The following is a 230,686-nucleotide window of genomic DNA, read 5'->3' on the forward strand; positions in this document are numbered from 1 at the left end:
GTGGACAGACAGGAAATATCATCCGTTGGGAAAGTTCTACCGATAACTTTACCACTGATACCGATATTGCCAATACCACTACGACCTTAACAGCAACCAACCTTACCACCACCACGCAATACCGTGCTATCGTACAAAGTGGTGCCTGTACTGAAGCTACTTCTGCTACAGCAACCATTACTGTAGGAGGAGTAGTTAACTTAACTATAAATGATATTACGGCAGACAACATTATCAATGCCTCAGAAGCAGGAAGCACTATTCCAGTAACCGGAACCGTAGGCGGTGGCTTCAATACCGGCGACACGGTAACCTTAGTAATCAATGGAAACAACTATACCGGTACCGTAGATGCCAGTGGAAACTACAGCATCAATGTTCCAGGGTCAGACTTAGCCGCTGACACAGACACGACTGTAGAGGCTAGTTTCCTGTCATATGCAACTTGTTCCACCAACACGAATCATGTTTATAATGTAGACACGACAGCTCCAGTTCCTACCATAAGTGTAGACAACATCACGGCAGACAACATTGTCAATGCAACAGAAGCAGGGACAACCATTGCAGTAACCGGAACCGTAGGCGGAGACTTCAATACAGGAGACACCGTAACCCTAACAATCAACGGAAATAGCTATACCGGAACGGTAGATGCCAGTGGAAACTACAGCATCAATGTTCCAGGGTCAGACTTAGCCGCTGACACAGACACGACTGTAGAAGCAAGTGTAGCGACAACAGACGCTTCCGGAAACCCAGGCAATGCGAACACGACCCATGCTTATAATGTAGACACGACAGCTCCAGTTCCTACCATAAGTGTAGACAACATTACGGCAGACAACATTGTCAATGCAACAGAAGCAGGGACAACCATTGCAGTCACCGGAACAGTAGGCGGAGATTTCAATACCGGCGACACGGTAACCTTAGTAATCAATGGAAACAACTACACCGGTACCGTAGATGCCAGTGGAAACTACAGCATCAATGTTCCAGGATCAGACTTAGCAGCTGATACAGATACGACTGTAGAAGCAAGTGTTACTACTACTGATACTGCTGGAAATACTACTTCAACCACTGATACTCAACTGTATAATGTAGATACCACAGCTCCTACCCTTTCTATTGTTATTGATGACATCACTCCAGACAATATCATTGACGCAGTAGAAGCTGGAACTGACATCCCTGTGACTGGAACTGTAACTGGTGACTTTAATACGGGTGATACTGTAACCTTAATAATCAATGGGAATACCTATACAGGAACGGTAGACGCCAGTGGAAACTACAGTATAAATGTACCAGGATCAGACTTAGCAGCTGATAGAGATACGACTGTAGAAGCAAGTGTTACTACTACTGATACTGCTGGAAATACTACTTCAGACACTGATAATCAACTGTATAATGTAGATACCACAGCTCCTACCCTTTCTATTGTTATTGATGACATCACTCCAGACAATATCATTGACGCAGTAGAAGCTGGAACTGACATCCCTGTGACTGGAACTGTAACTGGTGATTTTAATACGGGTGATACTGTAACCTTAATAATCAATGGGAATACCTATACAGGAACGGTAGACGCCAGTGGAAACTACAGTATAAATGTACCAGGATCAGACTTAGCAGCTGATACAGATACGACTGTAGAAGCAAGTGTTACTACTACTGATACTGCTGGAAATACTACTTCAGCCACTGATACTCAACTGTATAATGTAGATACCACAGCTCCTACCCTTTCTATTGTTATTGATGACATCACTCCAGACAATATCATTGATGCAGTAGAAGCTGGAACTAACATCCCTGTGACTGGAACTGTAACTGGTGACTTTAATACGGGTGACACTGTAACCTTGATAATCAATGGAAATACCTATACAGGAACGGTAGACGCTAGTGGAAACTACAGCATAAATATTTCAGGCTCAGACTTAGCAGCTGACTCAGACATGACTGTAGAAGCAAGCGTTACTACTACTGATACTGCTGGAAATACTGCTTCTGCTACTGATACTCATTCATACAGTTTACTAGACTCTGATAATGATGGAATTCCTGATATTACCGACATTGATGATGACAATGATGGAATTTTAGATACCGATGAAGGAGATGGCAACATAGATACTGATGAAGACGGTATACCTGATAGTCTTGATACTGATAGTGATAATGATGGAGTTCCAGATGTTATTGAAGGAAATGACGATAATAGTGATGGGATACCTGATAGCCTTCCTTCTGGAAATGACTCAGATGGAGATGGTTTGGATGATACTTATGACACAGATAACGGAGGTACCCCTGTAGACATTCCTGATAATGATGGAGATGGTATTCCAGATTTTCAAGATATTGATGATGACAACGATGGTATTAATACTTCAGATGAAAATCCTGGTGACTCTGACCCAACAACCAACGATGCTCTTGATACCGATGACAATGGTATTCCTGACTATCTGGACCCTAACACAAAACCATGTGGTACTCCCTATAACATCATGACTCCTGGTAGTGATGGTGATAATGATATTTTCTTCATCTCTTGTATAGACAGACCTGAATATAGTAATAATACTGTTGAGATTTTCAACAGATGGGGTAACACTGTATACAAAGCCTCTGGCTATAACAATAAAGACGTTGTTTTTAACGGAACTTCTAATGGAAGAACAACAATTAATGTTGATGAAAAATTACCTTCAGGCACCTATTTCTATGTTATCGATTTAGGTGATGGATCAAAACCAAAAGTAGGCTGGTTATACATTAATAGATAAAAAAAATAATATGAAATTAAAACACCTATACACATTAATATTCTTAATACAAATATTAATAAATGTAAATGCTCAACAAGACCCTCAATATACTCAATATATGTATAACACTATGAGTGTGAACCCTGCATATGCTGGATCAAGCGGACACACTATAATAAATGCTCTTGCAAGAACTCAATGGGTTGGTATTGAAGGTGCTCCTGACACTCAAACGCTAAGTTTCGATACTCCTCTAGGCTTTAGCGGCGTTGGGTTAGGTATTAACCTTACTAACGATAGAATAGGCCCCGCCAATGAGATTTTTCTGGATATCAATGCTTCTTATACAGTTCGTACCAGTGATGAGGGAAATTTAGCTTTTGGGTTGAAACTTGGAACAAGACATTTAAATGTTGATTGGAACAAAGGTATTGTTAAGGACCGAGACGATAAAAGTCTAACTGGAAACATTAATAGATTTTTACCAACTATTGGAGCTGGTATTTATTACTATACTTCTAACTGGTATTTGGGAGCAGCTATTCCTAATTTTATTAACACAGATCATTATGATGACTCTAATAATGGAGGTGATGTCGCAAAAGAACGAATACACTTGTTTTTAATTGGTGGATATGTATTTGATTTAAACGAAAGTATTAAGTTTAAGCCCGCATTTTTAACAAAAGTTGTAAATGGTGCACCTTTATCCCTAGATGTATCAGCTAATTTCCTTTTCAATGAAAAATTTACAGCAGGTATAGCTTGGAGGTGGGATGATTCTATTAGTGCTTTGATAGGACTTCAAGCTTCTAGAAATTTACACATAGGGTTAGCCTACGACCTCACTACCTCTAATTACAGCAACTACAATTCTGGAACCTATGAATTAATGATTAAATGGGAAATATTCAAAGAGCTAGCAATGAAGTCTCCTAGATTCTTTTAAATTATAAATAAAATGAAAAAAGCAATACATTTTTTACTTATAATAGTATTTATACCAATAACCATTAACAGCCAACGAAAGTATGCTGCTAATAGATATTTTGAAGAGTTTTCTTATAAAAAATCTGCTGAATTATATCAATCCATATACAACAAAGGAGATAATTCTTATACTGTATTAAGTAGATTAGGAGATTCTTACTACTTTAATTTTAAATATGTTATGGCAGAAAAAAACTATCAAGAGTTAATGAAACTATACGAAAATTCCGCTAAACCTAAACATATATTTAGATATGCCCAAGTTTTAAAAACTAATGGTAAAATAAAAGAATCTGACAAGTGGCTATTAAAATTAAACAAAAACGATAGTCGTGTGAAGGCTTTAGAAGAAAACACTAATTATTTTGTTGAATACTCTAATCGAGAAAAGACATATATAAACATCCACAACCTATCTAGCAACACTTCTTATTCAGACTTTGGTGGATACATTTATGATAATCATTTATATTTTTCTTCTACCCAACCCAAAACAGAAAAAGGTAAAAAACTCTATCGATGGAATAAGCAACCATATTTAAACATTTATAAAGCAAAACAAAATAACGATTCTATTAAAGTTTTGGATGTGGGTAAACCTATCATTCTTGAAGAATTAAGCTCTAAATATCACGAATCAAATATTGTTGTTTCTAAAGATGGAAAAACAGCTTACTTCACCAGAGATAACTTTGATGGCAAGCGATTAATAGGAGATAAAAATAATATTTCTCACCTTAAAATTTATAAAGCTACTAAAAAAGGAAACTTTTGGGGAGATATAAAAGAACTACCTTTTAATAGTAATAGTTTTTCTTGCGGACATCCTGCCCTTAGTCCTGACGAAAAAACACTTTATTTTGTTTCTGATATGCCAAATGGCTACGGAGATACCGACATTTATAAAATAGCAATTTTAGAAAACGATATCTATGGAAAACCTGAAAATCTGGGCAAAACTATTAATACAGAAAGCAAAGAAATGTTTCCTTTTATAGGGAATGATAATGTTTTATATTTTTCTTCTGATGGACATATTGGCTTAGGAGGTTTAGATGTTTTTGAGGCAAAAATCACTAGTAACTCTTATACAAAGCCAGTAAATTTAGGAAGTCCTGTTAATGGTCCTTTTGATGATTTTGCTTTCATTATTAACGACAAGCATACTCAAGGTTACTTTTCTTCCAACAGAAAAGAAGGTAAAGGAGATGATGATATTTATAGTTTTAAAATATACGATTGTAAAGAAAACATTAAAGGAGTTATTTCAGACTCAAAAACAGGAAACCCTATTCCCAATGCTACTGTTCAGCTTATAAACAAACAAGGAGAACCCATTTTTACTAAAACAACTAATAAAGATGGTAGTTATTTATTTGAAAAAATAGATTGTGAAAAGAATTTTGTAGTCGTTGCTTCAAAAAAAGATTATAGAAACTCTCAAAAAAATACAAAAACACTTAACATTAACAAAAGATTAATTACTGAGAACATCCAACTTGAATCTTTAATAAAAGATGATCAAATCATTATAAATCCTATTTACTTTGATTTTGATTTATATAATATTCGTGAAGACGCCGAATACGAGTTAGAACATATCGTTTCTGTCTTAAAAGACAACCCTGATATAAGTTTAAGAATTGAGTCTCATACCGATAGTAGAGGATCGCAAACATATAATAAATTATTATCAGACAAAAGAGCCAAATCTACAAGAGACTATATATTATCAAGAGGCATTTCTCCAAAAAGGATTAAAAGTGCTGTTGGTTACGGAGAAGAACAGTTATTAAACAAGTGCAATGATCTAAATCAAAAAAAGTGTACCGAACAAGAACATCAACAAAACAGAAGGTCTTATTTTTATATAGAAAAAAAATAATCTATTATTCTAATAAAAAGCAAAGGCTTTCAATTAAATTGAAAGCCTTTGCTTAGTAGCGGGAACAGGACTCGAACCTGTGACCTTCGGGTTATGAGCCCGACGAGCTACCTACTGCTCTATCCCGCGATTTTCGGTTGCAAATATACGTCTTTTTCTTTGTATTACCCAAATAAAAAGCAAATAATCCTTACTCTTATTCTAATGATAGAACTACATCCTTACAAACTAAACAGAAAACCAATATAATCACATGGGAACAAATTGTAGAGAGATTAATTTCAAAGACTAGAAATTAAAACTTATTAAGAATTGTGTTTAAATATTAAAACATTTCAACACAAACTTTTTAATCAGAAAAAAACTTTCAATTAGATTGAAAGCCTTTGCTTAGTAGCGGGAACAGGACTCGAACCTGTGACCTTCGGGTTATGAGTTCGAAGGAATGCCAATTTTCTCGCTTTTTTATAATTAAAACTTACAAAATAGTTTACGATATTGTTTACTGTAAATTAAATATTATTCTAAACCAAATTTAGAATAATTTTATATGGTATTTACAAAACTGGTTAAATTTTTTACTAGATTTAATTTTTAACGAATATTTAATGAGTCCTAGCAATTATTATTTAACCTATTTCAAAAAATAATTATTGTTTTTTTATATACTTAAAAAGTTATTTTTAAATTTTTGCTATAAAACAAATCAATAATTTGTTTGAAATCTATGCTACTTTTACCATGAGCCTAACCTTAAAATGTATTTCTGTTTTAATCAGTTTTTTTCTTTTACCTGTAAGTTTAATATCTCAAAACAAAAAAATAGATAGCCTTAAAATTGAATTAGAAAATTATAAGTTTAATGATACTATTCGTGTTAACTTATTATATGATTTGTCGCGTGCTAATTTTAGAAAGGATATTGGTGCAACCGATCGTTACCTAAATGAAGCTGATAGCCTAAGTACTATTTTAAATTATGAAATGGGAAAGGCTCGTGTTTATTATTTAAAAGGGATGCTTGAGAATATCAAAGCTAATTACACAGAAAGCTTACATTTTTTTAATAAATCGCTTAAGTATTATGAAATTATTCAAGACAAAAAAAGAGTTGCTGATGTATATGTAGCTTTCGGAATTACCAATTATGATTTATCCAGATATGATGAAGCTATAAAAAATTATCAAAATGCAACCAAAATTTACAGGGAGCTAAACAATAAAAGAGAAATTGTCACAAGTCTTATAAATACTGGAAATGTATATTCGGAAATTGGAAATTACAATGATGCCATTTCTAACTATAAGGATGCACTTATTATTAGTGAAGTTATTAATGATGAAGATGGTATTTCTTATGTTCATAGCAATTTAGGTGTTGTTTATAAAGTGCAAGGTAATTACCCATTAGCTATCGATAATTTTAATAAAAGTCTTGATTATGATAAAAGGATAGGAAATATATTAGGTATGGCTAGAATGCATAATAATTTGGGTGAAACATATATTTCTATAAAAAAATATGATAAAGCATTACAACATCTTTATGAGTCTTTGAGCTTATCTCATAAAACTAAAAATAAGAAGCTTATATCGGTTAATAAGAGTAATATCGGCAATGTTTATTTTTACAAGAAGGAGTATTTAAAAGCTATTGAATATTTTAGTGAATCTTTGCAAGTAAGTCAAGAAATTAATGATTTAAAGCATACTTCAATAACTTACATCAATATTGGGAACGTCTATTTAAAACTTGGTAAACCAATAATTGCTCGTAAAAATTACACAAATGCAAAAAGCATAAGTAAAAAAACAGAAAACAAACGTATTTTGTCCACTAGCTTTTTAGGTATTGCAGAAACTTACTTACATGAAAGGCTTTATTTGCAAGCGCTTACTTTTGCTTTGCAAGCCCAACAGATAGCCAAAGAATTAGACTTGTTAGAACCTCAAAAAACAGCTGTAGACATACTCTCTGAAGTTTATCAAAATACAGGACAATACAAAAAGGCTTTTGAAAGCCATCAAGAGCTAAAAAAGCTAAATGATAGTTTGTTTAACAAAGAAAATATTGAAAAAATTACTCAAATAGAATACGAGTACAAATACAAGCAAGCTTTAGATTCAGCTAGTCTTAGAGAGCTGAAATTAACAAGAACAGTACTTGATACCTCTCAAAACTTAAAAAAGTCTCAACGAAATTTACTGTTCGGTATCGTTGCTTTTTTAATAACAACATTGGTTTTAGGTATCATCATTCTATTCTTAAAACTGAGGAATCAAAAATCAAAAACACAAAATGTAATCATCGAGCAAAAACTATTGCGTTCGCAAATGACACCTCATTTTATTTTTAATTCATTATCAGTTTTACAAGGTATGATTTTGAATAAAGAACAGAAAAAATCGGTTTCCTATCTGTCGAAATTTTCAAAATTGCTTCGAACTATTTTAGAAAATTCTCGAGATAGAACTGTATTACTTTCTCAAGAATTAATGGCTGTAGAAAACTATTTAGCACTTCAAAATTTAGAAAATGAGTTATATACTTATACCATTTCTGTAGAAGAAGATATTGATACATCGCTTTTTAAAATTCCTCCAATGCTTATTCAACCATTTGTAGAAAATGCTATAGAACATGCTTTTGTTAACCTAATTGGAAATAGAACTATTAATATAGAACTCAGTTATTCTAACCAAGAGTTAATTTGTGTTATTAAAGATAACGGCGTAGGTATAGATTATTTAAAGAAAGATAAAAATCAAGACAAAAAATCATTATCGACAACGATTACTTCAGAGCGATTAGAAATACTATCAAAAGATTTTAAAATGAATGGCTCTGTTATTACGGAAGATAGAAAAAAATATAATGAACAAGGAACTATAGTTACCTTGACAATCCCTTATATAAAAATAGAAAGTATTGAAAACATTAATAATAGAAGATAAAGAATACATTAGGAAAGGTTTACGAAATCTATTACAGTTACTTGATACTGAAACAACTGTGTTAGGTGAATGTGAATCCGTAAAAGATGCCATAGTAGTTGCTAATGCTTGTAAACCTGAATTGGTTTTTTTAGATATTAATCTTACTGATGGTACAGGGTTTGATTTTTTAGCACAAACCGAAAACCTCAATTTTAAAGTAATCTTTATTACTGCTTATGAAGAGCATGCCTTACGTGCTTTAAAAATTGGAGCAGTAGACTACTTGTTAAAACCTGTTGATATAGATGAATTACAAATAGCACTTCAAAAAGTAGCTCATCTTCCAATAGACCAACAAAAGCAACAAGTACAAGTAGCAAAACAGGCTTGGAATAATGAAGATTCAAAGCTAATTTTATCATTACATGATAGTTTTCAAGTAATTGATTTAAACGAATTGTTGTTTTGTGAATCAGACAAGGGTTACACTACATTTTATTGTAGTAACAATAAAAAATATATGGTTTCAAAAACCTTAAAAGAGTTTGAAGAACGTCTGTGTAAAGCCAATTTTACACGCCCGCATCAATCTTACATGGTTAATTTAAAGTTCATAGATAAATATGATAAAACCGGAGTTATTCATTTAAAATGTGGCAAAAAAATACCAGTTTCTTCTAGAAAAAAAGAACATTTTCTAAATACTTTTTTAAACTGGACAAATAATTAACCTCCTGTTTTACGGATATTTTATAAAGTATTTCACTTATTTATTCAAAAACCTCAGAAATAGATTCTCTATTTCCTACTTCACTTTAACTATATACTTTTAGTCGTGTAATTATAAAAAACACGAAAATGAAAGTAGTAAAATTCATAGTAATCATAGCAGTATTTACTTTGTTGGTTTCTTGCGGAAATTCGACAAGTAAGCAAACAGCCAATAAAGAAGGATTCACTGCTATAGAAAAAGAACTCAAAAACGAATTTGGTAATAAGGCATATTATACAGATTTAACAATTACTCATAATAAGTCAATAGGGAATATTATTGGAGTAACGGTTACTTCAGCTCCTGAATCTTTAAAAATGGAACAATGGAATCATATGCAAGATAACTGGAAGCAAAACTCAGAAATTTCTTTAGAAGTACCTCAGGGAAGTAACGCAGCAGATTTTATGTTTCAATTAAATAACAGCATCAACTTATCTATACTAGGTGAATTGGTTGAAAAATCGAGTACTCAATTAACTGCAGAAAAAAGTATAGAAAATCCTGTTTTAAATATGGCATATATCAAATTTCCAAAGAATGGAGATGTGACTAAAACCGAATATGTGGTCATGTTAAACCCTGAGAACGGAGGTACAACATTTACATTCAGGTATAAATTAAATGGAGATTTTATTGAAATGGATTATTAAAATATAATAAACTTAAAAATTAGATAATATGAAAAATGTAAAATTAGCTATAAGCATACTAGTGATAACTTTATCTCTTTTTGTAAGCTGTTCACAAGATGAGAATAACCCTACAAAAGTAAGAGCAACCTCTACAGAGTTTAGTCTGCTTAAAGCAGCAGCTATGCAAAGTAAAATGCAAGATTTTCAGTTAAATGCAAACCAAACACAAGTACTTACAACAGAAAACGGCGTGCAATTTGTTATCAATGGAAACTGCCTTTCCAACAATGGAAATCCTATTACAGGAATTTTTGATATAAAAGTGATTGAACTTTTTAAAAGTGGAGGTATGGCGATCACAAATAAACCTACTATGGGGAGAATGGAAAATGGAGATAAGGCACTTTTAATTTCAGGAGGAGAATTTTTTATCAATGCCACTCAAGGAGGAGTACAATTACAATTGGATTGTCCTATACAGGTTCTTGTGCCTACTAGCCTTACTGGACAAGTAGATAATGAAATGATTTTATGGAAAGGAATAGGTATAGATGAAGACTGTGATTTACCCATAATCTGTGACAATATAGTTTGGGAAGAAATTGAGAACAAGGAAGTAGAAATTGCTAATGGAGATAATGGAGAAACGTTTTATGTTGCTGATTTTGGTGAATTTGGTTGGACGAATGTCGATAGATTTTCCCAAGACTCAAGACCTAAAACAACATTATTGGTAGATGTTCCCAACGGTTTTAATAACACAAACAGCAGTGTATATATATATTATAATGGAGAGCCAAATGCTTTAGGTGAGTTAGATACCTATATTGAAGAACAACAACTTTTTAGCGAGCATTATGGTCAAATTCCCATTGGTCTTGAATGTCACATCATTTTCACTAGTGAAGATAGTGGTAACTGGCTATATGCTATAAAACCTGCTACCATTGTAGATGGAGAGATAATCACTATTTCTGATGCCGATTTAAACACGGCAACGGCAAATGAACTGGAGTCCCTAATAAATGACTTGCCATAACCATAGTTTAAAGAAAATTTTTAAAAAAACAATAAAAAATAAACTGATGAAAAACATAACTAAATTTACAAAAACATTAATTCTTACACTATTAATAATAACCTATAGTTGTAGTAAGGACGACGATCCAATTATTATTAATCTTCAAAATTTAGAGGTTACAATAGATGAAAATCCTACGGTTGGACAAGTTATAGGAACCGTTGAAAGCGATAATAATGCTTCCTTAATCTTTAGCATTACTTCGCAAACACCAAATGGAGCTATCGAAATAAATGAAAATACAGGAGAATTAACCGTTGCCGATGCTACCTTATTCGATTTTGAAATAAACCCTACAATTACAGCAACTATTGCTGCGGATAAAGCTCAAAACACCGCTACGGTAACCATTACTGTAAACAATACAAACGAATTAAGCGTTCAAGATTTTTCTACAACTATTGATGAAAATCCTACCGACGGACAATCATTAGGAACTATTTCAGCAAGTGGTGATGCAACTTTAACTTATAGTATTACTGCTCAATCACCAAATGGAGCCTTAAATATAAATTCTAACTCAGGAGAATTAACCGTTGCAAATCCTACTTTGTTCGATTTTGAAACCAACCCTACAATTACCGCTACAGTTTCTGTTGATAATGCAGGTACCGTTCAAACAGCAACCGTTACCATTAATCTTAATGATATAGATGAAGTATCTGCTCAAAATACAAACCTAACTATTAATGAAAATCCATCAAACGGAGATGTTGTGGGGGCTTTACAGGCAAGTGGTTCTAATTTAACATATACTATTACCTTTCAAAATCCTGCTGGAGCTTTTAACATCAATGCAAATACAGGTGAATTGAGTGTTGCAGATGCTACTTTGTTTGATTTTGAAACCAATCCTAATATGTTAGCCACTATTTCGGTAAGTAACGGTACCCAATCGGTTTCTGCAAATGCTTTTGTTGCTCTTGCCAATATCAACGAGGTAGGCGACTATAATCATGGAGGGGTGGTTTTTTGGGTAGATCCCGCAGATAACAGCCATGGCTTGGTGTGCGCTCTTGACGAACAAGGCTCAGTTCAATGGGGCTGTGAAAGTGTTTTTATAAATGGCGCTACGGGAACCGCAATTGGAACTGGTCAAACCAACACCCAAGAAATCATTGCCGTATGTCCCGAAGTACCCATTGCAGCCAAACTTACTTCAGATTTATCCTTGAACGGTTACGATGATTGGTTCTTGCCCAGTAAAGATGAGATTCACGAATTATACATCAATAAAAGTATTGTAAACGAAACGATAACCGCCTATGGGGGAAGTCCTTTTACCAATACGACCCATTGGAGTTCTTCCCAAGATAGCACAACTACAGGGTGGGCATTTTATCAAGCCTTTAATGGATTTGAAGGCAGTGAGCAAAAATCACTAGAACTTCATGTAAGGGCCGTTAGAGCGTTTAACCAGTAATAAATAAAATATTATCACCCCTACAACTATCTATGTTGTAGGGGATGTTTTAAGAATGGTTTCAATAAAGTAGCGCCAGATATTCCAATATTACTATGAATAAAGTCGACACCTATTATCCACCCATACACCCCAAAAAAGGCATCCACCAAATAAGATAAAAAATGGGATGATGCCATTGCGTTTTTTAATAGCAAAAACTACAAAATGGTAATACTAAACTTATTAAAATATTTTCACCAAATTTAATTTATAAGATTTCTCAATTTATACGATTTTTCATTTACTTTAAAATTTTTAACTCATTTACAATCATGATAGACTTTTTTAATCAATACCCAATTGTGAAATGGATACTAATAGGATTAGGAATTCTTTACTTTTTAGACAAATATGGCATTTTTAGTCCTGTAGATAATTTAATAAACCTCATAGGTAGGTATAAATTTAAAAGTCATGCACATTTAAACGACCTAAAGCTTAAAGAAGTAATCATCTTTTTTAATAAAAGACAATTTAGCAATGTAGAGCAAACTTTAAAAAGTATGAATTCTAGCCAACGTTCGTTTGCTTTTGAAAGTTTGGGGCAATATGGAAATATTAAGATAAGTGATGAATGGATTACTAAAGACAATAATAACGATTTACCCAAAATAATTAAAGGATATCAATTAATTCATAAAGCTTGGCAAATCCGTGGTCGCGGAACTATTGATAGTGTATCAAACGAAAAGTTAGCATCTTTTAAAAAACACCTAAAAAAGGCCGAAGCTATTTTAATTGAAGTTAATAATAAAAACAGCAGTTTTAAAACCAATATAGTTTCTTGTTTATTAGATATTTACAAAGCTATCGATGCAAATAGACAATATGTGCATCAACTTTTCGAAAATGTGATAAATGAATTTCCAGATGATGCCGAATTGCATAAAAATTATTTAGCGTTTGTATCTCCCAAATGGGGAGCAAGTGTTGAAGAATATGAAAATTATTTAAATCGTATAAATGAATGGGTACCTTTTATTCAGCAATTAATATTAGCTCAATATTATTTTGATTTGATTTATTTTCATAACTATCAAGATGACGAAGGGAAAATAGAACAATTAATGACCGAGGTTAGAACAGCGCCTATTGAAAACATTAATTTACATCGATATGAATTGTATAAGTTATTATATTGGGCAGCAAGTAATTTAGGGCTAATTGAACATGAAACATATTATAAAGAAAAGGCATTACCTTATTTAGAAGATTAACCTGTTTGAAAATTTGAAAAAACTAAAACAACTTTTTACTTATATATTATGGACAATAGTTTCCATAACATTAGGTATAACCTATATGCGGATTGTTTTAGGGGCTAATAATATACCTAAAGAAGGATTGGGGTATTTAGCCCATATGTTCTACAACTGGGGCTTAGTTACCGTTGGAGGAATCGTTGGATTGGTCATTGCTGTTCTATTTATTCTTTTGGATGTTTTTTACTTAAAAAAGAAGTTAAAAAATAAAGGTAAACTAATTTCTATTCAGTTTGGAGTTCTTATGATAGTTACTGCTTTTGTAATAGTAGTACATTACCTGTTAGAAAAAGTGATTGATATAATTTAAAAAAATAAATGACCAACAAGCAACTATATAAAACCTTATTAGAACTTGCTAAACAAGGTAATTGTTTTAACGAAGAAGTTAGAAAAGTATTGTTTACTTTTAAAAACTCTGGAAGAACACAAAATATAGCTATTGAAATATTAAAAAAAATAAAAATTGAACCTCCAGCCAACCAAACCTTGCAAGACGGAGCTGATGATATTTTAGATATGGTCACAGGATATTGTAATGCTACAATGCGTGTTTGGGAACAAATAAAATAGTAAAATGGAAATACTCCTCATCATTTTTTTACTCCTATTAGCTGGTTTAGTTTTATTTCTACTCTACAAAATTTTAAAGTGGATTGCAGCAAAAAGAGTGAGAATTATTGTGGCAGCAGCATTGTTAGTTATTGCTATAATTGGCAACACCCTCAACCGTCTATTTTTCACCAAAATGGAAATGATTCAATCTACCGTTTATCCCAATTTATATTTGGTGAAACACCCCATTAAAGATCGAGATTCCTTAAACAATATTATAAAAAGCAAGGTAATTGAAGTAATAGGTAAAAACCCAATAATCAATCAAAAAATATATTCTGAGAACACATACGAAGCACCTTATGCTACATTGGCATTTTACACATATAACAAGAACTCAAAACTATCTGTATTTCAAGATTACGGAACGTCTTATTTTATAGATAACCAAGAAGATTTAGGCGGTATGATTGTGGAAGATTTGAGCATGTATCAAACTCAAAAATTGGCAACCTATAATATCAAAGCTTATAAAAATGATATCACTCGCTATTACGGTGCGTTAACGTATTTCAAAGATGCATATCCGGTTAAAACAGATACCATTAACAACAATGTCCTAATCAAAGACTAACACTACTTAATTAACTAAAAATGAAATTTTTTTACCTCATAATTATCTTACTAATCTTTTGTTCTTGCAATAATAACATCAAAGAAAAGAAGGTAGAAACTGTAGAAGTAGAAAACGCTGTTGAAGCGGCAGCAGAACCGTCAAAACACACCACTACAACCTTTAAAGAAGAATTTCTAAAACTGAAACTAAAAAATCTCCCTGTTATCGAAAACTCTTCGTTTGATAGCCATACAGATAAAGGCGATTATCAAGAAGTAAATACCGAAGCATTAAATCTGGCTCTAGTTTATAAAAATTGGAATATCCTCAAATCCAATTATCGTATCATTGACGCATACCGATTAAAGTTATCTAAAGATTTTTATACTGTAGTCATAACAGCAATACAAAGCGATGAGGAAATAGAATCGAGACTTATCAACTATGATATAGAAGGAAATATCATTGCTTCAGAAATGGTTGCTTACGATGCAAAAACACAAAATTGGACTAGTACAAAATCAAAAATTGAAGCAAATCGCATTACGATTAATTACCATTTTAAGGCAGGTGAAGAAACCGGTATTATTAGAATAGAACCCAACGGAAAACTTAAAATATTAAACACCAAAGATATATTTTATGAATTGGTGATAAATGAATTAAACATAGACCACTCAAAACTAATACCAAGCTTACAAGCATTTAAAACACTGCCTAACCGTCCGTACGAAGCTATTATGGTCATTCCCGAAATTGTAGAAGGTAGCGAAGAAGAACATTACTTTTCGCTCAATACACATATTGCTTATGTGAATATAGAAAACAAACAGGTTTTATTTCACTATTTTGAAAGTGCTGAAACAAACGGCTGGACATCAGATGCCATAGTATTACAAAAAATAATTATTGACACCGCACCCTATACCATTACAGAAAACGAACGTGCTTTTGGCGTTAAAACCCATTTTGTTGGTAGTTCGCGTGTAAATCCTTACGAAAGTGAGCAACTTTCCTTGTTTATAGTAGCCAATAACAATTTGCAGAAAGTCCTACATAATTTTGAAATACTGGACAATGGAGGTGAATGGGATGGTAATTGCGAAGGTGAATTTATAAACGAAAAAAGAACACTCATTATTTCAGAAGAAAAAAACAATGATTATTTTGATATTTTAGTAAAACATAAAATCACCAATAATATAGTTTTTGAAGATGAAAATGGTGGTTGTATTAGTAAAGATACCATTACTACTAAAACATCGGTATTAAAATTTGATGGTAAAACCTATAAATAAAGGAAACGAAGCGAATTAACATCATCATTGATGAATCTGAAATTAATACGATGTCAACCCCTAATACATATCAACTGAAACTACAAGAAGAAATCATAAAAAAAGTTAGTTTTATGAACACTACAAAGTGGCAGAAGTTATTTTCAATTGTAAAAGAAATTGAATGGTTATTTATTCCTTCCATAATACAAACAGAACGAAAAAATAGAGATGAACGGCTTACACCTAAAACTCATACCCAAAACACCAAACTAATTGCTAAAACATTGCAGGTAGGAACACAATTTGAATACGAAGAATCTAGTGAAGGAATAAAAATATATGGATACAAATAGATTAAAATCAACTATAAAAAAAACAAAATGAAACCTAAAACCACTCCGCTTACATTCCTTATATTCTTGTTAAGTATTGGCTTAACATCTTGTAAAAACACATCAAAAAAATCTACTGAAACAGAAATTAACACCATAATTAATACAGCGAAAGACAATAAAGACACAATAAACCTTCTTTCAAAAACAGAAGAAAACAAGATTCCAGATCATTTTACAAGTCGCCTAAGACCTAATGAAAAATTACATCTCGGAAAAGTTTACGCAGACACAGTTACCTACATAAATTTTAATAATATTGATTATGATGAAGTACTATTTACAGTAAAAAACAATGATGAAAAAGTTGTGTTGATAAGTGATGATAAATGGGAAGGAACGTTTATTAATAAACAAAAAATTGAGATAAACTGGAAAATAGATAGTATTAGACCTGTCGGCGACCCTGAGTTTTTAGAATTTAAAGAGTTTTTAGTTTCAGCAACAAATGTAAATAACCCATTAAATACAAATAATTCTTTTGTTATTTCCTGCGGTTCTAGTTGTGCCATTACCTATACGGAAAACAAGATTGTAAATAACAACAACACACACGAAGTAACCTTTAAGGTAGAAATGTTTATCAATGAGAAACTATCAAAAGAATATTATGAAACTTATATTTATAACTGCTCTATTTCAAATAGTAGCACGGAGATTAAATTAAAAGGAGATGATGAATTTAGTATCGATGATTTGCATCCAGAATTACAAAAACAACTGAAATTATATATCCCTAAATTGTGTAAATAATACTACTACAATATGAACTTTCTGGAAGCTAAAAAACACATTGCTAAAGAATATGAATCAGACGATGGATTAGACACATTGTTTAGAATGAGTGCCGATGTAGAAGAAGAACGAATTGCTCGGTTTCTTCAAGCATTACAGTGTTTACAAGAACATTACACAGAAAAACCGGTTATAGAAAAAGAAGTGGCATTTCAACTGTTTAGCATCAACGAAACTTTAAAAGCAAGCATGGGGCATTGGAAAGTAAACAGACCTAAGGGATTAGACCATAATACTTGTTGGAAAATTATTGAGAGTATAAGATGTATTTTTAGTGACTAACACAACCAAAATTATATATGAAACTAAGCGAATCATTTAGCGGAGCACTCAGAAGTTTTGCCTATTTTATGGCAAGTGGTACGCATTACCAATTAAAAGGCATTGATTACCTAAAACTATATGGCGAAGAGCCCAGTGCCATAGAACAAGCCTTTGCCATTTTTGCCAACGTTATAGAAATGGATGAAAACGGAGAAGTGCTCAATGCAAAATATGCTGAAAAACGAGCAACAGATTATATCCGTTCGTATTGTGATTTTAACTTTAAGGTAGAACCTCCGAACGAAGATTGGGAAATAGAGTTGTATTAAAAGAATACATTGAAACTAGAAATTATGAAGAATGTAAGTAAATTAATGATAACGTCAAATAAAAAGTTTAGTTCAAAAACTTTTATCAATCAGCATTATTACAGCTCTTCTATTGAAAATTCATTATTTTTCGAAATAGAATTCAGAAATATAATTTTTGCTAAAGTATCCTTCAAACAATGTGAATTTAAGCAGTGTAGGTTTAGAAATTGTGATTTTGATGATGTTCCTTTTTTGGAATCAATGTTCTGTGAAACCAACATTAAAGATTGCAGTTTAGAAAATGTTATTTTTTCAAAATCATCCGTATGTGAAAAACGAATAGAAGATTCCTCTGATTTTTTAAGCCTGTTACAACAAGACATTTGAAAAATGACAATAAAAGAATTTGAAAAACGTGCAGAATATCAAAACGGATATGATAGAGAATTTGATAACTGGAAGATAATTGACATTCATCAAATACCTGATGAATTTATGGAAAACCACGAAATTGATTTTTATTGTTCTAATGGGTTTAAGGTTTATTTATTAAGATTTAGAAATAGAACAACGGAATCCTATGTAATAAATGATGACTCTAAAGATTCAGGTTATCCTCCTTATTTGATTGCAGATTTTCCGATTCTAAGATTAGATAATGAAGTTATAAAAATGACATTAGAAAAGTTTAATTTAATATAATACACTGTTTTAATATGCTAACTTTCGTGAATTTTAGCATCGTCAGTAATTAAAAATTATAATGAACAATTATCGTAAATATAAAAGAACAATTTTAGAAAATCTTGAGAACAAAGAACGTAAATTAATGTTGGAAAGATTGGAAGTTGATTTGACTGAGAGATTGAAATCATTTACAAATTGGGATGAATACTGGCAAGAAGTGGATGAAATAATAACCATATTAAAAAACAACGGACACGACTTATGGAGTCATGATTATGATGGAAATGGCAAACATTTATGGGGATGGGATTATATGAGAATGGAGACAGCTGGTTTTTTACAAATACGGTTTGATTTTAATGGAACAGTAAAAATATTTTGGAGAGAAGATAATCCACAACTTGGAATAAAGAGTAAAGATAATTAAACCAAACGCAGCAACATAAATTTTAGTGTTGGTTAGAATTGAAATAATGAAACTAAAAACAGAATTTCAAAAAATAAAAGAGCTTAGAAACAGATTGTCAATTCCTATGGATTTAGCCAAAGAATTGATAATTGATAACGATGGTGATTTATTGACTTGTGAACAAGAGTTTCATAGAAACAATATCAATTCTATATGCAGACTCGCAGAGTGCAATGAAACAATAGCTAAAAAATATTATAGAATTTGTGGATTTGACATAGAGAAATCTATAAAAAAAATTCACGAACAATTATTTTACTTGACAGTTACACCTAATAAACCAATTGATAAAATTGGATTTATTTTATGGGCAGAAAATGAAAGCCTTGATAAGTATATAACCTTAAGAGATAAAAGTCTTTTTATTCAAACTAAAGATTTTGAATATGTTATCGATGCTTTTAAATCAGTTTTTCCATTAACTAATTCTAACACTAGAGAAACACAAAATTGTTTTAATATCGTTAGTGGAAACTTTTTTGATAATAAGACAAGTAGAATTATTGTTGGAAGAATAGCTACGATCAAAACAAAAGACCCAAACGTAGAAATGTTTTTAAGAGATTTAATTAAATGGTTTAATACTCAATTGAGATATGCTGACGAAATTGTTGTGTACGGAAATTTATAAAAACGAATTTTAATCTCCCAATTATAGTAAATTTAAGAAAAATATGAATTTTGCAGAAACTGAAAACTGGATAAAAGAAAGTATTACAAAAGGTGGAAATTTTTCACTTAATGCTTTTATAAAGGGAAACAAAATTTTTGAAAGCCCATTTAATTATGTTAAAGAGGATTTTGAATCAACCAATCTTAATGTTTTCCTGAAAAAAATCGGAAAATCATTAAAAAAGAGTAAACATATTGACTCTGTTTATTGGTTTAAAATAAATCTAATTGACAATGCAGTAACCGATTTAGTTGGATTAGGGGAATTATCTGATTTTGAAGACTTAAGTTTTATGTCTAGTCTCGTAAAATATGATAAAGCTGATCAGAGTGGGGATGTTACAGTTGGAATTTTTGACAAAACAAAAGAGTGGTTAATAAAGTTAACGAATAATCAAGATAAAAATCGAGTTTATATTCGTTTGTATGGGAAAGGGAAAATAATCGAGTTGTTGAAAGAATTATCTCGATAAACAATAATATTTATGAGCGAAGGAAACTAAACGCCACAAGATAATATATCATTTAAAAATGAAGACGAAAGCCTTGTTTTTAATCACTATTCGTTTTGTGAGTTAATTAAGCACATTATGGAAAAATCTCCTATAAAAATGCTAACGAAAAGCTAAAGCAAAGCTTCTTAATAAATACTCCAAACACTTTAGAAGATGTGTACCAGCTAATCCATGAGTTAGAATATCATTGGGCTATGTTGTTGGTTCACGGAAACATGTATTGGACCAAAGGAATACCAAGTGATATTAACAGTTTTAAGGATGAATATTTAGCATGGGAAAAAGAAATTATAAAAAAATATAACCTTAAGAAGACTTGTGAATATAACAGTTGTTAAACTCAATTTATCTTTTACTTTTTATGTAACATTAACAAAACAAACTAAAAACATTGAACCTATATTGAATAGAATCCTGTAATCATAAACAAACCTATGGCATTAGATTTTCACAGACTTGACAACCAAGAATATTTGTTCGGACTTAATGATAACAAGTGTAAAAATCTTTATGAAATTTTTACTGAATATAAAAATTGGACAGGCGTTTTAATTGCCCCATATAGCGACATAAAATTGACCATTGAAAATCAAAAAATGTTTGCAAAGATAATTGACATTTATATTGAGAAAACAAACTTAAACATGGACAAGCAAAAAATAATCGACATTTTAGAATTTAGAACATTATTGAAATATTTTTCAGACAAAAATTTAGATATCAAAATATTAGGCGACTAAAATGGGGTTCGAATATAAATTAAGAGCAAAACTTACTAACAAACAAACTAACGACATCCAATTTTTGCTCTTCTTTTGGAAGAGCTTTTGCTACTTGATATACTACTTGTACGTTCAATACTTTTATTACTTTAACAGAGTCAAAGGCAATAATAACAACTCTACAAATAGGTGAAATCAGTTATGTTAGGTTGCGCCACTTTACGCAAGGTTAAGTAAAGATAAAATACTTTTCGACACTTTTAAAATTGGCTAGTATCGATTATTTTATTAAAGAAGGATAATCTTTCGGTTATTCAGCATGGGAGTATTCAATAAAGTGTGTCAGCTTATTTTTAGTTTCAAATGGAGAATTTGTCTTACTAAATTCTCTAAATAGTTTTGTTATAAAAGTATGTCCAAAACTATACAAACCATATTCTTTACCTAGTTTAAAGTGATCTTTTATATTTTTAAACCTTTTGGTAAAATGGTCTCTTTTATTTTCTTCTTCAATATCCCAATCTCCTCCTATTATGTTTTGAGTAAATAAAAAAGAGTTTGTTTTTTATTTGATAAATCTGGTAATTGTTCTAATAAAATTTCTGGTATAATCTTAATTTTAACAGGACTATTTTTAGCTTTTACATATAGTTTTTTATCTTCAATATCTATATCTTAAACTTTTAACCTACATACTTCAATTGGGCGTAAAAAATTATACGATATAAATTGAATAAATAATAGTAAGTGTTTGTCATTTCCTTTTAAATAACTATAAATATCTTCCTGTAGTTTTGGTGAATAGGTTTTATTTCTCGTAGGTGTAGATTTTAATACATTAATCTTTTTTACAAAGTTTTCTGTGATAAGTTCATTGTCTTCCAAAATTTGGAATAAAGAAGCTATATCCGTACGGGTGTTATTCCTATTTCTTGCACTTGAACTTTGTAGAACTTCATTTAAATACTCGATAATAAGTTTCTTGTCAATAGTAAGTAACGATTGTTTTTCGTACCCTCTCTTTTTAAACCATTTTGAAAAACGTTTAATTCTACTTTTATATTTAGTAAATGAATTTTTATTCATTAACTTTTCTTTCAATTTCAAACCTATTTCAAAAGCTTCTAATATTGATTTACCTACTAATTCATTGGTATTAAAACTATTTTGCGTTTTTTTACGTTTGTGCAATATTTGAAGATTGCGTTTTACTAGCATCACCGAAAAGTTTAGCTTCTAGCTCTGAATTATCTATATATAGATTAAATCCTGCTTGTAATAACTCTAGCAACGCTTTTGCATTGTTCGTAAAAATGCTATCCGTTCTTGTTTTGTCTTTAATTTATTAACTCCTGCCTTAATATGTGGCTGCCTTTGTAATTTTTGAGTCTTAGGATTTCAATAAGAATAATATACAAACCAATCCTTTTTTAATGCAATTTCTTTTTTCAGATTTTGTCGGCTTCGACCACTCTGAAACTTGTACTCCACCTCTATATATTTTAGGCTCTGAAAAATTCAATTTCATATTAAAAACGTTTACGGTACGTAAAAGTAAGAAAGATAAAGACATAAAAAAAACGGATTGTGGTAAACAATCCGTTGATTTAACAAGCTTTAGCTTAGTAGCGGGAACTGGACTCGAACCAGTGACCTTCGGGTTATGAGCCCGACGAGCTACCTACTGCTCTATCCCGCGATTTTCGGTTGCAAATATACATCCTTTTTCTTGTTATCACCAAATAAAAAAGCATTTATTTTCCATATAAATATATTTCTCTAAATAACAAGCATCTAAAAAAATAAATACTTCTTACACAAAACAACCTATCTTTGCATCATGACACATAAAGCAGGATTTGTAAATATTATTGGAAACCCAAATGTTGGGAAATCTACCTTGATGAACGCACTAGTTGGTGAAAAACTATCTATCATCACTTCAAAAGCGCAAACTACTAGACATCGTATTTTGGGGATTGTTAATGGAGACGATTATCAAATTGTTTTTTCGGATACACCAGGAATCATAAAACCAGCATATGAGTTGCAAGAATCTATGATGGATTTTGTAAAATCTGCCTTTGAAGATGCCGATGTTCTTATTTACATGGTAGAAGTCGGTGAAACAGCTCTTAAAAACGAAGCTTTTTTCAACAAAATAATTAATAGCAAAATTCCAGTAATTTTACTGTTAAACAAAGTTGATAAATCGACTCAAGAAGAGGTTGAAGCTAAGATTGAATACTGGAAAAAGAAGGTTCCAAATTCTTTTGTGTATGTAATTTCTGCTCTTGAAAACTTTAATGTAGATACCGTTTTTTATAAAATTATTGAGCTTTTACCAGACTCTCCTCCTTTTTACCCAAAAGATCAGTTAACCGATAAACCTGAACGCTTTTTTGTGAATGAAAAAATTCGTGAAAAAATTCTTCAACATTATAAAAAGGAAATCCCTTATTCTGTAGAAGTTGAAACTGAAAGCTTTATTGAAGAAGATAATATTATAAAAATCCGTTCTGTTATTATGGTAGAACGCGAAACACAAAAAGGAATTATTATCGGACATAAAGGAAGTGCAATCAAACGTGTTGGAACAGAAGCCCGCAAAGACCTTCAGCAATTTTTTGACAAAAAGGTTTTTTTAGATTTACATGTAAAAATCAATAAAAACTGGCGCTCTAACGAACGTCAATTAAAACGATTTGGATACAAAGACTAGCCTCTTTTTATTGTTCGTAATAACTGTTTCGTATACTCTTTCAATTCATCCATTTGTTTTTTTCCTGTTGATTTCCCTAGGCTTCCTGCCAAGTATAAAGCAACCCATACAATAGGCAAAACAACCAGCATTACTATAGGCAGCATCGTTATTTTTTTTAATGACCAATTGCTGTAAGCTATAATCGCAAAAATCACAAAAGCTGTTCCCACCAAAAAGTGTAAAAACATGAAAAAAGTCCACACTTGAGGTTTGGGACCAAACAAACCTTTTATATTTGATGAAGTTTCTGAAACCTCTTCTATTTCAATATGTAATTGCGGTGACCACAAATGCGATTCCTTCTCAGGTACATCAATAACCACATGATTATCTACAACCTTCATTTTGTACTTAGAAACATCGTTTAAATGCTTCTTTATTTCTTCTAACAAAACCTGAGAATTTATTTCATACTCTAATTGAAAACGAGGTTTTAAAAAAATCTGGTTGTATAATTTATCATCCATTAAATAAAATATTAGGTGCCAACAATATAGCAAAAACTATATACTATCTAAAAAACATTACAAATCATATACTAAATTGTATCTTTGCACAAATTTTTTGCAAAATGAGTATTATTGCGATTGTAGGAAGACCAAATGTAGGTAAATCCACTTTATTTAACCGATTAGTAAAACGTCGTGAAGCTATAGTTGATTCTGTTAGTGGAGTTACAAGAGATCGTCATTACGGAAAATCTGAATGGAACGGAAAAGAATTTTCTGTAATCGATACTGGTGGTTATATTGTTGGATCTGATGATATTTTTGAAGGAGAAATACGTAAACAAGTTCAGTTAGCTATTGATGAAGCTGATATTATTGTTTTTGTAGTTGATGTTGAACAAGGTATTACCCCTATGGATGCTGAGGTTGCCAAAATTTTACGTCAGGTTGAAAAACCATTATTTATGGCTGTAAACAAAGTTGACAATGCAATGCGTGATGCTGATGCTGTTGAGTTTTACAACCTTGGATTAGGAGACTATTACACTATTTCTTCCATTAACGGAAGCGGAACAGGAGAGTTATTGGACGCTATTGCAGAAGAAATTCCTGAACCTGAAGAAGATGAAGAAAAACAAGACGAATTGCCTCGTTTTGCTGTAGTTGGACGTCCAAACGCAGGAAAATCATCGTTTATTAATGCTTTAATTGGAGAAGACAGAAATATTGTAACCAATATTGCAGGAACCACACGAGATTCTATTGATACAAAATACAATCGTTTTGGATTTGAATTCAACTTAGTCGATACCGCTGGAATTAGAAAAAAATCGAAAGTAAAAGAAGACTTAGAATTCTATTCAGTAATGCGTGCTGTACGTGCTGTTGAGCATTGTGATGTTGCGGTATTGGTTATTGATGCAACTCGTGGATTTGAAGGACAAGATGAAAAGATTTTTTGGTTAGCAGAGAAAAACAGAAAAGGTATTGTTATTTTAGTAAATAAATGGGATTTAGTTGAAAAAGAAACCAATACTATGCGTGATTTTGAAGCTAAAGTTCGTCAGGCAATTGCTCCTTTTACAGATGTTCCTATTGTCTTTATTTCTGCATTAACCAAGCAACGTATTTTTAAAGCTATTGAAACTGCTGTTGAAGTTTTTGAAAATAGAAAACGTCGCATTCAAACAAGTAAGTTAAACGAAACGATGTTAGAGATTATGGAGCATAATCCTCCTCCAGCAACGAAAGGTAAATTCATAAAAATAAAGTACTGTATGCAGTTGCCAACACACACTCCTCAGTTTGCTTTCTTTGCTAATTTACCTCAATATATTAGAGATCCTTACAAGCGTTATATTGAAAATCAGTTACGCGAACATTATAACTTTAATGGAGTACCTATTAGTATTTATTTCAGACAGAAATAAGTTTAACAATATTTAACTCTTAGAAAGTAGTTTTTTCTTTTTATTTGTAGCTCTTTGAAAATCATTTTGCTATAAACAATGAAAAAACTACTTTTTATTTTTACCTTATTACTTACCAGTTCAATTTTTGCTCAATCTTATCCGTTTAAAATTACTGGTACTATTAACTCTGAAAAAGATAAAACTACTATTGAGGCAGCTACAGTTCATCTTGAGAGAGCTAAAGACAGCTCGATTGTTACTTACACTATTTCTAACGACAAAGGAAAGTTTTCTTTAGAAGGAAAATCTTTTAGTAAAGACGTAAAACTCTTTATTTCTTATGTTGGCATGGATAGTTTCTCTAAACTTATAGAGCTAGACAAAACCTCTAATCTCAATTTAGGTACAATTTTTTTAAAAGAAGAAAGTAATGTGCTTAGTGAAGTAGTTATACAATCACGAGCTCCAATTACTGTTAAAAAAGACACTTTAGAGTTTAATGTAAAATCTTTTAAAACTAAAAAAGACGCTAATGTTGAAGATCTTTTAAAGAAACTTCCTGGTGTTGAAGTAGATGAAAATGGAAAAATTACTGTAAACGGGAAAGAAGTCAATAAAATTTTGGTTAATGGTAAACCTTTCTTTGGAAATGATCCTAGTATTACCACTAAAAATTTAACAAAAGATATTATTGAAAAAGTTCAAATAACAGATACCAAATCTAAATCAGAAGCTTTTACTGGTGAAAAAGGAGATGCAAATAACAAAACTATAAACCTTACCATAAAAAAAGAAAATAATAAAGGTTGGTTTGGTAGAGTATCTGGTGGCGCTGGAACCGACAAACGCTTTGAAGGAGCTGCCATGGTAAACCGTTTTGATAACAATCAACGATTTAGCATATTAGCCAGCACAAACAATATCAATTCTCCAGGTTTTAGCTTTGGAGAAATTCAAAAAATGTTTGGAGGAGGTGGTAATATTTGGATAGGTGGAAATGGTAGTTTTAATGTTAATGGAAGAAGTTTTGGAGGCGGTAGCGGTATTATAAAATCAAAAACTGCTGGTGCAACCTATGCTGATGAATTTGGTAAAGGTTTAGATGTAAACGCAAACTATTTTTACTCAGGAAGTAATTCAAACAACGAATCGAAAAGTAATAGAGAGTACACACTTCCTGATAGAAAGTATTTTTCCAACTCTACTACTACTTCTGATGATGAAAATCACAATCATAGTTTTGATACAGAGTTTGACATTGAAATAGATTCTACTCTTTTAATTAATGTTAGACCTACGTTCATTTTTAACAAACGTGAAAGTAATAGCCGTAGACAAGAAGAATCTTTAAATGAAAATAATACACTTACGAATAGCTACGTGAGTTCAGCCTATTCTAAAGCAACAGCAAACAATTTTCAAAACAGATTAGATATTACCAAAAAGATTGGAGCTAAAGGTTCCTTTATTAAAGCCTCTATAACTAACAGTATTGATAAAACAGATACCGAAGAATTTAACAAGTCTATAATTGAAACTTTTGGAAATAATGCTAGCACAGAAAATAGAGACCAAAAAAGCATTATTGAAAATAACTTAACAGGACTTTCCTCACGTCTAACCTATCGTTTTCCTCTAATTGCTAAGAAATTATTTTTAGATACTAAGTATAGTTATCAACGTGATGAACGAAAAAACCAAGAAAACACTTTTGATTTTAACTCAACAACGCAACAGTACAGTGACTTTAATACTGAATTGAGTTCTGACTTTACATATAATGATATTACTAAAACCCCTTCAGTAGATTTAGTGTATAGATCTAAAAAGTGGCGTTTAAATTTTGGTACTGGTTTTGTTAACAGAACCTTAGAAAACAATGATAAATTGCGCCCTGAATTAAGCTTAAAAAAAGAATACAATAATTTAGATTTAGATGCTAGTTTCAGATATAGATTTGACTCCAAAGCCTCTATTTACTTTGATTATCGTTTAAACAATAATGCTCCCAGCATTAATCAAGTTCAACCTTTTTCTGATGTGACCAACCCTTCCAATATTGTTACCGGTAATCCAAATTTAAAACCAGCTCAAAATCACAGAGCATATATTAATTTTAACAAGTTTAACTGGCAAGCTCGTACTGGTTTTTGGTTTTATATAAGTGGTACTCTTTATGAAAATCAAGTAATAACAAACACCTCTATTGACGATAATTTGGTCAGAAAAACCTCTTATGAAAACAATGATGGGGGTTATGATTTATGGGGTGGTGGTAGCTATACAAAAAAAATAAAACTAGACTCCATTTCTAGTATTAAATTTAAAGCTGGTGGAAACATTGGTTCCAATAAAAACTTTAATATCTTAAATAACATAAAAGAAGGAGCTAAAACAACTTCGTTAACCCCTAATTTTGGAATCACATTAGAGTGGGACAAACTGGCTTCTATAGAAACACAGTATCGTATTTCTTTTTCAAATACTAAATACGACGTTAACACTGATCAAAATCAAGACTTCACTAGACATTCTGTTAATATAAGAACAAAAACAAACATCCCAAAAAAGTTAGAATGGTTAAATGACATTCGTTACACATACAACCCTAACGTAATTGGATTTAATAAAGCTGCTTGGTTTTGGAATGCTACATTAGCTTATTCTATTTTAAAAGATCAAGGTACTATTAGCTTAAAAGCATATGATTTATTAAATCAAAACACCAACGCTCAACGTAGAGCAACCTCAAACTACATAGAAGATTCCGAAAGCACCGTATTGCAACAATATTTTATGCTTGGGTTTAGTTGGAAATTTAATAGTTTAGGTAAAAAAGGTAAAATACAAAACTACGATTTCCGTTTTTAAATCTCCATTCAAAAGAACTATAAATCCCTTATCAAAAACTGGTCAGGGATTTTTTATTTTTTACTCCCATACCTAAGCATTATATTTAACATATAATTTAACTTTTCACGCCATTTATATCGTTTCCTTTTTTTGTTAATTTATCCCAATATTTACTTAAATAAAATTAAAAATTAGCTATACAATGCCCAAATACAATTTATATAAATTAATAGTTATAATCCTACTCTTTACATCTTGCTCTAAATCAGAAGAAAACCAACTACCTGTTTCTACTCTACTAACTGTAAAAATTAGTTCAACTAATCCGTTAAACAGCAAAATAGAATGGACTAATACTGATAATTCACAAAACAAAACCACCTATTACGACCTTTACTTAGGCGATGAACTAATAGCTGAATATATTGACGGTAACACTTTCGAATTTGAAGAGCTTAAAGGCTTAACTGAATACCAAGGTAAAGTAATCGCCAAGGACATAAATAACAAAACTATTACTTCTACTGAATACAAATTTTTTACTGATAAAAAACAATTTGAAGGTAATATAGAGTTAAAAAGTCAAGAAGATATTGATAACTTTACCTCTAAAGGATACAATGCTATCAAAGGAAATCTAATTATAAACGGTAAAACTTCCTCTGTAAAAAATCTTTCTAATTTTAATGACCTTAGTCAAATACATGGAGACTTGTTTATTATAAATACCTCTCTTAAAAACTTAAGTGGTTTTGAAGGTGTAACATTAACTTCTAATGAAGCTAGACTCGTTATTATTAATAACGATGAACTTACCAATGTTGAAGCTTTATCAAAAATTACGGCTTTGGGTTCTCTTCGTATTCTAAACAATAAGTCGTTACAAAACTTAAGCGGATTTCATAAACTAAAAACTATTCGACAAGAGTTATCAATCAGTTTGAATCCTTCTATAAATAATCTAACTGCTTTACAGAATCTTAGTAAGCTTCATAAAGTTAATATTATTGGAAATGATTCTTTAGAAAACTTAAACGGTTTAGAACAAATAACAGAAGTCAACGCTGTTGTAATTAAAAATAATACTTCTTTAAAAACTATGGAAGGTTTACAGAACTTAACATCTTGTGAACTTTACTTTACTATTGAAAACAATACTAAACTTACTAAGTTAAATGGTCTTTCTAGTTTAAAGAGTGTTGGCGCTATTAAAATTATTAACAATGCTTCTTTAGCAAGTATTTCTAACTTATCATCTTTAACGTCTGTTAGTTATTTAATAGAAGTAAAAGATAATTCTAATTTAACTTCTCTTAATGGAGTACAAAATATAGTTTACGATAACAGCCCCACAAATAAGGAACTTTTTATTCAAAACAATCCTAAAATTACAACCTTAGATGCTCTTTCAAACTATACTTTCGAAAGAGGTGTTATAGACATTTCAAATAATAAAAAACTTGTTAATTTTTGTGGATTAAAAAAGCTACTAACCGAAATTAAGCATAAAGATTTTGATGAAAACAACTTTATTTATAACAATGCGTATAACCCCAGTATAAATGATATTTTAGGTAAAAAATGTAATTTATCATTATAATTTTACAAAATGCACCTCATAAAAAAACACGCTGTATTTTCTTATACAGCGTGTTTTTTATTGCTTTGTTTAAAAATTATTTTACTTTTTTCATCCAAAAAATAAGTATACCTATTGTTGTTACTCCCCATAAAACAATAAAACAAACTATGGGAGCGGGTGTTTTAGGTAAACTACCGTTAACTCCATAGCGAGTTATTTCTTCAACTCCTCCCCAAAAAGACAACCCTAAAATTATCACAGTAATACTGTATGCTATAATTATTGATATTCTATATTTTTTCAACCCTGACTTCAGCTTTTGCCGCTTTGCTTGTAAGTATGCTCCTGTTAAACACAGCACAGACAATGAAAGTCCGAAAATAAAATACAACCATTTAGACCACAATCCTGCAAAATTGCCAAAATGTAAAACATCTACAGTTTCCCACCATCTATGATACATGGTTAACTCCTCAGGTTTTTGAATCTTAATTACATCTCCTGTTAAAGTATTCAGAGTAATATGTGCTGTTCTTTTTCTTACAAGTAATGCTCCATTATCACCTTCAAATGATAAAAGTCCTTTATTGTAATTGTAAAAAAACAAACGCTGAATTTCCAATTCAGGAAACTCTTTTTCTGCTTTTTCTACCAGTTCATTGATACTTAAATACTTTTCCTTATTTTTTTGTGTAATTTGTGAAGTATCAATATGTGGCGGCTCTGGAAGCCACCATTCCAACAAATACCAAGTTCCAGTAAGTCCTATTAATAAACCAAACCATAGTGACCATAATCCGATTAACTTATGAGTATCTGACCAAAGCCTTCTAGCTCCTTTTTTAATATTTAACTTAAAAAAACCTGATCTCCATTTTTTGTAAAATAAAAAACCTGTGAGAGTTGAAAGAACTAAAACAAACCCTAAACATCCCACTATGAAGTACCCAAAATTTACTCCAAAAATACGTGATACATCTGGATCAAAAAGAGACATATGGAAACTTCTAAAAAAGCGTTGTACATTAAAATATGTTGTTTCTTCTTGTATATTATAAGATGAAGGGTTCATATAAAAACGAAAAAGTTCACCACTTTGCTTCCTTCCCCACCCATGCAATGTATAACCACTTCTTTCAGCTTCAGCTAATTCTCCTAATTCAGATTTTGGATATTTTATATGAAAAGAATTATATGCTTTTTGCCAATTAACTTCTTTTTTATCGTTTTTTATGTAATCACTTTGAAGTTTAGAATTTAGTAACCAATCTATTTCATGAGAAAAAACGGCAATACTGCCAGACCAACATATAACAAATAGTAAAAGTCCGGCAGTAATACCTATCCAAGAATGAATAGTAAAAAAAGTTTTTTGCTTAATTTTTAAAGCCATTTTTTAGTTAATGTAATTTGAAAAAGACGCCTATCTCCCACTCCAATTTGATCGGATCCTCTTAAAATATTGTCTTGTGCCGAGGTATAATAAGTTGTATCAAAAACATTAAACACATTATAACGTATTTGTAAATTGTTTTTAAATGTGTAACCTAAAGCAAAATCCATACGAGTATACCCTGGTAGTTGATATTGATTTCCACTGTTAGCTTCACGTTTTCCTTGATGTACTACACCCAAACCAATATCTAACCCTGATAAACCTATACTTTTTCCATTATAATTAGAAAACCCACTAAATTGAAACTCTGGAATGTTTGCAAACTTGTTTCCTATAATATCTTGATCACTTTCTGTTATTTCAGAATTTTGGAAACTCATACCTCCCATAAAAGATAAATCTCTAGTTAACTTCCCTGTTAATTCAAACTCTATTCCTTTTATTTCTGCGCTTCCTAACGGTAACATAAAGCGTTCTTCAGGCGTATTGCTTGGATCTGAAATAGCTATGTTTTTTCTTTCTAAAAAGTAAGCAGATGCTGTTGCTAAAGCTTTTCCGTTAAACAGTTGCCATTTTAAACCTCCTTCAAAAGAGTTTGCTCTAATAGGTTTAATTCCATTTCCTTTACGAGTTACTCCATTTTGTGGTTGTGCCGATGAAGAATAACCTACAAAACTTGTTAATGTTGATGTTACGTCATATGATGATCCTAACCTAAATGAAAATAAATCATCATTATAATTACGGTTAATTAAGTTAATTGGATTAGGTGCAGATTGTGCTTCTAATTTTGCTAATACTTCTGGGCTAATACCATTTAAGTTTTGTTCTGTTATCTTTTTTACATCATCATATCTCATACCTACAACTGTTCTAAACTTAGGTGTCCATTTACCCAGCCATTGCCCAAAAACTGCATTAATTTTATCTCCAACTCTAAAATTTGGGCGTATACTTTCTCCTACAACATTAGGCTCTTGATTATTATCTGGATTAAAAACATCTAAAGTATTTTCAAAACTTCTATACACAAAGTCTCTATCAGCATCAGTATAAGTAGCATCACTAATTGCAGTGCTTCCTCCAAAATTAAAAGCATGTCCAACACCTTCTTCATTTGTAAAGTCTCCGTTAAAATTTACCTGTACCGTTTCTGTTCCAATGTCAGCTCCAACTTCAGCAAAAAATATTGGTACTACTGAATTTCCTGAAAAAGTGACTCCATCTTCTTTAAAAAGAGGCCCCCAACCACCTTCTGCATCAGCATTTCTAAATGAATGTTCTTCTGATTTTTGAGAAAAATTATGATATTGTACCGTTGCTGAAATTTTATCGTTGAATTTATGATTTAACGTTATATCAAACCTATTAGAGCCTATTTTATAATCGTCCTTTTCTCCATGAAAAGTAAAATTTCTAGGTAAAAAATTATTTTTCAATCCAGCTCCTTCAATATAAATAGTTCCTCTATCTAAAGGATCATTAGCCCAATTATATTCATATTCTACAATAAGGTTTGTTTTATCTGTTATTTTCCAATCAAACGATGGGGCAATAGTTACATACGGCCTATCATCCTGTCCATTTCTCCAAAATTGCCTTTTTTGATAACCTGCAATTAAACGACCATTTAATTTTCCTTCTACTAAAGGGCCTGTAACATCTCCAACTACACGCATAAAATTATGATCTCCTCCTCCTAAAATTACTTCAGCAGCAAAAGTGTCTTTTGGTTTTTTTGTGATAATATTCATAAAACCTCCTGAAGAAGTTAATGACGCCTCAACACCAGAGGGTCCTTTTAATATTTGAACTCTTTCTATCGTTTCTATAGCTCTAACTCCTTCTGGAGCTCTTTGTTGTCGAATACCATTTATATAAGATTCTGATTGTGGAAAACCTCTAATTATCACATTTTCTACTTGTCCTCCACCATTATCGGCATTACTAACACCTGGCACAAATGTTATAATTGTGCTTAAATTTCTAGCTCCAATATCCTCTAAAAAATTGTCACTTAAAACAGCTATTGAAGCTGGAGCTTTTAGTGTTTTTATTGGTGTTTTTAATGCATTAGTTAATGGAACAATATATCCTTGATTTCTTGTTCCTGTTATCACAATTTCATTTAAACTTTCAGCAGTTTCAGTTAAAGAAAAATCTAATGTATTCTTTTGATTTGCTAAAATTGTTACTGTTTTTTGTTCATTACCAAATCCTACTGAAGACGCTATAGCAATGTAATTTCCTTCTGGTGCATAAAAACTATACCTCCCATATTTATCAGAAGATGCCCCAAAACTAGTTCCTTTTAATACTATTGATGCATAAGGTAAAGGAAGTCCTTTATCATCTAAAATAGTTCCTGTTATTACACCTTTTTCTGCTTGATTTTGTATTAAAATAGTGTTTCCTCTTACCTTATAATAAATGTGATATTTAACTAATACTTCATTAAGTATTTCTCGTAATGTTACTTTTTTATACTCTTTGGTAATAATGTTTTTCCTCTTTTCATCGATAGACTCAAAAGCGAATTTACAACTTGCTTTTTCTTCTATTTTTCTTAAAGCAGTTGGTATCGTATTATTTATAAAGTTTATTGAAATTTTTTTATCTAATATAGATTCTTGTGCAAATGAACTTTGAACTGTAATGCAAAAAACTATTATTAGTATACTTTTTACAGTTCTATGAATAGCTGTATAATTTATTTTATTCATATATTTATAGTTTGTGATTTAATCGTGTTTTTGGTTGAATTACTTTTAACCAGTATGAAGTTTTGCCGACAGAATACTGGTTTTTTTATTTTGTTTTCTATGTCATTTGTATTTATTTTTTTTTAAAAAATTATTATTCTATCCCCTGTCTTTTTGAAATTAAAATTCAACACAAAACCAATATCTTTCATTACTGTGTCTATTGATTCTTTTGTATGAATTCCGTTATATTTTCTCCTTTTTAACTCTTCTTTTTTTATCTCTATGCTACAATTATAAAATCGTTCTAACACTTTTATTACACTACTTAAGGTTTCATCTTTAAAAATTAATTTTTGTTGCATCCATGCCGTATGGTCATTTTCTTTAAAAACCTTCTTTACCAACCTTTCTTTAACAAGTATTGCTTTCTCTTTTGGATTTAGTGTCATTCCTTTTTCTTTTCCTTCTTTTTTTGAGAAAAAAAACACTTTTCCTTCATCTAAAAATATAACGTTATTCTCTCCTGTATAAGCAGATAAATTAAATTTAGTTCCTAAAACTTTTGTTACTGTTTTTTCTGTTTTAATTACAAATGGAAGTTGAGCGTTCTTTTCTACTTTGAAGTAACCTTCTCCTTTCAATATTACATTTCTATGTGTTTTTCCATACTCTCTTGATACTTCAAGAGATGATAATGCATTTAAGGTAATTCTCGTACTGTCTTTAAGTACTATTGTTCTTACTTCACCTGCCTGTGTTGTATATATTATTGGTTTGTTAACAACAAAAAAGGCTGACACTAATAAAAAAACAGTAAATGTTGCTGCTACACTCCATCTAAAAAAGAAGTTTCTTTTTGTTGACTTTATTGTATCTTTTGCAATGGTATTCCAAAGTTTCTCTTCAATATGTGGTGATGTCTCAATATTGGTTTCAGGAAATTTGATCTCGTTTTCAGTGGTATTCACCCATTCCTCTATTCTTTTTCTTTCAGTTTCTGTACACTTTCCTTCTGCATATCGTGTTAAAAGTTCAGGTGTTATTTCCATATAAACTACTTTGGTTTATATATAGGAACGGATATAGTTTGACAGAGTCCTAAACGATAATCAAATTTTAAATAATTTTTAAGTTTTCATGAATAAAAGCCAAAGCTTTAGTGAGGTGATTCTTTACCGTTTTTGGTGATATCTCTAACTGAATAGCTATCTCTGCTGTAGAAAGTTGTTGCTCTCTACTTAATCGATATACTTCTTGGCATCTATTTGGTAATCGATTAACAACTAATTGTAAATCATTCTCTAAAAAATTGGTCACTGCCAGATTATGCTCTATTGACTTTGTTTCTTTTAAAACACGATCTGATGTTATTTCCTCCAATTTTTTTTTATTCTTATAAGAATTTTTAGAGCGATAGTAGTCTACAATTTTATTGCGAGCAGATTTTAATAAGTAATTTTGAGTTTGACTAGTAAATTCTATTTTATCAACCCTTTTCCATAAAGAAATAAATACATCTTGAACAATCTCTTCTGCTGCCTCTTTACTATTGGTTTTAGAATAACATAAGAGGTATAAGCTCTTCCAATGAGTTCTATAAAGTTTTTCAAAACTTTTCTCTTTTGTAAGCCTATATGTTTTTATTCTTTTAATGGGAAAAACTTCTGTTAAATTAACTCAGCAAATATAACAATCATTACTTATTTAGATTTATTAAAAATAAATTTTATTTGAATTTATAATCCTATTTGTCAAAAGTTATTTAATGTTTTGTAAAAACATTACTTCTACTCTAAAACATAATTGTATGAAAAATAATTTTAAAGCTTTTAAAGTTATTGTTTTTGAAAGGGAGTAGTAATAAAAACGACTGATTACTTACAATTTTGTAAATTTGTATTGATTATTTTTTTATTACTCTATGAACATAAGACGAACAAAAGACATTCAAAATCTAGAACTTCCTTTTAAACTAAAAATAAGTTTTGAAAAGGTAGTCGCTTTATTTCAAAAATATGCTTCTAAAGAGTATGAAAAACATCCTTATCATCAATCATCAATAAACATAGTTCGAGAGGCAAAAAAAGCTCCTGAATTGATTAATGGGTTTTCTGATGAATCAATATTAGAAAAACATAAAGAAGCTATTGATTTATTGCTTGAACCTTTGTTTCCTGAATTATTATTAGAAAATGAAATTAAAGCAGTAAGCATTCCATTTACATTTACTTCTTTCAAGTTTACAACTCGATTTGAAAAAATTTTACAAAATGCTGGAAATGATTATGAATTAAAAGTTCGAAACTTTGAAAGTGATTTAATGTACATTTATGCATGTAGTTTAATTTTAGCTAGTGTTTACGATTATCCTATTGATTTAAAACGACCTTTTTTCTTTGATATCCCTGATAAAACAATTAATACTATAAAAAAATATCGCGCAGCTTTTAATGCTGATTTTATGGAAATTTTCCCCGCAGAAGGCACTCCTAAAATCACTGAAGAGGATATAAAAATATTACTTGATAATTTTGAAGATATAAATATTTGGAAAGAAAAATTCCCTCCTAAATCTTATATTTTTAAAGGTTTTGGGATTATGAACTTGTTTGACGTTACAACAGATGAAATTATTTCAGAAATAAGAACTAGCCTTATAAAAAAAGACGATAATTTAGTTCATACCTTAGAAGGCATCTTTCAAAGGTTTTTTGGAATTCCAGACCTCTCTTTAGGGTTTTCTATTTTTGAAACAGATTCTAATAACTTTTCCTCTTCACACATAAATAAAGAAGAAAGTTTAGTATTAAATTACGATAAAGATGTTTCTTGTGATTGCATTTTTTGTAATTACACTTTAGAAAAACTTTTCATAAACAATGAAACTCTTGCTATTTCTGATGTAGAAAAGTATGGAAATCAAGCTGAAAATAAAAACCTTTATCAACGTTTAAAAGACAAAAATATTGGCAGTATAATTTTGGTTCCTATACAAGCATCAACAAAAAACAGTATAGCTATTATTGAGTTTGCTTCTCCTAGACCTTTTGAACTAAACTCTATTAATCAAAATAAATTACAAGACTTAATTCCACTGTTTAAAATTGCGGTTGATCGTTTCTCTGAAGAACATAAAAATATCTTAGAGGCTACAATTCAAGAAAATTATACATCTATTCATCCTACTGTAAAATGGCGTTTTTATGAAGCTGCTGAAAGGTTTCATAGAGAATCATATGAAGCAAAGGAAAAAGTTAAAATTGAGGATATTATTTTTCCTGACGTACACCCTTTATATGGACAGTCTGATATTAAAGGTTCATCGGTAGCTAGAAACGCTGCTATTAAAGAAGACTTAATAACCCAACTTTCTCTGGCTATTTCAGTATTATTAGAAGCCTGTAAAGTTGAGAACCTCCCTATTTACAAAGAGTTACAATTTAGAGTTCAAGAATATTTATCAGATGTAAAAGAAGGTTTAAAAGCTGGTGATGAAATTGCTATTTTAGATTTTTTAAAACGTGAAATTTATCCTGTTTTTAACCACATAAAGGAAGTAAACAATGATTTAAGCATATTAGTAAAATCTTATATCAATCGTTTAGATCCTGATTTGCAGGTTGTATATGAGAAAAGAAAATCTTATGAAGATAGTGTTACTTTATTAAACGATAAACTAGCTTCTTTTATAGATATTAGGCAAGAAGAAGCGCAAAAGATGTTTCCTCATTATTTTGAACGCTATAAAACAGATGGTGTTGAGTATAATATGTACATAGGACAATCTTTAACAAAAGAAAAAAAATATGACGACTTATATTTATACAACCTTAGGTTATGGCAACTACAGGTGATGTGTGAAATGGAAAATATAGCTTTAAAAGCTGCTGAAAAAATGGAACATAAACTTAGAGTAGCTTCTTTAATTTTAGTTCACAGCAATCCTTTAGCTATAAAATTTAGAATGGATGAAAAACAGTTTGACGTTGATGGTGCTTATAATATTCGTTACGAAATTATTAAGAAACGTATTGATAAGGCTCACATTAAAGGAACTGAAGAACGATTAACAGTCCCTGGTAAGATAGCAATTGTGTACTCTCAAGACAAAGATGCAGATGAGTATTACAAATATATCAAGTACTTACAATCTAAAAAATTACTAGGTAATATAGAAAAATTAGATATTGAAGATTTGCAAGGTGTTTCTGGATTAAAAGCCTTACGTGTAGAGGTTATTTACAACAAAGACTTTGATACTCAAAAAACAATGACTATTGACGAACTTATTCAGGAGTTTAAATAGCACACATTACAGAAACAGTTTCTCCTAACTTTGTTGCTTGTTCTTGTTGATAAAAAGCAAATACAAAAGCAACAACACTTACCAAAATACCAATCATAAAAACTGTGTATGTAATACGCAATAACTTATACTTTCTATTTAACACTAATCCTAAGAAGTATAAGTCTTTAGTAAGTGATCCATATAAATAATCACGATCCTTCATCATTTCGCTCATTGCCCAATCAAAATCAGGCAATTGCATTTGATGAAAATTCCCAAAAAACAAAAGATTTACTTTTTTATTAGCTACATCTTCTTTTGTGAATTTCCCTTCAGTAACATTGGGTCTTGTTGCTAAAACCGATAACACAATAGATATTACCGTAAAAATTGAAAAAATTAACGTAGGTATTATTAGGTAGTAATTAGATGGATTATCTAATTTAGGGATTAACGTTGACAATGTCATCGAAATAATGATTGCATTTACGGATAGTAAAATATTTGCCTTTGTATCTGCAATATCACTTAACGTAATATGATTACGGAGTGCTACACGAAACATAGTTTCAATACCCCTCTCTGGTAATTCAATCTTATTTTTTTTATATGCTAACTCTTCTTTTTTCTGTTTAAGTTTAGCGGCTTCTTGCAACTCTTTTTGTTTTCTCTTTAAAAGTTGAGCTATATTTTTACTTTTTTGTTTTTCCCAAAGCTTAGAAGCTTTGCTTGTATAAAAACGATGTTTTGTTAAAAACTCAAGATTAGCGTCATCCCATTCAACAGTTTTAATTTTTCTCTTACATACTAGTTCTCTTTCCTTTCGTAATAATTCATTAAAGTCTGTATAATTTTTACTTCCAACATGAGAACAATCTGCATCTCTTAAAACCTTCTCTAATTGTTTTTTAGGTTTTGCTCCCATTTTAGTTGAAGCTATTAATTTAGATACTTCATCTATAACACTTCCTAATACTTTTTTACTCTTTAAAAACTCTGTTGCTATTTTTATACCTTCTTCTTCATGATTTTCAGGATTAACTGTATATCCAACATCATGAAACCATGCTGCTAATGTTAAAATTTGTTGCTGCTCTTCTGAGAAATTTTCTCCTTCAATTAATTCGAGTGACTTCTCAACCACTCGTTGAGTATGGGCAATATTGTGATATACAAAGTTTTTATCTAAATTTTCATTTAATAAATCAATTACAAATTGCTCTGTTTCTTGTATCAAACTGTTCATGAAAAAGGTTTTTGCTAAAATAATAAATTATTAACCAGTATTAATTTTTAATAAAGTGATAAAAAAGCGTACTTTTAAAAGAGTATTTTTACACGAAATGACACACGAATTTAAAGAAATAATACAACAAGCCTCTATAAATCAACAACAAGGCATACAAAATATTTTAGCAACGGTTGTAGATTTAGATGGCTCTTCTTACAGAAAACCAGGAGTTAGAATGTTACTCTCTTCTAATGGAAGAATAATCGGTGCTATTAGCGGTGGTTGTGTTGAAAAAGAAATACAACGTAGAGCACAATCTGTTTTTGAAAACAACAAACCAAAAATAGTGACCTATGATGGTCGTTACCGTTTAGGTTGTGAGGGAATATTGTATGTTCTTTTAGAACCCTTTTATCTTTCAACTGAATTTATTGATGCTTTTTCTAAAAATAGTAAAGAAAGAAGACCATATGATATTATATCTTTTTTTCAAAAAGAAGATGAAGCACACGGAGATTTCGGTTCCATAATTCAGTTTAACAATCAACAAATATTTACTTTCAACAAAGAGTTTGATACTGAAAAAACAGGTCAGTTAGCTAATTTTAAACAAACTTTACAACCACTATTTCGTTTGCTTATTATTGGCGGAGAGCACGATGCTGTAAAACTATGTACACTAGCCACTCAGTTAGGCTGGGAAGTCGATGTAATTACCTCTATAAAAGATCCAAAAGAATTAATCGATTTTCCCGGAGCTAAATCGGTAGTTGCACAAACTCCAGAATTAATTCAACTTTCTCAAGTAAATAACAATACTGCTATTGTTATTATGAATCATAATTTCACTTACGATTTACGTTGGCTTATTAAATTACAAGAACAAAATCCTATTTATATAGGTATTTTAGGTGCTGCTAAACGACGAGAAAAACTATTTAACGAACTGTTTGAATTTTCACCCGATATTACTGATGAATTTTTAGATAAAATTCATACTCCCGCTGGATTAAATATTGGAGCAGAAACCCCAGAAGAAATTGCTTTATCAATCTTAGCAGAAATACTATCCGTAATTCGTAAAAAAGAAGTTTTTTCTCTAAAAAAGATTACTGGACGAATCCATGAATAAATAGATGCAAAAAACAGCAATTCTCATATTAGCTGCTGGAAGTGCTTCTCGAATGGGAAAAATAAAGCAACTGCTTCCTTATAAAAACACTACGTTACTGGAATGGACTATTGAACAAGCTCAAAAATCAGTAATAAAAAATGTGTTTTGCGTATTGGGGGCTAATAAAGACGCCATTGAAAAGAAACTTACAACAAATGCTATTATAACAATATATAATCCAAAACACCAAGATGGTTTAAGTACTAGCATTATAAAGGGTATTGAGTTTTTACAAGAACATAACTTTGATAATGCTCTAATAATGCTAGCCGATCAGCCTCATGTTACTTCAGAGTATTTAAACTCCTTAATTAAAGTTTCAAAAAGAAATCCTTCTAAAATAATTACTTCCAATTATCAAGGAAGTGTTGGAGTTCCTGCCATATTTCCAAAAGAATATTTTAATAAGTTACTAAACTTAAAAGGTGATAAAGGAGCTAAAAATTTTCTATTACAACATGACGATAATATTTTCAAAGTGAACTCCTCTTTAAACTTACTAGATATTGATACTCCTGAAGATTATCAGTATTTATTAAAACAGTAATTTTACTCTAAAAAGCCTTATTTTTACATAACTAAAAAATAAGACATGAACTTTACCAAGTTTTGCATGTATCTAACTATAATTGTTGTAGTTAGTGCTTGTGCATCCTATAAAGCTAAGTACGCAGATAAGACTTCACCAAAAACAATTCAAATAAATAAAGAATTGTTACACTCCTTTTATTTAATTGGAGACGCTGGTAATGCCGAAATGGGACAAACAACTCCTACCTTAACTTATTTTCAAAAAGAATTAACCAAAGCTCCTAAAAAATCAACTACGTTATTTTTAGGAGATAACATTTACCCTTACGGAATACCAAGTAAAGAACACAAAGATAGAGCCTTGGCAGAGCATCGTTTACAAACACAAATTGACGCTCTGAAAGACTTTAAAGGAAATACAATTTTTATTCCTGGAAATCACGACTGGTATAATGGTGTTGATGGCTTAAAAGAGCAGGAGCGATTGGTTGAAAAAGCTTTAGGTAAAAACTCCTTTTTACCTGAAGGTGGTTGTGGACTAGACAAAGTAAAAATTAACGATGACCTTACTTTAATTCTTATTGATAGTCGTTGGTTTATTATGAACTGGGACAAAGAGCCAAAAATGAACGATAACTGCGACATTAAAACTCGTGAACACTTTATTCAAGAGCTTTCTAGTTTATTTAAAAAAAATAGATATAAAAATGTTGTAGTAGCTGTACACCATCCTTTATATAGTAATGGTCCACATGGAGGAAGTTTTTCTGTAAAAGATCACATGAGTCCACTACCTGTTCTAGGTACTTTAAAAAATGCGTTACGTTCACACGTAGGTATACAAACCGATATTTTTAATAAAAGTTATAGTGACTTTGTTACTCAAATACAAACAGTATCTAATGATTTCACAGACAATGTTGTATTTGTTTCTGGTCACGATCACAACTTACAATATATAGAACAAGACGGGTTTAAACAAGTAATTAGTGGCTCGGGCTCAAAGCAATCAGCTGCTTTGGTTGGTTATGGAGCTCAATTTACCTATGGTAATCATGGATATGCTAAATTAAATTACTACAAAGATGGTTCAGCTGTTATTGAATACTATGCTGCCAATACCACAGATGGTCACAAACTTTTATTCAGTAAAGAAATTGTAAAACCAAAACAAACAAAAAAATATACTAGCTTTCCTGAATACGAAGAGCATAAGAAATTTGTAGAAACCTCAATTTATCCTCCAGAATCCACAGAGGTTAGTGGTTTTCATAAATTTATGTGGGGAGATTTAAACAGAGATAAGTACGGAAAAACAGTAAAAGTTCCTGTTTTGGAGTTAGAGAATGTTTTTGGAGGCTTAACCCCTATTAGAAGAGGTGGTGGTAACCAAACCAATTCGTTACGATTAGAAAACCCTGATGGTAAACAATACGTGTTACGCTCAATGGTTAAAGATGGAAGTCGTATTATGGGAGGTATTTTAAAAGGTACTTTTTTAGTTGATGTAGTTCAAGATATTTTTACCATGTCGCACCCATATGCTGCTTTTGTTCTTCCTGGTATGGCAGAATCCGTAAATATTTACCATACCAACCCCAAATTATACTACATGCCTAAGCAACCCGCTTTAGGTAAGCATAACGACATCTTTGGCGGACAGTTATACTTGTTAGAAGAACGACCTGCTGATGACCGTAGTGAATTAGACAACTTTGGAAATTCAGACGATATTATTAGCACATTTGATGTGTTAGAAAAAATTAGAAAAAACGGTAAGCACTCTATCGACCAAGAATGGGTAATTCGCTCTCGCTTATTTGATATGGTTATTGGCGACTGGGATAGACATGAAGATCAATGGCGATGGGCTTCTTTTAAAACCAAAGATGGTAAAAAGTATTATCGTCCAATTCCAAGAGATAGAGACCAACCTTTTTCTAAGTTTGATGGAGTTATGATTCCGCTTTTTCAACAGTTTGCACCCTTAGTAAGAAATATGCAAACTTTTGACAACGATATCAAAAACATGAAATGGTACAACAATTATGCTCGCTTTTTTGATACTGCTTTTTTAAATGAATTAACACTCGATGAATGGAATAAACAAGCTGAGTACATTCAACAACATTTAACTGATGAAGTAATTGAAAAATCAATCCAACAATTACCAAAGGTTATTTATGATATTGATGGAAAAGAAACCATTGCTAAAATTAAAGCTCGAAGAGATAAATTAAAAGAAATTGCTAAACGTTATTACACCAAACTAAACAAAGTTGTACATGTAGTTGGTACAGATAAAGACGATAAATTCATTATTAAACGTTTAAATGATGAAGAAACTAGCGTTGTTGTTTTTAGAAAAGATAATGAAATTTATAACCGTGTTTTCAAAACAAAAGAAACCAAAGAAATACAACTTTATGGTTTAAATGGAGATGATGAGTTTTTAATTTCTGGTGATGTACATGATGGTATTTTACTACGAATTATAGGGGGACAGAATCACGATGTATACACTGATAAATCATCTGTTGCAGGTTGGGGAAAGAAGACTAAAATCTACGATTTTAAATCAAAGAAAAATACAATAAACCCTAGTTCTGAAACTGCGGATTTACGTTCAAATAGTTACTTCAAAAACACCTATGATGCGCATGACATTAACAACAACACTACTGTTGTTTATCCGAGCTTAGGTAGCAATCCAGATGACGGTTTCTTTTTTGGTGCTTCGGTTACACATACACAACAAGGCTTTAAAAAACAACCTTTCGCTAGCCAACACACATTAGCTGCAAACTACTATTCTTCAACTAGTGGATACGATTTAGAATACAATGGTGAATTTACAGAGTTAATTGGCAATTGGAGCTTACACTTACGTGCCAAAGCCACTAGCGATAACTATTCCTTTAATTTCTTTGGATGGGGAAATGAAAGTATTTACGACCAAAGTTTCAATTTGGATCATTATCGTGTTAAAAAAGAAGAAATTAGTTTTTCTCCTTCTTTATTAAAGCGCTTACGAGGTGGAAGTATCTTTAAAATTTCAGGCCTTTTTGAGGCTATTGAGATTGAAGATACACCTGGTAGATTTATTAATAATTTTGACAATCAACCTACAGCTATTTTTGATACTAATTATTTTTGGGGAGGTGAATTAAACTTTAATCACAACCGAGTAGACAATAGTAGTTTTCCTACCAAAGGTATGAACTTCGATTTAGCTGTTGGGGCTAAAGCCAACTTAGACGATTTCGACAGACGCTTTGGTTACATTAAAAGTTCTTTGGCTATGTATCAAAACCTAGTATTCAACCGCTCATTAGTTTTTGCTTCTGAAGTTGGAACTCAAATTAATGTAGGGAATCGTTTTGAAATTTACCAAGCGGCTACTTTAGGCGGTGACCGTAATTTACGTGGTTTTAACAGAGAACGTTTTTCTGGAACCGAAAGTTTTTATCATAGTAACGATTTACGTTTACGTTTTGGACGTATTCATACAGGAGTTATTCCTATAAAAGTTGGTATTACTGGTGGTTTTGATTACGGTCGAGTATGGTCTCCGTATTCACCTAATTCAACGAAATGGCATACTAGTTATGGTGGTTCTTTTTGGCTAAGCGGAATCGACTTATTCACAGCTAATATTTCATACTTTAAAGGAAATTCACAAGAGGATAGAGTAGCTTTTAGTATTGGTTTTTCTTTTTAACTCTTAAAAAAATATGACACAACAAATTGTATTAATTACAGGTGCTTTATTTGGTATGCTTGCTGTAATATTTGGAGCTTTTGGAGCACATGCCTTAAAGAAAATTTTAACCGAGGAACAACTAAAATCATTTGAAACGGGTGTAAAATATCAAATGTATCATGCACTCGTTTTATTATTCGTTGGAAGTTATTTTGACGCACCTAGCTCAGCAGTATATTACGCTTTTCTAATTGGAATTATACTGTTTTCTTTTAGCATTTATGGTTTAGTATTATCTGGCGCTAAAGGTAAAAAAATGACCTTTTTAGGTCCTATTACTCCTTTAGGAGGTCTACTACTTATTGTTGGATGGGGTCTTTTAATATATAACATAAGCCAAACCATACACAGTTAAATATGTATAGTTTGGCTAGCATGGTAAACAAAAATTATGTTATTAATCAACGCCTTGTGCGTCACTGATAATTCTATCAATAAATTCAGTTTTTATATATAGTTGCTTTGCTAAGTTATATAGCACCTCAACTTCTGAAGCATCTATGCTTCCATCAGCATAAGAAATAATAGATAAATCTCTTAGAATATTTAGTTTTTGCATCACAGAAATTACGATATCTAATTCTTTAGCCAAAGCTATAATTTCATCAATAATATCTTGCTCTGTTAATCCTTTAATCGTTAACATACACTGTGCAAAAACTGATGGAGATACTACACTACTCAATGCCTGTATTTCAGAATCATCAACAACTCCATCTGCCTTTGAAATCATATAACCACCTAAGAACATAAAACGTTGAATCTTTTCTGAATGCTCGGTTTCATTTCCTAAGTCTTCTGGTTCCATTAACGACATAATTCGTTGTATTTCTAGCTCCATCGCTTCCTCTGTTATTTCTCCATTAACTTCAGGATTAAATAACTCATACGTTTTACTCTTATTGAATAACTCTAACGCTTTAATACGAAGTGGACTAAACGGGTGACTGCTATACCAATCTGACGGATCGTGTGTGTCATCATTTAAAACTTCTTCTAAATCTGAAAACTGATTGATATACTCGTTTAGTTTAAAATCTAAAGAATCAGAAGTTACTCCAGACGATAGCTTAAAGAATGTTCTCGCTGCTGCCTCAAAACTCTTACAGCATAATAAGCCAGCTCTATCTGCACTAATTTCAGCGTTACGATTCCATGCATATAACTTCATCGCATGAATTGGCGCTAAATCGTTTGCACCTTCGTCTAAAATATGTTTTACTGGATAATTAAAGTGTTCAAACAATACATGCCCTATTTCATGACCAATGACAAAAGCTAACTCGTCTTTTGTAAAACGTTCTAAAATTCCTGAAGTTAAAATAATATACAGTTTATCTTCATCTGGCGGATAACATGACGCATTGAATTTATCGTTTTGATACACAAAAAACTCAATATCAGCTTTCAATTTTAAAACCTCTTTACAATGCTCTCCAATTTCGTGAAGCACTGGAGCTAACATTTTTGTTAATCGTAAACTTGATTTCAACAAATGTCTTCTCGATTTAAAAACTGGATTGTTTTCTTTTATTCTTTCTAAGGTTTTTTGAATTAACTCATCTTCTTGAAACTCTAAAACATAATCTCGATCACCGTCATATACCAATGCGTTTAAGTCAATATCTGCTCTAGAATTATCATACACCTCTTGAATGTTTTCTGTTACATTTTTAAGGTTTAACTCGTTAATTTCTTCAATACGTTTAGTGTATTGTTCTGCTAATTCTTTAGCTACGTTTTGAAAATGAACACTTGCTTGGTGAATTAAATCGTTATCACCGTTCTGTTGTGCAAGATTCAAATCTTCCATCATCTTATTTTGCGCCTGAGTTAATGCGTCTTGATGCTCTTTTTCTAATTCTGATAGTGTGGTAGATTGATACATACTTTTTCTTTTTTTAAGCTCCTACAGGAACTGTTGAGTTAGACAACTTTAATAATCTTCCTTTTAGGTCAAAAATTCCTAAAATTTGATCTTCTCCTTTTTTAGCAACGATATTATTTCCTGATACCTCAACTTCATATCCTTTTTGAACTAAATAGCAAAACAATGCATGCTTGTGTTCAAAATCCATACGAGTAGTTGTTTTTGAGAAGTGTGAACAAATTAAAGCAGGAATGTTTATCTCTTTTTCATCAACTATATCCGTATATAATAATACATACACAGTAAGCCCTTTAAAAGGTAATGGTGCATAACAACTTGCCTGATTTACTCCTGTTGCTACGAATGAGAAATAATGTCCTGGATCGTGTTCTGTTTCTATTTTTGAGGAAAGTAAGTCTTCTATTCCATGGCGTTCTCCTAGAGCTTTCATTTGTAATGAAGCTTCTAAAAATTGTTCTGGAATACCGCTTTGTTTATTTGCCCAAGCCCATAACCATGATTTTTCATTGTGAGAGTAGGTTCCTAATACCTGCATTTTAAAAGTTAAATCACCGTAGGTTACCGTTCCTTGAAGCATATCACAAGTCCAAGGTAAATCCTCAACAATATCTGCTAAGTTATCTTGCTTTTCAAAAGCTAAAGCTACATATTGGTTGTGCAACTGAGGTAAGCTCAACTTTATAGTGTTATCTACCTTCCCTCCTACAATATTATTTGGGTTTTCTGTACTTTCAACACTAGCTTCACTTCCTGCAAATTCTTCTAAATGAGTTTCTAAAAGGTGTACAATTCTTTCTGTTTTTTCTTCCACCTTATCTGCATTCATAATTGGGCTGTGATTAATAGTTAACACCCCATCTACAAAAGTGATTGCTCTTTCTAAATTGTGCTCGTTATTTTCATTAACAATTTTTACTTCTTTTAATCCATTTTTTAGCAATTCTCCCCCAATTTCATCAATGTTTACAGCTTTGATTGCTTCAATTAACGGTTGAAAATATATTTTTGGAAACGTATCATTGTAAAGGTGAGAAAACTTATCTTCTACCAACGTATCCCATGCTATGTTTAATGATACATTAAATCCTGCTTTATTGTTTATTTCCGCTTCTAATGCTGGAAATGATTCGTTTTTAAATGTTTGAACTGCTCTTTTTTCTTTAAGACCCATTTTTTAATAATTTTAGTATTCTATAATATTTCTTCTATCTTTTCAACAAAAAGATGCTCTAACTCTTTTGGTAGAGCTTTGGTAATTTCAATACCAATTTTTAATACATTTCCTTCTTTACTTACCTGCAATTTTTCTGTATTAGTAATAGCTACAGTTTTTATTTCTTTCCATGCAGCTAATCCCATTTCATCCTCTATTATTAATTGTTTTGCTTTTAACAAACTAGTAATAACATCTTTACTATTTAATCGAGCGTTTGCTTCTTGCAATACTGATTTTTCTAACGATAAGTTGATTGTTGCATCTAGCAACGATTCTTGCTCTACAATCCATCTTTTTAATTGTAAAGTACTTATGGGCTCCTCTCCTAACGGGCGACTGATACTTCCTTTAGATAAAGAAACAGCTATTTTTTTAGGGTGTTTAATTCGTAAAACGGATACTTCTTGGAGGTCGAAAAACAATACTTCTTGTTCTTCGGTTTTCATACACACAAATGTTTGGTATTCTTCCTTAGCAACATCAACCACAAAACCTTCTATATAAACTCCACTTTTTAATGACAAAGCAACTTTTAGTTGTTTCTTCTCACTAAACATATCTTGGATTATAGCTGCTGGTGATTGCGCTTTAAATTGATTGATATAATCTGTTTCCATAGCAATTTTGTTTTTTATTGTGAATTACTAGACTATAGGTTATTCTCTAATAAATCAACAAGTGCATCTGTTCTGTCTTGAACTTTATCTGCGTTTAAAATTGGGCTATGGTTTACTTGTAAAACTCCTTCTTCAAAAGTATAAGCATGCGTTGGGTTGTGGTGATCGTCTTTGTTGGTAATAACCACTTTCTTTAACGATTCTGCTAATGCTTCTTTTCCCATATCATCAGTTGCTATGGCTGAAAAAGCATCAATAAGTGGTTGGAAGTAAATTTTAGGGTAACTATCATCATATAAGTGTAAAAACTTATCTTCAAACATAGTGTCCCACTCTACATCTATTGTTACATCAAAACCTGCTGCATTGTTTATTTGTTCTTTTAATGCAGGATATTTTTCTTCTTGAAAAGCTTTTGTAAATCTTTTTTCTTTAAGTCCCATATGATTGTTTTTTTAAGGTTACTTTCTATTATTTACCTCAAAATTACAGGGAACTTTAGTACTCTTTTAATGAGTTTTATATGTGTTACTTTCTATTTTGTATTCGTATTAAAGTTCTCTAAAAACTGCTTTAAATACGTCTTCTTTCTTGATGATAAAGGAACGTTTTCACCACTTGATAATTTAACTGTATTGGCACTTACCGAAGCTAAATATTTTATATTGATTAAGTGAGATTGGTGTACCCTAGCAAAGGCGTGCGTGCTTAAAATATTTTCATAATACTTTAAATTTCTAGCACTCATTATTTTTTTATCTGTAGTATAAAAAACGGTATAACTTCCATCAGATTGGCAACGTACAATATCATCTACATGCAAAAAATGTTGCTCTTCAGTAGTTTTAATAAGCAATGTTTTTTGAGCTTCTTTTTTATCTAATTCACTTATTTTATGTAGTGCTTGTGTATATTTTTTATCTTTTTCAAATTCAGTTCTAAAACGACCTATACATGCATTTAACTCATCAGAATCTATGGGTTTTAATAAATAATCTACCGTATCAAACTTAATTGCTTTTATAGCAAACTCATCGTAAGCTGTGGTAAAAATCATTTTAAAGTTTATGGTTTCTAAAGCTTCTAATATTTGAAAAGCATTTCCACCAATCAACTCAATGTCTATAAATACCAAGTCTAAATTGTTGTTACTTAAAAAATCTATAGCTTCATCTACATTATCAATTTTAGCTACAATTTCTATATCTTTTTGCGTGTATTGCAACAGCTTTGTTAAAGTGTTTAGCGCATTAAACTCATCTTCTATTATAGCCGCTTTTATCATTTTATAACTTTAATTTAAATACAACTTTTGTTCCTGATGGGTTTCCATCATTATCATGTAAATCTTCTATTGTAAAAGATTTTTCTTCCCCTTTATTTCTTATCTGTAGTCTTTCAATAAAAATATCGGTAGCGTGTAAATCTTTTGCTATTTTTTCTTGACTCTTTTTTTGCTTTCTTCCTACTCCATTATCTTCAATTTCAAAAAACAGTTCTTGTGCTGTTTTTCGAATATTGAGACTCAATATTCCTCCTGATTTCTTTTCTTTCAAACCATATTCAATAGCATTTTCTACAAAAGGTTGTAATAGCATTGGAGGTACTTTTACTTGTTTTGTATCACAGTTTTCAGAAATATGTATGTGATAACTAAAACTATTGTTAAAGCGTAATTGCTGTGTATCTATATAGTTAGAAATCATAGCTAGTTCTTCTTCTAAACTAATTTCTTCTTTTCGAACATAATCAAAATTTTGTCGAATGAGTTTTGAAAACTTAGCTATATAGTTTGAAGATTTTACTGGGTTTCCTTCTAACGTTATATTTTGTATCGCCGCTAAGGTGTTGAATATAAAGTGTGGATTCATTTGGGCTCTAAGCAATCGCTGTTCTAATTTAGATGCTTTATTGGCTGCTCTTAATTTATTATTGTATCCAATAAACAATGCTATAATTAAAATAAGTACCAACGAAACAATTACACTAATTCCTAACCACCAATTTTGTTTATTTATTTCTTTTTGATGTGTTAACGCTATTTCTTTTTCTTTTATTTTATAGTTTACATTGGCAAAATGAAGTAGTTTTTTATTTTGTTTTTTATTTTTTACCACCTCAATACTATCTCGTATAATTTGATGGTTAAGTGCTACTTCATACTGTTTTTTAAGTATGGCTATTGATATTAATTTATCTCGTATTTCTACTTCTTCTGAAAGGTTGTTTTTACTTTTGTAGATTGACATTGCCTTATTATAATTTACTGCTGCCGAATCTAACCTATTCGTTACCAAAAAAAGGGTTCCTAATCCTTTATACGGAGCTCCGTTAATTGTTTTAATTTTTTGGTTAAGTTTTACTGCTCCTCGTAAGAACTTCTCCGATTCTTCAAAACGTTTTGCTTCCAAATACGTATATCCAATATTATTAAGAACACTTACAATTGTCTTAGGGTCTTTTGCAGACTCACCCAAAGCCAATGCCTCTGAAAATTGTTCTAGGGCTTTGTTATATTGCTTTAACATTAAATAAACGCCTGCAATATTACTTTTAATTGCTATAATTGAATTAGGATCATTTGGATCGGTAAATAATTCTTCAGACCTTTTTATGTAAAACAATGCCTGTTCGTAGTCTTTTAATATAAAATGAAGATTGAATAGCTGATTATTTGCCTTGGCTTGTAACCTTGTATTTTTTATTTTTTTTCCTATTTCTAAAGCTTCTAATGCGTACTTCTGAGCCTCCTCTAGCTCATTTAATTTCATACAAGTAGCACTTAATGTTATTAAGCTCCTACCTTTATTATAATCGTCTTTTAGTTTTGTAAATAACCTATACGTTTCTAAATGAATATTTTTAGCCTCTACTAATTTATCGTTTAAGTAAAATAATTCTCCTTTACTAAATAATAATAGCGCTTCGTTTTTAGAATTTTGTTTCTTTTCTAATAAACTATCAATTTTTCTTAACCCTTCATTGGGTTTTTGCTGAGAAATGCTATCAATAGTATATAAATATTCTTGTAGTTTTTTATCTACTTTATTTTTCGTACAAGCTGCAAAAAAAACACAAATACTAATAGCGTATAAAAAGTTGGTTCTGGTTACCAAAAACATTTTCTGTAAAAAATTAAGCAACTAAAGTAGTTATATATTTTTATTCTGCCTTCATCTCATTCACTTTAACAAAGCACTTATAAAATTAACATCTACGCATACAAAACATTTATAAAACAAAAATCTATTTTCTAAGATATTTGACTAAAATAAAATGATAAAAATGAGTACAGTTGAAACTATAGAAGAAGTTATTAAAACAGGATCTTGTGATTTAACAAGTTTTGAAAAGATTGAAGAGATTTCTAAACCTAAAGTTAGTATTGATGGAGCCTACCTATTAATTTATAATTGGCCAGATGATCCTAGTGGTGCTAATACTACTATTCACGTTGACCTTACTTATTTGTTTATACATAACAACCAAGAATACAAAGCTATTACAAGAACTAAATTTTATGATTTTGATGTTGCTAAGTTTGAAAACTTACCTAAAAAATACTTTATAACCGAATATCATAAATTGGTAGAGCAGGCTTTAATGTTATCTAAACAAACAATAGAAGAGAAGCTTGAAGAACCTTTAAGCTCTGTTATTCCGTTTAGTTTTAGTCGAGAAGACTCCATTTTATTGGCTATAAATGCGGGTTATTCTAGGCAAATAGATTACGTGTAAGTATTTAACAATATACAATTCCCCTCCCCTTTTCAGTTATCATTGCACATAGCTTTGGTAACTGTTTTTTTAATCTTTTATTACAAATTCATATAGCTTGCTGTTTCCTCCTTTAGCGGCTTCATCAGTTATGTAAAGCGTTGTATTATTTTTAAAAGTAACCCCTTCTTTTTGAGAAACATGGTTAAAAGAATACTCTTTTACATCTCCGCTAAAAAAATCATCTTCTTTAAAATTGGCATATACTAATACGGATTGATGTGTTAACAAAACTACTTTTTGTTTATCAGGAGATATTGCTGCTGCTGTAATTGCACAATGTAAAGCATCGCAGTTTGTGTACTCGGAAATATATTTAGCAGTATACTCTCCTTTTGTTGCCGGAACTTTATACAACATTGTTTTACCTTGCTTATTTTTAACCCTACTTTTGGTAAAAATATACAGAAACCCATCTTTATAAATTAACGATTCTGCATCAAAAAAACGGTCTTTCTTTTTGGGCGGAAACTTGGTTTGATTGGGGTATGAAAATTGTATTTTTTCTACCTCAACATTGTCTCCTTTTAGCAATTCTTCTTCCTTAATTTTTAGAATTACTAAGTTCTTTCTTTTGTTATTATTGTTACCAAAATCGGCGATGTATATGTTTCCATTGGTATCAGAAGTTATGTCTTCCCAATCATGATTTTTTAATGCTAATGCCCTTTTTTGTAAAATTTTTCCTTGCGTACTAACTTTAAATAATTCCGCTGCATTACCACTATCGTTATGCATCCATAGTACATTTAAGTCGTTACTTTTCTCTACTCCAGAAACTTCTTTTAAATCTTCCGATAAGTACGACACTAGCTTCAGTTGTCCATAATTGGTACAACTGGTAATTAATAAAATGGTTAATAATAAGAGTATTAGCTTTTTCATGTTAGGAATTTTATCCCTGTAAAAATAAAAAGATTTAAGTTAAGATTCCTTCTTCAATCGGAAATACCTCAACCCTTTATAACACAGGAACTCCTTTAACAAAAACAACGCTATTTATAAAAAAAATAAACTTTTTTTGATTAATAAACTTTCTATCTATACATTTGAAACATCGAAAAAGCATACACTTAAAAAATTGCTAACATGCTTTTTTGAAAAATTGTAATCCAAAAAAATATTCTCCCCCTGTGCTATGCTGTAGCTATTATTGCTATGGTCATGTTTTTGCTATGCAAAAAACATGGAAAAAAAAGAAAATAATAAATCATGAAAGAAAACATTGAATTAGAAAAATTTCAAGAAGACGCCTATAATGATAATATAGGTACTTATAAATTTGAAATAAAAGGACCGGACGGAAAAACCAACATTAGTTCTGACTTACAAGCTAAGAAACAAGGAATTGAATTACACTTTTTAAGATACGGGATTTTTAATCCATTTCCCTATCATATACAAGACAACAAGTTTGTTAGAGCCCCTGATATTGAAGTTGAAGTTGAGCCACACGATAAGAATGATAAAAAAACAATTGATTATAAGCTTAGTGAAGTTGTTGTATCTGCAAAACGAAAAAGTGCCAATCCTTCTAATTTAGCTCCAAAACTAACCCATAGTCGTTACGAAAGAACAGGTTTAAGACATGGATATTTATATATTTTGCATGACGAGGAACCTAAAAAATGGCTTGAATACGAAATAGATACAAGTGGTCTTTTAAATCCTATTTATTGGAAAGACAACAAAGAAAATGGAGAATATAACGATATACGAGACGCTACAAACAACTCAGGTAAAGAAACTTACATTGTAGCACCAGATTCTGTAATTTGGGTAGCCTATTCTCATGTGCAATGGTCTATGCAACAATTGGAACAAATTGCTTCTTCGCCAGAAGAAAACGAACGAATGATAAAAGTTGAGTGTAAAGGCTACGAAAAAGGCAAAGAATTAAAAAAAGCAGAAGTTATACACGACCGCCCCTATCATTCTTTTATTGCTGTGTTTGATTACAAACACTTTCCAGAAGCAACTAGACTAGAAGAAAAGCTAAAAACCATTCATGCTATTGAAAATGCCGACGACCCTAATAATGAAAACACATTATTAGAGGATATGTTTATTACACTTCCAGACCCTGTTGGCTGTGCCTATGACCTCGTAGATATCATTTTTTATAAACTAGATTATTTACGTTCTATGGTAGAGTGTTTAGCTACCTCTGTACACCATATGGATTTATACAAGTACAAATTAGGGCTTATAGACTATGGAGAAATACAAAGTGATGAAATTTCTAAAGAGGAGGCAGAAGAACTAAAATACATCTTCTCAATTGCCTTAACTACCTATAAGTTTGTTTACAACAACCCTGAATTAAAAGAAGACTATACACGTAAAAGAGGAGAGTGGTATTTAAACCATGGTATATCGCACGATAAATTAGACCACATACTCGCTATTGAAGAACGCAAACGTATTCGTAAAGTAATAAACGGATTTAGAAACGATTTAGGAAACCTCTTAAAAAGCGAGTACTACAAAACCGCTATTGACGTTTGTTATGAAAATAACCCTACCCCATTAGCTAGTATAGAGGGTAAAAATATAATTTCAGACCACTTATTGTGTTTGGCACATTACCCCGAAATGATAGACAGGCAATTACTACCCGAAAGTGAATACAAACCGTATGAAGATACTTGGGTAAAAGAAATTATAAAAACCAGTAAAGGTGAAAGTTCTTTAAAACATATAAACGATGTACTCTTCTGCCCAATTGAAGTTACCGATTTAGAAAAACAAGACACCAAAGACTGGAAATACATAGTTAAGTTTGAAAAAAAATTATTTAGTCATTTCAAAAAAGTAACTAAGGCTTACATTGGTTTTGGTAAAGCAATAAAAGTTGAATTACTAAGAAACCAATTTGATTTAATAACTCGTACTAACAACGGAGTTAAAGAAACCCACTTAGTTACAGCAGGTAAAAATTTAATTTATAAAGAGTTTTTAAACGACTTTGAAAAAGTTAAGAAAAACATAGCTTCTAAACACCCGCAACATAAACGTATTGATGCTATAAAACACGCCAAAGTACCCGTTACCTATTGGTTATTAGTAGAAGAACAGTTTAAAGGAGAAATAGACGCTAAAATGGCGACTGCCAAAACAAACCCTGAAAAACTAGCCATATATATTAGAAATGGTAAAAAACTCCCCTATGCCCACAAGTTAGAAAGTATTATACAAAGCCAACAATTTAGGAGTACCGTATTAGTTTTTGAAATGTTTTCGTTAGCTCAACAAGTTAACAAAATGACTAATAAAGAAAATTTTTCGGCAACAGATATTATGAAGACTGTTGGTGTTGGTATAAAAGTGATTTCAGCAGGATTAAATGTAACCGAAAGTATTTCTAAAGATATTGCCCAACAAAAAATTAAAAGTTTTGTTACCACACAGCCAAGAGCTACTGCTACAGAAGTGAAAGATGTAATAGATAATATTAAAGAAAAGTCTTTTGCTACAAAAGGTACAAAAGCTATTAAATTTTTTGGAGGTTTAGCATCTGCTTATACTCTAATTGCCACCATTGAAGATGTAAATAAAAGTTTAGCAAAAGCTGACAACGATGCCGCCTTAGCGTATAGTGGTGCCGCGGTGCTTTCAGCAGTATCTTTACTAGAAACCTTCGGATTAATTTCGTTAACAGGAGTCCCTGGTTTAATTGTGGGAGGCCTAGGATTAGCTTTTTACGGATTAGCGTATTATTTAACCGATGATGAGTTAGAAACTTTTTTTAAGTTTTTTCCGTTTAGTAACAAAACCTATATGAAAAATCCAAGTTATTACAATCCATACTACAATGCACGCTTAATGTATCGAGGCAAAGAAAAATTAATTAACCCCTATAAAAAAGAGTACTTATCCTCAAGTTTTGATGAAAGCTATAAAAGTGTATATGTACGCTTACTAAATTTAATAGTTGGTAGTGCCATTACTATAAAAGCAAATAGTACACGGTATGCTTCTCCCAAAAGTACCACTCCAACTTTTCGTGCCGCTAACCAAGACTTGCATAAAAACTGGATTGACAACAGTGCTACCCTTTGGAGTAACCTAGCCATTGATATTTCGTTTGGGACGTTTTTTAACAATCCAAGCGGACTAACCTACGAGCTTTATTTGGTACAATACAATGATCCTTTATTAGGTAATAAAAGCTACAAGCTACCTAAACATTGTTACGACACCGTAGTTACGGCTCCCTCTACAGTTGATGACAAACCAGAATTTAAAGAACAATCGTTACGCAACGGAAACATGGACGCTTCATTTAAACAATTTCACATTTGGGTGCGAGTACCCAAATACTTACAAGTAAAACACCAACTGGCTGCCAATAATATCGTTAAGCAAGAATACGAAGGAAACAAAGTGTATCTAAACAAATACTCACATATTGCTGTATTATGTAAGTACACCGATGCACAAATACAATTACCTTTACACCCAAAAGATAAGCAAGGCTATTTATGGAATATTATGCCTTTGGTAAAAGACAATAAAAAAGAAGAGGAATATATTACCTTTAGAAACGTTAAAGCAGGCAAAGCAACCATCATCGAAGATGCATCCTTGTTTTTTAATAAATTTCCCTTACAACATTAAAATAATACTATGAGTTTTTTAAAAGCCAAACCCCTACCACATGAAATAGTTGACTACCCTATTACCCAATTCAAATTTAATTTACAACCCAATAAAGCTGAAAAAATACAAGAAGCCAACGACGAATACTTTGTCATAAACATGGCAAAAGGTCTATATTTATTTAAAATGTTTGCTTGTACTGGCGGAGGAGTAATGCTAGTAATTCTTTTATTACAATTAATAGGAAAAAATGGAGGGGGGATTACTTGGGTAGATTATTGTATATATCCATCTCCTTTTATTATTGTAGGTTTATTTCATTTAGCGGTATATTATTACAATCCACATAAAGAATTAGTGTTAGATAGAATGAACGGTACCATAAGTTACCCCCGTTTATTTTTTAGCAAAAAACAAGAAACTGTACCTTTTTGGTTGGTTACGGTCTATAAAAACTTACAAACAGGCGGGGACTTTACACCTATGGGGTATAATTTAATATTACGTGACCGTAAACAAAATTTTTCTTGGACACTAGCACATAATAGATGTGAACGTTATTGGAGTTTTATGGTATGGTATATGGATAAAAACAGACCCCTACCTTTTGGCGATGTTTTCCATCCATATAGGCAAGCCGATTTTGACCGTAGATTAAAAGAAGGCTTTCCAAAACCTTTGTATCCAAGCTTTGTACCAACCGATGAACACACACCAGAACAACAGGCTATGCGTAGGCGTATGGCGGGATGGTAGAACAAAATAAACATTCCTATTCCCTCCCTTTGGGAGGGTTAGGGTGGGATTTCCCTTACAACATTAAAATAATACTATGAGTTTTTTAAAAGCCAAACCCCTACCACATGAAATAGTTGACTACCCTATTACCCAATTTGCAGAAGATTTACAACCGAATAAACCTGAAAAAACTCAAGAAGCCAACGATGAATATTTTGTCCTAAACATGGCAAGAGGTTTTAGTTTGTTTAAAATATATACATTCTTTGTAGGGGGGGGGGGGGCTTTTATTATTATTCTTAATTCAGTTTATAATAAAGAAACCTACCCCATTACATGTTTATTTAATTCCCTTACCTTTTATTATCATAGGTTTATTTCATTTAGCGGTATATTATTACAACCCACATAAAGAACTAGTCTTAGACAGAATGAACGGTACCATAAGTTATCCCCGTTTATTTTTTAGCAGAAAGCAAGAAACCGTGCCTTTTTGGTTGGTTACAGTATATAAAAGTTTAGATACTGGAGGAGATTTTGCTCCTACAGGCTTTAGTTTGGTATTACGTGACCGTAAACAAGACTTTGCTTGGACACTAGCTAATAGCGACGTAGAACGTTATTGGAGCTTTATGGTATGGTATATGGACAAAAACAGACCACTCCCATTTGGCGATGTTTTCCATCCATACAGGCAAACAGATTTTGACCGTAGATTAAAAGAAGGCTTTCCAAAACCTTTGTATCCAAGCTTTGTACCAACCGATGAACACACACCAGAACAACAAGCTATGCGTAGGCGCATTGCAGGATGGTAAAACTAATTAAGACACTATGAGTTTTTTTAAAGCCAAACCCCTACCACATGAAATAGTTGACTACCCTATTACCCAATTCAAATTTAATTTACAACCCAATAAAGCTGAAAAAATACAAGAAGCCAACGACGAGTACTTTGTCCTAAACATGGCAAAAGGCTTATTTTTATTTAGAATGTTTACTTTTTATTTTGGAGGAGGAATACTATTGTTATTTTTCTTAATTCAGTTTATAATAAAGAAACCTACGCCACTACACATTTATTTAATTCCTTTACCTTTTATTATACTAGGTTTATTTCATTTAGCGGTGTATTATTATAACCCACATAAAGAATTGGTGTTAGATAGAATGAATGGTACCATAAGTTACCCCCGTTTATTTTTTAGCAAAAAACAAGAAACTGTACCTTTTTGGTTAGTTACAGTATATAAGAACTTACAAACAGGTGGGGACTTTACACCTATGGGGTATAATTTAATATTACGTGACCGTAAACAAAATTTTTCTTGGACACTAGCACATAATAGATGTGAACGTTATTGGAGTTTTATGGTATGGTATATGGATAAAAACAGACCCCTACCTCTTGGAGATATTTTCGATTCATATAGACAAGCCGATTTTGACCGTAGATTAAAAGAAGGCTTTCCAAAACCTTTGTATCCAAGCTTTGTACCAACCGATGAACACACACCAGAACAACAAGCTATGCGTAGGCGTATGGCGGGATGGTAAAACTAATTAAGACACTATGAGTTTTTTTAAAGCCAAACCCCTACCACATGAAATACTTTGTGACCCAGAATATTTTTTAAATGAAGAGGTTATTCCTAATAAAGCTCAGAAAATACAAGAAGCCAACGACGAATATTTTGTCCTAAACATGGCAAGAGGTTTAAGTTTGTTTAAATTGTTTACTTATACAGGGGCTGGGATACTATTATTTTTATTTTTATTACAATTCTTAATAAAAAAAACCACGCCGTTACACATTTACTTAATAGCCTTACCTTTTATTATCATAGGTTTATTTCATTTAACGGTATATTATTACAACCCACATAAAGAACTAGTCTTAGATAGAGTGAACGGTACCATAAGTTATCCCCGTTTATTTTTTAGTAGAAAGCAAGAAACCGTACCTTTTTGGTTGGTTACGGTCTATAAAAACTTACAAACGGGTGGAGACTTTACTCCTATGGGATATAATTTAATATTACGTGACCGTAAGCAAGATTTTACTTGGACTCTTGCATATAATAGATGTGAACGTTATTGGAGTTTTATGGTATGGTATATGGATAAAAACAGACCCTTACCCCTTGGAGAGGTTTTCGATCCATATAGACAAGCCGATTTTGACCGTAGATTAAAAGAAGGCTTTCCAAAACCTTTATACCCTAGCTTTGTACCAACCGATGAACACACACCAGAACAACAGGCTATGCGTAGGCGTATGGCGGGATGGTAAATAGTTGTAAAAAATGAGTAAACACCACCAACCTTTTAAAATTTTAACTCAACCTACTTTGGTAAATGTAGAAAGAGTATATCCTAGTAGAAAATATGTTATTAAAGAAGCTAACGATAAGTTTTATAGAACAGATGAAATGACGTTACCAAAAGTATATGGTTTTTTTGGGTTACTTGGTATATTTTGTGGCATTTGGTTTTTAGATGGAAAGTTTAATTGGAAAGAAGATAGTCTTTCTGTTTTTCTTATAATTTTAGGTTCCTTTTTATTTATTTATCGTCTTACAGTTAAAAGCAAACATAAAGAATTGGTATTAGACAGATTAAATGGTACTGTTAGTTACCCCGATTCGTTTTATGGAAAACCTTTACAAGGTAAGTTTTCAGAACTAAAAGCTGTAATCTCTATTAGTGGAGATATTGATGGTGCTCCAGGTGATGAAAAACTAAAGTTTGTAAATACCTTTAGACCTCGAAAAATAGATATTTTACGTACTATTAGTTACGATGACCCTTACCAAGAATGGAGTTTATTTGTCTGGTATATGGATAAAAACCGCCCCTTGCCACCGGGTACTGCTTTTGACCCATACAGACAACAAGACTTTGAGCGCAGAAAAGCATTAGGCTTTCCAAGACCTTTGTATAAAAGTACCATACCAACACCTGAATTTACGAAAGAGCAACAAGCGGAGCGCAGGCGCATTGCAGGATGGTAAATAGTTGTAAAAAATGAGCAAACACCACCAACCTTTTAAAATTTTAACTCAACCTACTTTGGTAAATGTAGAAGATGTTTACCCAAACAAAGGAGTGTTAGTTAAAGAAGTAAACGATAAGTTTTATAGAATAGATGAAATGGCGTTACCAAAAGTATATGTTTTTTTTGGATTACTTGGTGTATTTATAGGTTCTTTTGGTTTAACTCTTAAAACTATTAGCTTTGGAAGCTATATTGCATATTATTCTCTAATTTTAATAGGTTCCTTTTTATTTATTTATCGTCTTACAGTTAAAAGCAAACATAAAGAGCTGGTATTAGACAGGTTAAATGGTACGGTTAGTTATCCTGATTTTTTTTATAGCAAACCTTTACAAGGTAAGTTTTCAGAACTAAAAGCGGTAATCTCTATTAGTGGAGATATTGATGGTGCACCAGGTGATGAAAAACTAAAGTTTGTAAATACCTTTAAACCTCGAAAAATAGATATTTTACGTACTATTAGTTACGATGACCCTTACCAAGAATGGAGCTTGTATGTCTGGTATATGGATAAAAACCGCCCCTTGCCACCGGGTACTGCTTTTGACCCATACAGACAACAAGACTTTGAGCGCAGAAAAGCATTAGGCTTTCCAAGACCTTTGTATAAAAGTACCATACCAACACCCGAATTTACGAAAGAACAACAAGCAGAGCGTAGGCGCATTGCAGGATGGTAAATAGTTGTAAAAAATGAGTAAACACCACCAACCTTTTAAAATTTTAACTCAACCTACTTTGGTAAATGTAGAAGATGTTTACCCAAAAAAAGGAGTGTTAGTTAAAGAAGCTACTGATAAGTTTTATAAAGTAAATCAAATGGGACTACCAAAAGTATATGGTTTTTTTGGATTACTTGGTATATTTTGTGGGATTTGGTTATTGAATAGTAATGATATAGATATTTATTACGGTTCTTTCTCTGTTTTGATGATATTAGTCGGTTCCTTTTTATTTATTTATCGTCTTACAGTTAAAAGCAAACATAAAGAACTGGTATTAGACAGATTAAATGGTACGGTTAGTTACCCCGATTCGTTTTATGGAAAACCTTTACAAGGTAAGTTTTCAGAACTAAAAGCTGTAATCTCTATTAGTGGTGATATTGATGGCGCACCAGGTGATGAAAAACTAAAGTTTGTAAATACCTTTAGACCTCGAAAAATAGATATTTTACGTACTATTAGTTACGATGACCCTTACCAAGAATGGAGCTTGTATGTCTGGTATATGGATAAAAACCGCCCCTTGCCACCGGGTACTGCTTTTGACCCATACAGACAACAAGATTTTGAGCGCAGAAAAGCATTAGGCTTTCCAAGACCATTGTATAAAAGTACCATACCAACACCTGAATTTACGAAAGAACAACAAGCGGAGCGCAGGCGCATGGCGGGATGGTAAATAGTTGTAAAAAATGAGCAAACACCACCAACCTTTTAAAATTTTAACCTCACCTACTTTGGTAAATGTAGAAAGAGTATATCCTAGTAGAAAATATGTTATTAAAGAAGCTAACGATAAGTTTTATAGAACAGATGAAATGACGTTACCTAAAGTATATGGTTTTTTTGGATTGCTTGGTATATTTTGTGGCATTTGGTTTTTAGATGGAAAATTTAATTGGAAAGAAGATAGTCTTTCCGTTTTTCTTATAATTTTAGGTTCATTTTTATTTATTTATCGTCTTACAGTTAAAAGCAAACATAAAGAGCTGGTATTAGACAGGTTAAATGGTACGGTTAGTTATCCTGATTTTTTTTATAGCAAACCTTTACAAGGTAAGTTTTCAGAACTAAAAGCGGTAATCTCTATTAGTGGAGATATTGATGGTGCATCAGGTGATGAAAAACTAAAGTTTGTAAATACCTTTAAACCTCGAAAAATAGATATTTTACGTACTATTAGTTACGATGACCCTTACCAAGAATGGAGCTTGTATGTCTGGTATATGGATAAAAACCGCCCCTTGCCACCGGGTACTGCTTTTGACCCATACAGACAGCAAGATTTTGAGCGCAGAAAAGCATTAGGCTTTCCAAGACCTTTGTATAAAAGTACCATACCAACACCCGAATTTACGAAAGAACAACAAGCGGAGCGTAGACGCATGGCGGGATGGTAGTTTTTTTTACAAGAATATACTCTCGAAAACTTGTATTACATATTGAAGCGCATGCAACACTTTCAGAAAATGAAGCCTACCCAACCTTACTTAATGAGATTGATGTGTTGGCTAAGCAATATAATTTGGTAGTAGATAACAGGTCTAAATCTAGTACTCCAACTACCGAAGAAGTATAACATTAGTTGATTTTGTATTTCTTTTATAGCATACAAAAAGGCTCCTGAATAACTCAGGAGCCTTTTAATGTATCGGTAATTCTATGTAAACGTTGTACATTTTGAGTAAAATTTGTCAATTCGAGTGAATTTTTCGGGTAAAAACCAGTAAAATTAGTATCGAGAATAAAATTTTACAACTTAGATTGTTGTTCTCGATACGATTTTCTATCGAAAATCACTCGAACAGACATTCTTTCGGCTAAAAACTTCAAAAATGCAAAACAGGTTATGTAATTATAAGGTTACTGTTTTTCCTATACTATTCGAATAGGTTTTGTTGGTAACAGTATCAACAAAGTTCCAGTCTGTTTGTATACCTGCTGCTGTTACTGTAAGTTTCATATAGCCTCTTTGAGAGAAATTACTATATTGTAAATCGTCTATTAACAAGCCTAAAGCCCCTTCTAATTCTGTTGCAGATGCTCCTAAGTAAGTTTCTAATCCTGGTGATGATACTGAACTTGTAGCTACCTCTACGGCTACTTTTTCTCCAGAATTATCTTTTAAATCGCTATACCACGCATTGTGAGTGTCTCCTGCCAGCACTACTACATTTTTACTTTTAAAGCTCGCTAAAATGCGTTCTCTCTCCATAAAATAACCATCCCAAGCATCTAAGTTATATGGTAATACGGTTTGTACTCTTGCTTTTTCTTCTGCTGTTAACGTAGGGTCGTTTTGTAAAACTCTTGTTTTAATCGTTACTAATTCTGTTATCGTTTTTTTAAATTGATTAAAAGTTGCTTCACTTGCCCCACCTGTTGCCGATGCTTCTGCCACCACTGTTGCTAACAGTGTTAATAATTCAGCAGGAACTAACATTTTTCCCATTAAAACTTGCTGTCCTATTAGTTGCCATGTACTATTGCTTGCTGCTAATTCACTTTCTAACCATCCTAATTGGGTAGTTCCTAAAAGGGTACGTTGTGGGTTTAACCATGCTTGCTGAAAAGCTGTTGCATCAAACGCTCCTTTTTCATCATAATACGCTGAATATTCTAGCTGCTTATCTCTACCAACAATACGCGTATCTAACATAATTAAATCTATCAAACTTCCAATTTTCAAGTTTCTGTAAATAATTGAATTATCTACCAAATTCGTCATGTTAGGTAAGTATTCGCTATACGCTTTTAAGGCACTTTGTTTTCTTGAACTAAAGCTTCCTTCATTTTCTTGATGGTTTTCCGCTCCGTCTTTATACGCATCGTTAGTTACCTCATGGTCATCCCAAACACAAATAAAAGGTTTGGTTCTGTGCAATTCTTTTAATTGCTCGTCTGAACGGTATTGGCGGTAACGGGTGCGATAATCGTCTAACGAAATAATTTCTCCTTTTGGCTCTGGTGTTCTAAACGAACCGTAAGTGTTCTCTCCGTATTCGTATATGTAGTCTCCTAGGTGGATGACAACATCTGCATCCGATTTTTTTATTTCTTCATATACGTTAAAGTAACCGTAGGCAAAGTTTGCACAAGATGCTACTGCTAGCTTTACTTCACTAATTGATTCGCTAAATGTTAGGGTTTCTCCTATTGGTGATGTTGCTTTATCGTCAACACTTACAAAACGGTAGTATAGTTTTTGTCCTGCATCTAAGTCTTTAATTTCAACAGCTACGGTAAAATCTCTTGAAGTGTCGGTAGTTACTTCTGCTTGACGAACAATGTTTTTAAAATTTTTGTCTTTTGCGAGTTGCCAAACTAAGGCTGCTGAAGCGTTTTGCGTGGTGTAACGAGTCCAGATAATAACTTGCGAGTTTGTGGGGTCAAAACTAGCAACTCCTTGCTCAAAGTTTTTCTCTGCTAAGTTATCTGGAATAGGTAGCTCATCAATATCATCATCTTTACAACTAATAAAGTTAGGGACTAAAAGTAGTCCTCCAGTTGCTAATAATGAGTTTCTTAAAAAGCTTCTTCTTTTAATGTTAGTCTTCATACATAGGGGTCTTTTAATTTCCCTGCATAAGTACTATTTCAACGTTGCTTTAACGTTAACTAACCTTTACCAAATAAATGAAGTTACTACCAGCCTCCTGTGGCTCCACCACCACCAAAGCCTCCGCCTCCGAAACCTCCGCCGAAGCCACCTCCGCCACCAAAGCCTCCTGACGATCCTCCACCGAAGCTTCCTCCGCCAAAACCACCTCTTCCTGCGTTGCTTAAAATAATGGTTTCTAAAATACCTCTTGCTACATCCGATTTTCTATAACCTCTTCCTCCTCCACGGTTTCCTCTACTTCCGCTTGAAATAATGATAAAGAATACTACCAGAATGATGATAAAGATAATAAAGCTAAAGTCTGTTTTTTTAGATTGTTTTCTAGAGCCTTTGTATTCACCACTCATTACTTTAAAAACAGCATCTACACCACTGTTTAACCCAGCGTAATAGTCACCTTGTTTAAAGTAAGGAATAATGTCGTACTCTATAATTTGTCGAGAAACATAATCTGTTAATAAATGTTCGGTTCCATAACCTGTTCGGATGGTTATTTTGCGATCGTCTTTTGCCAGTAACATGAACACTCCGTTATCCTGCTCTTTACTTCCTCCTATTCCCCATTCATGCGCCCAATTGGTAGCTAAATAGCCTATTTCTTCTCCTTGGGTTGAGCTTATAATTGCTACCACTACTTGAGTTGAAGTAGTATCAGCATACCTAATTAGTTTGTTTTCTAAGCTTTTCTTTTGATTGGGTGATAAAAGGTTGATATAATCGTAAACACTTGTTTGAAACTTAGGAGTCTCAGGAATTTTAAACCCTTGTGAGAAAAGAGTGTGCCCGCATAAAAATGCAATAAAAAAAAGAACAACTTTTACGTTCTGTAACTTGTTTGTTCTTTTATATAATGACGTTATATTTTTTATCATATTTCTTCCTTCTATGAAGGTTTTAGCCTTTTGAAATTTCGTTGCTTAGCTCATCTTCATCATCTGTAGTCCATGGGAAGTGAGCTTGTAATTCTTTTCCTGCTTTTAGCACACCATCTATAATTCCTTGTTTAAAGTTTCCTTGTTTAAACTGATTTTGGATGGCTTCTTTGGTTGTTTCCCAAAAGTTATCGGGAACTACCTTGTTAATACCTTCATCGCCAAAAATTACAAATTTATGATCATCAACAGCAATGTACAATAACACACCATTTCGTTGCTGAGTATTGAACATTTTAAGCATTTGAAATACTTCTAGTGCTCGGTCGTAGTGAGAACTCTCAGTAGTTCTCTCTATATGTACACGAATTTCACCAGAAGTATTTCGCTCTGCTTGTCGAATAGCCTGAACGATTTCCTCTTCTTCTTTGGCAGTAAGAAAATCTTCTACGTTAGACATATTGTTAGAATTTAAAATCTACATCTACAGCTTTTTCTGAACCTGCATCAGCCTTGTAACGTGCCATTTCAGTTAAGTTAAACATCCCCGCTAACAAGTTACCAGGAAACATTTTAATATGCTTGTTATATTTATTAACGCTTTCGTTATAACGATCACGTGCTACGTTAATTCTGTTTTCTGTTCCTTCTAACTGACTTTGTAATTCTAAAAAGTTTTTGTTTGCTTTGATATCTGGATAACGCTCTACAGATACTAATAACTTAGATAAAGCTCCGCTTAACCCTGTTTGTGCTTGTTGAAATTGTGCCATTTTCTCTGGCGTTAAATCTCCTGCATTTATATTTACTGAAGTTGCTTTTGCTCTTGCGTTAATTACGTCTGTTAACGTGCTTTTTTCAAAATCGGCAGCTCCTTGTACTGTTTTAATTAAGTTCTTAATTAAATCACTTCTTCGTTGGTAAGAGCTCTCTACATTAGACCATGTAGTTTTAGCGTCTTCTTGGTATGTTACTGCTGTATTATAAAATCCTTTTGCCCATGAATAAATTCCAAATACTAGAACTCCTATAATAATTAAAGGCACTAACCATTTTTTCATAATTCTTGATTTTTTGTAATTATAATTGATTTTTAATTTTAATTAATTCTGCTTTTACAGTTTCTAATCTACTAATAATTTCCTGATTATTTAAGACTCCTTCTGGGTTTTTCTTTAGTTTTTGTTTTGCGCCATCTAAGGTAAAACCTCTTTCTTTTACAAGGTTGTAAATAATTTTAAAGTTTTTTACGTCTTCTTGTGTAAACAATCGATCGCCTTTGGCATTTTTTTTAGGATTGATAATTTCAAACTCTTTATCCCAAAATCGTATAAGTGAACTATTCACCCCAAAAGCTTTAGCAACTTCTCCTATTTTATAATACCGTTTATCGGGTAAGTCTACATACATTTTTCACAGCTTGTTACGTGTTTAGTCATACGACTGACCTTTTTGTTGCGAAGCTTTTTGCATGGCTACAAATTCTTCTGGAGTTAAATCTCCGTAGTAATAGTAAATAGGATTTACAGGTCTACCATTTTTATGTACTTCGTAGTGTAAATGTGGTGCTGCAGAACGTCCTGTATTTCCTACATACCCTATTAAATCACCACGTTTTACTTTTTGTCCTTTCTTGGCAAGTATTTTACTCATGTGAGCATAAACAGTTTCGTAACCATATCCATGGTTTATGTAAACTACTTTACCAAAAGTAGAGCTTCTATGTGCTTTTTTTACAATACCGTTTCCTGATGCAAAAATTGGTGTACCCGTAGGTGCTGTAAAATCCATTCCATTATGCATACGCCACGACTTTAATATAGGGTGCAAACGCATACCATAACCCGATGCCATTCTTTTTAAATCTTGATTTTTTACTGGCTGAATAGCAGGTATTGAAGCCAACATTTTTTCTTTTTCTCTAGCTAGCTCAACAATTTCATCTAACGATTTAGATTGTACTACCATTTGCTTTGATAAAATATCTAACTCTTTTGTTACCTTTTTTACCATTGAGCTATTATCAAAACCATCTAAGTGTTTATACCTATTTACACCACCAAAACCTGCTTTTCGTTGCTCTTCAGGAATTGGACTTGCCTCAAAGTATGTTCTATAAATATTGTTATCTCTTTCTTGTAAATCGGTTAAGATTTGAGCACTTTCTTCCATTTTTTTAGAAAGCAACTCGTAATGTAATTTTAAGTTTTCTAATTCTCTCTTTTGAGCACGCTCTTTTGGAGACATTAAAAACTGGCTAAAACCTATAAAACCGAAAAAAGCAATTAATAAAAAACTAAGTAGTCCCAAGATAGTTTTCTTATATTTTTCACTTCTTTTAACCTCTATCTTTCTATATGATAAAGTGTCTGGGTCATAATAATATTTTACTTTTGCCATAATGCTAAATGTACTATTTTTGTGCTTTTTAAATGAAGCATCCTAAGGGGATGTACAATTTGAAAACTCACAAATTTACAAAATCTTTTAAAACTTCTTTTTACAAGAGGTTTTTTAAATATATTTTAACAAAACACAGATACCCAGAGTTGTATGAAATCTCAAGATATTAGAGCTAAATTTTTAGATTTTTTTAAATCAAAACAACACGAAATAGTTCCTTCAGCACCTATGGTGTTAAAGAACGATCCTACTTTAATGTTTACCAACGCTGGTATGGTTCCATTTAAAGAGTTTTTCTTAGGAAACTCAACTCCTAAAAATGGTAGAGTTTCTGATAGCCAAAAATGTTTACGTGTTTCTGGTAAACACAACGATTTGGAAGAGGTTGGTTACGATACTTACCACCACACCATGTTTGAGATGCTAGGTAACTGGAGTTTTGGTGATTATTTTAAGAAAGAAGCTATTGCTTGGGCTTGGGAATTATTAACTGAAGTTTACAAAGTAGATAAAGACATTTTGTATGTAACTGTTTTTGAAGGTGACGAGAGTGATGGTACAAAAATGGATCAAGAGGCTTACGATATTTGGAAACAGTACATTGCTGAAGATCGCATCTTAATGGGTAACAAAAAAGATAACTTCTGGGAAATGGGTGAACAAGGTCCTTGTGGTCCATGTTCTGAAATTCATGTCGATATTCGTTCTGCTGAAGAAAAAGCTAAGGTTGATGGAAAATCGTTAGTAAACGAAGATCATCCTCAGGTTGTTGAAATCTGGAACTTGGTATTCATGCAATACAATCGTAAAGCTGATGGTTCTCTAGTAGAGCTTCCAGCGAAACATATCGATACTGGTATGGGGTTTGAGCGTTTATGTATGGTATTACAAGGAGTTCAATCTAACTACGACACAGATGTATTTACTCCTTTAATTAGAGAGATAGAAACAATTACTGGTGCTAAGTACGGAAAAGATGAAAAAATTGACATTGCTATTCGTGTAGTTGCTGATCACGTTCGTGCTGTTGCTTTTGCGATTGCAGATGGTCAATTACCAAGTAATAATGGTGCTGGTTATGTAATTCGTCGTATTTTACGTCGTGCTATCCGTTACGGATTTACTTTCTTAAACCAAAAAGAGCCTTTTATTTATAAGTTAGTAGAAACTTTAGCATACCAAATGGGAGGCGCATTCCCTGAAATTAGAAAACAAAATACTTTAGTACACAATGTTATTAAGGAAGAAGAAACTTCTTTCTTACGTACATTAGATCAAGGGTTATTACTATTAGACACATATATAGAAGGAAGGTCAATTGAAATAAATGTATCTAGTGATAATCACAAAAAAATAATCAAAGGGCAAAAAGCTTTTGAATTATATGACACCTATGGGTTTCCTTTAGATTTAACACAGTTAATCGCTCGTGAAAAAGGCTTCGAAATTGATGTTGAAGGCTTTAACCTATGTATGAAAGCTCAAAAAGAGCGTTCTCGTGCAGCTTCTGCAAGTGAAACGGGTGATTGGGTTACTTTATTAGACGATGATGTTGAAGAATTTATTGGATACGACATACTAGCTACTAACGTAAAACTTACTCGTTATAGAAAAGTTAGTACCAAAAAAGGTGGTGACCAATATCAACTGGTATTCAACATGACTCCTTTTTATCCAGAAGGTGGTGGACAGGTTGGTGACAAAGGATATATTGAATCTCCTAATGGTGATATTATTTATGTGCTTGACACCAAAAAAGAGAACAATGTTATCATTCATTTCACAAAGAATTTACCTAAAAACTTACACGAAACTTTTAAAGCTGTTGTAAATAAAGAACATAGAAGTTTAGCGGCTAGTAATCACTCGGCTACACACTTATTACACCAAGCGTTACGTACTATTTTAGGAGACCATGTAGAACAAAAAGGCTCGTTGGTTAGTCCTGATTATTTACGTTTTGACTTTTCTCACTTCTCTAAAGTAGACAATGATCAACTAGAGGCCGTAGAAGAGTTCGTAAATGCTCGTATTCGTGAAAACCTTCCATTACAAGAGCAAAGAAACATACCAATGCAACAAGCTATTGACGAAGGTGCTGTAGCTTTATTTGGTGAAAAATATGGTGATAGTGTTCGTACCATTCGTTTTGGACAATCAATGGAATTATGTGGAGGTACGCACGTACAACAAACTGGTGATATTTGGTATTTCAAAATAAAATCGGAAGGTGCTGTTGCTGCAGGAATTAGAAGAATCGAAGCAATTACCAATGTTGCTGTTGGTGATTACTTTGAAGATGTTGAGCGTAACTACGATGCAGTAAAACAATTATTGAAAAACCCTAAAGACGTTGCTAAATCTGTGAGTAGTTTACAAGATGAAAACGCTGCTTTAAAAAAGCAAGTTGAGCAACTATTAAAGGATAAAGCTAAAAACATGAAAGGCGAACTTAAAAACCAATTACAAGAGGTAAATGGAGTTCAGTTTTTAGCAACTAAAGTAGATTTAGATCCTAACAGCATTAAAAACTTATTATTTGAATTAGGAGGAGAAGTTAACAATTTATTTGTGGTATTTGCTACCGCTCCTTCTGCTGAAAAAGCAATGTTAACGTGTTATATTTCTAAAGATTTGGCTAACGAAAAAGGGTACGATGCTGGTAAAGTAGTTAGGGAGTTAGGGAAACTAATCCACGGTGGTGGTGGTGGACAAAATTTCTTCGCAACCGCTGGTGGTAAAAACCCTGGAGGAATTCCAAAGGCATTAGAGAGAGCAAAAGATTATATCGCTTAATACATACTAAAAAAGGTTCAGAAAATTCTGAACCTTTTTTTATTGTAGTGCTTTTTTATAGGTATTGATCGCTCGTTCTCTCGCAAACTTGTGTTCTACCATAGGTTGTGGGTAAGTTAATTCATCAAAGTCTTTTACCCATTTTCTAACATACTGTAAATCTTTATCAAACTTTTTTAACTGTGATTCTGGGTTAAACACTCTAAAATACGGAGCTGCATCGCAACCCGTACCTGCTGCCCATTGCCAATTTCCGTTATTTGCTGACAGGTCATAATCCAACAGCTTTTCTGCAAAGTACGCTTCTCCCCAACGCCAATCTATTAATAAATGTTTGCATAAAAACCCAGCAGTAATCATACGAACTCTGTTATGCATGTATCCAGTTTCATTTAACTCTCGCATGCCCGCATCAACCATAGGGTACCCAGTTTTACCTTCACACCATTTTTTAAATTCTTCTTCGTTATTTCTCCAAGGAACAGCATTATATTTTTCTCGAAAATTCTCAGTAACTACTTTCGGAAAATGATATAAAATTTGCATAAAAAACTCACGCCAAATTAACTCACTTAAAAAAGTTTGGTTGGTTTTCAAAGCAAAACGGATCATTTTTCGAGTACTTACCAATCCAAAACGTAAATAAGGTGATAAATACGACGTTTTATCTTGCGAGGGAAAGTCTCTCACCTCATCATACGAATCCAAACTAGATAGGTTGTATGGTTTTACTTTAATCGTACTTTCTTCAAAACCTATGAAAGCTAATGATGGAAATTCAGATAAAAACTGATAAAAATTAGCAAAGTCTATCGTAAAGTCTTGCGTATCTTTCTTTTCTGAGAAGTTTTGTAACCATTTATTCTTATACGGAGTAAAAACTGTATACGGAGTTCCATCATTCTTTAAAACTTCGTTTTCTTCAAAAATTACTTGATCTTTAAAAGCATTAAATATTATTCCTTTTGATACTAAAAAGTCTTCTACTTCCTTATCTCTTTTAGTCGCGTAAGGTTCGTAATCTTTATTTGTGTAAACTGCTTCAATTATAAATTCTTCAGTTAGTTTTTTCCAAATTGCTAATGGTTTTCCTTTTTTAACTACCAGAGAAGATTGATGCTTTTTCAGCTCTTCATCTAAGTTTTGCAAGGTTTCGTAAATAAAAGTTACTCGAGCATCATTTTTAGGAAGGCTTTCTAAAATATCTTCATCAAAAATAAATAACGGAACTACTTTATTACCTGATTGTAGCGCTTCATACAAACCTTTATTATCTTCTAAACGTAAGTCTCGACGAAACCAAAAAATAGATACTTTATCTTCCATTAAATAATTTTTCTAACGTACTATAGCGATGTTCAAAAATTTCTTTTAACTGCCTTTTTATAAAGATTGATTGGGCGATATGTCCTAAAAAACCAAAAGGTATCTTGTATGAAATTTTGTCTTTCATTAACGTTTTTCCATTTGGCAACTCTTCAAACCAGTGTTCATGATGCCACATGCTATAAGGACCAAATCGCTGTTCATCTATAAAAAATTGTTGTTCTTTTACTTGTGTAATTTCGGTAACCCAACTAGACTTAATACCTGGTAAAATTCCTACTTTGTAGGTAATTATTTGTCCTGCATAGGCTTTTTTATCAACCTCTGAAGTAATTTGAAACCCCATATGTGAAGGGGTTATTTTTTGCAAATTTCCTGGAGCACTGAAAAATTCCCATGCTTTTTCTAACCGAACGTTTAATATTTGTTCAGTAGATAAGGTATAAATACCCGAATGCTTTTTAAATAGTACCATTGTTTATTTTACTTTTTTCCAGACTTTGTCTGAGTTAAGTTGAAAACTGCCAACAAAATTGAAACCACATTCATTGGGGCTTAATATTGATAAGAATAACGTGTTTTTTTCTTTTCTATACAAATGATAGACCTTACCTACAATTGGCTCAAAGTTAAATTTAGCACTATAAATAAGCTCATTATATTGATACTCTTTTACAAGATTGTTGTATTGTTGTTTTATTTCTTCAAAAGATGCTAAAAATTGAGCATTTGCCTGGTAAATGTTTTGTTTTTTCCAGCTTATTGAATTACTTTCTTTAATAACTGGTGCTGTAAAATTAGTTGCATATGGTTTTAAATACGCATCATATTCATTTGTTTCCTCATTAAAAACTACATTATCTGGTTTTTTCTTCATTTTTATATTAATTTGGTAATTTTCTTACTCATTGGTTTGGTTATTGAGTAAAAAACATCAATTAACTTTCCTTCTTCATCTACCAAGTATTTTTGAAAATTCCATTTTACTGAAGAACTCATTTTTCCATTTTTATCTTTTTGTGTTAACCATTGATATAACGGGTGTTGATTTTCTCCTTTAACTTCAATTTTTTCTGTCATAGGAAAATCTACTCCATAGGTTACACTACAAAACGATTGAATTTCTTTTATTGTTCCTGGTTCTTGGCCTCCAAATTGATTACAAGGTAATCCTATGATTACTAATTTATCTTTGTGTTTTGAATACAGTTCTTGCAAACCTTCATACTGATTGGTAAAACCACATTTCGATGCTACATTTACAAATAATATTTTTTTCCCTTTAAACTTGTTGAGGTCTAAGTTTTCTCCATTAATACCTTCAATATTTATGTCGTATAACGATTCTTTAGGAGTTACTGTTTGCGCTTTACCTGATAAACTAAATAGTGCCATGATTAAGAATATTTTTACTGTGTTCATTTTATTGAATTGCTATTTTTATGATTTCTAACGAAAAATCTTCGTCTTTTTTATTTCCTATTAAAATTGCTACCTCTTCTATTTGATTATCAGAGAAATTACCAAAATTTAACTTTCTACCCCTAAAGGTAGGATAAAATCCTGTTAATGGTAATGTAATTTCTTGTTCTTGTGTATTTGTTCTAAATACTTGTACGTATGAGTAACGTTGAGACTCATTTGATTTTAATCGTAGTTGATATTGTTTACCATCTCCTTTTACTTTTAATACAATTTTTGAATGTTGTTTGTTTAAACCTATGGCTATTGGCATTCTCGTCATCGAAAATCCACCATTATTTTCAGTAGATACTTTCCCCGAAAAGATTAAGTTTCCCTTATCATTAATTTTTACAGCTGATGTAGAAATTCCTCCCATCACAGTATCATTAACAACATACCAATTTTGGGTGTTATTATCTTTATCAAAAATTATAATTTCATCATTTAAACACATAAGAAAACTTAAAATTAAAAGCCATTTCATTATTTACTTTTTAAATTTTTACACTTACAATTCCTGCATCTACAGGAATTACTTGTCCAGTAATTGCTGATGCTTCGTCAGACAGTAAATAGGTAGCTAAACTAGCTACTTCTTCTGCTTTTAGGTATTTTTTTAATGGGTGTCTGTTCTGCATACTCTCTTGTTGTTTTTCATTTCGCAATAAGCGAGCTGCTAAAGGTGTATCAGTAACCGTAGGAGCAATTGCATTGAATCTAACTTTTGTAGCGTATTCTGCTGCCAACGATTTGGTTAACCCTTCTACTGCTGATTTACTAGTTGCTATGCTTGCATGATAAGGCATTCCTAAAAATGACGCTACCGTACTAAATAACACTACACTTCCATTGTTTTGAGTTAGCAAACTTTCATAAGATTTTAGCGTTTTAATTACTCCAAGAACGTTAATATCTAAATCAGATTGAAAGTCTTCTAATTTTAATCTTGAAAAGGATTTTAGATTAATGCTTCCGGGACAATAAACTAATCCATGAACTTTTTCTAATTCTGGAAGTTCGTCTTTGGTAACATCGCATGCATAATGTTTTATATTTTCAATATTAGACGGTGCTGTTCTACTAATGTTAATTATTTTATGTGTGTGTTTTAATTTGGTTATTATCGCCTTACCAATACCACTACTACCACCAACTACAACAATTGTTTTCATAATCGTCCTTTTAATCGTTTTTCTACTTTTTGTTTAACAGTTGTTATGCGTTTCATAACATCCATCAACTTTTTATCTTTACTCTTTTTATACACTTCATTAATTGATAAAATAATTTCTTTAGCTTTCCTTGATGCTAAAATTTTTTCATTTCTTGTTTTAAAAGATTTGTAATTTTTCTCAAATTCTAAAGCTTCTTGAAGTAAGTTTATTGTACTCATTTTAAATAATTTTGAAGTTCAACAATTTTTTCTGAGGTATTAAAAATGCCTCCATAAAAACAGGTAACTGTTGATGACGAATCATCTTTAACTCCTCTAGAAGAAACACATAAATGCTTTGCATCTATAATTACAGCTACGTCTTCTGTTTGTAATATCTCTTGTAAATCTCTGGCTATTTGATTAGTTAAGCGTTCTTGTACTTGGGGTCTTTTAGCATAAAACTGAACAATTCTGTTTAATTTTGATAAGCCTATAACTTTTCCTGATGAAACATAAGCCACATGTGCTTTTCCTATTATTGGTACAAAATGATGTTCGCAATTAGAATAAAACTGTATGTCTTTTTCTACCAACATTTGGTTATATTGGTACCTATTTTCAAACAATGCTATTTTAGGCTTATTGGCTGGATTTAAACCTGAAAAAATTTCATCTATATACATTTTAGCTACTCTTTGTGGAGTACCTTTAAGAGAGTCATTATTTAAATCAAGCCCAATAGTTTGCATTATTTCTGAAAATAATTGTGCTATTTTTTCTTTTTTTTCCTCATCAGAAATTAAAAAAGCATCTTCTACCATAGGCGTTTCAATTCCTGTATAAATATGATCATCTCCAATTTCTTCAACCGATAAATTCTTTATATTATCGCTAACAGGGGTATTCAACAAAGTTTCTAGGTGTTTCATAAAGTTTTATTTTAATTTCTAAATGATTATTTATCACTAACCTTAGTTTGTTATAAATTACAATTGCTATATTTTCTACTGTTGGATTGAGTGTTTTAAATTCTTCTACTTCTTTATTTAAGTTTTTATGATCTAAACAATCTATTATTTCTTTTTGTATATGGTTAGATAAAACTTTTGTATCAATTACATATCCTGTGTTTTCATCTACTTCTCCTACAATAGTTACTTCTAACTCATAATTATGGCCATGAAAATTTGGATTATTACATTTGCCAAAAACTTCTTTGTTTTTTGCTTCAGACCATTTCGTATTATGCAACCTGTGGGCTGCATTAAAATGTTCTTTTCTCGTAATAGCCACTTTTGCTTGCTTCATTTATCGTTTTGCTATTTTATTATTACTTATACTTCTTTGTCTCGTACATTTAAACCTTCCTTTATTAAATATTCTTTTTGCTTGATGTTTTGTTCTTTTACCCTGTACTCTTTTCCTCCATAATTTAAAACTTGATGGTTTTAATTCTCTTCGCATTAAATTAATTACTTCTTGTTCTTTTAAGTCAAATTGAAGTTTTATAGCGTCAAAAGTTGTTCGATCTTCCCAAGCCATTTCAATAACTCTATCTATCTCTCTTAATGTCATAAAAAATAACTTTGTGTTGATGTCATTTTCAAATCCATCATTTTTTTTATAAATTTTTTATTCTGATTATATTTATTATCTTTTCTGAACCTAATAAAGTGGTTATCGGAATGAATACTAAAGAATTCATGATTAAAAACCACTATTTTATAAAAAGGTATTACCCAGCAAAAGCGTTGTAATTTATTAGTTATGTAAACTATAATTCCTTTAGGACGTATTTCTATACTTCCATAATTTAAATCGCTAATTGTTGTTAAAATACTTTTAAAGCTTTCACTTACTCCTTCAACAATCATTCTACTTGAACCAACTCCTTTAATTTTTAAAGATTGTAAAAAAGACATAGGTTCTCCTACTAATTTATTGATTTTTAATACACTTTCTTTATTATTGTATGTTATATCAAACAACATTTTTTTATTTAACTACATGTTTGTTTAAAATTCTATAGCTTTCTTTTATCACCTCTGGATCTTTACGCATTTTCCAAATAGTATCTGAGGCATTTTTTCTAGTTACACCTATATCTACTATTGGTTTTGGGTAATCATTACCAAGAGTAAACCCATACATTTTTTGTTCTAAAGCTGTCATTTTGTATGGTTCGTGCTTAAACGCTAATGGTAATCCTTTAAGTTCTGGTATCCATTTTGAAATAAAAACTGCTTCAGGATCGTGCTCTAAACCATTTTTTACTGGGTTATAAATTCTAATCGTATTAATTCCAGTTTCTCCTGCCTGCATTTGCAACTGAGGAAAGTGAATTCCTGGTTCAAAATCTAAAAACAATTTTGATAAATATTTTGATGCTTCTTGCCATGGTTGCCAAAGATTATGTGTAAAAAAAGACACTAACATAGCTCGCATTCTAAAATTCAAATATCCTGTATGAATTAAACAACGCATACACGCATCAATAAATGGAATACCTGTTTTTCCGTTTCTCCATGCATATATGTATTTTTTAGTAATATTTTTCTTTAACTTATGAAACCCTTTATTGATACTTTCTTGCTCCATTATACATTCCATTTCGAATTTCTGGATGAAATGTGCCTGCCATTTAAGTCTTGAAATGAAAGCATCTATTGCTCTTTTATTTCTTGAACTAGAACGAATACTTATTGCTAACTGATACACCTCTCTTACTGAGATATTCCCCCAAGCAATATAAGGTGACAGCCTGCTACAGCTCTCTCTTGCTTCTGTTGGCTTTGAAATATTTTTTGCATACCCCTCATACCTTTTGTTAAAAAAACTATGTAAATACTTAAGAGCCGTAGCTCGTCCTCCTTTTTGAAATAGCTTTTCTTCTTCTGTATCTAAATTTACAATTATCAAGTTTTTTGCTATTTCTTTTATTTCTGTTATTGTTACAAAAGAAACATTTGTTGAATCAAATATTATCTGACTTGATTTCATGTAGTTTTCCCAATCCTCTTTCCAACCTTCTCTGTTTTCTCGCCCCCTAAATACTCCATTATGAATATTTTCTTTCCATTCTATTACATTATTCTTACAAAACCTTTTAAAGGTTTTATCTCTATTATAAGTTGCAAGAATACCTGTTTCTATATGAGAGTAGACATCAGTAACATTTGACACCGACATTAAATACCTAAAAAAAGAAAGTACCTCTGAGTTTACTGTTAAAACCTGTGTATTATACAGCAACAACTCTTGGTTTATATCTCGTATAGATTCTTTAACAAAATCCCAATGTCTTTTAGAATAATGTTCGTCTTGTATAATGCTTTCTTCAAAAATATAAACAAATAATATTTTCTTACCTGAAGTTATTGCATTAAAAACAGCCTCGTTATCCTGCAACCGAAGATCTCTTTTAAACCAAACTACTGCTATTTCTCCTGTTATTTTCAATCCAATGTGCGCTTTGAATCAAAAATACAATTTTTGTTTAATTAATAAAAGAAATAATTAAACAAAAAGTTGATAGCTATTAATTTTTTGTTTAATTGTTTTTGCTTTTTCTAGAATTTCTGAGAAGTCTTTTGATATTTCCATTTTTTGCAATAAAGTATACATCATACGCATTCGGTGGTTATTTTTCAACTTCTCTTTATTTTTGTAAAGAAACTCCCAATACAAAGTATTATACGGGCACGAATCTTCTTCTGTTTTTGTTTTGTAATTATAAAAGCATTCTTTACAATAATTACTCATTTTATTAATATAACTTGCGCTAGATACATAAGGTTTTGTGGCCACTATCCCACCATCCGCGTACTGACTCATCCCTCTTGTATTTGGTAATTGCACCCACTCTACAGCATCTATATATACTCCTAAATACCAAGCATCTACCTCATCTGGATGAACCTCTAACAATAACGCTAGGTTACCTAAAATCATAAGACGCTGTATATGATGCGCGTATGCATTATTTAACGAGTTTTTTAACGATTGCTTCACACAATTCATTTTTGTTTTTCCTGTCCAAAAAAAATCTGGCAATGAAACTTTATTATTAAAAAAATTCTTTTTTTTAAAATCTTCTCCTAATTGCCAATAAACACCTCTCATATACTCTCTCCATCCTAATACTTGACGAATAAAGCCCTCTGCCTGAGAAACGGCTATTGAAGGTTTCTTATAAAACACATCAACAACCTTCTCTACAACTTCTCTCGGGGTTACTAATTTTAAATTAAGAGCAAATGATAATCGAGAATGAAACAGAAAATCTTGTGATGAATGCATTGCATCTTGATAATCTCCAAAAAACTCTAACAAATTGTCACAAAAAAAATCTAGTTGCTTTATTGCTTGTTCTCTATTTATTGGATAAGTAAAAGTTAATGTTTCTTCTCCAAATGTAACCACTTCTGCTTCATTAAGCTCTTTTAATAATGCTTTACAGTCAATATTAGTCTCATAAGGCAAAGGAACTAATTCATCTTGATTCCATTTTTTTCTGTTAGATGCATCATAATTCCATTTACCGCCAACTGGTTCATTATTTTCTACAAGTATCTTATGCTTTTTCCTCATATAGCGATAAAAATCTTCCATAACTGTTTTCTTTCTACCTTCAGAAAACTCTTTTAACTCATTCCTTGTAGTGTAAAAATGTTCTGTATCATACGATTTAACTGGTATCTGTAAGCTCTTGAGTTCATTTTTAAATTGCACATCTAAACGAAACTCGTCAGGCAACTGATATTCAATTTTTGTAATTGAGTATTTTTTTTGTAATACTTTAATATTTTTTATAAGATTGTGCGTGTTATGCGAATCTGATATTTTAAAATACTCTACTGCGTGACCTTTCTCTTCTAGTTTTTTAGCAAAACTCCTCATTGCTAAGAAAAACCCTACAACTTTTTGTATATGATGTTTTACATACTCCGTTTCTTGCTTCATTTCAAACATAGCATACACTACTTTTTTGTTTTTTTGCTTAAACCAGCTATGAGATTCGTTTAACTGATCACCTAAAAGCACTCTAAGTATTACGTCCATTACTTATCAATCCATTTAGCTCTAAATTCCCCATACTTATCATATGTATTAGCTTGCCATTCTATATCAAACTTTTTACTCTCAGAACTATTTCCTACTCCTGCTATATACATCCAGTTACCATAATTACTCTGCGGATCATAATCTACTAACAAAGATTCAAAGTAGGCTGCCCCAATCCTCCAATCTTGCTGTAAGTTATGTACAAAATAAGATGCTACGTTTTGCCTTCCTCTATTACTCATCCAACCTGTTTTTCTTAACTCTATCATATTAGCGTTTACAAAATCGGATGTAGTATTACCTAAAACCCAATTTTTTATCACCTTATTATCATGAATACTTAGTATCGTTTTTTTCTGAATCCCCCCTAATTTGAAGAAGTCATTTTTGTGATAACGAACTGCATGTTTAAAGAACTCTCTCCATAACAACTCAAAATACACCCAATATGTTGATGAATTTGCCTCATATTCGTCTTCAAATCTCTTTAGTTCTTTATAAATTGTTTTTACACTAATAGATCCATTAGATAACCAAGGTGAAAATTTTGTACTACAATTTATTCCTAATAAATTATTTCTTGTTTTCTTGTAGTCAATCACTTTTTTTGTTTCAAAAAAATAACTTTTCAACCTTACTAACGCTTGCTTTTCTCCTCCTTTAAAAGGAAAAGAATTTCCTAAAAATTTTTCTGCACGAGAACAGTTTGGTATTTCAAAAAATGCCTGAGAATATATATCCTGATAGGGTAAATGATAATTTAATTCTGTGTCTATATCTAATTTTTTTTCAACTTTATTTCTAAAAGATGAAAAAGACAACGGGTATTTTTTGTTAAATAACGTATCTATTTGATGTGGCTCATACAAATATTGATTTGTTACCCTTATCTTTTTTACCTTACTACCAACTACTTTTCTTACTCTCTTTTCTATATCTTTTTCATCACTAGTTTCATCTTCTTGATAAACTAGCGTAGTAATTAAGAAATCGTTTTGAATCTCTCTAACAACGGTTTCTGTTTTTTTTAACCCTACATAAAAAGGTATATTATATTTAGCTAAACTCTCCTTTAATTCTTTTAATGTTTCAATTAAAAAACAAAGACGGAATTTTCCTGTTCTCTCAAAAGAATATTGACGTTTAAAAAACACAGGATCAAACGCATAAAAAGCCACCAAATAACGTTTAGTCGCTATTGCTTCTTTTAACAGTTTGTTATCAAAAACTCTTAAATCATTTCTAAACCAAATTAAGGTGCATTCTTGTTTTTGTTTTTCCTGCATTTTTTACTACAGTATTTTACTTCACTCCAACTAGCTTCCCATTTCTTCCTCCATGAAAAAGAAAGCCCACAAACTTTACAAATTTTGGTTGGTAAGTGCTGTTTTTTCAATTTTAAACAAATTATTTTGACAAAAAATTAATGAGTTGCTTAAATATAAGTCCATGAAACGGTAAAACAGCAAACCAATAAACTCTACCCCATATTCCTTTAGGTCTGAATACTGCTTTTTGATAAAGTAAGCCGTCTTTAATAACATACTCTAACCATGCCTCTCCTGGTAGTTTCATTTCTGCAAAGAGCAATAAACGTTTATTATCTTTATCCGCTAATAATACACGCCAAAAGTCAAGCGCATCTCCTGGCTCTAACTCAGTCGGATCTCTTCTACCTCTACGCAACCCAACACCTCCAAAAACTTGATCTATAAAACCTCTTACTTTCCATAAAAAAGTAAATTTATACCAACCTCGCTTACCTCCTATTTCCCATATTTTCTTAAGTGTTATGTTTTCATCTGAAACTTTTCTGATTCTTTCATCAATAAAGCACCCATACTTAGGAAGGTTTATGTATTGAAAATATTCTTTTCTAAAAACACCACTTACCTTAGCATCTTTCCAACTTGATATAACGGAATTTTGCGCTATTTTAACAAAAGCTTTTTTTACCGCCTGTTTATAAGTAATAGGTGCTACTTCAATTATTTCATTAATATTGCTTTTACTCCCTATAACCTCAACGGTCATACTATCTACGAGTGATTTTGCCAAATTAAACGAAGTTGAGGTAACAAAGTACAACCAATAAGATGATAGCTTTGGTGATAAAAATGGCACTGTGAATATAATTCTATTTAACTTTCTTACCTCAGCAAACTGTAATAACATTTCTTTATATGTGAGAATTTCTGGACCATAGATATCAAATGATTTATCGTACACTCTCTCTTCTAATAAAGATTTTGTTAAGTATGTTAAAACATCTCTTATTGCAATAGGCTGTGTTTTTGTATACAACCATTTTGGAGTTACCATTACAGGAAGTTTTTCTACAAGGTCTCTTATAATTTCAAATGACGCACTACCACTTCCTACTATTATTCCTGCTCTAAAAGTTGTTACTGCATACGTTTTTGATTGTAGTATTTTTTCTACCTCATATCTCGATTTTAAATGCTTTGACAATGAATTATCATTTACAATACCACTCAAATACACAACCTGCTTACACATAGTTTTTTCTAATAGACTCTTAAAATTATTTGCACAATCCGATTCTAACTTAGAGAAGTCACTACTACTTGTAGACATAGAGTGTATCAAATAATAAGCTGCATCAATATTTTTAGGCAACTCTTTTTTAGGCTTTAAGAAATCTATTTCTAGAAAAGATATTTGTGTATTATCTTTAAATTCTAATGGAATTCTACGTACATCTCTAACACAGCATACAAGTTCATGCTGTTCTGATAACAGCATAGGTATTAATCTTTTACCTATATAACCCGTTGTTCCTGTGATTAGAATCCTCATTATTATTTTGGTCTTTGATAAGACAGTCTTTTATAATTCTCTGCTACCATATAGGTATCCAACCCATTAATTGCAGCTACTTTTTCTTTTGATAAGTTTAAAAAACCATCTTCTGAAAGCATAGAGTCCTTAAAATACAAATCAGTAACTTCACCTAACACTAAAATAGTTCCATTAACTTTTATATAGTGCTCTTCTAAAAACTTCATCCCTATTTGTAAGGGTGATTCCGCAACAAAAGGAGCATAAAAACCATTCTTAAACTCTTCTGACAATGTTGTTTTATCAAATTCTGAAATCTCTGACGGGTATTTAGCAGAAGTATGATGTGCTTCCTCAATCATTACTTCATTAATAGCATTAATAGTATAATACCCTGTTTCTTTTATATTGTTATACGTATTCCTAACAACGGTTGTGGGACGTAATACAAACCCTAAAATTGCTGGACTTGAACCATAATGCACCACCGAACTAAAAACTGCAACATTGGTTATATTATCAGTTGATTTTGTTGCAATAAGGTTTGCTGGTTTATAACCAGAAATACTGTTCATCAAGTTTATTTTATACAGATGAGGAAACTCGTCTATTTGCTGACGTGTAATGTGCATTATACCGCATTAAAATTATTAATTTTTACCTTGTTTGCTTTTAAATCGTGCATTAGGTTATATAAACCAAAAAATGTTCGATTAATGTAAATGAAGTGTTTTGATCCTCTATTTCCGTTCATCTTTTTAAGCTCGGTACTCTTGGCATATTTCTGACCTAAATCTGCTATTTTCCCGAAGAACTCCTCATCTGAAAAATCAAATTCTTCTTGCTGAAAAGGTTGTGTAAAGAGTGATAACATTTCATAAAACAATGCTTTAAAAAAGGTTATTTCTTCTGGTGTATCATCTTTTCTCAAGATTTCTAACTCATAGAGTTTACTTTCAAAAAAAGCTGGATTATCTATATTTTCTCTTTTTGCTAGTTCGAAATAAGGCACATAAAAACTTTCAGGAACTTCTTTCATACATCCAAAATCGATAACAATCAATTCATTTGATTTAGACACTAAAAAATTCCCTGGATGCGGATCTGCATGTACCTTTTTTAGCTTGTGCATTTGATACATGTAAAAGTCCCACAAAGCTTGCCCTAGTTTATTTGCAACATCTTCAGGTTGCTCATTTTTAGTAAACTCTGACAGGTGAACTCCATCCATCCAATCCATCGTTAAAATTCTATCTGATGACAAATCTGAATAGTATTTTGGAAATTTTAAGTTTGGAATATGTTTACAGGCATCTGCAATTTCATTACTCTGCGCAAGTTCTAATTCGTAATTAGTTTCTTCCAAGAGCTTTTCTTCAACTTCTTTAAAATATTCATCTGAACCTTCTCCTTTAATGTTAAACATTTTCATCGCAATAGGTTTCACCAATGCTAAATCGGTTGAAATACTATCAGCAACCCCTGGATATTGAATTTTTACAGCTAGTTCTTTTCCATCTTTAGTGGCTTTATGAACTTGTCCTATACTTGCTGCATTTACTGATTCTGCTGTAAACGTATCAAAAACTTCGTTTGGTGTTTTACTGAAGTATTTTTTAAACGTTTTGATTACTAAAGGTCCTGATAATGGTGGAACTGAAAATTGTGATAATGAAAATTTTTCTACGTAAGCATTGGGCAAAATATTTTTTTCCATGCTTAGCATTTGTGCTACTTTTAATGCTGACCCTTTTAGTTCTTTTAATCCATCGTAAATATCAGCAGCATTATCTTCATTAAGTTGCTTTTTAGCTTCCTCTTCTGATTTAGTGATTTTATTGCCGTAGTACTTGGCATAATTTACACCAACTTTCACTCCTGTTGAAACCAACTTGGTAGCTCGTTCTATTTTTGACGTAGGTATTCTGTTTAAGGTTTTCATGTCATTGGTGATTTTTCCTTCCACAAAAATTTCGCTAAATCAATCACACTTTTTACAGGTGCTATTTGTTGAATATCAAAACTTGCCTTTACTGATTTTTCTATAAATAAATCTGTTTTTTCAAAGTTTGATGACTCATCTTTTATCCAAAATTTTAAAATAAGCAATAGCTGCATCCAATACCCCTCTGCAATAGTTTTATCTTGAATTTTGTTGATTTTATCATTTTTAAAATCAATTTTTTCAAGGCTTATTTCATTTACAAAATGAATAAACTCTGTACGCAGTTCTTGCAATACTTTTAATTTCGAAAAATCTGTTTTTATCCTTTTTAACTGCGCCAATACATACGATCTATTTATTGTTAATAATTCAAAAAAGGTAAAATAGAAACTCAATAGTTTATCTTTTGGCAAATAGTCTTTATAAGCTTCTGTTTTGTGTAGTAAATGAATGGTTTCTTTAGCGAAAATTCCGAAAACAGCTTTTTCTAAGCTTTCAAAGCTTGAAAAGTGTTTATAAAATTCCGCTTCTTCAAAGTTATTTTCTTTCGCAAAAGAAAATATTGAATTCGGTTGACCTGATAATAGTACCGTATTCATATACCATTCTATTATTTTTTCTTGTGTTATGTTCTTTTTTTTGGCCATAGTTTAATTATTTAATACAATATATGCGTTGAGACTAGTTGCAATCGTCATCCATATTAAATATGGAAGTATAAATAGAGTATACCACCTTACTTTTTTTACATACTCAAAAGTGAAATAACCAATAACTAGCCATAATAAAGCGATTACAACCAAGCCTAATTTTGTTAAATGTTGATTAAAGAAAATATAGTTCCAGCTTACGTTTAAAATCCACTGATCTACATATAAAATGAGTACCTTTTTGTTTAAAAATTCATGCTGAAAACTCACTTTTGTCATGTATACAGAAAACAATACCATAATGATTGTCCAAGCTACTCCAAAAACCCAGCCTGCTGGTGTCCATGGAGCTTTATTTAAAGACAAGTACCAATCTGTTCTTGGTCCTTCATTCATTAACCAAACACCAATACCTAAGGCTGAAAGGTTAGCTATTAAGAATATTAAAAAACGTATGTATTTATTTTCTTTCAAGTTTTCTGTTTTTTAAGAAATTAAAAATTAACTGTACTGAAAATAACATTGTAAATGCATAAAAAGCATCTTCTATAGGTATCGTAAAAATTCTAAAATCTAAATTCTCTGCGTTATTGTACCAAACTACCGGTTCTTCTATAAAGCTTCCTGTTAAAATTCCATTGACTAGTAGAAAAGGAATTAATATTACTAAGAAACTAGGGTAGTATTCTTGCAATGTACTCAAGTGGTTCTTTAACGCATAACCTAACAATAGTAAAAACAGCACAAAATTTACTGTGGTGTACCACTTTCCGAAGTTAAAGATCAACAATAAGCTCACTAAAAAAATGAGGAAAAAGCTTACAATTACTGTCCCAGGTTTTGACATTTTAAATTTTGGAAATAAAAACTTCAACGCTTCATGTGTAAACAAACATGCATAGGGTATACAGAAAAAAAACATCCATTCTTCTATGGGCATTTTCAACAGTTTTAGCGATAAATGATAGTCTGGATTAAATCCCCATACTCCCATTTGCGTAAACCAACTGTCCCAGATTAAAAAAAACAAGGCGACTAACAAAATACTAAGCGCTGCTTGTTTGAAATATTGTATAAAGTGTAGTTTTTTTTCAAAAACACTATACAATAGCGGAATACTTAAACTGCCTAGATTTAATATTAGATATAAATACTGACTCACTGTCTTTTATTAAAATATTTAAAGGGCACAAACAACATACCGAAACATTCTCCGTCGTGTTTCCCCAAATGTTTATGATGAATTTTATGTGCTTTTCGCAATCCTTTTAAGTATTGATTGTTTGTTTTGTCGAACCACTTGAACCTTCTGTGAATTAACACATCATGCACCAAGAAATAAGCAATACCATAAAATAATATTCCCAGACCTATGAAAAACAAAAAGTTTAACTCTGGTCGAATTCCGAAGTAAAATAATAACATACTAGGTATTGCAAAGACAACAAAAAAAGCATCGTTTTTTTCAAAAACATGCGGATATCCTGGTTGATGATGATCTTCATGTAAGTACCAACCAAACCCATGCATCACATATTTATGCGTGCACCAAGTAACCCCCTCCATAACAATAAACGTTAGTGTAGTTACTGCTATGTAAATTACTATATTCATAATGATGTATTGTTAATTATATATGTATGTAAATAACTTACACTGTCTTTTTTTTGAAGCACTTCTTTTAAAAACTGCTTGTCTTTTTTAATAGAAGATGTATATCCTAAAACACTTGGTGTATTTTCTTGTATTATTAACCTTAGATACCTTAGGTGAACATTATTAGGATTCTTTAAAATCAACTCTTCTAATTTGTTTTTATTTGTGTTAAAAACTTTTAGTTTACTCCAAGGCATTACTTTATATTTTGCCTGTTTCATTTCAAGAGAAATTATATAGCCTTGAATACTCACTTCTTTACTATTTTTATAATTGGCTATATAGGCTAACTCAGCTTCTTTTGTAACTAATTCATGGTATTTTTTAACATGATTAGGTGCATTATTGAAGCTTATTATCGACATAAATAACAGTACTCCTAAGATACCACTTTTTATCATAAAAAGTTTAATTTATACCTTACATAACTTCTTGCTAGAAGATTAATTTTCATCGGGTTTGAAATTCGAATCCTTGTGTCCATGATTTTTGTTGAAGGTGTGTTTTTTAGCTTTTTTAATAGTTTTTTGTAATACCTATATGCCATATATACTCCAAATTTTGCTTCAACAGGCAGCTTTAAAATTCCGTTTTTATAAGCAACATCAAAATCATCTTCTATTTCTTTAATAATTGCATTTTTTCCTTCTGTACTTAAATCTCCAAAATTGATATTTGGAAAGTAAGACCTATTCAATTCGTTAAAATCTTCTTTTAAGTCTCTTAAAAAATTTACTTTTTGAAACGCTGACCCTAAACGCATTGCAGACTCTTTTAGCTCCTCATATTTTTGCTGATTCCCATTTACAAAAACCTTTAAACACATTAACCCTACAACATCAGCAGAACCATATATATATTCATTATACTCTTCTGTAGTTGTATAGGCTGTTTTATACAAATCTGCTTTCATACTTTTTAAAAAAGCCTGAACCTGCTTATCAGAAATTTTGTACTTATTTACAGTATGTATAAACGAGTTTAAAATAGGGTTTAAACTAATTCCTCTATTTTTAGATTCGTAATAATCTCTTTCGAACTTTAATAATAATTGTTTCTTATCGTACTGATGAAAAGAATCTACTATTTCATCCGCAAAGCGTACAAAACCATAAATATTATAAATATCTGTACGTATTTTTGGTGATAACATCTTCGTAGCTAACGAAAATGAGGTGCTGTATTTTTGAGTTACTAACTTACTACATGCATAAGAAACCTCATCAAATAATTGTTTCATCTTTATACGTTTTTAAAATTAAATCTGAAGCTATTTTTCCTGAAATTAAAGACGGAGGAACTCCTGGTCCTGGTACCGTTAATTGTCCTGTAAAAAATAAATTCTCTACTTTTTTACTTTTTATTTTTGGTCTTAAAAATGCTGTTTGTGTTAAAATATTTGCCAAACCGTAGGCATTTCCTTTATACGAATTATATTCCTTAATAAAATCATTTACACAAAAGCTTTCTTTAAACAACACATGTTTTTTTACTGATTGATTTGTTAGTCTTTCTAACCTCTCTATTATAATATTAAAATAACGTTCTCTTAGCTCCGGAGTATCTTCTATACCAGGCGCCAATGGAATTAAAAAAGTAGCAGCCTCTTTTCCTTTAGGCGCAAAAGAACCATCTGTAATTGAGGGAAAGCTAGCATAAAACAATGGTTCTTTTGGCCAACAAGGAACATCATATATTGTTTTCGCATGCGCATCAAAATCTGTATCAAAAAACAAGGTATGATGACATACATTTTTTAACTTCTTGTCAAACCCTACATAAAAAAGCAAAGATGAAGGCGCAAATGTTTTTTTATCCCAATAACTTTCTGAATATTGCCTTAAATATTTAGGCAGTAAAGTTTCAGTATGATGATAATCTGCTCCACTTAACACTACATCAGATTTCATTAATTTTCCATCTACCGCAACCCCAACTGCTTCACCTTTATCGTTTACTACAATTTCTTCAACATTTACATTGGTTTGAAATTTCACACCTAAGCTCGATGCTAGTGTAGTCATAGCCTCAATTACTTTATACATTCCTCCTTTTGGGTGCCATGTACCTAAGCCAAAATCGGCATAATTCATAAAATTATAAAACGCTGGGGTGTTACTTGGTTTTGCCCCCAGAAACAACACTGGAAATTCTAAAATTTGAATTAGTTTTTTACTTTTAATTTTCTTTCTTACCTCATGTCTGATAGTAGAAAAAAACTGAAATATCTTTCCCATAGTAACTGGAGTTACCAACTCTAAGGGAGAAACTCCTGGCTTATAAACTAAATCATTTATAGAAACATCATAATTATATTTTGCTGATTTTAAAAAAGACTTCAGGTGTTTTGAACTTCCTTTTTCTTCTTTTTCAAAAACCTCATAAATCTCCTCTAATGTTCCTGGAATTACTATTGAATCTTTTTCTCCAAAGTATACTTCATAAGCAGGGTTTAATCTTTCTAACTCATAGTAATCTGAAGGTTTCTTTTCAAAGTCTGCAAAAAACTTTTTAAAAACATCTGGCATCCAATACCATGTAGGCCCTATATCAAAAGTAAAACCTTCTCTTAATAACTGCCTTGCTCTACCACCAATTGTGGCATTTTTTTCCAAGATTACCACTTTATATCCAGCTTTTGCTAAATAGCAAGAAGCTGATAAAGAAGAGAAACCTGAGCCTATTATATATACCTTTTTTTTCAAATTATTTCTTATAAAGATAATTAAAATTAATTGCGAACAAAAAAATCGCTCGCAATCAATACATTAAATTAAGTTTATGGTAAAAGAACACTATCTACTACATGAACTACACCATTTGTTCCTTGTACATCTGTCAATGAAATTACAACAGATTGTCCTGAACTTGTTTCTAATTTTGCTCCATTTGATAAATCAACAGTCACTATACTTCCATCAAACATTGTGATTTCTTGATTATCACTTAATTCATCTGATTGCACATTTCCTCCAGCAAATACATGATATTTTAACACTGCCTCTAATGTTGCGATTGGAATATCTGCTAACGAATTCCAAGAATCGTTACTATCTAATAACGCTTGAAATGCATCATTTGTTGGAGCGAATATTGTATAAGGTCCTTCTTGACTTAACAAAGAAACAAAATCAGTAGTATGACGGCTATCTGTTAAAGCTGCAACCAAAGAGGTAAAACTACTATTATTCAACGCTAAGGTTACTACATTAGCTGGCAACATTACCTTATCAATTGTGTGTATCACTCCATTTGAAGCCATAATGTCTGTAGCAATTGGCTTTGAATCTCCATTAAACTCTACTGCTCCATCAACTTCCACTTGCAATGACAACATTTCATCGTTTGGACCTGTTGACAATGTATTTACGTAGGTATTGGATAAATTAGCTGCCTTTACTTCTCCACTTATCACATGAAACAACAACACTGATTTTAATGTTTCTACCGGAATATCATCTAATGAGTTCCATGAGTCATTACTATCTAACAACGCTTGAAATGCCGCGTTTGTAGGCGCAAAAACCGTAAAAGATCCTTCGGCTTGTAACGCCGATACTAAATCAGCTTTTTGTAAAGCAGACACAAGAATACTTAAATTGGAATCTGCAACTGCTACATCAACTATAGTTTTGGGCTTTTCTATCACTGGATCATTATCATCGCTACACGATGTTAACAAACCAAAACTTAAAAACAGCCCCAAAAAAAACACAGAGGTTAAATTCTTTACTTTCATAATTCTACACTTTAAAATTAATGCTTACTCTTTTTATTTTTATAGTCTATTTTTCAGCCTCGATAGACTTTGTTTACATTAAAACAAAAAACATTAAACAAAAATAGTTTTTGCCAAAAAAATGTGCTTTAATTTTAAAACACACTTCAAAGCTACTTATTTTGTTTAACAAAAACAAAAAAAAGTTAAACACAATGTTAAAACCGCTCTAATAACGCCACCAAAGAAGGATACATCGTTATTTTCGCTTTAAAATCAATATGACTAACCGTCATCGCTTTATTTCCTATTGCTATTAGCTCATGATTAGTATTTTCTAACATTTTGTCTATTTCAAAAAAATATTCTTCTACTTTATCTTCATATGGCTGAACAGTCATGGAAGTAATAAAACAAATTTTTGTTTCATTTTTAAAAAAGTAGTTTAAGTTATCTAAGGGTAAACTTTGCCCTAGATAAATAGTATTATACCCCCTTAATATAAGCTCATAATTTAAATACATAAGCCCTAATTCATGAATTTCATTTTCTGGAAGAAACAACACATAACTTGTATCTGAGTTATTACTAACGTACTCTAACTTCTCTATGTTAATCTGAATTTTTTGTATGATTAAATTAGATATGAAGTGTTCATGTGCTGGCAATAAGGTATCTGTTTGCCATAATAACCCTACATGATTTAAAAAAGGAATAAAAACATCTTTAAAAACCTCTCTAAAAGTCTTTGTTTTCAACAATCTATTGTAAGCATTGTTAAATAATATTTTATCGAATTGAAACATTGCTAACTTAAAAGAATTAACAGCTTCATCGTTTACTGCCATTTTAAAAGCTAACTCTCTTGCTTTTAAAACAATAGTATCATCAGACATTTCTGCTATTTTAGAAATCTTTATACTATTTTTATTCAACAAGACAACATTTAGTAATTTCTGTAAATTTTCTGAAGAGTAATAACGAATATTGGTATCGGTTCTCTCTGGCGATAACAGATTGTAGCGTTTTTCCCAAATTCTAATTGTATGAGCTTTTATTCCTGAAATATTTTCAAGATCTTTAATTGTAAAAACTGATTTTATATTGTTCAATGTATTCTTAATTCTTTTGAACAAAGATACAAATTTTAACGAATTACAAACCTACACCACTTCTTATGAAGATTTTATACTTATTTTTGATTGTTATTTTTCTTTAAATTTATGAATCTTCAAACGCGAATACCACTTACGAAGCAAAAACATAATCAAATTAATTATCAGTCAAAACTACTTTTACTTGGTTCTTGTTTTTCTGAAAATATTGGCGACAAACTTAACTACTACAAGTTTCAATCAAAACAAAACCCTTTTGGTATTTTATTCCACCCTAAGGCTATTGAAAACTTAATTACAAAAGCATTAAACAAAGAAGAACATACCGACAAAGATGTTTTTTTTCACAATGAACGATGGCACTCTTTTGAAGCACATTCAAGTTTAAGCGCTATAAATAAAAATGGATTATTAAACAGCTTAAATTTATCCATACAACAAACTTTTAAGCAACTACAAAACACCACACACCTTATCATTACACTAGGTACAGCATGGGTATATAGAGAAATCTCCTCGGATAATTTTGTAGCCAATTGCCACAAAGTTCCTCAGAAAAAATTTTTAAAGGAATTATTAAGCGTTCATGAAATTTCTGAAAGCTTAGAAGCTATTAACTCTCTTGTTAAGTCAGTAAATAAAAACATTTCAGTTATTTACACGTTATCTCCTGTACGACATTTAAAAGATGGTTTTAAAGAAAACCAACGTAGTAAAGCACACTTACTTTCAGCTATTCATGAAGTAGTGGAACCGAGAAATTTTATTTACTATTTTCCTTCATATGAAATTATGATGGATGAATTACGTGATTATCGTTTTTATAATGAGGATATGATTCACCCAAATAAAACTGCTGTGAATTACATATGGGAAAAATTTAAACAAGTTTGGTTTACAGAAGATTCATACAAAACGATGCAGCAAGTCGAAACCATTCAAAGAGGAATAAACCACAAACCTTTTAACTCAGAATCTGAAGCTCATCAGTTATTTTTGAAAAAACTACAACAAAAAAAGGAAACACTTTTACAAGAATTTCCTTTTATGAATTTTTAAGAATTCATTAAAATTACAACACAAGGTTCCATCCCAAAATAAAACTTAAAGAATTTGTTTTTTGATATTGTCCATTAGGGTCACTATCTATATTTGTTAAACCTAAATTATTTCTCAACTCTACAAATAACTCATTAGAATTATCTAATAAAAATATCTTCCCTACCCCAATTGATAACCCTAAGTCAAAATCACTAAAATATTCCGATAAATCTTCACTTAAATCTCCATCATTAACCCTCTCTCTAGCACTTAATAAATACCCCAAAAACACTCCTCCATTTATATAAAAAGGACTTTTCTCTCCTACTTCATATCTTAATAAAACTGGCAACGTCATAAAATCATATAAATCATAGTTTCTAAAACTATTAATTTTCACTCCATTAATTTCAAATTCTGGAGAAAACACACTTACTACTTTCCTTTCATAGTTCAATTCTATCTGCAATGACAATTCATTCTTTAATTGAATATTTGTAGCAATTCCAAACAAATAACCAACCTCAGAATCATGCTCAGTTATTGAACTATCCTGAAACCTCAAAGAAGAATAGTTACCCCCTCCACTTAAACCAAGTTTCACCTGTCTTTGTGAATAGGAAGAAAGAGTAAACACCCCTATAAAAAAGGAGAAAAGTAATTTATTAAATCTCATAGCTTATTTTTATTTGATTTTATAGGAAAATTAGGCTTGTAACCTAATTTTCCTATAAATTTTACTTTTTCACTAAATACTGATCAACATTTTGCCAAGGCCCTCCGTTAATTACATCAATCCCATGGTTTTGTAAAAACTCTGCTGCTTGCCCGCTTCTACCACCACTTCTACATACTGCAATCACTGGCTTATCCCACGATTTAATTTCCTCTACATTTGTAGGAATCGTAGCTAAAACAATATGCTTAGCTCCTTCACTATGCCCTTCATTCCATTCCGCTAAAGTCCTTACATCTAAAACAACTGCTCCTTTAGCTAAATATTCCTGTATTTCGTTACTCATATTCTTCTTTCTAAATAAATTAAATAATCCCATTTTATCCTTCTTGGTAATTTTCCAACAAAAGTAAACCGTTTTCTATTAACGTAGTGTAACTCTTGTTACTTTTCATTTCTTCAAGATATTCACGTAACGCTCCTTTTATTGAAAAATTGTTTAGTGTTGCCAATTCTAACAGCTCTAACGACAACAACCAATCATTTTTATAATTTGATTTTACTTCTGTAAAAATTTCCTCAATGTCTTCCTCAGAAACTGTGCCAACTTCCCTTAGTCCTCTTACTCTGTCATATAAACTATATAACTTTCTATCTGAATCAGAATATTGAATCTTGTGCGTTTTGGTTTCCGATACTTTACCTACATCTCCAAATGAAGCCACATCTGCAGGACCTGCAAAAGCAGATACCACCTCTACACCCACAGCCATATCGTATACTCCCCAATCTGGGTGAAATAACAACGTGTCTCCATGAGTTACTGTACAGTTTTTAAAAGAAATTAGTAAAATCCTACCTCTTAAATCCCTTGTTCCTGTAATTACTTCTCCTACTACTTTTACTCCATCTTCAAACTCTAAGGTAACCTGCTCTCCTTCATAAATACCATAAGCTTTCAAATCTCGCGGACTCATATTCTCTATTGGAATATTAATCCCTTTTAACTTTCCTATTGGACTTCCAAAACCTTCTGCATGATAATTTGTTCCGTGACCTATTAATTCTTTATCTCTATTTGCTAACGCAGTAGGACCAGTTGTTTGTACATAAATGGCTTTATTATTCTCATCAGTTATTACATTGGTAAAAATCCCTGACACTTGAATACCTGTACTCAACTCGATAGTTCCTAAATTTTTAGAATCTATCAATTTTTCTATTCCTTTTAATCCACCAGTTCGTATTGCCATTTTATTAGCAAACTGCTCCAACACTAAACTTAAATGAGCAAAATCTGGAGTAACAAACAACTGAGGTTGAGGTTTTGTAATATCAAAACTTACATTCGCAGCATCTAATGTATATGAAACTTTTTCGACCTCATCTTTCATACACCATTTACTCTCTCCAATAGAAGACAATAACCCTGCTCCATAAATTTTTGGATTTTCTAGGGTCCCTATCAATCCATACTCCACTGTCCACCAGTGTAAATTTCTAATTTGAGCCATTTCTGAAAGCTCTCCCATGTTATTTTGCAACCACTCAACTTGTTCTTGTGCTTCATCAATATCTTTTTGAGTAGAATTAGGATCTTCTTTTAAAATAGACAACAAGCGAATAGCTTCATACATTTCGTAATCTTTTGCTGAAGAAATCGCTTTTGCGCCAATTTCACCAAAACGGCGTAAATATTCAGCATACTCTGGATTTGCTATAATTGGTGCATGTCCTGCGGCTTCATGAATAATATCAGGAGCTGGCGTGTATTCAATATGATCTATCGTACGCATGTCAGACGCAATCACTAACACATTGTACGCTTGAAATTCCATAAAAGCATTCGGTGGTATAAATCCATCAACAGATACTGCCGCCCAACCTATTTCTTTTAAAATACGATTCATTCCTTGCATGTGAGGAATTTTCTCGACGGAAATGCCTGTCTTTTTCAATCCATCTAAGTACGAAGCATGCGCTACTTTCCCTAAATAATCTACATTCATACGCATTACATAACGCCATACAGCTTGGTTTTGAGCCGTATATTCATCATACGGTTGTTTTACCACGAACTTATGTAAATGCCTGGGTAACTTCTTAGTAACTTCGTTTAACTCAAAGTGAGGCTCCATAATGTTGTTTGTTTTGCTGTGTAAATTTAAGTTTTTTATAGTTCATAAAAAATTGATATCCGTTAAATTATATATTTTGTACTTTTACTTTCGGGACTAATAAAATAACTTATTGATGAAAATTAAAGGAGGTTTAAAAACTCGTTTGCTTGTAGGTATAGCTATTGTTGCTTTTGCTTATCTACGTAAATGCAGTCAACAAGAGGTAAACCCTTATACAGGGAAAACACAAGCAGTTAGTTTATCTCCAGAACAAGAAATTGCTATCGGACTACAACAAGCTCCTATGATGACTCAGCAACACGGAGGCTTGTATCCTAATGAAAATGCTCAAGTACTTGTAGATAAAGTAGGTGCAAAGCTCGTAAACAACACGGTAGCTAAAAAATCAGGTTACCAATTCGATTTTCATTTATTAAGAGATGAAAAAACAATCAATGCTTTTGCCTTACCTGGAGGGCAAATTTTTATAACTCATGCTTTATTCACTCAATTAAAAAACGAAGATCAACTAGCAGGTGTACTAGGTCATGAAATAGGACATGTCTTAGGAAAACATTCTAACGAACGAATTACCGATGCCAATTTTTGGAAACTTTTAACCATGGGAGCTTCTGTCGGCGCTGATTTAGGAGAACTGGCGAATAGTATTGGACAACAAACTTTATTAAAAAACGGTCGTGGTGATGAATTAGAAAGTGATGAGTTAGGTGTTAAATTAATGATTGATGCAGGTTATAACCCTGAAAACTTGATTGGCGTAATGGAAATTTTAAAAGCTGCAGCTGGTCCAAATAGAGTTCCTGAATTTCAAAGCACCCACCCTGACCCTGAAAATAGAATTGAAAAAATTAAAGAAGCTATACGTAAATATAAAAAGTAATGTTGTTACTGTAACATTTAATTAATCGAGTACACTAATAATTATATATTTAAATTAGTTGCTATGAGTTTCAGTGGGTCAGTATCGTCAATGATTACGAGTTTAAAAAACAATAAAAGAAAAAGAACTAGCGCTTTTGAAAAGTTAGAACGTTTCCAAAAAGAAAAAAACGACAAATTATTTTTAAAAAAAACTGCTAATGAAAAGCAGCTTAAAAACATTCGTTTAAAGATAAAAAGACAACAACAAGTTAATTTTATAAAAAACATTCTGGCTTTGATAGCCACCTTTTTAACATTACTTTATATTATCTCATTAGTTTAATCAATATAAAAAGGTTGAATTTTTTAAAAAATCCAACCTTGTGTTAATAACAGATCCCCTATCTTCTTGTTACTTACCTTGAATAATATTGTAATTTATTCCAACACCTACAGAAGAAGGAGAAATACCATCAGACGAAACCCCTTGGTAATACCCGAAAATATTCCACTCGTCGTTGTGATACCCTATTTCTGGCCTGTAATAAAATCCACCAGTTTCACTTCCTTCAGTAAAAAAAGCATACCCTAAATCCGTTCCTAAAAAGAAGTTTTTTGTTGGGTAAAACCTAAACAATCCTGCTACAGGGATTAGTCCTGAATCAGAGAATTCAATAACACCTTCTTCTTTCCCAAAATAATGAGTATACCCTGTCGAAGCTCCTATAGCAAAACTTTCTGCATTTAAAAACTGATATTTCAAATCAACCCCCAAAACAAAAGAAGAAACATCAGAAGCATCACTAACAGGAGCACCTCCATGGATTCCTAATTTCAACCAATTTGTACCTTCTCCCACTTGAGCATTCGCAACTGAAAAACTCGTTATCGCTATTACTAATAAAATTATTTTATTCATATTATTGTTTTTTTTAGTTACGCAGCAAAACTACCTCAATAACTTTTTCAATTTTACCTCTTTTGACATAATTATTAACCCAAAAGATTTTACTTTTAATACAAAGAAGTAAATTTGTAACATGAACAAGAAAGTAATTTTAATGATTTTGGATGGATGGGGGATTACCCAAGACCCAAAAGTATCGGCTATATACAACGCAAAAACTCCATTTATAAATTCGTTATACAATAAATTTCCACATGCACAATTAAGAACCGATGGAGAACATGTTGGTTTACCAGTAGGACAAATGGGAAATTCTGAAGTCGGACATATGAATTTAGGTGCTGGTAGAATTGTATATCAGAATTTAGCCAAAATTAACAAAGCTGTAAAAGAAGGAACTTTAGCACAAGAAAAGGAACTTCTAAACGCTTTTGAATACGCTAAAACAAACAATAAAAATATCCATTTTTTAGGATTGGTTTCTAATGGAGGAATTCATTCTCATATTAATCACCTAAAAGGTTTGCTATCTGCAGCTAACAATTTTGGTTTAGATAATGTATACCTACACGCTTTTACTGACGGTCGTGATTGTGATCCTAAATCAGGAAAGTATTTCATCAACGATATTCAAGAACACATGCAAGAAACTACGGGTGAATTGGCAACAATTACTGGTCGTTACTATGCAATGGATCGTGATAATCGTTGGGAACGTGTGCAACTTGCTTACGAAGCTTTAGTAAACGGAAAAGGAACTTTTTCTTCGGATGCTCCAGCTAGTATTCAACAAAGTTATGATGCAGATGTTACTGATGAGTTTATCAAACCAATAGTAATGGTTGATGAAAGTCAACAACCAAAAACTGTAATTAAGGAAGATGACGTTGTTATTTTCTTCAATTTTAGAACAGATAGGGGTCGTCAATTAACAGAAGCTTTGAGCCAAAAAGATTTTCCTGAATTCAACATAAAAAAACTACCGTTATATTTTGTTACCATGACAAGCTATGACGATACTTTTAAAAACATCCATGTTATTTACGATGGAAAGAACATTGAAAACACTTTGGGTGAAGTATTAGAGTCAGCTGGAAAAAGTCAAATTAGGATTGCTGAGACAGAAAAATATCCACACGTTACCTTCTTTTTCTCTGGTGGAAGAGAAGATGAATTTACAGGAGAAAAACGTTTGCTTTGTCCATCTCCTAAAGTAGCTACCTATGATTTAAAACCTGAAATGAGTGCTTATGAAATTCGCGACGCTATTGTTCCTGAACTACAAAGCGGCAATGTTGATTTTGTATGTTTAAACTTTGCTAATGGTGACATGGTAGGACACACAGGTGTTTTCGAAGCTGCTGTTAAAGCTTGTGAAGCAGTTGACAATTGTGTTGAAGACGTAGTAACAACTGCGTTAAATAATGGCTATACCACTATTTTAATTGCAGATCATGGAAACTGTGAAACAATGATTAACCCAGATGGAACACCACATACAGCGCACACCACCAATCCTGTCCCTATGATTTTAATTGACAAGGAGTTAAAATCAATAAAAAGTGGTATTTTAGGCGACATTGCTCCAACTATTTTAAAATTAATGGGTATTGAACAACCTAAAGAAATGACACAACATTCGCTTATTTAAAAATATATTTCATGAAAAAAATCGTATACCTTTTTATAGCCTTACTTATTATTTCTTGTGCATCGACACCAAAGAACCTAGCAACAAAAAATGAAAATGGAAATTTAGTTGGTATTGCCACTAAAAAAGACTTCCAACAAGAGCCATACGGAAGTGAGTGGTTTAACGATTTTTATTCATATTACGAAACAGATAAAGCTACCGTAGAAAAACTAAAACCATATTTAAAGGACATAAAAATAAAAGGTTTTATGGGAACTTGGTGTGGAGACAGTAAAAGAGAGATTCCTAATTTTTATAAAATCTTAGACGAAGCCGAATTCGATTATAAAAACCTTGAATTAATTACAGTAAACCGTCAGAAAAAAGCTAATGGTTTAGAAGAAGGTTTCAATGTAATTCGAGTTCCAACCTTCATTTTTTATAAAGACGGAAAAGAAGTTGGGCGTTTTGTAGAACATGCTGTTGAAGGTAGCTCAGTTGAAGAAGATTTCTTAAAAATACTATCTGGTCAAGAATACAAACATCCATATCAAAAATAACTGTAAATTTGCGCCTCAATATTTTTACCATGATTAAACCAAAAACTAGAGAAGAAATTGAATTAATGCGCGAAAGTGCTTTAGTAGTATCAAAAACCTTAGGTATGCTTGCCAAAGAAGTAAAACCTGGTGTTACTACATTGCAACTTGATAAACTTGCTGAAGATTTTATTCGTGAGCAAGGAGCTATTCCTGGTTTTTTAGGTCTATATGATTTCCCTAATACACTTTGTATGAGCCCAAACTCACAAGTAGTTCATGGAATTCCAAATAACACACCTTTACAAGAAGGTGACATCATCTCTATTGATTGTGGTGCTATAAAAAATGATTTTTACGGAGATCACGCTTACACGTTTGCTGTAGGTGAAATTGCCCCTGAAACTCAAAAACTACTTGATATCACTAAAGAAAGTTTATATGTAGGTATTCGTGAACTTAAAGTAGGAAATCGTGTTGGTGATGTAGGTTTTGCTATTCAAAACTTTACTGAAAAACATGGCTATGGTGTTGTTCGTGAACTGGTAGGACACGGATTGGGACGCAAAATGCACGAAGACCCAGAAATGCCTAACTATGGACGCAGAGGTCGTGGTAAAAAATTTATTGAAGGTATGGTAGTTGCTATTGAACCTATGACCAATATGGGAACTCATAAAATCCGTCAACATAGTGATGGATGGACAATTACCACTTTAGATGGTAAACCATCAGCACACTTTGAACATGATGTAGCCATAGTTGATGGTAAACCAGAGTTACTATCTACCTTTAAGTATATTTACGATGCTTTAGGTATCGAAAGTAATGAAGAAGACGAATTTAGACAACAACCATTAGTTATATAATTTGTGTCTTTATTTAAAACGATACTTAATACTATTCCTAGACCTATATTAATCAAAGCCAGTTATTGGGCTCGTCCCATTATTACTTGGTGGTTAAAAGGAGATAACTTTACAGATCCGATTGACGGAAAATCATTCAAAAAGTTTTTACCTTACGGATATGGAGTTCAACGTAAAAATGCACTTTCTCCTTCTACTTTATCATTGGAAAGACATCGTTTAATGTGGCTTTTTTTACAACAGGAAAGTAACTTCTTTACTTCCGATAAAGAGTTAAAAGTATTACATATCGCTCCTGAGCAATGTTTTTTAGACCTTTTTAGAAAACAGCAAAATTTAGAGTACACAACATCCGATTTAGAATCACCTATAGCAGATGTAAAAGCAGATATTTGCGACCTTCCTTTTGAAAACAACTCTTTTGATGTAGTGTTTTGTAATCATGTGCTGGAACATATCCCTGACGACACAAAGGCGATGCAAGAATTGTATCGAGTAATGAAAGTTGGTGGATTTGGTATTTTTCAAATTCCGCAGGATTTATCAAGAGAAGTTACTTTTGAAGATAATTCTATTACCGACACTAAAGAACGTGCAAAAATATTTGGTCAGTACGACCATGTACGTGTGTACGGTCGTGATTATTTTGATAAACTACGTTCTGTAGGATTTAAAGTTGATGAAATAGACTACACAAAAAAAATCGCTCCAGAAAAACTAGAACGATTTGCTTTAATGAAAGGCGAAATTTTGCCTGTATGTTACAAAAACTAGTTTACGAATTCTGCTAGTTCTCCTGCTTCATTATGATATAACAACACCACTTTAAGCTCTGGATGTTCTTTTAGAAACTCTTTTGTTTTTTCTAAACCCTTTGCTAAAAAAGCCGTTGCATAGGCATCTACATCGGCGCAGTCACCTTTTAATCGAACTGACACACTTAACAAATTGCTCTCTTCTGCTAGTCCTGTTTTGGCATTTACCGTGTGTACTATCTTTTTTCCTTCAGTATTTAACTTGTACTTTCTATAATTCCCTGAAGTTGCCATAGATTCATTATCCAGCTCAATTATTTTTTGAACAGAACGTGTTCCATCAGCATTTGGCTTTTCAATCGCTACTTTCCAAAGCTTTCCGTCTTTTGTTCCTCTAGCTCTGATCTCTCCTCCTATTTCTACTATGTAATCATCAATGTTTTTCGACTCTAAAAACCTCCCAACAACATCTACTCCATAACCTTTAGCAAAAGCATTAACATTAAACTCTATATTTTCACTATCTCTATAAACTTTTCTGTTTTTTAACACAACTTTATCAAATCCTACATTCTCCATCAAAGCCGCTATTTCTTCAGAGGTCAAATCTTTCTTTTCTTTTCCTGAGCCAAAGCCGTAAGCATCTATCAGTCTACCAATCGTCGGATCAAAATAACCATCAGTTTCCTTGTAAATTCTTTTAGCCTTTTCAAAAACTTCTACAAACATATCATCAACTATTACAGTGGTGTCTCCTTGGTTAATTTTTGAAATATCAGAAGTAGGCATGTATGTAGACAATGATTTGTTTACCAAATTAAACAAACTATCAATAGGTTTTTGATAATCAACCTTATTCAAATAGGTTATATGATATGTAGTCCCAAAAACAGCTCCTTGTAATTTAGTTATCTTTTCTTTTTTTTCTTCCTTACAAGCTATTACTAACAATAATGAAACTACTAAAAGCGTTATCCTTTTAATCATCTTTAAAAAATTTAGTCACAAAAATAATGTATTCACACTTCATAAAAGATTGTTAATTCTCTTTTTTGTGTCTTCATTTTTATAAATTTGCTCAACGTTTAATATATCTAAAAAATAGAATAAAATGAGAAAAATATTTTTATTCCTTACTGCTTCAATCTTATTAGCATCTTGTGCTTCAACGAAAGAATTAGAAGCTATAAAAGCTAAACACGAACAAACTAAAGAAGAATTACTAGCTGTAAAAGCTAACTTGACCAAATGTTTAGTTGAAAAAGAAAACTGTGAAGAAAAGGCATTTTCTTTAGAGTCTAGAGTTACAGAATTAAAGAGAGATAAAGAAAACACTTTACAACAAGTTGAAAACTTAACAGTTTTAACTAAAGGCGCTAATGATAACATTAAAGAGACATTATCTCAATTAAGCAAGAAAGATAAGTACATCAACAAAATTAGAGAAGCTGCTTCTAAAAAAGATTCTTTAAACTTAGTAGTTGCTTTTCACTTAAAAAGAGAATTACAAGACGGTATTGATGACGAAGATATTGAAGTAAATGTTGAAAAAACAGTTGTATTCATTTCAATTTCCGACAAGTTATTATTTAAAAGTGGAAGTTACACTATTAACGACAAAGCTTCTAAAGTGTTAGAAAAAGTTGCTACTGTAGTTAACGGACAGCCTCAAATGGATGTAATGGTTGAAGGACATACAGACAACACTCCTGTTTCAGCTGGATCAGCCTTAAAGGATAACTGGGGATTAAGTGTTTTACGTTCTACTGCTATCGTTCGTGAGTTACAAGGAAAGTATAATGTTGCTCCTGAAAGATTAATCGCAGCTGGTAGAAGTAGTTATGTTCCTTTAGTAGAAAACAACAGTCCTGCTAACAAAGCCAAAAATAGACGTACAAAAATTATCATTTTACCAAGATTAAATCAGTTCTTTGATTTATTAGATCAAAAAGTGGAGTAATTTTTAAACACATAATTCAAAAAAAGCATGCCTTTAGCATGCTTTTTTTATACTCTTTACTCAGTTAAAATAAGCAATAGAAAAATTAAACTAACACGCTATTTGTCAATCAAATAATTAATCGTACATTTGCAGACCTTTTTAAAGGATAAAATTAATTATTAATAAACAAAAACTAATCGTGTAATTATGAACACATTAAGTTACAAAACAGTATCAGCTAATAAGGCTACCGTAAACAAAGAGTGGGTTTTAGTTGATGCGGACGGGCAAACATTGGGTCGTCTAGCTTCTAAAGTTGCAAAACTTATTAGAGGTAAGTACAAGCCAAATTATACTCCTCACGTAGATTGTGGAGACAACGTTGTTATTATCAACGCTGAAAAAATTAACCTAACTGGTAAAAAGTGGACAGACAAGTCTTACATTCGTCACACAGGTTATCCAGGAGGCCAAAGATCATTAACTGCTTCAGAAATGTTCGAAAAAGATCCTACAAGATTAATCGAAAAAGCAGTTAAAGGTATGTTACCTAAAAACCGTTTAGGTAGCGCGTTATACAAAAACTTATATGTTTACGCAGGTACAGAGCATGGTCAAGAAGCTCAAAAACCTAAAACTATTAACCTTAACGATCTTAAATAATTATGGAAACTGTACACAAAATAGGTAGAAGAAAAACAGCTGTTGCTCGTGTTTATGTTTCTCAAGGAAGTGGAAACATCACTATCAACAAAAGAGAGTTTAAAAACTATTTCACTACACCAACTTTACAATACAAAGTTCAACAACCTTTAATGTTAACTGAAAACTTAGAGGCTTACGATGTAAAAGTAAACGTATACGGTGGTGGTGTTACTGGTCAAGCTGAAGCTATTCGTTTAGCAATTACTAGAGCATTAGTTGCTATCAATGAAGAAAATAAAGCTGTATTAAAGCCAGAAGGATTATTAACTCGTGATCCAAGAATGGTTGAACGTAAGAAATTCGGTCAGAAGAAAGCACGTAAGAAATTCCAGTTCTCTAAACGTTAATATTTTACTGAACTTGTTTCAGTATTTAAATGTTTCGAGACTGTTATTTATAAATCAATTTTTAACAGTTTAGTATCTAAATATTTCAGACTTAATAACTACTGAAATATTGCGAAAACAGAACGTAAACACATTTATTAAAATGGCAAACATTCAAGAATTATTAGAAAGTGGTGTTCACTTTGGACACTTAACTAGAAAGTGGAACCCTAACATGGCTCCATACATTTATACAGAGCGTAATGGTGTTCACATCATCGATTTGTACAAAACTTCAGCTAAAATTGACGAGGCTTCTGCTGCGTTACAAAAAATAGCTAACTCAGGACGTAAAATCTTATTCGTTGCTACTAAAAAGCAAGCTAAAGATATCGTTGCTGAAAAAGCTAAAGCTGTAAACATGCCTTACATTACTGAGCGTTGGCCAGGTGGTATGTTAACAAACTTCGTTACTATCCGTAAAGCCGTTAAGAAAATGACTTCTATTGATAGAATGAAGACTGATGGTTCTTTTGATGCATTATCTAAAAGAGAAAAATTACAAATTACTCGTCAACGTGAAAAATTAGAAAAGAACTTAGGTTCAATTTCTGATATGACTCGTTTACCGGGAGCTTTATTTGTAATTGATGTAAAGAAAGAACACATTGCTGTTGCTGAAGCACAAAAATTAAACATTCCAATCTTTGCAATGGTTGATACAAACTCGGATCCAAGACCAATCGACTTTGTAATTCCTGCAAATGATGATGCTTCTAAATCTATCGATAAAGTATTATCGTATGTAACTGATGCAATTGCTGAAGGCTTAACAGAAAGAAAAGCTGATAAGGAAAAAGCTAAAGCTGAAAAAACAGCTGATGCTCCAGCAAAAGAAGAAGCAAAATAATTTTTTAATTTAAAGGTTTCATTACATTGGAACCTTTAAATTTTTACAACTTTGTACAACAATATATTTACAACTAAAAAATAACGATAGAAATGTCAGTAAAAATTAGCGCTGCAGACGTAAAGAAATTAAGAGAAACTACCGGAGCTGGTATGATGGATTGTAAAAAAGCATTAGTAGAAGCTGAAGGTGATTTTGATAAAGCTATTGAAATTTTACGTAAAAAAGGACAAAAGATTGCTGCTAAAAGAGCAGATCGTGAGTCTACTGAAGGTGTGGCAATCACTAAAATTAGCGATGACAACACATACGGTGTTGCTATCGTATTAGCATGTGAAACAGATTTCGTAGCTAAAAACGATTCATTCAAAGCATTAGCGCAAGAATTTGTTGACATCGCTTTTAACCACAAAACAAAAGAAGAGTTCTTAGCTGCTGATTTTGGTGGTGTAACTGTTGCTGAAAAATTAATCGAGCAAACAGGAGTTATCGGTGAAAAAATCGATATCACTGCTTTCGAAAGAATTGAAGCACCATACGTAGGAGCTTACACTCACGTTGGTAAAATTGCTGCAATGGTAGGTTTAACTGCTGCTGTAGATAATGCTGCTGAGTTAACTAAAGACTTAGCTATGCAAGCTGCTTCAATGGGTGCAACTTCTTTATCTTACAAAGATTTTGATCCTGCTTATGTAGCTTCTGAAACTGAAGCTAGAATTGCTGCGATTAAAAAAGACAACGAAGAATTAGTACGTTTAGGTAAAACTTTAAAGAACGTTCCTCAATTTGTTTCTCGTTTACAATTAACTGATGAAGCTTTAGCGAAAGCTGAAGGAGAAGCTAAAGAGCAATTAAAAGCTGAAGGTAAACCAGAACAAATCTGGGACAAAATCTTACCAGGTAAAATGGAAAGATTTATCTCTGACAATACTACTTTAGATCAAGAACAATGTTTATTAGATCAAAAGTTTATTAAAGACGAAAAGAAAACTGTTGCAGAATACGTTTCTTCTTACGGTGATGTTGAAGTTAAAAACTTCGTAAGGGTTACTTTAGGATAATTCTCAACGACAATTTTATATGAAACCATCCATTTTTGGATGGTTTTTTTTTATGTGTTAAAATTAGAATAAAAAAAATATGTAGCTTTGCACAACTTTCAACAAAACAAATGCAATACAAAAGAATTCTTTTAAAATTAAGTGGTGAGGCACTAATGGGTGAGCGTCAATATGGAATTGACCCAAACAGACTTAAAGAGTATGCCCAAGAGATAAAACAAGTTATAGATAAGGGTGTAGAAGTAGCCATTGTAATTGGTGGTGGAAATATTTTTAGAGGAGTTGCTGGTGCTAGCCAAGGTATGGACCGTGTACAAGGTGACCATATGGGAATGTTAGCTACTTGTATTAATGGCTTAGCTTTACAAAGTGCCTTAGAAGACCAAGGAATTCACACTCGTTTACAAACTGCTATTGAAATTAAAGAAATTGCAGAACCATATATTAAGCGTCGAGCTAATCGTCACTTAGAGAAAGGACGCGTAGTAATTTTTGGTGGAGGAACAGGAAATCCGTATTTTACAACCGACACTGCAGCTGTTTTAAGGGCTATTGAAATAAATGCAGACGCCATTTTAAAAGGTACACGTGTTGATGGTATTTATACAGCAGATCCAGAAAAAGATAAAGATGCTGTTAAGTATGAAAACATTACATTTAAAGATGTTATTGAAAAAGGCTTAAAAGTAATGGATATGACAGCCTTTACCTTGAGCGAAGAAAACAAATTACCAATTATTGTTTTTGACATGAACACACAAGGAAACCTTCTAAAACTTGTTTCTGGAGAAAATATTGGAACAATAGTTGACAACGAATAAACCGAAAAATTATCCTCAACCTATTTGAGGTTTTAAATACGAACAAAATGAACGAAGAGATTGATTTTATTTTAGATTCGACTAAAGAGGCAATGGATAAAGCTATTAGCCACTTAGAAAAAGAATTAGCAGGTATTAGAGCAGGTAGAGCTACTCCTGCTATGTTAAGTACGATTATGGTAGATTACTACGGTTCTCAAACACCATTATCACAAGTGGCAAACGTAAACACTCCTGATGCTAGAACCATATCAGTTCAACCATGGGAAAAAAACATGTTACAAGAAATCGAAAAAGCAATAATGCTTGCTAACATCGGTTTTAACCCAATGAATAATGGAGAAAATATTATAATTAATGTTCCACCATTAACAGAAGAGCGTCGTAAAGGATTAGCTAAACAAGCAAAAGCTGAAGCTGAACACGCTAAAGTAGGTGTTCGTAATGCTCGTAAAGACGCAAACAATGAAATTAAAAAAGTTGATATTTCTGACGATATGAAGAAAAATGCTGAAGCTGATGTTCAGAAATTAACTGACGATTACGTAAAAATAATCGACGAAAAGTATACTGTTAAAGAAAAAGAAATTATGACTGTATAATTTCTTTTAAGAAATAGTTAAAAAAGAGCATCATATGATGCTCTTTTTTTCGTTTAATTAATTCATTTAGCATAACTTTGCTGAAATTTTTTTTGGATGACTTTTTGGACTAAAATCGCAGGCTTCTTATTGCGAAATCGTTACTTAGTTTTAATTACTATTGCTATAATTACAGGGCTTTTAGTCACTCAAATGAAACATATGCGCTTCTCCTATACAGAAGCCAATTTACTTCCTACAGACCATGAGGTTAATATAGAATACAATAAGTTTTTAGAAATTTTTGGAGAAGAAGGCAACCTCATTATATTAGGAGTAAAAGATTCTACAATATTTACTCCTCAAAAATTCAATGCTTGGAATAAACTTGTTAAAGATTTAGATAGTTTAACACAAGTGGATTTTACTGTTTCTATTGCTGATGTTCAGCAGTTAAAAGCAGATAGAAAACAAAGAAAATTTGTTGTTGAACCACTTTTTGAACAAGCTCCTTCGACTGATGAAGAAATAAAAAATATAAAAAAACAACTTTTTGAGAAGCTACCTTTTTATAACAACCTATTATACAACGATAAAGGCACTTTACAAACAGCAATTTATTTAAACAAAGATATTGTAAACACCCCTATTCGTAGAGATTTTGTGTTCGACATTCTAATTCCAACTATAAACTCTTTTGAAAAAGATCATAATATTGATGTTCGTGTTTCTGGTATGCCCTACATTAGAACCTTAAACTCTCAGAATATAACTGACGAAATGGGAATTTTTGTAATTGGTGCATTATTAATAACAGCCATTATCTTTTTCTTCTTTTTTCGTTCATTTAGAGCCACTTTTATTACACTACTTGTAGTTAGCATTGGAGTAACATGGGCTTTTGGGTTTATGGGATTATTCCGCTATGAGATTACAGTATTATCTGCTCTAATTCCACCATTAATTATTGTAATTGGTGTACCCAATGCAGTTTTTCTAATTAATAAATATCAACAAGAAGTAAAAAAACACGGAAATCAGGCTAAATCTTTACAACGTGTAATTTCAAAAGTTGGAAATGCTACATTAATGACCAATATTACTACCGCTTCTGGTTTTGCCACTTTTATATTTGTTAAAAGTAGACTAATGCGAGAGTTTGGTGTTTTAGCCTCTGTAAACATCATCAGTATTTTTATTCTAGCATTATTAATCATTCCAATTATATATAGTTTTATGCCTCTTCCAGAGCAGAAACATTTGAACCATTTAGAAAAAAAATGGATGGGAAATGTTGTTTCTTGGATGGAACGTATGGTAAAAAAACAACGAATTGCCATTTATATCACTACTGTTTCCATAATAATTTTAAGTATGATTGGCCTTTACATGATTCGTGTATCAGGTAGTTTGATTGAAGATATGCCTAAAGGAAAACAGTTTTATAAAGATATTAAGTTTTTTGAATATGAGTTTGGGGGAATTATGCCTCTTGAAATTTTAATTGACACCAAGAAAGAAAAAGGTGTTATGAAGCTTTCTACTTTAAAAAAGATGGAAAAACTCAATGAAACTATTGAAACTTTCCCTGAATTATCCAAACCTATATCTATAACCAATCTTGTAAAATACTCTAAGCAAGCCTACTATAACGGAAATCCTAAATACTATCAACTTCCAACAAGTCAAGAAAAAAGCTACATTTTTTCGTACACTAAAAACTCAGATAGTAACTCTGGAATGCTAAAAAATTTTGTGGATAGTACTGGTCGTTATGCACGTATTACCACTTTTATGAAAGATATTGGTACTGATAAAATGGATATTATCCAAGAACGACTACAAGCTGTAATCAATAAGCAATTTCCTGATGAAAAATTTGATGTTTCATTAACAGGGAAAGCATTAGTATTTTTAAAAGGAACCAACTATTTAATTAAAAACTTAGTTATTTCACTATCATTAGCTATTATATTAATATCTATTTTTATGGCGTGGATGTTCCGTTCACCTCAAATGATATTAATATCATTAATTCCTAACATGCTTCCTTTATTAATTACTGGTGGATTGATGGGATTCTTTGATATACCTATTAAACCTTCAACAATTTTAGTTTTTAGTATTGCTTTCGGTATTTCAGTAGATGATACTATTCACTTCTTAGCTAAATATAGACAAGAGCTGCTGGCCAATAACTGGAAAATAAAACCTGCTGTTTATTCAGCATTAAGAGAAACTGGAGTAAGTATGTTCTATACTTCAATAGTCCTTTTCTTCGGTTTTTTAGTATTTACTATTTCAAGTTTTGGAGGTACTATTGCATTAGGAGGTCTAGTTTCAATTACATTATTATTAGCTATGGTTTCAAACTTACTATTATTACCTTCTCTTCTACTTTCTTTTGAGAAAAGAATAGCTAATAAGAAAGTTTTAAAAGAAACTAAATTTAAAATACTACCTCCAAAAGAAGACAAGTAAATATTCAAAAACAACCATTTTAAATAAATATGGTTGTTTTTTTATTAAAGCTAACTTATAAAAGTTAACTCTTTATTCTTGGGTCTCTTTGTTGCTAATTAACAGCAAAAAAGTATCTTTGCTTGATTTTATTGAAGATATAAAGACATGAAAAGAAGTAGCGTTAAAGATTTATTACAATCTGACAATTTTTTACAAGAAGTACACGTAAAAGGGTGGGTAAGAACTTTTAGAAGCAATCGTTTTATTGCTTTAAATGATGGTTCTACTATTAATAATATTCAGTGTGTTGTAGATTTTGAAAATACCGACGAAACTTTATTAAAAAGAATAAATACTGGAGCAGCTGTAAGCATTCAAGGTACTTTGGTTGAAAGTCAAGGTAAAGGACAAACAGTAGAAATTCAGGTAAACAATTTGGAAATCTTAGGAGATTCAAATCCTGATGAATATCCAATTCAGCCCAAAAAACACAGTTTAGAGTTTTTACGTGAAAATGCTCATTTACGCGTAAGAACTAACACTTTTAGTGCTGTAATGCGTTTACGTTCTGCATTATCATTTGCAGTACATCAGTACTTCCAACAAAACGGGTTTTACTATGTAAATACTCCAATTATTACAGGTTCTGATGCTGAAGGCGCTGGAGAAATGTTTAAAGTAACTCAGTTTGAAGCAAACAAAGCTCCTGTAAACGAAGAAGGTGAAATTGATTATTCTAAAGATTTCTTTGGAAAAGAAACTAACCTAACAGTTTCTGGTCAATTAGAAGGTGAAACCTATGCGATGGCATTAGGTAAAATATATACTTTCGGGCCTACTTTTAGAGCTGAGAATTCTAATACTACACGTCATTTAGCAGAATTTTGGATGATTGAACCAGAGGTGGCTTTTAACGATTTAGATGCTAACATGGATCTTTCTGAAGACTTTATTAAATATGTATTACAATATGTATTAGACAACTGTAAAGATGATTTGGCTTTCTTAGACAATCGCTTAGCGCAAGAGGAAAAAACGAAACCTCAAGCGCAACGTAGTGAAATGGGCTTAATAGAAAAATTAAAATTTGTTGTAGATAATAACTTTAAGCGTGTAAGCTATACAGAAGCAATAGATATTTTAAGAAATTCTAAGCCTAACAAGAAGAAGAAATTTCAATTTCCTGTTAACGAATGGGGGGTTGATTTACAATCAGAACATGAGCGTTATTTAGTTGAAAAGCACTTTAAATGTCCTGTGATTTTATTCGATTATCCAGCAAATATAAAAGCATTTTACATGCGTTTAAATGAAGATGGTAAAACGGTACGTGCTATGGATGTTTTATTCCCTGGAATTGGAGAAATGGTAGGGGGTTCTGAAAGAGAAGAACGCTTAGACGTTTTAAAAGAAAAAATGGCAGAACTTAATATTCCTGAAGAAGAATTATGGTGGTACTTAGATACTCGTAAATTTGGTACAGCTGTACACTCTGGATTTGGTTTAGGTTTTGAACGTTTAGTTTTATTTGCAACTGGAATGAGCAATATTCGTGACGTTATTCCTTTTCCAAGAACACCTCAAAACGCTGAGTTTTAAAAAAATCATAAAACTTATAAATATCAATCGTCATTCCTTTACGAATGGCGATTTTTTTTGTCCTATTTCATATCTTTGTATATATGCTAAAACAAAGTTTACATCAAAAATTACTTCAAAAATTATCTCCACAACAAATACAGTTGATGAAGTTAATTCAATTGCCTACGCAAGCTTTTGAAGAGCGTTTGAAACAAGAAATTGAAGAAAATCCCGCATTAGATACTGGTAAAGATGAACCTGAAAATTTTGAGGATAGTTTAGCCAATGATGTTGATTATGACGATTCAGGTAATGAAAAAATAGATGCTGAAGATATAAACATTGATGAGTATTTAAGTGATGATGAATACCCTAGTTATAAAACGCAAACTAACAACTATTCCTCAGATGATGAAGACAAGCAAATTCCTTATGCAGCAGGTACTAGCTTTCATCAATCTTTAAAAAATCAATTAAATACATTTAGAATTGATGAAGAAGAAAGGGCCATTGCCGAATTTTTAGTGGGTAGTATTGATGATAGCGGTTATATACGTAGAGATATTATAGATCTAGTTGACGACTTAGCTTTTACCCAAAATGTTTTTACTACTGAGGAAAAAGTACAAAATGTTTTGATAAATGTTGTTCAAAAATTAGACCCTACTGGTGTAGGTGCTTTAAATTTAAAAGAGTGTTTAATCATTCAATTAAAAGCTAAATCTGAAAATGAAAGCAGAGCATTAGCAATAAGAATTTTAGAAGAAGCTTTTGATCATTTTGTTAAAAAGCACTACAAGAAGCTTTTAGAAAAATTCAATATTTCTGAAGAACAATTAAAGGAGATTATTAGCGAAATAAGCAAACTAAACCCAAAACCTGGAAGTTCTTACGCTGGAAATAATAAAATAGCAGAGCAAATAGTTCCCGATTTTTCAATTAAAATTATTGATGGGAACTTAGATTTAACTTTGAACTCTCGTAACGCTCCAGAATTACATGTTTCTAGAGAATATAACAATATGTTAAAAGGGTATCAGGACGCTAAAGAGAAAACTAAATCTCAAAAAGATGCTGTACTCTTTATAAAGCAAAAATTAGATGCTGCAAAGTGGTTTATTGATGCTATAAAACAACGTCAGCAGACCCTTTTAGTAACAATGAATGCGATTATGCATCGTCAAGAAGAATATTTTTTAACAGGTGATGAGCGTAAGTTAAAACCTATGATTTTAAAAGATATTGCTGATGAAATTGGCATGGACGTCTCAACTGTTTCTCGTGTTGCTAGTAGTAAGTATGTTTCTACACCTTACGGTACAAAATTGATTAAGGAATTCTTTTCTGAATCGATGAAAAACGACCAAGGAGAAGATGTTTCAACTAGAGAAATTAAGAAGATTTTAGAAACTGTAATTACAGAGGAAGACAAACGAAAACCTCTTACCGATGAAAAATTATCTAAAATTTTAAAAGAAAAAGGATACCCTATCGCTAGAAGAACAGTTGCTAAATATCGTGAACAATTAGACATTCCTGTCGCGAGGTTACGCAAAGAAATTTAATGCGATGGCATAAATTCATATCAACCATTCTTCACCCTATTGTAATGCCTACTATAGGAGTTATATTGTATTTCCTACTTTCTCCAATAAGCTTAAATAAACAACAACAATATACTATATTGGCAATAGTATTTGTAGCTACATACATTATACCTATGCTTCTGCTAGTTTTCTTAAAGTCTATTGGTCACATAAAATCTTTTCGCGTATATAGTATAAACGAACGAAAATTTCCAATTTTCTTTATGATGACTTTATTTTTAATTCTAGGAAAAATGTTTGCTAGTATGAGTATTTTAAAAGACGTTAGCTACCTCTTTTACGGAACTGTATTTGGTTTAGGCTTTATTTACTTGCTATTTCCTTTTAAAATTAAAGGAAGCCTCCATTTGTTGTCTATGGGAGTTGCAGTTGGATATTTCTTATTGTTTCAACAAATACAAGCTGTTTATGTACTCCCTATAATTATATCATTTATTTTTTTAGCTGGCCTTCTTGCAAGCTCAAGATTACATTTAAAAGCTCATAAGGTAAGAGAAGTATACTTAGGTTTTTTTATTGGCTTATTAAGTCCTTTTATTGCCTATTGTGTATTATAGTAAATAAAAGCTTAGGCCTAATTTAACTATTTTACTATCTATTGATTTTCCATTCAGAGTTACATTTTTAAACATAGGTGACAATCCGTAATATACATGGAAATTAAATGTACCATAACCTGCAGACAAAGTTAATCCTGCTTGCCATTTATTGTATTTTTCAACATTTGAAAAACTAACTCTTCCTGTTGGTGAATCGTATCGAAAACTATTACTTATGTTATAAGAGACTTTAAAACCCGCATAAAAACGCCAAAATGAATACGTATTTGCATCTGAAGATCGCCATCTAAACTGAATAGGCATTTCTAAATTGTGAAGTTTTATTTTGTTGGATGAAATGTCAGGGTCAGTTTCATACTCTTTTACATTTCCTTCTAGCACTTTTAACCCATGACTGAATGAGTCATAATTATACCCTAAACCTATAGCGATTGCTGTTCTACCATTTATATTAAAGGGTATATCCTTCATGTAACCGACACCTAGACCATAAGAGAAACCAGTCTTCCCGATTCCATCTGGTTGATCTTGTAATAAGTTATATGTTATATCAATGTATAACTGATCTTCCCAATACTTATCTCCTAACTGTAAAGAATCTTTCTGACAAAAAGTAGTTAATGACAGAAAAAACACGAAAAAACTTACTATATACTTCATAGATAATTAACTAACGATAAAGATACTTTTTTTGTATAAAAAAAGAGCAATCAATAGATTGCTCTTTTTGTTTTATTTAAAAGTAATTACTTCTTAATAACATCTCCCTTGTGAGTAGATAAACTTAATTTAAGAGCGTTAACATCTCTTAATTTCTCACGAATGTCAGCTAATGTACCTACACTCGATTCTCTATCTGCTTTTATAGAAGTTGTCATAAAAGGTACTTCTGCTTCAGAAACATTATCTCTTTCAAGATAGATAAAAGAAGGAACTTCATCTGGAGTCGCTATTTTATCATTTAACTGTATTCTATTGTACCCTGTTCCATACTTTGGGTCTTTAGCTTTACCAACATAAATTGTACTCACCAAACTTTTACGCTCAAGCTTCTTTACCTCACTGGCACTTGGTAAGCGAGGTGAATCTATTTGTAAATCTGTTTCTCTCATGGTAGTAGTTACCATGAAGAAGAATAATAACATGAAAACAATATCTGGTAAAGACGCCGTGGATAATGCTGGCAATCCTTTTTTCTTCTTTTTAAATTTAGACATATTCTATTGTTTTACTATTATTGAACATTTGTTGGGTCTGTATCAGAAATAATTTGAGGATAACTCGCCTTAATATCTTCAACTTTCTTTCTTAATGACTCATCTTTTCTTGCACTGTCTTTAAAAGCTTGTTCTAACTCTGTAAAGCTCATACCATATTTTTCTTGGCATAACCTGTTACGTAACTCTGTATAAGCTCTTAACAACTCATTTTGCACAGCCACATACGTACCATACTCAGTACCTCTATCACTCTCAACAGAGATTACTGCTTTTGTTGGATGATCTGACGACTCAGGGTCTTTATCACCTTTACAGTAATTACAAGTAGTTCCTGCTTCCATTCCTGGCATTGGGTTACCAATACCCCCACCATTATCAATAAATTTAATAGCAGCATCTTTTAAGTCTTTCAACTCCATTGCCTGATCTTCAACTAAAAGTTGATTGTTTCGGTTAATGCTTACTTGAAAAATATTTTTTTCTTTAATAATTGGTGGCTTTACATCAGTCTTTTCAGCTAACTTTTTAGGGATACCTGAATCAACATCCATAGTAGTTGTTACAAGGAAAAAGATAAGTAGCAAGAAGGCAATATCTGCCATCGAACCTGCATTAATTTCTGGGTTTTCTCTTCTTGCCATATTAACTTATGATTTAACTATTCCTTTTAATAAATCCCAAACAAAGAATGCACCAGCTATTGCCCCTAAGATAATACTGTATGTAATCCCTGTTCCTACCCATTTAGATGTACTTCCTTGTGCTGCTAATTCTGCTCCATCAGCTCCAATCACTTGTGCATCTGAAGATAAGAAATAAGACACTGCAAAAAGAACTGCTAATGCTAAAACACCTAATAATACCTTTTTTAATGCTGCAGGATTTTTAAACATCCCCCACATTGAAGCTGCAACTGCTGTTACTACTACTGCAATCAATAACCAATAAGAATAAGTTACTAAAGGAGAAACAGCACTTGATACTGCCTCTAAATCTTCTTTATCTATTCTTGCCACATTTAAAAATAATGCAGCACCGATAAGTGAAATTGCAGCTACTAGTAATGTTAATATTTTACTATTCATATTGATTGATTATTTTTTATACTTAGCTAATAAATCGATTAAAGAGATAGATGCATCTTCCATGTTGTTAACGATACTATCAATTTTCGAAATAATGTAGTTATAGAAAATTTGTAAAATAATCGCTACGATAAGACCAAATACTGTTGTTAATAATGCAATCTTAATACCACCTGCTACTACCGCTGGAGAGATATCGTTTGCTACAGCAATTCTATCAAATGCATCAATCATACCAATTACAGTCCCCATAAACCCTAACATCGGTGCTAATGCGATAAATAAAGATAACCAAGAAACATTTTTCTCTAATAATCCCATTTGTACTCCACCGTATCCTACTACAGCTTTTTCAGCAGCTTCTAACCCTTCATCAGCTCTTTCTAAACCTTGGTAAAAGATAGAGGCAACAGGACCCTTTGTATTTCTACATACTTCTTTAGCAGCTTCTACACCTCCTGAACTTAATGCTTCGTCAACGCTTGCTACTAATTTTTTAGTATTTGTTGTAGCCATATTTAAATAAATAATTCTTTCAATTGCAATAGCTAAACCTAAAATTAAGGCTACCAATACAATTCCCATAAACTTAGGGTCTCCTTCAATAAAACGTTGCTTTAACTCTTGGTGAAAAGTTTTCTCAGCTTCTTGAGCATAAGTTGATTGAATAGCTCCTAAAAACATAAATCCTGTAACAGTTAGGATATTTACTACTTTTTTCATTTTGTTATAATTAATTTTAAATAGTTAACGGGTTAAAAATACAAATTTTACTATGAATATCTTATTTTTTTACAAAATAAGTAATTCTTCACTTGTACTTATTACGCTTTTAATTTTACAGAGTGGCAAGTAACAAAAAAATGTTGGTACATTAAAAAAAAACTATAGTATTTCTATTAATCTACCCCTTTTTAACTCTTTTCTATAGTATTTCAAGCAGTTACATACACAAAATTAACGATTTATTTACAAACTAAACCATTTCTCCTCTAAGAGGTATTTGAAAATAATGCGTAAATTCTTCTTTTGAAAGCTTTTCTCCCAACAAATACATCATTTTAGCAATGGCTGTTTCGGTTGTAATATCCTTACCGTCAACGATACCAATACGTTTTAATTCTGAACTTGTTTCGTAGTGCCCTAAAATTACACTTCCTCCTTTGCATTGCGTTACATTAACAATGTAAATCCCTTTACTTACTGATTCTTCTAATAAATCAACAAACCATTTTTCAGTTGGTGCATTTCCTGATCCATAGGTCTCTAAAATAATTCCTTTTAAATCTGGAATATTCATAAAACTTCTCACTACAGACTCTGTTATACCAGGGAATAACTTTAAAATAGCTACATGATTATCTAAATTCTTTCTTACTATTAATTCTTTTTGATCTCCCCGAGGTTTGAGTAATAATGGGTAATTAAAATTTAAATGCACACCACTTTCTGCTAAGGGAGGATAGTTCATAGAAGCAAATGCTTCGAATTGTTCAGCATTTATTTTTGTAGTTCTGTTTGCTCTATATAATTTATATTCAAAATATAATCCTACTTCTTGAATTACTGGTTTGCCATTTTCATAGGCTGATGCTACTTGTATAGATGTAATTAAATTTTCTTTAGCATCTGTACGTAAATCTCCAATAGGCAATTGTGATCCCGTAAAAATCACAGGCTTTTGTAAATTTTCAAACATAAAGCTTATTGTAGACGATGTATACGACATGGTGTCTGAGCCCGTTAGCACTACAAATCCGTCAAACTTGTCATAATTATCGGAGATTATATCTGCTATTTGTATATAATAATGTACACTCATGTTTGATGAATCAATTGGTTCATCAAACGATATTGTATTAATTTCGCAATTAAGCTGCTGTAATTCTGGAATTTTACTTGAGATTTGACTAAAATCAAATGCTTTTAACGCTCCCGTATTATAGTCTTTAACCATACCAATAGTTCCGCCTGTGTAAACTATTAAAATTTTAGGTTGATTTGCCATTTTGACATTTTTTTATACCGTTAATAATTTGGAATAATTTATGTTGTAAATTTAACCAACAAAAATGATACAAAATTTTAAAACTATATAGATTATGATAGGATTTTATATTCTAATTGGTATTATATCTCTTTTCAGTTGGTTAGTGAGTAATACGTTAAAAAGAAAGTTTAAAAAATACTCTCAAGTTCATTTACGAAACGGGATGAGTGGTGCTGAAATTGCACAAAAAATGCTAGCTGATCACGGTATTTACGATGTTCAGGTAATTTCTACACCAGGTATGTTAACCGATCATTACAACCCTCAAAACAAAACTGTAAACTTGAGTGAAGCTGTGTACAACCAACGAAATGCTGCCGCAGCTGCTGTTGCTGCTCACGAGGTAGGGCATGCTGTACAGCATGCTAGAGCTTATCAATATTTACAAATGCGATCTAAACTAGTACCTATGGTAAGTATCACTTCTCGTTTTTCTCAATGGATGGTAATTGGTGGTATTGCTTTTGGTGCTGCTTCTGGTAGTACAGGTATTGGTTTTTATATTGCTTTAGCTGGTTTAGCATTTATGGCTTTAGGTACTGTTTTTAGCTTTGTTACCTTACCTGTTGAGTATGATGCGAGTAATAGAGCCTTAGCTTGGTTAGAAAATAAAAATATGGTTACTCGTGAGGAACTAGCTGGATCTAAAGACGCTTTAAAATGGGCTGCAAGAACGTATTTAGTAGCTGCTCTAGGTTCTTTAGCAATGCTATTGTATTGGGCTTTGCAAGTTTTAGGAAATAGGGATTAAAATTCAATGTAACAATTTGGAAATTTGATAATCTAATATAAAAAAACCGTTTTGATTTCATCAAAACGGGTTTTTTATATGTTCTTGTTTATCTATTCTAATTTCAAAAAAACTAGTCATTCAACTTCAACACTGCCATAAACGCTTGCTGTGGAATTTCTACATTTCCTACTTGACGCATACGTTTTTTACCTTTTTTCTGCTTCTCTAATAATTTACGTTTACGAGAAATATCTCCTCCATAACATTTTGCAGTTACATCTTTACGTAAAGCTTTTACAGTTTCACGAGCAATAATTTTTGCTCCAATTGCTGCTTGAATAGGAATATCAAATTGTTGTCTTGGAATCAGTTCTTTTAACTTTTCACAAATACGTTTTCCTATTGAATACGCATTACTATCGTGTAATAGAGCTGAAAGCGCATCAACTATTTGTCCATTAAGTAACATATCTACACGAACTAACTTTGACTTTTGCATTCCTATTGGATGATAATCGAACGACGCATATCCTTTAGATACTGTTTTTAATCTATCGTAAAAATCAAAAACGATTTCTGCCAACGGCATATCAAAAATTAACTCCACTCGCTCTGGAGTTAAATAAGTTTGATTTACAATTTGTCCGCGTTTTTCAATACAAAGCGACATTACTTGTCCTACAAAATCGGCCTTTGTAATAATTGAAGCTTTGATAAATGGTTCTTCTACCCTATCTAACTTTGATGGATCTGGTAAATCTGATGGGTTATTCACTATAATAACCTCATCAGGGTTTTTCTTCGTGAATGCATGGTAACTTACGTTAGGAACCGTAGTAATTACCGTCATATTAAATTCACGTTCTAGACGCTCTTGAATAATTTCCATGTGTAACATTCCTAAGAATCCACATCGGAAACCAAAACCAAGTGCTGCTGAACTTTCTGGTTGAAAAACTAAGGAAGCATCATTTAATTGTAGCTTTTCCATTGAAGCACGTAGTTCCTCGTAATCTTCAGTATCTACAGGGTAAATTCCTGCGAATACCATTGGTTTTACATCTTCAAATCCTTCAATTCTATCAGTAGTTGGATTGGCAAAATCGGTAATAGTATCTCCTACTTTTACTTCCTTCGCTGCTTTAATTCCTGTAATTAAATACCCTACATCACCTGTTTTTATTTCGTTTTTTACAACTTGGCTTAGTTTTAAAGTTCCTACTTCATCGGCTCCATACTGTCTACCTGTAGCCATAAACTTTATTTGTTGATTCTTTTTAATAGAACCATCAATTACTCTAAAGTAGGTTTCAATTCCACGATACGAATTGTATACTGAATCGAAAATCAATGCTTTTAAAGGTGCATCGGGATTTCCACTCGGTGCAGGAATTTTTTCAATAATTGCCTTTAAAATATTATCTACTCCAAAACCTGTTTTTCCACTTGCGTGAATTACATCTTCTGGCTCACACCCTAATAAATCAACAATATCATCTGTTACTTCCTCTGGGTTTGCTGAAGGTAAATCTACTTTATTTAATACTGGAATAATTTCCAAATCATTTTCTAACGCTAGGTATAAGTTAGAAATAGTTTGTGCTTGTATACTTTGTGCCGCATCTACAATTAGCAATGCTCCTTCACATGCTGCAATAGAACGAGAAACTTCATAAGAAAAATCTACGTGACCTGGAGTGTCAATTAGGTTTAATATATAATCTTCACCTTCATAAACATAATCCATCTGAATAGCGTGTGATTTAATGGTAATTCCACGTTCACGTTCTAAATCCATGTTATCAAGTAACTGATTTTGTTTTTCACGCTCAGTAACCGACCCTGTATAATCTAATAATCTATCTGCAAGGGTACTTTTACCATGATCAATATGTGCAATTATGCAAAAATTTCTAATGTTCTTCATTCAATGTAAAGTTTCTCAAGCCATTTCTAAATATGTAACATAAACTTTTATTAGCTCAATATCTAGAATGGATTCATTCGTCGTAATTCTAACTACTTGTAATTTGCAAAGATACTTTATTTGCAGGCTACTACAAACAAAATAAATAGCGAAAATTATACTCTTATTTAGGTAAGCATACTACCACATATACCTAATCCGATTATCAGATACAAAACAGCTAGTATATAAAATATTTTTGAGGCTGTTTTACTTTTTTTTCTAATAGATACTCCAATAACAGCTAGTAACACGGGTGGACCAAACATAATTAAACCTATAATTACGAATAAACCTGAAAGATCGCCTACTTCTAAAAATACCATATCCTTTTTCTTATATTTCTTGTCTTAACTTTTCTAAATATTCTTTTTTATCATCTCTATAAAAGAGATTCATTGTCTCAAAAGGAATAATTTTATTGTCTTTGTCTACTATATGCACGCATGATTTTTTTACCGCTCGTACATCAAAATTATAAGCATCAATAAACTGCATGATTATAACTCTAAATAAATTATCGTACCCTAACTCTGGCGCATCAATATTTGGTAAACAACACATTATTGATTTTAAATTTTCTTCTGCCACTTCAACAGAATTCCCCGTACTAAATAACTCTATCATTTTTCCGTGTAGCGCTTCATCTTGCTCATAAATAATGGTGTTTTTACTATTATCTAACAAATCATTGGGATTAATATATCTAGTTAACGGAAACACTTCTCCTCCCAATTTTAGAGCATATCCCATTACCAAAGCATCAGGATTACAAGGCACTGGAATTAAATCGTCAGCGTTGAAAACATCTGTTTGTTCCATTATTTTTCTTCTGACTTCTGTAAGCGTCATTCTATCTGTTTCAGGGTTGAAACTTTCTAACCTTCCTGCTATTTGTGTTGGTTGAAACGTAACCCCTCTCACACACTTTTGTTGCAAGGCATAATCAATTACTTTGCCTATTTCATGGTCATTTAATCCTTTTTGAAGCGTAACTACTAAAGTTGTTGATAGATTTAACCTATTCAAGTTTTCGATTGCTTGTCTGCGAATTTCATTCAAGTTTGCTCCTCTCAACTCTCTCAACACACTATCTTCAAAGGAATCAAACTGTAAGTAAATTTCAAAATCGGGTGTATAGGTTTTCAATCGTTCAGCAAAAGCAACGTCTTTCGCTACTTTAATCCCGTTAGTATTCAACATTAAATGTCGGATAGGAAGTGATTTTGCATAGTCTAAAATTTCCCAAAATTGAGGGTGTATCGTTGGCTCTCCTCCACTGATTTGTACTACATCAGGTTCTTTTTCATTTTTCACCACAGCATCTAACATCGCTTTTACTTCTTCTAGTGTTCGATGGCGTCCATACGTAGGTGATGAACCTGCATAGCAAGTAGGGCAAGTTAAATTACATCTATCGGTAACCTCAACAACGGTTAAACAAGAATGCTGTTCATGATCTGGACATAATCCGCAATCATAAGGACATCCATAATCTGTTTTTGTATTAAACGTATAGGGCATTTCACTAGGTTTGTTATAGTTTCTGATATTTTTATAATATTCAACATCATCTGCTATTAACACCTTTGAACTTCCATGTTCTCTACAACGCTTAAGCATATAAACCTTGTCGTCTTCAAATACAATTTTGGCATCTACTCTTTTTAAACATTCAGGACATAAACTCAATGTAAAATCGTAGTAGTTATATTTTCTTTCTGGCATTTTTTATTTTTAGAATTATAAATTTTGTGTAATATACATAACAAACTATACATAGTATTTGAATAGTGCTTAAACCAAAAATTAAAAAAGTATTGGGTTTTAAAAACTCTATACAAAAGCGAAAACCAAAATAAGCTAACATAAAAAACTTAAAAAGTTCTCCTGATTGTAAAATGTATTCTTTCTTTAGGTATTTTAAACTGATGAATAACCCTACTAAAAACACAAGCTCATATAATGCAACTGGGTGCCTTAATACTCCATCCCCTAAATCCATACCCAAGAAAGAAGCAGTTTCTCTTCCATAAGTAAATTCATTAATTCCACAAAGAAAACATCCTATCCTTCCTATAAAAATTCCTACAATTATTGGGAGCACAAACAAATCACCCGACGATTTTGTTTCTCCTATTATTTTTTTCGCAATTTCAACACCTAACAAGCCACCAAACAAGCCTCCCATAATTGTTTTTGTATTCAAAATTTGAATTATGTTTTCTGTAGAAAAAGTGACTAAAGGATTTTCTAACATTCCCACCAATCGAGAACCAATTAAAGCTCCAGCTGCAGCTCCTAAAATAATTGACAACCTATTCTGAGAAGAAATATCGTCTTCTTTTTTCTTACGCAAGAAAACATAATAACGAAAAGCTAAAAAAAATGCTAAATATTCTAAAACAAGATGAATATTAATCGTGTAACCGAACAAAATAGGCTCAAAAGGAAGTTTCAATAAAAAAGTTTGTGAGTTAAAAAGCGAAATATACATAATTACTCAAAAAAAAGTAACTTTGCAGCATGATAAAAATAGGTAACATAGAACTTCCTGATTTCCCGCTGTTATTAGCACCAATGGAAGATGTGAGTGATCCACCGTTTAGAGCTTTATGTAAAGAAAACGGTGCTGATGTGGTGTATACTGAATTTATTTCTTCGGAAGGATTGATTCGCGATGCAGCAAAGAGTGTAATGAAGCTAGATATTTACGAAAAGGAGCGCCCCGTGGGGATTCAAATTTTTGGCGCAAATTTAGATTCTATGTTACGTTCAGTTGAGATTGTTGAAAAAACGAATCCAGATATTATTGATATCAATTTCGGTTGCCCAGTAAAAAAAGTAGTTTCTAAAGGAGCTGGGGCTGGAATTTTAAAGGATATTGACTTGATGGTAAAACTTACCGAAGCAATGGTTAAACACACCAACTTACCTATTACTGTAAAAACTCGTTTGGGTTGGGACCATGATTCTATTCGAATTGTTGAAGTTGCCGAACGTTTGCAAGATGTTGGCTGTAAAGCAATCTCTATTCATGGGCGTACGCGTGCTCAAATGTACAAGGGTAATGCTGACTGGGCTCCAATTGCTGAAGTAAAAAACAACCCAAGAATGCATATTCCTGTGTTTGGAAATGGAGATGTTGATTCTCCTGAAAAAGCCATGGAAATGCGTGACAAATACGGATTAGATGGTTGTATGATTGGTCGTGCTTCTATTGGATATCCTTGGTTTTTTAATGAGGTAAAACATTATTTTAAAACTGGCGAACATTTATCTAAACCAACAATTTCTGAACGTGTTGACATGGCTCGTCGTCACTTAGAAATGTCTATTGACTGGAAAGGTGAACATTTAGGTGTTGTAGAAACAAGAAGACACTATACAAACTATTTTAAGGGAATTCCACATTTTAAAGAACACAGAATGAAAATGGTTACTTCTGACGATCCTAAAGATGTTTTTGCAGCTTTTGACGAAGTACAAGCTAAGTTTGGAAATGCAACGATTCCTGAAATAGGGTAAATAAAAACTTATCGTTCAATAAAACTTTTTGAAATCCTTGAACTTGCAATTTTTGCTGCTAAATATCCTAAAGCTGAAATTGTAACAACCACTACCAATAAGTTTATCCACTTAAACTCTACTGGGTATGCTAGATTTTGTGTAATCATTAGCAACTCAAAACGTTGTTGTATTATTACAATGATAACACCTAAAGCAATTCCTATTGTCATTCCTACAAGTGTTAGTAAGAAACCTTGCAGTACGAATATCTTTTTTATATTGTTTATACTACTTCCTAAATTAAACAGCGTTTTTAGGTTTTGACGTTTATCGATAATCATCATGATAATTGACCCTATCACATTAAACAAAGCTATAGCAACAATTAACGTAAAGATTAAATACGAAATGAAGTTTTCGGTATTAATCACTTTATAATATAACGTATTTAACTGTGCGCGGGTTTGCACTTTTAATTCATCTCCTAAAACATTTTGTAAGTTATTTTGGAATGTATCAAGATTTACCCCTTCTTTTAAGCGAAGTTCAACACCCGTAATTTGATTATCGTCGTATCCTAACAATTCTTGAGCAAGTGAAGTTTCAGTAAACACATATTTGTTCTGAAATTCTTCCGCACCTGTATATACTCCTACTATTTGTGTAGAAACAGATCGAAAAGCATTATTAGCATTGATAAATCCTTTTCCTGGTTTAGGCACTAAAATTTGAAGTGCTTCCCCAAAATTAAAAATACCCAGTGATAGTTTATACGATATTCCATACCCAACTACCGCCGTATTTTTATACTCTTCGTCAATCCAAGTACCTACTGTCAGCAAAGAATCAGTAGGAATAATTCTTGGATAATTAGAATCTACTCCTTTAATTTGAGCTATGTGCTCTTTGTTTTTATACTTTAAAAAAACACGTTCTTCCACTACTTTTGATGCAGCTTCTATCTCTTTGTTTTGCTGTAAAATACTATCTATTTTTTGAGAGTACAGGAAAGTCTTTCCTTTAGATGCGGTAATTTTTATATCGGGATCAGAAGCATTAAGTAATGAATCACTAAACGTTTTTAATCCTGAGAAACCAGATAATACAACAAACAAAGCCAAGGTACCAACTACAACACCAAAAACAGCTATTGCTGTGATTATATTTATTGCATTAGTACTTGTTTTAGAAAATAAGTATCTCTTAGCTATGTATAAAGGAAAGTTCAAGCATTAATAAATTTAGCTAGCCAAAATAACAAAAATTATTAACGTTTTTGACGACGAGGCAGAACATCTGGATTTTTTATTGGGTCTACATCTTCTCCTTTTAAAGACTTATCAATATCCTCAATATAATCCAAACTATCATCTCCAAAGAACAACAATTCTGGCATTCTTCGTAATTGATTTTTTGTTCGTTGTGCTAATTCATGACGAATTAAAGGTGTATTAGATTTTACTCCTTCAATAATTTCATCTCTTTTTTCTGAAGGGAATACACTTAAGTATACTTTTGCTACTCCCAAATCGGCAGTAACCGAAACTTTAGAAACCGATATAATCACTCCCTTCATTCCATCTTGAGCAGCACGTTGTAAAACGTCTACCAAATCCTGTTGCAACACTCCTGCTATTTTTCGCTGTCTATTTGTTTCTTCCATGCTGCAAATTTAAGCATAAAATTACGGAGTGTAAATTTTATTTTTTATGGCATACATAACCAAGCCCACTCTATTTCTTACATTTAACTTTGTAAATAGACTATCTCGATAACCGTCTATAGTTTTTGGACTTAAAAACATTTTTTCAGCAATCTCTTTGTATGTTAATTCCGAGCATGCTAGCTTCATAAAAGTTATTTCATTATCCTTAAACGCTAGGTTATTTCGTGAGTTCTTTCCTGAAACGGAATCTAACAATAACGTGGTAACATTTCTGGTATGATAAAATCCGTTGTCCATCATTTCTAACAACGCTTTCTCTAAAATTTCTTTCTTAGTATCTTTTAGCAAGTACCCTACAGCACCAGCTTTTAACATTTTTAAAATAGTGCCGTCAGCGTCCTCTACAGACAATGCCATAACATGTACTTGTGGGTAGTTATTCACTATCCACTCTGTAGTTTCAATACCGTTCATCACAGGCATATTAACATCCACTAAAACTAAATCTGGTATATTTTTAGGTGATGCCAAAAACTTTTCTTCAACTTCTTTACCATTTTTGCAAGTGTAAAGCACCTTGAATTTATCAAAAGTATTTACCATACCTTCAATAGCTTGTGATAATAACGTATGATCATCTACAACAACAACTGAGTATTTCATAATTTTTGTGGGTTATATTTCGTTATTAGTTGTTGGGGAAATACACTAAAGTTCTTTAAATATAGTAATTTATTATTAAACCTGTACCTTTTTGGGGCTCTGACATAAACTTTGTTTCCGCATTAATTAGTTTTGCTCTTGCTTTTATATTCTGCAATCCTAAGCCTTTAAATCTAGCTCTTTCCATATCAAAGCCTACTCCATTATCTTGAGCTTTTACCTCTATTGAATCTTCTTTATAACTCAAAAACACATCTAATTTAGATGCTTTAGAATGCTTTATAGTATTAGAAAAAAACTCTTGAAGGATTCTAAAAATTACTATTCCATGCTTTTGATTTATTTCTATTTCTTCTCCTATTACTCTTAAACTTGCTTCGATATAATTCAATCTATTGAATCGTTCAATCTCTAATTCTAAAGCTTTTCTTAATTTTATATTATTAATAAAATCAGGATTAATTATTTTTGATAAGGCTCTTACTTCTGTTAAACTTTTTGCTATAATTTCTGAGATTTCTCCCATATTGTCAGGAGAGGCATGTTGTAATTGTATTTTTGCTAAAGTTAGGAGTTGACCTATATTATCATGCAACTCCCAACTAATATTTCTTAAAGTCTCTTCTCTTATTTCTATTTGAGTTTCAGCAATTTCACGTTCGTAACGTTTTTTATTTTTATCCCTTTCTTGTAACAATTTATTCTTACGACGTTGAAACACCGTAAATAATGTTATCAAAAAAACAATAATGATAACAATTACTATCGTAGTCACTATTAATATTCTACCCTCCTGCTGCTCCATAATAACCCAAAGGATATAATAATGTTCATTAAAACAATTAAAGAGTATAAAATTGGTAACAAATCTCTGTTTTTCATATAGCTCCAAAAACTAAAAAAGGGAATAGCTGGTAAATGAAAAACAAGAAAACCAACTGACACCCAAAAAGGTAACAACTTTTTATAATTTACAATTTCATTAGATAATAATAATTCTCTTAAAAATAAGAAAACCATGACTCCTACGTTTAGAGACCCTACTATCCCTGTATAATGTATATAGTCTTTATCAAAAAAGGCAGCTACCCAAAAAACAATAAAAAAACTTAGCAATAGATATGATATCTTAAGATATTTTCTTTCCTTTAGAAGGTTCCTGTACAGGAAGAAAATTATAAAACACTCAAAAAAGGCATGAAAATAATAAATCCAGAAATTAGGTTTCTTTACAAGACTAAGATATAACCCTATCAATTCCACAAAAAATGTCACCACTAAAAATAGTGTTAGTAACTTCATAAAAGTTGTCCTCCTATTTACTAGGAAAAAGCAACTTAAAAGTGCTACTAATAATTGTGAATATAAAGATATAGGAATATCCAATACTTGCATCATTAAACAATCTTAATATGGAGGTACTAAATTTGAACGGTTACCTGCTCCGCTTAATAATTCTTCATCTAAAGGTGAAGCAAACATAAATCCTGCTTTATTTTCTCTCACAGTTTTGAATCTATAATTGTAATCATCTCTCTTCCCCTTCTCAAACTCTTCTCTTGTATTGTATATCCATTTATACCCATGCTTTTCTAGCATTTCTTTAAATGTTACTAATTTTCCTTGTTTTGCAGATTGTACAGGGTCAAAAGCTATTTGTTCTCCATTAACTGTAGTTGTAGGAATATAAATTAAGCTACTATAGTTTTTTCCAGTATCATTATGATTTTCTTTAGCTGTAGAGATAAAACTAATCCCCGTAATTTTAATTTTTGCTTTTTTACTCAAATTTTCTACATGTCCCAAGTACTTTTTGAACTGTACAAAATCAAATGTGTTTGCACGTGTATCTTCATACCCTAAAGCTTCTTCTAGCGGGGCTATTCTTGTTCTATCATAACTTGATAGCATTTGAATAACTTCCTTGTAGTTTAGCATTTCTTTTGTTCTTCCTTCATCAGAATAACAAAAAGTACCTTCTGGTACTTGAGACTGCCAATCATCACAATCGCATTTATTGCCATTTATCTTATCACATGAAATAGCAAAACTCATTACAAGAGTTAACAATAATAATTTAAGTCGGTTAGTGTTTTTCATAATAAAATTGATTTTTTGATTTTCTAAATATAAAGGCTTATTTCTTAATAAAAAAAATAGAATCGTGCAGAAACCTTTTAAAACCTGAGTTATCAACTGGTTACTTCACCTTCTACAACCCACAAACAGGAAAAACCCCTTACCTCTACAAATGTTTTAACTATTCATTTTTCATGGCATATACTCTTGTTTTTTTATGAAGCTTTTAAGAAGACTTTTTATTACTTTTACCTTATGAACAAAATTGAACATATTGGCATAGCCGTTAAAGATTTAGAAAAATCTAACTCATTATTTGCTTCTCTTTTTGGAGAATCACATTATAAAATTGAAGAAGTTGCTAGCGAAGGTGTAAAAACTTCATTCTTTAAATCAGGACCTAATAAAATTGAATTATTAGAAGCTACGAAACCTGACAGCCCTATAGCCAAGTTTATAGAAAAAAAGGGAGAAGGAATTCATCACATTGCTTTTGCTGTTGATAACATAAAAGAAGAAATTAAACGTTTACAAGGTGAAGGTTTTACAGTTTTGAATGAAACTCCTAAAAAAGGAGCTGATAATAAACTAGTAGCTTTTTTACATCCTAAAACTACCAATGGTGTACTTATTGAGTTATGCCAAGAGATAGAAGAATAGGAAGTATTTAAAAATTAAATATTTGTATCTTGCAACGCCTTAAAATCAGTATTTACTAATGACAACCTCTTTTGATTCTTTTCAAAAACGCCGATTACAATCTTCATACATATCAGTAGTAGTAAGTATTGCACTTGTACTTTTTATGATTGGTGTTTTAGGCTTAGTTCTTTTAAAATCAACAAAAGTTGCAAATCATTTTAAGGAAAAAGTAGTTATGACACTTTTCTTAAAAGATGAAGTTGCTGATAAAAATATTAAAAGTCTTAAAGAGTCTATTAAAAAAGAAGAATTTGTTAATAAGGTAGTTTATATTTCTAAAGAAGACGCCGCCAAAGAGTATAAAAAAGATTTAGGTGAAGATTTTTTACAATTTTTGGGAGATAATCCCTTAAAAAATGGAATAGACATTTATCTAAAAGCAGATTTTGTGACTCCTGAAAAAATGAGTGAGCTTGAAAAATCTTTTGATAAAAACAAGTTTGTAGACGAAGTAAGTTACGACAAACCGTTAGTACAATTACTTACCAAAAATATTCAACGTATTAGTTTTTGGCTCTTAGTATTAAGTGGTTTTTTCGGGTTGGTTGCTATTATTTTAATAAACAGTTCTATCCGATTATCGATTTATTCAAAACGATTCAATATAAAAACCATGCAAATGGTAGGTGCTACAAAAAGCTTTATTCGTAAACCTTTTATTTGGCAAAGTATAAAACTAGGATTACTAGGAGCTTTTATAGCAATAAGCGGGTTAGGTATTTTAATTTATTATGTAGATAAATACATACCTACATTAGAATTACTCACAGATTACGTTGCATTAGGTTATGTAGCTGGTGGAGTTATATTGGTTGCATTTTTTATTACATGGATTAGTACCTTCTTTGCTACACAACGATTCTTAAATTTACAAACTAACGATTTGTATTACTAAAATATTTATGAAAAAAGACAATTCACCAAAACAAGAATTTCTATTCGGTAAACGAAATTATATCATTATGCTTATTGGTATCGCTGTAATTGCCTTAGGATTTATTTTAATGGCAGGTGGCGGTAGTGATGATCCTAATGTGTTCAATCCAGAAATATATAGTTGGCGTAGAATTCGTTTAGCTCCTACCTTGGTAATTATCGGATTGGGTATAGAAATTTATGCTATTTTTGCCAATCCTAAAAAATAAGCATGGATTTATTAGAAGCAATTATCCTTGGAATTATCCAGGGTCTTACTGAATTTTTACCTGTATCCTCTAGTGGTCATTTAGAATTGGCAAAAGCTTTATTTGGAGACACTTCTGTACCTCAAGAGAGCTTAACTTTTACCGTCGTATTACATGCTGCAACAGCATTAAGTACTATCGTAGTGTTTAGAAAAGAAATTGCTGAGATTTTTAGAGGTTTATTTCAGTTTAAATGGAATGAAGAAATGCAATTTTCTGTAAAAATTGTGCTGTCTATGATTCCTGCTGTGGTAATTGGTTTAGCCTTTGAAAAGGAATTGGAAAGTTTTTTTGGAGGAAAAGTATTATTAGTAGGTTTTATGCTTTTAGTAACTGCTGTATTACTTTTATTAGCTGATAAAGCTAAAAACACAAACAAAAGTGTTTCTTTTAAAAGCTCAGTAATTATAGGAATCTCTCAAGCTATTGCCATGTTACCTGGAATTTCACGTTCAGGAGCTACTATTTCAACATCTGTATTATTAGGTGTAGACCGAACTAAAGCTGCTCGTTTTTCTTTTTTAATGGTGGTACCTTTAATTTTAGGAAAAGTTGCTAAAGATATTTTAAGTGGAGATATTAACTTTCAAAGCTCAGAGATCGTTCCATTATCTGCTGGATTTGTTGCTGCTTTTATCTCTGGATTATTAGCGTGTACTTGGATGATAGCCTTAGTTAAAAAGAGTAAATTATCATATTTCTCATTATACTGTGCTATTGTAGGTTTAATTGCCATTGGCTATTCTTTATTTTTCTAGATGACTGCAGAAGATTACAAAAACGGACAGGTTTTACTAATTGATAAACCTTTAGAATGGACTTCCTTTCAGGTAGTAAATAAACTTCGCTGGCATATTCGTAAGCATTTTAATATCAAAAAAATTAAAGTGGGACATGCCGGAACTCTTGATCCTTTAGCTACTGGCTTGTTAATTATTTGTACTGGAAAACAAACCAAAAACATTAACAAATATCAAGGGCAAGTAAAAGAATACACAGGTACGTTTGTTGTGGGTGCTACCACTCCTAGTTATGATTTAGAAACTGAAATTAACGAAACTTTCCCTACAGAGCATATAACAGAAGAGTTACTACACAAAACTACTGAGCAGTTTATTGGTAAAATTCAGCAAAAACCACCAATTTTTTCAGCTATTAAAAAAGATGGAAAGCGTTTATATGAATTAGCTCGAAAGGGTGAAACTACTGAAATTAAGGCTCGCGAAGTGGAAATCAACGAGTTTGAAATCACCAAAATTGATTTACCTAACGTAGAATTTAGAATTGTATGCAGTAAAGGAACTTATATTCGCTCTATTGCCAACGATTATGGGGAAGCGTTAAATTCTGGAGCACATTTATCTGTATTACGAAGAACCAAAATTGGAGATTTTTCTGTTGATAACGCACAAAGTGTTGATGAGTTTATCAATAGCCTATAAAAATCTACTATACCAGCTTTCTGTAATAGGTACTTCCCAATAATTTTCTAATTCTATTTTAGTTTGCACTAAATTATCAAAAACTATTGTTTTAGCTGATACAGACTTCTTTTTAAGCAGCTTTTTAAACTCTTTGACGTCTTTGTACTGAATAAATTCTCCTTGCTTAAAACACACATTCATTTTATCTAACAACTCCACTTCATGTTCCTTTTGTAGTTGTAAAATAAATGCCACTTGTTTATCAATATCTTCATTCGTTAATACTAAACCTTCTTCAACAGAAAAAATAATGAAACGATTGTATTTTAACTCAAAAGAAGCTTTGAAATCAGTATCTTCAGGCTTCCACTCTTCTACAAAATGGTGTAATTTTTCTTTTAGCCCGTCAATTTCTTGTGGGTAAAATTTTCGACTTGATGGGTATACCCAAACTTTTGCCTCTTCTGATAAACTACTGAATTCTACAAACATATTTATTCATTATGAGCGCAAAGATACAGAAAACAATTCCCCTTTTTGATGAAAAACAAAAAGGGGAATTTCTAGCTTGATTATACACTTTATTACTGAAGCATTGATATAAGATCTTCTTGTGTATTTTCTCCTTTATTTTTATTGTACCAAACTTGTAAATCTGTTTTAAAATCAGCATCTAAACTACCATGTTTTTCTTTATAATCAACAACCATTTTTGTTGCTTCGGTAGGTCTTGGTCCCCAAGTATTGATTACTTCGTTCTCTTTATTTAAAGCAATCAATTTAGGAATTGATCTTCCTCCATTCGTTAAAAATTCATCCATCAACTCTAAGTTTTCGTCTCGTAAAACTAGTTTTAAATTAATGTTTGGATTTTCTTCTGCTATTTTATTTATTACCGGTAGGTTTTGCGCTGCATCACCACACCATCCTTCAGTTAACACTAACCAAGTTTGCGGCTCTTTTACATCTTTAATTTTAGCTAGTGTTTCTTCGGTTAATTTTACCGTTTTGTCTAAACGTTTCATACGTTTATCATTTAACTTACTATAGTTTAATAAATCATCTGATTGATTAGGTCCTGTAGATTTTCCTTGTGCTATTAAGTCACTTACTAAATCTCTATATTCACTATAAGAGAATGCCTTTTCTAAGCTATTTTGAATAATTTTTTTCATCGTAAATGTATTGTTATTACAAAAGTATTTTATCTATAATAAATCTTAGGTAACCTAAGTTACAATTCATTATAAAACTTGAATAACATAGACGAAAACATAAATACAACCTTACACTTTTGCTGATTCTTCAGTCTTAGCTTGTAAATTGGTAATAATATCTTTAGTCATAGAAGCTAAGTCAAACTGATGTCTCCATCCCCAATCTTTTCTTGCTGCTGAATCATCAATTACTTGAGGCCAACTATCAGCAATGGCTTGTCTAAAGTCTGGATTATAGGTGATGGTAAACTCTGGAATGTATTTTTTAATTTCTGCAGCTATTTCAGCTGGTGTAAAACTAATTGCTGCTAAGTTGTATGAAGTTCTTGTTTTAATATTTTCTTCATCTGCTTGCATTAACTGGATAGTTGCATTGATAGCATCGTCCATGTACATCATTGGTAAACGTGTATTTTCTGACAAAAAGCACTCAAAAGTTCCTTTTTTCAATGCATCAAAGTAAATATCAACAGCATAATCAGTCGTTCCTCCACCTGGTAACGTTTTCCAGCTTATAATTCCTGGATAACGAATGCTTCGTACATCTACCCCATATTTATCATGGTAATAATTACACCAATGCTCTCCTGCTACTTTACTTATTCCATAAACCGTAGAAGGTTCCATAATGGTTTGCTGTGGCGTATTCATTTTTGGTGATGTTGGTCCAAAAGCAGCCATTGAACTAGGCCAGTATATTTTTTGAATATATTTTTCTCTTGCTAACTCTAACACTGCTAATAAGGAAGTCATGTTTAAATCCCAACCTTTTAATGGGTACTTTTCAGCAGTTGCTGATAACATTGCAGCCATTAAGTATACTTGAGTTACTTTATGTTTTTGAACAACACTTAAAATTTGCTCTTGATTAGTAGCATCGATGATTTCAAAAGGCCCTGAGCTCATCATTTCTGCATTTCCTTCTCTAATATCGGAAGCTATTACATTATCTGCTCCATAAATAGCACGTAATTTTTGGGTTAATTCTGTTCCTATTTGCCCGCAAGCTCCTAAAATTAATATCGTTTCACTCATTTTAAATTATTCAAAAATAGATGTTTGCAAAGTTATTAAATTTAAGATTTCGCAAAAAGCATTTGCTCTTTTTTAACTATCTACAAAAGGGATAGCTAATTTACTGATTTCAAACTTCTAATTTAATTCTGTAAAGAATACCAAGTAAAATATGTACTTTTATCGCTTAATTATTTTATTAAAATGAGTCGTTTTTTATTTGTTATTGCTTCATTATTAATTTCAGTTACTTCTTGTAAAAAAAAGAATGAGCAAAAAGAAGAGTTACCTACCAAAACTGAAATGAACATTTCGGTTGAGCATACTGATTACTCTAAAATAAATGAAAAGTACGTTGACGAAATTAAGCCTTGGAAAGAATATTTTATTGTTGAGGATTTTTTGCAAGAGTTGAAAAACACAACTCCTACTGAAGCTTTAAACAATGCTTTAGAGTTAAAAACACTTACAAAACAACTAAAGGACAGTTTAAATATAGAAACTCTAAAAACACCTGCCTTTAAAGCTCGTATTAATGTTTTTGAAAATGAAACTTTACGTTTAGCAGATATGACCTTTATTCCATCAATTTCTGCCAATCAGGTTAACAGTCAGGTTGAAAAAATTATGATGCTTTTTAGCAGTGTTAACGATAAGATTAATACAGTTTACACTAAGAAAAAGTTTGATAGTGAAATAAATCTTGATAGTCTATTTAAGAATCAATAGTTTTTAAGGCTTCGTATATTAAACTACTTTCAAACCCTCTGTATAAAAGGTAGTCAACAATTTTCTTTTTTCTTTTGAAGTGATTTGTTTCAGAAACTGATACATTCTTTTTTTCGACCAAATTATACAAGGTTTTGATATATTCCTCTTCGTCGATTTCTTTCAGGGCTGATTTAATATTATAAGCAGAAATATCTCTAAATTTCAATTCTCTAACGATTCGGTCTTTTCCCCATTTTTTTATTCTAAATTTTCCTCTTGCAAAACTTTTTGCAAAGCGTTCTTCATTTAAAAAATTATGCTCTAGTAAGTGTAATAAAATATGTTCTCTTGCTTCTGGAATTAACTTATACTCTTGCAATTTCTGTTCTACTTCTTTATGACATCGGTCTTGATACACACAATACTGCTCAATCTTTCTTTTTATTTCTTCAACTGTAAAAACGGGTTTATTCATAGCACGAAAATATAAAAAAGGGTTAAAAGCAAATTACTTTTAACCCTTTTTACAGTTAACAAAAAATCAATTATAAAACGCTACGTAACCACATTTTAAACTTAGTGATTAAGTAGAATAATATCGGTACTACAATTAATGTTAAGAAGGTTGCTATGAATAACCCATAAATAACTGTCCACGCTAATGGCCCCCAGAAAATCACATTATCTCCTCCAACATATATGTGCGGATTTAACTCACTAGCTAAGGTAAAGAAGTTAATATTCAACCCTGTTGCTAATGGAATTAATCCTAAAATAGTTGTTATTGCTGTTAATAATACTGGGCGTAAACGTGCTTTACCTCCTCTAATAACAGCTTCACCTAAAGTATCTACATCTACAAATTCATCAGAAGATAAACCATGCTCTACTTTCTTTCTATCTATCAGTAACTGGGTATAATCAAGTAATACCACCCCATTGTTTACTACAATACCAGCCAGCGAAATAATTCCCATCATGGTCATCATAATTACAAACGGCTTAGCTGTTATAATTAATCCTCCAAATACACCTATTAAACTTAAGAAGATTGCTAGCATGATGATTGCTGGCTTAGAAACTGAGTTAAACTGGAAAATTAAAATCAAGAAAATTAATCCTAACCCTCCAAAAAATGCTTTCATTAAGAACGCCATTTGCTTGTTTTGTTCTTCAATTTGCCCAGTATAATCTACTTTTACTGAATCTGGTTGTTCAGTAAACGTCTTCATTTCATTTTGAATTTTTGATACAATTGCAGCTGCATCTGTATATCCTGGAGCTAAAGCTGAATATACTGTTACTACTCTTTTTACATCTTTATGTTTAATAGCGCTAAACCCAGAAGTATTTGTTTGTTCTGCTACTGCAGATACAGGAATTTCTTTAATCATCCCTGAAGACATGTCTCTAAAAGTAATTTTTTGGTTAAAAATTGCACTTTTATTATACCTGTTTTCTTTATTAAAACGAACGTAGATATCAAAATCATCACCATCTTCTTTATAAATTCCCGCTTTAGAACCAAAAATAGCATTACGCAATTGGTTTCCTACTTGCGATGAACTTACCCCTAATTCTCCTGCCTTTTTACGATCAACGTTTACTAACATTGATGGTTTAGATTTGTTTACATCAATCTTTAACTCATCAATACCTGCAATACTTTTTGAGTTGATAAAGTCTCGCATTTTTTCAGCAGTGTTGATTAATTCTGCGTAATCTTCTCCTTCCAATTCGATATTAATTGGATATCCTGCTGGTGGACCTACTGCTTCTTTTTCTACAGAAATTTCTAATCCAGGGTAAATTCCTCTTAGTGCTTCGGTTACTTTTCTTTGTAATTCTTTACTATCTGCTCCTCTACGGAATTTATATTCACGCATAGAAGCCGTAATTTTTCCTCTATGAGGCATTTCTGCGGTTGAACCTCCATCAGTTTGTGGATTTCCCGATCCCGCTCCTACCTGAGAAACAGCACTTTCTACTAAGAAATTATAACCATTATCAACATATTCTGGTGAGTTTAATACTTTATATACACGCTCTTCCAAATCTTTCATAATCAGATTTGTCTTTTCAATGTCAGTTCCTTGAGGGTACTCGATATACACGATAATCTGATTTGGTGTATTATCAGGGAAAAACTCAACTTTAGTACGTTGACTTCCTATTGAGGCTCCAAAACCTCCAAAAGCAATAAATAATAAAACTAACGTACCTAACGAAATAATGTAAGGTCTCCAACCTCTTAGAGCTCCTCTTAACATTTTTTCATAAAAACGTTCCCAACGCGGTAACACCGTATTTTGAAAACGATTTGCCCAAGGACGTAGAGCTAATCGATACACCCACAACATAATAGCTGTAAATATCATTACCGTTCCTAACGCCCTATACGTTCCTCCTAAAAGTACTATCAATAACCCTATCACCGCCATTACTGACGACAAGATTATAATACGTCTTAATGGCATATTTTTATCTTCAACACTCATAAATTGTGATACTAACACTGAGTTAAAAAATATTGCCACAAATAATGACGAACCTAATACTACAGATAATGTTACAGGGAAATAAATCATAAACTGCCCCATGGTTCCTGGCCACATTCCTAATGGAACAAAGGCTGCCACTGTAGTTAAGGTTGAGATAATAATTGGAAATGCGATTTCTCCAATTCCCTTTTTGGCAGCTTCAATTCTAGGCATCCCTTCATCCATTAAACGGTATACGTTTTCAACAACAACAATTCCGTTATCTACTAACATTCCAAGTCCCATAATTAATCCGAAAAGAATCATGGTATTCATGGTATATCCTAGCCAACTCAAAATCATTAATGACATAAACATTGACATTGGTATTGCAAATCCAACAAATAGGGCATTTTTGAACCCTAAAAAGAACATTAATACTAAAACTACTAGGATAACCCCAAAGATGATGTTATTTACCAAATCATCTACCTGACCAATAGTTTTTGAAGATTGATCGTTAGCGATGGTTACTTTTAAATTACTCGGAAATACATTGGCTTTGGTATCTTCTACTATTCTTTGAATTTTCTCAGCAGCCTCCACCATGTTTTTTCCTGAACGTTTTTTAACATCCAGCATCACTACTGCTTCTCCAAACTCACGTGCATAGGTAGTTTTATCTTTATCTTTAAAAGAAACCTTTGCTATGTCTTTAAGGTAAATTGAGTTTCCTTTTTCTGATTTTACGACAAAGTCTTGTAATTCTTGTGGATCTTCAATCTCTCCTAAAATTCTAACAGTACGTCGCTGTCCACTAGCAATTAAATTACCGGCCGACATTGTTAAGTTACCTCCATTTATCGAATTGATAACATCTTGGAAACTTACTTGTGCTGCCATCATTTTGTAAATATCAACAGCTACCTCAACTTCTTTTTCTTCTGCACCACGGATATCTACTTTTTTAATCTCTTGTAAATCTTCAATTTCATCTTCTAAATACTCACCAAATTCTTTTAATTTATCTACTGGATAATCTCCCGAGATATTAATGTTTAAAATTGGCATTTCTTCAGAGATACTTAGCTCAAAAACATTTGGCTCTACTTTAGCTCCGTTAAATGTAGGCCAATCTTCACCTGAAGTTTCTTGATCTATTTCATCTTTTACCTTTTGTTTAGCTTGATCTACTGATATGTTTTCATCAAACTCAACAATTACCATTGAGTAATCTTCTTGCGATGTAGATGTAATTTCTACTACATTACTTACCGTTTTAAGTCTATCTTCTAACGGATCAGTTATCAACTTCTCAATGTCTTCTGCTGTATTTCCTGGATAGAGAGAACTTATATAAATTTTGGTTTCTCTAATTTCTGGGAAATTTTCTCTTGGCATACTTAAAAAGGCAGAAATACCTGTTATAAGTATCATAACCATCATTACATAGATAGTTGTTTTATTATTTATTGCCCAAGAAGATAAACCAAACTCTTTATCTACTTGCTTTTTTTGTTTTTTATCAGTCATTAGACGAATAATTTTTGGTGTCTTATTTTGCTTCTTCTGAAAGAGTTAATACCTTAACCTCTTGTCCGTTTTTTACACTACGAGCTCCCTCTTCAATAATTTTTGTTCCGCTTTCAATTCCGCTTAAAACTTCAATAATATCTCCTTGCGTTTTCCCTGTAGTTATAATTGTTTGCTTAGCTGTTCCTACCTCATCTTTGATATCTTCTACCACATACACATACTGTTCTCCATTAGCATTTTCTGAAATAATACTTTGAGGAATTAAAATTGCTTTCTCATTAGAGTAATCGTTGATTTTTAACTTTGCTGTTAAGTTAGGTTTAATCTTACCCTCATGATTAGGTACACCTACTTCTACCTTGAATGTTCTATTTGCTGGATTAATAAAGTTACCTGCTTGACGAATTTTAGATGTTAACTTTTCTCCTAATACTGGGAATTCAACCTCTACATTTTTTCCTTTTTTAATAGAAGTAATATAACTTTCAGGTACATCTGTTTCGATGTACATGTTTTTTAAGTTTACAATTCTAAAGACTTCTGACCCCATTCCTGGAGCAACTACTGTTCCTTGCTCTTTAATTACATCATCAATTACTCCTGAAAAAGGTGCAGTAATTACCGATTTTGCTAATTGTCTTCTTAATTGACTAACCGCATTGGTTTGTGCTTCATAATTAGTTTTTGCCTGTAAAAACTGAATTTCAGATCCTATTTTTTGATCCCACAAACGTTTTTGGCGTTTATATGTTGTTTCTGCTAATGCTGCTTGTGCTTCAACTTGCGCTAATTGATTAGCCAAACCTCCATCGTCAATTTTTGCTAAAGCTTGTCCTTTTTTAACATACTGTCCTTCTTTCACATAAATACGTACTAGAAGTCCAGGCATTTCTGGATAAATTAACACATTTTGTTTTGTTTGTACAGCTCCTTGCAATTCTAAATAATGATCAAAAACCTCTTCTTTTGCTGAAAGAACTGTAATTAATGGAACTTTTTTATTCGTGTCTAACTCTGAAATTTTATCATTTAAAACCTTAATTTCATCAGATAGTGTTTGCATTTGTGTATCTAACGACGCTTTTTTCTCTCTAATTTTAGCTAAATCGTTAGATGCTATTACGTCTTGTACAGATTGCTCTTTTTTACCTCCACATGAGGCTAAAAGCAATGTAATTGCGAATAGTGAATATATTTTTCTCATTATAGTTGATTTTATTTTAGTGGTATGTTTAATGCGTTTTCTAATTGTGCTTTCTTAGCAATTACGTTCAACATTGATTGTACATAATTGTTCTGTTGTGTGTATAACTGATTTTGTGCTTGTAGTAAATCGAAGCTTGAAGAAATCCCTTCAAAAAACTTTACTTGTTGCTTTTTTTCTATTCGTTCAGCTAATGCTAAGTTTTTCTTCGCTGTTTCGTAATTTTCAATTCCTAATTGATACTCGCTTTTAGCTCTTTGTACTTGTAAGTTTAACTTTTGCTTTGCTTCTTCTAATCGAATGTCTGCATTTTCCAATGCTATTTTTGCTTGCGCTGTTCTTGAACTTCTTCCCAAACTACTAAAAATAGGTACATTTAAGGTTACTCCAAATAACGAATAGTCAAACCACTTTTGATTACTCTCTAAGAAATTAAAATCGTCTGAATTGGCATTAGCTCCATAGTTTATAAACGCTGATAAGCTTGGTAAAGCTTTACTCTGCTCCAACTTCATTAGCAAACGCTTACTTTCTCTATCATTTTGAGCAATTTTAAAATCTATATGATTATCAATATTAAATTGAGTAGCTAATAAACTTAAATCGGTATTATCAATAACCAGATTATCTAACGCAGAAGTTAGTGTTAATTTTGTTTCAATCGAGTTTCCTAAAGAAACATTCAGCATTTGGTATGCTATTTCTTTTAATCGTTCAGCGTTTCTTAAGTTACTCTCAACATTACCTAAAGTAATTTGTAATTGCTCTACGTTTTCTAATTCTGTTAACCCATTGTCATAGGTTTTCTGGGTTTCATTCAAGTTTTTCTCTAATATCTTTTTGTTATTTTCTAAGATTTCAATTGACTTTTCTGTAACTAATACATTTCCATAAGCATTAATAACAGCTTCGCGTGTTGCTAACTCTGTTTTTACCTTTGCTTGTTCTGAAATTTTCAAGTATGTTTTTGCTGATTGCAGCCCTACTAAATATGACCCGTCAAATAACAGCTGTGTTAATGTTACTGAAGCATTCATTGTTTGTTTTGTTCCAAACCTTAAAGGAACGAATCCTGTTGGAGTTACAACTTGTTTTCCGTTTCTAATTACTCCATCAAAATATTCCTCTACCACATCTATTGTGCTTTGAGTATTATCAAAAGCTGCTACTGGTAATAAAGACACCTGTTGTTTTAGCCAATTTTGATATTCTACTTTCCCGTTTATTTGTGGTAAACCAATAGTAGTAGTTTCCCATTTTTTCTTCTTAGCTGCTTCAATATCGTTTAAAGATACTTTATTATCGTAACTGTTCTTTATAGCATAATCAATTGCCTCTTGCATTGATAAACTCATTTCTTTTTCTTGAGCAATTATATACCCTGTAAAAAAGAACACAAATACACTATATATGTATTTCCTCATTATTTTTAGTTTTTGTTTATGTTTTTTAATTGTTTCTCTAATTCTTTTACTCCTTTTGGAGTCGCTATCGCTCTAATATGATATTCTAAAATTTCATATTCAATTTCCATAACCTCTTGCATATCGTTGCTGTACAATTCACTTTCAAACACACCAAAAACTAATGTAAAGTAAAAATTTACTAAAAGGTCTCCTTTTATGTTTGTTCGGTACAAACCCTGTTCAACTCCCTTTTTTAAATTATCTACGTTACAATCTCTAAACATACAAACTTCTCGTTCTATTAGCTTTGTATAGGTTTCTGGATAGTATTTTTTTAGTTGATACATAGGGGAAGTTTTTGCATTTTTAAACATTTCTTTAAAAATTGCCTTCACAGCAAACTCCTCTTCTACAGCATTGTAATTTTGGCTTTTGACCATCTCAATCGTTTCACTTATTGTATTATGAACCGATTCTGTACTAGCATCTACCAAAGCTGTTTTATTTGAAAAGTACTTGTATAATGTTTTTTTAGACATGCCAAGTTCTTTCGCTATATCATCCATCGTTGTGCTTTTAAACCCTAAGGTTAAAAACATTTCTCCTGCTTTATTAATTATTTTATTTCTCATAATCGGATGCAAATGTACAACAGGAAACTTCAGAAACAAAAAAAGTTTCCAAGGTTTTAAACTTTTTTAACATGTAGGTTATAGTTAAAATTTATCTTTACCTTATTTTTACAAAAATTTTCAGATTTGGACATATTATCATATCAATCAGACTTTATAACTTTTTTAGAATCTCAGAAGTTTACAAAAGAACCTAAAAATCTTTATCAACCAATAGATTACATCTTAAGATTAGGAGGAAAAAGAATTCGCCCAGTCTTAACTTTAATTGCTGCTGATATTTTTTCTAATAACTATCAAAAAGCTCTACCTGCTGCATTTGCTGTTGAAGTTTTTCATAACTTCACTTTAGTACATGATGACATAATGGATGATGCTCCTTTAAGAAGAGGAAAGGAAACTGTACACGAAAAATGGAATATAAATACAGGTATTTTATCTGGTGATGCTATGCTTATTTTGGCATACCAATATTTTGAAAATTATGAGCCTGAAGTTTTTCAAAAGCTTGCACAATTATTTAGCAAAACTGCTTTAGAGGTTTGTGACGGTCAGCAATTAGACGTTGACTTTGAAACTAGAAATGATGTAACCATTAATGAGTACATTGAAATGATTACATTAAAAACATCTGTTTTGGTTGCTGCTGCTTTAAAAATGGGCGCTATTGTTGCTAAAGCTGACGAAGAACAAGCTCAACATTTATACAATTACGGTTTAAATTTAGGAATCGCTTTTCAACTACAAGACGATTATTTAGACACCTTTGGTGATCCAGATTCTTTTGGAAAACAAGTAGGAGGAGATATTATCGAAAATAAGAAAACATATCTTTATTTAAAAGCTTTAGAAGTTGCAAATAGTTCTGACAAAGAAAATTTACTAGATCTTTACAATAGAAAGCAAAAAAATAACACTGAAAAAGTAGCTATTGTTTCATCTATTTTTAGGAAAAACAACATCCCAGAAGAAACACATAAACTTATTGAGTACTACACAGATAAGTCTTTCGAAAGCTTAAATCACCTTAACATTTCTGATCAACATAAAGAAGGGTTACGTACTTTTGGAAAAAATTTAATGAGCAGAAAAGTGTAAAAAAATAGGTGTTTATTTAAAAAAAGTTTTATTTTTGCAATCCAAATTTAACAGGTCCTATAGCTCAGTTGGTTAGAGCACCTGACTCATAATCAGGGGGTCCATGGTTCGAGCCCATGTGGGACCACCTTTAAAGCTTCACTTTTTGTGAAGCTTTTTTTGTTTACACAAAACACATAAACAAGCACTTACATATCATTTGCAAGTGCTTTTTATAAAATTTTTCTTTTACCTCCCCTTTTTAATCAGTACCTTTGCGGCCTTATGATAAAAAAACTCAAAGACAAAAAGAACAAACGAGTATTCAGTTTTAACTTTTTAGTTTTTAGGAATCAATCAGATAAATTCATTCCCCCTTCAAGACAACCATCATTCTTTTAAGCTAAAAAGAGAACTCTCTTCTCCTTTCACTTGAGCATGTACTTTTACAAGTACACTTCCTTTACATTTATCAATATTAATAATGAATTTCACAAAAAAAAGCCTAATCTTGGTTGCTTTTTCTTTTGTTACAGTTATGTTTTCACAAGAAAATCCTGAGGTTAAAATTGGCGGAGCACTACGATTTAACTATAACCTATCTTCTTGGAAAGATGGTCAAAAAAAACGTGGAGGCGATTTCGGTTTCGACGTCTTCAGAATTAATGCTAAAGCAAAATACAAAGGAATAAAACTTAATGCCGAGTATCGTTTTTATTCTCAAAGCTTTGGCGGCGGTATGCTCAAACAAGGTTGGCTAGGGTATGATTTTAATAAAAAAAACAACATTCAATTAGGATTAACGCAAGTACCTTTTGGTATTACTCAATACAATTCTCATAGTTGGTTTTTTGGTATTAACTATTACCTTGGTTTAGAAGACGACCATGATATGGGTTTAAAATTCACACACAAAGGCGAAAAATGGGAATATGCTTTAGCTTTTTTTAAAAACGCTGAAGAACTTAATTTTGGAAGCAACTCTGATGTTTCTAATAGTCGATACTCATACGATGTTGCCTCTATAGACATTAATGGAGACGGCACTTTAGACTTAAGATATAAAGAAACAAATCAATTAAATGGTAAAGTAAATTATCACTTCAGAAATAAAAACACACAACACAAAATAGGTTTTTCTGCACAATATGGCGGTCTCTATAATTTAGACACCGAAGACACCTCTAGTCATCATGCCTTTGCCTTACACTATCAATTAAACGTGAAAAACTTTGATGCTAAAGCACAAGTATCTACTTATAAATACAACACAAAGAATACTACTTATAAAGATCTTATAGCCTTAACTGCTTATGGAGCTCCTTACCTTACTGCAACAGAAGCAACAACATATACTTTAGGCGCTGCTTATACTTTCCCTGTAAAATGGAAGCCTATTTCTAGTATACAAGTTTATAATGACTTTGGTTATATGGATAAAACAGCTGAGAATTTTGAAGACAGTATTATGAATGTTTTTGGGCTCTTGGTAACAGCTGGTAATGTTTATACCTATATAGACTTTGCAGCAGGAAAAGATCATCCTTGGTTAGGACCTGTATGGACAAATGCTTTAGCCAACGGAACTCCTAATGCTAATTGGGACATGAGATTTAACATAAATATTGGATATTATTTTTAATAGAACAAAACATTAACACATGAAGAAAGCAAAAAAAATAATTAGAAGTGACGAACGGAAATCAATTTTTGGACTCAATGTTAACGGACCTGTATTCTTCACATCTTCAATTGTAATTATACTTAGTGTAGCTTTAACTTTGCTTTTTAAAGAAAGAGCTCAATCATATTTTGATATAACACAAAATTTTATAGCTAACAAAACTGGTTGGCTATTTATCTTGGCGGTAAATATTTTTGTTGCGTTTATGCTTTACTTAGCTTTTAGTAAATACGGAAGCTTACGTATTGGTGGAGCAAAAGCTAAACCAGAGTTCTCAACCACTTCTTGGTTCTCAATGCTCTTTAGTGCTGGTATGGGTATTGGATTACTCTTTTGGAGTATTGCTGAACCTGTTTATCATTTTTCTTCTCCTCCTTTAGCTGACCCTAATACAGCTGCTGCTGCCAAAGAAGCCATGAATGTTACTTTTTTACATTGGGGATTACATGCTTGGGGTATTTACGCTTTGGTGGGGTTATCTTTAGCTTATTTTACGTATTCCAGAGGACTTCCTTTAACAATCCGCTCTGTTTTCTACCCATTTTTAGGAGATAGAATTCATGGTAGAATTGGTGATATTATAGACATTTTTGCTGTTTTAGCTACTGTTTTTGGTTTGGCTACCTCTCTTGGCCTAGGTGTTAAACAAGTTGCCGCAGGTTTAGAGCATGTTTTTGGTTTAAATTCAGGAATTTCGCTACAAATATGGTTAATAGTTGGAATTACATTAATTGCTACCATTTCTGTAATCTCAGGAGTTGACAAAGGTGTTAAATTTTTAAGTGAAATGAATATGCGCATTGCAGTACTTTTATTACTTGCTGTAGTAATTCTAGGGCCTACTATTTTCATTTTAAAGTCATTTGTACAAAATACAGGTAGTTATGCAAATGATTTAATTAGCCTTTCCACATGGGCTGAAGCTTATACTGGAACAGAATGGCAAAACTCATGGACTATTTTTTATTGGGGATGGTGGATTGCTTGGTCTCCTTTCGTAGGTATGTTTATTGCCCGTGTTTCTAAAGGAAGGACTATTAGAGAGTTTATTCTTGGAGTATTGATTGTTCCTACATTGATTACCTTATTTTGGATTACGGCTTTTGGAGCAACCTCGTTACATGAGATTTTAGGTGGAGATACAACTATTGCAGACGGTGTAAATGACAATGTTGCTACCGCTCTTTTTGTCTTCTTAGAAGATTTCCCTTTTTCCATGGCACTAAATATTATCGCTATTGTACTTATTGCTAGTTTCTTTGTTACCTCATCAGATTCTGGTTCTTTAGTGGTAGATAGTTTAACTTCTGGAGGAAAAATTGACGCACCAGTAGGTCAACGAATATTTTGGGCACTTGCAGAAGGTGCTGTGGCTGCCGTTTTATTATTAGGAGGTGGCTTAAAAGCTCTTCAAACAGCATCTATTGCAACCGGACTTCCTTTTACCTTACTTTTGTTATTAATGTGCTATTCTCTTTTTAAAGGATTAAAAGAAGATTATAAAGAACATCTCAAACGTCTAAACCAAAAAGAAAAGGAAGAATACCAGGAAACTGTGAAAAGATTAATAGATTCGAAAAAACAAAAATCTTAAATTATGAAAATTAAAAATATACTAGTTGCCTTAGATCTTTCCGAACTAGATGTTACACTTATTAAGTATTGTAGCATGCTTGCAAAAAACCATGAAACAGAGAATGTATATTTTATTCATAATGTAAAAAAGTATGAAATAAGCAACTTATTTTCTGAACAGTTAGAAAACATTAGTATTGAAGATATTATTGAAGAGGAGTTAGACAACAGCATCAACAAACATTTTGATGCCGATTGTAATTATGAGTTATTAGTTTCTGACGATGCTTATACAGAGAGCTTAATTAGCTATGTTGCTAATAAATATCATGCTGATTTAATTATTTTAGGTAATAAAAACACCTACAAAGGATCTGGATCGGTTTCAGGAAAACTATTACGAATGGCAAAATGCAATATTCTTTCCATTCCTAAAGAAGCCAATCTAAATCCAGAAAACCTAATGATTGCAACCGATTTTTCTTCGGCCTCTCTTAAAGCTTTCAACACCGCTTCTTCCATTAACAAAAAGAAAGAAAAACCTACATTAAAAGTATTAAATGTTTTTAAAATCCCTCAGTTATTTTTTCCTTACATTAAAATAGATAAAGCTCGCGAAAAAGTGGAAAAACACGTTAGCTTGCAATTTGAGAAACTACTTAATAAAACAAAAGCCTCAAACGTAGAAACAATAAAAGCTTCTGCTGGTGATGACAGTATTCCTGAAAAAATAAGAGCTATTGCAGAAAAAGACAAAACTGATATTTTATTTGTAGCAGATAAAGGGCATAATAACTTCACTTCTCTTTTAGTAGGAAGTGTAACAGAAGAGTTATTTACACAAGATTTACATATTCCTTTATGGGTGGTAAAACACTATATTGCCTCATAAAAAAGGGAGTTGAAAATTCAACTCCCTTTTTTATAATACTATTCAAGTTTATTTTTAAAACATCTACCATTAAAACCCTATGAAATTTTCAGGGTTTTATCTCTAATTCTTTTTTTAGAAATTATTAAATTTATTCGGTAAAAATTAACTTAACTATGAAAACTAACAAACTCTTCTTTATTTTAATCCTCATTACTGCTTTTCTTTCTTCTTGTAGTATTCTTAAAACAGCTCCATACGATCAATACTCATTTCAAAAAACTATTGAAATAAAAATAGATGCTACTCAACTTATAGACAAAGCTGAAAATCCTTACGAAGAAAACAGTAAAGAAATTGAAAAACTACAAAATGAGATTGCTAAAATTGTTGAATACGAGAAATACAAGCCCAACAACGAGATAACCTATAAAATGTGGTTGTTATTAGCTGACCAAGACAAAAACTTACTTGCTGGTTTTTTAAAACGATGGAAAGAAAAGGATAAGCTTTCTCCTTTTTTTATCACGGAAGCTAAAGGGCAAATAACTGAGGCATTTAATCTGTTACTTGAATACGAAAGTAAAAAAGAACCTGCTACAAAAAACAAATTACTACAACTTCTTTCAAACAATTAATACGCTATGGATTTCGAAAAAATATTACAAGAATTAAAAAAATCACTAATCTCTTTATTTAGTGATAAGTTTAGTGAATTTTCACAAGAATCTAAAAAAGACATTGAACTATTCTTGAATGATTCAAAAGACAAACTAGAAAGATGGACGTCTTTATTAGCACAAGGAAAACTTACCGTAGAAGATTTTGAATGGCTTGTAAAAAGCCAGAAAGACTTATTTCAAATGAAAGCTTTACAAGCCGCAGGTATTTCAAAAATAAGCTTAGGTCATTTTAAAAATAAAGTTCTTAATACTATCGTAAGCACAATAAAAACTTTAATTTTTTAAAACTAGAAAACGATGAATATTTACCCTTTCATCGTTTTTAATTTTTCTTGACGCTCCTCTACTAAAAAATGGGGGTTTTCTTGAAATTTCTTCCAAAGAGATAATAATTTTTTAAAAATTAGCATTTCAGTAGCTCTGTCACCATATTGAATAATTAGATATGATAACAAATTATAACAAGCAGTATACTCCCCACATGCAATAACACTGTTTAACATACCATATGCCTTATCTTTTTTCGTGAACCATAGAGTTGTGCCAAACGATGCGCTTTTATTTGAATTTTTAATAATTGCTTCGCTTATACCTCCTGTATATTTCTTTATTTCCTCCCAACCTCTCTCGTTCTCTGGTCGGGTTGTTTGATTTCCTGAAGCATCTTTACATCGTAGCTCATACACTGTAGATGTAATTATTTTATTTGGAAAAGTACTATAAATCGCATTTGCATGTTGCCTCCTATCATTTTTAAGAAAAACTACACTTGCCATGCGAACCAACGATTTTGCTCTGTTAAGTATATAAAAACCAACTCTTCTTGGTGGTAAATATAACCTTTGATCTACACCTGTTTCATTTTGCATTAATTTAGATAATGAAAAAAACAGAAAGTGAATAAACACCAAAAAAGCTAATACTACAACACTTATTGTGTACCAAACCATCATCTTTTGTACTCCAAAAAACACGGTAACTATCAACATAAACAATAAGGTAAAAGCGCTAGACACATAGGACACATACTTACTAAACCAAGAATCAGAAGCAAATTTAAAACCCTCTCCTGGATATGGTGATGAAACATCACACAAAAAATACAAATCATGAAGTTCAGGTTTTCCTTCACATTGATTTTGTGCTTCAGACACAAAAACAGAAGCACCTTGATTATCTACAATACCTCCATCCATCAATCCTATTTCCTCTAAATCATTATGCTTCGGAGTAAAATCGTACGGAAAACCTATAGGCTCAAATCCTCCCGGAAATGCTGTAGAAGCAGCTATTACATCTCCTAATTTTATATCATTAATAACTCCTTTATATTTGCTATGTGCTTTTCCATTTCCAAACCTTTTTTGATTTCCTTTTATATTTTGAAACCTAAACTGATGTGTACTATCAAAATCTGTAGCATTAAAAATCACCCTTTCTAAATGCGTTTTTCCTTCGCTAATTGCATCTTGAACCTCTCCCAAAGTTGCATTATTTGTTAGCTTATTATACTCTATAGCAAAAGCATTAATCGGATTTTTTCGCTTGTGCTTATTTTCGGGCTGATTCCAAATTAAAGGCCATCTCAAGTGACTAAGTGCATTACTTGTTAACTCATCCTTTGCTAACCACGCATAATACTCATCAAAAAAAGTTTGAAACTCTTTTCCTTCAATTTGAGATTGTGCATACTTAACCCCGGTAATTGTTCCTCCAGAAACGGTAGAAATTGCTTTTACATTTTCTAGTAAACCTACTTTTTCTAATAAAGACAATGTTCCTAATGAAAAACAAGCAGCTCTATATCCTCCTCCAGAAAAACATAAGGCAATAGACTTAAATAGTTCCATGGTTTTCATGCAATTTTTATAATTTTATCTTATCCTCTTAAAGCATGTAATCTAGCCACATATTTCCCAATCACATCAAATTCTAAATTCACTTTGGTACCTATTTTAAAGTTTTTAAAGGTTGTATGCTCGTAAGTGTATGGAATGATAGCCACGCTAAATTCATCTTTTTTTGAGTTAACCACCGTTAAACTTACACCGTTTATAGTAATTGAACCTTTTTCAATAGTGATATTTGTTCCATCAAAATCATATGAAAAAGTAAAAACTGTACTCCCTTCAGCATCTTCTATATTTTTACAAACCCCTGTTCCATCTACATGTCCCTGTACTATGTGCCCATCTAATCGAGCCCCTAACTTCATTGCTCTTTCAAGGTTTATCTCATCCCCTACCTGCAAATCACCTATATTCGTTTTGTCTAGTGTTTCTTTTATAGCTGTAACTGTATACTCATCCTTATCAATTGCAACAACTGTTAAGCAAACACCATTATGTGCTACACTCTGATCTATTTTTAATTCATTGGTTATTGTACTTCTTATTGTAAGGTGTAAATTCTCTTTTTCACGCTCAATCCCTTTTACAATTCCAAGAGTTTCTATTATTCCGGTAAACATTCTATAAAAATTTAGTTACTTTTGTTAGCATCAAAAATACAACTTTACCTACGAAAGTAAACTATGGATAAAGCAAACAAAATTATTGTCGGAATTTCGGTTGGGGACATCAATGGAATTGGTATCGAAATTATTTTAAAGACATTTGAAGACAAACGAATGCTTGATTTTTGCACTCCAGTTTTATTTGCTTCAAACAAATTGATTTCATATCATAAAAAAACGTTAAGACTTAACACCAGTATTCATGGAATTACTTCTTTAGATAAACTTGTTCATGGTAAAGTTAATTTATTAAACAGTTGGAAAGAAGAGGTTAAGGTAGACTTAGGTAAAACTACTGAAGAAGGTGGTAAATTTGCCTTAAAATCATTACAAGCAGCTGTTGGGGCTTTAAAAAAGAATCAAATAGATCTTATTGTTACAGCTCCTATTAACAAAGAAAATATTCAATCTGAAGAATTTAAGTTCCCAGGGCACACAGAATATCTAGAAGAGAACTTTGATGGAAGAAGTTTAATGATTTTAATGACAAATGAATTACGTATTGGTTTAATAACTGGTCATATTCCTGTTTCTAAAGTTTCTGAAACCATTACTCCTGAGCTTATAAAATCTAAAGTTGAAATCATGTACAACTCTTTAAAACAAGATTTTAATATTAGCAAACCTAAAATTGCAGTATTAGGGCTAAATCCACATTGTGGTGACAATGGGATAATTGGTACTGAAGATGACGAAATTATTCGCCCTACTATTACTGAAATTAAAGAAACTGGTAAATTAGTTTTTGGCCCGTATGCAGCCGACGGTTTCTTTGGTTCAAAAACCTATGAACAATTTGACGGAGTTTTAGCCATGTATCACGACCAAGGTTTGGCTCCATTCAAAGCTTTATCGTTTGGAAATGGTGTAAATTTCACTGCTGGTTTGAGCAAGGTAAGAACCTCTCCAGACCATGGAACTGGATTTGATATTGCTGGTAAAAATAATGCTAATCCCACATCTTTTAAAGAAGCCTTATTTACCTCATTACAAATATTTAAGAACCGAAAAGAGTATCAAGAACTTACAAAAAACGCATTAAAAGCAAAATAGTTCATTTTTTTTACTCAAAACATAAAAGTAAAAACATTTTTTATATCTTTGCACGCTCAAATTGATAGTTGTAGATGAAAGACTTAAAACAATTCAACATACCTTTTGTAGGTTTAAAAGAAGGAAGTCATTTGTTTGAATATCAAATTGACAAAACGTTCTTTGAAGCATTTCAGTTTGACGAGTTTAACAACGCTAACATAAAAGCTGATGTTACATTTGTTAAAAAAAGCACTTTATTAGAGCTTGCTTTTAACATAAGCGGAACAGTTAATGTTCCTTGTGACATTACTAATGAATTATTTGATTTACCAATCAATGGTAATTTAGATTTAGTTGTTAAGTTTGGACCTGAGTTTAATGATGAACACGATGAAATCTTGATACTTCCACATGAAGCTTATCAAGTAAATGTTTCTCAATATATATATGAGTTAATTGTGTTATCAGTACCGAGCAAAAGAGTACACCCAAATGTTATTGATGGTAGTATGCAATCGGATGCTTTAAGAAAATTAGAGGAATTAAAAATAAACGAAGAAAAAACTGTTGAAGAAACATCAACAGACCCTAGATGGGATAAATTAAAGGATTTACTAACAGATAAATAAGACATAAAATGGCACATCCAAAGAGAAAAATATCTAAAACTAGAAGAGATAAAAGAAGAACTCACTATAAAGCTTCTGTACCTCAAATAGCTGTTGATCCTACAACTGGAGAAGCTCATTTATACCACAGAGCTCACTGGCATGAAGGAAAACTTTATTACAGAGGTCAAGTAGTATTAGAAAGTGCTGCTGCTGAGGCTTAAAAACTAGTTTAAAAAATAAAAAAACCCTCTACTTTGAGGGTTTTTTTATGTTTTTACATCAAAAAATACTCTTTTTGATGTTTTTTTCTATAAAAAAGTGAAATAATTTTCATTACTTTGAAAACTCGTTTTACTACAAAACAAACAACTATGACTAAAATAACTGCAGCTATAACAGCGGTAGGAAAATATATTCCAGAACATGCTCTAACTAATAAGGAGCTAGAAACAATGGTAGACACCAATGATGAGTGGATTACTACGAGAACAGGAATCAAAGAAAGAAGAATTTTAAAAGGCGAAGGTCTTGGAACTTCTTTCATGGCAATAAAAGCAGCAGAAGATTTACTTCAAAAATCAAATACAAACCCTGAAGACATTGACATGGTTATTGTAGCAACTGCTACTCCAGATATGCCTGTAGCTTCAACAGCAGCTTATACAGCTTCTAAAATAGGAGCCGTAAATGCTTTTTCTTATGATTTACAAGCGGCTTGCTCTAGTTTTTTATACGGTATGTCAACTGCCTCTAGTTATATTGAAAGCGGTAGATATAAAAAAGTATTGTTAATTGGTGCCGATAAAATGTCATCAATTATTGATTATAGCGATAGAGCTACTTGTATCATCTTTGGAGATGGGGCAGGTGCTGTTTTATTTGAACCTAATAACGACGGTTTAGGGTTACAAGATGAGTATTTAAGAAGCGACGGAATTGGTCGAGAATTCTTAAAAATCGATGCAGGTGGATCAATTTTACCAGCATCAGAAGACACTGTTAAAAACAAGCAACATTTTGTTCATCAAGAAGGAAGAACTGTATTTAAGTTTGCTGTTTCTAACATGGCAGATGTTTCTGAAAAAATGTTAACCAGAAACAACTTAACAAAAGATGACATTCAGTGGTTAGTACCACACCAAGCTAATAAAAGAATCATCGAAGCTACTGCTAATAGAGTAGGCTTAGAAGATGATAAAGTAATGATGAACATTCATAAGTATGGAAATACAACGTCTGCTACTTTACCGTTGTTACTTGCTGACTATGAAAAAGAGTTGAAAAAAGGAGATAATTTAATTTTTGCCGCATTTGGTGGAGGCTTCACATGGGGAGCTATCTATTTAAAATGGGCCTATAACTCATAAACTAAACAACTAAAATTTAGGAAAATGGACATTAAAGAAATTCAAAGTCTTATAAAGTTTGTAGCTAAGTCAGGTGCAAGTGAAGTAAAGCTAGAGATGGAAGATATTAAAATCACCATTAAAACTGGAAGTGACACTCCTGAAACTACTATTATTCAAGCCCCTGCTCCTGCAGCAGCTACACAAATGATGGCTCCTGCACCAGTAGCACAACCAGCTACACCAGCTGCAGCCCCAGTAGCAGCTGAATCTACTGACGACTCAAAATATGTAACTATAAAATCACCTATCATTGGTACTTTCTACAGAAAACCTTCTCCAGATAAACCTAATTTTGCTGAAGTAGGAACAGAAGTAAAAGTTGGTGATACTGTTTGTATCATTGAAGCAATGAAATTATTTAACGAAATTGAATCAGAAGTATCTGGTAAAATCGTTAAAGTATTAGTGGATGATTCTTCTCCAGTAGAATTTGATCAACCATTATTTTTAGTAGACCCATCATAATTTTTGGTTTAGAAGTTTTAAGTTTAGAAGTTTAGCTATGCTAAACTCTTAAACAACTAAACCCAATAAACTCATAAACTAAAAGACATGTTTAAAAAGATATTAATTGCCAATAGAGGCGAAATCGCGCTACGTGTAATTAGAACCTGTAAAGAGATGGGGATAAAAACAGTAGCTGTTTACTCAAAAGCAGATGCTGAAAGTTTACACGTACGATTTGCTGATGAAGCTGTTTGTATTGGACCTGCTCCAAGTAGCGAGTCTTATTTAAAAATGGATCGCATCATAGCAGCTGCAGAGATTACAAATGCTGACGGAATTCACCCAGGATATGGTTTCTTAGCAGAAAACGCTAAATTCTCAAAACTATGTGAAGAGCACGAGATTAAGTTTATCGGAGCTTCTCCTGAGATGATTGATAAAATGGGAGACAAAGCGAATGCTAAAGCTACCATGAAAGCTGCTGGAGTACCGTGTGTACCAGGTAGTGACGGTGTAATTACCACATTTGAAGAATGTGAAAAAGTCGCTTTAGAAACGGGATACCCTGTAATGTTAAAAGCATCTGCTGGTGGTGGTGGTAAAGGTATGCGTGCTGTTTGGAAAGCTGAAGATTTAAAAGATGCTTGGGATTCTGCAAGACAAGAATCTAAAGCTGCTTTTGGAAACGACGATATGTATATGGAGAAGTTAATTGAAGAACCTCGCCATATTGAAATCCAAGTAGTAGGTGATGCTTATGGTAAAGCTTGTCACTTATCTGAAAGAGATTGTTCAGTTCAACGTCGTCACCAAAAATTAACTGAGGAAACTCCTTCTCCATTCATGACAGAAGAATTACGTGATGCTATGGGAGCTGCTGCTGTAAAGGCTGCTGAATATATTAAGTATGAAGGTGCTGGTACAGTTGAGTTCTTAGTAGACAAACACCGTAACTTCTACTTTATGGAAATGAATACTCGTATTCAGGTAGAGCATCCAATTACTGAAGAAGTTGTAGACTATGATTTAATTCGTGAACAAATCTTAGTTGCGGCTGGTGTGCCAATTTCAGGTAAAAACTACAAGCCACAATTACACTCAATTGAATGTAGAATTAATGCAGAAGATCCTTATAACGGATTTAGACCTGCTCCAGGAAAAATAACTTCATATCACGCTCCAGGTGGTCATGGTGTTCGTATCGATACTCACGTGTATGCTGGGTACATGATTCCACCAAACTATGACTCAATGATTTCTAAGTTAATTGTTACTGCACAAACTCGTGAAGAAGCTATTAACAAGATGAAACGCGCATTAGATGAGTATGTTATTGAAGGTGTAAAAACAACAATTCCTTTCCACAGACAATTAATGGATCATCCAGATTACGTAGCAGGTAATTATACCACTAAGTTCATGGAAGATTTTGAAATGGAATCATAACATATTTCAACATAGAATAAAAAATCAGTGAGTAACTTCACTGATTTTTTTATTTCATAAATTCGCATAATGAATTTTTTATACAATTTACTTCTTTCTGTAGTATCTATATTACTCCCATTAATAGCTTTATTCAACAAAAAAATAAAGTTATTTTATGAAGGGAGAAAAGAAACATTTTCAAGACTAAACAGTATTTCCAAAACTGATAAAGTAATTTGGTTTCATGCTGCTTCTTTAGGGGAATTTGAACAAGGAAGACCTATTATTGAAGAGTTAAAGCAGCTTTATACAGGTTACAAAATAGTTGTTACTTTTTTCTCCCCTTCTGGTTATGAAATTAGAAAAAACTATCCATTAGCTGATGTTATTTGCTATTTACCATTAGACACAAAATCGAACGTTAGAAAATTCATCAAAAAAGTACATCCAGATATGGCTATTATGATAAAGTATGAGTTTTGGCCTAATCTTCTTTCAGAATTAAAAAAACATAATGTTCCTACGATTTTAATTTCAGGAATTTTTAGAAAAAAACAATCCTTTTTTAAATGGTATGGAGGTTTTATGCGTGAAAAACTAACTGTTTTTAATCACTTTTTTGTACAAAACAAAGCTTCTAAAGACTTATTAAATTCTATTAATTTTAATAACGTAACCATTGCTGGTGATACGCGATTTGACCGTGTATACGATATTTTACAACAAGATAACTCGTTAGATTTTATTTCTGAGTTTAAAAATAATAATTACACTGTTGTCGCGGGAAGTACTTGGAAAGAAGATGAAGAACTTATTGTAGATTATTTAAATAATCACGCAACTGATGATGGAAAGTTTATTATTGCTCCACATAACATCAATAAAAAACAGATTAAAGAGTTACAAGATTCTATTATCAACAAAAAAACTGTTCTTTACTCTGAAAAAGTAAACAAAGACTTATCAGAATATCAAGTTTTTATAATTGACACTATTGGCTTACTTACAAAAATATATTCATACGCTGATGCTGCCTATGTAGGTGGTGGACTCGCTACTGGTTTACATAATATTTTAGAACCAGCGACATATGGTGTTCCTGTTATTTTTGGTGGTAATAAATACAGTAAGTTTCAAGAAGCAATTGATTTACTAGAAATAGGAGGTGCAAAGACCGTTACAAATACTAATGAATTTTCCAGTAATTTTGCTTCATTGCAATCAGACAAAAAACTAAGAGAGCAAATGGGGAAAGTTAACCACAATTATATTTTAAAAAATGTGGGAGCAACAAAAAACATTATCACTTATTTAAAAAACATATTATAATGGATTTTATATTACAACCATGGTCGTGGTATGTATCTGGGCCACTTATCGCCTTTATACTATTTTTATTCTTTTATTTCGGTAAAAATTTTGGAGTATCAACTAATTTAGAAACCATGTGTACCATGGTTGGAGCAGGTAAAGTATCTGATTATTTTAAGAAAGATTGGAAAGAACGTGATTGGGCTATTGTTTTTTTAATTGGTTTAATAATTGGAGGATATATAGCCATTAACTACCTCTCTGCTACACCAAAAATTGATTTAAACCCAACAACTGTAAATGAATTAGCTAATTTAGGTTTTCAAAATGCAGGAGAAACCTATGTACCTAATGAAATTTTCAGCATTGAAAACATGTTAACCTTAAAAGGTTTTACAATTTTATTAATTGCTGGAATTTTAATTGGATTTGGAACTCGTTATGCAGGAGGATGTACCTCAGGACATGCCATTACAGGACTAAGTAGTTTTCAATTACCTTCTTTAATTGCAGTAATTGGTTTTTTTATTGGTGGTTTAATAATGACTTGGGCTCTATTCCCTTTAATATTTGGTTAAGATGAAGAATATAAAATTTTTAGTTATTGGTATAGTTTTCGGAATTATTTTATCTAAATCAGAAGCTGTTTCTTGGTATCGAATTTATGAAATGTTTAAATTTCAATCTTTTCACATGTATGGTATTATTGGTTCTGCCGTAGCTATTTCTGCAATACTTATGTATTTCTTTAAAATCGGAAAAATTAAAGATTATTTAGGGAACCAAATTAACATTAGAGAAAAGAAAAAAGGATTTATTAGAACTTTAGTTGGCGGCACTATATTTGGGTTAGGTTGGGCACTAGCAGGCGCTTGTCCTGCTCCTATTTTTGTTTTGATTGGACAAGGAATAATCCCAATGATTATTGTACTCTTAGGAGCTCTTATAGGAGCTTTTATTTATGGTTTATTGGGTAAGAAGTTACCTAATTAATATAAAAAACCTTGGATAATTTAGTCCAAGGTTTTTTGTTACTTCGTCGTTATATCTATAAGGTATGGTTGTAATGGATATCCTTCTTTAGATTGATAAAAATCAGTTACTAAAATTTGTTGTTTAAGTTTTGGTTTTAACTCAATTTCATAAAACAATTTAGTTCTATCTTCCGACCATCCTTTAAAACTTGTCACACTTAACAAATTTGATTCTCCTAACGGACCTAATCTTAGATTCATTATTTTTTCATTCATTGGTTTAGAAAATTCAATAGTTAGTGTTTTTATAGCTGGGTCTACATCAGTATCATTATTCTTAAATTCTTTTATAGAAACGACATAAGGTCTATGCTTTTCATTTTCTTTTCTTATTTCAGAAATTGGTTTATCAAAAAATTTAACTGAATCTACAAATTCAATGATGGTTTCGTTATTACCATAATCTAACTCTATAAGATTTTTTATTGCTAAATTTTTATCTTTATCAAAATCATCATAGTATTTTTCAGCAATTTTATATCCAATAAAATACCCTAAATCTCTCTGATTAAATTTATTTGACATCGAACTCCACAACCAATAAGAATAAGCTTTGTTGAACATTTCTATTTCAAATTGATCTTTAATAACTTGAGTATTTTTCTTACCGTATTCTATACCTTCCATACTAGACTTTTCTCCTAAAGCTTTTTCAGCAACAAACTCTGCTACTCCTTCATATAGGCTTGCTACTAATAAACTCTCTGTTGAAAAAGGTTTTTGTTGTGTATGAACAAACTCATGAACTCCTGTAAATTTTACATTATTGATTGGATTTGTTTTTTGAAATTTTTTTACATTATCTAGGCTTTTTTTTAACTCAGAAGTATTAATGTTTTCATCCAACATTTGCATATCTACACCAAAAATCACTAAACTATCTACTGCTGTTCCTCCAGTTCTAAATGCTCCAACAGTAAAGTACACTTTAGCCGGTTTTAAGTCTGGATAAATTTGCTTTAATTTTTGTAGTCCATTGTCTATCTCTGAACTTAAACCTTTACTTTTTATAGTATTTTCCTTAATAGAGTTCCAAAATTTGGGATAATCATTAATGTTTTCTATGTACTCTTGAGGAGTGCAGTTTCTAACTTTAAACATTGTTTTTTGCCCAATAGAAGCTTTATCTAAAAATTCTTCTTTTAAATATTTTGATTGTAAAACTGAATCTTTGGTAGAAGTTATCTTATCGTACGCTTTCCAATAATTGTCTACATCTTGGGTATAAATTAGCTTTTCTTTTTCTTCTTTTTTACATGCCATTAATACCAAAAATAGCATAGCAATTCCATATATTTTTCTCATAACTTATTTTTAAACTACATCAAATATACTTTTAAAAAAATTAATCTTTTAACAACAACGATTCAAACATCTCTGAGTTAGTATTATCCACCACTTTCCAATTATAAATTTTAGAAAGTTGGTAAATCTTAGATAATTCTTCAAATAAACGTGTTTTAGCATCTTTTTGTAGTCGAGAAACCGTTATTGTTGATTTAATCTTTTCAATAGCTTTAGTGTTGAGCTTGTTTAGTTCTTGCTTAGAAAAAGTATTAAACTGACTTTGCTGCAAATCAAAATACTTAATATCAGGGGAAATTAGAATTTCTTCCTCTGGAATTTTTTTAATAATAATTTGTTTATCAACACTATCTATTTGAATTTCTAATTTCGATAAGTCGTAACCAACCTCAACCTTTGCATTCACAGAAAGCATTGCTTTTTTTTCAAATGTAAGATATCCATAAAAGTATTTTTTAGCATCCGTAAAACTGTACATTTCAGAGAAATTTCCTTCTGAAACTACTAATTTACTTAGGTTTTGGATTCCGTTTAAAACCACCTGAATTTCTTCTTGCTCGTACTTTTCTTCCTTCTTCTCATACCAGAATTTTGCAATTAAAAATCCTAGTACAAAAACAGCAAGATATTTTAATAAACGCATCGTTTTCTTTTTCTATAAATATAGGAAAAGTATCTAAAGTACTTTTATGAAGCTTGTTTTGTTTCTTCTTCTTTTGGAAATGCTTGCTTATTAAATAAAAATAGTAAAGCTACTCCAATCGTTATCCAAGAATCTGCACCATTAAAAATAGCATTAAAAAAGGTAAAGTTTTCTCCTTCGTAAATAGGAAAGTATAACATATCTACTACTTTTCCATGAAATAATTCTCCGTAAGGATTATCTGAAAAAAGTGTAGCAACATTATGATAAGAAGAGTCGAAAATTACACCATAAAAAACAGAATCGATGATATTGCCTACTGCTCCTGCTAAAATTAATGCAATAGCGACAATAACAGCGGTATGTGCCTTTCGTTTTATTGTTTGCCATAACCAATACACAATACCTGTAACTGCAACAACTCTAAATAAAGTTAAAAATAACTTCCCTGTTTTCCCTCCAAATTCAAAGCCCCATGCCATACCATTATTCTCGGTAAAATGAATTCTAAACCAATCATTAAAAACAACTACTTCTTCTCCTAGCTGAAAATGTGTTTTGATGTAAATTTTACTAATTTGATCAATTAAAATTGCCAGAATTACGGTAAGTATTGCGATGTGTTTTTTAGACATTTTTTTTATTTAATGGAAACAAAAATAAGAAAACTATTTTTATGTTTTTCTTCTGATTTATAGAAAGAAAAAGACCAATAGACTTTTAGTCATACTGGTCTTAATTTATATTAATAAAAAGAAACTATCCTTTTAACCAAGCTTTTCTTAGTTCTTTTTGCTTTTGTGTTGCATTAGGATCATCTTTTAAACTAGTTCCTTTTGTATATGATTGAGTTAAAGTTGTTTTAATAACCACCTCTTTACCATCTCTTTCTAATTTTACTTCAACTTCGTTTCCTGGTTGCCACATAAACATTTTCGTAAAAATTTGATTTGCACTTTCCTTTGTCACAGCCACTCCATCAACTTCTTTGATTGCATCATTAGGTTGTGCTCCATTTTCAGCCCAAAAGCTGTTGTCTTTTACAGCTTCTGTAAATCGGATAGTTTGTGTCGCTTTATCTGGTCTAACAATCATAGCTCCATCATTTTGGATATAATTTGTTTTCACTTTTGATTCATCTAACACTAATCCTGCTTTAGCAAAAAACTCATTATAATTAATTGGTGTACCTCCTACTACGTGTGTGTTTAAAAACGCTCCTATTGATGGATAGGTCATTTCAGTAATTTCTCCAATTAACTTATCATCTTCAAATGGTTTGTTTTTCCCATATTTTAATGACAACTCTTTCATTAATGATAACACACCTCTATTTCCATTACTTTCTTCACGCATTAAAATATCAATACACATACCTATTAAAGCTCCTTTTTGATACACATTGTAATACTGAGAAGCATAAGGCTCGTCTAATACATTTTCACTCATTTTAGTAAAACTCATAGCATCATTCATAGAAGATGCAGTTTTAATTTTACCCATAATTTTACTGTAAAATTCATCTTCTGTTACCAAACCTTGGTTTACTTGAAATAATGTAGCAAAGTATTCTGTAATTCCTTCATACATCCATAAATGCTTAGAGAATGTTGGTTGGTTGTAATCAAAGTAATGTACATCTTCTGAATGTACACTTAACGGAGTTACAATATGAAAAAACTCATGAGACACAACATCAATCATACTTTTTGCCAACGCTTCATCTGGCATTGCTTCTGGTAACACTACTACGGTTGATGTATGGTGTTCTAAGGCCCCAAATCCTTTAGGTGCTTTTTCTGTTCCGTCAGATAAGTATAAATAAATATCATAACGTGCCGTACTATTAATGCTTCCTAAATATGCTTTTTGCGCTTGCATCATTTTTTCCATTACAGCTTTAATTTTTTCAGCTGAGTGTTTTTTGTTTGGAGAATATACACTTAATACAATTTTAATATCACCAACTTTGAACTCTTCTACATCTAATTCTCCATAAAACATAGGGTTATCTGTAATATCAAAATAACGTGGAGCAAAATAGCTCGACGTTAAAGTTGAACCGTCTTCACTTGTTTTTGTTCCAACTTCTTGTAAAGCGGAAGTTCTTTTAAAATTGGTAGGCGAAACAACATCTAACTTATATTGATTGTTTTTTAAAGAATCAAAATACCCCACAAATCCGTGAAGGTTAAGCACATAATTTGTAGACTCTATATTTGTTCCTGCGGGTGAGAATGGGGTTTCTCCTCCAATTCCCCCTGAAACTTCCATATCAAAAGTATCGTTTACTAAATACGTTACTTTATCTAATTTTTCAGCATTGGTAATTTCCCAAGTATTCGTATCAACTTTTGTTACCTCTAGTTCATTTTCTTCATAATCTAAAGCCTTAAAGCTGTCTACATATTTACCAAAATCACTCACAGAATAGGTTCCTTGGACAACTCTTGGCAATCTATATGTTACTTTTTCAATTGTAAACCTGCCTGGATTAACAGTTACTGGTACTTTATCATTGTCTACTTTTGTTAAATCTAAAGTCGTTACAATGGGAGTTTGAACAGCTAAATCGTTTGTTGTCTTTTTAGTAGAATTACAGCTTGTTAAGAGTAATGCTGCAATGGTTGCTGTGGTTAGTATACTTTTATTCATTTCTTAGTTTTTAATTAACCATTAGACAAAATGAAACTTCTTTTGTTACGTCTAATTTTTATAATTTTTTGTTAATTACTTTAATTCAATATTAATATTCGCATGAATAGAATTTATAGTAAGTATTTTAGAAACAGGTGTCACTTCTTTAGAAAATGGAGATATTTTTCTTTTTCCATTTATAATGATTGTTCCGTTGTTAGTTTTTAAACCCAAACCTGTTTGTTTATCAATATTAGCAAAAACATTGCCTTGGAAAAGATCTATATTTGAGTTTCCATTAACTGTATTTAACTTTATATTTCCTCTTTCTATATAAATATTTACATCTCCTTCATAACTTTTTGAAGTTATTCCGATAGTTTTTCCATGAATGCTTATATGTTTGTTTTTGGGAACTTTTATAACTGCCCTGGCTCTTTCTAGCCTCCTCGTTATATATTTTCGAAAGACTTCGTTTTTTAATGTTGGAATATTTAATTCAAATGCTATTGTAAAGACTTCTCCTTCTTTTTTGAATAGGATATTGTGTGTATGTGGATTTTCATCTAATAAAACTACTTCGAGTTGTCCATCTTTTGAATTTTCAATTACAATATCATCCAAACCGTAAGTAACCACTTCGAGTTCGTTTACTAACATTTTTCTTTTCTGTATTATTTTTTCTTGACAGTAAAGAAACTGGATACTTAGTATAAGTAATAACAATAGATATTTTTTCATACAAAAAAAGCCTCTAAAAGAGGCTCTATTTATTTTAACTTTAAAAGTTATTGTTTTCGTTTTGCTTCGATACTTAAAGTAGCATGTGGTACTAACTTTAAACGTTCTTTTTGAATTAGCTTACCAGTAACTCTACAAATACCATAGGTTTTATTTTCAATACGAACTAAGGCATTTTTTAAATCGCGAATAAACTTTTCTTGACGAATAGCTAACTGCATGTTTGCCTCTTTAGCCATTGTATCAGATCCTTCTTCAAAAGATTTAAATGTTGGCGACGTATCATCGGTTCCGTTATCTGAACCGTTTTTATATGATGCTTGTAGCAACCTTAAATCTTCTTCTGCTTTTTCAATTTTCTTTTGAATGATTTCCTTAAACTCTTGTAAATCACTGTCTGAATATCTTATTTTAACATCATCCATAATGCTATATTTTTTCAATTAACATTCTACTTTTAATGGTATCAAACTCAATTTCTGTACCATTACTTAAAACATCAACAAAAACTAATTCGTTTGTTAATGTTTCTGCTTTAATGTAGTTTTCATTTGCCAATACCGATTCTTTTAAATCATCAGCCTGCAAAATGGTTAATTTTATTTTATCGGTTACTTCTAAACCTGTGTCTTTTCGTGCGTTTTGAATTCTATTAACTAATTCTCTTGCCACACCTTCTTTGCGTAATTCGTCGTTTATTGTAACATCTAAAGCTACAGTTAACCCTTCTGCGTTGGCTACCAACCACCCTTCGATATCTTTCGATGAAATCTCCACATCAGCGGTTCCTAAAGTAATCATTTTATCGTTAATTTCCACAGAAATTTCACCTTCTTTTTCTATTTTAATGATATCTTCTTGTGTAAATCCTTGTATCTTATTAGCTATCAACTTCATTTCCTTACCAAATTTAGGTCCTAATGCTTTAAAATTTGGTTTGATTTGTTTTACTAAAATTCCTGAAGCATCGTCTAATAATTCGATCTCTTTAACGTTTACTTCTGACTTGATTAAGTCTGCAACAGCTAAAATTTCTTCCTTCTGAACTGCATCTAATACAGGAATCATTATTTTTTGTAACGGCTGGCGCACTTTAATTTTCTCTTTAGCCCTTAGAGATAGAACTAATGACGAAATTGTTTGTGCATTTTCCATTTTACGCTCTAACGACTTATCAACTAGATCAGCATTGTATTTTGGAAACTCTGCTATATGTACACTTTCAAAACTTTCTTTTCCTGTAGCATTCACTAAATCTTTATATAAACGATCCATAAAGAAAGGAGCTACTGGAGATCCTAATTTAGCTACCGTTAACATACAGGTGTATAACGTTTGGTATGCAGAGATTTTATCTTGTGCATACTCTCCTTTCCAGAAACGTCTTCTACATAAACGCACATACCAGTTACTTAGGTGATCTTGCACAAAATCGGAAATAGCTCTGGTTGCCTTAGTAGGCTCATATTCAGCATAGAATTTATCTACTTTTTGAACTAAGGTATTTAATTCAGATAAAATCCAACGATCAATCTCTGGTCGTTCATTAATAGCTATTTCAGCTTCACTATACGTAAAGTTGTCAATATTTGCATATAAAGAGAAGAATGAATAGGTGTTATATAAAGTTCCGAAGAATTTACGTTTTACCTCTTCTATTCCTGCAATATCAAATTTTAAGTTATCCCATGGGTTCGCATTCGAAATCATATACCAACGCGTAGCATCTGGACCGAACTCTGACAATGTTGTAAACGGATCTACCGCATTTCCTAAACGCTTTGACATTTTTTGCCCGTTCTTATCTAACACCAATCCGTTAGATACTACATTTTTATAGGCTACAGAGTCAAACACCATTGTTCCTATTGCATGTAAGGTATAAAACCATCCACGAGTTTGATCTACGCCTTCTGCAATAAAGTTTGCAGGGTAACTTTCTTTATTATCTATTAATTCTTTATTTTCAAACGGATAATGCCATTGTGCATAAGGCATAGAACCAGAATCGAACCAAACATCAATTAAATCACTTTCGCGCTTCATTGGTTTTCCTGATGCAGAAACTAACGTGATTTTATCGACTACATTTTTATGTAAATCGATTTTATCGTAGTTATCTTCAGACATATTTCCTACTTCAAAATCAGCAAAAATATCTTCAGACATTACTCCTGCATCCACTGACTTTTGGATTTCTTCTTTTAATTCAGCTACAGAACCAATACAGATTTGCTCTGCTCCATCTTCAGTACGCCAAATAGGTAATGGAATTCCCCAAAAACGAGAGCGTGATAAGTTCCAGTCATTCGCATTTTTTAACCAGTTACCAAAACGTCCTTCTCCTGTAGATTTTGGTTTCCAGTTAATAGTTTCGTTTAAGTCAAACATCCTTTCTCCAACATCAGTAACCTTAATAAACCAAGAATCTAATGGATAGTATAAAATTGGTTTATCGGTGCGCCAACAGTTTGGATAACTGTGTACATATTTTTCAACCTTAAAAGCTTTGTTTTCTTCTTTTAATTGAATTGCAAGCTCTACATCTACTGATTTTTCTGGTGCTTCACCATCAGCATAGTACTCGTTCTTTACATATTTACCCGCATATTCTCCCATTTCTGGACGAAACTTACCTTGTAAATCTACCAACGGAACTGGATTCTCATTCTCATCTAACACCAACATTGGTGGTACTTCTGGTGTTGCTTGTTTAGCAACCAAGGCATCATCAGCACCAAACGTAGGCGCAGTGTGTACAATACCTGTACCATCTTCAGTAGTCACAAAATCTCCTGAAATTACTCTAAACGCATTTTCTGGATTTTGATATGGTAACGCAAATGGTAATAATTGCTTGTATTTAATCCCTACTAAGTCCTTTCCTATAAATTCTTTTATAACTGCATATGGAATTTGCTTATCTCCTTTAGTATAATTTGCTAATTCCGCTACATCTTCAACTTCATTAAACTTCTTCCCTGCAAATTGTTTTGATACTAAGTTTTTAGCCAACACCACTTGAATTGGCTCAAAGGTGTATTGGTTGAATGTTTTTACTAAAACATACTCAATCTTTGGACCAACCGTTAATGCTGTGTTTGAAGGAAGTGTCCACGGAGTTGTTGTCCAAGCTAAAAAATGTATATCTCCTTCGACTTGTAAAAATTCTGGTAACGTTTCTTTGATTGTTTTAAACTGAGCTACTACTGTAGTATCTGTAACATCTTGATAGGTTCCTGGTTGATTTAGTTCATTATTACTAAGACCTGTTCCTGCTTTTGGTGAATACGGTTGAATAGTATATCCTTTATACAGTAAATCTTTATCATAAATTTGCTTTAACAACCACCATACCGATTCCATATATTTTGGTTTATAAGTAATATATGGATCTTCCATATCTACCCAATATCCCATTTTTTGAGTTAGGTCATTCCAAATATCAGTGTAACGCATTACAGCTTTTTTACAAGCTTCATTGTATTCTTCAACCGTAATTTTTGTTCCAATATCTTCTTTGGTGATTCCTAATTCTTTTTCAACCCCTAATTCTACAGGTAAACCGTGAGTATCCCAACCTGCTTTACGCTTAACTTGGTATCCTTTTTGGGTTTTATAACGACAAAAAATATCTTTAATGGCGCGTGCCATTACGTGGTGAATTCCTGGTAAACCGTTTGCTGAAGGTGGTCCTTCAAAAAACACAAATGGTTCGTTTCCTTCACGTGTAGTAATACTTTTTTCAAAGATGTTGTTTTCTTCCCAATAGTTTAATATTTCTTCTGCTACTTTTGGTAAATCCAATCCTTTGTATTCAGTAAACTTCTTACTCATTTTGTCGGTTTATTAATTGAATGTGCGAAATTACGTATTTTCTTGTAATTGTTGAATTTGAGATATAAAAAAACACCTCAAAATTGAGGTGTTTTTGATACTTTATAGGTTATAATTGTTATTTTTTAACTATATAAAAATAAGATCTTCTATTTTTTTGATGCTCTTTTGTAGAGCAGCTTGTTGTATCGTCACAATTATTTAATAGTTTTTCTTCCCCATAACCTACTGCTTTTTCTATTCTTTCTGAAGAAATCCCTCTAGAAACAATGTAAGCTTTTGTTGATTTTGCTCTTTTATCAGATAGCTTTTTATTGTATTCTTTCGATCCTCTACTATCTGTGTGTGATTCTATTCTAATTATCATTTCTGGGTGATTTTTCATTACCGAAACAATATGTTCTAACTCATATTCTGCATCTTTTCTTATTGTATGTTTATCAAAATCAAAATAAATAGGGCTAATCACAATTTGATCTTCTATAATCAATGGTTTTAACGATAAGTTTACTGTAACAAGCTGTTTATTTACATCAAAAGTTTGTAATTGTTTTGTGTAAGCTTTATAATCTTCTTTTTCTGCTATAACTGTAAATTTTTTCTCACAATCAACTTCAACAAACCTATAGTCTCCATTTTTTCCCGTTACTTGTTGTGCTTGAACCTTACCATTAGAATCAATTAATTTAACTGTTGCTCCTAATATTGGTTTATTGCTTTTTTCTTCTGATACTACACCTGTTATATCTTCTTTACAGTTATATAAAATAAAGCTATAAATGTCATCGTCTCCTTTTCCTCCTTTTCTATTAGAAGAGAAGAAACCTTTGTTCTTTTCATCGTCTATCACAAAAGCAAAATCGTCATACGATCCATTTATTGGAGCACCTAAATTATTTGGTTTTTGATAAGTACCTGAATTATTTTTTGATTCAAAAATATCAAGGGCACCTAAACCTAGATGTCCGTCTGAAGCAAAATACAAGGTATTATCTTTAGCGACGAAAGGAAACATTTCTCTTCCTTCAGTATTTATTTCTTTTCCCAAATTTACTGGTTCTCCGTAAGTGCTATTTTCTAAAAGTGCAACCTTGTATATATCTGTTTTCCCAAAACCATTTGGCATATCTGAAATAAAATACAATGTTTTCTCATCTGCGCTTAAAGTTGGATGTCCCGCAGAATAATTATCATTATTAAATGGAAGTTCCTTTATATTTCTCCACTCTCCATTTTCAAACTCTGCTTTATATATTTTAAGATATGCTATTTGATTATCTCCTCCTTCTAATTTCTTTCCATTGAAATTTGTTCTGGTAAAGTACATTGTTTTACCATCTGAAGTAATTACAGCATTGGATTCGTGATATTGTGAACTTAATGATGAAATTATTTCTTCTTTTTCTAAATCTATTAATTGTTTTTCTTCATTATAAACTTCATTTGCTTTGTAGATATTTAAATGCGGTTGATTGTTCCATTTATATAGTTTGTCATTTTCTCCAACAGGTTTTGTAGAGGCAAAATAAAGTTTATTATCATAGGTAAACCCACCAAAATCAGAATACTGAGTATTGACTGAGAGATTGGTTATATTTATAAATGTTTTCTTTTTTCCATTACTATATTTATTAAAATAACCTTCATTTTTCTCTAAAGCTTGCCCTCTTGAGTCATTCTCTTTAATTTCACTAAACTTTAAAAGCCATTTATCAGATTCTTTAATTTTTCCATTACTTTTTAAAGATTGTGCATATCTAAAAAAATATTCTGGCTCTGTAATACTCTCATAGTTTTCCATTAAAATTTTATACCATTTCTCTGCTTCTAAAAACTCTGAGTTATAATAATGAGAGTCTCCTAAACGACTAACAATTTCGTACGAATTATTTCCTTTATCATAAATTTTCTCATATAGTTCTGCTGCCTTTTTATAAGCAAAAACTTCAAAATATTTGTCGGCTGTGTATTTTCTTTGCCCTAAGCAAATGCCACTAAGAAAAATAAATATTACTACTAACTGTTTCCCCATGTCTCTTATCTTTTGTAGTTAAATAACACTAAAATAATTATCTTTTTTTATTCTAGCTTATTCCTCGCTCTTTTTTTATCTGTTCATAAGCTGCTTGTATTTTTTGGAATTTTTCTTTAGCTCCTTTTTTATGTTCTTCTCCTAAATTTTGAAGTTTATCTGGATGGTATTTTTTTGCCATTCTTCGATATGCTTTCTTTACCTCATCGTTAGTGGATTCTTTTGTTATTTCAAGCATTTTATAAGCACTATCAGATTCGTCATAAAACATTGCCTTTATTGAAGAATAATCATATTCGTTAATATACAAGTAACTTGCTATCTTTCTAATCTCTTCTTCCTCTACACTAGTTACTTGTCCATCTGCTTTTGCTATTCCGAATAAAAAATGTAGTAACTGTAATCGTGTAGCATGTGACATATACTGACGTATTTGTAAACAAACTTGTCGTGTAGATACTTGTTTCTTAATAATACCGTTGAATAATTTAAACGCATGATTTGCTCGTTCTTTACCATACATTTTCACAAAATACATACGAACATAGTCCAGTTCACGCCTATCTATTTTTCCGTCAGATTTAATAACTACCGAAGCTAATATTAACAAGCTTATTTCAAAATCTCCTGATGTAGCTCTTCCTCTTCTTGGTTGTCCCCCTGTCTTTTTTTGATATTCTTGCTGTTCTTGTACAAAATCTTCTACAGAAATTCCATCAATAAGACTTCCTACAGCAAACCCTATAATAGCTCCTATTGGACCTCCTAATGTAAAACCGGCTCCTGCTCCAAGCCATTTTGCAAATTTTCCCATTGTTTGTTTTTTAGAAGCCACAAAGATAAAACATTACCAATCTATCTACCATACTTATTTCGGGTTGATTGTTGGCACTAAAAGAAGTATCTTTGCCTTAAATTTTAATTCAAAAATATGTATCCAGAAGAATTAGTAAAACCAATGCGTGATCAATTAATTGACGCTGGTTTTGAAGCTTTATATACTGCTGAAGATGTTGACAATGCTTTAGCCAAAGAAGGAACTACATTAGTAATGGTAAACTCTGTTTGTGGATGTGCTGCAGGTACTGCAAGACCTGGTGCTATTGCTTCTTTAGGAGCAGATAAAACTCCTACGAACTTAACTACAGTTTTTGCAGGTGTAGAGAAAGAATCTACAGCGAAGGCAAGAGAATATATGATTCCTTTCCCTCCATCATCTCCTGCAATAGCTTTATTCAAAGATGGTAATTTAGTGCACATGTTAGAACGTCATCATATCGAGGGGCGCTCTGCACAAGCTATTGCTCAAAATTTAGCAGCTGCTTATGACGAATTTTGTTAATCTTTTTAAGCAAAAGGTTTCAAAACAAAAAACAACTAAAAAATCCAGTAATTTTACTGGATTTTTTTATACTTTCTTAATTACATTAGTTACAACTCCCCAAATAATAAAATTATTTTCTTCTGTAATTTTTATGATTGGGTAGTCTGGATTTTCAGGCTGCAACCAAACTTCACTTCCTTCAACTCTTAATCGTTTTACCGTAAACTCTCCATCTAAAAAGCAAACCGCTATCTTATTATTTGTTGGCGGAATACTTCTATCAATTACCAGTAAATCATTATCATCTAAACCTGCACCAATCATCGACTGACCACTTACTCGTGCAAAAAAAGTGGCTTCTTTATTTCTAATAAGTTCTTCATCTAATGAAATACGCGTTTCCCTGAAATCATCAGCAGGAGAAGGAAAGCCCGCAGAAATACCTGTATCCATAAAGATAGCTCCCTCGCTTTCATTTAACTCTTTTGGTAAGAAAAAAGTCAATGCTTCTGATGCTTTTACTGGTTTTAATTTTCGTAACATCTTATTATTTGTTATTTAACTAAGCTTATTTTACTTTAATAATATCGTTAATATTTGTAGTATATTTTGGTGATAATCGCTCTTGACGCATCTTCCAAGTACGTTGTAAATCTTGGTTTGCTAATTTAATCTTATCTGCTTTATAAGTCTGATTAATTTTATCTATTACACTCATTAAAGAAGCATGCTTCGGGTCTTCCTTTGCAAACATATCTAATTGATAATTGTCTGAAGGCACCAACCCTGTTACAATTACTCCTGCTCTTTTATACTTTATTCCCTCCTTAAAAATAGTAGTTACAGCTTGTACTGCACTTTTACTTATTGTTAATGTAGAGTTTGTCGGATATGGAAGTACAATAGTTTTACTTGCTCGATGTTGTTTAGTCTCTTTTTTATGATAATCACTACGCAATAACACTATTACCATATGGCAACTTGAGTTTTGCTTACGTAATTTTTCTGCACAACTTACAGCAAACGTTGAGATTCTTTCTTTAATATTATCTAGATCCGAAAATGTATATTCAAAACTTCGGGTTGTTGCTATTGCTTTTTTGTTAGTAGGCTCATCTAGTTGTATTTTAGGATCTCCTTCTAAATCTTTTTTCAACTTCCAACCTGTAATCGATAAATTTTTCAGCACCCAATCGTCATTTAACTGTGTAAAATCATACGCTTTTATACATCCTTTAGCTTGTAGTCTTTTTTGTATACCTCTTCCAATTCCCCAAACACTTTCTATAGAAGTCCATTTTAATGCTTTTATTCTTTTTTCTTCGGAATCAATCACACACACTCCACCTGTTTCTTTCAAGAATTTTCGAGCAATTTTATTAGCTACTTTACTCAATGCTTTTGTTGGTGCAATTCCTACACAAGTTGGAATACCCGTCCATTGTAAAATTCTACTTCTTATTTCAGTTCCATAAGAATTAAAATTATATTCATTAAAACCTTTGAATTGTAAAAATGCTTCATCAATAGAGTATACTTCCACATCTGGAGAAAATTGTTCTAAAATTTTCATCACTCTAGCGCTCATATCACCATACAACGGATAATTTGACGATAGCACTGAGATATTATTGTTTTTACAAAACTGATCCCACTTAAAAATTGGAGCTCCAAATGGAAGTTGCAAGTCTTTTGCTTCGTCACTCATTGAAATAACACACCCATCGTTATTACTTAAAATAGCCACAGGTTTTCCTTGCAAATTCGGATTAAAAACCCGTTCGCAAGAAGCATAAAAGTTATTACAATCTACCAACGCATACATAACTGTAAAGGTACAGAATATTGAAAAAATGAACTCTAACTAACTTTCCTTATTTTTGTTTCATGGTTAGAAAATTAAAAATTGACGGAATTGATAAAATAATTATCAAACGTCTTGTAAAAGATGCTCGTACGCCTATTTTAAGTATCGCCCGAGAAGTAGGTATATCCGGCGCTGCCATTCATCAACGATTACGAAAGTTAGACGAATCGGATTTAATTGATGGTTACAAAATGATATTAAATCCAAAAGCATTAGGCTATACCACTACCGCTTTTGTTGGTGTATTTTTAGATTCTTCTAGCTTATACTCTTCTGCAATTAAACGTTTAAAAGAAATTCCTGAGATCGTAGAAAGTCATTACACTACAGGTAACTATGCTATTTTCATTAAAATACTGTGTAAAAACAACGAAGACTTAATGCATTTGTTAAATAAGGATATTCAAACTATAAAAGGAGTTTCAAGAACCGAAACTTTTATATCTTTAGACCAACAAATAGATCGACAAATAAAAATTTAAAAACCCCTAATGAACGATTTTATCTTCTACTTTAAAATGGGCTTGTTTCATGTATTAGACTTTAAAGCCTATGACCATATTTTATTCTTAATTGTATTAGCTGTTGTGTATCAATTTAAACAGTGGACAAAAGTTTTATGGTTAATTACTTTGTTTACTATTGGACACTCAATAACTCTAGCGCTTTCAGCATACGGAATTTTAAATGTACGAGCAGATTTAATTGAGTTTTTAATTCCGTTAACTATTTTTATTACGGGATTAATGAATGTATTAACCGCAAAAAAAGCATCGGTAGGAAAAGAAAACCAAAATTTATTTTTTGCTTTGTTTTTCGGGTTAATTCACGGACTTGGTTTTTCTAACTATTTTAAAATTATGATTGGAAAAACTTCTGATAAATTTTTACCTTTATTAGAATTTGCCTTAGGTGTAGAAGTAGCACAAATTATTATTGTATTAGGTATTTTACTAATTGGAGCACTAGTGCAATCAATCTTTAGTGTAAATCGTCGTGATTGGATTTTAATCATGTCATCAATCGTAATTGGTTTTGCTTTACAAATGATGTTTGACCGTGTTTTTTGGTAAAAAATTAACGCCTAACTAACACAAATCTAACTACCTTAGCTTATCTAAGAAAAATCGTACTGAAAATTTTGAAGAAAAAACAATTAAAATATGACATTGCCTATTTAAAAATGGCAAATGAATGGGGACAACTTTCACACTGTATTCGTAAAAAAGTAGGCGCCTTAATTGTTAAAGATCGAATGATTATTTCTGATGGTTATAATGGTACTCCTTCTGGTTTTGAAAATTATTGTGAAGACGAAGAAGGGTACACCAAATGGTATGTGTTGCATGCCGAAGCCAATGCTATTTTAAAAGTAGCTTCTTCTACACAATCATGCAAAGGTGCTACTTTATATATTACACTTTCTCCTTGCCAACAATGCAGTAAATTAATACATCAAGCAGGAATAAAACGTGTAGTATATGCACAAGCATACAAAGACCGATCAGGATTAGATTTTTTAGAGAAAGCGGGTGTTGAACTGACTTATTTACCTTATGAACAAGAATAATTTACCTATATATTTATCTATTGCAGTTATTTTCGGTATTCTTATTGGGACCTTTTTTAGCAACGGAAAATCAAGCAATCTTATTGGAAAAAGCTCATCAAGTGAACGAAAAATAAAGCGTTTAATTGACTACATTCAAAGTGATTATGTTGATGCTGTTAACACAGATGATTTATTAGATGGAGCCATTGCAGAGATGTTAGGTAAATTAGATCCTCATTCAGTATACATTCCTAAAGAAAACTTACAATTGGTTACCGAAAACATGCAAGGTAATTTTGTAGGAATAGGTGTTCAATTTCGTATGATTGGTGATACTATTACCGTTATAGAACCTATTAAAGGAGGACCAAGTATTGAAGCAGGAATTAAAGCAGGTGATAGAATTTTACTTGCAGACAAGGATACACTCTATGGGAAAAAACTGCAAACTTCCCAAATAATGAAAGCTTTAAAAGGAAAGCCAAACACTAAAGTTGATTTGCAAATTTATAGAAAGACCAATGATAGTATTTTTAACATTACTATTAATCGTGGTAAAGTAAATATTAAAAGTGTTGATATTGCTTACATGTTAAACGATAGTATTGGCTATATAAAACTAGATCGTTTTGCACGTAACACCTATATTGAGTTTAAATCTTCTCTAAACAAATTACTTACAAAAGGAATGACTGATTTGGTCTTAGATCTTCGCGGAAATGGTGGTGGTTTTATTGATATTGCTAATGATATTGTTGACGAATTCTTAGAAGATGAAAAACTGATTGTATTTACAAAAAATAACAAAGGTGATATTGTAAAATCTTTCGCTACTGATAAAGGTGATTTTGAGCACGGTGGGTTATATGTACTAATTGATGAAAACTCCGCTTCTGCTTCTGAAATTGTAGCTGGTGCCTTGCAAGATAATGACAAAGGTATTATTATTGGACGTCGTTCCTTTGGTAAAGGATTGGTACAACAAGAAATGGATTTAGGAGATGGTTCTGCGGTTCGATTAACTACGGCTAGGTATTATACTCCAACAGGGCGTTCTATTCAAAAGCCTTATAAAAAAGACGCAGATTCTGAAGAATATAGTCATGATTTTGAACATCGACTAGAAAATGGGGAGTTGTTTACCAAAGACAGTATTAAAACTATTGATAGTTTGAAGTATACGACTCCTAAAGGTAAAGTAGTATATGGTGGCGGTGGAATTATTCCTGATTATTTTGTAGCGGTAGATACCTCAGCTTATATTCCTACAATTTTCTTCCGTCCTTTAAATGATTTCGCTTTTTCATATGTAGATGATAATCGTAAAAAACTCGCTTCATTAACCGTTGAGGATTTTATTAATAATTTTGATAAAGACAATAAGATTTCTAATAAATTCTTAGCAGAACTCAAAGATTTTAGACTTCCTGAAAGAACAAAAAATCAACTTCGCAATAACTTAAAAGTATTGATAGCTCGTGAACTTTTTAGTGACGAAGGTTTATACAAAGTAGATCAGCGAGATGATAAAATGCTGCAAAAAGTATTTGAGTTAGAACAAAAGCAAAATGAATAAGAAAATATTTAAAGTAATCATAGCGCTTTTTGTAATAGTGTTGACTTTTAAATTCTTTAGTTTTATTACTGAGAACTTCATACACGGATGGAATGCTCCTAACTAAAACTTCTTTTTAACCTAAATTGTAGTCTTTACACTACTTTGTTATATACATAATAGTAAATTTGTGCTGTATGTAAATTAATAAAGAGCAAGCTACAACAAATGAAGAAATCCGCGAACACCAGAGCAACTATTTTACAACAAGCTTTTGAACTTATTTATAAGAAAGGATATCAATCTACAAGTATTGATGAAATTATAGCGACTACTAAAGTAACAAAAGGTGCTTTTTATTATCATTTTAAAAATAAAAAGCAAATGGGAATTGCTGTTATTAAAGAGGTAATACAATCCAAAACCATTGATTTTTCTGTAAGTTTTCTTTCTTCTTCTACCAGTTTACATGATTCTTTATATACAATGATTGAAAAATTACTTTTACAAAATTCTTTTTTAACCATAGAATATGGTTGTCCTCTAGCTAACTTAATTCAAGAAATGTCGCCTTTAGACAATGATTTTAAAGAAGCTCTTGATGAAGCAAAGTCATTATGGACAAATGCTATTGCCACTTCTATTACCAAAGAACAGCAAAATAATACTTTTAACTCAAGTATTAATGCTGAAGAAGTTGCTAATTTTATTATAGCTAGCTATTGGGGAGCTAGAGCTTTAGGAAAATTAAGCAACAAGACAGATACTTATACCCATCATTTAAATCAATTAAAACTTTACTTAACTACTTTAAAATAATCTTAACCCCAAAAAACATACTAGTTAGTATGTTTTTGTTTTATCTTTGCTTTGTTCTAAAAAACAAGCAATGCAAATACATAATAATTATAGTCCATCTGTACTCAACAGAAAAGAAATCCAACAGTTTAAAAAGCTTTTAATTACCTCAAAATTAAAAGAGAGTTTCACTAAAACATTATATAAAATCGGTATTAAATCTAAAATAAAGTTTGATCTTGATACTATAAACATTCCTGACTCTAAGCTATCTAAACTAGCTTTAGAAGAAGCAAATGATTTATGTAACCCTATATTACTTTACCATTCTTATAGAACCTTTTTTTGGTCTGCTGGTATTGCTCTTTCAGAAAAACTACACTATGATGAAGAGTTACTATTTGTTTCATCAATGCTACATGATGTTGGTTTAACAGATACCCACAATCATGTGTGCAGTAAACAATGTTTTGCCAATTATGGAGGCTCTTTCGCAAATGAATTTACAACGAAAAACGATAGTGAAGATAAAGCTTCCACTATTAAAACTGCTATTGATATGCACTTATACCCTACTGTCGACAAGAAGAAGTTTGGTAACGAAGCTTACCTACTTTCAAAAGGTGCAGCTATGGATGTAATTGGTTCACACTATTTTCAAGTTCCAACTTCTTTTATTAAAGAAGTTCATAAAACATATCATAGAAATGGTTTTAAGGAAGATATTATTGAAACTATGGAAACATTAAACCATAAAGAAAATACTAGAGCCGATATTTTATACAAAATGGGATTTGCCTCTATGGCTTCAAAAAATATTTTAGATTCTAAAAAATTTATTTTTTAGAGGTAAACTTAGCTTCCCTCTTAGTCTTATATACCTCTTCGATGGTTGGATTTTGAGGGCAGCTTTTTATTTGCTCAAACTTATCACCTGACTTTACATAACCTGTTTGCAATATTTTAAAGTAAACTCCTGGTATGTTTTGTTGCCAAAATTGTTTTACGATTTTCATATCATTAAAACGCACTCCTAGCTTCATGCATGGTTGACGTGGTTTAGTTACTTCAATAATAACCTCTCCTACTTTAAAAGTATCTCCCACGTGCAATTGACTTTCCTCTAAATCCGAAACAGTTAAGTTTTCACCAAACATTCCATGTTTCCAATCTAAACTTGGGTATAACTCTTTCCAATATGCATAATGCTTCTCTGAATAGGCATAAACTGCTTGATCTATTCCTCCATGATGTTCTCTATCACAAATAGCATCATCTTTTACTTTTTCAACATCTAAAAAGATAGGTTTCTCAACAGGAAACTTAAAAATACCTGTAGTAACAGTTTTTCCTTTCCAATCGATTTCTTTTCTTTCTCCAATGTTAGTGGCTACAATTTTCATTTTACTTTTTTATTCAATTAAAAAATTCTGCAATACATCCGCAATTTTTCGGTTGTCTGATAATTGTGGAATCTTATTCTGACCTCCAAACTTTCCTATGGATTTCATATATTCATGGAAACCTCCTTTTTTCACTTTTCTAATAATAAGAGGACGTAAAATTTTACCTTCAATTAAATCGAAGTAATATACATTTTGCTCTTGCATAGAAGCATCAATTTTAGATGCTAACTCATCCAAATTCTCAGGTTCATTTTCAAACTCAATAAACCACTCATGATATGGTAATCCACTTTCAGGATTTACTTGCGGTGCTACTGTAAACTCGCTTACATTCACATCAGTTCCTTTTATAGCATCATTCAACGCTTTTTCTACCTCTTTCCCTATTACATGCTCACCAAAAGCAGAAATAAAGTGTTTTATACGTCCTGTTACTTTTATTCTGTAGGGTTTTAAAGAAGTAAATTCTACAGTATCGCCAATATTATATCCCCATAAACCCGCCGAGGTGTTTAAAATAATAACATAATTCACCCCTAATTGAACGTCTTTTAATGATATTCTTGTTGGATTCTCATCAAAAAATTCATTTGCTGGAATAAATTCATAAAACATTCCTGAGTTTAACTGCAATAACATTCCTTTTTCGGTTTGAGAGTCTTGATATGCAATAAACCCTTCAGATGCTGGATACAATTCTACATAGTCTATTTTTTTCCCAATTAACGCTTCAAACTTGTTCTTGTATGGCTCAAAATTTACACCTCCATACACAAAGAAATTGAAGTTTGGAAAAATTTCAGAAACTGTCTTTCCAGTTTTCTCAATCAGTCGTTCAAAATACATTTGTACCCATGATGGAATTCCGCTAATTACCGTCATGTTTTCTGGCAAGGTTTCTTCAACTACTTTATCTACTTTGGTATCCCAATCTTCAATACAGTTGGTTTTCCAACTTGGTAAACGATTTTTTAAGAGATAATTTGGAACATAATGCGCTGCTATTCCACTTAACCGCCCTAATTTCACGCCGTTTTTATCTTCTAAAACTGGACTTCCCTGTAAAAAAATCATCTTCCCATCAACAAAGCTAGCATCGTTTGTTTCTGTGATATAAAACAACAAAGCATTTCGAGCTGCTTTTATATGTGTGGGCATGGATTCTTTACTGATAGGAATATATTTTGCTCCTGAGGTTGTTCCTGATGTTTTGGCAAAATACAAGGGCTTTCCTTTCCATAAAACATTCTCTTCTCCTGCTACAACTCTATCTACATAACTACGTAAACCTTCATAGTCGTTAATAGGCACTCTTTTTTTAAAGTCTTCGTAATTGTTGATTGATACAAAATCATGGTCTTTTCCAAATACTGTTTTACATCCTTCTGTAACCAAATATTGAAAAACTTTTTCTTGTGTTTTATGTGGGTTGTTTGCCCATTTATATACTTGTTTACGGACAATTTTTGCAAATGGAATTGCTAATATTGATTTTATACTCATGTTCTTTTTCTATTTACTGAAAATCTATATAGTTTGTTGGGTTAACAGGAAATCCATTATTCCACAACTCAAAATGTAAATGAGGTCCGGTAGTTAATTCTCCTGTGGAACCTACACTTGCTATTGCTTCTCCAGACTTTACGACGTCTCCTTGTTGTTTTAACAAAGTTCCGTTATGTTTATATACTGATATAAATTCGTTAGAATGTTGTATCGTTATTACATACCCTGTTTCTGCTGTCCATTCTGCTAAAATAACTGTACCGTCGGCTACGGCTTTTACAGGCGTGCCAGTTTTAGCTACAATATCGATCGCATAATGTTTGTCATTAACGTCGAATGGTTGTGATATGTTTCCTGTTAAAGGTGAAAAGAATACATTTTTAACTCTATTTGCCCCTCCGTTATGCAAAGGAAATAAGTCTTTGCTCTCTACTTTTTCTCTAAATAAAGAATCCTCCTTTGATGCTTGTAATTTACTTTCATCAAAAGCTATTGTTTTCATTTCTTTTGTTATAGAGTCTATCTTTTCAGGCTCAATTTGACCTGTTAAAACTGGCTTTAAAGCTTTAGTGTAACTTTCAATAACTGACAATCTAGTTTTTAAAGAATCTGCTTCATATGTTAATCTGGTAGCTTTTCTTTTTAAGGCTGTTGATGAATACCCTGGTATATATTCACGTATACCCGTAAAAGCAATTAACAAAGTGGTGAGTACTATAAGAAGTATAGAAAACACTCCTCCAAATACAAAAACATTTAATCGTGATAGCTTTAAAGAAAATCGTTCTTGAAACGTATCTTCATTAATTATTACTAGACGATACTTATCGGTAAGTTTCTGTTTAAGTTTTCGTTTTTTTTTATTTTTTGCCACGTTTTATACTTGTTTGGATTTCAAATATACAACGAAAAAACGGCGAAACTATTTTTTATAAAAATTCATCTCATCAATATACTTCCAAACCTTTTGAGACAACAAAGGTTTACAGTTTTTTTCTTCTTTTATGGCTTTGCGAATCATGGTTGAAGAAATTTCTATTATTGGAGCTTCAACTCTATGAATTTTTTTGTGATTTTTAAACTGGCTTTCAACAATTCCTTCAGAAACCCTAGGGTAAACATAAATATTATAATCTTCTAAAATTGCCTCATAGTTTTTCCATTTATGCAAACTTTTTAGATTGTCTTCTCCCATAATTAGGCTAAAGTTATAACTAGGGTGTTTTTCAGAAATATGTGCTAAGGTATTTATAGTATAATTTGGTTGAGGAAGCCTAAACTCTATATCTGATGGTTGAATCTTCTCATATTCTTCTGTAGCCAAATATACCATATCTAAACGATGATGGTTATCTAACAGTGAGCTTTTCTTTTTAAAAGGGTTATGAGGCGTAACCACCATCCAAATTTCATCTAAATTAGAATACTCAACCATATGATTGGCTATAATTAAATGCCCTATATGAATTGGATTAAAAGTTCCGAAGTATAATCCGATGTTTTTCATATTTATAGATACTAGACTTATTCTTTATCCGTTTTTCACTTTCTTTTTTATTCCTAAAAAATCATCTACTAAATCTTCCGCTTCTTGTAATGCTACAGGTAAGTCGTAGTTTTTAATGATTTTATCAAACTGTGGTGCTGTTGCTAATTCTACTGATGCTTTTGCAATACGCATGTTAATCTTGTCTTCGCTTTCGGTACTTCTTTTCTTTAAACGAATTTTTAGCTCATCAACACTTGGTGGCTTTACAAACACAGCTAAGGTTTCTTCTGGAAATTTCTTCTTAATACGTAAACCTCCAACAACATCAATATCAAAAATTACATGTTTTCCTTGCGCCCAAATTCGTTCAACTTCTGTTTTTAACGTTCCATAAAAGTTATCACGATACACTTCTTCCCACTCTAAAAACTCGTCATTTTTTATTTTTTGCTTGAATTCTTTTGCAGAGATAAAATAATAATCTTTTCCATCAACTTCTTCTCCTCTTGGAGCTCTTGAAGTAGCTGAGATTGAAAACTCCAAATTAAAACGTTCTTTTGCCAACAAATGACGTACAATAGTAGTTTTACCTGAACCTGATGGTGCTGAAAACACAAATAATTTCCCTTTAAACTCTTTCGACATTTTATAAAACGTTTAAAATTTGTTCTTTTATTTTTTCTAACTCGTCTTTCATTTGGATTACTAATTTTTGCATTGGTGCAAAATTAGCTTTTGATCCTGTTGTGTTGATTTCTCTTCCGATTTCTTGTACGATAAATCCTAATTTTTTTCCATTGGAATCTTCTGTTGCTAATTGCTGTAAAAAATACTCTAAGTGATTAGCTAAACGTACTTTTTCTTCGTTAATATCTAACTTTTCTAAATAATAAATCAGCTCTTGTTCAAAACGATTTTCATCAACCTCAACTTTTAAATCTGTTAATGCTTTTTGTAAGCGTTCTTTAACATGCTCTATTCTATCACCATCTAACTTTTTAACTTCTTCTAAAGCAGATTGAATATTTAGTATTCTTGTTTTAAAATCTTCTTCTAACGATTTTGCTTCGTCAGTTCTATATTGAATAATTTCTTTTAAAGCTTCGTCAATATGAGTATCTATTTGCTTCCACTCTTCTTCATCTAACTCTTCACGCTCTGTTTTTAAAGCATCTGGCATTCTAACAGCCATTTTCATTAACTCAACATCATCTGAAGTTCCTACTTGAGTTACATTTCTTAATTGCTGCATGTACTCTCGTACCACACCTGTATTCACCGTAGTTGAAGTTTCATCTGCAGTCATTTCCACATAAATAGAAAAATCCACTTTACCTCTTACCAAGTTACTTGCTAGTTTTTTTCGAACATTGAGTTCTTTTTCTCTGTAATATGAAGGAATTCTAGTATTTAAATCTAAGTTTTTACTGTTTAAAGATTTAATTTCGATTGTTACTTTTTTAGAGGGTAAATGTAGTACGGATTTACCGTAACCCGTCATTGACTGTATCATAACTTCGGTTTAATAATCCGCAAAGATACGTTTATTTATTGGGAGTTTCTGTTGGACGTTTGGTTACCAAAAATACTCCTAAAAAGATTAATAATGCAGCTCCTATTTTAACCAAATCTAAATGATCACTACCTACAATCAATGCGTAAATAGCTGCTACCACAGGTTGTAAATACATAAAAACACTTACTGTGGTTGGTTTTAATTTTGATAATGCAAATAAGTTAAACAAGTAAGTAATACAAGTAGTGAATAATACTACAAAACCTACTTTTAAGAAAATTGAAACAGGCATTGTTTGCCACTGTACCTCTAACAGTTCAGAAAAACCAAAAGGTAGTACCATTATCAATCCAAAAAGATATAACCACTTAACAAAAACAATAGGGTTGTATTTTGCTATTAGTTTTTTTACAACCACCAAATACATACCATACGATGCTGCATTAATGAATACTAAAAAGTTTCCTAGCACCATATTAGTTGCATCTCCTTTAAGTGGATTCCCGTAAGCTATTAAAATTATGGCTCCTACCATACCAACTATAACTCCTGCTATTTTTCTTAAAACTAATTTCTCTTTTAAAAGAATACTAGCAAAAATTAATACTAAAATAGGAGTAGTTACCATCATAACTGATGCATTGATTGGTGTGGTATAACTTAACCCTTTAAAAAACGTAAGCATATTGAAAGCAATGCCAAAAAAAGCTGCCATCGCTACTTTTTTATAATCTGCTTTCTCAATAGATGGTGCTTTTACAAAAAGTCCTAACAGCCAAAAAATCATAGTAGCCCCACCAACACGAAGCAATATAAAACCAAATGGTTGAATATATCCCTCCATCACTTCTTTAGCTACTGTAAATGTAACCCCGTAAATAAGTGTTGCGATTGAAGCTGCTGTAAGTGCTAACGCTCTTTGATTCATTTTTATGGTTTTAAAAACAGGTGCAAATATGATGATAATTTTATTCTTTTTTACTACTATTTTACCTCATACCAATCTTTAAATATCACTTTTACTTAAACTAAAAAAGCACTGCATTTGCAGTGCTTTTCCTTTGGCTGATTAACTTTTGATTAGTCCACTAAAGGTGGTATTCTTAATACTTGTCCTGGATAAATTTTATCAGGGTGTGTTAACATTGGTTTATTTGCTTCGAAAATTACTGGATACTTCATAGCATCTCCATAAAATTCTTTTGCAATTTTACTTAATGAGTCTCCACTTACTACAGTGTGAAATTGTGCCATAGCAGCTTCTTCGATGACTTCAACTTCTTTAACTGTCATGTTGTCTTCTACAGAAGCAATCCCCTCCGTATTACCCACTGCTAAAACTACTTTTTCTTTAGTAGCTAAATCTGCTGCTTCTCCTGTTACTGTGGCCTTATCATCTTCCACATTAACAGCTAAGTTTTCAACAGAAAGCTCTAATTTATTTACTGCATCTACTAATTTTGCAGCTTTCTCTGTAGCTTCTTCTTCAGTTGTTTTCCCGATACCGAATACTTTTGCCCCGGCATTTTTAATAAATGAAAAAATTCCCATTCTCTTTTTTGATTTTTTGTTAATATTCTTTTTACTGTCTGACTAAGATACAATTTTTATACCAAAACTCGTATTCCAAAATAATTTAAAAAAAGCCTCTTTAAAACTAAAAAAGCACCCAAACATGGATGCTTAACCTATTATATCTTGTTCTCCTCTACTCTTTATTAAAAGAATTCCAACCTTGTGCTTTTAATTCAATTTCTTGGTTTGCACGTGTTACTAAGTTTATCCCTTCATTTTCTTCAGTAATATGACCTATAACTGTTAAATTAGGATTTCCTTTTATTTTATCATAATCAGCAATAGAAACCGTAAATAACAACTCATAATCTTCTCCTCCACTTAAAGCTATCATCGTACTATCCATATTAAATTCTTCAGAAGTAGAAATAACCTGTGGGTCTAATGGTAATTTATCTTCATATATTTTACATCCTGTTTTACTTTGCGTACAGATATGCATAATTTCAGAAGATAATCCATCAGAAATATCAATCATCGAAGTTGGCTTTACCTCTAATTCTTCTAATAACTTAGGAATGTCTTTACGTGCTTCTGGTTTTAATTGACGTTCGATTATATAAGTATACTTATCCAAATCTGGCTGATTTTGAGGATTCACTTGAAACACTTGTTTTTCACGTTCTAATACTTGTAACCCTAAATATGCTCCTCCTAAATCTCCCGAAACTACAATTAAGTCAGTAGGTTTAGCCCCATTTCTATAAACAATTTTCTCTTTATTAGCAGTACCAATAGCTGTAACAGAAATTAATATTCCTCTTGTTGAAGATGTAGTATCTCCTCCCACTAAGTCTACCTTATATGTATCGCATGCTAGTTGTATTCCTGCATATAATTCCTCAATAGCTTCTAACGGAAAACGATTAGATACAGCGATAGATACGGTTATTTGTTCCGCATTAGCATTCATTGCATAAACATCTGATAAATTAACCATTACCGCTTTGTACCCTAAATGCTTTAAAGGCATATAACTTAAGTCAAAATGCACTCCTTCAACCAATAAATCAGTTGTAATTACAGTTTCTTTGTCCGATGTATTAATCACAGCTGCATCATCTCCAACCCCTTTCACAGTTGAAGAATGATACATTTTAAAATGTTTTGTTAAATGGTTTATTAACCCAAACTCTCCTAGCTCAGCTAACGAAGTTCTTTCTTGATTTTTATCTTCTAACATGCTGCAAAGATAACGACTAACAAACAAAAAGAAGTATTCTGCTTAAGCTAATCTATACAAAATAAAAATAGGGTTTTGCTGTTTTTATATGTTATATAAATAGTTAATTACTTAATTTAGTGATTTTAAACCCCAATTTATGGAAAACTTTAAAACCTTATTCGTTTTAGTTGGAATGCTGTTTTTAGCTTCTTGCACATCCTCTTCTAGCGAAACTCCAATAAAAACCAATAAAACTGCGTGCTCTAATGGAAAAGCAGGAATTTATTCTTGTGATGGCTATGATTTACTATTAAACATACCTCTAAGCACATTTGATGCTGTTAGCGGAAGTGACTGTTGGGGATGGACAGATCCAACAACCAACAAAGAATACGCTATTATGTGTGTAGATAATGGAACTACTTTTGTTGATATTACCGATACAGAAAACCCTATTTATTTAGGCAAACTTCCAACTGCAACTACGAGTAAAAGTTGGTGGGATGTGAAGGTATATAACAACCATGCTTTTATTGTTAGTGAGGCTACAAATCATGGTATGCAAGTATTTGACTTAACAAAACTTAGAAATATTACAAACCCTCCAAAAACGTTTGTAGCTGACAAGCATTTTACTGGTTTTGGTAGCGCACACAACATTGTTATTAATGAAAATTCAGGATACGCATACCCTGTGGGTACAAATAGATCTGGAACATATAGAGGAGGTCCTTTATTTATCAATATACAAAATCCTCTAAATCCAATAAATGAAGGTGGATGGGGAATGGACAATTATAGTCATGATGCACAAGTGGTAACCTACAATGGACCAGACACAAATTACATAGGTAAAGAAATACTAATAGGAAGTAATGAAAATGAGGTCGTAATTGTTGACATTACTGATAAAGCAAACCCTGTAAACATTTCTAAAATTTCATATGCAAACGTTGGTTATACACATCAAGGTTGGTTTACTGAAAATCAAAAATATTTTATTTTAGGAGACGAGTTAGATGAACAAAATTTCGGTCACAATACAAGGACTATTGTTTTTGATTTTTCTGATTTAGAGAACCCTAAACAACACTTTATATACACAGGACCTACTTCGGCAATTGATCATAATGGATATATTAAAGGAAGTACTTTTTATTTAGCAAACTATAATGCTGGTGTACGTTTTATTGACATTTCAAATATAGAGAGTAAAACTATTACCGAAACAAATTTCTTTGATACACACCCTGAAAATGATAATGCTGATTTTAATGGTGTTTGGAGCGTATACCCCTACTTTAAAAGCGGAAAAATTGTGGTAAGCGACATTAATAGAGGTTTATTTATCCTTAAAAAACAATAAATGCTTAAAAAACTCCCATTATTAATTTTCTTATTAATTATTTTCAGCTGTAATAAAGATGATGGTATACAACTTAATTCTACAACCAAAATCCCTAAAGTTAGTTTGGTTCAAACTTTGGGCGGTTCTATAAATGAAAGCGGTAGAAATGTAATTAGCACTACTGATGGAGGCTATATTATAGCTGGTTATACTCAAAGTATTGATGGAGATATAGAAACCACTAAAAATATAATTCAATACGACTTTTGGATTTTAAAGTTTGACTCCAATGATAACCTTATATGGCAAAAAACCTATGGCGGTTCAAAAGATGACAAAGCATCTAAAATTATTAAAACAAAAGATAATGGTTTTGCTATTGTAGGTTACGGAAAAAGTGATGATGGAGATGTAAATACAAACGAAGGGTTTGATGACGTTTGGGTATTAAAACTAGACAACAACGGCACAATAGTATGGAAAAAAACTACTGGTTTTTCTGGAGCTGACCAAGGTTTTTCAATTATTCAGACTTCTGACGGAGGTTATTTTGTTGGAAGTATTCTAGATGTTACAGCATCTGGAGGCTTAGGTAATTCAAAACAAGCAGCCAAACATGCCGGTGGAGACTATTGGGGAATTAAACTCAATATTAACGGAGATATTGAATGGAGAAAATACTTTGGAGGCACAAATACTGATACTTGTTACGACGTAGCAGAAGCAGCTGACGGCTATTTATTAATTGGTTCTTCAGACAGTAATGATGTAGATATAAAAAACAACAAGGGCTCTTATGACTTTTGGGTTGTTAAGATTAATAAAAGTGGAAATTTACTTTGGGAAAAATCTTTTGGTGGTACAGAAATTGATGAAGCTAGAGCAATAACAAAAACCAATGATGGAAACTTCATTATAGTAGGAGATACACGTAGCTTTAATCAAGACATTTCTCAAAACAATGGTGGTGCCGATTTATGGGTTGTAAAAATAACAAGTCAAGGAGCATTGCTTTGGCAAAAGAACTATGGCGGTTCGAGTTTTGATGTTGGCAGATCGATTAAAAAAACATTGAACGGAGATTTTTTAATCTCTGGAAGTTCAAGAAGCGCTGACAACAATTTCATCAATAAAGGTCAAAATGACGCATTGATTATGAAAATTGATACAGATGGAAATCTATTATGGCAAAAAACCGTTGGAGGAACAGAAATAGATTTTTGCTACGATGCTGTAGAATTAACAAATGGTAGTATTATAGCTGTAGGCGATAGTAGCAGCAATAACCAAGATATAACAACAAACAAGGGGTTTTCAGACCTACTAATTATCAAACTAAAATAATAAATGAAATACTTTTTAACTTTTTCCCTTAGTCTATTACTATTTTCTTGTAGCTCAGATAATGATGAACCTATCAAAGAAGTTTCAGTAAAACTAAAATTTAGTCAAAATTGGGATGGTACTTTAATTGAAAAATCTGACTTAGAAAGCACTGAATTCACTAATAAAAAAGGAAGTAAACTCTCTATAAGCAGATTACGCTATTTAATCTCACGTATTAGCCTTGTTAATGGTGCAGGAGATACAACTAAATTTGACAGTTACAAACTAATTGACCTAAGTAAACCAGACAGTTTAACCTACGCTCTTTCTAAAAAAATATCAGAAGGAAGCTATAAACTACTTTTTACCTTCGGTTTTAATAATAGTAACAATTTAAGTGGAACATATCCAGATTTAAACTCTGCTGATTGGAATGTACCAGATATGATGGGAGGAGGATACCACTTTATGCAATTAGACGGTAAATACAAAGACACCTTAGGGGTAGAAAACCCATATAATTTTCATGCTGTAAGAGCTTATGACAAAGAAAAAGATTCTATTTTAGATACTTCTTTTGGAATTGAAACTGGCTCTATCCTCTTAAAAAACAATGCTACAATAGAAATTAAAATGAATGTAGCTGGATGGTTTAAAAGTCCTAATGACTGGGATTTAACCAAAAAAAGTGTTGACTTAATGATGGATTTTGAAGCTCAGAAAGAAATTTCTGAAAATGGGAAAAGTGGTGTATTTAGTTTAGGAAATATTTCTCAATAATAATGATGCTAAAAAGTATATATCTTTCTTTTCTACTGTTTCTTTTACTTAGTTGTTCTTCTAAAGGAGAAGAAGAAAGTATATATACTCCTGTTCCTACTAGTTTAGAAATCCCTAAATTATTTCAACAAAAATTAATAGCTCCTGTTATTCCAGCTAACAATCCTCTAACAAAAGAAGGAATAGCTTTGGGTAAAAAATTGTTTTTTGATCCTATTTTATCAAAAGACAACACACAATCTTGCGCTAGTTGTCACGACCCAAAAAACGCTTTTACCGATGACACTCGTTTTAGTGAAGGAGTCGATGGTAAATTCGGAACGCGAAACTCAATGCCGCTATTTAATTTAGCTTGGAATTTTGATGAACGTTTTATGTGGGACGGAAAAGAACTCAGTATTGAACGTCAAGTATTCTCTCCTGTTCGTAATCCAATTGAAATGCACAGTGATTGGAAAAATGTAACTAAAAAACTACAAGAACACGCTGAATACCCGACCCTTTTTCAACGAGCTTTTGGAGCATCAAAAATAGACTCAACATTAGTTACCAAGGCAATCGCTCAGTTTGAAAGAACTCTAATTTCTGGAAATTCAAAATTTGACCAACACCTTTTAGGTAAAGTAGAGTTAACTCCTGAAGAACAAAATGGGTTTAATGTGTTTATGGACGAAACTAGAGGAGACTGTTTTCATTGTCATGGAAGTGACAACAACCCTTTATGGACAGATAACAAATTCCACAACAACGGTTTAGATGAAAATTTTACCGATTTAGGATTAGGCACCGTTACAGGTGACCCTAATGATAACGGAAAGTTTAGAAGCCCCTCTCTACGAAATTTAAAATTTACCGCTCCTTACATGCACGATGGACGGTTTACTACTTTAGAAGAAGTTATAAACCATTATTCTGAAGGTTTAAAATTATCTTCTACAATAGATCCCTTAATGAAGAAAGCCAATCAAGGAGGAGTACAACTCTCAGATAAAGATAAAGCAGACTTAAAAGCTTTTTTGCTAACCCTTTCTGATGATGATTTTGTAAACAATACTGATTTCAAACAATAATCTTCTAACAATCAACCTGTAGATTTAAAGTATAAACAATTTTTATTGCTTAATAACTATATTCATTTCAAAAAATGATATAAATCATATTTTGTCATTATCTTTGCAGTCACTTAGATTTAATCTATTTAAAACGATGATAAAAGTTTCAGACACAGCAAAAAAGAAAGTCATTGAACTAATGACTGATGACGGATTTGACACTACAACTGACTTTGTTCGTGTTGGGGTAAAAAGTGGCGGTTGTTCAGGATTATCATACGACTTAACTTTTGACAAAACCCAACAGGAAAACGACAAGGTTTTTGAAGACAACGATGTAAAAATTATTGTTGATAAAAAGAGTTTTTTATACCTAGTTGGAACAACTTTAGAATATTCTGGAGGTTTAAACGGTAAAGGATTCGTATTTAACAATCCTAATGCTAACAGAACTTGTGGTTGCGGAGAGAGTTTCTCTTTATAAACCTATACATCACAAAAAGAATACAAAAAACTGATGAGTAAATACACCGAGGACGATTTAAGAGAAGAATTAAAAACCAAAGAGTACGAATATGGTTTTTATACTGATATTGAAAGTGAAAAGTTTCCTAATGGAATAAACGAAGATATCGTTCGTGCCATTTCTAAAAAGAAAAATGAGCCAGAATGGATGACTGAATGGCGTTTAGAAGCTTTTAGAATTTGGGAACAAATGGAAGAACCAGAGTGGGCTAATGTTACCTACAAAAAACCAAGTTTTCAAGATATTTCTTACTACTCAGCTCCTAAACAAAAACCTAAATTAAATAGTTTAGATGAGGTAGACCCTGATTTATTAGCAACTTTTGAAAAATTAGGAATTTCTTTAGAAGAACAAAAAAGGTTAGCAAATGTAGCTGTTGATATTGTAATGGATTCTGTTTCTGTTGCTACTACTTTTAAAGAAACCTTAGCTGAAAAAGGAATTATTTTTATGCCAATTTCTGAAGCTATTCAAGAGCATCCAGAATTAGTACGAAAATATATTGGTTCTGTTGTACCACCAACTGACAACTTTTACGCTGCGTTAAACTCGGCTGTATTTTCAGATGGATCTTTTTGTTATATTCCAAAAGGAGTTCGTTGTCCAATGGAATTATCTACTTACTTCCGTATTAACGAAGGAGGAACAGGACAGTTTGAGCGTACGTTAGTAGTTGCTGATGAAAGTAGTTACGTTTCTTACTTAGAAGGATGTACTGCTCCACAACGTGATGAAAATCAATTACACGCAGCAGTTGTTGAGCTTATTGCTTTAGACGATGCTGAAATAAAATATTCAACAGTTCAAAACTGGTTTCCTGGAGACTCAGAAGGTAAAGGAGGAGTATATAACTTTGTTACCAAAAGAGGTTTGTGCGAAACCAATGCTAAAATTTCTTGGACGCAAGTTGAAACAGGATCAGCAATTACATGGAAGTACCCAAGTTGTATTTTAAAAGGAAATAATTCTGTAGGTGAATTTTATTCAATTGCTGTAACAAACAATCATCAACAAGCCGATACGGGTACTAAGATGATTCACTTAGGAAAGAATACCAAATCAACTATTATATCAAAAGGAATTTCAGCAGGTAAGTCGCAAAACAGTTATCGTGGTTTAGTTCAAATAAATTCAAGAGCAGAAAATGCACGTAACTTCTCTCAATGTGATTCTTTATTAATGGGTAATGAGTGTGGTGCTCATACTTTTCCTTATATCGAAGCTAAAAATAAATCGGCTCAAATAGAACACGAAGCTACTACTAGTAAAATTGGTGAAGATCAATTATTTTACTGTAATCAACGTGGTATTGATACTGAAAAAGCTATTGCATTAATTGTTAATGGGTTTAGTAAAGAAGTATTAAATAAGCTTCCAATGGAATTTGCTGTAGAAGCTCAAAAATTATTAGAAATTTCGTTAGAAGGTTCTGTAGGATAATTAACCTAATGTGTTAATTATAAACACAACAATTATTAAAAATTAAACGTACGCTTATAGTCAACAGCTTAAAGCCAATAGTATAAGAACAATGTTAAAAATAGAAAACTTACACGCACAGGTAGAAGACAAAGATATTCTTAAAGGAATTAACTTAGAGGTAAAAGCAGGAGAGGTTCATGCAATTATGGGACCAAACGGTGCAGGTAAAAGTACCTTATCATCTGTAATTGCTGGTAATGAAACCTACGAAGTAACTTCTGGTTCTATTGAATTAGAAGGAGAAGATATTAGCGAATTAGCTCCTGAAGAAAGAGCCCATGCTGGTGTATTCTTATCATTCCAATACCCTGTAGAAATACCTGGTGTTACTGTTACAAACTTTATTAAAACAGCCATTAACGAATCTCGAAAAGCCCAAGGTTTAGAAGAAATGCCTGCTAAAGACATGCTTAAAAAGATTCGTGAGAAATCAGAATTATTAGAAATCGATCGTAAATTCTTATCTCGTTCTTTAAACGAAGGATTTTCAGGAGGTGAGAAAAAACGTAATGAGATTTTCCAAATGGCTATGTTAGAACCTAAATTAGCTATTTTAGATGAAACTGATTCTGGTTTAGATATTGATGCTTTACGTATTGTAGCTAATGGAGTTAATAAGTTAAAATCTAAAGATAACGCTGTAGTAGTTATTACCCACTATCAACGTTTATTAGAATATATCGTTCCTGATTATGTACACGTTTTACATGATGGAAAAATTGTTAAAACTGGAGATGCTTCTCTTGCTTTAGAGCTTGAAGAAAAAGGATACGATTGGATTAAAGCAGAGGTAAATAGTTAAAAAGTTGAAAAGTAAAAAGCGAAAATTTGCTCATAAGATAAGCCATTTTTCAGTTTTACAAACTTTTATACTTTATAAACTTTACAACTAAAAACAATGGAGTTGAGAGAAAAAATATTATCATCATACGTAGCTTTTGAAGACAATGTAAATATTAATTCAGATTTACATGAAATAAGAACAAAAGCACTACAAAATTTTGAAAAATTAGGCTTTCCTACAAAAAAATTAGAAGCTTGGAAATACACTTCTTTAAATTCAGTTTTAAAAGAAGATTATAGTATTTTTCCTGATAGAGATGCTTCTGTAGAGTTTGCTGATGTAAAAAAATACTTCATTCATGAAATAGATAGCTATAAAATAGTTTTTGTGGATGGTAAATACAGTTCTTTTTTATCAACTACTACTCATGATGGAAAAGATATTTGTTTATTATCTGCTGCTTTTTCTAAAGAAAAGTATAAGCCTATTATTGAAAAATATTTTAACAAAATTGCTAAACAAGACAATTTAACGTCTTTAAATACAGCTTTTGCTACAGAAGGTGCATTCATTCACATCCCAAAGAATGTTGAAGTTGAAAAACCTATTCAGATAATTAATTTTACTACGGGTAAAGAACATGCAACCATGTTACAGCCTCGTAATTTAATTATTGTAGAGCAAAATGCACATGTTCAAATAATAGAGCGTCACCAAAACCTTAATAATAATGCTGTGTTAACAAATGTTGTAACTGAGATTTATACAGACACACATGCTACAGTAGATTATTACAAGATTCAGAATGACAATAATGATGCTTCTTTAGTTGATAATACATATATCGAGCAACAGAAAGAAAGTACATGCTCTGTACATACTTTTTCTTTTGGTGGCAATATTACTAGAAACAACTTAAACTTCTACCAAAAAGGAGAATATATTAACTCTATTTTAAAAGGAATTACCATTATTGAGGGGAAACAACACGTTGACCATCATACTTTGGTAAACCATATAGAGCCTAACTGTGAAAGTCACCAAGACTATAAAGGTATTTATACCGATCGTTCTACTGGTGTGTTTAATGGTAAAGTTATTGTTGAAAAAGAAGCTCAAAAAACAAATGCTTACCAACAAAACAACAATGTTTTAATAAGTGATAAAGCAACTATAAATGCTAAACCTCAATTAGAAATTTTTGCTGATGATGTAAAATGCTCTCATGGTTGTACCATAGGTCAATTAGACGATCAAGCTTTATTTTATATGCAGCAAAGAGGTATTCCAAAGAAAGAAGCAAAAGCTTTACTTATGTACGCCTTTGCAAATACTGTTTTAGAGAGTGTTAAAATACCAGAGGTTAAAAAAAGAATTACCAAATTAATTGCCAACAAATTAGGGGTTAATATTGGTTTTGAACTATAAAACAAACAAAAGGCATTATATTTAATAATGCCTTTTTAATTCTTTAAATGTTATGAAATATAAGTTTTTAAAAAGCTTATCAACCCCTTACCCATATTTATTTCATACCAAAAGAAACCTTATTATTGCTTGTATACTAAGTATTGTAATATTCTTAGTTAACTATTACTTTTCTCAAAATACTGTTACAAACAATTTTTATCCTTGTCTAACGGCTAGTATAGTTACTTTTTTGAGCATCTTATTTTTTACTGAATTGGTGCCCAACGTTTTTTTTACTTCTGAAATTAAAGAAAATTGGAATACTTTAAGAGAATTTTTCTTTACTCTTGGTATTCTTATTTCAATAGCTCTTTTTCAAAATAGTTTTCTGTACCCTATTAAAAATAGTGTTAATAGTAATTTTTTTTTAAGTTTTATTAATACTTTCTCTTATGTTATTTTAATCGGTACTACACCTATACTCATTATTATTTGGATAAACTATGTGGTTATTTTAAAAGAAAATTTAAGAAGTGTTAAAGCGTACAATAAAGAGCTCGAGAAAGAATTAAAACAAAAAAACAAAGAGATTGTTTTATCTATAAAAACGAATAATATAAATGAGACATTAATTCTTGATTTGGCTACTTTTTTATTCGCTAAATCCGAAGGGAATTATGTAGACATATACACTAAGACTCTTAACTCTGTAGACATTAAACCATACAGAATATCTATTCAAAAATTACTTAATAATTTATCTGATTACCCCTTTATTTTAAGTACACATCGTTCTTATATAATTAATATTAAAAATATTAGAAGAACCTCAGGAAATGCGAGGAACTATAAAATTTCATTTCCTAATGTTTCCCATGAGGTTCCTGTATCTAGAAATAAATTTAAATTATTTAAAGAGAAGTTTGACAAGTTTTATAAATAGAATTTATAATGTATATCCTACTCCCATTCCAAAAAACAATCTTGAATCAAAATCACCTGGTCTAAACCTTCCGCTATCAACAATTCCTTTTAATGAACTCCAAACATCAAAGGTTATAGTTATTCTATTAAAAGTATAACCTAGAGAATTTATCATTCCGTAATTAAAGTAAGAATGTGAGTTTTTATACTTTTCATATACACCTAAGTGATCTATATATAAACTTCCTTTTGATTTTAAGTTAGTATAGCCAAGAAAAGGTTGAATTGACATGTAAAATCTTCTTTTATTAAAAGGATAAAAACTAAAATCTACCAAACCAACAACAGATAAGTCTCTTGTGTAGCCATCAACAAAACCTGTAAACATATTTTCGTCTTCATTAATAAAACTGTTTTGATAGGCTGCTCCTACCATTAAGGTAATCTTCTTACTTTCCAACAATTTCCTTTTCGCTTTAAAAACAAAACCATAATGCTTTCCAAAACTTGTATTAATTATATCAGTCGTATAGCCCAATTCTAATTTCCACTTTCTTGTAGTATCATGTTCTTGAGCATTCATAAAAAAACTACTTAACAATACTATGTATAAAATTTTCTTCATTTTTTCTTATTCAATAATTTGTAATCCTTTTTTAAACCCTTTAATTGGACTATTTCTATGAGAGGTGTTTTCTAATCTTTCGTAACTGAAATTAAAATCATTATAGTTACTCAATTTTAGTCGTTTAACCATTGCATCAAATGATGCGTTCATACCAACTCCCTCTATGTCTCCCATAGCCATGTAAAAAGATTTGCCATCTAACAAACTTAATTCCTTAGCTTCTTCCTCTAAATCGAAAATAAATGAGTTATACCACATTAAATTAGGGCTTACCACAATTGCATTATCAAAAGGGTTTTCTTGTTCTTCTTGCATCATAACATATAAAGCAAAATAACCTCCAAGTGAATGTCCATAAATTGTTTTTGTTAAACTCTTTATTTGATAATCTTCTTCAATCACAGGGATTAACTCAGAATTTAAAAAGCTAATAAACTTCTTTGCTCCTCCTGAATCTCCATCAAAATCTCTGTCATATGGGTAAGAATAATCTGTACCTCTTTCATTATCGCCCGCATAACCTATGCTCACTATAATGGTATTTTCTTTTTTTTCTAAACTTAACATTTGCATACATTCATTATAATAGTCGTCACCATCTAATAAATAAATCACGTGATAATCTTTAGTTACATCAACTTCTTCAATACTCCCTATTTTAATAGTATACTTAAAATTTGTTGAGTTCGATTTTAGAGTAAATTTTTGCTGTTTAATGTTAGAAGGTAAATCTTCTTCAGTACAACTCATAAAGAAAAAGAGTATAAAACTTAAAAATACAAAAGGGCTTTTTGTGTAAGAATGCGTAATCATTTTTTATGTTTTTTATTAATCCGCATCAAAAATATCTCTCTCACTTGCCTTTAAATATTGTAAAAAGATATATGGTATGAAATGTTCTTTATTTGTGACAAATGGACTCTTCATAATATCGTTTAAATAGTAACACCCCTTTAATAAATACTCTTTAAACCTGATGGAAGAACCTTCTTTATTAAAACTGAAATATTATTTTTCTATATTTATAAAAACTCTTTATTATGAATAAACCTATTAAATCGGTATTACTAATCGCTGGTATTGTAATTCTTGTGTATGGAATTTATACACTTATTCAACCAGAAACACAAATTTCTATTGGTGATATAGACTTGGTCAAAGCACAAAACAACACTAATTCTTACCTTAGTATTACTATAGGTATTGTTGCTATTGTTATAAGCTCATTTGCTGGTAAAAAATAATAATCTCTATTTCTCAGTTTAAAAACCACCCTAACAGGTGGTATTTTACTTCTATAAAATTTTATGTAATGAATTAAATTTATCTACGTCAAAAGTATCGTAAACTAATTTATTTACTTAAAATTTAAAAAATGCGAAAAACAATTACTCTCACCTTTACCTATTTACTAATTTTTGTGAGTGTTCAAACACAGGCACAAACTGATGTATATGATGCTTTATTAAAAACCTATGTTGATTCTCAAGGTAATGTGGATTATAAAGGGCTAAGAAAAAATCGGGCGGTTTTAGATATATATATAAAGCATTTGGATAACACCATACCTAGTAATAAATGGTCGCAAAATAAAGCAAAAGCTTTTTGGATTAACGCTTACAATGCTTATACAATCAAATTAATTTTAGATAGTTATCCTTTAAAAAAAATTACCGACATTAAACGTAAAGGAAGAAATGCTTGGAAGATTCCTTTTGCTTCTGTTGGTAAAAAACTATACTCGCTAGATTATATTGAGCATAAAATACTTCGTAGATGGCATGATGACCCTAGAATTCATGTTGCCTTAAATGCAGCATCTAAATCTGGACCTCGATTTGTAAATTTTGCTTTTACTAAAGAGAATATAGAAGAAGCGTTGGAAAACTTAATGAAAGCTTTTATAAACGACTCCACAAAAAATAAGATTACGTTAACTAAAGTTGAAGTTTCAAAAATATTTCAATGGTACCAAGAAGACTTTACCTCTCGTAATACTTTAGTAGATTATATAAATAAGTACTCTCACATTAAAGCTAATGATAATGCCGAAGTGCTATATTTGGACTACGATTGGAGCTTAAACAACAAATAGATTACGTTTAAAGGATGAAAGACACATCTTGTTTTTCATCTTTTAAACATGCTGGTCTATTAAAATCATGTTTCCATCAGGATCAAAGAAAACGATGCTAGAAGGACCAGAAGTCTCTTCATCTGCCTCACTTTTCAATTTGATGTGATTTTCTTTTAAATGTTGTTGAATGGTTCTTACATCGTCAAAGTCATCTAACTCATTGGCATTTTCATCCCAACCTGGATTAAAAGTAAGAATATTATTTTCAAACATACCTTGAAACAACCCAATTAACGAATTACCATTTTTCATAATCAAATAATTGCTTTCTATTTGACCTGCAAAAACAGTGAATCCCAACGTTTCATAAAATTCTTTCGACTTATTAATATTTTTCACTGATAAACTAATTGAAAAGGCTCCTAGTTTCATAATTTTATAGTTTTAATTTTTTTCTTCAAAAAATATAATACTCCCTTTTTACAAATAAATTTTTAGTCTGTTTAATAGCAATGTATGACAGTAAGAAGAGGGTATAAGATAATCATTTTATTCAATTCACCCTTTTAAAAATAAATAAAAAAATCCCACACAAGTTGTGTGGGATTTTTTTATTTATCTGTATAAACTTTATACTACATTTCTAAAGCTTTGGTAGGGTTATTATCCATTAATAGCTCTACAGGATTTTCTAACGCTTCTTTTACAGCGACTAGGAATCCAACAGACTCACGACCATCAATAATTCTGTGATCGTATGATAATGCTACATACATAATTGGTTGAATCACTACTTCGCCATTAACTGCCATTGGGCGATTTACAATATTATGCATTCCTAAAATCCCACTTTGTGGAGGGTTGATAATTGGTGTAGATAACATAGAACCAAATACACCACCATTCGTGATAGTAAACGTACCTCCTGTCATTTCATCAACTGTAATTTGTCCGTCACGTGCACGTAATGCTAAACGCTTTACTTCGCTCTCAACTCCTCTAAACGTTAAATTTTCAGCGTTTCTTATTACTGGCACCATTAATCCTTTAGGACCTGATACTGCAATAGAAATATCTTGGAAATCGTGACTTACTTTGTAATCTCCATCAATCATAGAATTTACATCTGGATACATTTTTAAAGCTCTTACTACTGCTAAAGTAAAGAATGACATAAATCCTAAACCTACACCGTGTTTTGCTTTAAACGCTTCTTTATATTCGTTACGTAAGTCGAAAATTGGTTGCATATTAACCTCATTAAAAGTAGTTAACATCGCTGTTTCGTTCTTTACAGAAACTAAACGTTGCGCTACTTTACGACGTAACATTGATAACTTTTTACGCTCTGTACCACGAGATCCCATTCCTGGAGTTCCCATTGAAGGCACTGCTTTTACAGCATCTTCTTTTGTTACACGACCGTCTTTACCAGTTCCTTTAACATCAGATGGATTCATCCCTTTTTCAGCTAATACTTTCTTAGCTGCTGGAGATGCTGTACCAGTTGCATATGTTTCTTTTGCTGGTTCAGCCTTAGGTGCTTCTTTTTTCTCCTCAGTTTTTGGTGCAGCTGCTTTTGGTGCTCCAGCTTCATCTGGCTTTGCAGCATCCATATCAATATGACAAACTACTGCTCCTACTGCTACTGCATCACCCTCTTCAGCTTTTAAAGTGATTATTCCGCTTTCTTCCGCAGGTAATTCTAACGTTGCTTTGTCAGAATCTACTTCGGCAATTGGTTGATCTTTCTCAACGTAATCACCATCTTCAACTAACCAAGTTGCGATTTCTACTTCTGTAATTGATTCCCCCGGAGAAGGAACTTTCATTTCTAAAACCATCAGTTCTAAATTTTATATATCTGAATTATTTTATTTCTTTTATTTGGGCGTTTCCCTATCAGGTCGGGCTTTTCGCACTACACGGTAGTTTGCTTCTATCCCTAACGCATTTATTTTTTAATCAAAAACCTTATCTATAATAGCTTGATGACGTCTTTTAAAACGTGCACTTGAACCTGCTGCTGGCGCCGAACGGTACTCTTCCGAGGCACATTCTAACCTAGCTAATTCAAAACGTTCTAACATATAACTCCAAGCTCCCATATTTTTAGGTTCTTCTTGCGCCCAAACATAACGTTCTACATTTGGATACTTATCCATTACTTCTTTAATTTTATCATTATGTAATGGGAACAATTGCTCTATACGAACTAAAGCTACATCTTCTCTTTCTAACTTTTCACGTTCTGCTAATAAGTCATAATAAAATTTACCTGTACAGAACACCATTTTCTTAACTTTTGATGTATCGATAGTATCATCAATCACTTCTTGAAAAGTTCCGTTTGCTAAATCTTCAATAGGGTTTACTGCTTTTGGTAAGCGTAATAAACTTTTTGGTGTGAAAACAATTAATGGCTTTCTAAAATCACGCTTCATCTGACGACGCAAAATATGATACATATTTGCTGGTGTAGAACAGTTTGCTATTGTCCAGTTATCAGTTGATGACGATTGTAAGAAACGTTCAATTCTACCTGATGAATGCTCTGGTCCTTGACCTTCATACCCGTGAGGCAATAACATTACCAATCCGTTTTGTAACTTCCATTTATCTTCTGCTGAAGAAATATACTGGTCGAACATAATTTGTGCTCCGTTGGCAAAATCACCAAACTGAGCTTCCCAAATGGTTAGGGTATTTGGAGCTGCCATTGCATATCCATAATCAAAACCTAACACTCCATATTCTGATAAGTGAGAGTTGTAAATAGTCATCTCTCCTTTATTCTTAGGGTTTGTGTTTAATAAATTTACACGCTCTAAGGTTTCTTCATCACGCATAATTGCATGACGGTGAGAGAACGTTCCTCTTTCTACATCTTCTCCTGAAATACGAACATCGTATCCTTCTTCTAACAACGTACCGTATGCTAAGTTTTCAGCTGTACCCCAATCTAACAAATTATCTTCAAAAACCATTTTTTCACGGCCTTTTAAGATACGTTCTGCTTTACGAACAAACTTGTGTCCTTCTGGTGTTTTTGAAATAACTCTTGCTATGCCTTTTAAACCATCTACTGAATAGGTTGTATCTACAGGCTGTAACATATCTTGTAATTGCTTACGTACAAACCCATCCCATACATCAGGCATGAACTCTTGAATTTTAGACGTTTCTTTCTTTTTAGATTCTGTAAATTCAGCCTCTAAATGCGCCTTAAATTCATCTGTTATTTTCTGTAAGTAATCCGTTGTTATACTTCCTTCTTCTATTAATTTATTAGCATAAATTTCTCTTGCATTTTTATGCTTAGAAATTGCCTTATATAATTTTGGCTGAGTAAAACGTGGTTCATCTCCTTCGTTATGACCGTATTTACGGTATCCTAATAAGTCAATAAAAATGTCTTTGTTGAATTTCATACGATATTCAACAGCCATTTCCATAGCGTGACAAACAGCCTCAGCATCATCAGCGTTTACGTGTAATACTGGAGATAACGTTACTTTAGCTACATCAGTACAATACGTACTTGAACGAGCATCTAAATAATTGGTTGTAAAACCAACTTGATTATTTACTACAATGTGTATAGTACCTCCTGTTTTGTATCCGTTTAATTGTGCCATTTGCACAACCTCATACACAATACCTTGAGCTGCCACAGCGGCATCTCCATGTACTAAAATTGGTAATATTTTATTTTCGTTTCCTTTGTAGTCTTTATCAATTTTAGCTCTAACAATTCCTTCAGCAACTGCATCAACGGTTTCTAAGTGAGATGGATTTGGAACTAAATTCATCTTCATCTTTTGTCCACCTTGATACGCTTTGCTTAAGGTTAAACCTAAATGATACTTAACATCTCCATCTATATCTTGATCTTCAAAATCTTTTCCTTCAAACTCACTAAATAAATCGCGAATAGGTTTTTTAAAGATATTTACCAAAGTGTTTAAGCGTCCACGATGTGCCATTCCTAACACGCATTCTTCCACTCCATACAATTCAGCCGCGTCTCTAAGCGCTACACTTACCCCTGGAATTAATGTTTCTCCTCCTTCAACAGAGAATCGTTTTTGACCTACATACTTTGTTTGCAAAAAGCTTTCGAAAGTTGATGCTTGATTTAGCTTCGTAAGAATATACTTCTTAGACTCTACATCATAGCTTGGATGGTTAGCATTCTTATTCAAACGCTCATTCCACCACTTTAACTCTTCAGGGTTGCGTACATACATATACTCAACTCCAATGCTTTCGCAGAAAACAGACTTTAAATAGTTTATAATTTCTGCTAAACTTTTAGGTCCTATTCCTAAAATCTCTCCTGCATTGAAAACAGTGGATAAATCTGATTGATTTAATCCAAAGTTTTCAATATCTAATGTTGGAGTATATGTTCTTCTATTTCGTACTGGGTTTGTTTTGGTAAACAAATGGCCACGGGTACGGTAACCGTTAATTAAATCGATTACTAAAAATTCTTTACGTACTTCTTCAGGGACTTCTACCGAAACTTCTTCATCTGTTAATGAGTATTTCTCGTTAGCCAAATCATATCCTTGAAAAAAACTTCTCCAACTTGGTTCTATCGCATCAGGATTTTTTTGATATTGTTCATACAAATCACCTATAAAACCTGCATGTGCTGCGTTTAAGAACGAAAACTTGTCCATATATTTTGTTATACTTTTCTATCAATAAGAATAATGGAGACAAAAGTACAACTTTTACGAAAAATACCATTCCTTTTTAGTCTAATTTTAAACTCTTTAACGAGTATTAGCTTTTTGTTAAATTTCAGTTAAAAACATAATTCCCTTAAAAAATAAACAACTGAAATCCAGAGATAAGTAATTTTAATCTTACTTTTTTTAAAAAATAATTTGCAGATATAAAAAATCCCCTTAAATTTGCACTCGCATTTTAAGACAAGTATGTTTTAAATTCCTCCTTAGCTCAGTTGGTTAGAGCATCTGACTGTTAATCAGAGGGTCCTTGGTTCGAGCCCAAGAGGGGGAGCAAAGGCAAGGTAGAAGCCGATAATTTCTACAGTACATATATATTGTTCTACATGAACATTCCTCCTTAGCTCAGTTGGTTAGAGCATCTGACTGTTAATCAGAGGGTCCTTGGTTCGAGCCCAAGAGGGGGAGCAAAACAAAAAAATCAATCTTTTTTAGATTGATTTTTTTGTTTTAATGATTTTCTATCAAAACCACTCTATTTATTACATCTTTTTTACATCTTTCTTCTCTATAAATGTTTTTTTCACCTCAAAATACACGACATTGTAATACAATCTAAGAATACTATAGTATCAGATAAATAACACCTAAACCTATTGTAATATAATCCCGTTTCTTCATCTTCATACTGCCCTTGGTAACGAAATAGGATAAAAGAACGTTTTTTCTACCTTAAAACTACGAGCTTTTCCGTATATATCCAACTCACATTCCCATACTTTTTTACCACTACTACGATATGCTTGTATAGGTGTGCCTATAAGTTTTTTTGAAATTTTATAAGCGAAGCGGACAGCATGATGCGAAAAAACCACAGCATCGCTGCTGTGCTTTATATTTTCCTGACTCTTTGCCGCTTACTCATACACGGCATGAGCGTGACGCTCGCGCTAGCGGGAGATATCTAACTATAACAAAGCTGTTTTGCAACGCATTAACGATATAGAAAAATTAGATAATAGCACTAAAAGTATCTTATTTAACCTTATTGATACCCACATACAAAACTTTAAAACTAAACAAGCATTTGCGCAATAAAAAACCACAGCTTAAAACTGTGGTTTTGATTTTTTGAATGTTTTTTATTAAAAAATGAAAAGTGCCAATTTAGGACACTACCGATTCTAATCATAAGCATCACCATAATTAGAAAAACTTTGTAGAGTCCAATACCATTCTTTTCCTTTTGACTCATATATTCTTTCTAATAACTCTGTAAAACTTTTAGCTATAATCATACTGTCTTCAGGATGTGAATGAGTTTCAATAAAACTATCATAACAATAACCTTTTTTTTCACCCTGAGACAAATCAATACTAATATACTGCCCTAATCCTTCTGACGATGCTATTAGATACCAATTATTACTTATATCACCTTCCAATTCTTCCCAAATTATATCATCTTCTGGAAATAATACAGTGTTTGTAACTTTAAATTCCTGATAAGACACTATTTTTATTCCAAATGATTCATTCTTATAGAAGTCTATCCCATCGTAATTTTGATAAAAATACTTTAAGTCTTCAGGCAGTAGAATCTCCTTATCCAATTCTTTTCGATTAACGCGAATCAATTCACAGTTTGAATCTCTCTCAATCAATTCTAAAATATTGACTATACTCATAATAGTTTGATTATGTACAACTCTTAATTGCTTTAGCTAAATTGTCTTTTACAGCTTCAGTAATATTTTTATTTGTATAAATATACTTATGAAATTCTTTATAGAATTCTCTTCTTACTGATTTTGGTACTTTGGCTGCATCAAACATAGTTTCTGAAAGTTCTTGCATTTGTTTAGCTGAAATATTTTTCCAATTACCTCTTACTTTTCCAAAGTTATCCTTCATCCATTGTCTTTCAGCCCTATGTGCAGCATCATGTAAATCCTTTGTTAATTGAATTGTAGGTTGAGAAGATTGTCTACTTACATAGCCTGGAATATTATGCTTAGCCCAAGCATCCATAATATTATGATGATTAAAAAGTCCTGGACTTTTATTTCCATAATTAACTATATCATACAAATTCCCTGCCAACCCGAGTGAGTCTATCCACGTATTGCTATCGTGAACATACGCATAAAAATTAGACTCTCCAGAAAGTAACCCAATGGGATCTTTACTTATGTAAGTTCCTGACTCTGGAGAGTAGTATCTAAACCTATTGTAATACAACCCCGTTTCAGCATCTTCATACTGCCCTTGGTAACGAAAAGGAATGAACGTTTTTTCTCCCGTAAAACTACGAGCTTTTCCGTATATATCCAACTCACATTCCCATACTTTTTTACCACTACTATGATATACTTGTATAGGTGTACCTAAATGATTGGTAAAAAAAATTTATGTAATTAAGAACGACCTTTTACTTATTCAAAAAAGTTATTTTCTATTAGTTCTTCAAATGATGTAGCAATTACTTCTTCATCATCAGAACCATGATAATATATAATTATTTCCCCATTTTTGTTTATAATTACTGGATTTCCACTACCATCTATAGTAATAACATATGAATCTTGTATAACTTGGAAACGATTATCTACTGAATAACTTTCTCTAAAATCATTTGTTAAATCAATGACTGTTTCATTAGATAACATTTCACAATTATTAAACCCATATATAGGAACCCCCACAAAACTTCCGCCAAACAAAGTCAAAAACTCTTTGTAATCTTTATCAAATGAAACATTCAATATTTTTTCTGCTTCATTAATTGTTACTTCGTCCACTGGTTTCCCAGCAAAATCATTATTTTCTATTTTAGATAAAAAATTTGATATTCTATTAACTAAATCAATATTCATTACACTTAAACTTATTTACAGTCAACTTTAATTTTTCTCTTATCAAGCTCTTTTTTAGCTAAATGAGCATGATATTCTTTTCTCCAATTATCAAACGCTTTTCTTTCATCAACAGTTAAACCACCACCTTTCCTTTTACCGAAAGGATGTTGACCAGGATTGGTATGTGGTTTATCATGATGTTTCGCTGGCATCGCAACAATAGGACCTTCAGGATTCTGTTTATAATGATGTAAAACTATCGTATTGCCTTGAGCATCTTTAGGAGAAAGCCCCCAACCAGAATTTGTGTTCGCATAGTATAAAGACCTTAGTTGTGAATCGCCAAGATGACTTAAATCTGTATACCCATTAACTTGTAAAGAAGTACCCGCACTATCAGTGAAATTAACAAAACTTAAAGGATGTGTCGAAAGACCATACACATCTATTTGAGAGTTATTATCATTTACATAACCATACATTCCTGGGTTATCACCCCTTAACCCAATAGGGTCTTGAGACATATAAGTTCCTGTTTCAGGTGAATAATACCTAAACCTATTGTAATACAGTCCTGTTTCCTCATCTTCATACTGCCCTTGGTAACGAAAAGGAATGAACGTTTTTTCTCCCGTAAAACTACGAGCTTTTCCGTATATATCCAACTCACATTCCCATACTTTTTTACCACTACTATGATATGCTTGTATAGGTGTACCTAAATGATCGGTAATAATGGAATAAGTCTCATTGTTTTGTATTTTTGCTTGTGGCACAAAGCTGTCTTCTTCAAAAATCCAAGTAACTAAATCTTCCTTATCTGACAGACTCCATTCGTGTAAAGGCACATTTTTATCGTACACCCAATAGGTTATTTTTTGGTCGTTGTATTGTTTACTTATACGCCTGCCTAAAGCATCGTACGTAAATGAAATAACATCTTTATTAGGTTTTATTACCTGAGAGAGCATTCCGTTTTCTTCCCATGTATAACGCCAAACCTCAACACTTTTTTTAGCTCTTTTTTCTACTAAATTACCATTAGCATCATAGTTATATTCAAAATCTGGGCATGATAGTAACTGACCTGCTTTACCATAGGTTCGTTCGTTTTGGGCTTCGGTTTGGTATAAATTACCTACTGCATCGGGTAGTTTATAGTCAAAACTACCATCTGAATACCCTGCTTTGGCTAAGTTATTAAAAGCGTCATAACTAAAAGCAACTCCTTTGTTTGCTATATTATCAAAAATTCGGGTAAGCTTGTCGTTTATATCCCAACTATAGCGCCTATGTGTGGTTTGTTTTTCATTTACTGAAACCGCATGTACTTCAGGTTTTCCGTCGGGTCTTCTTTGCCAAGTATTGGTTACTCCTCCTGGTAAGTTACGTTCTATTTCTAAACCTAAAGCATCATAGGTATATTGTGCTTGCCAACTCGCTTCTTCTGTTTTGGCTAATGTATTGGCTATTGAGTTGTCTTTATTACGAGTAATAACTATGTTTGCTCCTAAACTACTTTCTAAATGGGTACGATAACCCATGGCGTTATAGGTGCTTTTTACCTCAATACCGTTTTGGGTTTCGGTTATTATATTTCCTGTTTCATCTCGTTTAAAAACAACAGTAGCGTTTTTATTTATAGCCTGAACTAAAAGTCCGTTTTTATCGTATTGATAAGTTTCTTTATCTCCGCTTGGGTAAACTACTTCGCTTACTTTTCCTAAACGATCGTATGTTATTTTGGTACTTACTCCTAAAGGGTCTATTTTTTCAACTACATTTCCTACTGGATTTGTTAAATAACGTTGAGTTTTTCCATCAAACCCTATTTCTTTAACAATGTGTCCTGCTGCATTGCGCTTAAAGCTATATACGTTTTTTTCTTCGTTAACTATGGCTTTTAAGTTATCGGCTCTGTCGTATTTAAAAAGTATTTCTGTATTGTTTTGTTTGCGACTTAAGAGTTTGCCTGCAGAATTGTATTTAAAATTTATATTATGTTGAGCGTCTTTTAGTTGTATTAAATTACCTAGGGCATCATATTTTAAGTTAATACGGTTGGCTTCCATAGTAACAATGCTTGTTACGCGCCCTAAACTATCGTATCGATAATTTTCTGCTATATTTTCGCTGTTTTTTATCGTTAGTACTCTACCTAACTCATCATATTTCCACTCGGTTACTACTTTATTATGATCGGTTATGGTATTTAATTGATAGTTTTTAGTATATGAGATATAGGTTCGTAAACCATTGGGGTTAATAACCGTGGTTAGTAAATTGTTTTTGTATTCGTAACGTGTTATATCGTTAGTATATCCTATTTGTGTTACAAGTTGCCCAATTTCGTTATATTCTAACAACATAACAGCTCCCATAGCATTGGTTACGCTTGTTAGTTTATTGTTTTCATAAGTATATAAGAGTTCTGCTCCGTTTGGCAACCGAATATGAGTTTGGTTTCCGTATACATCGTAACCGTAATAGGTGTTTTGCCCAAGAGCATCTGTATAACAAATTAGGTTATCGTTTAAATCATATTCCCAATATTCGCTGTGCCCTAAGGGGTTTTGTACTTGTACTATTTTTTCGTCATTAATATAATACGTAGTCGTGTTTCCTTTTCCATCTGTTATTTTAGTAATGCCCTTTTCGTATGTAAACTTCTCTACACTTGTACCATCGGTGAATCCTCGTTTGATACATTTTGGTTCGTCTGTTTTATTTTCATATTGCCAATAAAATACGCTTCCATTACCATCTATTTTTTTCGTTAAAAAGTTGTTATTGTATTCGTATTGCTCTGTAATACCTTCACTATTTGTTACCGAAGTTAATCTATTTTCTTCATCGTATTCATAGCTCACCAACGTATGCATTTTTCCTTCTGCCAGCACTTGCACCTGTACTATAAGATTATTTTCGTTACGTAAAAAGGTAATTTCACGATTGGCGGTATCGGTAATAAGCGCTAACATTCCGTTTGTATAATTCAAATCAATACTAAATTGATATTTTTGAACATTCGTTAGCTTATAATGGTTGTTTCCTAAAAAATTATCTTTGGTAAATACATACCATAAGTCTTCTTCGTAATTTTCTAGAATAATTTGATTTCCTTTACGTTGATAACTAATTTTTTCGTCTTTAAATACGTTTTCTTCTCCGTCTTCTACATAAGGTATGGATACAATGCTTCCATTGTTTTTTTTCCAGTTAATATATTGTTCGTGAACAACTAACTCTAAATATTGGTCAAAATTATGTGTCCAAATAGTACCTAAATCACTTTTATTATAGGTTACCCAAGATTGGTTATTTCGTTTCCATTCAAACGGAATAATTCCTGGCAATTCAAAATCGGTATTTTGGATGTTTAACTGTCCGGTTGGGATGTGTAACATAGCTTTTTTCTTTTTTAGGTTTTATGATGGGCAATTACAACCTTTCTTTAATTTTTTAGCAAGTTTTTTAAAGGTTTTACCTCCAAATTTCATTAAAAACTTTAGGCCTCCTAGCATAGCGAGTTTCATAACAACTCCCATTAAATCGGGTACTTGAGGTCCACCTACAATAACAGGAGGTCCTGCTGGAATAGGTATTGTGGTAGTGGTAGGTGTGTACATATTTGGCGATCCTAAAGGAATTCCTATACAACTACAAGTCATCATATTATAACTTGCAACACTAAAATAAGAGCTATCTACTTCTACTGTTTTACTACCAAAAAAGTGCAATCCTTCATGGTCTATTAACGGCATAGTAGCAGGATAAAATCCGGCTCCTAAAGGAAAGTGTTTTATGGTTCCTAAAGTAGCCATGGTACCTGCATTTGCTCGTTTTTGATTGTTTACATACACATTGGTTCCTATAACAGGAATATAATCCATTGGGTCGAAAATCATTCCTATAAAAGGGTGTGGCATAGGAATTGGTGCTGGTGATGGTGGTATAGTTACAAAATGAATATCTATACCCATTGCTATATTTGTATGTTTTGATGCTGGCTGCATATTTTTTTAGGTATTTGTTATCATACTAACTGGTTGTATCATTTCTTCTGGCTTAGGTTTTTTCCAATGTTCTCCCCAAATACTCTTTGCCAAATTTTCAACTGTTATTGCTGCATCTTTCTCATTGTTTGCATGGTATTTATCATACAGTTTTTCGCACACTAAAAAAAAAGTTGTGTAACGTAACATTGTTTTATCCAACTCTTTTACCGTTTCAAAACAGTTGTTAAGTAACTTGTAGGCTTCTTTACTGTTAAATTGTTTTACTGATAATTCGGAAGCTAACCTGATTGATTCTATATAAGTTGGATATACTTGATAGCTTTTAGCTGTTTCTGCTGTTTTTAAATAGTATTCAATAGCTTCACTTTTATTTCTTTTTACATGGTAAGTGGCTGCTGTAAAATTGTATCCCTGAATTAATAAACTCTCACAAACTGTATCGTCTTGAGCAATTCCATCATAGCAAGCTGTTAAAGCGTTTTTAAATTTAACCAATGCTTTATCGTACTTTTTAAGCTGAAAGTATGCACTACCATAAGTAATAAGCACCGTTGCCTCTAAACTTTTACTGGCTGCTTCTTTAGCTACTTCAATACCTTTATTCCCCCACAATTCAACTCCACGTATGTTTTCTTTTTGAAGCTCTTCAAATATGTTTAAAAGACAGGTATTTATAGCTATTCCTGGTTCATGAGCATCTCCAGAAGAAGCTACTATTTCTTTCATAGCCTGAAACATCTTTAAATTGGCTTCTATACTTACTTCTTTTACCTCGTTTGGTATATACCTAAAAGCTTTACTATCTTTATAATCTACAACCATTATTTGTAAATTATCTGGAAGCTTTTCAGTTAAAGACAACACCCAATTTCCCCATTGTTTTCCTAATTGTTTTAAATTTTGAGGTAATAAAACTAGCACCAACCTAGCATTATTAGAAATAGCTTGTGCAAAAGAACTCATACACTCCAAGAACTCTTGTTCTCTATTCTTTACAGCTGTATTCTCATAAGGCTGACTTTGCCATTGTGGTAAAAGTTTTTTAGGAACTTCATCCCTATACTGTTTATTATTCCATGTGTCAATCCAAGCATTTTTTAGGTTTAAAGCAAAAGATTCCTCTCTGTTATCGAAAAAAGGTATTGTAAACGGGAAAAAGAATTCTGACAAAACTCCATGTTCTCCCGATTCTAACAACACAAAAGCTTCTAGCATTCTATACTCATTTTCTTCAATCAGCCATCTTACCAGTTTTGTATCTTCTTTTACTTTTCTAAACCATTTTGTTTGTAGTTGTGTAATTCTATGTGTTATAGCATTATTCTCCTGCATAGCTAATTAATTTAGTTTAAGCTTAGCTTAACATTTCCTTTTACACTAGTATTCATTCCTTGAATATCTACACTTTTCCCTTCAACACTATATTTACTCGACTTAGTTTCTTGTGTTTTAGATTCTATTTTAAGGTTCGATTTTGTTTTTATTTCTACTAAATCACTTCCCTCTTGTACTATTTTCTTAGAGTTTACAGAAACTTCGTCTTTACCATCTATAGTTACAGATTTACTAGCTTCTATTTTAATTTCTTCTGAACTTAGCGTTATACTTTTAGGTGCACTAATGCTAATGGTTTCATCTCCATTCAATGTAACCGTGCTTCCACTTGGATCACTAACTGTTATTTTTCCTTTTCCTTCATCATCATCAAACGTTATGGTACTTCCACTACGAGTTGTAATGCTTTTTATTTTATTGTTATCACTTCCTCCTGCTCCTGTTTTTCCATTAAAAAAACTTCCCATTACAAATGGACGATTAGGAGTATTATACCTAAACCCTATCATTACTTGATCTCCTTCTTCTGGAACAAAAACAAATCCTCTATTAACATTCACTTGATCACTTTTACCACCATCGGGAGTTAGTACTGGTATCCAACTAGATTTCATATTATCTACTTGCCACTGGAATTTTACTTGAACTCTTCCTTTGTTTTCTGGATCTTTGTTGGATACGACTGTAGCTAGCTGTGGTTCAGCAATTGGAAAATTAACTTCAAAATTGGTAGGTAAAACTTCTACACTAGAAGCTATTGCGGTAAAGCTATTTTCATATCCATCTTTAAAGGCTTCATGCTCTATTTCAGTTATAATATACTCTCCATAAGGCTTCTGCTCTTTTGCTCCCTCTCCATCTTTAAACCCTGTTGCTAAAACTTTAATTATAGATCCTACAGTTAAACTTTGTTTGTTTGATTTACCTTTAATTACATGACTATTTGCCATTTTTGAAGATCGTAAAGCTTCTATCGCTTTTTCTATTTTAGATTTGTCGTTAAAAACACCATTTAAATGTTGATTAGACGCTAATTTAAACACGTCTTTAGACGCTTTAAATGAATGAGCTCCTAATTCGTTAAGACCTTTTACATTTCCTTTTACTTTTTCTGAATGTTTTTCATCTAATAAACTGTTATAGGAAAATGCACTAAAATTATTTGGTTTTGTTTCAATACCTATATGTAAAGAAGGTAAATCTTTTCCATAAATAAGCTCTATAGCTGCTTTTTGAGAAGAAGGCTTGCCAAATAATAGTTTTTGACCATCGTAATATAACCATTCATTATATTGTTTTGCTAAACGTTTAATTAGTGTATAATGACTTTCGTTATACTGACATTCATATTCTATCTCTTCTTTAAAAACTGGGGTTACCTCAGCTTTAACACTAGCTTGCTCTGTTACATCTTTTATTATGGTAGATAACTCTTTTTTTAACCAAGACTGCAAGTGTTTACCTGCCTCTAACAAAATGGTTTTTGAATAGCCTGATACATGCAACCTACTCTCAAACCCGTTATTATGTACTAACTCTATATTAGTTATTACTCCTGAAAAGCTATAATCTTCAAAAACAATCATCATATCTTTTCCTAGCCATTTTTTAGAAGCATCTATTGTATGTGTTCCTAACTTTTCAATAACTTGATAATCTAATTCAACACAGAAAAAGTGATGATTATATATTTGTTGCGCCAAGCTTATTGATTCATAATAATCAATAAACTGCCCGTCTATACTAATTTTAGTATCAAATTTTTTCATAATTTATTTTTTTTTATTCGTAAAAGGCAAAATCTTTAACATTACCTTTCTTTTTTAATAAAGACGTTAAACTTTTTTTTACTCTAACCATCTCCTCATTAGTAACACTATGATTATCTGAACTAACCCTATAAATACGATTATCATAAGTTACCCATATCCAATTTATTGTATTGAATTTTATTTCTTTTTCTCTGTACTTTTTTAGATTATTAAAAACTGTGTGTGCATCGCTAATTTTATCAAAATCCCATTCTTCAATACTTATACACAAATCATTGTATTCTTGTTTTTCCTTTAACGATAAAACAGAAAGCGTTTTTAAACTTTTAACTTTTAAAAAAGACGTGTTTTCAAAACTTCGTGCTAATTCTTCTAAAAAAACTTTAGGATATTTTTTATAAATCTTTTTTTGAGATTCAGTAACCTCACAAAGATTAAAATCATCTTTTAGCTCCTTAAACAATTCATTAAGATAGCTATTGTCTTCTTTCAATTCAGAAAACACTGTATAATACTTGTTGTCTTTCTTTTGCCCTAACGATGATGTACTTTTACATGCAAACAAGAAAAACAATAAGATATATATGTAACTATATGATTTTGAAAAAATCATTTATTAAGGTATTAGTTTTAGTATCGGTCTAGTAGCTTTTTTATAAATAACTTTTGCCAATTTATTCAAACTAACTTCTTCTTCACTACTACACTTTGTAATTTGCTTAATTAAAGTATTGAATCTTTCCCATTCTCCAACTCCACATATTTCAATACAACCTATTGAACCAAAACCCGCTAAAGGGTTAGCAGGACCTCTATGTATAAAAAAGCCTGAATAAACTCTCCAAGCCATTTCTCGCATTGTAGTTATATAACTCCACTGCAGTGTATATTCTTGATTATCTTGAAGACCTACAACATGCGCTGCTTTAAGTTTTGTACGTTTTACACCAAACCTAATAGCTTTAAATTCATGTGTTTTTTGAGTTTCAAGATTTTTTACATACACTTTATATAAAGGAACCTCATATCTTTTTTTATCAGGACGATAAGGATAACTAGTGATTCTAGCTAATCCTTCTTTTTCATTTGTAACAACTATCTCAACCTTTTTCATATAGCTTAGGTATTAAAAAAGGCAATGCCTAAGTTTAAAACTTAGGCATTGTTTTATATTAAGCTACTGGCCAACGATTGTCTAAGTTAGCGTTACCAATTAATAATTCTTCAGCTGAGAAAGTAACTGTTAATTTCATTGGAATTTTGTTGTTTACATCTAAATCTTCTTTGAAATAAACGATATAAGCGTTTTTAAACTCCACTTCTTTCATTTTTGAATCTTCTTCTGTTTTCTTGAAAACAATTTTTCCATCTACAGACTTAAACTGGCTATTTACCATTGCCTCGATAACAGAAGTATCTGATGTAGATTCAATAGTTAAAGTAACTCTTCCTCCGTTTACACTTGAAGATGGTTTACCTTTTGTGTCTGTGTTTCTGTTTAAGCTGTACTCAGCTTGTAATACGTCGAATTCTTTTCCTGCGAATTCGAAACTTGCTCTAAATGATCCCATAGTTTCTTTTTTTTGGGTTGAATAATTAATTTAAAACACTTTTAGAGCTTTCTCAATAAAAAAAGAGAAAGCTTTAAACAATATAAAACCTTCTCTTTTTTTATTTTTTGGCGCCATTCTATAAGAAGAAAGAAGATAACAAATATTGCCTTGTGTCGTAACAAATATAAAACTAAATAACTAACTTCCAAACGTTTCATTTAAAAAAATAATTGTTTTTTAGTAATTTTAATATAAAAACTAGTTTTAAAGACATATTATTTTCCTCTATTTTTGCACTATGCAGCTCCCTAATAAACTTAATAAAAAACTCAATCAACGAAAAATAAATAACGCTTTAAGAAACCTCGGTAAAGAGAATTCTTTTGTCGATTTTTCTTCCAATGATTATTTAGGATTTGCTAAATCAGAGATGATCTTTGATAAAACACATCGGTTTTTAGTTGATAACAATCATAAGGTTAACGGAGCTACAGGATCTCGCTTACTTTCTGGAAATCACAAACTATATACAATAGTTGAAAAACAGCTAGCTAAACTTCATAATTCTGAAACTGCTTTAGTTTTCAACTCTGGTTACGATGCTAACATCGGTTTTTTTGCTTCGATACCTCAACGTGGTGATATTATTTTATATGATGAACTTATTCATGCTTCTATAAGAGATGGAATTCAATTATCCAATGCAAAATCTTTTAAGTTCAAACATAATGACACAAAAGATTTAGAAGAAAAAATACTTCGGTTTACTCAGAATAACGATTCTGAAATTTATGTAGTTACCGAATCTGTTTTTTCTATGGATGGAGACTCTCCTGACTTGACAGCAATGTCACAAATTATCAAAAAATATACAAATGTACATTTTGTTGTAGATGAAGCACATGCTTTGGGGGTATTTGATTTTGGGCTCATTCAAAAATTACATTTAGAAGATGTTGTTTTTGCCCGAATTATTACCTTCGGAAAAGGGTTAGGCTGTCATGGAGCAGCCATTTTAGGAAGCAAGCAACTACAACAGTATCTTATTAATTTTTCTCGTAGTTTTATTTACACTACTGGTTTACCGCCACATGCCCTAGCTACAATAAAAATTGCTTACGACGAATTAATTATTAGCGATTCTAAAGCACAACTTCAACAAAACATTCAACATTTTATTTCAGAATCCAATAGGTTGCGATTAAACTTCATTCAAAGTACTTCTGCCATTCATTGCTGTATTATCTCTGGCAATGAACATGTAAAAAATATGGCTTTGCAATTACAACAACATGGTTTTGAAGTAAAGCCTATTCTATCCCCAACCGTCCCTACAAACCAAGAACGATTACGTTTTTGTTTACACGCTTATAATTCTAAAGAAGAAATTACAAATGTTTTAGAGAACCTTGCTACTTTTGTTTTAAAAATACAATGCAAGATAATTATACCATTTTAGCTGTGTTTGAATACTCTACTGAGGCACAAGTTGTAAAGGCTAAATTAGATTCAGAAGGTATTAGAACCATGTTAATGGATGAAAAAACAATTGATTCTGATCCTTTAATTAGTCAAGCCATTGGTGGAGTTAAGCTATTGGTACACAATAATGATTTAGAAAAAGCTGCTACTGTTTATAACGAAATAAGAACTTACGTAAAGGATGAAGAAGGAAACGACATTCATTGTCCAAAATGTAATTCTACAAAAATATTAGTTGCCGATTTACAACGTAAAAACATCTTTTTTATGCTCTTTCCTTTTTTTGAAAGTACGAAATTCATCTGCAACGATTGTAAAACAATTTTTAAATGAAAAAATATTTTATCACAGGAATCTCTACAGAAGTAGGAAAAACCGTTGCTGCTGCTATTGTCACAGAAGCTTTGCAAGCAGATTATTGGAAACCTATTCAGTCAGGTGACCTAGAACATTCTGATACTCATAAGGTAGAAAAACTAATTTCTAACTCAACCACTGTTTTTCATCCAAACGCATATGCGCTACAAACACCAATGAGTCCACACGCATCCGCAGAAATTGATGGAGTGACTATTGAAATTGACAACATAAAAGAACCTTCGACTAAAAATAATTTAGTTATTGAAGGGGCTGGCGGATTGTTAGTTCCTCTTAATGATAAAAACACCTTGTTAGACATTATCAAACCTGATTATAAAGTTGTTGTTGTGTCTCGTCATTATTTGGGAAGTATCAATCACACCCTATTAACAGTTAACTTATTAAAAGAAAAAGGATTTGAAGTATCATTGATTTTTTCAGGAAACGAACATAAAACAACGGAAGACATTATCAAAAAAATGACAGATGTTCCTGTAATTGGACGGATTGAAGAAGAACCTTATTTCGATAAGAATGTGATTAAAGAATACGCTGAATTATTTAAAAGTAATTTATAAATGAAACCTGTTACCGCAAAACATCTTTGGTCTTTTCCTTTAATTTTTGGTTTTTTAGGAGGAGTTATAGGGCTGGTTTTGCGTTATGCTTTTACAGGAAGCATTGCTAACTTTCCGTTTAAGTTTGTATTGCACTCCCATTCTCACATTATGTTATTGGGTTTTGTTTTCAATGCTTTAATTGTACTGCTTTTTACAAGATTTACGAATGGAGTTGATAAAACCTCCTATCGATTATATCTTGCTTTACAAGTTTGTGTTGCCATTTTGTTAATAGGGTTTATTATACAAGGGTATGCATTGATTACCATTATATTCTCTACCTTACACTTGTGGATTAGTTACTGGTTAGTAATTAGACTATGGAAACAGTTGGTTGGCAAAAAATCAGACCTAACATTAATAAAAGCAGGAATTATCTTTCATTTTATTTCTTCCATTGGTCCATATGCACTTGGACCTTTAATGGCAATGAAAATGCAAGCCTCTCCTTGGTATCAACAAGCTATTTTTTTCTACTTACACTTTCAGTATTTTGGTTCCTTTTTTCTTTGGATGCTTGCCATTCTTTTTCAAAGAACAACTGTTGAGCTATCAAAAAAACAAACCATCTTAATTATTAGTGCTCTTGTACTATTATATACACACTCATTAAAGTATAGTTTTAATCATCTGGCTATTCAAATTATAGGAGGTATTGGCTCAATAATTTTGACACTATTTTTCCTAAAACTAAAGAAATCATTTTCAAAGCAAAAGCTTACATACCAATTGTTTTTTGGGATACTACTATTTATCGGAATTATGAATTGCTTTGGCAGTATTCCTTACTTTTCTAACTTAGTTATAACGAATAGGTTTATGCTCATAGCTTGGTTACATTTACTATTTTTAGGAATGTACCTGCCTTTTATTTGGATGGAATTGGAAACAAAACCCCATACAAGCACCTGGATTGTTTACACCTTTTTCTTACTCACTTCAGAAGCTTTTTTAGTTTTTCCTGCATTTTTTTCTGAATTGTTTTCAACCTCAATTATGTGGCTACTGTTTATTGCCTATTTCGGAGTGGTTTTATGTATTTCTATTGTACATTTGACAGCTCTTTTTCAAAAGAACGAAACCTATGAACTTACAAGAACGCGATAAAAAACATTTGTGGCATCCGCTAAAACAACATCAAACACATCCAAACAGTTTGGGAATTGTAAAAGCCAAAGGATGCATGCTAACCGACGAACACGGTAACGAATATATTGATGCTATTTCATCTTGGTATACCTGTATGTTTGGGCATTGTAATGATTACATTACAAGTCGCGTATATGAACAAATGCAAACATTAGATCAAATAATGTTTAGTGATTTCACCCACGAACCCGCCGTAAAATTATCAGAAGAATTGATTAAAATTCTTCCTGAAAATCAAAATAGAATCTTTTTTAATGATAATGGATCTACTGCTGTAGAAGCGGGAATTAAAATGGCTTTACAATACTATTTTAACAAAGGGGAAAAACGTAACACGTTTATTGCTTTTGAGGATGGTTTTCATGGAGATACCTTCGGAGCGATGTCTGTTTCTGGATTATCAGTATACAATGGCCCATTTGAAGATTTTTTAATGGATATTCAACGTATTCCTGTGCCAAACGGTGAAAATAATGAAACTATCGAACAAAAATTGCAACAGATTATTTCAGAACATAATGTTGCCGGATTCATATACGAGCCTTTAGTTCAAGGAGCAGCTGGAATGAAAATTCATAAAGCAGAAGATTTAAATAACATCTTAGCAATTTGCAAAGAAAATAACATTTTAACTATTGCTGATGAAGTAATGACTGGTTTTGGAAAAACTGGTAATCATTTTGCTTCTGATGAAATTGCTACCAAACCAGACATTATATGCTTAAGTAAAGCATTGACCGCTGGATTGGTTCCTATGTCAATTACTTCATGTACTGAAGAAATTTACACAGCTTTTTTAGATAATGATATTGCCAAAGGTTTTTTCCACTGCCATACCTATTCTGCAAATCCAATAGCTTGTAGTGCTGCATTGGCTAGTATTGAGTTATTACAAACCAAAGAGATTCAGGACAACATCCAATTTATTGAAAACTCTAATATCTCTTTTTCCGAAAAGATAGAAAATCACCCAAAAGTGAACACAACAAGATGTAAAGGTGTCATTTTGGCGATTGATTTAAACACCAATGCTGGTCGTTATGGAACGCTTCGAGACCAACTTTTAAAGTCTTTTATGGATGAAGACGTTTTCTTACGTCCGTTAGGAAACACTATTTACATTCAACCACCTTACGTAATTACGAAAGAGCAACTTGAAAAAATATATACAACTATTGAAAAAGTTCTAGATAGTCTCTAGAACTTTTTCCTTTTCTAATAAATTAATCTCTTCTTGAGTTTCTTTAATATGAACGTATAAATCTTCGTAAACCCATTCTCCATCTATCTTAATTCCTCTAACAATAAGAGTTCCTTCTCCTTTATCTCCTCTTATCGGAATAGAAAAATCTACATTTCCATCGTCATTGGTAAGAGAAATATTTCCTGATGGAATTCCATATTTTTCAATAGGTTGTCCCAAGTTTTCAATAACCAACTCGTTTTTAGATGCCTGCTCAATAGCATATTCAACAGGAGTAGAACTTGTCATTATTTTCGACACTCCAAAAAATGCTGCACCTACACCTAAAACAATTAATAAAATAAACCCTAAACATCCTGTTAATGGTATAAACCACAACCAATTTCTTCCAAACCAACTTTTTTGACGTTGCTCACTCATAACTTCAATAATTTTATCCCAAGATAAATATTTTTATTTTCTTTAGAATACTTGATTTTACTTTTATTTTTGCTGAAATTTTATCGTGTTGAAAGAACTTATCTCTATAACATCATTTGCATCTGTTTCAGCCTTAGGAAGCACTACTGAAAAAATTTGGAAAAACTACCTAAATAAGCAACATTTTTTAAGCTCTAAAGAGTTTGAAGATTCTAAAGCATGGGTAGCACAATTGACTGTTGAGGATATACACGCTATTGAGGAGGTTCAAAATTCAGATAATAAATATAAAAATTTAGATCCATCTGTTTTATACACGCTCTTTGTTGCTAGAAAAGCAATGGAACAAACAGACTGGAAATCTTCGGATAACTTTGGAATTAACATTGGTTCTTCTCGCGGTGCTACTTCTTTGTTTGAAAAATATCACAAAGAGTTTTTAGCTACAGGAAAATCATCTACCTTAAGCTCTCCAACTACTACTTTAGGAAATATTTCTTCTTGGATTGCGCATGATTTACAGAGTAACGGACCAGAGATTTCACATTCTATTACTTGTTCTACTGGCTTGCATTCGTTACTTAATGGTGTAGCTTGGTTACAATCGGGAATGTCAGAGAAATTTATGATTGGCGCTAGCGAAGCTTCACTAACTGATTTTACCATCGCTCAAATGCAGGCATTAAAAGTATATTCTAAAGAAAATGATGAATATCCATGTAAGGCTTTTGACCTCAACAAAACCAAAAACACCATGGTATTGGGAGAAGGTGCTTCTGTATTTTGTTTAGAGAATGGAAGTAAAGAAAATGCTATCGCTTTTATTGAAGGGGTTGGATATGCTACTGAAGTTTTGAAACACAATACTTCTGTAACAACAGATGCAGAATGTTTTCAAAAATCAATGAAAATGGCTTTAGGAACAATTTCTCCAGATGAAATTGACGCTATTGTAATGCATGCTCCTGGAACTATTAAAGGAGATCAATCGGAAATTAATGCGATTCAAAAAGTATTTTCTAACAAAGTACCTTTTTTAACTACCAATAAATGGAAAATCGGTCATACGTTTGGTGCTTCTGGCTTGTTAAGTTTAGAATTAGCCGTACTAATGCTACAACACCAACAAGTTATTGAAGTTCCCTTTGCTGAACCTCAACACACTCCAAAAAAACTCAATAAAATACTGGTAAACGCTGTTGGTTTTGGAGGAAATGCGGTTTCTGTTTTAATCATAACGAAGAACACTTAAAAACAATCGATAAGAGAGATTCTCTTGACAAAGAAAAATAAGAGTCATAAAATTCCGCTTTCGAAGCGGAATTTTTTATTTTTACCACCACAAACAACTCGAATTTATGACTGAAATTAGACACGATTGGACGAAAGAGGAAATTCTAGAAGTATACAATAAGCCTTTAATGGAGCTTTTGTACGAGGCTTCAACTATGCATAGAAAATATCACGACCCAAATACAGTACAGGTAAGTACCTTAATTTCTATAAAAACTGGTGGGTGTTCTGAGGACTGTGGGTATTGTCCGCAGGCAGCACGTTATCATACCAATGTTGAGGGAAATGATTTGATGACTGTAAACCAAGTTAAGGCACAAGCTTTACGTGCCAAAGAAGGTGGATCATCAAGAGTTTGTATGGGTGCAGCTTGGAGAAACGTAAAAGACGGACCAGAATTTGACCAAGTGTTAGAAATGGTACGTACTATTAACAAACTAGACATGGAGGTTTGCTGTACCTTAGGTATGGTTACCGAAAATCAAGCAAAACGTTTAGCGGAAGCTGGTTTGTATGCTTATAACCACAATATTGATACTTCAGAAGATTATTACGATGATGTAATTTCTACACGTGCTTTTAAAGATAGAGTAGACACTATTGAAAATGTACGTAAAACAAATGTAACTGTTTGCTCAGGAGGTATTATTGGTATGGGAGAATCTTTAGAAGACAGAGCTGGAATGCTTGAAACTTTAACTCGCTTCTCTCCACACCCAGAATCTGTACCTATCAATGCATTAGTTGCAGTTGAGGGAACTCCGTTAGAAGAGCAACCTCCTGTAAACATTTTTGAAATGGTTCGTATGGTAGCTACTGCTCGTATTGTATTACCAGATTCACAAGTACGTTTATCAGCAGGTAGAACTCAAATGAGTAGAGAAGGTCAAGCAATGTGTTTCTTTGCTGGTGCAAACTCAATTTTTGCAGGAGACAAATTATTAACTACTCCAAATCCTGATATTAATGAAGACATGAAAATGTTTGAAGATTTAGGTTTAAATACACAAAAGCCATTCTTTAAGCATGAACAAAGAGAATCTGTTGAAGCAGAAAACTCACAATACCAATCGTTAGGTGAAAAACCAAAATGGACAAGACCAGACCATAAAATTGAGCGTAACGAACAAAAGAAGCAAGAGGCTAAAGAAATAAGAGCCTAACATCAAATAAGAAATAACCGTTGAATTAAATTTAACGGTTATTTTTTTATCATTTTCACAAACAGCTCCATACCTTTTCTTCCTCCTGATGAATTGTAACAAGGTTCCATACTTCCTGTAAAATAGGGTGCGAAGTATTTTTCATATTCATTTTTATTTCCTCCAAAAGGTGGATGGTCTTCATTTAGTACTGCATCAAACAGCAAACCAACTAGTTTACCTTTATTAGTTAGTAATTCATGTGCTTTTTGTGCATACTTTAGTCTTAACCCTGGATTGATAGCGCAGAAAAAAGTCTGTTCTATAATCAAATCAAAAGTGCCTTTTAATTCAAAAAAATCAGCATGAATTAAATTTTCCTTTGGGAAGTTAGGAACTCTTTTTTGAATTCTTTTTAGCGGTGTTGAAGCAATATCTACTACAAAAACATTCTTAAATCCTTTATTAAATAAACACTCCGCCTCGTATGAGTTTCCTCCTCCAGGTATTAAAACCTGAATACTTTTATCTTCTAATTGATCAACATATTCTTTTAACGGGTTGGATATCTTTCCTAAATCCCATCCTGTTTTATTATGTAAGTACTTATTATTCCAAAATGTTTCTGACAACTCTATCATTTCTTCTTACTTTTATTTTTACAAATTTAAAAATAAAGCTTCTTTAATTTAACTACTGTTAAGAGGATAACTTAATATCAAAAAAAGCGATGCTTAAACATCGCTTTTTTTACTAGAAGTCAAACCCTATATAAAATTGCCAGACTCTATTTTTGGGTTTGTCTTCATCATAAATATCATTCAATCCTAGATGGTACCTTACTCCTAAACTTACTCCACTATTTGTTTTAAAACCTCCACCAAAATTTAATCCCCAATCAAAATTCCTAGGATCAAACTCTTTTGAGGTATCATACAGAATAAAGCCACTATCAAAGGTTTCTTTATGTGCTATTGAAAGTCCTATTTGAGGTCCTGCCTCTAAAAAAAAGTTTTCAGAAGGATACAGTTTTACCATTAAAGGAAGATTTATATAATCTAGCTCTTGCTTATAAGTACCTCCTCCATCTATAATTTTATACCCTTGTTGTGAGTATAATAGTTCCAATTGAAGTGAAACACTATTTCCTATAAATGACTCTCCATAAAAACCTATATGAAATCCATGTAGCTGCTCTGTTTCCGAATCTCCATTAAAACTCACTGCAGACAAGTTATATCCTCCTTTAATACCAGCTTTGGACTTTTTACTACTATCTTGTGCAACTATAGATGCACTAATCATTGTTATAAATACTATTACTAACTGAATTTTTTTCATCTTTTATTGATTTAATTTTACGATCTACTTTCCACCATTAGCTTGTAAATCTGCTATACATTGGCTATCTAATGTTGGAATTTTATTTGATGAGAATATGTTTCCAATACCATGACTAGTTTCTGCTGCCCAATACATTAAACAACTTTCTTCGTTACAATGTTTTGGATGATCTGCATCTTCATGGTCTGTTTGTAAAGGGGTTCCTAAATTTGTAAGTCCTAAAATATGTCCGAATTCATGATGGATTACACTAGACTCTAATAAGCTTCTTTCTGGATCAAATGTTCCATTACTTAGTTCTCTAATAGTTTCTTCAAAAATTACAAACGATGTATTATAATATGCAGTGCCTAAAACAAAAGAAGAATCGGAATCTTTTGAAGATTTACCATTTATAAACAATGCCCAAACCGTTATGGTATTTTGTGTGTTATAATAAGTTCTATGCTCGTTTTCAATCGTTACAATATCATTGATTGTATATACTTCTTTTCCTATAGTAGGTATTGATTTCGTATATAATTCTACACCGTTTGGTTTGAAAGTTCTTTCTTTAATAAAGTTTTTAAAGTTATTCTTTGCCTCTTCAGTTGGTTCAAATCCTTCAATATAAGCTAACTCTACAATCATTTTTTTATAAACATTGTCTGATAATAACTCATTTGCTGATGCTCCCGTAGGTTTTCTATTCTCTTTTGCAACCTCAACACCATCATTAATTATTGGTTCACTTTCTTTGGAACATCCCCAAATCAAAACACTGAATAGTAAAACTGTAAAAAACTTTTTTCTCATTATTCTTTCTTTATCTTACTTACGTAATTTGAATATCATTGGTTTTTTAAAACTTTAGGCTACTACTAGCGTAGCCATAAAGTTCCAAAATCAACTAGCTTAAAAGATTTTTTCTTTATATCTTTTTAAATGTTAATGTTATTGAAGTATCTGTTGTACTTTGTAATGTAAGTAAAGTGCTTGTATAAGTAGTTACAACCCATTCATTACCTAAAGCGCTTACAACAGTTCCCGCTTCAAACTCAACTTCTAAAAGGACTCTTGTATCTGATTCTACATCATATTCTCCTTCGATATTTTCTAAAGTTGTGTTTACTATATTTCTTGCTATTAATTTCCCTTCATTTGTAAATTCTATAGTATATGCAGCATATTCGTCAGCTTTTTCTACTCCTGCCTGAATAAAGCTTTCTACCTTAAATTTAGCTTTACTGATAATGGTTTCTAACTCGTCGGCTGCTACTTCTGCTGCTTCCTCTTCTTCTTCATAAGAGGTACACTCTTCAATAGCGTCTTCAAATTCAGAATCACTATTAACTTTCACAGAACTGCCGTTATTTAAAGTTATAGTTATTGGATACTTAACAGAGAATAATTCGCTTGAATCTAAGCTATCTACAAAGTTGTACAACTGTTTTTCCGATTCGATTACAACAGTACCTGTTTGTTCTAAATTAACATCATAAGTGAGCATTGATATTGGATATTCTATTTTTGCACAAGAGATAGCATCCTCCATTTCATCTGATGCTTCATCACATTTTCTATTTAATTCTTCCAATTCTGTTTGCGAAGTTATAGTTACTTCTGTATAGTTATTTAACTTTACTGTTATTGGAAAATTAAAAACTACGGTATCATCATCATCATTAAACTCATCCATTATTTCAAGAACTAAACTATAGTCTAATTCATTTATAATAGTCACTTCTTTACCGTTTATGGTTGCTGTTATTGGAAACAATAACTCAGCACATGAATTTCCATCCAAAAAATCATCTTCTGATCCATCGTTCATACCTGTTCTTTTATACTTCTTTGCCGTTTCAGAAGTTGGGGTATTTGCATTTGGATTTGTACCTACTTGTTCATTTTCTTCTGATTGACATGAGGTAAAAATTGTCAAAGTAGCTAATGCAAGTATGGTTATTAATTTTATCGTTTTCATCTTAATAAATTTTAATTTTTTAAACATTTGTTTTTTGAGCTCTTTCTGTCCTTTAGAAAACTATAAATCGTTTTACCCTACCTTTGTTTTCGATTTTTTTTCTATTTTAACTCTATAAAAGCATTCATATGACTAAAAAATCACTGTGTAATGAGGAAGACTTTAATGCGTTTTACAAATCTAATATTCAATTCGTTACTAACTTCTCATCTTATAAATCTAACGATAAAGATACTGCCCTAGATTTAATACAAGAAGCTTTTTTAAAAATGTGGGAAAAATGTTCAGAAATATCATATGAAAAGGCAAAATCGTACTTATTTACTAGTGTAAACAACCTTTTTTTAAACAAATTAAAGCATGAAAAAGTTGTTTTAAACTATGCTAAAAGCGCTCCGTATTTGGATATAAATAATCAAAGTCCGGAATATTTATTAGAAGAAGAAGAGTTTAAAAACAAACTAAAAAATGCTATTGAAAATTTAACAGAGGCTGAACGAGAGGTTTTTTTAATGAATAGAATAGACGGTAAAAAATATCGAGAAATTGCTGAGTTACTAAATATCTCGCAAAAAGCTGTTGAAAAAAGGATGTCTTCAGCATTAAAAAAATTGAGATCAAAAATAGAATTATTGTAAGGGTAGGGAAATTTACTTCTTTATTGTCTAAAAGTTAGTTAAGCACAAAATGAAAGATGAACAATACATATTAAAATGGTTAAACGGAGAAATCTCCGATGAAGAACTGTTTCTATTAAAACAAGATAAAAACTTTAAAAATCTTGAAAAAATAGCGCATTATTCTTCTCACATAGAAACTCCTAAAGTGGATATTGAAAAGGCTTTTAAAGAATTTGAATTGAAAAAAGCTACTACTAAAAAAAGTAAGGTTGTTCCATTAAACTACAAGAACTTTTATAAATATGCTGCCGCAGTTATTGTTTTACTAGTTTCTTCTTATTTCTTACTTTTCAATAATTCAGTAAACTTTAGTACGCAATATGCAGAAACAAAAACCTTTAACTTACCAGATGAATCTGAAGTGATTTTAAATGCAAATTCCACGGTATCTTTCAACAAAAAGGATTGGAAAAATAGTAGAGATATACAACTTAAGGGAGAAGCTTTTTTTAAAGTCAAAAAAGGAAAATCTTTTACCGTAAATACTTCTATTGGAAAAGTTACTGTTTTAGGAACCCAATTTAACGTTAAAGGAAGAAAGAATTATTTTGAAGTAAAAACTTACGAAGGTTTAGTTAGTGTAGACTATAACAACTCATTAATTAAATTAGCTAAGGGAAAAATATTTAAAGTTGTAAATGGTAAAATTGACACTTTAAATACTTTTAATATTAATAATAAATCTTGGTTACAAGATGAGTCTAATTTTAAAAGTACTCCTTTACAATTTGTATTAGACGACTTACAAAACCAATATGGTTATGTTATAAAAACTAAGGATGTTAATTTAGAACAGCTTTATACTGGTGGTTTTACCCATAAAGACATAAATGTAGCTTTGCAAGCAGTTACAATTCCTTTACAATTATCATATAAAATAGAAGAAAAAAGCATTACTATTTACAAGAATGGTCAATAAAAAAACTACTTTTTTATTTCTCTTCCTATTTTCCTTTGCTATCAAAGCACAGGACATTATTACCAAAAATTTACTGAAAGATGTCTTGGTTGAAATTGAAAAAAAACATCAGGTAACTTTTACGTATTCCGATAAGGATTTAGAAAGTGTATACATTGACAAACCTGATGATAGTTTATCATTATCTGAAACTATAAGCTACTTAGAATCTGTTACCATCTTTAATTTTAAAATTTTAGATAATCGGTTTATTACTGTATCATACTTAAAAAAGAAAATTCCTATTTGTGGAACAATAGTAAACAGTAATACACTTGAACCATTGGTTTTAGCTACCATCTTAGTTAATAATACTAGTAATGGAACTACATCTAATACTAACGGTGAATTCAATATCAACTCAGTTCCTGCAAATGCAAACATTACTATTTCTTATGTTGGATACAAACCTATTATACTACCGGCCAAAGATTTATTCTCTCAAAACTTGTGTAAAGAAATATATCTAGAAAGTTTGTCAGAAGAGTTATCAGAAGTAATTATTCCTAACTTTTTAACTACTGGCCTCCAAAAGAACATCGATGGAGGTACCGTTTTAAAAACTAAAAATTTCGGAATTCTTCCAGGGTTAATAGAACCAGACATTTTAAAAACGATTAAAGTACTTCCTGGTGTAGAAAGTGTGAATGAAAGTGTATCGAACATTAATGTGCGAGGCGGAACAAACGATCAAAACTTAATGCTTTGGGATGGAATTAAGATGTACCACACGAGTCATTTTTTTGGTTTAATTTCTGCATATAATCCATATTTAACAGAAAAAGCTACAGTGACCAAAAATGGTACTAGTACAAAGTTTAGCGATGGTGTTTCCAGTACCGTCAACATGCAAACCAACAACAAAATTACTAACACATTCTCTGGAGGTGCTGGTTTTAATTTGCTAAGTGCAGACGCTTTTTTACAGGCTCCTATAACTAAAAAACTCGAAATTCATGCTTCAGCAAGGAGGTCTTATACCGATTTTTTTGATACCCCAACCTACGACAAATATTTTAGTAGAAGCTTTCAAGAAAACTCTATAGCTTCCAATAAAGAAAGTGAAGCCTCTACTGATTTCTACTTCTATGATTACTCTTTTAAAGTGTTATATGACATCAATAAAAATCATTCATTAAGAGCTAATTTAATAAGTATAAAAAACAACTTAGAATACACAGAAGAATATACAAACAATGGTTCAACAGTAGAAGAAAACAGTAATTTAAAACAAGAGAATCTTGGAGCTAATATTAGTTGGAATGCCAATTGGTCACCCAAATTTTCTACAGAACTCTCTACTTTTATTTCTGATTATACAATAAATTCATCAGACTTTAACAGAGAAACTGATCAATTTCAAACTCAATTTAACAAGGTTTTAGAGTCTGAAATTAGGCTTATTACTAATCATCATTTTTCAGATGTTTTTCAACTTACAAACGGTGCTGTTTTTAATGAAATAGGTGTTTCTAACAAAACAACAGTTAATGCTCCTACATTTTCTAAATCTGTAAAAGAAGTTTTACTTAAATCTGCTCTTTTTTCTGAGGTAGTTTATCGTAAGAATAACACTTATGCTAGAGTAGGTTTTCGTGCTAATTATTTTCATGATTTTAATAAACTTATCATAGAACCAAGGATTAACTTAAGACAACAACTTTATAATAGTCTATTTTTAAAATTAGAAGGAGAGTTTAAAAATCAAACAACTGCACAGAAGATAGATTTTCAAGACAACTTTTTAGGTATAGAAAAAAGAAGATGGATTTTGGCTGACAATGATAAAACGCCTATTATTAAAAGTAAACAAGTATCTTTTGGAGCAGAGTATTCAAAAAATAACTTACAAATAGATCTTACTGGTTTTTATAAATTTGTTGATGGTATAACTGTTGCCAATCAAGGTTTTTATAACAATGTTCAAACACTAAATTCTATAGGAAACTATAAGGTAAAAGGTATTGAATTTTTAATTAATAAAAGAACTAAAAAACTTAGTAGTTGGTTAAGCTACTCCTTTACGGAAAATAATTATACATTTGAAACTTTTACTCCTGATACTTTTCCTAGTAATTTAGATATCACACACTCTTTTAGTAGTGCCATTAACTATAACATTACCAACAACTTTAAGCTCTCTTTAGGTGCTATTCTACGTTCGGGAACCCCATACACAAAACCTGTAAAAGACAATGAAACCATTCAAGACGGTAATAGAGTTATTGTAAATTATGATACTCCAAATAAAGAAAGGCATTCTAATTTCTTCAGAATTAATGCTTCTGGAAGCTATAACTTTAATTTCACAAAAAATCTAAAATCAACTATAAGAGTTGGTTTCACTAATATTAGCAACAGAAAAAATATAATAAACACCTATTATATTGTTGATGAAAATAATACAGATAATGTAAAAGAAATAAATACGTATTCTTTACCATTCACCCCCAACCTTAGCTTTAGAATTAACTTCTAAGATTATTAATTATAAACTTCATTTAATTTTTAACATTATTCACTTCAAAAAACATCGTAACATTTTCTTAACTTTGCTCCTCTAAAAATTGAATGTATGGGATTACAGTTGCAACAAATAGACAGAGTAGAAACCATTACTAAAGAAGACTTTATTAAAAATTACTTCAAGCCTCAAAAACCTGTGGTTATTGAGCGTTTTATTGAAGATTGGCCAGCTTATAATAAATGGTCTTTAGATTATATGAAGCAGATAGCAGGAGATAAGACTGTTCCGTTATATGATGACAGGCCTGTAGATTATAAAGATGGTTTTAATGAACCTCACGCAACAATGAAAATGAGTGAATATGTAGATTTACTAAAACGCGAACCTACTAAGTTTAGAATTTTCTTATGGAATATTTTAAAGGAAGTACCTCAGTTACAAAAAGATTTTACCTTTCCTGATTTTGGTTTACGTTTAATGAAGGGCTTACCAATGCTGTTTTTTGGTGGGCGTGATTCGTATACATTCATGCATTATGATATTGATTTAGCCAATATCTTTCACTTTCATTTTGAAGGGAAAAAGAAATGTATTTTGTTTGATCAAAAGCAAAATAAATTCCTGTATAAGATTCCTCACTCATTAATAACCCGTGAAGATATTGATTTTAACGAACCAGATTTTGAAAAATGGCCTGCGCTTAAAAATGCCAAAGGACATGTTGCAGAACTTGAGCACGGGAACGTTTTGTATATGCCTGAAGGATATTGGCATTATATGCGTTATGTAACACCTGGTTTTTCAATGAGTTTACGTGCTATTGCTCGTAATCCTAAAAACTTAGGAAAAGCTATTTATAATGTTTTTGTTATGCGTACTATAGATAATATTATGCGCCGTATTAAAGGACAAAAATGGATTGATTGGAAAAATGAGCAAGCTATAATTAGAACAAATAAAGCTAATAAGATTGTATAAATCTCTTATAAACTATGTAAACTTTTACAAGCTTTTATCTATATATATCAATTTAGTTTTACAAAAAATTTATTGAAGAGTTATTTCTACAGCTTAAATACTCTAAAAATGATATTTTTAGTAAAAATCATAAAACTTACTTAAAAAAATAGAAACATAGACATCAAGAGGCCTTAATAGCTTCACTACATCTTTTTATACTTACTCGTATTTAAATAGTTCCAAATTGAATGTTATTGTGTTTTTTATTGTATTGGATGTTATTTGGTTAAACACACCTTGATATTTTGTCACCCCAAAACTTAATTAAAAAAACTTAAAGAGAGCCTTAAAGGAATAATCTCTCATTTTTCACAAATGATGTAGTAATAAGAAAATCTAAACTGTTAATAAAACACTAAAAACAATGTTTAACGTATTATACGCTGTGGAACTAAACTAAGTAAGTTAACTAACCATTATGCCTATTTAAATAACCCTTTAAAAGGGCTATAAAGCAGTTTTAACG

At 31.7% G+C, this 230,686-nt stretch carries 236 protein-coding genes and 6 tRNA genes (1 of these 242 cut by a window edge); 119 read left to right on the plus strand and 123 right to left on the minus strand.

From position 1 onward, the window contains the following. The 3 genes from ABMY20_RS02550 to ABMY20_RS02560 form a co-directional block, all read left to right on the plus strand. On the plus strand, window positions 1-2,807 hold a 2,807-nt coding region (locus ABMY20_RS02550), incomplete at its 5' end, for an Ig-like domain-containing protein (protein WP_349264562.1). A gap of 10 nt (window positions 2,808-2,817) precedes the next feature. After that, window positions 2,818-3,738, plus strand: a complete 921-nt coding sequence (locus ABMY20_RS02555) for a type IX secretion system membrane protein PorP/SprF (RefSeq protein ID WP_349264563.1) — start codon at window positions 2,818-2,820, stop codon at window positions 3,736-3,738. 12 nt (window positions 3,739-3,750) lie between these two features. Next, window positions 3,751-5,664: an OmpA family protein gene (locus ABMY20_RS02560; protein ID WP_173361105.1), complete on the plus strand. Its 1,914-nt coding sequence runs from the start codon at window positions 3,751-3,753 to the stop codon at window positions 5,662-5,664. Window positions 5,665-5,720: 56 nt separating this feature from the next. On the opposite strand, the gene ABMY20_RS02565 is transcribed toward ABMY20_RS02560, so the two are convergent. Together ABMY20_RS02565 and ABMY20_RS02570 are read right to left on the minus strand one after the other, a co-directional pair. After that, a tRNA-Met gene (locus tag ABMY20_RS02565) sits at window positions 5,721-5,793 on the minus strand. A gap of 265 nt (window positions 5,794-6,058) precedes the next feature. Beyond that, window positions 6,059-6,126: transfer RNA gene (locus ABMY20_RS02570), tRNA-Ser, on the minus strand. 252 nt (window positions 6,127-6,378) lie between these two features. On the opposite strand from ABMY20_RS02570, the gene ABMY20_RS02575 reads away from it, so the two are divergent. The 5 genes from ABMY20_RS02575 (at window position 6,379) to ABMY20_RS02595 (ending at window position 12,512) form a co-directional block, all read left to right on the plus strand. Continuing rightward, window positions 6,379-8,619, plus strand: a complete 2,241-nt coding sequence (locus ABMY20_RS02575; RefSeq protein ID WP_349264564.1) for a tetratricopeptide repeat protein — start codon at window positions 6,379-6,381, stop codon at window positions 8,617-8,619. Continuing rightward, on the plus strand, window positions 8,594-9,331 hold the full coding sequence (locus tag ABMY20_RS02580) for a LytTR family DNA-binding domain-containing protein (RefSeq protein WP_281979964.1): 738 nt from the start codon (window positions 8,594-8,596) through the stop codon (window positions 9,329-9,331). The genes ABMY20_RS02575 and ABMY20_RS02580 overlap by 26 nt, the downstream gene beginning before the upstream one ends. A 128-nt stretch (window positions 9,332-9,459) precedes the next feature. After that, window positions 9,460-10,026 carry a hypothetical protein gene (locus ABMY20_RS02585; RefSeq protein ID WP_073181899.1) on the plus strand — a complete coding sequence of 189 codons (567 nt, stop codon included), beginning with the start codon at window positions 9,460-9,462 and terminating at the stop codon, window positions 10,024-10,026. A gap of 28 nt (window positions 10,027-10,054) precedes the next feature. Continuing rightward, window positions 10,055-11,047, plus strand: a complete 993-nt coding sequence (locus ABMY20_RS02590) for a hypothetical protein (protein WP_349264565.1) — start codon at window positions 10,055-10,057, stop codon at window positions 11,045-11,047. A 46-nt stretch (window positions 11,048-11,093) separates the two neighbouring features. Then, window positions 11,094-12,512 carry a hypothetical protein gene (locus ABMY20_RS02595; RefSeq protein WP_349264566.1) on the plus strand — a complete coding sequence of 473 codons (1,419 nt, stop codon included), beginning with the start codon at window positions 11,094-11,096 and terminating at the stop codon, window positions 12,510-12,512. A 26-nt stretch (window positions 12,513-12,538) separates the two neighbouring features. On the opposite strand, the gene ABMY20_RS02600 is transcribed toward ABMY20_RS02595, so the two are convergent. After that, complete coding sequence (locus tag ABMY20_RS02600) at window positions 12,539-12,691, minus strand: hypothetical protein (RefSeq protein WP_159432110.1); 153 nt, start codon at window positions 12,689-12,691, stop codon at window positions 12,539-12,541. A gap of 135 nt (window positions 12,692-12,826) precedes the next feature. Here ABMY20_RS02600 and ABMY20_RS02605 point away from each other — a divergent pair, with 135 nt between their 5' ends. The 16 genes from ABMY20_RS02605 to ABMY20_RS02680 all read left to right on the plus strand — a co-directional run bounded on the left by ABMY20_RS02605 (window position 12,827) and on the right by ABMY20_RS02680 (window position 21,112). Then, window positions 12,827-13,771: a hypothetical protein gene (locus ABMY20_RS02605; RefSeq protein ID WP_159616862.1), complete on the plus strand. Its 945-nt coding sequence runs from the start codon at window positions 12,827-12,829 to the stop codon at window positions 13,769-13,771. Window positions 13,772-13,784: 13 nt separating this feature from the next. Beyond that, window positions 13,785-14,126, plus strand: coding sequence for a hypothetical protein (locus ABMY20_RS02610; RefSeq protein WP_073181907.1), 342 nt, complete (start codon window positions 13,785-13,787; stop codon window positions 14,124-14,126). Window positions 14,127-14,134: 8 nt separating this feature from the next. Further along, window positions 14,135-14,389 carry a hypothetical protein gene (locus ABMY20_RS02615; protein WP_159616864.1) on the plus strand — a complete coding sequence of 85 codons (255 nt, stop codon included), beginning with the start codon at window positions 14,135-14,137 and terminating at the stop codon, window positions 14,387-14,389. Between the two features lie 4 nt (window positions 14,390-14,393). Further along, window positions 14,394-15,005: a hypothetical protein gene (locus tag ABMY20_RS02620; protein WP_349264567.1), complete on the plus strand. Its 612-nt coding sequence runs from the start codon at window positions 14,394-14,396 to the stop codon at window positions 15,003-15,005. A gap of 20 nt (window positions 15,006-15,025) precedes the next feature. Then, window positions 15,026-16,285 (plus strand): hypothetical protein, encoded by a 1,260-nt coding sequence (locus ABMY20_RS02625; protein WP_349264568.1) that lies wholly within the window; start codon window positions 15,026-15,028, stop codon window positions 16,283-16,285. A 50-nt stretch (window positions 16,286-16,335) separates the two neighbouring features. Beyond that, window positions 16,336-16,620 carry a hypothetical protein gene (locus tag ABMY20_RS02630; RefSeq protein WP_159616870.1) on the plus strand — a complete coding sequence of 95 codons (285 nt, stop codon included), beginning with the start codon at window positions 16,336-16,338 and terminating at the stop codon, window positions 16,618-16,620. 27 nt (window positions 16,621-16,647) lie between these two features. Further along, window positions 16,648-17,412, plus strand: coding sequence for a hypothetical protein (locus ABMY20_RS02635; protein ID WP_349264569.1), 765 nt, complete (start codon window positions 16,648-16,650; stop codon window positions 17,410-17,412). Window positions 17,413-17,424: 12 nt separating this feature from the next. Further along, window positions 17,425-17,736: a hypothetical protein gene (locus tag ABMY20_RS02640; RefSeq protein WP_349264570.1), complete on the plus strand. Its 312-nt coding sequence runs from the start codon at window positions 17,425-17,427 to the stop codon at window positions 17,734-17,736. 17 nt (window positions 17,737-17,753) lie between these two features. Beyond that, window positions 17,754-18,047, plus strand: coding sequence for a hypothetical protein (locus ABMY20_RS02645; protein ID WP_349264571.1), 294 nt, complete (start codon window positions 17,754-17,756; stop codon window positions 18,045-18,047). 24 nt (window positions 18,048-18,071) lie between these two features. Then, window positions 18,072-18,416 (plus strand): pentapeptide repeat-containing protein, encoded by a 345-nt coding sequence (locus tag ABMY20_RS02650; protein WP_349264572.1) that lies wholly within the window; start codon window positions 18,072-18,074, stop codon window positions 18,414-18,416. A 3-nt stretch (window positions 18,417-18,419) separates the two neighbouring features. Beyond that, on the plus strand, window positions 18,420-18,731 hold the full coding sequence (locus ABMY20_RS02655; protein WP_159616880.1) for a hypothetical protein: 312 nt from the start codon (window positions 18,420-18,422) through the stop codon (window positions 18,729-18,731). 61 nt (window positions 18,732-18,792) lie between these two features. Beyond that, window positions 18,793-19,143, plus strand: a complete 351-nt coding sequence (locus ABMY20_RS02660; RefSeq protein ID WP_073181926.1) for a hypothetical protein — start codon at window positions 18,793-18,795, stop codon at window positions 19,141-19,143. Window positions 19,144-19,189: 46 nt separating this feature from the next. Beyond that, window positions 19,190-19,816, plus strand: coding sequence for a hypothetical protein (locus tag ABMY20_RS02665; RefSeq protein ID WP_349264573.1), 627 nt, complete (start codon window positions 19,190-19,192; stop codon window positions 19,814-19,816). A gap of 43 nt (window positions 19,817-19,859) precedes the next feature. Further along, a complete protein-coding gene (locus ABMY20_RS02670) occupies window positions 19,860-20,330 on the plus strand; it encodes a hypothetical protein (RefSeq protein ID WP_349264574.1) in 471 nt (156 codons plus the stop codon). A gap of 197 nt (window positions 20,331-20,527) precedes the next feature. Next, on the plus strand, window positions 20,528-20,710 hold the full coding sequence (locus ABMY20_RS02675; RefSeq protein ID WP_349264575.1) for a hypothetical protein: 183 nt from the start codon (window positions 20,528-20,530) through the stop codon (window positions 20,708-20,710). A 96-nt stretch (window positions 20,711-20,806) separates the two neighbouring features. Next, complete coding sequence (locus tag ABMY20_RS02680) at window positions 20,807-21,112, plus strand: hypothetical protein (protein ID WP_349264576.1); 306 nt, start codon at window positions 20,807-20,809, stop codon at window positions 21,110-21,112. A 657-nt stretch (window positions 21,113-21,769) separates the two neighbouring features. Here the strand turns inward: ABMY20_RS02680 and ABMY20_RS02685 are convergent. Both ABMY20_RS02685 and ABMY20_RS02690 read right to left on the minus strand, forming a co-directional pair. Next, window positions 21,770-22,312, minus strand: coding sequence for a site-specific integrase (locus ABMY20_RS02685; RefSeq protein WP_349264577.1), 543 nt, complete (start codon window positions 22,310-22,312; stop codon window positions 21,770-21,772). Between the two features lie 408 nt (window positions 22,313-22,720). Beyond that, window positions 22,721-22,793: transfer RNA gene (locus ABMY20_RS02690), tRNA-Met, on the minus strand. Window positions 22,794-22,934: 141 nt separating this feature from the next. On the opposite strand from ABMY20_RS02690, the gene era reads away from it, so the two are divergent. Beyond that, the gene (gene era / locus ABMY20_RS02695; protein ID WP_167713068.1) at window positions 22,935-23,816 is read left to right on the plus strand and encodes a GTPase Era; all 882 of its coding nucleotides are present in this window, start codon (window positions 22,935-22,937) and stop codon (window positions 23,814-23,816) included. Here era and ABMY20_RS02700 read toward each other — a convergent pair. Next, the gene (locus ABMY20_RS02700; RefSeq protein WP_349264578.1) at window positions 23,813-24,325 is read right to left on the minus strand and encodes a GTP-binding protein; all 513 of its coding nucleotides are present in this window, start codon (window positions 24,323-24,325) and stop codon (window positions 23,813-23,815) included. The two genes, era and ABMY20_RS02700, sit on opposite strands and share 4 nt — an antisense overlap. A 104-nt stretch (window positions 24,326-24,429) precedes the next feature. On the opposite strand from ABMY20_RS02700, the gene der reads away from it, so the two are divergent. The 3 genes from der to ABMY20_RS02715 all read left to right on the plus strand — a co-directional run bounded on the left by der (window position 24,430) and on the right by ABMY20_RS02715 (window position 30,172). Next, window positions 24,430-25,737, plus strand: coding sequence for a ribosome biogenesis GTPase Der (der, locus tag ABMY20_RS02705; RefSeq protein WP_073181950.1), 1,308 nt, complete (start codon window positions 24,430-24,432; stop codon window positions 25,735-25,737). Between the two features lie 78 nt (window positions 25,738-25,815). After that, window positions 25,816-28,590 (plus strand): outer membrane beta-barrel protein, encoded by a 2,775-nt coding sequence (locus tag ABMY20_RS02710; RefSeq protein ID WP_349264579.1) that lies wholly within the window; start codon window positions 25,816-25,818, stop codon window positions 28,588-28,590. A 184-nt stretch (window positions 28,591-28,774) separates the two neighbouring features. Further along, window positions 28,775-30,172 (plus strand): hypothetical protein, encoded by a 1,398-nt coding sequence (locus tag ABMY20_RS02715; RefSeq protein ID WP_349264580.1) that lies wholly within the window; start codon window positions 28,775-28,777, stop codon window positions 30,170-30,172. A gap of 76 nt (window positions 30,173-30,248) precedes the next feature. On the opposite strand, the gene ABMY20_RS02720 is transcribed toward ABMY20_RS02715, so the two are convergent. The 4 genes from ABMY20_RS02720 to ABMY20_RS02735 form a co-directional block, all read right to left on the minus strand. Next, the gene (locus tag ABMY20_RS02720) at window positions 30,249-31,547 is read right to left on the minus strand and encodes a PepSY-associated TM helix domain-containing protein (protein ID WP_349264581.1); all 1,299 of its coding nucleotides are present in this window, start codon (window positions 31,545-31,547) and stop codon (window positions 30,249-30,251) included. Continuing rightward, a complete protein-coding gene (locus tag ABMY20_RS02725; protein ID WP_349264582.1) occupies window positions 31,538-34,273 on the minus strand; it encodes a TonB-dependent receptor in 2,736 nt (911 codons plus the stop codon). Before ABMY20_RS02725 ends, ABMY20_RS02720 begins: the two co-directional genes overlap by 10 nt. 122 nt (window positions 34,274-34,395) lie before the next feature. Beyond that, on the minus strand, window positions 34,396-35,304 hold the full coding sequence (locus tag ABMY20_RS02730; RefSeq protein WP_253679586.1) for a FecR domain-containing protein: 909 nt from the start codon (window positions 35,302-35,304) through the stop codon (window positions 34,396-34,398). 67 nt (window positions 35,305-35,371) lie between these two features. Beyond that, entirely contained in the window at window positions 35,372-35,908 is a 537-nt protein-coding gene (locus ABMY20_RS02735; protein WP_159616536.1) for an RNA polymerase sigma-70 factor, read from the minus strand. Window positions 35,909-36,176: 268 nt separating this feature from the next. On the opposite strand from ABMY20_RS02735, the gene ABMY20_RS02740 reads away from it, so the two are divergent. Next, a complete protein-coding gene (locus ABMY20_RS02740; RefSeq protein WP_349264583.1) occupies window positions 36,177-38,561 on the plus strand; it encodes a GAF domain-containing protein in 2,385 nt (794 codons plus the stop codon). Here ABMY20_RS02740 and ABMY20_RS02745 read toward each other — a convergent pair. Continuing rightward, complete coding sequence (locus ABMY20_RS02745; protein ID WP_167713056.1) at window positions 38,554-39,789, minus strand: Pycsar system effector family protein; 1,236 nt, start codon at window positions 39,787-39,789, stop codon at window positions 38,554-38,556. The two genes, ABMY20_RS02740 and ABMY20_RS02745, sit on opposite strands and share 8 nt — an antisense overlap. Before the next feature lie 97 nt (window positions 39,790-39,886). Here ABMY20_RS02745 and ABMY20_RS02750 point away from each other — a divergent pair, with 97 nt between their 5' ends. From ABMY20_RS02750 to ABMY20_RS02765, 4 genes are read left to right on the plus strand one after another with little or no spacing between them, the layout of a single operon-like run. Further along, window positions 39,887-40,906 (plus strand): XdhC family protein, encoded by a 1,020-nt coding sequence (locus tag ABMY20_RS02750; RefSeq protein WP_349264584.1) that lies wholly within the window; start codon window positions 39,887-39,889, stop codon window positions 40,904-40,906. A 4-nt stretch (window positions 40,907-40,910) separates the two neighbouring features. Continuing rightward, window positions 40,911-41,495, plus strand: a complete 585-nt coding sequence (locus ABMY20_RS02755; RefSeq protein ID WP_159616524.1) for a nucleotidyltransferase family protein — start codon at window positions 40,911-40,913, stop codon at window positions 41,493-41,495. A gap of 45 nt (window positions 41,496-41,540) precedes the next feature. Beyond that, complete coding sequence (locus ABMY20_RS02760; RefSeq protein ID WP_349264585.1) at window positions 41,541-45,200, plus strand: metallophosphoesterase; 3,660 nt, start codon at window positions 41,541-41,543, stop codon at window positions 45,198-45,200. A gap of 13 nt (window positions 45,201-45,213) precedes the next feature. Further along, window positions 45,214-45,597: a DUF423 domain-containing protein gene (locus ABMY20_RS02765; RefSeq protein ID WP_349264586.1), complete on the plus strand. Its 384-nt coding sequence runs from the start codon at window positions 45,214-45,216 to the stop codon at window positions 45,595-45,597. Window positions 45,598-45,639: 42 nt separating this feature from the next. On the opposite strand, the gene ABMY20_RS02770 is transcribed toward ABMY20_RS02765, so the two are convergent. The 6 genes from ABMY20_RS02770 to ABMY20_RS02795 form a co-directional block, all read right to left on the minus strand. Further along, window positions 45,640-47,130, minus strand: coding sequence for a M48 family metallopeptidase (locus tag ABMY20_RS02770; RefSeq protein WP_159493271.1), 1,491 nt, complete (start codon window positions 47,128-47,130; stop codon window positions 45,640-45,642). A gap of 13 nt (window positions 47,131-47,143) precedes the next feature. Next, complete coding sequence (locus ABMY20_RS02775; protein WP_196781605.1) at window positions 47,144-48,304, minus strand: DUF6882 domain-containing protein; 1,161 nt, start codon at window positions 48,302-48,304, stop codon at window positions 47,144-47,146. Between the two features lie 20 nt (window positions 48,305-48,324). Beyond that, entirely contained in the window at window positions 48,325-48,966 is a 642-nt protein-coding gene (locus ABMY20_RS02780; protein WP_349264587.1) for a hypothetical protein, read from the minus strand. Between the two features lie 32 nt (window positions 48,967-48,998). Further along, window positions 48,999-49,409, minus strand: a complete 411-nt coding sequence (locus ABMY20_RS02785; RefSeq protein ID WP_073181980.1) for a hypothetical protein — start codon at window positions 49,407-49,409, stop codon at window positions 48,999-49,001. 92 nt (window positions 49,410-49,501) lie between these two features. Further along, on the minus strand, window positions 49,502-50,251 hold the full coding sequence (locus ABMY20_RS02790) for a LytTR family DNA-binding domain-containing protein (RefSeq protein ID WP_047790718.1): 750 nt from the start codon (window positions 50,249-50,251) through the stop codon (window positions 49,502-49,504). Window position 50,252: 1 nt separating this feature from the next. Next, on the minus strand, window positions 50,253-52,088 hold the full coding sequence (locus ABMY20_RS02795) for a tetratricopeptide repeat protein (RefSeq protein WP_349264588.1): 1,836 nt from the start codon (window positions 52,086-52,088) through the stop codon (window positions 50,253-50,255). 163 nt (window positions 52,089-52,251) lie between these two features. Here ABMY20_RS02795 and ABMY20_RS02800 point away from each other — a divergent pair, with 163 nt between their 5' ends. After that, window positions 52,252-52,704, plus strand: a complete 453-nt coding sequence (locus ABMY20_RS02800; protein ID WP_167713041.1) for a hypothetical protein — start codon at window positions 52,252-52,254, stop codon at window positions 52,702-52,704. Window positions 52,705-52,773: 69 nt separating this feature from the next. Here ABMY20_RS02800 and ABMY20_RS02805 read toward each other — a convergent pair whose 3' ends face one another. Beyond that, entirely contained in the window at window positions 52,774-53,628 is an 855-nt protein-coding gene (locus ABMY20_RS02805; protein WP_349264589.1) for a hypothetical protein, read from the minus strand. A gap of 327 nt (window positions 53,629-53,955) precedes the next feature. On the opposite strand from ABMY20_RS02805, the gene ABMY20_RS02810 reads away from it, so the two are divergent. From ABMY20_RS02810 to ABMY20_RS02860, 11 genes are all read left to right on the plus strand, one after another. Continuing rightward, window positions 53,956-57,363 carry a toxin VasX gene (locus ABMY20_RS02810; RefSeq protein WP_349264590.1) on the plus strand — a complete coding sequence of 1,136 codons (3,408 nt, stop codon included), beginning with the start codon at window positions 53,956-53,958 and terminating at the stop codon, window positions 57,361-57,363. Window positions 57,364-57,372: 9 nt separating this feature from the next. Beyond that, window positions 57,373-58,101, plus strand: coding sequence for a hypothetical protein (locus ABMY20_RS02815; RefSeq protein ID WP_349264591.1), 729 nt, complete (start codon window positions 57,373-57,375; stop codon window positions 58,099-58,101). Between the two features lie 76 nt (window positions 58,102-58,177). Further along, on the plus strand, window positions 58,178-58,495 hold the full coding sequence (locus tag ABMY20_RS02820; RefSeq protein WP_349264592.1) for a hypothetical protein: 318 nt from the start codon (window positions 58,178-58,180) through the stop codon (window positions 58,493-58,495). Window positions 58,496-58,514: 19 nt separating this feature from the next. After that, window positions 58,515-58,901 (plus strand): hypothetical protein, encoded by a 387-nt coding sequence (locus ABMY20_RS02825; RefSeq protein WP_349264593.1) that lies wholly within the window; start codon window positions 58,515-58,517, stop codon window positions 58,899-58,901. Between the two features lie 16 nt (window positions 58,902-58,917). Then, entirely contained in the window at window positions 58,918-59,640 is a 723-nt protein-coding gene (locus ABMY20_RS02830; protein ID WP_349264594.1) for a hypothetical protein, read from the plus strand. Window positions 59,641-59,656: 16 nt separating this feature from the next. Beyond that, window positions 59,657-60,376: a hypothetical protein gene (locus tag ABMY20_RS02835; RefSeq protein WP_349264595.1), complete on the plus strand. Its 720-nt coding sequence runs from the start codon at window positions 59,657-59,659 to the stop codon at window positions 60,374-60,376. A gap of 13 nt (window positions 60,377-60,389) precedes the next feature. After that, window positions 60,390-61,097: a hypothetical protein gene (locus ABMY20_RS02840; RefSeq protein ID WP_349264596.1), complete on the plus strand. Its 708-nt coding sequence runs from the start codon at window positions 60,390-60,392 to the stop codon at window positions 61,095-61,097. A 13-nt stretch (window positions 61,098-61,110) separates the two neighbouring features. Next, a complete protein-coding gene (locus ABMY20_RS02845; protein WP_349264597.1) occupies window positions 61,111-61,821 on the plus strand; it encodes a hypothetical protein in 711 nt (236 codons plus the stop codon). Between the two features lie 13 nt (window positions 61,822-61,834). Next, on the plus strand, window positions 61,835-62,545 hold the full coding sequence (locus ABMY20_RS02850; RefSeq protein WP_349264598.1) for a hypothetical protein: 711 nt from the start codon (window positions 61,835-61,837) through the stop codon (window positions 62,543-62,545). 13 nt (window positions 62,546-62,558) lie between these two features. Then, window positions 62,559-63,266, plus strand: a complete 708-nt coding sequence (locus ABMY20_RS02855; protein ID WP_349264599.1) for a hypothetical protein — start codon at window positions 62,559-62,561, stop codon at window positions 63,264-63,266. After that, window positions 63,260-63,445: a hypothetical protein gene (locus ABMY20_RS02860; RefSeq protein ID WP_159509512.1), complete on the plus strand. Its 186-nt coding sequence runs from the start codon at window positions 63,260-63,262 to the stop codon at window positions 63,443-63,445. The genes ABMY20_RS02855 and ABMY20_RS02860 overlap by 7 nt, the downstream gene beginning before the upstream one ends. Before the next feature lie 276 nt (window positions 63,446-63,721). Here ABMY20_RS02860 and ABMY20_RS02865 read toward each other — a convergent pair whose 3' ends face one another. From ABMY20_RS02865 to ABMY20_RS02890, 6 genes are all read right to left on the minus strand, one after another. Next, on the minus strand, window positions 63,722-65,425 hold the full coding sequence (locus tag ABMY20_RS02865; RefSeq protein WP_349264600.1) for an alkaline phosphatase D family protein: 1,704 nt from the start codon (window positions 65,423-65,425) through the stop codon (window positions 63,722-63,724). Between the two features lie 86 nt (window positions 65,426-65,511). Further along, window positions 65,512-66,360 (minus strand): TPM domain-containing protein, encoded by an 849-nt coding sequence (locus ABMY20_RS02870; protein ID WP_349264601.1) that lies wholly within the window; start codon window positions 66,358-66,360, stop codon window positions 65,512-65,514. Window positions 66,361-66,382: 22 nt separating this feature from the next. Continuing rightward, window positions 66,383-66,820 (minus strand): TPM domain-containing protein, encoded by a 438-nt coding sequence (locus ABMY20_RS02875; protein ID WP_349264602.1) that lies wholly within the window; start codon window positions 66,818-66,820, stop codon window positions 66,383-66,385. Window positions 66,821-66,824: 4 nt separating this feature from the next. Beyond that, window positions 66,825-67,421, minus strand: a complete 597-nt coding sequence (locus tag ABMY20_RS02880; RefSeq protein ID WP_349264603.1) for a LemA family protein — start codon at window positions 67,419-67,421, stop codon at window positions 66,825-66,827. Window positions 67,422-67,440: 19 nt separating this feature from the next. Then, window positions 67,441-67,770 carry a MerR family transcriptional regulator gene (locus ABMY20_RS02885; protein ID WP_047790038.1) on the minus strand — a complete coding sequence of 110 codons (330 nt, stop codon included), beginning with the start codon at window positions 67,768-67,770 and terminating at the stop codon, window positions 67,441-67,443. Between the two features lie 21 nt (window positions 67,771-67,791). Continuing rightward, a complete protein-coding gene (locus ABMY20_RS02890) occupies window positions 67,792-68,760 on the minus strand; it encodes a M23 family metallopeptidase (RefSeq protein ID WP_167713029.1) in 969 nt (322 codons plus the stop codon). Between the two features lie 153 nt (window positions 68,761-68,913). Between ABMY20_RS02890 and alaS the strand changes: the two genes are divergently transcribed. Beyond that, window positions 68,914-71,559 carry an alanine--tRNA ligase gene (gene alaS / locus ABMY20_RS02895; protein ID WP_349264604.1) on the plus strand — a complete coding sequence of 882 codons (2,646 nt, stop codon included), beginning with the start codon at window positions 68,914-68,916 and terminating at the stop codon, window positions 71,557-71,559. 39 nt (window positions 71,560-71,598) lie between these two features. Here the strand turns inward: alaS and ABMY20_RS02900 are convergent, their stop codons facing one another. The 27 genes from ABMY20_RS02900 to ABMY20_RS03030 all read right to left on the minus strand — a co-directional run bounded on the left by ABMY20_RS02900 (window position 71,599) and on the right by ABMY20_RS03030 (window position 92,476). Beyond that, the gene (locus ABMY20_RS02900; protein ID WP_349264605.1) at window positions 71,599-72,885 is read right to left on the minus strand and encodes a deoxyribodipyrimidine photo-lyase; all 1,287 of its coding nucleotides are present in this window, start codon (window positions 72,883-72,885) and stop codon (window positions 71,599-71,601) included. Next, window positions 72,875-73,360 (minus strand): SRPBCC family protein, encoded by a 486-nt coding sequence (locus ABMY20_RS02905; protein WP_047790034.1) that lies wholly within the window; start codon window positions 73,358-73,360, stop codon window positions 72,875-72,877. Before ABMY20_RS02905 ends, ABMY20_RS02900 begins: the two co-directional genes overlap by 11 nt. A gap of 3 nt (window positions 73,361-73,363) precedes the next feature. Beyond that, entirely contained in the window at window positions 73,364-73,762 is a 399-nt protein-coding gene (locus ABMY20_RS02910; RefSeq protein WP_047790033.1) for a DUF2452 domain-containing protein, read from the minus strand. A gap of 2 nt (window positions 73,763-73,764) precedes the next feature. Continuing rightward, the gene (locus ABMY20_RS02915; RefSeq protein WP_047790032.1) at window positions 73,765-74,307 is read right to left on the minus strand and encodes a glutathione peroxidase; all 543 of its coding nucleotides are present in this window, start codon (window positions 74,305-74,307) and stop codon (window positions 73,765-73,767) included. Between the two features lies 1 nt (window position 74,308). Further along, on the minus strand, window positions 74,309-74,833 hold the full coding sequence (locus ABMY20_RS02920; RefSeq protein WP_083574769.1) for a CIA30 family protein: 525 nt from the start codon (window positions 74,831-74,833) through the stop codon (window positions 74,309-74,311). A gap of 10 nt (window positions 74,834-74,843) precedes the next feature. Further along, window positions 74,844-75,521: an SDR family oxidoreductase gene (locus ABMY20_RS02925; RefSeq protein ID WP_349264606.1), complete on the minus strand. Its 678-nt coding sequence runs from the start codon at window positions 75,519-75,521 to the stop codon at window positions 74,844-74,846. After that, window positions 75,518-75,733, minus strand: a complete 216-nt coding sequence (locus ABMY20_RS02930) for a hypothetical protein (protein WP_047790054.1) — start codon at window positions 75,731-75,733, stop codon at window positions 75,518-75,520. The genes ABMY20_RS02925 and ABMY20_RS02930 overlap by 4 nt, the downstream gene beginning before the upstream one ends. 5 nt (window positions 75,734-75,738) lie before the next feature. After that, window positions 75,739-76,434, minus strand: a complete 696-nt coding sequence (gene folE / locus ABMY20_RS02935; protein WP_047790030.1) for a GTP cyclohydrolase I FolE — start codon at window positions 76,432-76,434, stop codon at window positions 75,739-75,741. Continuing rightward, a complete protein-coding gene (locus tag ABMY20_RS02940; RefSeq protein ID WP_047790029.1) occupies window positions 76,397-76,813 on the minus strand; it encodes a 6-carboxytetrahydropterin synthase in 417 nt (138 codons plus the stop codon). The genes folE and ABMY20_RS02940 overlap by 38 nt, the downstream gene beginning before the upstream one ends. Further along, on the minus strand, window positions 76,814-77,080 hold the full coding sequence (locus ABMY20_RS02945) for a TIGR03643 family protein (RefSeq protein ID WP_159614246.1): 267 nt from the start codon (window positions 77,078-77,080) through the stop codon (window positions 76,814-76,816). Beyond that, window positions 77,077-77,496, minus strand: a complete 420-nt coding sequence (locus tag ABMY20_RS02950; RefSeq protein WP_159614248.1) for a hypothetical protein — start codon at window positions 77,494-77,496, stop codon at window positions 77,077-77,079. The genes ABMY20_RS02945 and ABMY20_RS02950 overlap by 4 nt, the downstream gene beginning before the upstream one ends. Before the next feature lie 4 nt (window positions 77,497-77,500). Beyond that, window positions 77,501-78,964 (minus strand): FAD-binding domain-containing protein, encoded by a 1,464-nt coding sequence (locus ABMY20_RS02955; protein ID WP_159508941.1) that lies wholly within the window; start codon window positions 78,962-78,964, stop codon window positions 77,501-77,503. A gap of 57 nt (window positions 78,965-79,021) precedes the next feature. Next, window positions 79,022-80,566, minus strand: a complete 1,545-nt coding sequence (locus ABMY20_RS02960) for a cryptochrome/photolyase family protein (protein WP_349264607.1) — start codon at window positions 80,564-80,566, stop codon at window positions 79,022-79,024. Continuing rightward, entirely contained in the window at window positions 80,566-81,855 is a 1,290-nt protein-coding gene (locus ABMY20_RS02965) for a DASH family cryptochrome (protein ID WP_349264608.1), read from the minus strand. Before ABMY20_RS02965 ends, ABMY20_RS02960 begins: the two co-directional genes overlap by 1 nt. After that, window positions 81,822-81,965 carry a DUF2256 domain-containing protein gene (locus tag ABMY20_RS02970; RefSeq protein WP_073182036.1) on the minus strand — a complete coding sequence of 48 codons (144 nt, stop codon included), beginning with the start codon at window positions 81,963-81,965 and terminating at the stop codon, window positions 81,822-81,824. Before ABMY20_RS02970 ends, ABMY20_RS02965 begins: the two co-directional genes overlap by 34 nt. 11 nt (window positions 81,966-81,976) lie before the next feature. Then, window positions 81,977-83,389, minus strand: coding sequence for an SDR family oxidoreductase (locus ABMY20_RS02975; protein WP_349264609.1), 1,413 nt, complete (start codon window positions 83,387-83,389; stop codon window positions 81,977-81,979). A 2-nt stretch (window positions 83,390-83,391) separates the two neighbouring features. Next, window positions 83,392-83,946, minus strand: a complete 555-nt coding sequence (locus ABMY20_RS02980; protein ID WP_231128376.1) for a flavin reductase — start codon at window positions 83,944-83,946, stop codon at window positions 83,392-83,394. 56 nt (window positions 83,947-84,002) lie between these two features. After that, on the minus strand, window positions 84,003-85,313 hold the full coding sequence (locus tag ABMY20_RS02985) for a lipopolysaccharide core heptose(II) kinase RfaY (protein ID WP_349264610.1): 1,311 nt from the start codon (window positions 85,311-85,313) through the stop codon (window positions 84,003-84,005). Then, on the minus strand, window positions 85,310-85,963 hold the full coding sequence (locus ABMY20_RS02990) for a TetR family transcriptional regulator C-terminal domain-containing protein (protein WP_349264611.1): 654 nt from the start codon (window positions 85,961-85,963) through the stop codon (window positions 85,310-85,312). Before ABMY20_RS02990 ends, ABMY20_RS02985 begins: the two co-directional genes overlap by 4 nt. Window positions 85,964-85,966: 3 nt before the next feature. Then, entirely contained in the window at window positions 85,967-86,440 is a 474-nt protein-coding gene (locus ABMY20_RS02995) for a TspO/MBR family protein (RefSeq protein WP_349264612.1), read from the minus strand. Next, window positions 86,427-87,128 (minus strand): lycopene cyclase domain-containing protein, encoded by a 702-nt coding sequence (locus ABMY20_RS03000; protein WP_349264613.1) that lies wholly within the window; start codon window positions 87,126-87,128, stop codon window positions 86,427-86,429. Before ABMY20_RS03000 ends, ABMY20_RS02995 begins: the two co-directional genes overlap by 14 nt. Then, window positions 87,125-87,580: a sterol desaturase family protein gene (locus ABMY20_RS03005; protein WP_172644857.1), complete on the minus strand. Its 456-nt coding sequence runs from the start codon at window positions 87,578-87,580 to the stop codon at window positions 87,125-87,127. The genes ABMY20_RS03000 and ABMY20_RS03005 overlap by 4 nt, the downstream gene beginning before the upstream one ends. Continuing rightward, window positions 87,577-88,023 carry a hypothetical protein gene (locus ABMY20_RS03010; RefSeq protein WP_349264614.1) on the minus strand — a complete coding sequence of 149 codons (447 nt, stop codon included), beginning with the start codon at window positions 88,021-88,023 and terminating at the stop codon, window positions 87,577-87,579. Before ABMY20_RS03010 ends, ABMY20_RS03005 begins: the two co-directional genes overlap by 4 nt. Beyond that, complete coding sequence (locus ABMY20_RS03015; RefSeq protein WP_349264615.1) at window positions 88,020-88,862, minus strand: phytoene/squalene synthase family protein; 843 nt, start codon at window positions 88,860-88,862, stop codon at window positions 88,020-88,022. Before ABMY20_RS03015 ends, ABMY20_RS03010 begins: the two co-directional genes overlap by 4 nt. Next, window positions 88,846-90,327 (minus strand): phytoene desaturase family protein, encoded by a 1,482-nt coding sequence (gene crtI, locus ABMY20_RS03020; protein ID WP_159614254.1) that lies wholly within the window; start codon window positions 90,325-90,327, stop codon window positions 88,846-88,848. Before crtI ends, ABMY20_RS03015 begins: the two co-directional genes overlap by 17 nt. A 74-nt stretch (window positions 90,328-90,401) precedes the next feature. Continuing rightward, complete coding sequence (locus ABMY20_RS03025) at window positions 90,402-91,361, minus strand: fasciclin domain-containing protein (RefSeq protein WP_349264616.1); 960 nt, start codon at window positions 91,359-91,361, stop codon at window positions 90,402-90,404. 197 nt (window positions 91,362-91,558) lie between these two features. Beyond that, a complete protein-coding gene (locus ABMY20_RS03030; RefSeq protein WP_073182055.1) occupies window positions 91,559-92,476 on the minus strand; it encodes a MerR family transcriptional regulator in 918 nt (305 codons plus the stop codon). An 87-nt stretch (window positions 92,477-92,563) separates the two neighbouring features. Here ABMY20_RS03030 and ABMY20_RS03035 point away from each other — a divergent pair, with 87 nt between their 5' ends. Continuing rightward, window positions 92,564-93,514, plus strand: a complete 951-nt coding sequence (locus tag ABMY20_RS03035) for a GSCFA domain-containing protein (RefSeq protein ID WP_349264617.1) — start codon at window positions 92,564-92,566, stop codon at window positions 93,512-93,514. 13 nt (window positions 93,515-93,527) lie between these two features. Here the strand turns inward: ABMY20_RS03035 and ABMY20_RS03040 are convergent, their stop codons facing one another. From ABMY20_RS03040 to ABMY20_RS03050, 3 genes are all read right to left on the minus strand, one after another. Continuing rightward, window positions 93,528-94,172: a porin family protein gene (locus tag ABMY20_RS03040; protein ID WP_349264618.1), complete on the minus strand. Its 645-nt coding sequence runs from the start codon at window positions 94,170-94,172 to the stop codon at window positions 93,528-93,530. Between the two features lie 61 nt (window positions 94,173-94,233). Further along, window positions 94,234-94,551, minus strand: coding sequence for a rhodanese-like domain-containing protein (locus ABMY20_RS03045; RefSeq protein ID WP_349264619.1), 318 nt, complete (start codon window positions 94,549-94,551; stop codon window positions 94,234-94,236). Window position 94,552: 1 nt separating this feature from the next. Continuing rightward, entirely contained in the window at window positions 94,553-96,310 is a 1,758-nt protein-coding gene (locus ABMY20_RS03050; protein WP_349264620.1) for an aromatic amino acid hydroxylase, read from the minus strand. Between the two features lie 115 nt (window positions 96,311-96,425). Between ABMY20_RS03050 and ABMY20_RS03055 the strand changes: the two genes are divergently transcribed. Beyond that, window positions 96,426-97,193 carry a M48 family metalloprotease gene (locus ABMY20_RS03055; RefSeq protein ID WP_047790010.1) on the plus strand — a complete coding sequence of 256 codons (768 nt, stop codon included), beginning with the start codon at window positions 96,426-96,428 and terminating at the stop codon, window positions 97,191-97,193. A gap of 63 nt (window positions 97,194-97,256) precedes the next feature. After that, window positions 97,257-97,517: a hypothetical protein gene (locus ABMY20_RS03060; RefSeq protein WP_349264621.1), complete on the plus strand. Its 261-nt coding sequence runs from the start codon at window positions 97,257-97,259 to the stop codon at window positions 97,515-97,517. A 69-nt stretch (window positions 97,518-97,586) separates the two neighbouring features. Here ABMY20_RS03060 and ABMY20_RS03065 read toward each other — a convergent pair whose 3' ends face one another. Continuing rightward, window positions 97,587-98,093 carry a hypothetical protein gene (locus ABMY20_RS03065; RefSeq protein ID WP_349264622.1) on the minus strand — a complete coding sequence of 169 codons (507 nt, stop codon included), beginning with the start codon at window positions 98,091-98,093 and terminating at the stop codon, window positions 97,587-97,589. A 121-nt stretch (window positions 98,094-98,214) separates the two neighbouring features. Between ABMY20_RS03065 and gpmI the strand changes: the two genes are divergently transcribed. From gpmI to ABMY20_RS03085, 4 genes are read left to right on the plus strand one after another with little or no spacing between them, the layout of a single operon-like run. After that, complete coding sequence (gene gpmI / locus ABMY20_RS03070; protein WP_349264623.1) at window positions 98,215-99,732, plus strand: 2,3-bisphosphoglycerate-independent phosphoglycerate mutase; 1,518 nt, start codon at window positions 98,215-98,217, stop codon at window positions 99,730-99,732. A gap of 11 nt (window positions 99,733-99,743) precedes the next feature. Then, window positions 99,744-100,274, plus strand: a complete 531-nt coding sequence (locus tag ABMY20_RS03075) for a thioredoxin family protein (RefSeq protein ID WP_349264624.1) — start codon at window positions 99,744-99,746, stop codon at window positions 100,272-100,274. A gap of 29 nt (window positions 100,275-100,303) precedes the next feature. Then, window positions 100,304-101,122, plus strand: a complete 819-nt coding sequence (gene map / locus ABMY20_RS03080) for a type I methionyl aminopeptidase (protein ID WP_047790005.1) — start codon at window positions 100,304-100,306, stop codon at window positions 101,120-101,122. A gap of 3 nt (window positions 101,123-101,125) precedes the next feature. Further along, window positions 101,126-101,896 carry a methyltransferase domain-containing protein gene (locus tag ABMY20_RS03085; protein WP_349264625.1) on the plus strand — a complete coding sequence of 257 codons (771 nt, stop codon included), beginning with the start codon at window positions 101,126-101,128 and terminating at the stop codon, window positions 101,894-101,896. Here ABMY20_RS03085 and ABMY20_RS03090 read toward each other — a convergent pair. Further along, window positions 101,893-102,864 (minus strand): FAD:protein FMN transferase, encoded by a 972-nt coding sequence (locus ABMY20_RS03090; RefSeq protein WP_349264626.1) that lies wholly within the window; start codon window positions 102,862-102,864, stop codon window positions 101,893-101,895. The genes ABMY20_RS03085 and ABMY20_RS03090 overlap by 4 nt on opposite strands. Before the next feature lie 124 nt (window positions 102,865-102,988). On the opposite strand from ABMY20_RS03090, the gene ABMY20_RS03095 reads away from it, so the two are divergent. The 11 genes from ABMY20_RS03095 (at window position 102,989) to ABMY20_RS03145 (ending at window position 114,431) form a co-directional block, all read left to right on the plus strand. Next, window positions 102,989-103,837 (plus strand): OmpA family protein, encoded by an 849-nt coding sequence (locus ABMY20_RS03095; RefSeq protein ID WP_159614269.1) that lies wholly within the window; start codon window positions 102,989-102,991, stop codon window positions 103,835-103,837. A 189-nt stretch (window positions 103,838-104,026) separates the two neighbouring features. Continuing rightward, a complete protein-coding gene (gene rplM, locus ABMY20_RS03100; protein WP_047790001.1) occupies window positions 104,027-104,482 on the plus strand; it encodes a 50S ribosomal protein L13 in 456 nt (151 codons plus the stop codon). Between the two features lie 2 nt (window positions 104,483-104,484). Continuing rightward, entirely contained in the window at window positions 104,485-104,871 is a 387-nt protein-coding gene (gene rpsI, locus ABMY20_RS03105; RefSeq protein WP_047790000.1) for a 30S ribosomal protein S9, read from the plus strand. 142 nt (window positions 104,872-105,013) lie between these two features. Continuing rightward, window positions 105,014-105,760 (plus strand): 30S ribosomal protein S2, encoded by a 747-nt coding sequence (rpsB, locus tag ABMY20_RS03110; RefSeq protein WP_125065928.1) that lies wholly within the window; start codon window positions 105,014-105,016, stop codon window positions 105,758-105,760. Window positions 105,761-105,852: 92 nt separating this feature from the next. Then, a complete protein-coding gene (gene tsf / locus ABMY20_RS03115; protein WP_047789998.1) occupies window positions 105,853-106,821 on the plus strand; it encodes a translation elongation factor Ts in 969 nt (322 codons plus the stop codon). Window positions 106,822-106,931: 110 nt separating this feature from the next. Continuing rightward, on the plus strand, window positions 106,932-107,642 hold the full coding sequence (gene pyrH / locus ABMY20_RS03120) for a UMP kinase (RefSeq protein WP_047789997.1): 711 nt from the start codon (window positions 106,932-106,934) through the stop codon (window positions 107,640-107,642). Between the two features lie 47 nt (window positions 107,643-107,689). Continuing rightward, the gene (gene frr, locus ABMY20_RS03125; protein ID WP_047789996.1) at window positions 107,690-108,244 is read left to right on the plus strand and encodes a ribosome recycling factor; all 555 of its coding nucleotides are present in this window, start codon (window positions 107,690-107,692) and stop codon (window positions 108,242-108,244) included. A 96-nt stretch (window positions 108,245-108,340) separates the two neighbouring features. Continuing rightward, window positions 108,341-110,704, plus strand: coding sequence for an MMPL family transporter (locus ABMY20_RS03130; protein WP_349264627.1), 2,364 nt, complete (start codon window positions 108,341-108,343; stop codon window positions 110,702-110,704). 147 nt (window positions 110,705-110,851) lie between these two features. Beyond that, window positions 110,852-112,285, plus strand: coding sequence for an asparagine--tRNA ligase (gene asnS, locus ABMY20_RS03135; protein WP_349264628.1), 1,434 nt, complete (start codon window positions 110,852-110,854; stop codon window positions 112,283-112,285). Between the two features lie 83 nt (window positions 112,286-112,368). Further along, window positions 112,369-113,832, plus strand: a complete 1,464-nt coding sequence (gene rpoN, locus ABMY20_RS03140; RefSeq protein ID WP_349264629.1) for an RNA polymerase factor sigma-54 — start codon at window positions 112,369-112,371, stop codon at window positions 113,830-113,832. After that, the gene (locus ABMY20_RS03145; protein ID WP_047789992.1) at window positions 113,832-114,431 is read left to right on the plus strand and encodes a hypothetical protein; all 600 of its coding nucleotides are present in this window, start codon (window positions 113,832-113,834) and stop codon (window positions 114,429-114,431) included. Before rpoN ends, ABMY20_RS03145 begins: the two co-directional genes overlap by 1 nt. Here the strand turns inward: ABMY20_RS03145 and ABMY20_RS03150 are convergent. The 6 genes from ABMY20_RS03150 to ABMY20_RS03175 form a co-directional block, all read right to left on the minus strand. Next, on the minus strand, window positions 114,426-115,094 hold the full coding sequence (locus ABMY20_RS03150) for a porin family protein (RefSeq protein WP_253679520.1): 669 nt from the start codon (window positions 115,092-115,094) through the stop codon (window positions 114,426-114,428). The two genes, ABMY20_RS03145 and ABMY20_RS03150, sit on opposite strands and share 6 nt — an antisense overlap. Window positions 115,095-115,180: 86 nt before the next feature. Further along, the gene (locus ABMY20_RS03155) at window positions 115,181-115,651 is read right to left on the minus strand and encodes a biopolymer transporter ExbD (protein ID WP_047789990.1); all 471 of its coding nucleotides are present in this window, start codon (window positions 115,649-115,651) and stop codon (window positions 115,181-115,183) included. Between the two features lie 17 nt (window positions 115,652-115,668). After that, the gene (locus ABMY20_RS03160) at window positions 115,669-116,295 is read right to left on the minus strand and encodes a biopolymer transporter ExbD (RefSeq protein WP_047789989.1); all 627 of its coding nucleotides are present in this window, start codon (window positions 116,293-116,295) and stop codon (window positions 115,669-115,671) included. A 6-nt stretch (window positions 116,296-116,301) separates the two neighbouring features. Continuing rightward, entirely contained in the window at window positions 116,302-116,739 is a 438-nt protein-coding gene (locus tag ABMY20_RS03165; protein ID WP_047789988.1) for a hypothetical protein, read from the minus strand. 9 nt (window positions 116,740-116,748) lie between these two features. Next, complete coding sequence (locus ABMY20_RS03170) at window positions 116,749-117,462, minus strand: MotA/TolQ/ExbB proton channel family protein (RefSeq protein WP_047789987.1); 714 nt, start codon at window positions 117,460-117,462, stop codon at window positions 116,749-116,751. Window positions 117,463-117,715: 253 nt separating this feature from the next. Next, complete coding sequence (locus ABMY20_RS03175) at window positions 117,716-118,747, minus strand: asparaginase (RefSeq protein ID WP_047789986.1); 1,032 nt, start codon at window positions 118,745-118,747, stop codon at window positions 117,716-117,718. A 94-nt stretch (window positions 118,748-118,841) separates the two neighbouring features. Between ABMY20_RS03175 and ABMY20_RS03180 the strand changes: the two genes are divergently transcribed. Further along, the gene (locus ABMY20_RS03180; protein ID WP_047789985.1) at window positions 118,842-119,540 is read left to right on the plus strand and encodes a zinc metallopeptidase; all 699 of its coding nucleotides are present in this window, start codon (window positions 118,842-118,844) and stop codon (window positions 119,538-119,540) included. Between the two features lie 112 nt (window positions 119,541-119,652). Here the strand turns inward: ABMY20_RS03180 and lepA are convergent, their stop codons facing one another. From lepA to ABMY20_RS03195, 3 genes are all read right to left on the minus strand, one after another. Beyond that, window positions 119,653-121,449 (minus strand): translation elongation factor 4, encoded by a 1,797-nt coding sequence (lepA, locus tag ABMY20_RS03185; RefSeq protein WP_047789984.1) that lies wholly within the window; start codon window positions 121,447-121,449, stop codon window positions 119,653-119,655. Between the two features lie 375 nt (window positions 121,450-121,824). Then, a complete protein-coding gene (locus ABMY20_RS03190) occupies window positions 121,825-123,216 on the minus strand; it encodes a radical SAM protein (RefSeq protein WP_349264630.1) in 1,392 nt (463 codons plus the stop codon). After that, window positions 123,197-123,949 carry a prolipoprotein diacylglyceryl transferase family protein gene (locus tag ABMY20_RS03195; protein WP_349264631.1) on the minus strand — a complete coding sequence of 251 codons (753 nt, stop codon included), beginning with the start codon at window positions 123,947-123,949 and terminating at the stop codon, window positions 123,197-123,199. Before ABMY20_RS03195 ends, ABMY20_RS03190 begins: the two co-directional genes overlap by 20 nt. Window positions 123,950-124,014: 65 nt before the next feature. Between ABMY20_RS03195 and dusB the strand changes: the two genes are divergently transcribed. Then, entirely contained in the window at window positions 124,015-125,016 is a 1,002-nt protein-coding gene (gene dusB / locus ABMY20_RS03200; protein ID WP_047789981.1) for a tRNA dihydrouridine synthase DusB, read from the plus strand. A gap of 8 nt (window positions 125,017-125,024) precedes the next feature. Here the strand turns inward: dusB and ABMY20_RS03205 are convergent, their stop codons facing one another. The 6 genes from ABMY20_RS03205 to ABMY20_RS03230 form a co-directional block, all read right to left on the minus strand. Then, entirely contained in the window at window positions 125,025-126,227 is a 1,203-nt protein-coding gene (locus ABMY20_RS03205; RefSeq protein ID WP_167712975.1) for an ABC transporter permease, read from the minus strand. Window positions 126,228-126,265: 38 nt separating this feature from the next. After that, on the minus strand, window positions 126,266-126,661 hold the full coding sequence (gene rbfA / locus ABMY20_RS03210) for a 30S ribosome-binding factor RbfA (RefSeq protein WP_047789979.1): 396 nt from the start codon (window positions 126,659-126,661) through the stop codon (window positions 126,266-126,268). 21 nt (window positions 126,662-126,682) lie between these two features. Beyond that, window positions 126,683-127,330 (minus strand): response regulator transcription factor, encoded by a 648-nt coding sequence (locus ABMY20_RS03215; RefSeq protein ID WP_082118668.1) that lies wholly within the window; start codon window positions 127,328-127,330, stop codon window positions 126,683-126,685. A 52-nt stretch (window positions 127,331-127,382) separates the two neighbouring features. Further along, window positions 127,383-128,102: an ATP-binding protein gene (locus tag ABMY20_RS03220; RefSeq protein ID WP_349264632.1), complete on the minus strand. Its 720-nt coding sequence runs from the start codon at window positions 128,100-128,102 to the stop codon at window positions 127,383-127,385. Between the two features lie 2 nt (window positions 128,103-128,104). Then, window positions 128,105-128,443 (minus strand): hypothetical protein, encoded by a 339-nt coding sequence (locus ABMY20_RS03225; protein ID WP_349264633.1) that lies wholly within the window; start codon window positions 128,441-128,443, stop codon window positions 128,105-128,107. Between the two features lie 291 nt (window positions 128,444-128,734). After that, complete coding sequence (locus ABMY20_RS03230; protein WP_349264634.1) at window positions 128,735-129,427, minus strand: hypothetical protein; 693 nt, start codon at window positions 129,425-129,427, stop codon at window positions 128,735-128,737. Window positions 129,428-129,661: 234 nt separating this feature from the next. Here ABMY20_RS03230 and mce point away from each other — a divergent pair, with 234 nt between their 5' ends. Genes mce through truB form a run of 5 tightly spaced genes read left to right on the plus strand, consistent with a single transcriptional unit; the run spans window position 129,662 to window position 132,734 of the window. Continuing rightward, a complete protein-coding gene (mce, locus tag ABMY20_RS03235; RefSeq protein WP_125065953.1) occupies window positions 129,662-130,066 on the plus strand; it encodes a methylmalonyl-CoA epimerase in 405 nt (134 codons plus the stop codon). A 58-nt stretch (window positions 130,067-130,124) separates the two neighbouring features. Then, window positions 130,125-131,003, plus strand: a complete 879-nt coding sequence (locus tag ABMY20_RS03240) for a permease-like cell division protein FtsX (protein ID WP_073182105.1) — start codon at window positions 130,125-130,127, stop codon at window positions 131,001-131,003. A gap of 7 nt (window positions 131,004-131,010) precedes the next feature. Beyond that, window positions 131,011-131,253, plus strand: coding sequence for a DUF3098 domain-containing protein (locus tag ABMY20_RS03245; protein ID WP_047789969.1), 243 nt, complete (start codon window positions 131,011-131,013; stop codon window positions 131,251-131,253). A gap of 2 nt (window positions 131,254-131,255) precedes the next feature. Beyond that, window positions 131,256-132,050, plus strand: coding sequence for an undecaprenyl-diphosphate phosphatase (locus ABMY20_RS03250; protein WP_173358872.1), 795 nt, complete (start codon window positions 131,256-131,258; stop codon window positions 132,048-132,050). Continuing rightward, window positions 132,051-132,734 (plus strand): tRNA pseudouridine(55) synthase TruB, encoded by a 684-nt coding sequence (truB, locus tag ABMY20_RS03255; protein WP_073182108.1) that lies wholly within the window; start codon window positions 132,051-132,053, stop codon window positions 132,732-132,734. It abuts the gene before it with no gap. On the opposite strand, the gene ABMY20_RS03260 is transcribed toward truB, so the two are convergent. The 3 genes from ABMY20_RS03260 to ABMY20_RS03270 all read right to left on the minus strand — a co-directional run bounded on the left by ABMY20_RS03260 (window position 132,729) and on the right by ABMY20_RS03270 (window position 134,968). Further along, window positions 132,729-133,208, minus strand: a complete 480-nt coding sequence (locus tag ABMY20_RS03260; RefSeq protein ID WP_073182110.1) for an ABC transporter ATPase — start codon at window positions 133,206-133,208, stop codon at window positions 132,729-132,731. The genes truB and ABMY20_RS03260 overlap by 6 nt on opposite strands. A gap of 92 nt (window positions 133,209-133,300) precedes the next feature. Continuing rightward, window positions 133,301-133,891, minus strand: coding sequence for a thioredoxin family protein (locus ABMY20_RS03265; protein WP_047789965.1), 591 nt, complete (start codon window positions 133,889-133,891; stop codon window positions 133,301-133,303). A gap of 111 nt (window positions 133,892-134,002) precedes the next feature. After that, window positions 134,003-134,968: an NAD-dependent epimerase/dehydratase family protein gene (locus tag ABMY20_RS03270; protein ID WP_047789964.1), complete on the minus strand. Its 966-nt coding sequence runs from the start codon at window positions 134,966-134,968 to the stop codon at window positions 134,003-134,005. Window positions 134,969-135,151: 183 nt separating this feature from the next. On the opposite strand from ABMY20_RS03270, the gene ABMY20_RS03275 reads away from it, so the two are divergent. Continuing rightward, a complete protein-coding gene (locus ABMY20_RS03275) occupies window positions 135,152-135,676 on the plus strand; it encodes a hypothetical protein (RefSeq protein ID WP_159493497.1) in 525 nt (174 codons plus the stop codon). Here the strand turns inward: ABMY20_RS03275 and ABMY20_RS03280 are convergent. The 5 genes from ABMY20_RS03280 to ABMY20_RS03300 all read right to left on the minus strand — a co-directional run bounded on the left by ABMY20_RS03280 (window position 135,663) and on the right by ABMY20_RS03300 (window position 142,916). After that, window positions 135,663-136,133, minus strand: coding sequence for a regulatory protein RecX (locus tag ABMY20_RS03280; RefSeq protein WP_281980027.1), 471 nt, complete (start codon window positions 136,131-136,133; stop codon window positions 135,663-135,665). The genes ABMY20_RS03275 and ABMY20_RS03280 overlap by 14 nt on opposite strands. A gap of 70 nt (window positions 136,134-136,203) precedes the next feature. Then, window positions 136,204-139,671, minus strand: coding sequence for an efflux RND transporter permease subunit (locus ABMY20_RS03285; protein ID WP_239178115.1), 3,468 nt, complete (start codon window positions 139,669-139,671; stop codon window positions 136,204-136,206). Between the two features lie 22 nt (window positions 139,672-139,693). Next, complete coding sequence (locus tag ABMY20_RS03290; protein WP_047789961.1) at window positions 139,694-140,878, minus strand: efflux RND transporter periplasmic adaptor subunit; 1,185 nt, start codon at window positions 140,876-140,878, stop codon at window positions 139,694-139,696. Window positions 140,879-140,889: 11 nt separating this feature from the next. Then, window positions 140,890-142,302 (minus strand): TolC family protein, encoded by a 1,413-nt coding sequence (locus tag ABMY20_RS03295; protein ID WP_349264635.1) that lies wholly within the window; start codon window positions 142,300-142,302, stop codon window positions 140,890-140,892. 5 nt (window positions 142,303-142,307) lie between these two features. Beyond that, window positions 142,308-142,916 (minus strand): TetR/AcrR family transcriptional regulator, encoded by a 609-nt coding sequence (locus ABMY20_RS03300; protein ID WP_047789959.1) that lies wholly within the window; start codon window positions 142,914-142,916, stop codon window positions 142,308-142,310. A 126-nt stretch (window positions 142,917-143,042) separates the two neighbouring features. Here ABMY20_RS03300 and ABMY20_RS03305 point away from each other — a divergent pair, with 126 nt between their 5' ends. The 7 genes from ABMY20_RS03305 to ABMY20_RS03335 all read left to right on the plus strand — a co-directional run bounded on the left by ABMY20_RS03305 (window position 143,043) and on the right by ABMY20_RS03335 (window position 149,091). Beyond that, window positions 143,043-144,014, plus strand: coding sequence for a polyprenyl synthetase family protein (locus tag ABMY20_RS03305; RefSeq protein WP_082118667.1), 972 nt, complete (start codon window positions 143,043-143,045; stop codon window positions 144,012-144,014). Window positions 144,015-144,067: 53 nt separating this feature from the next. Continuing rightward, window positions 144,068-144,141: transfer RNA gene (locus ABMY20_RS03310), tRNA-Ile, on the plus strand. 336 nt (window positions 144,142-144,477) lie between these two features. Further along, window positions 144,478-145,635, plus strand: a complete 1,158-nt coding sequence (locus ABMY20_RS03315) for a hypothetical protein (RefSeq protein WP_349264636.1) — start codon at window positions 144,478-144,480, stop codon at window positions 145,633-145,635. Window positions 145,636-145,654: 19 nt separating this feature from the next. Beyond that, window positions 145,655-147,271 (plus strand): BCCT family transporter, encoded by a 1,617-nt coding sequence (locus ABMY20_RS03320; RefSeq protein WP_073182126.1) that lies wholly within the window; start codon window positions 145,655-145,657, stop codon window positions 147,269-147,271. A gap of 3 nt (window positions 147,272-147,274) precedes the next feature. After that, entirely contained in the window at window positions 147,275-148,144 is an 870-nt protein-coding gene (locus ABMY20_RS03325; RefSeq protein ID WP_349264637.1) for a universal stress protein, read from the plus strand. Between the two features lie 155 nt (window positions 148,145-148,299). Beyond that, window positions 148,300-148,761 carry a hypothetical protein gene (locus ABMY20_RS03330; protein WP_159493494.1) on the plus strand — a complete coding sequence of 154 codons (462 nt, stop codon included), beginning with the start codon at window positions 148,300-148,302 and terminating at the stop codon, window positions 148,759-148,761. Window positions 148,762-148,767: 6 nt separating this feature from the next. Then, window positions 148,768-149,091, plus strand: coding sequence for a hypothetical protein (locus ABMY20_RS03335; protein WP_073182128.1), 324 nt, complete (start codon window positions 148,768-148,770; stop codon window positions 149,089-149,091). 20 nt (window positions 149,092-149,111) lie between these two features. Here ABMY20_RS03335 and ABMY20_RS03340 read toward each other — a convergent pair whose 3' ends face one another. Further along, a complete protein-coding gene (locus ABMY20_RS03340) occupies window positions 149,112-150,656 on the minus strand; it encodes a patatin-like phospholipase family protein (protein WP_349264638.1) in 1,545 nt (514 codons plus the stop codon). Window positions 150,657-150,685: 29 nt separating this feature from the next. Beyond that, window positions 150,686-151,276 (minus strand): riboflavin synthase, encoded by a 591-nt coding sequence (locus ABMY20_RS03345; protein ID WP_349264639.1) that lies wholly within the window; start codon window positions 151,274-151,276, stop codon window positions 150,686-150,688. A 63-nt stretch (window positions 151,277-151,339) separates the two neighbouring features. On the opposite strand from ABMY20_RS03345, the gene pdxA reads away from it, so the two are divergent. The 9 genes from pdxA (at window position 151,340) to ABMY20_RS03390 (ending at window position 158,555) form a co-directional block, all read left to right on the plus strand. After that, entirely contained in the window at window positions 151,340-152,374 is a 1,035-nt protein-coding gene (gene pdxA / locus ABMY20_RS03350; RefSeq protein WP_047789950.1) for a 4-hydroxythreonine-4-phosphate dehydrogenase PdxA, read from the plus strand. Between the two features lie 74 nt (window positions 152,375-152,448). Next, complete coding sequence (locus ABMY20_RS03355) at window positions 152,449-152,985, plus strand: DUF177 domain-containing protein (protein WP_349264640.1); 537 nt, start codon at window positions 152,449-152,451, stop codon at window positions 152,983-152,985. An 8-nt stretch (window positions 152,986-152,993) separates the two neighbouring features. Continuing rightward, window positions 152,994-153,188, plus strand: coding sequence for a 50S ribosomal protein L32 (gene rpmF, locus ABMY20_RS03360; protein ID WP_047789948.1), 195 nt, complete (start codon window positions 152,994-152,996; stop codon window positions 153,186-153,188). 150 nt (window positions 153,189-153,338) lie between these two features. After that, window positions 153,339-154,334 (plus strand): beta-ketoacyl-ACP synthase III, encoded by a 996-nt coding sequence (locus ABMY20_RS03365; protein WP_047789947.1) that lies wholly within the window; start codon window positions 153,339-153,341, stop codon window positions 154,332-154,334. Window positions 154,335-154,358: 24 nt separating this feature from the next. Continuing rightward, the gene (gene accB, locus ABMY20_RS03370) at window positions 154,359-154,841 is read left to right on the plus strand and encodes an acetyl-CoA carboxylase biotin carboxyl carrier protein (protein WP_047789946.1); all 483 of its coding nucleotides are present in this window, start codon (window positions 154,359-154,361) and stop codon (window positions 154,839-154,841) included. An 87-nt stretch (window positions 154,842-154,928) separates the two neighbouring features. Further along, window positions 154,929-156,269: an acetyl-CoA carboxylase biotin carboxylase subunit gene (accC, locus tag ABMY20_RS03375; protein WP_047789945.1), complete on the plus strand. Its 1,341-nt coding sequence runs from the start codon at window positions 154,929-154,931 to the stop codon at window positions 156,267-156,269. 69 nt (window positions 156,270-156,338) lie between these two features. Then, window positions 156,339-157,580: a glycosyltransferase N-terminal domain-containing protein gene (locus tag ABMY20_RS03380; RefSeq protein ID WP_349264641.1), complete on the plus strand. Its 1,242-nt coding sequence runs from the start codon at window positions 156,339-156,341 to the stop codon at window positions 157,578-157,580. Further along, entirely contained in the window at window positions 157,580-158,140 is a 561-nt protein-coding gene (locus tag ABMY20_RS03385; RefSeq protein WP_349264642.1) for a YeeE/YedE thiosulfate transporter family protein, read from the plus strand. Before ABMY20_RS03380 ends, ABMY20_RS03385 begins: the two co-directional genes overlap by 1 nt. Before the next feature lies 1 nt (window position 158,141). After that, entirely contained in the window at window positions 158,142-158,555 is a 414-nt protein-coding gene (locus ABMY20_RS03390; protein WP_167712919.1) for a DUF6691 family protein, read from the plus strand. Between the two features lie 38 nt (window positions 158,556-158,593). On the opposite strand, the gene ABMY20_RS03395 is transcribed toward ABMY20_RS03390, so the two are convergent. The 9 genes from ABMY20_RS03395 to ABMY20_RS03435 form a co-directional block, all read right to left on the minus strand. Further along, window positions 158,594-159,901 carry a hypothetical protein gene (locus tag ABMY20_RS03395; protein ID WP_349264643.1) on the minus strand — a complete coding sequence of 436 codons (1,308 nt, stop codon included), beginning with the start codon at window positions 159,899-159,901 and terminating at the stop codon, window positions 158,594-158,596. Between the two features lie 40 nt (window positions 159,902-159,941). After that, complete coding sequence (locus ABMY20_RS03400) at window positions 159,942-160,544, minus strand: DUF4230 domain-containing protein (RefSeq protein ID WP_167712915.1); 603 nt, start codon at window positions 160,542-160,544, stop codon at window positions 159,942-159,944. 44 nt (window positions 160,545-160,588) lie between these two features. Continuing rightward, window positions 160,589-161,179 (minus strand): lipoprotein signal peptidase, encoded by a 591-nt coding sequence (locus ABMY20_RS03405; RefSeq protein ID WP_047789939.1) that lies wholly within the window; start codon window positions 161,177-161,179, stop codon window positions 160,589-160,591. A gap of 124 nt (window positions 161,180-161,303) precedes the next feature. Beyond that, entirely contained in the window at window positions 161,304-163,199 is a 1,896-nt protein-coding gene (locus tag ABMY20_RS03410) for a peptidase M61 (RefSeq protein WP_349264644.1), read from the minus strand. Between the two features lie 75 nt (window positions 163,200-163,274). Continuing rightward, on the minus strand, window positions 163,275-163,841 hold the full coding sequence (locus ABMY20_RS03415) for a hypothetical protein (RefSeq protein WP_349264645.1): 567 nt from the start codon (window positions 163,839-163,841) through the stop codon (window positions 163,275-163,277). A 128-nt stretch (window positions 163,842-163,969) separates the two neighbouring features. Further along, window positions 163,970-164,347, minus strand: coding sequence for a TraR/DksA C4-type zinc finger protein (locus ABMY20_RS03420; RefSeq protein ID WP_047790047.1), 378 nt, complete (start codon window positions 164,345-164,347; stop codon window positions 163,970-163,972). A 4-nt stretch (window positions 164,348-164,351) separates the two neighbouring features. Then, on the minus strand, window positions 164,352-167,759 hold the full coding sequence (gene ileS, locus ABMY20_RS03425; protein ID WP_349264646.1) for an isoleucine--tRNA ligase: 3,408 nt from the start codon (window positions 167,757-167,759) through the stop codon (window positions 164,352-164,354). 118 nt (window positions 167,760-167,877) lie between these two features. Continuing rightward, a complete protein-coding gene (locus tag ABMY20_RS03430; RefSeq protein WP_349264647.1) occupies window positions 167,878-169,791 on the minus strand; it encodes an OmpA family protein in 1,914 nt (637 codons plus the stop codon). Between the two features lie 52 nt (window positions 169,792-169,843). Further along, window positions 169,844-170,605 (minus strand): TerB family tellurite resistance protein, encoded by a 762-nt coding sequence (locus tag ABMY20_RS03435; RefSeq protein WP_073182153.1) that lies wholly within the window; start codon window positions 170,603-170,605, stop codon window positions 169,844-169,846. A 117-nt stretch (window positions 170,606-170,722) separates the two neighbouring features. Here ABMY20_RS03435 and ABMY20_RS03440 point away from each other — a divergent pair, with 117 nt between their 5' ends. Then, window positions 170,723-171,133, plus strand: coding sequence for a BrxA/BrxB family bacilliredoxin (locus tag ABMY20_RS03440; RefSeq protein WP_073182156.1), 411 nt, complete (start codon window positions 170,723-170,725; stop codon window positions 171,131-171,133). 66 nt (window positions 171,134-171,199) lie between these two features. On the opposite strand, the gene umuD is transcribed toward ABMY20_RS03440, so the two are convergent. Both umuD and ABMY20_RS03450 read right to left on the minus strand, forming a co-directional pair. Then, window positions 171,200-171,658 (minus strand): translesion error-prone DNA polymerase V autoproteolytic subunit, encoded by a 459-nt coding sequence (umuD, locus tag ABMY20_RS03445; RefSeq protein WP_073182158.1) that lies wholly within the window; start codon window positions 171,656-171,658, stop codon window positions 171,200-171,202. Window positions 171,659-171,683: 25 nt separating this feature from the next. After that, window positions 171,684-172,940, minus strand: a complete 1,257-nt coding sequence (locus ABMY20_RS03450; RefSeq protein ID WP_159493479.1) for a Y-family DNA polymerase — start codon at window positions 172,938-172,940, stop codon at window positions 171,684-171,686. Between the two features lie 62 nt (window positions 172,941-173,002). Here ABMY20_RS03450 and ABMY20_RS03455 point away from each other — a divergent pair, with 62 nt between their 5' ends. From ABMY20_RS03455 to ABMY20_RS03480, 6 genes are all read left to right on the plus strand, one after another. Then, window positions 173,003-173,464 carry an Lrp/AsnC ligand binding domain-containing protein gene (locus ABMY20_RS03455; RefSeq protein ID WP_047789927.1) on the plus strand — a complete coding sequence of 154 codons (462 nt, stop codon included), beginning with the start codon at window positions 173,003-173,005 and terminating at the stop codon, window positions 173,462-173,464. Between the two features lie 9 nt (window positions 173,465-173,473). Continuing rightward, entirely contained in the window at window positions 173,474-174,055 is a 582-nt protein-coding gene (locus ABMY20_RS03460; protein ID WP_047789926.1) for a HupE/UreJ family protein, read from the plus strand. 65 nt (window positions 174,056-174,120) lie between these two features. Continuing rightward, window positions 174,121-174,552 carry a dCMP deaminase family protein gene (locus tag ABMY20_RS03465; protein ID WP_047789925.1) on the plus strand — a complete coding sequence of 144 codons (432 nt, stop codon included), beginning with the start codon at window positions 174,121-174,123 and terminating at the stop codon, window positions 174,550-174,552. Beyond that, complete coding sequence (locus ABMY20_RS03470) at window positions 174,539-176,110, plus strand: S41 family peptidase (protein ID WP_047789924.1); 1,572 nt, start codon at window positions 174,539-174,541, stop codon at window positions 176,108-176,110. Before ABMY20_RS03465 ends, ABMY20_RS03470 begins: the two co-directional genes overlap by 14 nt. Window positions 176,111-176,317: 207 nt before the next feature. Further along, a complete protein-coding gene (locus ABMY20_RS03475) occupies window positions 176,318-176,908 on the plus strand; it encodes a TetR/AcrR family transcriptional regulator (protein WP_349264648.1) in 591 nt (196 codons plus the stop codon). 70 nt (window positions 176,909-176,978) lie between these two features. Then, on the plus strand, window positions 176,979-177,734 hold the full coding sequence (locus ABMY20_RS03480; RefSeq protein WP_349264649.1) for a nitrile hydratase: 756 nt from the start codon (window positions 176,979-176,981) through the stop codon (window positions 177,732-177,734). Here the strand turns inward: ABMY20_RS03480 and ABMY20_RS03485 are convergent. The 9 genes from ABMY20_RS03485 to thiL form a co-directional block, all read right to left on the minus strand. Next, window positions 177,724-178,290 (minus strand): MOSC domain-containing protein, encoded by a 567-nt coding sequence (locus tag ABMY20_RS03485; RefSeq protein ID WP_159614334.1) that lies wholly within the window; start codon window positions 178,288-178,290, stop codon window positions 177,724-177,726. The two genes, ABMY20_RS03480 and ABMY20_RS03485, sit on opposite strands and share 11 nt — an antisense overlap. 9 nt (window positions 178,291-178,299) lie before the next feature. Then, a complete protein-coding gene (locus ABMY20_RS03490) occupies window positions 178,300-179,796 on the minus strand; it encodes a GH3 auxin-responsive promoter family protein (protein ID WP_349264650.1) in 1,497 nt (498 codons plus the stop codon). Between the two features lie 13 nt (window positions 179,797-179,809). After that, complete coding sequence (locus tag ABMY20_RS03495; RefSeq protein WP_047789919.1) at window positions 179,810-180,673, minus strand: M23 family metallopeptidase; 864 nt, start codon at window positions 180,671-180,673, stop codon at window positions 179,810-179,812. Window positions 180,674-180,721: 48 nt separating this feature from the next. Beyond that, on the minus strand, window positions 180,722-181,306 hold the full coding sequence (gene nadD, locus ABMY20_RS03500) for a nicotinate (nicotinamide) nucleotide adenylyltransferase (RefSeq protein WP_159493473.1): 585 nt from the start codon (window positions 181,304-181,306) through the stop codon (window positions 180,722-180,724). Between the two features lie 24 nt (window positions 181,307-181,330). Then, window positions 181,331-181,933, minus strand: a complete 603-nt coding sequence (gmk, locus tag ABMY20_RS03505) for a guanylate kinase (RefSeq protein WP_047789917.1) — start codon at window positions 181,931-181,933, stop codon at window positions 181,331-181,333. A 1-nt stretch (window position 181,934) separates the two neighbouring features. Next, window positions 181,935-182,801, minus strand: coding sequence for a YicC/YloC family endoribonuclease (locus ABMY20_RS03510; RefSeq protein WP_231128374.1), 867 nt, complete (start codon window positions 182,799-182,801; stop codon window positions 181,935-181,937). Window positions 182,802-182,832: 31 nt separating this feature from the next. Then, window positions 182,833-183,732, minus strand: coding sequence for a DMT family transporter (locus tag ABMY20_RS03515; protein ID WP_073182167.1), 900 nt, complete (start codon window positions 183,730-183,732; stop codon window positions 182,833-182,835). Between the two features lie 152 nt (window positions 183,733-183,884). After that, on the minus strand, window positions 183,885-184,355 hold the full coding sequence (gene lysM / locus ABMY20_RS03520; protein ID WP_349264651.1) for a peptidoglycan-binding protein LysM: 471 nt from the start codon (window positions 184,353-184,355) through the stop codon (window positions 183,885-183,887). A 157-nt stretch (window positions 184,356-184,512) separates the two neighbouring features. Then, window positions 184,513-185,562, minus strand: coding sequence for a thiamine-phosphate kinase (gene thiL / locus ABMY20_RS03525; RefSeq protein ID WP_047789913.1), 1,050 nt, complete (start codon window positions 185,560-185,562; stop codon window positions 184,513-184,515). Window positions 185,563-185,701: 139 nt separating this feature from the next. Here thiL and ABMY20_RS03530 point away from each other — a divergent pair, with 139 nt between their 5' ends. The 9 genes from ABMY20_RS03530 (at window position 185,702) to ABMY20_RS03570 (ending at window position 195,195) form a co-directional block, all read left to right on the plus strand. Continuing rightward, a complete protein-coding gene (locus ABMY20_RS03530; RefSeq protein ID WP_349264652.1) occupies window positions 185,702-186,910 on the plus strand; it encodes a choice-of-anchor B family protein in 1,209 nt (402 codons plus the stop codon). After that, window positions 186,911-188,236: a hypothetical protein gene (locus tag ABMY20_RS03535; protein ID WP_349264653.1), complete on the plus strand. Its 1,326-nt coding sequence runs from the start codon at window positions 186,911-186,913 to the stop codon at window positions 188,234-188,236. It abuts the gene before it with no gap. A gap of 3 nt (window positions 188,237-188,239) precedes the next feature. Beyond that, window positions 188,240-188,998: an MbnP family protein gene (locus ABMY20_RS03540; RefSeq protein ID WP_073182169.1), complete on the plus strand. Its 759-nt coding sequence runs from the start codon at window positions 188,240-188,242 to the stop codon at window positions 188,996-188,998. A 2-nt stretch (window positions 188,999-189,000) separates the two neighbouring features. Further along, window positions 189,001-190,068, plus strand: a complete 1,068-nt coding sequence (locus ABMY20_RS03545; protein WP_167712887.1) for a cytochrome c peroxidase — start codon at window positions 189,001-189,003, stop codon at window positions 190,066-190,068. Between the two features lie 136 nt (window positions 190,069-190,204). After that, complete coding sequence (locus ABMY20_RS03550) at window positions 190,205-190,534, plus strand: iron-sulfur cluster assembly accessory protein (RefSeq protein WP_047789909.1); 330 nt, start codon at window positions 190,205-190,207, stop codon at window positions 190,532-190,534. Window positions 190,535-190,567: 33 nt separating this feature from the next. Continuing rightward, window positions 190,568-192,016, plus strand: coding sequence for a Fe-S cluster assembly protein SufB (sufB, locus tag ABMY20_RS03555; protein ID WP_073182171.1), 1,449 nt, complete (start codon window positions 190,568-190,570; stop codon window positions 192,014-192,016). A gap of 91 nt (window positions 192,017-192,107) precedes the next feature. Further along, window positions 192,108-192,860 carry a Fe-S cluster assembly ATPase SufC gene (gene sufC, locus ABMY20_RS03560; RefSeq protein ID WP_047789907.1) on the plus strand — a complete coding sequence of 251 codons (753 nt, stop codon included), beginning with the start codon at window positions 192,108-192,110 and terminating at the stop codon, window positions 192,858-192,860. Between the two features lie 96 nt (window positions 192,861-192,956). Then, window positions 192,957-194,270 carry a Fe-S cluster assembly protein SufD gene (gene sufD, locus ABMY20_RS03565; RefSeq protein WP_159493467.1) on the plus strand — a complete coding sequence of 438 codons (1,314 nt, stop codon included), beginning with the start codon at window positions 192,957-192,959 and terminating at the stop codon, window positions 194,268-194,270. A gap of 232 nt (window positions 194,271-194,502) precedes the next feature. Then, window positions 194,503-195,195, plus strand: a complete 693-nt coding sequence (locus tag ABMY20_RS03570) for a LytTR family DNA-binding domain-containing protein (protein ID WP_239178153.1) — start codon at window positions 194,503-194,505, stop codon at window positions 195,193-195,195. Between the two features lie 3 nt (window positions 195,196-195,198). Here ABMY20_RS03570 and ABMY20_RS03575 read toward each other — a convergent pair whose 3' ends face one another. Together ABMY20_RS03575 and ABMY20_RS03580 are read right to left on the minus strand one after the other, a co-directional pair. Further along, window positions 195,199-195,801 (minus strand): hypothetical protein, encoded by a 603-nt coding sequence (locus tag ABMY20_RS03575; protein WP_239178154.1) that lies wholly within the window; start codon window positions 195,799-195,801, stop codon window positions 195,199-195,201. A 6-nt stretch (window positions 195,802-195,807) separates the two neighbouring features. Continuing rightward, on the minus strand, window positions 195,808-196,617 hold the full coding sequence (locus tag ABMY20_RS03580) for an alpha/beta hydrolase-fold protein (protein WP_239178155.1): 810 nt from the start codon (window positions 196,615-196,617) through the stop codon (window positions 195,808-195,810). Between the two features lie 227 nt (window positions 196,618-196,844). Between ABMY20_RS03580 and ABMY20_RS03585 the strand changes: the two genes are divergently transcribed. Both ABMY20_RS03585 and ABMY20_RS03590 read left to right on the plus strand, forming a co-directional pair. Further along, window positions 196,845-197,048 carry a hypothetical protein gene (locus tag ABMY20_RS03585; RefSeq protein WP_349264654.1) on the plus strand — a complete coding sequence of 68 codons (204 nt, stop codon included), beginning with the start codon at window positions 196,845-196,847 and terminating at the stop codon, window positions 197,046-197,048. A gap of 131 nt (window positions 197,049-197,179) precedes the next feature. After that, window positions 197,180-197,899 (plus strand): DUF547 domain-containing protein, encoded by a 720-nt coding sequence (locus ABMY20_RS03590; protein WP_349264655.1) that lies wholly within the window; start codon window positions 197,180-197,182, stop codon window positions 197,897-197,899. Between the two features lie 42 nt (window positions 197,900-197,941). On the opposite strand, the gene ABMY20_RS03595 is transcribed toward ABMY20_RS03590, so the two are convergent. The 3 genes from ABMY20_RS03595 to ABMY20_RS03605 form a co-directional block, all read right to left on the minus strand. Beyond that, window positions 197,942-198,313: a VOC family protein gene (locus ABMY20_RS03595; protein WP_047789902.1), complete on the minus strand. Its 372-nt coding sequence runs from the start codon at window positions 198,311-198,313 to the stop codon at window positions 197,942-197,944. A gap of 203 nt (window positions 198,314-198,516) precedes the next feature. Beyond that, a complete protein-coding gene (odhB, locus tag ABMY20_RS03600; RefSeq protein WP_349264656.1) occupies window positions 198,517-199,725 on the minus strand; it encodes a 2-oxoglutarate dehydrogenase complex dihydrolipoyllysine-residue succinyltransferase in 1,209 nt (402 codons plus the stop codon). Between the two features lie 117 nt (window positions 199,726-199,842). Continuing rightward, on the minus strand, window positions 199,843-202,569 hold the full coding sequence (locus tag ABMY20_RS03605) for a 2-oxoglutarate dehydrogenase E1 component (RefSeq protein ID WP_349264657.1): 2,727 nt from the start codon (window positions 202,567-202,569) through the stop codon (window positions 199,843-199,845). A gap of 272 nt (window positions 202,570-202,841) precedes the next feature. Between ABMY20_RS03605 and ABMY20_RS03610 the strand changes: the two genes are divergently transcribed. Together ABMY20_RS03610 and ABMY20_RS03615 are read left to right on the plus strand one after the other, a co-directional pair. Beyond that, window positions 202,842-202,915 (plus strand) — tRNA-Asn (locus ABMY20_RS03610). A 60-nt stretch (window positions 202,916-202,975) separates the two neighbouring features. Beyond that, window positions 202,976-203,049 (plus strand) — tRNA-Asn (locus ABMY20_RS03615). Window positions 203,050-203,164: 115 nt separating this feature from the next. Here the strand turns inward: ABMY20_RS03615 and ABMY20_RS03620 are convergent. The 11 genes from ABMY20_RS03620 to tssD form a co-directional block, all read right to left on the minus strand. Continuing rightward, on the minus strand, window positions 203,165-203,293 hold the full coding sequence (locus ABMY20_RS03620; protein WP_349264767.1) for an RHS repeat-associated core domain-containing protein: 129 nt from the start codon (window positions 203,291-203,293) through the stop codon (window positions 203,165-203,167). A gap of 472 nt (window positions 203,294-203,765) precedes the next feature. Next, on the minus strand, window positions 203,766-204,269 hold the full coding sequence (locus ABMY20_RS03625) for an SMI1/KNR4 family protein (RefSeq protein WP_239178158.1): 504 nt from the start codon (window positions 204,267-204,269) through the stop codon (window positions 203,766-203,768). Between the two features lie 10 nt (window positions 204,270-204,279). Then, entirely contained in the window at window positions 204,280-204,915 is a 636-nt protein-coding gene (locus tag ABMY20_RS03630; protein WP_349264658.1) for an RHS repeat-associated core domain-containing protein, read from the minus strand. Window positions 204,916-205,016: 101 nt separating this feature from the next. Next, a complete protein-coding gene (locus ABMY20_RS03635) occupies window positions 205,017-205,457 on the minus strand; it encodes an SMI1/KNR4 family protein (RefSeq protein WP_159493460.1) in 441 nt (146 codons plus the stop codon). An 11-nt stretch (window positions 205,458-205,468) separates the two neighbouring features. Beyond that, on the minus strand, window positions 205,469-208,846 hold the full coding sequence (locus ABMY20_RS03640) for an RHS repeat-associated core domain-containing protein (protein ID WP_349264659.1): 3,378 nt from the start codon (window positions 208,844-208,846) through the stop codon (window positions 205,469-205,471). 21 nt (window positions 208,847-208,867) lie between these two features. Continuing rightward, entirely contained in the window at window positions 208,868-209,455 is a 588-nt protein-coding gene (locus ABMY20_RS03645) for a hypothetical protein (protein WP_349264660.1), read from the minus strand. A gap of 6 nt (window positions 209,456-209,461) precedes the next feature. Beyond that, window positions 209,462-210,790 (minus strand): hypothetical protein, encoded by a 1,329-nt coding sequence (locus tag ABMY20_RS03650; protein ID WP_349264661.1) that lies wholly within the window; start codon window positions 210,788-210,790, stop codon window positions 209,462-209,464. 11 nt (window positions 210,791-210,801) lie between these two features. Further along, window positions 210,802-212,562, minus strand: coding sequence for a phage baseplate assembly protein V (locus ABMY20_RS03655; RefSeq protein WP_053056793.1), 1,761 nt, complete (start codon window positions 212,560-212,562; stop codon window positions 210,802-210,804). Between the two features lie 13 nt (window positions 212,563-212,575). Next, window positions 212,576-213,178 carry a hypothetical protein gene (locus tag ABMY20_RS03660; protein WP_349264662.1) on the minus strand — a complete coding sequence of 201 codons (603 nt, stop codon included), beginning with the start codon at window positions 213,176-213,178 and terminating at the stop codon, window positions 212,576-212,578. A 3-nt stretch (window positions 213,179-213,181) separates the two neighbouring features. After that, on the minus strand, window positions 213,182-213,679 hold the full coding sequence (locus tag ABMY20_RS03665; RefSeq protein WP_349264663.1) for a hypothetical protein: 498 nt from the start codon (window positions 213,677-213,679) through the stop codon (window positions 213,182-213,184). A gap of 58 nt (window positions 213,680-213,737) precedes the next feature. After that, window positions 213,738-214,136 carry a type VI secretion system tube protein TssD gene (gene tssD / locus ABMY20_RS03670; RefSeq protein WP_349264664.1) on the minus strand — a complete coding sequence of 133 codons (399 nt, stop codon included), beginning with the start codon at window positions 214,134-214,136 and terminating at the stop codon, window positions 213,738-213,740. Window positions 214,137-214,416: 280 nt separating this feature from the next. Between tssD and ABMY20_RS03675 the strand changes: the two genes are divergently transcribed. From ABMY20_RS03675 to bioA, 5 genes are read left to right on the plus strand one after another with little or no spacing between them, the layout of a single operon-like run. Further along, window positions 214,417-215,577: a pyridoxal phosphate-dependent aminotransferase family protein gene (locus ABMY20_RS03675; protein WP_349264665.1), complete on the plus strand. Its 1,161-nt coding sequence runs from the start codon at window positions 214,417-214,419 to the stop codon at window positions 215,575-215,577. Continuing rightward, complete coding sequence (locus tag ABMY20_RS03680; protein WP_349264666.1) at window positions 215,553-215,933, plus strand: DUF2007 domain-containing protein; 381 nt, start codon at window positions 215,553-215,555, stop codon at window positions 215,931-215,933. The genes ABMY20_RS03675 and ABMY20_RS03680 overlap by 25 nt, the downstream gene beginning before the upstream one ends. Beyond that, window positions 215,930-216,538 carry a dethiobiotin synthase gene (gene bioD, locus ABMY20_RS03685; protein WP_047790665.1) on the plus strand — a complete coding sequence of 203 codons (609 nt, stop codon included), beginning with the start codon at window positions 215,930-215,932 and terminating at the stop codon, window positions 216,536-216,538. Before ABMY20_RS03680 ends, bioD begins: the two co-directional genes overlap by 4 nt. After that, window positions 216,539-217,687: a hypothetical protein gene (locus tag ABMY20_RS03690; RefSeq protein WP_349264667.1), complete on the plus strand. Its 1,149-nt coding sequence runs from the start codon at window positions 216,539-216,541 to the stop codon at window positions 217,685-217,687. Next, a complete protein-coding gene (bioA, locus tag ABMY20_RS03695; RefSeq protein WP_349264668.1) occupies window positions 217,665-218,930 on the plus strand; it encodes an adenosylmethionine--8-amino-7-oxononanoate transaminase in 1,266 nt (421 codons plus the stop codon). The genes ABMY20_RS03690 and bioA overlap by 23 nt, the downstream gene beginning before the upstream one ends. Here bioA and ABMY20_RS03700 read toward each other — a convergent pair. Continuing rightward, complete coding sequence (locus tag ABMY20_RS03700; RefSeq protein ID WP_047790668.1) at window positions 218,916-219,353, minus strand: cytochrome c oxidase assembly factor Coa1 family protein; 438 nt, start codon at window positions 219,351-219,353, stop codon at window positions 218,916-218,918. The genes bioA and ABMY20_RS03700 overlap by 15 nt on opposite strands. An 88-nt stretch (window positions 219,354-219,441) precedes the next feature. On the opposite strand from ABMY20_RS03700, the gene ABMY20_RS03705 reads away from it, so the two are divergent. Both ABMY20_RS03705 and bioB read left to right on the plus strand, forming a co-directional pair. Next, window positions 219,442-220,605, plus strand: coding sequence for a beta-ketoacyl synthase N-terminal-like domain-containing protein (locus ABMY20_RS03705; RefSeq protein WP_349264669.1), 1,164 nt, complete (start codon window positions 219,442-219,444; stop codon window positions 220,603-220,605). 106 nt (window positions 220,606-220,711) lie between these two features. Continuing rightward, entirely contained in the window at window positions 220,712-221,809 is a 1,098-nt protein-coding gene (bioB, locus tag ABMY20_RS03710) for a biotin synthase BioB (RefSeq protein WP_073182195.1), read from the plus strand. 38 nt (window positions 221,810-221,847) lie between these two features. On the opposite strand, the gene ABMY20_RS03715 is transcribed toward bioB, so the two are convergent. The 4 genes from ABMY20_RS03715 to ABMY20_RS03730 all read right to left on the minus strand — a co-directional run bounded on the left by ABMY20_RS03715 (window position 221,848) and on the right by ABMY20_RS03730 (window position 225,095). Then, a complete protein-coding gene (locus tag ABMY20_RS03715) occupies window positions 221,848-222,429 on the minus strand; it encodes an SAM-dependent methyltransferase (RefSeq protein WP_125064421.1) in 582 nt (193 codons plus the stop codon). A 112-nt stretch (window positions 222,430-222,541) separates the two neighbouring features. Next, window positions 222,542-223,129: a porin family protein gene (locus tag ABMY20_RS03720; RefSeq protein ID WP_047790671.1), complete on the minus strand. Its 588-nt coding sequence runs from the start codon at window positions 223,127-223,129 to the stop codon at window positions 222,542-222,544. Window positions 223,130-223,153: 24 nt separating this feature from the next. Further along, window positions 223,154-223,927, minus strand: a complete 774-nt coding sequence (locus tag ABMY20_RS03725; RefSeq protein WP_159610920.1) for a membrane metalloprotease — start codon at window positions 223,925-223,927, stop codon at window positions 223,154-223,156. A 115-nt stretch (window positions 223,928-224,042) separates the two neighbouring features. After that, a complete protein-coding gene (locus ABMY20_RS03730) occupies window positions 224,043-225,095 on the minus strand; it encodes a hypothetical protein (protein WP_159610950.1) in 1,053 nt (350 codons plus the stop codon). A 128-nt stretch (window positions 225,096-225,223) separates the two neighbouring features. Between ABMY20_RS03730 and ABMY20_RS03735 the strand changes: the two genes are divergently transcribed. The 4 genes from ABMY20_RS03735 (at window position 225,224) to ABMY20_RS03750 (ending at window position 230,178) form a co-directional block, all read left to right on the plus strand. Further along, window positions 225,224-225,733, plus strand: coding sequence for a sigma-70 family RNA polymerase sigma factor (locus tag ABMY20_RS03735; protein ID WP_047790673.1), 510 nt, complete (start codon window positions 225,224-225,226; stop codon window positions 225,731-225,733). A 49-nt stretch (window positions 225,734-225,782) separates the two neighbouring features. Beyond that, on the plus strand, window positions 225,783-226,694 hold the full coding sequence (locus ABMY20_RS03740; RefSeq protein ID WP_047790674.1) for a FecR family protein: 912 nt from the start codon (window positions 225,783-225,785) through the stop codon (window positions 226,692-226,694). After that, complete coding sequence (locus ABMY20_RS03745; protein WP_349264670.1) at window positions 226,684-229,212, plus strand: carboxypeptidase-like regulatory domain-containing protein; 2,529 nt, start codon at window positions 226,684-226,686, stop codon at window positions 229,210-229,212. Before ABMY20_RS03740 ends, ABMY20_RS03745 begins: the two co-directional genes overlap by 11 nt. A 96-nt stretch (window positions 229,213-229,308) precedes the next feature. After that, window positions 229,309-230,178 carry a cupin-like domain-containing protein gene (locus ABMY20_RS03750; RefSeq protein ID WP_073182200.1) on the plus strand — a complete coding sequence of 290 codons (870 nt, stop codon included), beginning with the start codon at window positions 229,309-229,311 and terminating at the stop codon, window positions 230,176-230,178. Between the two features lie 502 nt (window positions 230,179-230,680). Here the strand turns inward: ABMY20_RS03750 and ABMY20_RS03755 are convergent. Next, window positions 230,681-230,686: the end of a twin-arginine translocase TatA/TatE family subunit gene (locus tag ABMY20_RS03755; protein WP_047790677.1), read on the minus strand. It continues 276 nt past the right edge of the window; only the last 6 of its 282 coding nucleotides appear in the window; its start codon lies beyond the right edge, outside the window; its stop codon occupies window positions 230,681-230,683.

The organism is Tenacibaculum sp. SSH1-16 (genome assembly GCF_040104435.1).
Taxonomy (GTDB): domain Bacteria; phylum Bacteroidota; class Bacteroidia; order Flavobacteriales; family Flavobacteriaceae; genus Polaribacter; species Polaribacter mesophilus.

Excerpts from the sequence above, each read along its gene's own strand:
- ABMY20_RS03335 (WP_073182128.1), top strand. The coding sequence starts at position 148,768 with ATGGATTTCGAAAAAATATTACAAGAATTAAAAAAATCACTAATCTCT.
- ABMY20_RS02585 (WP_073181899.1), top strand. The coding sequence starts at position 9,460 with ATGAAAGTAGTAAAATTCATAGTAATCATAGCAGTATTTACTTTGTTG.
- ABMY20_RS02875 (WP_349264602.1), bottom strand. The coding sequence starts at position 66,820 with ATGTCTAACGTAGAAGATTTTCTTACTGCCAAAGAAGAAGAGGAAATC.
- ABMY20_RS03010 (WP_349264614.1), bottom strand. The coding sequence starts at position 88,023 with ATGATAAAAAGTGGTATCTTAGGAGTACTGTTATTTATGTCGATAATA.
- ABMY20_RS03655 (WP_053056793.1), bottom strand. The coding sequence starts at position 212,562 with ATGAAAAAATTTGATACTAAAATTAGTATAGACGGGCAGTTTATTGAT.
- rpsB (WP_125065928.1), top strand. The coding sequence starts at position 105,014 with ATGGCAAACATTCAAGAATTATTAGAAAGTGGTGTTCACTTTGGACAC.
- ABMY20_RS02960 (WP_349264607.1), bottom strand. The coding sequence starts at position 80,566 with ATGGACGTAATACTTAGAGTGCTTTTAGGTGATCAGTTAAACGAATCT.
- rplM (WP_047790001.1), top strand. The coding sequence starts at position 104,027 with ATGAACACATTAAGTTACAAAACAGTATCAGCTAATAAGGCTACCGTA.
- ABMY20_RS03545 (WP_167712887.1), top strand. The coding sequence starts at position 189,001 with ATGATGCTAAAAAGTATATATCTTTCTTTTCTACTGTTTCTTTTACTT.
- ABMY20_RS02795 (WP_349264588.1), bottom strand. The coding sequence starts at position 52,088 with ATGTTTTTGGTAACCAGAACCAACTTTTTATACGCTATTAGTATTTGT.
- ABMY20_RS02620 (WP_349264567.1), top strand. The coding sequence starts at position 14,394 with ATGGAAATACTCCTCATCATTTTTTTACTCCTATTAGCTGGTTTAGTT.
- ABMY20_RS02940 (WP_047790029.1), bottom strand. The coding sequence starts at position 76,813 with ATGAAGCAAGCAAAAGTGGCTATTACGAGAAAAGAACATTTTAATGCA.
- ABMY20_RS03015 (WP_349264615.1), bottom strand. The coding sequence starts at position 88,862 with ATGAAACAATTATTTGATGAGGTTTCTTATGCATGTAGTAAGTTAGTA.
- ABMY20_RS03720 (WP_047790671.1), bottom strand. The coding sequence starts at position 223,129 with ATGAAAAAAATTCAGTTAGTAATAGTATTTATAACAATGATTAGTGCA.
- ABMY20_RS02975 (WP_349264609.1), bottom strand. The coding sequence starts at position 83,389 with ATGAGGATTCTAATCACAGGAACAACGGGTTATATAGGTAAAAGATTA.
- ABMY20_RS03650 (WP_349264661.1), bottom strand. The coding sequence starts at position 210,790 with ATGCAGGAGAATAATGCTATAACACATAGAATTACACAACTACAAACA.
- ABMY20_RS02945 (WP_159614246.1), bottom strand. The coding sequence starts at position 77,080 with ATGACATTAAGAGAGATAGATAGAGTTATTGAAATGGCTTGGGAAGAT.
- ABMY20_RS02800 (WP_167713041.1), top strand. The coding sequence starts at position 52,252 with ATGAGTACAGTTGAAACTATAGAAGAAGTTATTAAAACAGGATCTTGT.
- ABMY20_RS02850 (WP_349264598.1), top strand. The coding sequence starts at position 61,835 with ATGAGTAAACACCACCAACCTTTTAAAATTTTAACTCAACCTACTTTG.
- ABMY20_RS02745 (WP_167713056.1), bottom strand. The coding sequence starts at position 39,789 with ATGAACAGTTTGATACAAGAAACAGAGCAATTTGTAATTGATTTATTA.
- ABMY20_RS03590 (WP_349264655.1), top strand. The coding sequence starts at position 197,180 with ATGCGAAAAACAATTACTCTCACCTTTACCTATTTACTAATTTTTGTG.
- ABMY20_RS03575 (WP_239178154.1), bottom strand. The coding sequence starts at position 195,801 with ATGAAGAAAATTTTATACATAGTATTGTTAAGTAGTTTTTTTATGAAT.
- tsf (WP_047789998.1), top strand. The coding sequence starts at position 105,853 with ATGTCAGTAAAAATTAGCGCTGCAGACGTAAAGAAATTAAGAGAAACT.
- ABMY20_RS02990 (WP_349264611.1), bottom strand. The coding sequence starts at position 85,963 with ATGGCCAAAAAAAAGAACATAACACAAGAAAAAATAATAGAATGGTAT.
- ABMY20_RS02770 (WP_159493271.1), bottom strand. The coding sequence starts at position 47,130 with ATGTATCAATCTACCACACTATCAGAATTAGAAAAAGAGCATCAAGAC.
- truB (WP_073182108.1), top strand. The coding sequence starts at position 132,051 with ATGACTGCAGAAGATTACAAAAACGGACAGGTTTTACTAATTGATAAA.
- ABMY20_RS03440 (WP_073182156.1), top strand. The coding sequence starts at position 170,723 with ATGTATCCAGAAGAATTAGTAAAACCAATGCGTGATCAATTAATTGAC.
- ABMY20_RS03330 (WP_159493494.1), top strand. The coding sequence starts at position 148,300 with ATGAAAACTAACAAACTCTTCTTTATTTTAATCCTCATTACTGCTTTT.
- frr (WP_047789996.1), top strand. The coding sequence starts at position 107,690 with ATGAACGAAGAGATTGATTTTATTTTAGATTCGACTAAAGAGGCAATG.
- accB (WP_047789946.1), top strand. The coding sequence starts at position 154,359 with ATGGACATTAAAGAAATTCAAAGTCTTATAAAGTTTGTAGCTAAGTCA.
- ABMY20_RS03550 (WP_047789909.1), top strand. The coding sequence starts at position 190,205 with ATGATAAAAGTTTCAGACACAGCAAAAAAGAAAGTCATTGAACTAATG.
- mce (WP_125065953.1), top strand. The coding sequence starts at position 129,662 with ATGAACAAAATTGAACATATTGGCATAGCCGTTAAAGATTTAGAAAAA.
- gpmI (WP_349264623.1), top strand. The coding sequence starts at position 98,215 with ATGAACAAGAAAGTAATTTTAATGATTTTGGATGGATGGGGGATTACC.
- ABMY20_RS02870 (WP_349264601.1), bottom strand. The coding sequence starts at position 66,360 with ATGATAAAAAATATAACGTCATTATATAAAAGAACAAACAAGTTACAG.
- ABMY20_RS03045 (WP_349264619.1), bottom strand. The coding sequence starts at position 94,551 with ATGGGATTATTTAATTTATTTAGAAAGAAGAATATGAGTAACGAAATA.
- ABMY20_RS03240 (WP_073182105.1), top strand. The coding sequence starts at position 130,125 with ATGACAACCTCTTTTGATTCTTTTCAAAAACGCCGATTACAATCTTCA.
- folE (WP_047790030.1), bottom strand. The coding sequence starts at position 76,434 with ATGAAACACCTAGAAACTTTGTTGAATACCCCTGTTAGCGATAATATA.
- ABMY20_RS03355 (WP_349264640.1), top strand. The coding sequence starts at position 152,449 with ATGAAAGACTTAAAACAATTCAACATACCTTTTGTAGGTTTAAAAGAA.
- ABMY20_RS03510 (WP_231128374.1), bottom strand. The coding sequence starts at position 182,801 with ATGATACAGTCAATGACGGGTTACGGTAAATCCGTACTACATTTACCC.
- ABMY20_RS03165 (WP_047789988.1), bottom strand. The coding sequence starts at position 116,739 with ATGAATAGTAAAATATTAACATTACTAGTAGCTGCAATTTCACTTATC.
- ABMY20_RS03515 (WP_073182167.1), bottom strand. The coding sequence starts at position 183,732 with ATGAATCAAAGAGCGTTAGCACTTACAGCAGCTTCAATCGCAACACTT.
- ABMY20_RS03265 (WP_047789965.1), bottom strand. The coding sequence starts at position 133,891 with ATGAAAAAAATTATTCAAAATAGCTTAGAAAAGGCATTCTCTTATAGT.
- ABMY20_RS02615 (WP_159616864.1), top strand. The coding sequence starts at position 14,135 with ATGACCAACAAGCAACTATATAAAACCTTATTAGAACTTGCTAAACAA.
- ABMY20_RS03665 (WP_349264663.1), bottom strand. The coding sequence starts at position 213,679 with ATGAAAAAGGTTGAGATAGTTGTTACAAATGAAAAAGAAGGATTAGCT.
- ABMY20_RS02725 (WP_349264582.1), bottom strand. The coding sequence starts at position 34,273 with ATGAATAAAATAAATTATACAGCTATTCATAGAACTGTAAAAAGTATA.
- ABMY20_RS03295 (WP_349264635.1), bottom strand. The coding sequence starts at position 142,302 with ATGAGGAAATACATATATAGTGTATTTGTGTTCTTTTTTACAGGGTAT.
- ABMY20_RS02685 (WP_349264577.1), bottom strand. The coding sequence starts at position 22,312 with ATGCTAGTAAAACGCAATCTTCAAATATTGCACAAACGTAAAAAAACG.
- ABMY20_RS03430 (WP_349264647.1), bottom strand. The coding sequence starts at position 169,791 with ATGGGGAAACAGTTAGTAGTAATATTTATTTTTCTTAGTGGCATTTGC.
- ABMY20_RS02700 (WP_349264578.1), bottom strand. The coding sequence starts at position 24,325 with ATGGATGATAAATTATACAACCAGATTTTTTTAAAACCTCGTTTTCAA.
- ABMY20_RS03450 (WP_159493479.1), bottom strand. The coding sequence starts at position 172,940 with ATGTATGCGTTGGTAGATTGTAATAACTTTTATGCTTCTTGCGAACGG.
- ABMY20_RS03090 (WP_349264626.1), bottom strand. The coding sequence starts at position 102,864 with ATGATTAAAAGGATAACGCTTTTAGTAGTTTCATTATTGTTAGTAATA.
- dusB (WP_047789981.1), top strand. The coding sequence starts at position 124,015 with ATGATAAAAATAGGTAACATAGAACTTCCTGATTTCCCGCTGTTATTA.
- ABMY20_RS02600 (WP_159432110.1), bottom strand. The coding sequence starts at position 12,691 with ATGGCATCATCCCATTTTTTATCTTATTTGGTGGATGCCTTTTTTGGG.
- rbfA (WP_047789979.1), bottom strand. The coding sequence starts at position 126,661 with ATGGAAGAAACAAATAGACAGCGAAAAATAGCAGGAGTGTTGCAACAG.
- ABMY20_RS03640 (WP_349264659.1), bottom strand. The coding sequence starts at position 208,846 with ATGTTACACATCCCAACCGGACAGTTAAACATCCAAAATACCGATTTT.
- ABMY20_RS03385 (WP_349264642.1), top strand. The coding sequence starts at position 157,580 with ATGGATTTTATATTACAACCATGGTCGTGGTATGTATCTGGGCCACTT.
- ABMY20_RS02965 (WP_349264608.1), bottom strand. The coding sequence starts at position 81,855 with ATGCAGGAAAAACAAAAACAAGAATGCACCTTAATTTGGTTTAGAAAT.
- ABMY20_RS02660 (WP_073181926.1), top strand. The coding sequence starts at position 18,793 with ATGAACAATTATCGTAAATATAAAAGAACAATTTTAGAAAATCTTGAG.
- umuD (WP_073182158.1), bottom strand. The coding sequence starts at position 171,658 with ATGTTACGAAAATTAAAACCAGTAAAAGCATCAGAAGCATTGACTTTT.
- rpoN (WP_349264629.1), top strand. The coding sequence starts at position 112,369 with ATGCTAAAACAAAGTTTACATCAAAAATTACTTCAAAAATTATCTCCA.
- ABMY20_RS03025 (WP_349264616.1), bottom strand. The coding sequence starts at position 91,361 with ATGAAAGTAAAGAATTTAACCTCTGTGTTTTTTTTGGGGCTGTTTTTA.
- ABMY20_RS02630 (WP_159616870.1), top strand. The coding sequence starts at position 16,336 with ATGTCAACCCCTAATACATATCAACTGAAACTACAAGAAGAAATCATA.
- ABMY20_RS02555 (WP_349264563.1), top strand. The coding sequence starts at position 2,818 with ATGAAATTAAAACACCTATACACATTAATATTCTTAATACAAATATTA.
- ABMY20_RS03420 (WP_047790047.1), bottom strand. The coding sequence starts at position 164,347 with ATGGATGATGTTAAAATAAGATATTCAGACAGTGATTTACAAGAGTTT.
- ABMY20_RS03060 (WP_349264621.1), top strand. The coding sequence starts at position 97,257 with ATGAGTTTCAGTGGGTCAGTATCGTCAATGATTACGAGTTTAAAAAAC.
- ABMY20_RS03735 (WP_047790673.1), top strand. The coding sequence starts at position 225,224 with ATGACTAAAAAATCACTGTGTAATGAGGAAGACTTTAATGCGTTTTAC.
- pdxA (WP_047789950.1), top strand. The coding sequence starts at position 151,340 with ATGGATAAAGCAAACAAAATTATTGTCGGAATTTCGGTTGGGGACATC.
- ABMY20_RS02560 (WP_173361105.1), top strand. The coding sequence starts at position 3,751 with ATGAAAAAAGCAATACATTTTTTACTTATAATAGTATTTATACCAATA.
- nadD (WP_159493473.1), bottom strand. The coding sequence starts at position 181,306 with ATGAAAAACATCGGATTATACTTCGGAACTTTTAATCCAATTCATATA.
- ABMY20_RS03230 (WP_349264634.1), bottom strand. The coding sequence starts at position 129,427 with ATGAAAAACACTAACCGACTTAAATTATTATTGTTAACTCTTGTAATG.
- ABMY20_RS02755 (WP_159616524.1), top strand. The coding sequence starts at position 40,911 with ATGCAAAAAACAGCAATTCTCATATTAGCTGCTGGAAGTGCTTCTCGA.
- ABMY20_RS03340 (WP_349264638.1), bottom strand. The coding sequence starts at position 150,656 with ATGGAACTATTTAAGTCTATTGCCTTATGTTTTTCTGGAGGAGGATAT.
- ABMY20_RS03380 (WP_349264641.1), top strand. The coding sequence starts at position 156,339 with ATGAATTTTTTATACAATTTACTTCTTTCTGTAGTATCTATATTACTC.
- ABMY20_RS03745 (WP_349264670.1), top strand. The coding sequence starts at position 226,684 with ATGGTCAATAAAAAAACTACTTTTTTATTTCTCTTCCTATTTTCCTTT.
- ABMY20_RS03290 (WP_047789961.1), bottom strand. The coding sequence starts at position 140,878 with ATGAGAAAAATATATTCACTATTCGCAATTACATTGCTTTTAGCCTCA.
- ABMY20_RS02635 (WP_349264569.1), top strand. The coding sequence starts at position 16,648 with ATGAAACCTAAAACCACTCCGCTTACATTCCTTATATTCTTGTTAAGT.
- ABMY20_RS03410 (WP_349264644.1), bottom strand. The coding sequence starts at position 163,199 with ATGAATAAAAGTATACTAACCACAGCAACCATTGCAGCATTACTCTTA.
- ABMY20_RS02805 (WP_349264589.1), bottom strand. The coding sequence starts at position 53,628 with ATGAAAAAGCTAATACTCTTATTATTAACCATTTTATTAATTACCAGT.
- ABMY20_RS03725 (WP_159610920.1), bottom strand. The coding sequence starts at position 223,927 with ATGAGAAAAAAGTTTTTTACAGTTTTACTATTCAGTGTTTTGATTTGG.
- ABMY20_RS02820 (WP_349264592.1), top strand. The coding sequence starts at position 58,178 with ATGAGTTTTTTAAAAGCCAAACCCCTACCACATGAAATAGTTGACTAC.
- gmk (WP_047789917.1), bottom strand. The coding sequence starts at position 181,933 with ATGTCGAAAGAGTTTAAAGGGAAATTATTTGTGTTTTCAGCACCATCA.
- ABMY20_RS02665 (WP_349264573.1), top strand. The coding sequence starts at position 19,190 with ATGAAACTAAAAACAGAATTTCAAAAAATAAAAGAGCTTAGAAACAGA.
- ABMY20_RS02880 (WP_349264603.1), bottom strand. The coding sequence starts at position 67,421 with ATGAAAAAATGGTTAGTGCCTTTAATTATTATAGGAGTTCTAGTATTT.
- lepA (WP_047789984.1), bottom strand. The coding sequence starts at position 121,449 with ATGAAGAACATTAGAAATTTTTGCATAATTGCACATATTGATCATGGT.
- ABMY20_RS02825 (WP_349264593.1), top strand. The coding sequence starts at position 58,515 with ATGAACGGTACCATAAGTTATCCCCGTTTATTTTTTAGCAGAAAGCAA.
- ABMY20_RS02625 (WP_349264568.1), top strand. The coding sequence starts at position 15,026 with ATGAAATTTTTTTACCTCATAATTATCTTACTAATCTTTTGTTCTTGC.
- tssD (WP_349264664.1), bottom strand. The coding sequence starts at position 214,136 with ATGGGATCATTTAGAGCAAGTTTCGAATTCGCAGGAAAAGAATTCGAC.
- ABMY20_RS03435 (WP_073182153.1), bottom strand. The coding sequence starts at position 170,605 with ATGGGAAAATTTGCAAAATGGCTTGGAGCAGGAGCCGGTTTTACATTA.
- ABMY20_RS03530 (WP_349264652.1), top strand. The coding sequence starts at position 185,702 with ATGGAAAACTTTAAAACCTTATTCGTTTTAGTTGGAATGCTGTTTTTA.
- ABMY20_RS02605 (WP_159616862.1), top strand. The coding sequence starts at position 12,827 with ATGATAGACTTTTTTAATCAATACCCAATTGTGAAATGGATACTAATA.
- map (WP_047790005.1), top strand. The coding sequence starts at position 100,304 with ATGATTAAACCAAAAACTAGAGAAGAAATTGAATTAATGCGCGAAAGT.
- ABMY20_RS03170 (WP_047789987.1), bottom strand. The coding sequence starts at position 117,462 with ATGAAAAAAGTAGTAAATATCCTAACTGTTACAGGATTTATGTTTTTA.
- ABMY20_RS03155 (WP_047789990.1), bottom strand. The coding sequence starts at position 115,651 with ATGTCTAAATTTAAAAAGAAGAAAAAAGGATTGCCAGCATTATCCACG.
- ABMY20_RS03580 (WP_239178155.1), bottom strand. The coding sequence starts at position 196,617 with ATGATTACGCATTCTTACACAAAAAGCCCTTTTGTATTTTTAAGTTTT.
- ABMY20_RS03540 (WP_073182169.1), top strand. The coding sequence starts at position 188,240 with ATGAAATACTTTTTAACTTTTTCCCTTAGTCTATTACTATTTTCTTGT.
- ABMY20_RS03415 (WP_349264645.1), bottom strand. The coding sequence starts at position 163,841 with ATGTTAGTAAACGAACTCGAAGTGGTTACTTACGGTTTGGATGATATT.
- accC (WP_047789945.1), top strand. The coding sequence starts at position 154,929 with ATGTTTAAAAAGATATTAATTGCCAATAGAGGCGAAATCGCGCTACGT.
- thiL (WP_047789913.1), bottom strand. The coding sequence starts at position 185,562 with ATGTTAGAAGATAAAAATCAAGAAAGAACTTCGTTAGCTGAGCTAGGA.
- ABMY20_RS03490 (WP_349264650.1), bottom strand. The coding sequence starts at position 179,796 with ATGAGTATAAAATCAATATTAGCAATTCCATTTGCAAAAATTGTCCGT.
- sufC (WP_047789907.1), top strand. The coding sequence starts at position 192,108 with ATGTTAAAAATAGAAAACTTACACGCACAGGTAGAAGACAAAGATATT.
- ABMY20_RS03660 (WP_349264662.1), bottom strand. The coding sequence starts at position 213,178 with ATGATTTTTTCAAAATCATATAGTTACATATATATCTTATTGTTTTTC.
- ABMY20_RS03130 (WP_349264627.1), top strand. The coding sequence starts at position 108,341 with ATGACTTTTTGGACTAAAATCGCAGGCTTCTTATTGCGAAATCGTTAC.
- ABMY20_RS03040 (WP_349264618.1), bottom strand. The coding sequence starts at position 94,172 with ATGAGATTTAATAAATTACTTTTCTCCTTTTTTATAGGGGTGTTTACT.
- ABMY20_RS03075 (WP_349264624.1), top strand. The coding sequence starts at position 99,744 with ATGAAAAAAATCGTATACCTTTTTATAGCCTTACTTATTATTTCTTGT.
- asnS (WP_349264628.1), top strand. The coding sequence starts at position 110,852 with ATGAAAAGAAGTAGCGTTAAAGATTTATTACAATCTGACAATTTTTTA.
- ABMY20_RS02840 (WP_349264596.1), top strand. The coding sequence starts at position 60,390 with ATGAGTAAACACCACCAACCTTTTAAAATTTTAACTCAACCTACTTTG.
- ABMY20_RS03050 (WP_349264620.1), bottom strand. The coding sequence starts at position 96,310 with ATGGAGCCTCACTTTGAGTTAAACGAAGTTACTAAGAAGTTACCCAGG.
- ABMY20_RS03280 (WP_281980027.1), bottom strand. The coding sequence starts at position 136,133 with ATGAATAAACCCGTTTTTACAGTTGAAGAAATAAAAAGAAAGATTGAG.
- pyrH (WP_047789997.1), top strand. The coding sequence starts at position 106,932 with ATGCAATACAAAAGAATTCTTTTAAAATTAAGTGGTGAGGCACTAATG.
- ABMY20_RS03400 (WP_167712915.1), bottom strand. The coding sequence starts at position 160,544 with ATGCGTTTATTAAAATATCTTGCTGTTTTTGTACTAGGATTTTTAATT.
- ABMY20_RS02730 (WP_253679586.1), bottom strand. The coding sequence starts at position 35,304 with ATGGAAATAACACCTGAACTTTTAACACGATATGCAGAAGGAAAGTGT.
- lysM (WP_349264651.1), bottom strand. The coding sequence starts at position 184,355 with ATGGGAATTTTTTCATTTATTAAAAATGCCGGGGCAAAAGTATTCGGT.
- sufB (WP_073182171.1), top strand. The coding sequence starts at position 190,568 with ATGAGTAAATACACCGAGGACGATTTAAGAGAAGAATTAAAAACCAAA.
- ABMY20_RS03175 (WP_047789986.1), bottom strand. The coding sequence starts at position 118,747 with ATGGCAAATCAACCTAAAATTTTAATAGTTTACACAGGCGGAACTATT.
- ABMY20_RS03260 (WP_073182110.1), bottom strand. The coding sequence starts at position 133,208 with ATGTTTGTAGAATTCAGTAGTTTATCAGAAGAGGCAAAAGTTTGGGTA.
- ABMY20_RS02890 (WP_167713029.1), bottom strand. The coding sequence starts at position 68,760 with ATGGCAAAAGTAAAATATTATTATGACCCAGACACTTTATCATATAGA.
- ABMY20_RS03700 (WP_047790668.1), bottom strand. The coding sequence starts at position 219,353 with ATGAGTGAGCAACGTCAAAAAAGTTGGTTTGGAAGAAATTGGTTGTGG.
- ABMY20_RS03035 (WP_349264617.1), top strand. The coding sequence starts at position 92,564 with ATGAATCTTCAAACGCGAATACCACTTACGAAGCAAAAACATAATCAA.
- bioB (WP_073182195.1), top strand. The coding sequence starts at position 220,712 with ATGACTGAAATTAGACACGATTGGACGAAAGAGGAAATTCTAGAAGTA.
- ABMY20_RS03690 (WP_349264667.1), top strand. The coding sequence starts at position 216,539 with ATGAAACCTGTTACCGCAAAACATCTTTGGTCTTTTCCTTTAATTTTT.
- ABMY20_RS03645 (WP_349264660.1), bottom strand. The coding sequence starts at position 209,455 with ATGCAGCCAGCATCAAAACATACAAATATAGCAATGGGTATAGATATT.
- ABMY20_RS03730 (WP_159610950.1), bottom strand. The coding sequence starts at position 225,095 with ATGAAAACGATAAAATTAATAACCATACTTGCATTAGCTACTTTGACA.
- ABMY20_RS03250 (WP_173358872.1), top strand. The coding sequence starts at position 131,256 with ATGGATTTATTAGAAGCAATTATCCTTGGAATTATCCAGGGTCTTACT.
- ABMY20_RS02985 (WP_349264610.1), bottom strand. The coding sequence starts at position 85,313 with ATGAAAACCTTAAACAGAATACCTACGTCAAAAATAGAACGAGCTACC.
- der (WP_073181950.1), top strand. The coding sequence starts at position 24,430 with ATGAGTATTATTGCGATTGTAGGAAGACCAAATGTAGGTAAATCCACT.
- ABMY20_RS02910 (WP_047790033.1), bottom strand. The coding sequence starts at position 73,762 with ATGAAGAAAAAACCAGATAATGTAGTTTTTAATGAGGAAACAAATGAA.
- rpsI (WP_047790000.1), top strand. The coding sequence starts at position 104,485 with ATGGAAACTGTACACAAAATAGGTAGAAGAAAAACAGCTGTTGCTCGT.
- bioD (WP_047790665.1), top strand. The coding sequence starts at position 215,930 with ATGAAAAAATATTTTATCACAGGAATCTCTACAGAAGTAGGAAAAACC.
- ABMY20_RS03585 (WP_349264654.1), top strand. The coding sequence starts at position 196,845 with ATGAATAAACCTATTAAATCGGTATTACTAATCGCTGGTATTGTAATT.
- ABMY20_RS03635 (WP_159493460.1), bottom strand. The coding sequence starts at position 205,457 with ATGAATATTGATTTAGTTAATAGAATATCAAATTTTTTATCTAAAATA.
- odhB (WP_349264656.1), bottom strand. The coding sequence starts at position 199,725 with ATGGTTTTAGAAATGAAAGTTCCTTCTCCGGGGGAATCAATTACAGAA.
- ABMY20_RS02980 (WP_231128376.1), bottom strand. The coding sequence starts at position 83,946 with ATGAACAGTATTTCTGGTTATAAACCAGCAAACCTTATTGCAACAAAA.
- ABMY20_RS03315 (WP_349264636.1), top strand. The coding sequence starts at position 144,478 with ATGAATTTCACAAAAAAAAGCCTAATCTTGGTTGCTTTTTCTTTTGTT.
- ABMY20_RS02595 (WP_349264566.1), top strand. The coding sequence starts at position 11,094 with ATGAAAAACATAACTAAATTTACAAAAACATTAATTCTTACACTATTA.
- ABMY20_RS03055 (WP_047790010.1), top strand. The coding sequence starts at position 96,426 with ATGAAAATTAAAGGAGGTTTAAAAACTCGTTTGCTTGTAGGTATAGCT.
- ABMY20_RS02680 (WP_349264576.1), top strand. The coding sequence starts at position 20,807 with ATGGCATTAGATTTTCACAGACTTGACAACCAAGAATATTTGTTCGGA.
- ileS (WP_349264646.1), bottom strand. The coding sequence starts at position 167,759 with ATGAGTAAGAAGTTTACTGAATACAAAGGATTGGATTTACCAAAAGTA.
- ABMY20_RS03750 (WP_073182200.1), top strand. The coding sequence starts at position 229,309 with ATGGGATTACAGTTGCAACAAATAGACAGAGTAGAAACCATTACTAAA.
- ABMY20_RS03460 (WP_047789926.1), top strand. The coding sequence starts at position 173,474 with ATGAACGATTTTATCTTCTACTTTAAAATGGGCTTGTTTCATGTATTA.
- ABMY20_RS02720 (WP_349264581.1), bottom strand. The coding sequence starts at position 31,547 with ATGGCTTTAAAAATTAAGCAAAAAACTTTTTTTACTATTCATTCTTGG.
- ABMY20_RS03365 (WP_047789947.1), top strand. The coding sequence starts at position 153,339 with ATGACTAAAATAACTGCAGCTATAACAGCGGTAGGAAAATATATTCCA.
- ABMY20_RS03605 (WP_349264657.1), bottom strand. The coding sequence starts at position 202,569 with ATGGACAAGTTTTCGTTCTTAAACGCAGCACATGCAGGTTTTATAGGT.
- ABMY20_RS02640 (WP_349264570.1), top strand. The coding sequence starts at position 17,425 with ATGAACTTTCTGGAAGCTAAAAAACACATTGCTAAAGAATATGAATCA.
- ABMY20_RS02590 (WP_349264565.1), top strand. The coding sequence starts at position 10,055 with ATGAAAAATGTAAAATTAGCTATAAGCATACTAGTGATAACTTTATCT.
- ABMY20_RS03145 (WP_047789992.1), top strand. The coding sequence starts at position 113,832 with ATGCGATGGCATAAATTCATATCAACCATTCTTCACCCTATTGTAATG.
- ABMY20_RS03595 (WP_047789902.1), bottom strand. The coding sequence starts at position 198,313 with ATGAAACTAGGAGCCTTTTCAATTAGTTTATCAGTGAAAAATATTAAT.
- ABMY20_RS03320 (WP_073182126.1), top strand. The coding sequence starts at position 145,655 with ATGAAGAAAGCAAAAAAAATAATTAGAAGTGACGAACGGAAATCAATT.
- ABMY20_RS02780 (WP_349264587.1), bottom strand. The coding sequence starts at position 48,966 with ATGGAAACAGATTATATCAATCAATTTAAAGCGCAATCACCAGCAGCT.
- ABMY20_RS02950 (WP_159614248.1), bottom strand. The coding sequence starts at position 77,496 with ATGTTGTTTGATATAACATACAATAATAAAGAAAGTGTATTAAAAATC.
- ABMY20_RS02710 (WP_349264579.1), top strand. The coding sequence starts at position 25,816 with ATGAAAAAACTACTTTTTATTTTTACCTTATTACTTACCAGTTCAATT.
- ABMY20_RS03390 (WP_167712919.1), top strand. The coding sequence starts at position 158,142 with ATGAAGAATATAAAATTTTTAGTTATTGGTATAGTTTTCGGAATTATT.
- ABMY20_RS03065 (WP_349264622.1), bottom strand. The coding sequence starts at position 98,093 with ATGAATAAAATAATTTTATTAGTAATAGCGATAACGAGTTTTTCAGTT.
- ABMY20_RS02715 (WP_349264580.1), top strand. The coding sequence starts at position 28,775 with ATGCCCAAATACAATTTATATAAATTAATAGTTATAATCCTACTCTTT.
- ABMY20_RS03675 (WP_349264665.1), top strand. The coding sequence starts at position 214,417 with ATGCAGCTCCCTAATAAACTTAATAAAAAACTCAATCAACGAAAAATA.
- era (WP_167713068.1), top strand. The coding sequence starts at position 22,935 with ATGACACATAAAGCAGGATTTGTAAATATTATTGGAAACCCAAATGTT.
- ABMY20_RS03715 (WP_125064421.1), bottom strand. The coding sequence starts at position 222,429 with ATGATAGAGTTGTCAGAAACATTTTGGAATAATAAGTACTTACATAAT.
- ABMY20_RS02860 (WP_159509512.1), top strand. The coding sequence starts at position 63,260 with ATGGTAGTTTTTTTTACAAGAATATACTCTCGAAAACTTGTATTACAT.
- ABMY20_RS02900 (WP_349264605.1), bottom strand. The coding sequence starts at position 72,885 with ATGGAAGATAAAGTATCTATTTTTTGGTTTCGTCGAGACTTACGTTTA.
- ABMY20_RS03325 (WP_349264637.1), top strand. The coding sequence starts at position 147,275 with ATGAAAATTAAAAATATACTAGTTGCCTTAGATCTTTCCGAACTAGAT.
- ABMY20_RS02815 (WP_349264591.1), top strand. The coding sequence starts at position 57,373 with ATGAGTTTTTTAAAAGCCAAACCCCTACCACATGAAATAGTTGACTAC.
- ABMY20_RS03095 (WP_159614269.1), top strand. The coding sequence starts at position 102,989 with ATGAGAAAAATATTTTTATTCCTTACTGCTTCAATCTTATTAGCATCT.
- ABMY20_RS03625 (WP_239178158.1), bottom strand. The coding sequence starts at position 204,269 with ATGAGTATAGTCAATATTTTAGAATTGATTGAGAGAGATTCAAACTGT.
- ABMY20_RS02740 (WP_349264583.1), top strand. The coding sequence starts at position 36,177 with ATGAACATAAGACGAACAAAAGACATTCAAAATCTAGAACTTCCTTTT.
- ABMY20_RS03345 (WP_349264639.1), bottom strand. The coding sequence starts at position 151,276 with ATGTTTACCGGAATAATAGAAACTCTTGGAATTGTAAAAGGGATTGAG.
- ABMY20_RS02750 (WP_349264584.1), top strand. The coding sequence starts at position 39,887 with ATGACACACGAATTTAAAGAAATAATACAACAAGCCTCTATAAATCAA.
- ABMY20_RS03270 (WP_047789964.1), bottom strand. The coding sequence starts at position 134,968 with ATGAGTGAAACGATATTAATTTTAGGAGCTTGCGGGCAAATAGGAACA.
- ABMY20_RS03480 (WP_349264649.1), top strand. The coding sequence starts at position 176,979 with ATGCAAATACATAATAATTATAGTCCATCTGTACTCAACAGAAAAGAA.
- ABMY20_RS03245 (WP_047789969.1), top strand. The coding sequence starts at position 131,011 with ATGAAAAAAGACAATTCACCAAAACAAGAATTTCTATTCGGTAAACGA.
- ABMY20_RS03475 (WP_349264648.1), top strand. The coding sequence starts at position 176,318 with ATGAAGAAATCCGCGAACACCAGAGCAACTATTTTACAACAAGCTTTT.
- ABMY20_RS02785 (WP_073181980.1), bottom strand. The coding sequence starts at position 49,409 with ATGGGACTTAAAGAAAAAAGATTTACAAAAGCTTTTCAAGAAGAAAAA.
- ABMY20_RS03485 (WP_159614334.1), bottom strand. The coding sequence starts at position 178,290 with ATGAAAATTGTAGCCACTAACATTGGAGAAAGAAAAGAAATCGATTGG.
- ABMY20_RS02655 (WP_159616880.1), top strand. The coding sequence starts at position 18,420 with ATGACAATAAAAGAATTTGAAAAACGTGCAGAATATCAAAACGGATAT.
- ABMY20_RS03395 (WP_349264643.1), bottom strand. The coding sequence starts at position 159,901 with ATGAGAAAAATATATGGAATTGCTATGCTATTTTTGGTATTAATGGCA.
- ABMY20_RS03740 (WP_047790674.1), top strand. The coding sequence starts at position 225,783 with ATGAAAGATGAACAATACATATTAAAATGGTTAAACGGAGAAATCTCC.
- ABMY20_RS03285 (WP_239178115.1), bottom strand. The coding sequence starts at position 139,671 with ATGACTGATAAAAAACAAAAAAAGCAAGTAGATAAAGAGTTTGGTTTA.
- ABMY20_RS03275 (WP_159493497.1), top strand. The coding sequence starts at position 135,152 with ATGAGTCGTTTTTTATTTGTTATTGCTTCATTATTAATTTCAGTTACT.
- ABMY20_RS02830 (WP_349264594.1), top strand. The coding sequence starts at position 58,918 with ATGAGTTTTTTTAAAGCCAAACCCCTACCACATGAAATAGTTGACTAC.
- ABMY20_RS02915 (WP_047790032.1), bottom strand. The coding sequence starts at position 74,307 with ATGAACACAGTAAAAATATTCTTAATCATGGCACTATTTAGTTTATCA.
- ABMY20_RS02760 (WP_349264585.1), top strand. The coding sequence starts at position 41,541 with ATGAACTTTACCAAGTTTTGCATGTATCTAACTATAATTGTTGTAGTT.
- ABMY20_RS03005 (WP_172644857.1), bottom strand. The coding sequence starts at position 87,580 with ATGAATATAGTAATTTACATAGCAGTAACTACACTAACGTTTATTGTT.
- ABMY20_RS02645 (WP_349264571.1), top strand. The coding sequence starts at position 17,754 with ATGAAACTAAGCGAATCATTTAGCGGAGCACTCAGAAGTTTTGCCTAT.
- ABMY20_RS03160 (WP_047789989.1), bottom strand. The coding sequence starts at position 116,295 with ATGGCAAGAAGAGAAAACCCAGAAATTAATGCAGGTTCGATGGCAGAT.
- ABMY20_RS03150 (WP_253679520.1), bottom strand. The coding sequence starts at position 115,094 with ATGAAGTATATAGTAAGTTTTTTCGTGTTTTTTCTGTCATTAACTACT.
- ABMY20_RS02920 (WP_083574769.1), bottom strand. The coding sequence starts at position 74,833 with ATGAAATGGCTTTTAATTTTAAGTTTTCTTATGTGTTTAAATGATGAA.
- ABMY20_RS02885 (WP_047790038.1), bottom strand. The coding sequence starts at position 67,770 with ATGTATGTAGACTTACCCGATAAACGGTATTATAAAATAGGAGAAGTT.
- ABMY20_RS03680 (WP_349264666.1), top strand. The coding sequence starts at position 215,553 with ATGCAAGATAATTATACCATTTTAGCTGTGTTTGAATACTCTACTGAG.
- ABMY20_RS03180 (WP_047789985.1), top strand. The coding sequence starts at position 118,842 with ATGATAGGATTTTATATTCTAATTGGTATTATATCTCTTTTCAGTTGG.
- ABMY20_RS02855 (WP_349264599.1), top strand. The coding sequence starts at position 62,559 with ATGAGCAAACACCACCAACCTTTTAAAATTTTAACCTCACCTACTTTG.
- ABMY20_RS03190 (WP_349264630.1), bottom strand. The coding sequence starts at position 123,216 with ATGCCAGAAAGAAAATATAACTACTACGATTTTACATTGAGTTTATGT.
- ABMY20_RS03470 (WP_047789924.1), top strand. The coding sequence starts at position 174,539 with ATGAACAAGAATAATTTACCTATATATTTATCTATTGCAGTTATTTTC.
- ABMY20_RS02790 (WP_047790718.1), bottom strand. The coding sequence starts at position 50,251 with ATGATAAAAGCGGCTATAATAGAAGATGAGTTTAATGCGCTAAACACT.
- ABMY20_RS03455 (WP_047789927.1), top strand. The coding sequence starts at position 173,003 with ATGGTTAGAAAATTAAAAATTGACGGAATTGATAAAATAATTATCAAA.
- alaS (WP_349264604.1), top strand. The coding sequence starts at position 68,914 with ATGAAATCTCAAGATATTAGAGCTAAATTTTTAGATTTTTTTAAATCA.
- ABMY20_RS02925 (WP_349264606.1), bottom strand. The coding sequence starts at position 75,521 with ATGAAAACAATTGTTGTAGTTGGTGGTAGTAGTGGTATTGGTAAGGCG.
- ABMY20_RS02765 (WP_349264586.1), top strand. The coding sequence starts at position 45,214 with ATGACACAACAAATTGTATTAATTACAGGTGCTTTATTTGGTATGCTT.
- ABMY20_RS02905 (WP_047790034.1), bottom strand. The coding sequence starts at position 73,360 with ATGGTACTATTTAAAAAGCATTCGGGTATTTATACCTTATCTACTGAA.
- ABMY20_RS02810 (WP_349264590.1), top strand. The coding sequence starts at position 53,956 with ATGAAAGAAAACATTGAATTAGAAAAATTTCAAGAAGACGCCTATAAT.
- sufD (WP_159493467.1), top strand. The coding sequence starts at position 192,957 with ATGGAGTTGAGAGAAAAAATATTATCATCATACGTAGCTTTTGAAGAC.
- ABMY20_RS02670 (WP_349264574.1), top strand. The coding sequence starts at position 19,860 with ATGAATTTTGCAGAAACTGAAAACTGGATAAAAGAAAGTATTACAAAA.
- ABMY20_RS02845 (WP_349264597.1), top strand. The coding sequence starts at position 61,111 with ATGAGCAAACACCACCAACCTTTTAAAATTTTAACTCAACCTACTTTG.
- ABMY20_RS02775 (WP_196781605.1), bottom strand. The coding sequence starts at position 48,304 with ATGGGTCTTAAAGAAAAAAGAGCAGTTCAAACATTTAAAAACGAATCA.
- ABMY20_RS03405 (WP_047789939.1), bottom strand. The coding sequence starts at position 161,179 with ATGTCTAAAAAACACATCGCAATACTTACCGTAATTCTGGCAATTTTA.
- ABMY20_RS03300 (WP_047789959.1), bottom strand. The coding sequence starts at position 142,916 with ATGAGAAATAAAATAATTAATAAAGCAGGAGAAATGTTTTTAACCTTA.
- ABMY20_RS02835 (WP_349264595.1), top strand. The coding sequence starts at position 59,657 with ATGAGTTTTTTTAAAGCCAAACCCCTACCACATGAAATACTTTGTGAC.
- bioA (WP_349264668.1), top strand. The coding sequence starts at position 217,665 with ATGAACTTACAAGAACGCGATAAAAAACATTTGTGGCATCCGCTAAAA.
- rpmF (WP_047789948.1), top strand. The coding sequence starts at position 152,994 with ATGGCACATCCAAAGAGAAAAATATCTAAAACTAGAAGAGATAAAAGA.
- ABMY20_RS03535 (WP_349264653.1), top strand. The coding sequence starts at position 186,911 with ATGCTTAAAAAACTCCCATTATTAATTTTCTTATTAATTATTTTCAGC.
- ABMY20_RS02865 (WP_349264600.1), bottom strand. The coding sequence starts at position 65,425 with ATGAAGACTAACATTAAAAGAAGAAGCTTTTTAAGAAACTCATTATTA.
- ABMY20_RS02650 (WP_349264572.1), top strand. The coding sequence starts at position 18,072 with ATGAAGAATGTAAGTAAATTAATGATAACGTCAAATAAAAAGTTTAGT.